The 202,948-nt window shown below is 65.1% G+C and carries 197 protein-coding genes, 1 other RNA gene and 1 riboswitch (1 of these 199 cut by a window edge); of the genes, 115 read left to right on the top strand and 83 right to left on the bottom strand.

Annotated elements, in window-relative coordinates; translation table 11 throughout:
• Positions 1–128: 128 nt before the first annotated feature.
• From JW897_RS10110 to speB, 12 genes are all read left to right on the top strand, one after another.
• On the top strand, positions 129–650 hold the full coding sequence (locus JW897_RS10110) for a GspH/FimT family pseudopilin (protein ID WP_082158841.1): 522 nt from the start codon (positions 129–131) through the stop codon (positions 648–650).
• 2 nt (positions 651–652) lie between these two features.
• Positions 653–1,222 carry a type IV pilus modification protein PilV gene (gene pilV, locus JW897_RS10105; RefSeq protein WP_205465979.1) on the top strand — a complete coding sequence of 190 codons (570 nt, stop codon included), beginning with the start codon at positions 653–655 and terminating at the stop codon, positions 1,220–1,222.
• Entirely contained in the window at positions 1,219–1,980 is a 762-nt protein-coding gene (locus JW897_RS10100; protein ID WP_048413666.1) for a PilW family protein, read from the top strand. The genes pilV and JW897_RS10100 overlap by 4 nt, the downstream gene beginning before the upstream one ends.
• Positions 1,977–2,384, top strand: a complete 408-nt coding sequence (locus JW897_RS10095) for a pilus assembly PilX family protein (RefSeq protein ID WP_053077294.1) — start codon at positions 1,977–1,979, stop codon at positions 2,382–2,384. Before JW897_RS10100 ends, JW897_RS10095 begins: the two co-directional genes overlap by 4 nt.
• A gap of 11 nt (positions 2,385–2,395) precedes the next feature.
• Entirely contained in the window at positions 2,396–6,775 is a 4,380-nt protein-coding gene (locus JW897_RS10090) for a pilus assembly protein (RefSeq protein WP_205465978.1), read from the top strand.
• Between the two features lie 9 nt (positions 6,776–6,784).
• The gene (locus tag JW897_RS24515; protein ID WP_048413664.1) at positions 6,785–7,234 is read left to right on the top strand and encodes a type IV pilin protein; all 450 of its coding nucleotides are present in this window, start codon (positions 6,785–6,787) and stop codon (positions 7,232–7,234) included.
• Between the two features lie 138 nt (positions 7,235–7,372).
• The gene (gene rfaE2, locus JW897_RS10080) at positions 7,373–7,873 is read left to right on the top strand and encodes a D-glycero-beta-D-manno-heptose 1-phosphate adenylyltransferase (protein ID WP_048413663.1); all 501 of its coding nucleotides are present in this window, start codon (positions 7,373–7,375) and stop codon (positions 7,871–7,873) included.
• Entirely contained in the window at positions 7,870–8,835 is a 966-nt protein-coding gene (locus tag JW897_RS10075) for a biotin--[acetyl-CoA-carboxylase] ligase (RefSeq protein WP_205465977.1), read from the top strand. Before rfaE2 ends, JW897_RS10075 begins: the two co-directional genes overlap by 4 nt.
• Positions 8,832–9,548, top strand: coding sequence for a type III pantothenate kinase (locus JW897_RS10070; RefSeq protein WP_048413661.1), 717 nt, complete (start codon positions 8,832–8,834; stop codon positions 9,546–9,548). Before JW897_RS10075 ends, JW897_RS10070 begins: the two co-directional genes overlap by 4 nt.
• Positions 9,545–10,363, top strand: a complete 819-nt coding sequence (locus tag JW897_RS10065) for an SPOR domain-containing protein (RefSeq protein ID WP_205465976.1) — start codon at positions 9,545–9,547, stop codon at positions 10,361–10,363. The genes JW897_RS10070 and JW897_RS10065 overlap by 4 nt, the downstream gene beginning before the upstream one ends.
• 144 nt (positions 10,364–10,507) lie before the next feature.
• Entirely contained in the window at positions 10,508–11,287 is a 780-nt protein-coding gene (locus JW897_RS10060; protein WP_205465975.1) for a YoaK family protein, read from the top strand.
• Between the two features lie 149 nt (positions 11,288–11,436).
• Positions 11,437–12,402 carry an agmatinase gene (gene speB / locus JW897_RS10055; RefSeq protein ID WP_205465974.1) on the top strand — a complete coding sequence of 322 codons (966 nt, stop codon included), beginning with the start codon at positions 11,437–11,439 and terminating at the stop codon, positions 12,400–12,402.
• 40 nt (positions 12,403–12,442) lie between these two features.
• Here speB and JW897_RS10050 read toward each other — a convergent pair whose 3' ends face one another.
• The 4 genes from JW897_RS10050 to cobT all read right to left on the bottom strand — a co-directional run bounded on the left by JW897_RS10050 (position 12,443) and on the right by cobT (position 15,355).
• Complete coding sequence (locus tag JW897_RS10050; RefSeq protein ID WP_205465973.1) at positions 12,443–12,907, bottom strand: GNAT family N-acetyltransferase; 465 nt, start codon at positions 12,905–12,907, stop codon at positions 12,443–12,445.
• Between the two features lie 89 nt (positions 12,908–12,996).
• Positions 12,997–13,725 (bottom strand): adenosylcobinamide-GDP ribazoletransferase, encoded by a 729-nt coding sequence (cobS, locus tag JW897_RS10045; protein ID WP_205465972.1) that lies wholly within the window; start codon positions 13,723–13,725, stop codon positions 12,997–12,999.
• Entirely contained in the window at positions 13,713–14,315 is a 603-nt protein-coding gene (locus JW897_RS10040; RefSeq protein WP_048413655.1) for a histidine phosphatase family protein, read from the bottom strand. Before JW897_RS10040 ends, cobS begins: the two co-directional genes overlap by 13 nt.
• A complete protein-coding gene (gene cobT / locus JW897_RS10035; protein WP_205465971.1) occupies positions 14,312–15,355 on the bottom strand; it encodes a nicotinate-nucleotide--dimethylbenzimidazole phosphoribosyltransferase in 1,044 nt (347 codons plus the stop codon). Before cobT ends, JW897_RS10040 begins: the two co-directional genes overlap by 4 nt.
• 148 nt (positions 15,356–15,503) lie before the next feature.
• Positions 15,504–15,750: riboswitch (cobalamin riboswitch) on the top strand.
• Between the two features lie 184 nt (positions 15,751–15,934).
• Here cobT and JW897_RS10030 point away from each other — a divergent pair.
• The 8 genes from JW897_RS10030 to JW897_RS09995 all read left to right on the top strand — a co-directional run bounded on the left by JW897_RS10030 (position 15,935) and on the right by JW897_RS09995 (position 20,909).
• The gene (locus tag JW897_RS10030; protein WP_205465970.1) at positions 15,935–17,782 is read left to right on the top strand and encodes a TonB-dependent receptor domain-containing protein; all 1,848 of its coding nucleotides are present in this window, start codon (positions 15,935–15,937) and stop codon (positions 17,780–17,782) included.
• 9 nt (positions 17,783–17,791) lie between these two features.
• A complete protein-coding gene (gene cobU, locus JW897_RS10025; protein WP_205465969.1) occupies positions 17,792–18,325 on the top strand; it encodes a bifunctional adenosylcobinamide kinase/adenosylcobinamide-phosphate guanylyltransferase in 534 nt (177 codons plus the stop codon).
• Positions 18,322–19,194, top strand: coding sequence for a cobalamin-binding protein (locus tag JW897_RS10020; protein ID WP_205465968.1), 873 nt, complete (start codon positions 18,322–18,324; stop codon positions 19,192–19,194). Before cobU ends, JW897_RS10020 begins: the two co-directional genes overlap by 4 nt.
• A gap of 21 nt (positions 19,195–19,215) precedes the next feature.
• Positions 19,216–19,425 carry a hypothetical protein gene (locus tag JW897_RS10015; protein ID WP_019101794.1) on the top strand — a complete coding sequence of 70 codons (210 nt, stop codon included), beginning with the start codon at positions 19,216–19,218 and terminating at the stop codon, positions 19,423–19,425.
• Positions 19,422–19,733 (top strand): cell division protein ZapA, encoded by a 312-nt coding sequence (locus JW897_RS10010; RefSeq protein ID WP_019101793.1) that lies wholly within the window; start codon positions 19,422–19,424, stop codon positions 19,731–19,733. Before JW897_RS10015 ends, JW897_RS10010 begins: the two co-directional genes overlap by 4 nt.
• A gap of 32 nt (positions 19,734–19,765) precedes the next feature.
• Positions 19,766–19,949: non-coding RNA, 6S RNA (ssrS, locus tag JW897_RS10005), on the top strand.
• Positions 19,950–20,010: 61 nt separating this feature from the next.
• Positions 20,011–20,586 (top strand): 5-formyltetrahydrofolate cyclo-ligase, encoded by a 576-nt coding sequence (locus tag JW897_RS10000; RefSeq protein WP_240352143.1) that lies wholly within the window; start codon positions 20,011–20,013, stop codon positions 20,584–20,586.
• Positions 20,577–20,909 carry a DUF1294 domain-containing protein gene (locus tag JW897_RS09995; protein ID WP_205465966.1) on the top strand — a complete coding sequence of 111 codons (333 nt, stop codon included), beginning with the start codon at positions 20,577–20,579 and terminating at the stop codon, positions 20,907–20,909. The genes JW897_RS10000 and JW897_RS09995 overlap by 10 nt, the downstream gene beginning before the upstream one ends.
• A gap of 99 nt (positions 20,910–21,008) precedes the next feature.
• Here JW897_RS09995 and JW897_RS09990 read toward each other — a convergent pair whose 3' ends face one another.
• Positions 21,009–21,194, bottom strand: a complete 186-nt coding sequence (locus tag JW897_RS09990) for a hypothetical protein (protein WP_205465965.1) — start codon at positions 21,192–21,194, stop codon at positions 21,009–21,011.
• 126 nt (positions 21,195–21,320) lie between these two features.
• On the opposite strand from JW897_RS09990, the gene JW897_RS09985 reads away from it, so the two are divergent.
• The 8 genes from JW897_RS09985 (at position 21,321) to JW897_RS09950 (ending at position 28,913) form a co-directional block, all read left to right on the top strand.
• Complete coding sequence (locus JW897_RS09985) at positions 21,321–21,785, top strand: EVE domain-containing protein (RefSeq protein ID WP_205465964.1); 465 nt, start codon at positions 21,321–21,323, stop codon at positions 21,783–21,785.
• Positions 21,779–22,588 carry a sulfite exporter TauE/SafE family protein gene (locus tag JW897_RS09980; RefSeq protein WP_205465963.1) on the top strand — a complete coding sequence of 270 codons (810 nt, stop codon included), beginning with the start codon at positions 21,779–21,781 and terminating at the stop codon, positions 22,586–22,588. The genes JW897_RS09985 and JW897_RS09980 overlap by 7 nt, the downstream gene beginning before the upstream one ends.
• Positions 22,589–22,626: 38 nt before the next feature.
• Positions 22,627–23,580, top strand: a complete 954-nt coding sequence (pip, locus tag JW897_RS09975; protein WP_205465962.1) for a prolyl aminopeptidase — start codon at positions 22,627–22,629, stop codon at positions 23,578–23,580.
• 71 nt (positions 23,581–23,651) lie between these two features.
• Entirely contained in the window at positions 23,652–24,041 is a 390-nt protein-coding gene (locus JW897_RS09970) for a hypothetical protein (RefSeq protein ID WP_205465961.1), read from the top strand.
• A 192-nt stretch (positions 24,042–24,233) separates the two neighbouring features.
• Positions 24,234–26,852, top strand: a complete 2,619-nt coding sequence (gene leuS, locus JW897_RS09965; RefSeq protein WP_205465960.1) for a leucine--tRNA ligase — start codon at positions 24,234–24,236, stop codon at positions 26,850–26,852.
• Between the two features lie 69 nt (positions 26,853–26,921).
• On the top strand, positions 26,922–27,482 hold the full coding sequence (locus tag JW897_RS09960) for an LPS-assembly lipoprotein LptE (protein ID WP_205465959.1): 561 nt from the start codon (positions 26,922–26,924) through the stop codon (positions 27,480–27,482).
• The gene (holA, locus tag JW897_RS09955; RefSeq protein ID WP_205465958.1) at positions 27,463–28,467 is read left to right on the top strand and encodes a DNA polymerase III subunit delta; all 1,005 of its coding nucleotides are present in this window, start codon (positions 27,463–27,465) and stop codon (positions 28,465–28,467) included. Before JW897_RS09960 ends, holA begins: the two co-directional genes overlap by 20 nt.
• 56 nt (positions 28,468–28,523) lie before the next feature.
• Entirely contained in the window at positions 28,524–28,913 is a 390-nt protein-coding gene (locus JW897_RS09950) for a YidB family protein (RefSeq protein WP_205465957.1), read from the top strand.
• A gap of 254 nt (positions 28,914–29,167) precedes the next feature.
• Here the strand turns inward: JW897_RS09950 and JW897_RS09945 are convergent, their stop codons facing one another.
• The gene (locus JW897_RS09945) at positions 29,168–29,683 is read right to left on the bottom strand and encodes a YcnI family copper-binding membrane protein (RefSeq protein ID WP_205465956.1); all 516 of its coding nucleotides are present in this window, start codon (positions 29,681–29,683) and stop codon (positions 29,168–29,170) included.
• Positions 29,684–29,920: 237 nt separating this feature from the next.
• On the opposite strand from JW897_RS09945, the gene JW897_RS09940 reads away from it, so the two are divergent.
• From JW897_RS09940 to JW897_RS09930, 3 genes are all read left to right on the top strand, one after another.
• Complete coding sequence (locus JW897_RS09940) at positions 29,921–31,894, top strand: S9 family peptidase (protein ID WP_205465955.1); 1,974 nt, start codon at positions 29,921–29,923, stop codon at positions 31,892–31,894.
• The gene (locus JW897_RS09935; RefSeq protein WP_205465954.1) at positions 31,875–32,336 is read left to right on the top strand and encodes a YiiD C-terminal domain-containing protein; all 462 of its coding nucleotides are present in this window, start codon (positions 31,875–31,877) and stop codon (positions 32,334–32,336) included. The genes JW897_RS09940 and JW897_RS09935 overlap by 20 nt, the downstream gene beginning before the upstream one ends.
• Before the next feature lie 185 nt (positions 32,337–32,521).
• Positions 32,522–33,148, top strand: coding sequence for a hypothetical protein (locus tag JW897_RS09930; RefSeq protein WP_205465953.1), 627 nt, complete (start codon positions 32,522–32,524; stop codon positions 33,146–33,148).
• 328 nt (positions 33,149–33,476) lie between these two features.
• Here JW897_RS09930 and JW897_RS09925 read toward each other — a convergent pair whose 3' ends face one another.
• From JW897_RS09925 to uraH, 4 genes are all read right to left on the bottom strand, one after another.
• Positions 33,477–33,635 carry a hypothetical protein gene (locus JW897_RS09925; protein WP_205465952.1) on the bottom strand — a complete coding sequence of 53 codons (159 nt, stop codon included), beginning with the start codon at positions 33,633–33,635 and terminating at the stop codon, positions 33,477–33,479.
• The gene (locus JW897_RS09920; protein WP_205465951.1) at positions 33,636–33,926 is read right to left on the bottom strand and encodes a hypothetical protein; all 291 of its coding nucleotides are present in this window, start codon (positions 33,924–33,926) and stop codon (positions 33,636–33,638) included.
• Between the two features lie 401 nt (positions 33,927–34,327).
• On the bottom strand, positions 34,328–35,608 hold the full coding sequence (locus tag JW897_RS09915; protein WP_205465950.1) for a urate hydroxylase PuuD: 1,281 nt from the start codon (positions 35,606–35,608) through the stop codon (positions 34,328–34,330).
• Positions 35,609–35,641: 33 nt separating this feature from the next.
• Positions 35,642–35,995 (bottom strand): hydroxyisourate hydrolase, encoded by a 354-nt coding sequence (gene uraH / locus JW897_RS09910; RefSeq protein ID WP_048413636.1) that lies wholly within the window; start codon positions 35,993–35,995, stop codon positions 35,642–35,644.
• A gap of 177 nt (positions 35,996–36,172) precedes the next feature.
• On the opposite strand from uraH, the gene JW897_RS09905 reads away from it, so the two are divergent.
• The 7 genes from JW897_RS09905 (at position 36,173) to JW897_RS09875 (ending at position 42,249) form a co-directional block, all read left to right on the top strand.
• Entirely contained in the window at positions 36,173–36,916 is a 744-nt protein-coding gene (locus JW897_RS09905) for a GntR family transcriptional regulator (protein ID WP_205465949.1), read from the top strand.
• 17 nt (positions 36,917–36,933) lie between these two features.
• Positions 36,934–37,872, top strand: a complete 939-nt coding sequence (gene puuE, locus JW897_RS09900) for an allantoinase PuuE (RefSeq protein ID WP_205465948.1) — start codon at positions 36,934–36,936, stop codon at positions 37,870–37,872.
• Positions 37,863–38,372 carry a 2-oxo-4-hydroxy-4-carboxy-5-ureidoimidazoline decarboxylase gene (uraD, locus tag JW897_RS09895; protein WP_205465947.1) on the top strand — a complete coding sequence of 170 codons (510 nt, stop codon included), beginning with the start codon at positions 37,863–37,865 and terminating at the stop codon, positions 38,370–38,372. The genes puuE and uraD overlap by 10 nt, the downstream gene beginning before the upstream one ends.
• 11 nt (positions 38,373–38,383) lie before the next feature.
• The gene (locus tag JW897_RS09890) at positions 38,384–39,001 is read left to right on the top strand and encodes a LysE family translocator (RefSeq protein ID WP_205465946.1); all 618 of its coding nucleotides are present in this window, start codon (positions 38,384–38,386) and stop codon (positions 38,999–39,001) included.
• Positions 39,002–39,200: 199 nt separating this feature from the next.
• Entirely contained in the window at positions 39,201–40,241 is a 1,041-nt protein-coding gene (alc, locus tag JW897_RS09885; protein WP_205465945.1) for an allantoicase, read from the top strand.
• 37 nt (positions 40,242–40,278) lie between these two features.
• Positions 40,279–40,782, top strand: a complete 504-nt coding sequence (locus tag JW897_RS09880; protein ID WP_205465944.1) for an ureidoglycolate lyase — start codon at positions 40,279–40,281, stop codon at positions 40,780–40,782.
• Between the two features lie 111 nt (positions 40,783–40,893).
• The gene (locus tag JW897_RS09875; RefSeq protein ID WP_205465943.1) at positions 40,894–42,249 is read left to right on the top strand and encodes a nucleobase:cation symporter-2 family protein; all 1,356 of its coding nucleotides are present in this window, start codon (positions 40,894–40,896) and stop codon (positions 42,247–42,249) included.
• A gap of 22 nt (positions 42,250–42,271) precedes the next feature.
• Here JW897_RS09875 and JW897_RS09870 read toward each other — a convergent pair whose 3' ends face one another.
• The 18 genes from JW897_RS09870 to JW897_RS09785 form a co-directional block, all read right to left on the bottom strand.
• Positions 42,272–43,729: a diguanylate cyclase domain-containing protein gene (locus JW897_RS09870; RefSeq protein ID WP_205465942.1), complete on the bottom strand. Its 1,458-nt coding sequence runs from the start codon at positions 43,727–43,729 to the stop codon at positions 42,272–42,274.
• Between the two features lie 348 nt (positions 43,730–44,077).
• Complete coding sequence (locus JW897_RS09865; protein WP_205465941.1) at positions 44,078–45,778, bottom strand: hydrogenase maturation protein; 1,701 nt, start codon at positions 45,776–45,778, stop codon at positions 44,078–44,080.
• A gap of 228 nt (positions 45,779–46,006) precedes the next feature.
• A complete protein-coding gene (locus tag JW897_RS09860) occupies positions 46,007–46,747 on the bottom strand; it encodes a LytR/AlgR family response regulator transcription factor (RefSeq protein ID WP_205465940.1) in 741 nt (246 codons plus the stop codon).
• Positions 46,735–48,450: a tetratricopeptide repeat-containing response regulator gene (locus tag JW897_RS09855; RefSeq protein WP_205465939.1), complete on the bottom strand. Its 1,716-nt coding sequence runs from the start codon at positions 48,448–48,450 to the stop codon at positions 46,735–46,737. The genes JW897_RS09860 and JW897_RS09855 overlap by 13 nt, the downstream gene beginning before the upstream one ends.
• A 96-nt stretch (positions 48,451–48,546) precedes the next feature.
• Positions 48,547–50,703, bottom strand: a complete 2,157-nt coding sequence (locus JW897_RS09850; protein WP_205465938.1) for a UvrD-helicase domain-containing protein — start codon at positions 50,701–50,703, stop codon at positions 48,547–48,549.
• A gap of 120 nt (positions 50,704–50,823) precedes the next feature.
• On the bottom strand, positions 50,824–52,914 hold the full coding sequence (locus tag JW897_RS09845; protein WP_053077290.1) for an acyltransferase family protein: 2,091 nt from the start codon (positions 52,912–52,914) through the stop codon (positions 50,824–50,826).
• A gap of 73 nt (positions 52,915–52,987) precedes the next feature.
• Positions 52,988–53,455, bottom strand: coding sequence for a DUF2269 family protein (locus JW897_RS09840; protein WP_048413624.1), 468 nt, complete (start codon positions 53,453–53,455; stop codon positions 52,988–52,990).
• On the bottom strand, positions 53,452–53,820 hold the full coding sequence (locus tag JW897_RS09835) for a DoxX-like family protein (protein ID WP_048413623.1): 369 nt from the start codon (positions 53,818–53,820) through the stop codon (positions 53,452–53,454). Before JW897_RS09835 ends, JW897_RS09840 begins: the two co-directional genes overlap by 4 nt.
• Entirely contained in the window at positions 53,817–54,656 is an 840-nt protein-coding gene (locus JW897_RS09830) for an NAD-dependent epimerase/dehydratase family protein (RefSeq protein ID WP_205465937.1), read from the bottom strand. Before JW897_RS09830 ends, JW897_RS09835 begins: the two co-directional genes overlap by 4 nt.
• Complete coding sequence (locus JW897_RS09825; protein WP_048413621.1) at positions 54,653–55,015, bottom strand: hypothetical protein; 363 nt, start codon at positions 55,013–55,015, stop codon at positions 54,653–54,655. Before JW897_RS09825 ends, JW897_RS09830 begins: the two co-directional genes overlap by 4 nt.
• Positions 55,016–55,128: 113 nt before the next feature.
• Complete coding sequence (locus JW897_RS09820) at positions 55,129–55,656, bottom strand: GbsR/MarR family transcriptional regulator (protein ID WP_205465936.1); 528 nt, start codon at positions 55,654–55,656, stop codon at positions 55,129–55,131.
• A gap of 116 nt (positions 55,657–55,772) precedes the next feature.
• The gene (locus JW897_RS09815) at positions 55,773–56,003 is read right to left on the bottom strand and encodes a DUF2061 domain-containing protein (RefSeq protein WP_205465935.1); all 231 of its coding nucleotides are present in this window, start codon (positions 56,001–56,003) and stop codon (positions 55,773–55,775) included.
• Positions 56,004–56,163: 160 nt separating this feature from the next.
• Positions 56,164–57,006, bottom strand: a complete 843-nt coding sequence (locus tag JW897_RS09810; protein WP_048413618.1) for an isopenicillin N synthase family dioxygenase — start codon at positions 57,004–57,006, stop codon at positions 56,164–56,166.
• A 434-nt stretch (positions 57,007–57,440) separates the two neighbouring features.
• Complete coding sequence (locus tag JW897_RS09805; RefSeq protein ID WP_205465934.1) at positions 57,441–58,244, bottom strand: DUF3658 domain-containing protein; 804 nt, start codon at positions 58,242–58,244, stop codon at positions 57,441–57,443.
• Positions 58,241–59,020 carry a serine O-acetyltransferase gene (gene cysE / locus JW897_RS09800; protein ID WP_048413616.1) on the bottom strand — a complete coding sequence of 260 codons (780 nt, stop codon included), beginning with the start codon at positions 59,018–59,020 and terminating at the stop codon, positions 58,241–58,243. Before cysE ends, JW897_RS09805 begins: the two co-directional genes overlap by 4 nt.
• Before the next feature lie 35 nt (positions 59,021–59,055).
• Positions 59,056–59,766 (bottom strand): TIGR02117 family protein, encoded by a 711-nt coding sequence (locus JW897_RS09795; protein ID WP_205465933.1) that lies wholly within the window; start codon positions 59,764–59,766, stop codon positions 59,056–59,058.
• A 5-nt stretch (positions 59,767–59,771) separates the two neighbouring features.
• On the bottom strand, positions 59,772–61,268 hold the full coding sequence (gene rng, locus JW897_RS09790; protein WP_205465932.1) for a ribonuclease G: 1,497 nt from the start codon (positions 61,266–61,268) through the stop codon (positions 59,772–59,774).
• A 17-nt stretch (positions 61,269–61,285) separates the two neighbouring features.
• The gene (locus tag JW897_RS09785) at positions 61,286–61,882 is read right to left on the bottom strand and encodes a Maf family protein (protein ID WP_048413614.1); all 597 of its coding nucleotides are present in this window, start codon (positions 61,880–61,882) and stop codon (positions 61,286–61,288) included.
• 248 nt (positions 61,883–62,130) lie between these two features.
• Here JW897_RS09785 and JW897_RS09780 point away from each other — a divergent pair, with 248 nt between their 5' ends.
• The 6 genes from JW897_RS09780 (at position 62,131) to JW897_RS09755 (ending at position 67,630) form a co-directional block, all read left to right on the top strand.
• Positions 62,131–63,312, top strand: a complete 1,182-nt coding sequence (locus JW897_RS09780) for a multidrug effflux MFS transporter (RefSeq protein WP_205465931.1) — start codon at positions 62,131–62,133, stop codon at positions 63,310–63,312.
• Positions 63,313–63,489: 177 nt separating this feature from the next.
• Positions 63,490–64,287 (top strand): 16S rRNA (adenine(1518)-N(6)/adenine(1519)-N(6))-dimethyltransferase RsmA, encoded by a 798-nt coding sequence (gene rsmA, locus JW897_RS09775; RefSeq protein ID WP_205465930.1) that lies wholly within the window; start codon positions 63,490–63,492, stop codon positions 64,285–64,287.
• A gap of 123 nt (positions 64,288–64,410) precedes the next feature.
• A complete protein-coding gene (locus tag JW897_RS09770; RefSeq protein WP_019102383.1) occupies positions 64,411–65,316 on the top strand; it encodes a glutamate/aspartate ABC transporter substrate-binding protein in 906 nt (301 codons plus the stop codon).
• Between the two features lie 162 nt (positions 65,317–65,478).
• Entirely contained in the window at positions 65,479–66,219 is a 741-nt protein-coding gene (locus JW897_RS09765; protein WP_205465929.1) for an amino acid ABC transporter permease, read from the top strand.
• The gene (locus tag JW897_RS09760) at positions 66,219–66,890 is read left to right on the top strand and encodes an amino acid ABC transporter permease (protein WP_205465928.1); all 672 of its coding nucleotides are present in this window, start codon (positions 66,219–66,221) and stop codon (positions 66,888–66,890) included. The genes JW897_RS09765 and JW897_RS09760 overlap by 1 nt, the downstream gene beginning before the upstream one ends.
• A gap of 5 nt (positions 66,891–66,895) precedes the next feature.
• Positions 66,896–67,630 carry an amino acid ABC transporter ATP-binding protein gene (locus JW897_RS09755; RefSeq protein WP_048413610.1) on the top strand — a complete coding sequence of 245 codons (735 nt, stop codon included), beginning with the start codon at positions 66,896–66,898 and terminating at the stop codon, positions 67,628–67,630.
• Between the two features lie 204 nt (positions 67,631–67,834).
• Here JW897_RS09755 and JW897_RS09750 read toward each other — a convergent pair whose 3' ends face one another.
• The 6 genes from JW897_RS09750 to JW897_RS09725 all read right to left on the bottom strand — a co-directional run bounded on the left by JW897_RS09750 (position 67,835) and on the right by JW897_RS09725 (position 74,267).
• A complete protein-coding gene (locus tag JW897_RS09750) occupies positions 67,835–68,176 on the bottom strand; it encodes a hypothetical protein (RefSeq protein ID WP_205465927.1) in 342 nt (113 codons plus the stop codon).
• Positions 68,177–68,251: 75 nt separating this feature from the next.
• Positions 68,252–68,611 carry a GIY-YIG nuclease family protein gene (locus JW897_RS09745; protein ID WP_048413608.1) on the bottom strand — a complete coding sequence of 120 codons (360 nt, stop codon included), beginning with the start codon at positions 68,609–68,611 and terminating at the stop codon, positions 68,252–68,254.
• Positions 68,598–70,178, bottom strand: a complete 1,581-nt coding sequence (locus tag JW897_RS09740; RefSeq protein WP_048413607.1) for a TerC family protein — start codon at positions 70,176–70,178, stop codon at positions 68,598–68,600. The genes JW897_RS09745 and JW897_RS09740 overlap by 14 nt, the downstream gene beginning before the upstream one ends.
• Positions 70,179–70,317: 139 nt before the next feature.
• Positions 70,318–71,463 (bottom strand): c-type cytochrome biogenesis protein CcsB, encoded by a 1,146-nt coding sequence (ccsB, locus tag JW897_RS09735; RefSeq protein WP_048413687.1) that lies wholly within the window; start codon positions 71,461–71,463, stop codon positions 70,318–70,320.
• On the bottom strand, positions 71,463–73,481 hold the full coding sequence (locus JW897_RS09730; RefSeq protein ID WP_048413606.1) for a cytochrome c biogenesis protein ResB: 2,019 nt from the start codon (positions 73,479–73,481) through the stop codon (positions 71,463–71,465). The genes ccsB and JW897_RS09730 overlap by 1 nt, the downstream gene beginning before the upstream one ends.
• Positions 73,482–73,649: 168 nt before the next feature.
• Entirely contained in the window at positions 73,650–74,267 is a 618-nt protein-coding gene (locus JW897_RS09725; protein ID WP_048413605.1) for a c-type cytochrome, read from the bottom strand.
• A 91-nt stretch (positions 74,268–74,358) separates the two neighbouring features.
• On the opposite strand from JW897_RS09725, the gene yihA reads away from it, so the two are divergent.
• On the top strand, positions 74,359–74,991 hold the full coding sequence (gene yihA, locus JW897_RS09720) for a ribosome biogenesis GTP-binding protein YihA/YsxC (RefSeq protein WP_048413604.1): 633 nt from the start codon (positions 74,359–74,361) through the stop codon (positions 74,989–74,991).
• Positions 74,992–75,170: 179 nt separating this feature from the next.
• Here yihA and JW897_RS09715 read toward each other — a convergent pair whose 3' ends face one another.
• From JW897_RS09715 to JW897_RS09705, 3 genes are all read right to left on the bottom strand, one after another.
• Positions 75,171–76,043: a septal ring lytic transglycosylase RlpA family protein gene (locus JW897_RS09715; RefSeq protein ID WP_205465926.1), complete on the bottom strand. Its 873-nt coding sequence runs from the start codon at positions 76,041–76,043 to the stop codon at positions 75,171–75,173.
• Positions 76,044–76,176: 133 nt separating this feature from the next.
• Complete coding sequence (trmL, locus tag JW897_RS09710) at positions 76,177–76,641, bottom strand: tRNA (uridine(34)/cytosine(34)/5-carboxymethylaminomethyluridine(34)-2'-O)-methyltransferase TrmL (RefSeq protein WP_205465991.1); 465 nt, start codon at positions 76,639–76,641, stop codon at positions 76,177–76,179.
• A gap of 40 nt (positions 76,642–76,681) precedes the next feature.
• On the bottom strand, positions 76,682–77,395 hold the full coding sequence (locus JW897_RS09705; RefSeq protein WP_048413601.1) for a ComF family protein: 714 nt from the start codon (positions 77,393–77,395) through the stop codon (positions 76,682–76,684).
• Between the two features lie 144 nt (positions 77,396–77,539).
• On the opposite strand from JW897_RS09705, the gene bioB reads away from it, so the two are divergent.
• From bioB to JW897_RS09655, 10 genes are all read left to right on the top strand, one after another.
• Complete coding sequence (gene bioB, locus JW897_RS09700) at positions 77,540–78,523, top strand: biotin synthase BioB (RefSeq protein ID WP_205465925.1); 984 nt, start codon at positions 77,540–77,542, stop codon at positions 78,521–78,523.
• A 116-nt stretch (positions 78,524–78,639) separates the two neighbouring features.
• The gene (gene bioF, locus JW897_RS09695; protein WP_205465924.1) at positions 78,640–79,794 is read left to right on the top strand and encodes an 8-amino-7-oxononanoate synthase; all 1,155 of its coding nucleotides are present in this window, start codon (positions 78,640–78,642) and stop codon (positions 79,792–79,794) included.
• 72 nt (positions 79,795–79,866) lie between these two features.
• A complete protein-coding gene (locus JW897_RS09690; RefSeq protein WP_205465923.1) occupies positions 79,867–82,716 on the top strand; it encodes a bifunctional diguanylate cyclase/phosphodiesterase in 2,850 nt (949 codons plus the stop codon).
• On the top strand, positions 82,706–83,335 hold the full coding sequence (locus tag JW897_RS09685; RefSeq protein WP_205465922.1) for a class I SAM-dependent methyltransferase: 630 nt from the start codon (positions 82,706–82,708) through the stop codon (positions 83,333–83,335). Before JW897_RS09690 ends, JW897_RS09685 begins: the two co-directional genes overlap by 11 nt.
• A gap of 24 nt (positions 83,336–83,359) precedes the next feature.
• Entirely contained in the window at positions 83,360–84,124 is a 765-nt protein-coding gene (gene bioH, locus JW897_RS09680; RefSeq protein WP_048413596.1) for a pimeloyl-ACP methyl ester esterase BioH, read from the top strand.
• The gene (bioC, locus tag JW897_RS09675) at positions 84,121–85,023 is read left to right on the top strand and encodes a malonyl-ACP O-methyltransferase BioC (RefSeq protein WP_205465921.1); all 903 of its coding nucleotides are present in this window, start codon (positions 84,121–84,123) and stop codon (positions 85,021–85,023) included. The genes bioH and bioC overlap by 4 nt, the downstream gene beginning before the upstream one ends.
• Positions 85,024–85,027: 4 nt before the next feature.
• Positions 85,028–85,573, top strand: a complete 546-nt coding sequence (locus JW897_RS09670; RefSeq protein ID WP_205465920.1) for a GNAT family N-acetyltransferase — start codon at positions 85,028–85,030, stop codon at positions 85,571–85,573.
• A gap of 15 nt (positions 85,574–85,588) precedes the next feature.
• Entirely contained in the window at positions 85,589–86,488 is a 900-nt protein-coding gene (locus tag JW897_RS09665; protein WP_205465919.1) for a patatin-like phospholipase family protein, read from the top strand.
• Positions 86,489–86,658: 170 nt separating this feature from the next.
• Complete coding sequence (locus JW897_RS09660; RefSeq protein ID WP_205465918.1) at positions 86,659–87,312, top strand: glutathione S-transferase family protein; 654 nt, start codon at positions 86,659–86,661, stop codon at positions 87,310–87,312.
• 107 nt (positions 87,313–87,419) lie between these two features.
• The gene (locus JW897_RS09655; protein WP_205465917.1) at positions 87,420–88,277 is read left to right on the top strand and encodes a sterol desaturase family protein; all 858 of its coding nucleotides are present in this window, start codon (positions 87,420–87,422) and stop codon (positions 88,275–88,277) included.
• 122 nt (positions 88,278–88,399) lie between these two features.
• Here JW897_RS09655 and JW897_RS09650 read toward each other — a convergent pair whose 3' ends face one another.
• Positions 88,400–89,128, bottom strand: coding sequence for a glycine zipper 2TM domain-containing protein (locus JW897_RS09650; protein WP_205465916.1), 729 nt, complete (start codon positions 89,126–89,128; stop codon positions 88,400–88,402).
• A gap of 512 nt (positions 89,129–89,640) precedes the next feature.
• Here JW897_RS09650 and JW897_RS09645 point away from each other — a divergent pair.
• The 4 genes from JW897_RS09645 to map all read left to right on the top strand — a co-directional run bounded on the left by JW897_RS09645 (position 89,641) and on the right by map (position 95,101).
• Positions 89,641–91,017 (top strand): amino acid permease, encoded by a 1,377-nt coding sequence (locus JW897_RS09645; RefSeq protein WP_240352142.1) that lies wholly within the window; start codon positions 89,641–89,643, stop codon positions 91,015–91,017.
• 349 nt (positions 91,018–91,366) lie between these two features.
• On the top strand, positions 91,367–92,743 hold the full coding sequence (locus JW897_RS09640) for an amino acid permease (RefSeq protein ID WP_048413589.1): 1,377 nt from the start codon (positions 91,367–91,369) through the stop codon (positions 92,741–92,743).
• A 216-nt stretch (positions 92,744–92,959) separates the two neighbouring features.
• Complete coding sequence (locus JW897_RS09635) at positions 92,960–94,273, top strand: sodium-dependent transporter (protein ID WP_205465914.1); 1,314 nt, start codon at positions 92,960–92,962, stop codon at positions 94,271–94,273.
• 39 nt (positions 94,274–94,312) lie between these two features.
• Positions 94,313–95,101: a type I methionyl aminopeptidase gene (gene map / locus JW897_RS09630; protein ID WP_205465913.1), complete on the top strand. Its 789-nt coding sequence runs from the start codon at positions 94,313–94,315 to the stop codon at positions 95,099–95,101.
• Between the two features lie 532 nt (positions 95,102–95,633).
• On the opposite strand, the gene JW897_RS09625 is transcribed toward map, so the two are convergent.
• From JW897_RS09625 to JW897_RS09610, 4 genes are all read right to left on the bottom strand, one after another.
• On the bottom strand, positions 95,634–95,945 hold the full coding sequence (locus JW897_RS09625; RefSeq protein WP_205465912.1) for an AzlD domain-containing protein: 312 nt from the start codon (positions 95,943–95,945) through the stop codon (positions 95,634–95,636).
• Positions 95,942–96,646 (bottom strand): AzlC family ABC transporter permease, encoded by a 705-nt coding sequence (locus JW897_RS09620; RefSeq protein ID WP_240352141.1) that lies wholly within the window; start codon positions 96,644–96,646, stop codon positions 95,942–95,944. The genes JW897_RS09625 and JW897_RS09620 overlap by 4 nt, the downstream gene beginning before the upstream one ends.
• A gap of 127 nt (positions 96,647–96,773) precedes the next feature.
• Positions 96,774–97,607 carry an AraC family transcriptional regulator gene (locus tag JW897_RS09615; protein ID WP_205465911.1) on the bottom strand — a complete coding sequence of 278 codons (834 nt, stop codon included), beginning with the start codon at positions 97,605–97,607 and terminating at the stop codon, positions 96,774–96,776.
• 21 nt (positions 97,608–97,628) lie between these two features.
• Positions 97,629–98,273 (bottom strand): MarC family NAAT transporter, encoded by a 645-nt coding sequence (locus JW897_RS09610; protein WP_048413584.1) that lies wholly within the window; start codon positions 98,271–98,273, stop codon positions 97,629–97,631.
• 176 nt (positions 98,274–98,449) lie between these two features.
• Here JW897_RS09610 and JW897_RS09605 point away from each other — a divergent pair, with 176 nt between their 5' ends.
• The 3 genes from JW897_RS09605 (at position 98,450) to dinB (ending at position 100,724) form a co-directional block, all read left to right on the top strand.
• On the top strand, positions 98,450–98,929 hold the full coding sequence (locus tag JW897_RS09605) for a copper chaperone PCu(A)C (protein ID WP_205465910.1): 480 nt from the start codon (positions 98,450–98,452) through the stop codon (positions 98,927–98,929).
• A gap of 336 nt (positions 98,930–99,265) precedes the next feature.
• Positions 99,266–99,571, top strand: coding sequence for an Rdx family protein (locus JW897_RS09600; protein ID WP_205465909.1), 306 nt, complete (start codon positions 99,266–99,268; stop codon positions 99,569–99,571).
• A 13-nt stretch (positions 99,572–99,584) separates the two neighbouring features.
• Positions 99,585–100,724 (top strand): DNA polymerase IV, encoded by a 1,140-nt coding sequence (gene dinB, locus JW897_RS09595; RefSeq protein WP_205465908.1) that lies wholly within the window; start codon positions 99,585–99,587, stop codon positions 100,722–100,724.
• 22 nt (positions 100,725–100,746) lie between these two features.
• On the opposite strand, the gene JW897_RS09590 is transcribed toward dinB, so the two are convergent.
• The 6 genes from JW897_RS09590 to JW897_RS09565 all read right to left on the bottom strand — a co-directional run bounded on the left by JW897_RS09590 (position 100,747) and on the right by JW897_RS09565 (position 109,430).
• Positions 100,747–103,482, bottom strand: coding sequence for a M16 family metallopeptidase (locus tag JW897_RS09590; RefSeq protein WP_205465907.1), 2,736 nt, complete (start codon positions 103,480–103,482; stop codon positions 100,747–100,749).
• 317 nt (positions 103,483–103,799) lie between these two features.
• Positions 103,800–104,894 (bottom strand): rod shape-determining protein RodA, encoded by a 1,095-nt coding sequence (gene rodA, locus JW897_RS09585; protein WP_048413685.1) that lies wholly within the window; start codon positions 104,892–104,894, stop codon positions 103,800–103,802.
• On the bottom strand, positions 104,875–106,815 hold the full coding sequence (mrdA, locus tag JW897_RS09580; protein ID WP_048413579.1) for a penicillin-binding protein 2: 1,941 nt from the start codon (positions 106,813–106,815) through the stop codon (positions 104,875–104,877). The genes rodA and mrdA overlap by 20 nt, the downstream gene beginning before the upstream one ends.
• Before the next feature lie 15 nt (positions 106,816–106,830).
• The gene (gene mreD, locus JW897_RS09575) at positions 106,831–107,334 is read right to left on the bottom strand and encodes a rod shape-determining protein MreD (RefSeq protein ID WP_048413578.1); all 504 of its coding nucleotides are present in this window, start codon (positions 107,332–107,334) and stop codon (positions 106,831–106,833) included.
• A gap of 7 nt (positions 107,335–107,341) precedes the next feature.
• Positions 107,342–108,247: a rod shape-determining protein MreC gene (gene mreC / locus JW897_RS09570; protein WP_205465906.1), complete on the bottom strand. Its 906-nt coding sequence runs from the start codon at positions 108,245–108,247 to the stop codon at positions 107,342–107,344.
• A 139-nt stretch (positions 108,248–108,386) separates the two neighbouring features.
• On the bottom strand, positions 108,387–109,430 hold the full coding sequence (locus tag JW897_RS09565) for a rod shape-determining protein (protein ID WP_043592385.1): 1,044 nt from the start codon (positions 109,428–109,430) through the stop codon (positions 108,387–108,389).
• A gap of 365 nt (positions 109,431–109,795) precedes the next feature.
• Between JW897_RS09565 and gatC the strand changes: the two genes are divergently transcribed.
• From gatC to JW897_RS09450, 23 genes are all read left to right on the top strand, one after another.
• The gene (gene gatC / locus JW897_RS09560; RefSeq protein ID WP_048408435.1) at positions 109,796–110,083 is read left to right on the top strand and encodes an Asp-tRNA(Asn)/Glu-tRNA(Gln) amidotransferase subunit GatC; all 288 of its coding nucleotides are present in this window, start codon (positions 109,796–109,798) and stop codon (positions 110,081–110,083) included.
• Between the two features lie 112 nt (positions 110,084–110,195).
• Positions 110,196–111,647, top strand: coding sequence for an Asp-tRNA(Asn)/Glu-tRNA(Gln) amidotransferase subunit GatA (gene gatA, locus JW897_RS09555; protein WP_205465905.1), 1,452 nt, complete (start codon positions 110,196–110,198; stop codon positions 111,645–111,647).
• 153 nt (positions 111,648–111,800) lie between these two features.
• The gene (gene gatB / locus JW897_RS09550) at positions 111,801–113,228 is read left to right on the top strand and encodes an Asp-tRNA(Asn)/Glu-tRNA(Gln) amidotransferase subunit GatB (protein WP_205465904.1); all 1,428 of its coding nucleotides are present in this window, start codon (positions 111,801–111,803) and stop codon (positions 113,226–113,228) included.
• Positions 113,229–113,603: 375 nt separating this feature from the next.
• Complete coding sequence (gene mraZ / locus JW897_RS09545) at positions 113,604–114,050, top strand: division/cell wall cluster transcriptional repressor MraZ (protein WP_048413574.1); 447 nt, start codon at positions 113,604–113,606, stop codon at positions 114,048–114,050.
• Positions 114,047–115,009, top strand: a complete 963-nt coding sequence (gene rsmH / locus JW897_RS09540; RefSeq protein WP_048413573.1) for a 16S rRNA (cytosine(1402)-N(4))-methyltransferase RsmH — start codon at positions 114,047–114,049, stop codon at positions 115,007–115,009. Before mraZ ends, rsmH begins: the two co-directional genes overlap by 4 nt.
• Positions 115,006–115,278 (top strand): cell division protein FtsL, encoded by a 273-nt coding sequence (gene ftsL / locus JW897_RS09535; RefSeq protein WP_019102080.1) that lies wholly within the window; start codon positions 115,006–115,008, stop codon positions 115,276–115,278. Before rsmH ends, ftsL begins: the two co-directional genes overlap by 4 nt.
• Positions 115,278–117,026 carry a peptidoglycan D,D-transpeptidase FtsI family protein gene (locus tag JW897_RS09530; RefSeq protein ID WP_205465903.1) on the top strand — a complete coding sequence of 583 codons (1,749 nt, stop codon included), beginning with the start codon at positions 115,278–115,280 and terminating at the stop codon, positions 117,024–117,026. The genes ftsL and JW897_RS09530 overlap by 1 nt, the downstream gene beginning before the upstream one ends.
• 7 nt (positions 117,027–117,033) lie before the next feature.
• Positions 117,034–118,512 carry a UDP-N-acetylmuramoyl-L-alanyl-D-glutamate--2,6-diaminopimelate ligase gene (locus JW897_RS09525; RefSeq protein WP_205465902.1) on the top strand — a complete coding sequence of 493 codons (1,479 nt, stop codon included), beginning with the start codon at positions 117,034–117,036 and terminating at the stop codon, positions 118,510–118,512.
• Positions 118,509–119,870 carry a UDP-N-acetylmuramoyl-tripeptide--D-alanyl-D-alanine ligase gene (locus JW897_RS09520; RefSeq protein ID WP_205465901.1) on the top strand — a complete coding sequence of 454 codons (1,362 nt, stop codon included), beginning with the start codon at positions 118,509–118,511 and terminating at the stop codon, positions 119,868–119,870. Before JW897_RS09525 ends, JW897_RS09520 begins: the two co-directional genes overlap by 4 nt.
• Position 119,871: 1 nt before the next feature.
• Positions 119,872–120,957 (top strand): phospho-N-acetylmuramoyl-pentapeptide-transferase, encoded by a 1,086-nt coding sequence (mraY, locus tag JW897_RS09515; RefSeq protein WP_048413569.1) that lies wholly within the window; start codon positions 119,872–119,874, stop codon positions 120,955–120,957.
• A gap of 8 nt (positions 120,958–120,965) precedes the next feature.
• Positions 120,966–122,345, top strand: coding sequence for a UDP-N-acetylmuramoyl-L-alanine--D-glutamate ligase (gene murD, locus JW897_RS09510; protein ID WP_205465900.1), 1,380 nt, complete (start codon positions 120,966–120,968; stop codon positions 122,343–122,345).
• The gene (gene ftsW / locus JW897_RS09505) at positions 122,342–123,499 is read left to right on the top strand and encodes a putative lipid II flippase FtsW (RefSeq protein ID WP_048413567.1); all 1,158 of its coding nucleotides are present in this window, start codon (positions 122,342–122,344) and stop codon (positions 123,497–123,499) included. The genes murD and ftsW overlap by 4 nt, the downstream gene beginning before the upstream one ends.
• 129 nt (positions 123,500–123,628) lie before the next feature.
• A complete protein-coding gene (gene murG, locus JW897_RS09500; RefSeq protein ID WP_205465899.1) occupies positions 123,629–124,711 on the top strand; it encodes an undecaprenyldiphospho-muramoylpentapeptide beta-N-acetylglucosaminyltransferase in 1,083 nt (360 codons plus the stop codon).
• Positions 124,712–124,748: 37 nt separating this feature from the next.
• Entirely contained in the window at positions 124,749–126,140 is a 1,392-nt protein-coding gene (gene murC / locus JW897_RS09495) for a UDP-N-acetylmuramate--L-alanine ligase (protein ID WP_048413565.1), read from the top strand.
• A gap of 23 nt (positions 126,141–126,163) precedes the next feature.
• Positions 126,164–127,075 (top strand): D-alanine--D-alanine ligase, encoded by a 912-nt coding sequence (locus tag JW897_RS09490; RefSeq protein ID WP_205465989.1) that lies wholly within the window; start codon positions 126,164–126,166, stop codon positions 127,073–127,075.
• Positions 127,065–127,790 carry a cell division protein FtsQ/DivIB gene (locus tag JW897_RS09485; RefSeq protein WP_019102324.1) on the top strand — a complete coding sequence of 242 codons (726 nt, stop codon included), beginning with the start codon at positions 127,065–127,067 and terminating at the stop codon, positions 127,788–127,790. The genes JW897_RS09490 and JW897_RS09485 overlap by 11 nt, the downstream gene beginning before the upstream one ends.
• A 19-nt stretch (positions 127,791–127,809) precedes the next feature.
• Positions 127,810–129,048: a cell division protein FtsA gene (gene ftsA / locus JW897_RS09480; RefSeq protein ID WP_048408350.1), complete on the top strand. Its 1,239-nt coding sequence runs from the start codon at positions 127,810–127,812 to the stop codon at positions 129,046–129,048.
• Between the two features lie 231 nt (positions 129,049–129,279).
• Positions 129,280–130,470: a cell division protein FtsZ gene (gene ftsZ / locus JW897_RS09475; protein WP_048413563.1), complete on the top strand. Its 1,191-nt coding sequence runs from the start codon at positions 129,280–129,282 to the stop codon at positions 130,468–130,470.
• A 111-nt stretch (positions 130,471–130,581) separates the two neighbouring features.
• Complete coding sequence (lpxC, locus tag JW897_RS09470) at positions 130,582–131,493, top strand: UDP-3-O-acyl-N-acetylglucosamine deacetylase (protein WP_205465988.1); 912 nt, start codon at positions 130,582–130,584, stop codon at positions 131,491–131,493.
• 3 nt (positions 131,494–131,496) lie between these two features.
• Complete coding sequence (locus JW897_RS09465) at positions 131,497–131,679, top strand: hypothetical protein (protein WP_048413562.1); 183 nt, start codon at positions 131,497–131,499, stop codon at positions 131,677–131,679.
• A gap of 170 nt (positions 131,680–131,849) precedes the next feature.
• On the top strand, positions 131,850–132,329 hold the full coding sequence (gene moaC, locus JW897_RS09460; RefSeq protein ID WP_048413561.1) for a cyclic pyranopterin monophosphate synthase MoaC: 480 nt from the start codon (positions 131,850–131,852) through the stop codon (positions 132,327–132,329).
• A 75-nt stretch (positions 132,330–132,404) separates the two neighbouring features.
• Complete coding sequence (relB, locus tag JW897_RS09455; RefSeq protein ID WP_048413560.1) at positions 132,405–132,635, top strand: type II toxin-antitoxin system RelB family antitoxin; 231 nt, start codon at positions 132,405–132,407, stop codon at positions 132,633–132,635.
• The gene (locus tag JW897_RS09450) at positions 132,636–132,920 is read left to right on the top strand and encodes a type II toxin-antitoxin system RelE/ParE family toxin (RefSeq protein ID WP_048413559.1); all 285 of its coding nucleotides are present in this window, start codon (positions 132,636–132,638) and stop codon (positions 132,918–132,920) included.
• A 21-nt stretch (positions 132,921–132,941) separates the two neighbouring features.
• On the opposite strand, the gene panS is transcribed toward JW897_RS09450, so the two are convergent.
• Positions 132,942–133,895: a ketopantoate/pantoate/pantothenate transporter PanS gene (gene panS, locus JW897_RS09445; RefSeq protein WP_205465898.1), complete on the bottom strand. Its 954-nt coding sequence runs from the start codon at positions 133,893–133,895 to the stop codon at positions 132,942–132,944.
• A 170-nt stretch (positions 133,896–134,065) separates the two neighbouring features.
• On the opposite strand from panS, the gene dsdA reads away from it, so the two are divergent.
• The 4 genes from dsdA (at position 134,066) to JW897_RS09425 (ending at position 139,382) form a co-directional block, all read left to right on the top strand.
• Positions 134,066–135,424 carry a D-serine ammonia-lyase gene (dsdA, locus tag JW897_RS09440; RefSeq protein WP_205465897.1) on the top strand — a complete coding sequence of 453 codons (1,359 nt, stop codon included), beginning with the start codon at positions 134,066–134,068 and terminating at the stop codon, positions 135,422–135,424.
• A gap of 14 nt (positions 135,425–135,438) precedes the next feature.
• Positions 135,439–136,365 carry a DNA-binding transcriptional regulator DsdC gene (gene dsdC, locus JW897_RS09435; protein ID WP_205465896.1) on the top strand — a complete coding sequence of 309 codons (927 nt, stop codon included), beginning with the start codon at positions 135,439–135,441 and terminating at the stop codon, positions 136,363–136,365.
• 98 nt (positions 136,366–136,463) lie between these two features.
• Positions 136,464–137,162: a glutathione S-transferase family protein gene (locus tag JW897_RS09430; RefSeq protein WP_205465895.1), complete on the top strand. Its 699-nt coding sequence runs from the start codon at positions 136,464–136,466 to the stop codon at positions 137,160–137,162.
• Between the two features lie 195 nt (positions 137,163–137,357).
• Entirely contained in the window at positions 137,358–139,382 is a 2,025-nt protein-coding gene (locus tag JW897_RS09425; RefSeq protein ID WP_240352139.1) for a M13 family metallopeptidase, read from the top strand.
• Between the two features lie 153 nt (positions 139,383–139,535).
• Here the strand turns inward: JW897_RS09425 and JW897_RS09420 are convergent, their stop codons facing one another.
• Entirely contained in the window at positions 139,536–140,312 is a 777-nt protein-coding gene (locus tag JW897_RS09420; protein WP_048413555.1) for an AraC family transcriptional regulator, read from the bottom strand.
• A 95-nt stretch (positions 140,313–140,407) separates the two neighbouring features.
• Between JW897_RS09420 and JW897_RS09415 the strand changes: the two genes are divergently transcribed.
• Complete coding sequence (locus JW897_RS09415; protein ID WP_205465894.1) at positions 140,408–141,580, top strand: MFS transporter; 1,173 nt, start codon at positions 140,408–140,410, stop codon at positions 141,578–141,580.
• Positions 141,581–141,670: 90 nt separating this feature from the next.
• Here the strand turns inward: JW897_RS09415 and JW897_RS09410 are convergent, their stop codons facing one another.
• Genes JW897_RS09410 through JW897_RS09395 form a run of 4 tightly spaced genes read right to left on the bottom strand, consistent with a single transcriptional unit; the run spans position 141,671 to position 145,944 of the window.
• On the bottom strand, positions 141,671–143,008 hold the full coding sequence (locus tag JW897_RS09410; RefSeq protein ID WP_205465893.1) for a CsgG/HfaB family protein: 1,338 nt from the start codon (positions 143,006–143,008) through the stop codon (positions 141,671–141,673).
• A gap of 27 nt (positions 143,009–143,035) precedes the next feature.
• A complete protein-coding gene (locus JW897_RS09405) occupies positions 143,036–143,677 on the bottom strand; it encodes a hypothetical protein (protein WP_081574403.1) in 642 nt (213 codons plus the stop codon).
• 42 nt (positions 143,678–143,719) lie between these two features.
• The gene (locus JW897_RS09400) at positions 143,720–144,784 is read right to left on the bottom strand and encodes a hypothetical protein (RefSeq protein ID WP_118266376.1); all 1,065 of its coding nucleotides are present in this window, start codon (positions 144,782–144,784) and stop codon (positions 143,720–143,722) included.
• Positions 144,775–145,944: a hypothetical protein gene (locus JW897_RS09395; RefSeq protein WP_205465892.1), complete on the bottom strand. Its 1,170-nt coding sequence runs from the start codon at positions 145,942–145,944 to the stop codon at positions 144,775–144,777. Before JW897_RS09395 ends, JW897_RS09400 begins: the two co-directional genes overlap by 10 nt.
• 339 nt (positions 145,945–146,283) lie before the next feature.
• Between JW897_RS09395 and JW897_RS09390 the strand changes: the two genes are divergently transcribed.
• The gene (locus JW897_RS09390) at positions 146,284–146,658 is read left to right on the top strand and encodes a cupin domain-containing protein (protein WP_048413680.1); all 375 of its coding nucleotides are present in this window, start codon (positions 146,284–146,286) and stop codon (positions 146,656–146,658) included.
• A gap of 68 nt (positions 146,659–146,726) precedes the next feature.
• Here the strand turns inward: JW897_RS09390 and JW897_RS09385 are convergent, their stop codons facing one another.
• Both JW897_RS09385 and JW897_RS09380 read right to left on the bottom strand, forming a co-directional pair.
• Entirely contained in the window at positions 146,727–147,263 is a 537-nt protein-coding gene (locus tag JW897_RS09385; protein ID WP_048413553.1) for a YfaZ family outer membrane protein, read from the bottom strand.
• 92 nt (positions 147,264–147,355) lie between these two features.
• Entirely contained in the window at positions 147,356–147,997 is a 642-nt protein-coding gene (locus tag JW897_RS09380; protein ID WP_048413552.1) for a YceH family protein, read from the bottom strand.
• A gap of 174 nt (positions 147,998–148,171) precedes the next feature.
• Here JW897_RS09380 and JW897_RS09375 point away from each other — a divergent pair, with 174 nt between their 5' ends.
• Positions 148,172–148,918: a TlyA family RNA methyltransferase gene (locus tag JW897_RS09375; protein ID WP_048413551.1), complete on the top strand. Its 747-nt coding sequence runs from the start codon at positions 148,172–148,174 to the stop codon at positions 148,916–148,918.
• A 55-nt stretch (positions 148,919–148,973) separates the two neighbouring features.
• Here the strand turns inward: JW897_RS09375 and JW897_RS09370 are convergent, their stop codons facing one another.
• Positions 148,974–149,450, bottom strand: a complete 477-nt coding sequence (locus JW897_RS09370; protein ID WP_048413550.1) for a universal stress protein — start codon at positions 149,448–149,450, stop codon at positions 148,974–148,976.
• A 171-nt stretch (positions 149,451–149,621) separates the two neighbouring features.
• Between JW897_RS09370 and JW897_RS09365 the strand changes: the two genes are divergently transcribed.
• Positions 149,622–149,942, top strand: coding sequence for a hypothetical protein (locus JW897_RS09365; RefSeq protein WP_048413549.1), 321 nt, complete (start codon positions 149,622–149,624; stop codon positions 149,940–149,942).
• A 68-nt stretch (positions 149,943–150,010) separates the two neighbouring features.
• On the opposite strand, the gene JW897_RS09360 is transcribed toward JW897_RS09365, so the two are convergent.
• From JW897_RS09360 to JW897_RS09325, 8 genes are all read right to left on the bottom strand, one after another.
• Positions 150,011–151,360, bottom strand: coding sequence for a glutamine synthetase family protein (locus tag JW897_RS09360; protein ID WP_205465891.1), 1,350 nt, complete (start codon positions 151,358–151,360; stop codon positions 150,011–150,013).
• Positions 151,361–151,584: 224 nt separating this feature from the next.
• Entirely contained in the window at positions 151,585–153,192 is a 1,608-nt protein-coding gene (locus JW897_RS09355) for a methyl-accepting chemotaxis protein (RefSeq protein ID WP_048413547.1), read from the bottom strand.
• A gap of 188 nt (positions 153,193–153,380) precedes the next feature.
• On the bottom strand, positions 153,381–154,772 hold the full coding sequence (locus JW897_RS09350; protein WP_205465890.1) for a DUF2252 domain-containing protein: 1,392 nt from the start codon (positions 154,770–154,772) through the stop codon (positions 153,381–153,383).
• A 304-nt stretch (positions 154,773–155,076) separates the two neighbouring features.
• A complete protein-coding gene (locus JW897_RS09345) occupies positions 155,077–155,460 on the bottom strand; it encodes a hypothetical protein (RefSeq protein ID WP_205465889.1) in 384 nt (127 codons plus the stop codon).
• A gap of 128 nt (positions 155,461–155,588) precedes the next feature.
• Positions 155,589–156,011: a DUF2214 family protein gene (locus tag JW897_RS09340; protein ID WP_205465888.1), complete on the bottom strand. Its 423-nt coding sequence runs from the start codon at positions 156,009–156,011 to the stop codon at positions 155,589–155,591.
• A 95-nt stretch (positions 156,012–156,106) separates the two neighbouring features.
• Positions 156,107–156,583 (bottom strand): WbuC family cupin fold metalloprotein, encoded by a 477-nt coding sequence (locus JW897_RS09335; RefSeq protein WP_048413545.1) that lies wholly within the window; start codon positions 156,581–156,583, stop codon positions 156,107–156,109.
• Positions 156,584–156,706: 123 nt separating this feature from the next.
• On the bottom strand, positions 156,707–157,966 hold the full coding sequence (locus JW897_RS09330; protein ID WP_048413544.1) for a glutamate-5-semialdehyde dehydrogenase: 1,260 nt from the start codon (positions 157,964–157,966) through the stop codon (positions 156,707–156,709).
• An 84-nt stretch (positions 157,967–158,050) separates the two neighbouring features.
• Positions 158,051–159,652: a mechanosensitive ion channel family protein gene (locus JW897_RS09325; protein WP_205465887.1), complete on the bottom strand. Its 1,602-nt coding sequence runs from the start codon at positions 159,650–159,652 to the stop codon at positions 158,051–158,053.
• Between the two features lie 517 nt (positions 159,653–160,169).
• Between JW897_RS09325 and JW897_RS09320 the strand changes: the two genes are divergently transcribed.
• From JW897_RS09320 to JW897_RS09305, 4 genes are read left to right on the top strand one after another with little or no spacing between them, the layout of a single operon-like run.
• Positions 160,170–161,162 carry a sulfate ABC transporter substrate-binding protein gene (locus tag JW897_RS09320; RefSeq protein WP_205465886.1) on the top strand — a complete coding sequence of 331 codons (993 nt, stop codon included), beginning with the start codon at positions 160,170–160,172 and terminating at the stop codon, positions 161,160–161,162.
• Between the two features lie 4 nt (positions 161,163–161,166).
• A complete protein-coding gene (gene cysT / locus JW897_RS09315; RefSeq protein ID WP_275899860.1) occupies positions 161,167–162,024 on the top strand; it encodes a sulfate ABC transporter permease subunit CysT in 858 nt (285 codons plus the stop codon).
• Position 162,025: 1 nt separating this feature from the next.
• Positions 162,026–162,922 (top strand): sulfate ABC transporter permease subunit CysW, encoded by an 897-nt coding sequence (cysW, locus tag JW897_RS09310; protein WP_048413540.1) that lies wholly within the window; start codon positions 162,026–162,028, stop codon positions 162,920–162,922.
• The gene (locus tag JW897_RS09305) at positions 162,919–163,995 is read left to right on the top strand and encodes a sulfate/molybdate ABC transporter ATP-binding protein (protein ID WP_205465885.1); all 1,077 of its coding nucleotides are present in this window, start codon (positions 162,919–162,921) and stop codon (positions 163,993–163,995) included. Before cysW ends, JW897_RS09305 begins: the two co-directional genes overlap by 4 nt.
• 284 nt (positions 163,996–164,279) lie before the next feature.
• Here the strand turns inward: JW897_RS09305 and JW897_RS09300 are convergent, their stop codons facing one another.
• The 3 genes from JW897_RS09300 to JW897_RS09290 form a co-directional block, all read right to left on the bottom strand.
• Positions 164,280–164,729, bottom strand: coding sequence for a hypothetical protein (locus JW897_RS09300; RefSeq protein ID WP_205465884.1), 450 nt, complete (start codon positions 164,727–164,729; stop codon positions 164,280–164,282).
• A gap of 775 nt (positions 164,730–165,504) precedes the next feature.
• Positions 165,505–167,172, bottom strand: a complete 1,668-nt coding sequence (locus JW897_RS09295) for an acid phosphatase (RefSeq protein WP_205465883.1) — start codon at positions 167,170–167,172, stop codon at positions 165,505–165,507.
• A 260-nt stretch (positions 167,173–167,432) separates the two neighbouring features.
• A complete protein-coding gene (locus tag JW897_RS09290; protein ID WP_205465882.1) occupies positions 167,433–168,320 on the bottom strand; it encodes a phytanoyl-CoA dioxygenase family protein in 888 nt (295 codons plus the stop codon).
• Positions 168,321–168,559: 239 nt separating this feature from the next.
• Here JW897_RS09290 and JW897_RS09285 point away from each other — a divergent pair, with 239 nt between their 5' ends.
• The gene (locus JW897_RS09285) at positions 168,560–170,170 is read left to right on the top strand and encodes an FMN-binding glutamate synthase family protein (protein WP_205465881.1); all 1,611 of its coding nucleotides are present in this window, start codon (positions 168,560–168,562) and stop codon (positions 170,168–170,170) included.
• A 2-nt stretch (positions 170,171–170,172) separates the two neighbouring features.
• Here JW897_RS09285 and JW897_RS09280 read toward each other — a convergent pair whose 3' ends face one another.
• The 5 genes from JW897_RS09280 to JW897_RS09260 all read right to left on the bottom strand — a co-directional run bounded on the left by JW897_RS09280 (position 170,173) and on the right by JW897_RS09260 (position 176,606).
• Positions 170,173–170,577: a hypothetical protein gene (locus tag JW897_RS09280; RefSeq protein WP_205465880.1), complete on the bottom strand. Its 405-nt coding sequence runs from the start codon at positions 170,575–170,577 to the stop codon at positions 170,173–170,175.
• Positions 170,578–170,634: 57 nt separating this feature from the next.
• Positions 170,635–171,060 (bottom strand): DciA family protein, encoded by a 426-nt coding sequence (locus JW897_RS09275; RefSeq protein WP_048413534.1) that lies wholly within the window; start codon positions 171,058–171,060, stop codon positions 170,635–170,637.
• Positions 171,061–171,143: 83 nt separating this feature from the next.
• Positions 171,144–172,457: an ABC transporter ATP-binding protein gene (locus tag JW897_RS09270; RefSeq protein WP_205465879.1), complete on the bottom strand. Its 1,314-nt coding sequence runs from the start codon at positions 172,455–172,457 to the stop codon at positions 171,144–171,146.
• A gap of 10 nt (positions 172,458–172,467) precedes the next feature.
• Entirely contained in the window at positions 172,468–174,207 is a 1,740-nt protein-coding gene (locus JW897_RS09265; protein WP_240352138.1) for an ABC transporter permease, read from the bottom strand.
• A gap of 359 nt (positions 174,208–174,566) precedes the next feature.
• Positions 174,567–176,606 carry an alkaline phosphatase D family protein gene (locus JW897_RS09260; protein ID WP_205465878.1) on the bottom strand — a complete coding sequence of 680 codons (2,040 nt, stop codon included), beginning with the start codon at positions 176,604–176,606 and terminating at the stop codon, positions 174,567–174,569.
• A 414-nt stretch (positions 176,607–177,020) separates the two neighbouring features.
• Here JW897_RS09260 and secA point away from each other — a divergent pair, with 414 nt between their 5' ends.
• Together secA and JW897_RS09250 are read left to right on the top strand one after the other, a co-directional pair.
• Positions 177,021–179,732 (top strand): preprotein translocase subunit SecA, encoded by a 2,712-nt coding sequence (gene secA, locus JW897_RS09255; protein WP_048413530.1) that lies wholly within the window; start codon positions 177,021–177,023, stop codon positions 179,730–179,732.
• A 245-nt stretch (positions 179,733–179,977) separates the two neighbouring features.
• Positions 179,978–180,502 (top strand): DUF2087 domain-containing protein, encoded by a 525-nt coding sequence (locus JW897_RS09250; protein WP_048413529.1) that lies wholly within the window; start codon positions 179,978–179,980, stop codon positions 180,500–180,502.
• A gap of 34 nt (positions 180,503–180,536) precedes the next feature.
• Here the strand turns inward: JW897_RS09250 and JW897_RS09245 are convergent, their stop codons facing one another.
• On the bottom strand, positions 180,537–181,013 hold the full coding sequence (locus tag JW897_RS09245) for a TlpA family protein disulfide reductase (protein ID WP_048413676.1): 477 nt from the start codon (positions 181,011–181,013) through the stop codon (positions 180,537–180,539).
• A 122-nt stretch (positions 181,014–181,135) separates the two neighbouring features.
• On the opposite strand from JW897_RS09245, the gene JW897_RS09240 reads away from it, so the two are divergent.
• The 6 genes from JW897_RS09240 (at position 181,136) to JW897_RS09215 (ending at position 186,006) form a co-directional block, all read left to right on the top strand.
• On the top strand, positions 181,136–182,080 hold the full coding sequence (locus JW897_RS09240) for a carbohydrate kinase family protein (RefSeq protein ID WP_048413528.1): 945 nt from the start codon (positions 181,136–181,138) through the stop codon (positions 182,078–182,080).
• 139 nt (positions 182,081–182,219) lie between these two features.
• Complete coding sequence (gshA, locus tag JW897_RS09235; RefSeq protein WP_205465877.1) at positions 182,220–183,509, top strand: glutamate--cysteine ligase; 1,290 nt, start codon at positions 182,220–182,222, stop codon at positions 183,507–183,509.
• Complete coding sequence (locus JW897_RS09230) at positions 183,506–184,126, top strand: hypothetical protein (protein ID WP_205465876.1); 621 nt, start codon at positions 183,506–183,508, stop codon at positions 184,124–184,126. The genes gshA and JW897_RS09230 overlap by 4 nt, the downstream gene beginning before the upstream one ends.
• Before the next feature lie 2 nt (positions 184,127–184,128).
• Positions 184,129–185,088, top strand: a complete 960-nt coding sequence (gene gshB, locus JW897_RS09225; protein ID WP_205465875.1) for a glutathione synthase — start codon at positions 184,129–184,131, stop codon at positions 185,086–185,088.
• 121 nt (positions 185,089–185,209) lie between these two features.
• A complete protein-coding gene (locus JW897_RS09220) occupies positions 185,210–185,581 on the top strand; it encodes a diacylglycerol kinase (protein WP_048413524.1) in 372 nt (123 codons plus the stop codon).
• 44 nt (positions 185,582–185,625) lie between these two features.
• Positions 185,626–186,006, top strand: a complete 381-nt coding sequence (locus JW897_RS09215; RefSeq protein WP_048413523.1) for a DUF1622 domain-containing protein — start codon at positions 185,626–185,628, stop codon at positions 186,004–186,006.
• Positions 186,007–186,103: 97 nt separating this feature from the next.
• Here JW897_RS09215 and topA read toward each other — a convergent pair whose 3' ends face one another.
• The 4 genes from topA to JW897_RS09195 all read right to left on the bottom strand — a co-directional run bounded on the left by topA (position 186,104) and on the right by JW897_RS09195 (position 191,274).
• On the bottom strand, positions 186,104–188,404 hold the full coding sequence (gene topA, locus JW897_RS09210; protein ID WP_048413522.1) for a type I DNA topoisomerase: 2,301 nt from the start codon (positions 188,402–188,404) through the stop codon (positions 186,104–186,106).
• Between the two features lie 266 nt (positions 188,405–188,670).
• Entirely contained in the window at positions 188,671–189,129 is a 459-nt protein-coding gene (locus tag JW897_RS09205) for a Smg family protein (protein WP_048413521.1), read from the bottom strand.
• Positions 189,130–189,163: 34 nt separating this feature from the next.
• A complete protein-coding gene (gene dprA / locus JW897_RS09200) occupies positions 189,164–190,243 on the bottom strand; it encodes a DNA-processing protein DprA (protein ID WP_205465874.1) in 1,080 nt (359 codons plus the stop codon).
• Positions 190,240–191,274 carry a LysM peptidoglycan-binding domain-containing protein gene (locus JW897_RS09195; protein WP_205465873.1) on the bottom strand — a complete coding sequence of 345 codons (1,035 nt, stop codon included), beginning with the start codon at positions 191,272–191,274 and terminating at the stop codon, positions 190,240–190,242. The genes dprA and JW897_RS09195 overlap by 4 nt, the downstream gene beginning before the upstream one ends.
• Positions 191,275–191,422: 148 nt before the next feature.
• On the opposite strand from JW897_RS09195, the gene def reads away from it, so the two are divergent.
• The 8 genes from def to JW897_RS09155 all read left to right on the top strand — a co-directional run bounded on the left by def (position 191,423) and on the right by JW897_RS09155 (position 199,916).
• Positions 191,423–191,926: a peptide deformylase gene (def, locus tag JW897_RS09190; RefSeq protein ID WP_048413518.1), complete on the top strand. Its 504-nt coding sequence runs from the start codon at positions 191,423–191,425 to the stop codon at positions 191,924–191,926.
• Between the two features lie 37 nt (positions 191,927–191,963).
• The gene (gene fmt / locus JW897_RS09185; protein WP_048413517.1) at positions 191,964–192,884 is read left to right on the top strand and encodes a methionyl-tRNA formyltransferase; all 921 of its coding nucleotides are present in this window, start codon (positions 191,964–191,966) and stop codon (positions 192,882–192,884) included.
• A 37-nt stretch (positions 192,885–192,921) separates the two neighbouring features.
• A complete protein-coding gene (htpX, locus tag JW897_RS09180; protein ID WP_048413516.1) occupies positions 192,922–193,779 on the top strand; it encodes a zinc metalloprotease HtpX in 858 nt (285 codons plus the stop codon).
• Positions 193,780–193,875: 96 nt separating this feature from the next.
• Positions 193,876–195,126: a 16S rRNA (cytosine(967)-C(5))-methyltransferase RsmB gene (gene rsmB, locus JW897_RS09175; RefSeq protein ID WP_205465872.1), complete on the top strand. Its 1,251-nt coding sequence runs from the start codon at positions 193,876–193,878 to the stop codon at positions 195,124–195,126.
• Positions 195,113–195,685: a DUF4390 domain-containing protein gene (locus tag JW897_RS09170; RefSeq protein ID WP_240352137.1), complete on the top strand. Its 573-nt coding sequence runs from the start codon at positions 195,113–195,115 to the stop codon at positions 195,683–195,685. Before rsmB ends, JW897_RS09170 begins: the two co-directional genes overlap by 14 nt.
• The gene (locus tag JW897_RS09165; protein ID WP_205465870.1) at positions 195,685–197,793 is read left to right on the top strand and encodes a sensor histidine kinase; all 2,109 of its coding nucleotides are present in this window, start codon (positions 195,685–195,687) and stop codon (positions 197,791–197,793) included. Before JW897_RS09170 ends, JW897_RS09165 begins: the two co-directional genes overlap by 1 nt.
• A complete protein-coding gene (locus JW897_RS09160) occupies positions 197,793–199,061 on the top strand; it encodes a sigma-54-dependent transcriptional regulator (protein ID WP_019100015.1) in 1,269 nt (422 codons plus the stop codon). The genes JW897_RS09165 and JW897_RS09160 overlap by 1 nt, the downstream gene beginning before the upstream one ends.
• A 99-nt stretch (positions 199,062–199,160) precedes the next feature.
• Entirely contained in the window at positions 199,161–199,916 is a 756-nt protein-coding gene (locus JW897_RS09155; protein ID WP_205465869.1) for a HesA/MoeB/ThiF family protein, read from the top strand.
• A 45-nt stretch (positions 199,917–199,961) separates the two neighbouring features.
• Here JW897_RS09155 and JW897_RS09150 read toward each other — a convergent pair whose 3' ends face one another.
• From JW897_RS09150 to JW897_RS09130, 5 genes are all read right to left on the bottom strand, one after another.
• On the bottom strand, positions 199,962–200,447 hold the full coding sequence (locus JW897_RS09150; RefSeq protein WP_205465868.1) for a TlpA disulfide reductase family protein: 486 nt from the start codon (positions 200,445–200,447) through the stop codon (positions 199,962–199,964).
• Between the two features lie 55 nt (positions 200,448–200,502).
• Positions 200,503–200,916: an acyl-CoA thioesterase gene (locus JW897_RS09145; RefSeq protein WP_043592324.1), complete on the bottom strand. Its 414-nt coding sequence runs from the start codon at positions 200,914–200,916 to the stop codon at positions 200,503–200,505.
• Between the two features lie 68 nt (positions 200,917–200,984).
• On the bottom strand, positions 200,985–201,353 hold the full coding sequence (locus JW897_RS09140) for a hypothetical protein (RefSeq protein ID WP_019100308.1): 369 nt from the start codon (positions 201,351–201,353) through the stop codon (positions 200,985–200,987).
• A 20-nt stretch (positions 201,354–201,373) separates the two neighbouring features.
• Positions 201,374–202,234: an energy transducer TonB gene (locus tag JW897_RS09135; RefSeq protein ID WP_082158827.1), complete on the bottom strand. Its 861-nt coding sequence runs from the start codon at positions 202,232–202,234 to the stop codon at positions 201,374–201,376.
• A gap of 146 nt (positions 202,235–202,380) precedes the next feature.
• On the bottom strand, positions 202,381–202,848 hold the full coding sequence (locus JW897_RS09130; protein ID WP_019100310.1) for a Dps family protein: 468 nt from the start codon (positions 202,846–202,848) through the stop codon (positions 202,381–202,383).
• A gap of 99 nt (positions 202,849–202,947) precedes the next feature.
• Here JW897_RS09130 and JW897_RS09125 point away from each other — a divergent pair, with 99 nt between their 5' ends.
• Position 202,948: a 1-nt sliver of a DUF167 domain-containing protein gene (locus tag JW897_RS09125; RefSeq protein WP_048413509.1), read on the top strand. 296 nt of this gene lie beyond the right edge of the window; a 1-nt sliver of its 297-nt coding sequence is all that appears in the window; its start codon straddles the right edge of the window (only 1 of its three bases is visible, at position 202,948); its stop codon lies beyond the right edge, outside the window.

The raw sequence follows: 202,948 nt of genomic DNA, 5'->3' as shown, positions 1-202,948 counted from the left end.
GGCTCAATCCCGTTTGCCTCTCTGTTTTACCCTTCTGTCTTGCTTTAGTTGCCGCTTGTCCAGCCAGGCTTGCCTGCATCCGCTTCTCTATACAATCCTGAAAAAACAGCTTAAGCAATGGGAATGGAATGGGCCGGCGAGCGAGGTTGGGGGGCTTCACCATGGTTGAGCTATTGGTGGCCATTGCGGTGGTGGGGATAGGCCTGGCATTGGCGGTGCCGGCGTTTAACCAATTCATCGACACGAATCGTTACCAGGCATTGTCGCGCGCCTTGGTGGCGGACATGACCAATGCCCGCGCCGAGGCGATTCGCCGCGGCGTGGCGGTGGGCGTGTGCGCGTCCACCGATGGCAGCAGCTGTTCCAATACGGCCAGCAATTGGTCGGTGGGCTGGTTGGTCTACGCCGATCTCGACGGCAGCGGCGCGCCTTCGAGCAGTGAAATCCTGTCGGTGCATAATCCCGGCGGCGCGGCCATCGCTTCGAGCACGGTGGCCGGTTTTCGTTTTGCGCCCAGCGGCGAGGCGCGAGGGGCGACGGCCAGCGGCACGCGCTTGAGCTCCACGCTGCAGATTCAGTTTCGAAGTCAGACCACTACGGCCAGCAGTACGGTGCAGGTGGCGCCGTACGGCTTGATCAGCGGGAATTGAATATGCGTACGGGGATAAAAGCGGAGGCGGGCTTCTCCTTGCTGGAGGTGCTGATCTCGGTGCTGGTGGTGGCGCTGGGCTTGTTGGCCATGGCCGGCATGCAGCTGAAGTCCATCCGCGATTCGCACGACGCTTATATGCGCAGCCTGGCCTCGGAGTTGGCGGTGGAGGCGGCCGAGCGGGTGCGGGCGGCGACAGGCGACCAAGTCTACGCCTTGAATTCCGCCAGCAATCAGATGGATTTGAATAGCGCGCTGGGATGCTACGCCTCCGGGGTGGCGACGTCGGAGTGCACAGCCAACAGTTCCGGCACTCAGACTATTGCCGCATCCGACACTTCTTATTTCTCAAGCACTGCCAATAGTTTGCTCGGCTCCGGTTCCGTACAGGTGCTGTTGAAAAAAACGGACGGCACGACGGCCAGCACCTTGAGCGCTTGTAGTTACAGCCTGGCCGGCGCTTCCGGCACTGGCACGGCCTGCCAGGTTTCGGTCAGCGTCAGCTGGCAGGAAAAAGCGGCGAGCGGCACCACGCCCATGCAAACCCAGACCTTCGAGTACCGATTCCGATGAAAACCTTGGCGATGCGCAGCCGCCATGAACGCGGCATGACCTTGATCGAGCTGATGGTGGCGTTGACGCTGGGCTTGATGGTGGTGCTGGTGGTCGGCCAGGTGTTCTATTCCAACAAGACCGTGTTCCGTAGTCAGGCGGCGCAGGCCGAGGTGCAGGAGAAGGGGCGTTTCGCCATCCGTTGGGTGTCGGAACAAGTGCGTCAGGCCGGCTACGTGGATACGACCAAGTTGGCAAATGGTCTGGCTGTGAATTTCCCCGCCAGCGGCACCACGTTCACCAGCGCGGGAACGGTGTTGCTGGAGGCGAGCGGCACCTTGAACTACCGTTTTTACGGCAATGGCGACAATCAGATCATCGATTGCCAGGGCAGTCCGGTGGCCAGCGCGTCGACTGCCTATAATTTTTCGATTGCCCGCACCGCCAGCGATGTGATGACCTGCACTTCGGCGGGCAGCACCAGCACGGTGTTGAGCGGAGTGAAGCAATTGGTGCTGTCGTACGGGGTGGATAGCAGCACGACGCCGGATAATATCCCTGAGAGTTATGTCGCCGCGGCCAGCGTCACCGATTGGACCAAAGTGCATGTGGTGCGGGTCTGCATCCTGGTGGAGTCGGACACCCAGTACACCGCGCCCAGCGGCTATTCGGTGACCGATTGCAATGGCAGCGCTTATCCGGCGGCCGGGGTGTCCAATAACGGCAAGCTGGCGCGCACTTTCCGGACGTCCATCTTCTTGCGGAACAATCTGTCATGACGGCCAAGGCGCAACAACAGGGGTTTTCATTATTGGTGGCCCTGATTTTCCTGACCGTGCTGGCGATGCTCGGTTTCGGCGCCGTGCGTTCAGCCCTGATGGAAGAAAAACTGGGCGGCAACAACCGCGAGCGGGCCATAGCCTTCATGGCCGCGGAAGTGGCGATGCGTCAGGCGGAGACCTATATCGCCACGGCGGACAATCTGCCGGCGAGCGGCACCACGGCGAGCGGCACCGTCGCGGTGTCCAATTCTGCCGCATCCGCCACCTATACCATCAGTTATGTCAGCACCAGCGGGGGGCGCGATTACTACCGCCTGCTGGCGACGGGCTATGGCGGCCGCAAGACTCTGTTGAACACAACTCAGACGCAGTTGGAATCCATCGTCTGGGTGGAGCAGTAAGGAGACGGGATATGGCGCGCATCATGATGCGGGGTTGCTTGGGTCTGATCTTGGCCTTGTTCCAGGGAAGCCTGGCCTGGGCGCTGACCATCCCGACTCAACCCCTATTGCAAAACACTTTGCAAGTGAACCCGATCAATCTGCTGGTGATGGGCAAGAGCCATAATCTGTTCGTCGCGGCTTACAACGACTACACCGATCTGGATGGCGTCGGGATGCCGGACATTGGTTACAAGCCCAAGTCCATCGATTATTACGGCTATTTCGATTCCTTCAAGTGTTACACCTACAGCTCGTCCAGCAGCGCCTTCATTCCCTACGCCGCGACCAGCGACAAAACCTGCGACGGCTCGCACTGGAGCGGGGACTTCCTCAACTACGTCACCATGTCGCGCATCGACGTGCTGCGCAAATCCTTGTACGGCGGCAAGCGGGCCAGCGCTTCGCCGGCCACCCTGATCCGCTCCAATATCCCGCTGGACGCCCATGTGTGGGGCAAGTCCTTCGGCAGCGTCATTTCGACCAGCCCCACGGTGTCCTTGGCGTCCTATATCGACACTACGCTGGGTGTGTCCAAGTATGAAAACGGCGCAGGCACCACCACCAGCACCATAGCCAGTATGTTGTCGGCGGGCCGCAACATCGTCATGGTGAACATGGACAGCGGGACTTATCCCGGCACGCCGGTATTGCGGATCGCGGCAATGGATCCCACCAAGAACGTGATGACGGACTGGGTCAGCACCGAGAGCAACGGCAAGCTGTCTCAGAACTTCACCGCCTTGACCATGCAAGTGCGGGTTTGCGTGGCGGGTCTGCTGGAAAGCAATTGCAACCAGTACGGCAGCAATTACCTGCCCACCGGCCTGCTGCACAAATACGGCATCAGCAGCAATATGGAGTTTGGCTTGCTGACCGGCTCTTACGATTCTCCGCAACTGGGCGGGGTGCTGCGCGACGCCATCGGCAAGTTCGGCAATGAGTTGAACAGCGACGGCACTTTCAAGGCCGGCGGGATTGCCGACATCATCGACCGCCTCAGGATCAACAAGCCCAGCTCCAGCTACGACACCTCCACCAGCGGCAGCGGCAACTGGGGCAACCCGGTGGCCACCATGTATTACGAGGGTTTGCGCTATCTGGCGGGCAAGAGCGGGCCCAAATTCATCACCGGCACCACTTCGATCGACACCAGTACTTTGGGCTTGCCCAAGATCACCAGCTGGACCAACCCCTATAACGGCAGGGCCTGGTGCACCAAGCCCTTTGTCACCGTGATCAGCGAGGCCTTGACCTCCTACGACAGCCAGATGCCGGGTTCGCCCTGGGGCTTCTCCTACAGCAATGATTTGAGCGGAATGAACGTTAGCCAGCTGGGCAACACCTTGTGGGGATACCAGTTCGGCAGCGGCAGCCAGAACGTGATGATAGGCGAGGTGTCCGGCGGCACTGCCGACGGTTTGCCGACCAGCAAGGCCGCGTCCAACTTCGATGTTCGCGGCCTGTCGCCGGAGGAACCGACGCGGCAGGGCAGTTTTTACGCGGCGATGGCCGCCTATTACGCGCGCACCAATATCCTGGTGACGCCGACCAGCCCGCCCAGCGGCGCCACCTTGGCGCCGGTGCGCACTTTCGCGGTGGGGCTGTCCTCGCCCCTGCCCAAGATTACCGTGCCCTTGACCGGCGGTTCGGTGACGCTGGTGCCCTTCGGCAAAGTGGTGAACGGCGCAAGCAACACCATGACCATCACCAACTTCTTTTTGACCAGCGCGGCCAGCGACGGCAGTTCTTATTCCTTCCAGGCGAACTTCGACGACAGCGAGTTCGGCAGCGACTACGACCTGGACTCGATCGCCACCTATCAGATCACCAAGGTGGGCAGCAACCAGGTGCAGGTGACGGTCAATTCCACCTATGCCGCCAGCGGCTACTGGAACCATCTCGGCTTCATCATTTCCGGCGTGCAACCGTTGGCGGGGGCCTCCACCGAGAACAAGGCCGGCGCCTACCTGGTGGTGCGTGAGAACGACACCACCCAGAACACCGCCACCCAGTGCATAGGCACCAGCAGCGGCCAGACCGGCTATAACCCGCTCAACTACGGCCTCAGCAGCGGTTCTTGCCGCGTGTTGCCGCTGACCTTCACCGCCACCTTCACGCTGGACCCGACCAAGGGCTCGACCACTTTGTTTGAAAGCCCGCTGTGGTATATGGCCAAGTACGGCGGCTTTACCGACAACAAGACCAATCCCAGCAGTCCCAACTCTTTCGATCCGAGCAATGTCTGGCAGTGGGACGCGGACGGCGACGGCAATCCTGACAACTACTCGCTGGTCAGCAACCCGTCCAAACTGAATGCCCAGCTGGACCAGGCCTTCCAGAACATCAGCAACCAGAACGGTTCGGGCTCGGCCGGCGTGGGCAGCAAGTCCACCATCAGCGGCGACACTTATTACTATGAAGCCTCGGTCAACAGCGCGGACTGGTCCGGGGATTTGAGCGCGCGCAAGATTCTGATCAGCGGCACCAGCCTGTCCCTGAGCAATCCGCTGTGGAACGCCAAGCTGAAGGTGAACAGCGACACCGGCCGCCAGATCATCACGTCCAGCGGCGGCATCGGTGGCGGGCAAGCCTTCCAGTGGTCCAGCTTGAACACCGTGCAGCAGCAGGCCTTGCGGGCCTCGTCGTCCGAGCTCAGCTCGGTGACGCAAAGCCGGCTGACTTATCTGCGCGGCAATCCGGCGAACGAGGGCTACGGCAGCACCCAGTTCCGGCCGCGGCCGGCCACCAAGCTGGGGGACATCGTCAACTCCTCGCCGGCTTACATCCCGGCGCCGGCGAACGGCTCCAGCGATCCGAACTACAGCACCACCAGCTACCAGTCCTTCGTGACGAGCAAGGGCAGCCGTTCCTCCATGGTGTACGTGGGCGCCAACGACGGCATGCTGCATGGCTTTCAGGCCACGACCGGCGCCGAACTGCTGGCCTACATCCCCTCGCCGGTGTTCGGCAACCTGAACCTGCTGGCCAGCAACTCCTATACCCATAACTTCTATGTCGACTCGACCCCGGTCGCCGTCGACGCCCAGATCGGCAGCACCTGGGGCAGTTACCTGGCGGGCGGCCTGGGAGCGGGGGGCAAGGGCCTGTATCTGCTGGACATCACCAATCCGGACGCGTTCAACGAAAGCAGCGCCGCCTCCATCGCCAAATGGGAGTTCAACGCCACTAACGATCTGGACATGGGCTATGTGTTCGGCGCACCGCAAATCATCAAGCTCAATGACGGCAAGTGGTATGTGGTCAGCCACAACGGCTACAACAGCACCAACGGCGACGCCGCCCTGCTGATTCTGTCGTTGGACCCCAGCACCAGCTGGGTCTTGAACAGCAATTACTACAAGCTGTCCACCTTGTCCGGCACCGCGGTGTCGCCCAACGGCCTGTCCACCATCGAGCCGGTGGATCTGGACGGCAACGGCACGATAGACGTGGTCTACGCCGGGGACCTGAAGGGCAATCTGTGGAAGTTCGACCTCAGCTCCAGCACGCCGTCCAACTGGAAGGTGGCGTTGAACCGCGTGCCCTTGTTCAGCGCCAAAGACAGCAGCGGCGTGGCGCAGCCCATCGTGCTGGCGCCGGTGACGGCGGCCATGCCGGTCAGCAACGGCGCCACCTCGGCGAGCAACACCAACCGGATGGTGATGTTCGGCACCGGCAAGTACATCGAAAGCTGCGACAAGACCAGCAGCTGCAGCCCGGAATCCAACAGCCACAGCGTGTACGGCATTTGGGACTGGGGCGCGCCGGTCTGCGATCGCCGCCTGTTGTTGCAACAGACGCTGTCCACCAATGTGATCAGCGGCACCACATACCGGCAGGCCACCAATACTTCGATCAGCTGGAAAGACTACACCCTGGCCAGCGCGACGGCGAACCTGAGCTGCTCGACGCAATACAGCTCGATCGGCACCACCTCTGGCAAGCTGGGCTGGTACGAGGATTTGAACATCAGCGGCGAGCGGGTGGTGGGGATGTTGAATTATTATTCGAAGACGCTGGAATACCAGACCTACATCCCCTCTTCGGATAGCAGCGACATTTGCACGCCCAAGGACGCCGCCTATATTCTGCGGGTGCAGTACGACAACGGCGGCGCCGGGATCAAGCCCAAGCTGGCGGACACCGTGGCGCAGACGACGGACTCCTCCGGCAGCTACAAGCCCATCATCGGCAAGCAGATGGGCGGTTCGCTGGGCACCACCGATTTTGTCCTGAGCGGCAAGGTCTTTTCACTGTCCAGCAGCACCACGGGCAGCACCTCGATCACGGGCTGGAATCTGGGGCGCAGCTGGAAGCGGGTCACCTGGCGCGAACTGACCAATAACTGAGGGCGGGGAATGAAACATCGCAATAAGCGGACACGGCGCGCGCAGCGCGGCTTCACCTTGATAGAGCTGATCATCGTGGTGGCCATCGTCGGGATTTTGGCCAGCATCGCCTTGCCGGCGTACACCAACTATGTGCAGCGCACCTATCGGGCCGAAGCGCAGACCGAGTTGCAAGCCATCGCCCAGGCCCAGGAAAAATACTTCACGCTCAATAATGGCTACGCCTCCTCGCTGACGGCGCTGAGCTACGCCTCCTCCAGCATCAGCAGCCAGGACAGCCGCTACACCATCACCATGGGCGATCTGAGCGCATCCGCCACGCTGGCCAACGGGCAGGGGTATTCCTTGCAGGCGACGCCGGCCGGGGCGCAGGTAGGGGAGAGCTGCGGCACGCTGAGCCTGAACAGCTTGGGCAGCAAGGGGGCCGCCAGCGGCACGGTCAGCAACTGCTGGCGCTGAGGGCGAAACGCGACAGCCTCGCGCCGGCGTCCGCTGCTTGGCTAGCGGCAGCGGCGGGGGGCTGTGGTATCCTTCGCAACTTGATGTCCATGGGCGGCGCGCCCGCTCATGGACGATTGCCGAGTTTGAAGGAAGCCGATGTCCTACCCGACACCTTTGTTCGAAAATAAAGTCTGCACCCAGGCACAGCTGGCGAACAAGCTGGCGGCCTTGCCGCGTCCCATCGTCTTCACCAACGGCTGCTTCGATATCCTGCACCGCGGGCACGTGAGCTATCTGGCGCAGGCCAGGGCGCTGGGCGCCAGCCTGGTGGTCGGCGTGAACACCGACGCCTCGGTGCGTCGCCTGGGCAAGGGCGACGACCGGCCCATCAATCATCAGGACAACCGCGCGGCGGTATTGGCCGCGCTGGAAAGCGTCAGCCTGGTGATCTGTTTCGACGAGGACACCCCGGCGCAGCTGATCGAGCAGGTGCGTCCCGACGTGCTGGTCAAGGGCGGCGACTGGACGCCGGACAAGATCGTAGGCAGCGCCGAGACCCTGGCGCGCGGCGGCCAGGTGCACTCCATCCCCTTCCTGTTCGACACCTCCACCACCTCCACCTTGAATAAGATTCGGGCCAGCGAGGCCGGCCGGTGAGCGAGCACGCCTTCGCGGTGCTGCGCCATCTCGCCGATGGACGTTTTCATTCCGGCGAGGACATCGCCGGCGAACTGGGCTGTTCCCGCACCTTGGTCTGGCAGGCGGTGCACGCCATCCAGCAGGAGCTGGGCGTCAGCGTGTTCAGCGTGCGCGGCCAGGGCTATCGCTTGGCGGCGCCGTTTGAATGGCTGGACGTGGCGGCCATCCGCGATGGCCTGGACGAAGCGGCGGCGGACACGTTCACGCTGGCGGTGGCCGAGCGCACCGACTCCACCAACAGCCAGCTGCTGGCGCGCGCCGCCAGCGGCGGCCTGCACGGCCTGGTGTTGGCGACGGAACTGCAAACCGCCGGCCGCGGCCGGCTGGGGCGGCGCTGGCAGGCGCGCTTGGGCTCGGGCCTGACTTTTTCCCTGCTGTGGCGCTTCGACCGCGGCCTGTCCCAATTGGCCGGGTTGTCCCTGGCGGTGGGAGTGGCCTTGGCGCGGACGCTGCGGCGGCTGGGCGCGCCGGTGGCCTTGAAATGGCCGAACGATGTGCTGTTGAACGAGCGCAAGCTGGCGGGCATTCTGATCGAGCTGTCCGGCGACGCGCTGGGTCCGACCGCGGTGGTGATCGGCGTCGGCATGAATGTGAGCGATCCGGGCGAAGTGGACCAGCCGGTGGCCTGTTTGGCCGAGGCGGGCGTCAAGCTGGCGCGCAGCGCGCTGCTGGCGGAGCTGCTGAACGAACTGCACCGGGTGCTGAGCGATTTCGACCATCACGGCTTCGTGCCCTTGCGTCAGGAATGGATGAACTTGTCCGCTCATCAGGACGCGCCGGTTCGCCTGAGTTTTTCCCATGGCGAGCCGGTGCAGGGCGTGGCGCGCGGCGTGGCGGAGAGCGGCGCCTTGCTGGTGGACACCGCCGACGGGTTGAAGACCTATCACGCCGGCGAGGTCAGTTTGAGGAAGCTGGCATGAAGTTGTTGATCGACGCCGGTAATAGCCGGGTCAAATGGGCGGTGCATGATGGCCGTGCTTGGTTGGTGCAAGGCGCGGTGGAGCACGGCGACATCGCCAGCCTGGCCGAAGTGTGGCGGCAATGGCCGATCACGGCCGCCTGGGGCGCGTCGGTGGCGCGCGAGGAGGTGGCGAAGGCCTTGGCCGCGGCAACGCCCTGTCCCCTGCGATGGGTGCGGGCGGAGGCCGGTTTCGGCGATGTGCGCAACGCTTACCGCAATCCGGCCGAACAGGGCGCCGACCGCTGGTTGGCGGTGCTGGCCGCGCGGCAGTTGCACCAGGGCGACGTGATCGTCGCCTGCGCCGGCACCGCGCTGACCGTGGAGGCCTTGACGGCCGAGGGCGATTATCTGGGCGGCCTGATTGTGCCCGGGCTGAATCTGATGCTGAGCAGCCTGGCGCGCAACACCGCCAATCTGGACCGTTCCGCCGGCGTGGTGACGCCGTTCCCGCAAGGCACCGAAGACGCCTTGGCCAGCGGAGCGGTATACGCGCTGACCGGCGCGGTGGAAGCGCAGCGCCGGCAGTTGCAAGCGCATACCGGGCGCGCCCCGGTACGGGTGCTGCTGACCGGCGGCGACGCCGCGCGCTTGGCGCCTTGGCTCGCCGGGCCGGTCGAGATCGTGGATAATCTGGTGTTATTGGGCTTATTAAGGGTGGCCGACGAAAAATGAAGTGGTTTCTAGCCTTGGTCGTGGTGCTGAATTTGCTGGTGGCGATGTATGGCTCGTTCAAACAGCGTCCGCCGGCGGACGTGCGGGCGCAGGAAGTGAGCCCGGAGCTGGTTAAACTGCTGCCGGCCAACTGGAAGCCTAACGCCGCCTCCGCGCCGGCCGCGTCCGCTCCGGCGGCGGAGCCTTTGCGCGAAACCTCCGCGCCCAAAGCGGAGCCAGCCGTCGCGGCCAAGCCTAAGGCCAAGGAAGCGTCCGCGCCGAAAGCGGCGGCCGCCAAAGCGGAAGCCGCCAAGCCCGAGCCGGGCAAAGCGGACGCCAAGGCCGAAACGGCCAAGCCGGCGGAAGCCGCCGCGGCCTGCCTGCAATGGGGGCCGCTGGACGACAAGCTGTTGGCCAGGGTCAAGGGCGGCGTGCCGCAACTCAAGCTCAAGGCCGGCCAACTGAGCGAGGCCAGCAAGGAAGAAGCCGCCGCCGGCGGCCGATTCTGGGTCTACTACCCGCCGCTGGCCACCCAGGCGGAAACCTCGACGCTGTCGTCGGAGCTGAAGGGCAAGGGCTTCGACAACTACATCGTCAAGAACGACGACTTCAAGGGCCATCTGTCGCTGGGCCTGTTCGGCAAGGAAGACGCGGCCAAGGGCCTGGCCGCGCGGCTGAAGGCGGCGGGCTACGACAAGGCCTTGGTGCAGCAGAAGGGGCAGAAGGCGAGCAAGACCACGCTGAGCTTCAAGACGCTGGACGCGCAGCAGGCCGACAAGCTCAAGGCGCTGCAAAAGCGGCTGACCCCGGGCATAGGCCTGAAATCCTGCGGCTGAGGCGAACAGTCTTGATCTGACCGCTTGCCACCGCCGGCGCGGCGATGCACTATCAGGCATCAGCCCCTCCGGGCGCAGGCGCAGGTCTTCATTTCTCCGATGACGGCGGCCTTTGGCCGCCGTTGTTCATTCTGTCAGCAGGCTATGTCCAGACGAACCAATATCACCCGGCTGTTGGACCGGGGCCGCTTCAATGACCGCACCTTGCGGCATCTGGGGTGGTCCATGGCTTTCATCGCCGGCGCGCTCAACGCCGGCGGCTTTCTCGCCGTGCACCGCTACACCTCGCATATGTCCGGCATCGTGTCCGGCATGGCCGACGAGTTCGCGCTGGGCGAGGTGACCTTGGGCCTGTCCCTGCTGGTGATGTTGTTGTGCTTCATCGCCGGCGCCATGCACAGCTCCTGGCTGATCCTGTGGGCGCGCCGGCAACGGCTGCGCGGCGGCTACGGCGTGTCCATGATGGAGGAGGCCGGCTTGCTGCTGCTGTTCGGACTGCTGGGAGCCGCGCTGTCCTTGCACAAGGGCTTTTTCACCCCGCTGACGGTGATGCTGCTCTGCTTCATCATGGGGATGCACAACACCATCGTCACCAAGCTGTCCGGCGGCTTGTTGCGCAGCACCCACATGACCGGCATCGCCACCGACATCGGCATCGAACTGGCCAAGCTCAGCTACTACGGCCGCGAAAGCATGCCCAAGGTCAAGGACGTGCGCGCCAACCGCGTCAAACTGCGCACCTATCTGCTGATCCTGCTGTCGTTTTTCGGCGGCGGCGTGGTGGGCGCGCTGGGTTTCAAGCATATGGGATACAGCTTCACCCTGCCGCTGGCGCTGCTCTTGTTCTTGCTGGGCCTGCGTCCGGTCTGGTACGACGTGCGGCTGCGTTTTCGCTTGTGGCGCATTCAGCTGGAAAGCCATTGATTTGATTGGACCTTGTGCGTCCGCGCGCATCGCGGCACACTTCGGGCTTGCGCCCCAAGGGGGGCGGCAGCCTTAAGCCGTCGGCTGTGCAAGATGGACGGTAATCGCCGGGATATCCTGGCCCGGCGTACTCTCTCGCGGAGAGTATTATGAGCGAAGCCATTTTCGGCGACGGCGCGATCCGCCGTCAGGGCCTGTACGGCTCTTCCATTGAAAACACCTATGCCGGCGTATTGTCCTTCATGCGCCGCAACTACAGCCGCGACCTGACCGGCGCCGACGTAGTGGTGTCCGGCATTCCGTTGGACCTGTCCACCACCTTCCGTTCCGGCGCGCGCTTGGGTCCGCAGGCGATTCGCGCCGCCAGCGTGCAGCTGGCCGAACTGAGCCCCTTCCCCTGGGGCTTCAACCCCTTCGACGAGTTGGCGGTGGTCGACTACGGCGATTGCTGGTTCGACGCGCACAACCCGTTGACCATCAAGCGGTCCATCATCGAACACGCGCGCACCATCCTGGCCTCCGGCGCCAAGATGCTGACCTTTGGCGGCGACCATTTCATCACCTACCCGCTGTTGATCGCGCACGCAGAGAAATACGGCAAGCCGCTGGCGCTGCTGCACTTCGACGCCCACTGCGACACCTGGCCGGACGAGGAGCCGGACAGCCTGAACCACGGCACCATGTTCTACAAGGCGGTGAAAGAGGGCTTGGTCGATCCGCGGAAATCGGTGCAAGTGGGCATCCGCACCTGGAACGACGACTTCATGGGCATGAACGTGCTGGACGCGCCCTGGGTGCACGACAACGGCGTGGACGTCGCCATCGCGCGCATCAAGGAGGTCATCGGCGACAGCCCGGTCTACCTGACCTTCGACATCGACTGTCTGGACCCGGCCTTCGCGCCGGGCACCGGCACCCCGGTTCCAGGCGGCCTCAGCAGCGCCCAGGCCTTGAAGATCGTCCGCAACCTGGGCGATCTGAACATCGTCGGCATGGACGTGGTGGAAGTCGCGCCCGCTTATGACAACAGCGAATTGACCGCCATCGCCGCCGCGCATCTGGCCTGCGACATGCTGTGCCTGATGCGCAACAAGAAGCTGGACGGCACGCTGTAACAGGTCCAGCTTGTTTGGATTTGCAGGAACGCCGCTTTCATCAAGCGGCGTTTTTATTTGCGCGGAACCAGGACCAGGCGCGAGCCGGCACGGCCGCCGGCTCGCGGCGCAGCTCCATATAGCGTTCGCCGTCGCGCAGCTCGGCGAAACCCAGCCGGCGATAGAAGGGGCGCGCGTCGCGCGACACCAGCAGGAAGCGCCGCAGCTGCTGCAGTTCGGGATGGGCCAGCGCCGCTTCCATCAGCGCTTGGCCGACGCCGAGGCGACGGGCCTCGGCCAGCACGAACACATCGGACAGATAGGCGAAGCTGACGTAGTCGGTGACGATGCGGGCAAAGCCCAGTTGCCGCTGCCCGCGGTAAGCGCCGAAGACCAGCGAGTGCTCGATGGCCTTGTCCAGCTGCGCCGGCGTCAAGCCTTGCGCCCAGTGGGTTTGGGCCAGGAAGCGCTGAATCATGTCGCGGTCCAGCCGGCCGCGTTCGCAGCTGATCTCCAGATGGGCCATGGCGGCTCCAGGCGATGACGACGCCGCCAGTATCCGCGCGCGGCATCTCCGCCGGATGACGAAGACATGGCGGAATCTTTACAGCGTCGCTAGAGCGCGGGCCAGCGGACCGCCAGCAGCAGCAAGAGACCGATTTCGCACAACTCTATGCCCGCGCCCAGGCAATCGCCGGTCATGCCGCCCAGCTTGCGCAGCAGGAAGCGCCGCCAGGCCAGCGCCGCCAGCGGCGCCAGCAACAAGGGCGGGGCTAGCCAGGCGGACAGCGCCGCCAGCAGCGCCGCGTTGACGGCCAGGCTGGGCCAGTGGCGTTTCCAGGCGAAGCGCTCGCCGCTGCCGGGCGCGATCGCCGGAAGGCTGGCCGACCAGTACACCGCGAAACAGCGGCACCAGGCGGGAATCAGCAGCAGGCCCCAAGCCGGCGCCGGCTGCTTGGCCAGCAGCATCAGCAAGACCAGCTTGGCGACGACGGCCAGGATCAGCGCCAGCGCGCCGAAGCTGCCGACATGGGGATCTTTCAGCACCTCGAAGAAACGTTCGCGCGAGCGGTGCGCCGCGCCCAGCGCGTCGGCGAGATCGCCCAGGCCGTCCAGATGCAGGCCGCCGGTGACCCAGGTCCACGTCAATAGCGCCAGCAGCGCCGCCAGCCAGGGATCGCTGAGGCGGCCCAGGGTCAGCGCCGCCAGCAACAGCGCGCCGACGATCAGACCCACCGCGCCGAACCAGCGCGCGCTGTCGGCCAGCCATTCGGGCTTGAATTCGCGCAACTGCGGCGTAGGCAGGCGGGTCAGGAACTGCAGCGCCAGAATCAGTCCGCGCACGGGGCTTCCAGCCGCATCAGATAGGCCGGATGCCCGTCCAGGATGGACAACTGGGCAAAGCCGCCGCGCTGCACCGTCATCAGCTTGGCCACCGAGAAATCCGCGCCCAGCAGCTCCGCCAGCAAAGTGGTGATGACGCCGCCGTGGGTGACCAGCACGCGGTGGCTGCCGTTGGCCGTGGTCATCCATTCGGACAGGCCGGCCAGCACCCGGGTGCGGAACGCCTCGTAGGGCTCGCCGCCGGGCGGCGTCAGTTCGCCGGCGGCCAGCTTGGCGCGCCAGTCCGGATAGCGCTGCGCCAGCACCTGCACGTCCATGCCGTCCCAGTCGCCAAAGTCCATTTCCGCGAAACGCGGGTCCACTTTCAGCGTCAGCGAACCGTGCAAGGCGTGCTGGACCGCGAACTCGCGGCAGCGTTGCAAGGGCGAGCTGGCCATCGCCGTCACCGGCGCCAGCGCGCAAATGCGTTGCCAGCTTTGCGCCATCTGAATGTGTCCCAGAGCGTTCAGCGGCAAATCGCAACTGCCGATCAAACGACCGTCATGGTCGATCTCGCCGTGGCGCAGCAGGGTCAGGGTATAGGGGTTCATTCCGCTTTTCCGGTGATGCCCGCCTCGGCGAAGGTGGCCATCTCGTTGTGCAGGCGGATGGCCATTTGCAGCAAGGGCACGCACAGCGCGGCGCCGGAGCCTTCGCCTAAATGCATGCCCAGGTCCAGCACCGGCTCCAGCTTCAGCGCGTGCAGCGCCAGCAGGTGGCCGGTTTCCTCGGAGCGGTGGCTGGCCAGCAGCCAATCCCCCGCGCGCGGCTCCAGCGCCAGCGCGCATAGCGCGGCGGCGCTGGAAATGAAGCCGTCCACCAGCGCCGGCGCGCCCTGGGCGGCGCTTTCCAGATAGAAGCCGGCCATGGCGGCGATTTCCAGGCCGCCCAGCTCGGCCAGGGTTTCCAGCGCTGACAATTCGCGGCCGGCGACGCGGGCCAGCGCGGCGCGAACCACTTGGCGCTTGATCTCCAGGCCGGCCTCGTCCAGGCCGGTGCCGCGGCCGACGATGCGCTCCGGCGGCAAGCCCGCCAGCCGGCAGATCAGCGCGGCGGACGCGGTGGTGTTGCCTATGCCCATGTCGCCGGCGATCAGCAGGTTGGCGCCGCCGGCCAAGGCTCGGCGCGCGGCCTGGCGGCCCACCTCCAGCGCGGCTTCCGCCTGCGCCGGCGTCATTGCGGCCTCCCTGGCCAGATTGCCGGTGCCGGCCCGCACTTTGGCGTGGACGATGGGCAGCGCGGAAACGTCGCTGAGCACGCCGGCGTCCACCACCTCCAGTCTGGCGTCCAGGCTTTGCGCCAGCACGCAGATGGCCGCGCCGCCATTGGCGAAATTGCGCACCATCTCGCCGGTCACCACCGACGGATAGGCGGACACGCCTTCCGCCGTCACGCCGTGATCGCCGGCGAACACCGTGATGGCCGGCCGCAGCGCGTCCGGGCAGGTCTTGCCCTGCCAGGCGGCGAAGCGGCAGGCCAGCTCTTCCAGCCTGCCCAGGCTGCCCGCCGGCTTGGTCAATGTGGCCTGACGGGCGCGGGCGGCCTGGTAGGCGGCGAAATCGGGTGAGCGAAAGGTGTCGGTGAATGTCATGGGATGGCCAGCTCCAGCCTGGATGAGAGAGTGATTCAGCGGCGACTTTAAGCGATAGCCCGGCGCGGGGGCAACCCACAGCCGATGGACGATTTGATCCTAACTAAACATATTTCTTTTGGCACCATCCCGTCGGGATGCTCTCCGGTATAATCCGGAACCTGCAGGTGTCCGCGGCTTGAGCGCCGCGGATGAAACGGGAAGCCGGTGCAAAACCGGCGCTGCCCCCGCAACGGTAAGGCCTGGCGTGCAGGAAACGGTGCAAGCGAGTCGCGATTGACTGGCGAGCCCTTGAACCTGAACGCCCAGGCGATGCAACGGCCACTGTCCATCGGATGGGAAGGCGCATCGCCGCAAGGCCCAGCCCGGAGACCGGCCTGCTGGCATGCGCGATCATGGAGACAACGCTCGCGCCCGCCGAATGGCCGCCCGGAAGGCGCGCCACGCTGGAGTATCGCGGGGAGGCGATCCGACAGACGGCCCGGCGTCTTGCCGCGGCGTCCCCCTTTTCATGCCTTCTTCGCACTCTTCCTAACAATGCCGCCGCGGCGGCCAGATCATAAAAGTGGAGTGTGTTTCATGTTCAAGCCTCAACAATGCGCGTTGCTGGTCTCGCTGGCCTGCGCCGGCCAGGCCTATGCCGCCAATGTGCCCGAGTTCGCCGGCGATCCGGTGATTGTGACGGCGACGCGCCAGCCGCAGTCTATAGCGAAAACCCTATCTGATGTCAGTGTAATTACACGTCAGGAAATCGAGGAGTCAGGCGTTCGTGATCTGGTGCAGTTGCTTGCGCGACAGCCTGGCATTGAGAGTGCGAGCAATGGCGGAGCGGGTACAAACGCAAGTCTGTTTTTAAGAGGTGCTAACCCGAAGCATACGTTGGTCTTGATTGATGGCATGCGTATTGTTTCCGCTTCTAGTGGCGCATCAGCCCTTGAGCATATTCCATTGGCCCAAATCGATCGCATCGAAATTGTGAGAGGGCCTGCCTCTAGCTTGTATGGGGCCGACGCAATTGGTGGTGTGATACAGATTTTTACTCGGCAGGGCGAGGGGGCTCCGGTATGGAGCCTGAACTTTGGTGGTGGAGATCGGGGGACTTTCCGTTCGGATGCTTCTTTTACGGGTAAGACCGGTGGGACTGCTTATAGCTTTGCAGTGAGCCGTGAGCAGACAAGAGGCTTCTCTGCTACCAATCCTAAGGCTGGTTATTACTCCTATAATCCGGATCGCGATGGGTATGAGAATACTGCTTACAATGCCAGAGTGACGCAAACCTTATCGCCTGGGCATGATCTAAGTTTGCAGTTGTTTCAAACTTTTTCGGAAACAGATTACGACGAAACCAGAGATGCGCGCGACATGTTGCGGGCACGGCAAACCGGAGCCAGTATCGAAACGCGTAATCAGTTGAGCAGCAACTGGAAAAGTTCTTTGCGCTTTACTCGGACAGAAGACAAGCAGGAAAATTTCACTGCAGGAAATATGGATACTCGTTCTAGTCTGTATGCGACAGAGCAGAACGAATGGCAGTGGCAAAATACGATTGACACAGCATTGGGTGGCTTTGTGGCTGGGGTGGTGTACACCGATCAGCATGTCAATGGAAATGCTTACTACTTCCCCCAAGGATATTCTGTGACTTCCCGAGACAATAAGGCGGGATTCTTGAGCTATCAAGGCGAGTTCGGAAAACATCTGTTGCAAGCCAGCGCTCGTAGGGATGTGAACTCTCAGTTTGGTGGAAAAAATACGGGGTCCATCGGTTATGGTTTCCGTTTGAGTGAAGAGTGGCTGGTTCGGGTGGGCTATGCGACGGCTTTCAAAGCTCCGACCTTTGATGATTTGTATGGGTCTTACAAGCCTAATCCGCTATTGAAGCCAGAGGTGTCTCAGAACGTTGAAGCTGCAATCAAGTGGCGTCAAGGTAGTAGCCATGCGGAATTAACTTGGTATCGCAATCAAATAGATAGTTTGATCGTGTATCAAAATAATCTGACTGGGGCTCAGAATAAAGATGCGCGTATTAATGGTGTGACTCTATCTGGTGGTCGTTCTATCAATTCGTGGGATATTTCCGGATCGGCAACGTATCAGGATCCGAAGGACAAGCAGCTTGATACTCAACTGATACGACGCGCGCGCGCGTTTGCTCAATTGAATGCTTCGTATGATTGGGGGCGCGCCTTGACTGGCGTGGAGTGGAAGGTTAGTGGTCGCAGGCCGGATACTGATTTTAATACTGGAAAATCAATCTGGCTATCGGGTTACTCTGTGACCAATCTGTTTGCCGACTACCGGGTCAATAAAAATTGGACGGCTGTTGCGCGACTGGATAACGTTTTTGATAAAGAATATGAAACAGCATTTGGCTATAACACCGGTGGTTTGGGGTGGTATCTTGGCGTGCGTTACGTTTCCAAATAAGAAGGAATCATGCCCCACCTGATCACCGGCGGCGCGCGCAGCGGCAAGAGCCGCTACGCCGAAGCCCTGGCTCTGGCCCATCCGGGCCCGGTCTGCTATCTGGCGACGGCGGAGCTGCGCGGCGACGACGCCGAGTTCGCCGCCCGCGTCGAGCATCATCGCCGGCGGCGTCCGGCGCAGTGGTCGCAGGCGGAAGGCGGCCGCGGGCTGGCCGCCGAACTGCGCCGCCGCGACGCGGCGGGCGGGCTGTTGCTGATCGATTGCCTGGGCATGTGGCTGATGCGCTTTTTCGACGAGGACGGCGGTTTCGACACCGCCGGTTTCGAACAAGAGCGCGCCGAGCTGCTGACGGCGCTGGAACAGGCTCGGGGCGAGGTGCTGCTGGTCAGCAATGAAATCGGCTGGGGCGTGGTGTCGGCCAGCGCCCAGACCCGTTGCTTCGTCGACGAGCTGGGACGCTTGAACCAACAGGTGGCGGCGGTCTGCCGGCGGGTGACGCTGGTGGCCTGCGGCTTGCCGCTGGTTTTGAAAGGCGGGGAATGAAACGCTTGCTGGGTTTGACGCTGCTGCTGAGCGCGCTGCCGGCGCCGGCCGCGGTCAGCGTCCAGGACGGCAGCGGCCGGACCATCACGCTGGCGCAGCCGGCGCAAAGGATTTTGACCCTGGTGCCGCACGCCACGGAAATGCTGTACGCGATAGGCGCCGGCGACAAGCTGGTGGCCACGGTGGAGCATAGCGACCACCCGGACGCGGCCAAGCGCCTGCCGCGAGTGGGCAGCTTCACCGGTTTCAGCCTGGAGGAAGTGATGCGCCAGCGGCCGGACCTGGTGGTGGCCTGGCGCGACGGGGGCGCGCCGCGCGAACTGGAGCGCCTGCGCGGCCTGGGCATCCCCGTCTATCTGAGCCACCCTTTGCAGCCGGACGACGTGGCCAAGGAAATGCTGGCGCTGGGGCGCTTGACCGGCGCGGACGCGGGCGCCGGCAAGGCTGCCGCCAGCTACCGCCAGCGGCTGGCGGATCTGCGCCGGCGCTACGGAGCGCGCGCGCCGGTGCGGGTGTTCTACCAGGTCAGCCAGACGCCCATCTTCACCATCAGCGATCAAAGCTTCATGGGGCCGCTGATTCGCCTGTGCGGCGGCGTCAATGTGTTCGGCGAGCTTAAGCAGCCGGCGGCGCAAGTGTCCGCCGCCACCGTGGTGACCGCGCGTCCGCAGGCGATTCTGGCCGGAGACGAGGCCAGCCTGCGGATGTGGCGTCGCTGGCAAGCGCTGCCGGCGGTGGCCAAAGACGCGCTGTTCGCCTTGCCGGGCGACGCCATGGTGGTGCCCGGCCCGCGGCTGGCGGACGGCGCGGCGGCCCTGTGTCTCGCGCTGGACACAGCGCGGCAGCGGCTGGGTTTGACGGCCAAGTGAGCGCCGGCTATCCTCGCCGCCATGGACAAGGAACTGGAATATCTCGAGTCGCGGGTGACGGCGTTGGTGGCCCGCATTCGCGAGCTTGAAACACAAAACGGCCGTTTTGCCGAAGCGCTGTCCGAGGCGCTGCGCGACAATGCGGAGCTGAACTTCAAAGTCAACGAAACCCGCGCGCGGGTGGCGGCTCTGGTCGAGCGCCTGCCCAAGGCGTCGGAGGATGCGGAATGAGCGACGTGGCTCAGGTTGAAATCGAACTGCTGGGACGTTCCTTCACCATCGGCACCCCGGCGGAAGAGAAGGAAACGCTGCAAGAGGCGGTGCGCCTGCTGGCCGGCAAGATCGAAATGATCCAGCAACACGGCAAGGTGATGGACGCCGACAAGATCGCCATCATGGCGGCCCTGAACATCGCTCACGATTTGTTGAAGACAAAAGTGGGAGAGGGCTTGGAGATGGCGGCGTTTCAGCGTAAAATACGCAGTATGAGCGAAGCCGCCGACCAGGCGCTCCGCGAAAGCCAGCAAGCGCTGTTTTAAATCAGCCGCCTGTTGGCGAACACCAAGGTCAGTACCCCCTGCGGTGTTTGTGAAGGCACACAATTCCTTTGTACCAATGCGTTCGCTTCAGGCTGCCAGCGTGAGTCATGGGCGTGCCGCGTCCTCTTGAGGATGCGCCCGAAATGACTGGCAGGTGGCCCTCCCTGGAAACAGGGTACAAGCGAATTTTGCCCGAACGACACTCGCGGGGGCTCCCCCCTCTGCCATGACCGCACCTTTCCTTGCTTCCGATCCGAATGCCCTCGACAAGCCCGCATTGCGCAGGCGAATTCGCCGCGCGCGCCAGGCGCTGAGCCCTCGTTATCGCTTGCAGGCGATGCAGGCGATCGCCCGTCACGCCTCGCGGCTGCTCAAGCGCGGCAAGCGCGTCGGCGCCTATCTGGCCGCCGGCTCTGAGCTGGATCTGGAAATTCTGATGAGCGCCGCGCTGTGGCGCGGCGCGGAAGTCTATCTGCCGCAGATTCCGCGGCGCGGCCGCCGGCTGTGGTTCAGCCGGCTGGGCGCGGCGGACCGCTGGTATCTGCACCCGCGTTACCGAATCGCCGAATACGACGGCCCGGCGCTGCGCGCCGAACGGCTGGACGTACTGTTCGTGCCGCTGCTGGCCATCGACGCCGACGGCTACCGCATGGGCCAGGGCGGCGGCTTCTACGACACCACGCTGGCTTTCCGCCAGCGCGCGCGCCAGTTCGGCAAGCCCCTGCTGGTGGGCGTGGCCTACGACTGCCAGCGCGTCGAGCGGGTGCCGCGCGAACCGTGGGACGTCCGGCTCGATTACCTGCTGACCGAATCCGGCCTGCGCAGGCTGCCTTTGGGGCCGCAATGCCGATAGCTGTCGTCTTCCTGGCCGTTTTGCCGGTGTTGGCCCTGCTGGGGCGCTTGGAGTGGGCGGCGGTATGGCTGTATGCGGGCCTGAGTCTGCTGTGCTTCGTCCTGTACTGGCGCGACAAGCGGGCGGCGGAGCGCGGCGGGCCGCGCACGCCGGAAGCCAGCCTGTTGTGGCTGGGCGTCTTGTGCGGCTGGCCCGGCGGGCTGATGGCGCGTCGGCTGTTCCGCCACAAGACCGTCAAGCAACCGTTCCGGCTGCTGTTCTGGTGCGGCGCGACCTTGAACCTGGCCTTGCTGGGCGGCTGGCTGTATCTGCGCGCGGCTTAGAACTCGTTTGCGCTCCGCTGCGCGCGGTGAGGCGGGTACGGACCGCCGGCGTTGAAAGCCCCGCCATCTGCCGCCGCGCGGCGGACTTTGAACAGGCGCTCAGCGCCAGGGGCGGCGGCCGTAGTCGCCGTAATAGCCATAGGCCGGCGTCACCACGACGGGCGCCGGGCGCACCACCATCGGCGCGGGCCTGACCACCACCGCGCGGGGCGGGGCCACCACGCAGGCGCTCAAGGCGCCGCTCAGCAACAGGCCCATCATCAGCTGTTTTTCACGCGTTTTCATGATCTTTCCTTTCGATCCTGGTTTTGAACGCCCTTGCGGGTCAGTGAAGACAGCCTAAGCCGCAATCTTTCCAGTAAGATTGAGCAAGCGTTAACCCTTTCCCTGACTGATTAACAGACATTGCCCATGCGATACTGGCTGATGAAGTCCGAACCGGACGATACCTCGATCGACGATCTCGCCGCCGAGCCCGAACGCTTGTTCGAGTGGACCGGCGTGCGCAATTACCAGGCGCGCAACTTCATGCGCGACGGCATGCAAACCGGCGACCGGCTGCTGTTCTGGCACTCGTCCTGCCCGGAGCCCGGGGTGGCCGGCCTGGCGGAAATCGCCGCCGCCGCTCATCCGGATTCCAGTCAGTTCGATCCGGAAAGCCCTTACTACGACCCCAAATCCTCTCCCGACGCGCCGCGCTGGCTGGCGGTGGACGTGCGTTTCCTGCGCAAGACCCGGCTGCTGTCCCCGACCGAGCTGCGCCAGCACCCGCCGCTGGCGGAAATGACGGTGCTCAAGCGCGGCAACCGGCTGTCCATCACGCCCTTGAGCGAGGACGAATGGCGCTACATCACTGAACAACTGCTGGCATGCTGAGCGTTCCGCTGGTTCTGGCGCTGCTGGCCTGCGGCGCGGTGGCCGGCTTCCTGGCCGGCCTGCTCGGCGTCGGCGGCGGCCTGGTCATCGTGCCGGTGGTGTTGGGCGTCTTGTCCGCCGCGCAGCTGGGCGGCGACCACGCCCAGCATCTGGCGGTGGGCACTTCGCTGGCGGTGATGATGTTCACCAGCCTGTCCAGCGTGCGCGCCCACCATAAGAGGGGAGCGGTGGACTGGCGCATCGTGCGGGCGATGGCGCCGGCGATGGTGGTCGGCACCTTGCTGGGCAGCCTGGTGGCCGGCGCGATCTCCGGGCTGGCGCTGAAATGGTTCTTCGTCGGCTACGCCTATCTGGTCGCCGTGCAGATGTTCTTCAACCTCAAGCCGCAGGCCAGCCGAGGCATGCCGGGCCAGGCCGGGCAATGGGGCGCCGGCGGGCTGATCGGCATGGTCTCCAGCTGGGTGGGCATAGGCGGCGGCTCGATGAGCGTGCCCTTCATGAGCTGGTGCAATGTGCCGGTGCACACCGCCATCGCCACCAGCGCGGCGCTGGGCTGGCCCATCGCCGTATCCGGCGCCGTCGGCTACCTCTACAGCGGCTGGGGCGCGGCCGGCTTGCCGGACGGCGCTCTGGGCTTCGTCTATCTGCCGGCGACGCTGGCGCTGATGTTGATGACGGTACTGATGGCCCCGCTGGGCGCGCGCGCCGCGCACAAGCTGCCGGTGGCGCGCTTGAAGCAGGTGTTCGCCGCCTTGATGGCGGTGATGGCCAGCGAAATGCTGTTCAATCTGCTGCGCGGTTGAGCGCGGCGCGTTTTCCCTTGTTCCCCGATGGAGAGGCCATGTTGTATCCGCCGATAGCGCCGTTCGCCAGCAGCATGTTGCAGCTGGACGGCATGCATGCGATGTATTGGGAGCAGTGCGGCTCGCCACAGGGCTATCCGGCGCTCTACCTGCATGGCGGGCCGGGCGACGGCTGCGTGCCGGCCTGCCGCCAGCTGTTCGACCCCGGCTTTTACCGCGCGGTGTTGTTCGATCAGCGCGGCAGCGGCCGCTCGACGCCGCGCGGCGAGCTGCGCGACAACAGCACCGCCCATCTGGTGGCGGACATCGAACGGCTGCGCGAGCACTTGGGCATAGAGCGCTGGCTGGTGTTCGGCGGCTCCTGGGGCAGCACGCTGGCGCTGGCTTACGCTCAGGCGCATCCGGAACGGGTCAGCGGCCTGATTCTGCGCGGCATCTTCCTGGGCGAGCGCCGCGAGATCGACTGGTTTCTGCACGGCATGGGCCAGTTCTTTCCCGAGGAGTGGCAACGTTTCGTCGCGCCGATCCCGGAAGCCGAGCGCGGCGACTTGTTGGCCGCTTACTACCGGCGCCTGACCGATCCCGACCCGGCTGTGCATCTGCCGGCCTGTCGCGCCTGGTGCCGTTACGAGGGCGCTTGCGTCGCGCTGCGGCCCAACGCCGACGCCGCCGAGCGCGCCGGCAGCGAATACGTGGCCTTGTCGCTGGCGCGGCTGGAGGCGCATTACTTCGTCAACCGCGTGTTTCTGCCGGAAGGAGCGCTGCTGGACGGGCTGGCGCGCATCCGCCATATCCCCGCCGCCATCGTGCAAGGCCGTTACGACGTGGTCTGCCCGCCGGCCACCGCGCTACGGCTGGCCCAGGCCTGGCCGCAAGCCCACTACGAACTGGTGGAGGCCGCCGGCCATTCGCTGTGGGAGCCGGACATCCTGGACGCGCTGCTTCGGCAGCTGGAGCGCTTTCGCGACGCCCATCTGGCCGGCCGGGTTTGAATCGGCGCAACTAATTAGCCGCAGCGGGGGTCGAACCCAGCTTTCCACTCCAACCGGATGCAAGGATGGACATGAAAGCGATGATGCTCTGCGCCGCGGCCGCCTTGGCCGCGATTCCCGCCGCCGCCTCCGCCTACAGCGACGAAGCGCGGCTGCCGTTCGCCGGCCAGCCGGGCGAACTGCCGCTTGAGGTCGTGCTGCGTTTCGCCAAGAACCGGCTGGGCGAAGACGGCCAGTTCGAATACCGCAGCCTGAAAGTGATACAGATCAGCTCGCCGGAAGCCTTCGACAAAGCCAGCATCGCCTTGCTGCGCGAAGGCCTGATGGACGACAGCGTCAAGGGCACGCGCCAGCGTTTCCAGCTCAGCCGCGAAGACAATGTATGGACCCTGCGCGCGGTGAAGGAAGACTTCTCCTGCTGGCGCGGCCGCAAAGGCTGGGGCGTCAAGCCCTGCCCGTGACGACGACAGGCTGAGACGCCGGCCAAGCATTTGTTTTTTTGGGGTCTTATCGCGGGAGCGAAGACGCCGTTATAATGGGGGCAACCTTTTTGCGGACGGGCTATCCGGAGCGCTGCTTATCACTGGCGCCTTCGGGCAGCCCGCCTTTTGTATTTCCGCCTTTTGAATTTCAGAGTCCAGACAAAGATCGCCATGCAAGAACAATACAGCCCGCGCGCGGTGGAAGCCGCCGCCCAGCAGAAATGGCAGAAGACTGCCGCCTTCAAAGCCGTGGAAGACGCGTCGCGTCCCAAGTACTACGCGCTGTCGATGTTCCCGTATCCGTCCGGCAAGCTGCACATGGGCCATGTGCGCAACTACACCATCACCGACGTGCTGGCCCGCTTCAAGCGCCTGCAAGGCTTCAACGTGCTGCAGCCGATGGGCTGGGACGCCTTCGGCCTGCCGGCCGAAAACGCCGCGATGAAAAACGGCGGCGCGCCGGCGGCCTGGACCTACGCCAACATCGAGTACATGAAGCAGCAGCTGGACAGCCTGGGCTTTGCCCTGGACTGGGAGCGCGAGCTGGCCACCTGCAAGCCGGACTACTACCGCTGGGAGCAGTGGCTGTTCACCCGCCTGTTTGAAAAAGGCGTGATCTACAAGAAAAACGGCGTGGTCAACTGGGACCCGGTGGATCAGACCGTGCTGGCCAACGAACAAGTGGTGGACGGCCGCGGCTGGCGCTCCGGCGCGCTGGTGGAAAAGCGCGAAATCCCGATGTACTACTTCCGCATCACCGACTACGCTGAGCAGCTGCTGGCGGACCTGGACAAGCTGGACGGCTGGCCGGAGCAGGTCAAGACCATGCAGCGCAACTGGATAGGCAAGAGCTTCGGCTCCGACGTGGCCTTCGCCTACGACGAAGCCAGCATCGGCCACGCCGGCCAGCTCAAGGTCTACACCACCCGTCCGGACACCCTGATGGGCGCCACCTATGTGGCGGTGGCCGCCGAACATCCGCTGGCCACCCAGGCCGCGGCCGGCAAGCCGGAGCTGCAAGCCTTCATCGCCGAATGCAAGGCCGGCTCCGTGGCCGAGGCCGACGTGGCCAAGATGGAAAAGAAGGGCATGGACACCGGCCTGTTCGTCGTTCACCCGCTGACCGGCGCCAAGCTGCCGGTATGGGTGGCCAACTACGTGCTGTGGGGCTACGGCGAAGGCGCGGTGATGGCGGTGCCGGCGCATGACGAGCGCGACTTCGAGTTCGCCAACAAATACAGCCTGCCGATCCAGCAGGTCTACGCGCCGGCCAGCGGCGACGACAACTTCGACGCCGCCGCCTGGCAGGACTGGTACGCCGCCAAGGACGACAGCATCCGCACCGTGGGCAGCGGCAAATACGACGGCCTGAACTTCGCCGCCGCCTTCGACGCCATTGTCGGCGATCTGGAAGCCAAGGCCGCCGGCCAGAAGAAAACCCAGTACCGCCTGCGCGACTGGGGCATCTCCCGCCAGCGTTACTGGGGTTGCCCCATCCCCATCATCCACTGCCAGAGCTGCGGCGATGTGCCGGTACCGGAAAAAGACCTGCCGGTGACGCTGCCGGAAAACGTGATTCCGGACGGCGCCGGTTCCCCGCTGGCCAAGATGCCGGAATTCTACGAAACCAGCTGCCCGAAATGCGGCGGCGCGGCCAAGCGCGAAACCGACACCATGGACACCTTCGTCGAGTCCAGCTGGTACTACGCGCGTTACGCCTCGCCCAAGTGCGACACCGCGATGGTGGACAAGAAGGCGGCCGACTACTGGCTGCAAGTGGACCAGTACGTGGGCGGCATCGAACACGCCATCCTGCACCTGCTGTACGCGCGCTTCTTCCACAAGCTGATGCGCGACGAAGGCCTAGTGTCCAGCGACGAGCCGTTCAAGAGCCTGCTGACCCAGGGCATGGTGGTGTGCGAAACCTTCTACCGCGAACTGCCCAACGGCGCCACCGACTGGATCGCGCCGCAGGACGTGGTGCTGGAGCGCGACGCCAAGGGCAAGATCGTCGCCGCCAAGCACCGCGTCGACGGCCAGCCGGTGGTGGTGGGCGGCATCGAGAAAATGTCCAAGTCCAAGAACAACGGCGTGGACCCGCAGGAATTCATTGAAAACTACGGCGCGGACACCGCCCGTCTGTTCATGATGTTCGCCGCGCCGCCGGAGCAGAGCCTGGAGTGGTCCGACGCCGGCGTGGAAGGCGCGTTCCGCTTCCTCAAGCGCTTGTGGAAAGCGGCGAACGAGCATGTCGCCGCCGGCCTGGCGCCGGCCTACAGCGGCGGCGAACTGTCCGCCGGCCTGAAAGACCTGCGCTTCAAGCTGCACGCCACCATCCAGAAAGTGGCCGACGACTACGGCCGCCGCCAGCAATTCAACACCGCCATCGCCGCGGTGATGGAACTGCTGAATACCTACGATAAAACCGACACCTCCGGCGACGCCGGCCGCGCGGTGGCGCAGGAAACGCTGGAGGCCGTGGCGCTGTTGCTGTCCCCCATCGTGCCGCATATCTGCGACGCGCTGTGGAACGCGCTGCGTCCGGGCAGCGAACTGCTGCAACAAGCCTGGCCGAAAGTGGACGAGAGCGCGCTGATCAAGAGCGAGATCGAACTGATGGTGCAGGTGGGCGGCAAGCTGCGCGGCAGCGTCACCGTGGCCGCGGACGCGGCCAAGGACGCGATCGAAGCCGCGGCGCTGGCGCACGAAAACGTGCAGAAGTTCATGGAAGGCAAGCCGGCCAAGAAAATCATCGTGGTGCCGGGCCGCCTGGTCAACATCGTGGTGTAAACCGGCGTGGCCCGGTCCAGCGCGCTGGACCGGGTCAGGCAAGCATAGTTTCCCGATAAGGAATCGCGAATGAGACTTTCCCTGCAATGGTTGTGGCTGGCGCTGCTGGCCGTCACGCTGAGCGCCTGCGGCTTCCACCTGCGCGGCCTGGGCGGCCCGATGAAGCCGCTGCCGTTCGCCTCGCTGTATTTCGACGGCGGCGGCACCGCCGTGACCGGCGACGTGCGCACCGTGCTGGCGCGCGACCCGCGTCTGCAACTGCTGGACAATCCCAAGCAGGCCGAGGCGGTGGTGACCATCCTCAGCGAAAACCAGGCCAAGGACATCCTGACCCTGAACGTGGGCGGCAAGATCAACGAGTACCAGCTGACCTACACCGCCGTGGTGCGCACCGTGCTGTTCGGCGTGCCGGTGGAGCCGGACATGAATGTGGTGGTGCGCCGCAGCATGAACTACTCGGACAGCGCCATTCTCGGCAAGGAACAGGAAGAGGCGCTGATCTGGGCCGACGCCCGTCGCGACGCGGCAGAGCAGATCGTCCGTCGTCTGGCCTACCTGAAAAAGCCGGCCGCCGCGCCGCTGACCGGCCCGCAAAGCCTGAAGCCCGCCGATGCCCAGCCTAAGCCCTGACGCGCTGATCGCGGCGCTGGGCAAAGGCCTGGCGCCGTTGTACCTGATCCACGGCGAGGAAGCGCTGCTGGCGCTGGAAGCCGCCGACGCGCTGCGCCAGGCGGCGCGCGAGCAAGGCTATCAGGAGCGCGAAGTGCTGACGGTGGAGGCGGGGTTCGACTGGTCGCAGCTGCGCGACGCGATGAGCAGCGTCTCGCTGTTCGCCGAGCGCAAGCTGCTGGAAATCCGCATCCCCAACGGCAAGCCCGGCACCGAAGGCGCCGAGGCGCTGCAACAGCTGGCGGCCCAGCCGCCGCAGGACACGGTGACCCTGATCACCCTGCCCAAGCTGGAGCGCGCGCAGCAGCAGTCCAAGTGGTTCCAGGCGCTGGAAAAGCTGGCGGTGACGGCGGAGGCCCGATTGGTGAGCCGCGCCGAACTGCCCAGCTGGATCACGCGCCGGCTCAAGGCTCAGGGTCAGGTGCTGGGCGGCGAGGCGCTGGCGTTTTTTGTTGATCGCGTCGAAGGCAATCTGCTGGCTGCGCGCCAGGAAGTGGACAAGCTGGCCTTGTTGTACCCGGCCGGCGAACTGACGCTGGAGCAACTGCGCGCCGCGGTAGCCAATGTGGCCCGCTTCGACGTGTTCCACCTGTCCGAATCCTGGCTGGCCGGCGACGTGCCGCGAGTGCTGCGCATGCTGGACGGCCTGATGGCCGAAGGCGAAGCGCCGGTGCTGGTGTTGTGGTCGCTGACCGAAGACGTGCGCATGTTGCTGCGTCTGCGCCAGGGCCTGAAGGATGGGCGCAACGCGCGCGACATGTCGCGCGAACTGCGTTTGTGGGGCGACAAGCAACGTCTGGCCGAGCCGGCCTTGCGTCGCATCGGCCCGCGCAAGCTGATGACCGCGCTGGAGGAATGCGCGCGCATAGACCGTCAGATCAAGGGCGTGGAAACCGGCGACCCCTGGCAGACCATGCGCGGGCTGGCGGGCCTGCTGGCCGCTTGAGCCGGCGGGCAACTTACCGAGATTCGCGCCCCGTGCGCGGCAAACAGGAGAGCACCATGGCTTTATTCGATTCCTTGAGCGGTTTGCTGTCCGGCGGCGCGGAAGGCGGCGCCGGCGGAGCCTTGCAGGCCTTGCTGCAACAGCAGGGCGGCTTGTCCGGCCTGCTGGAGCAATTCCAGCAAGGCGGGCTGGGCGAGCTGGTGTCGTCCTGGGTGGGCCAGGGCGGCAATCTGCTGGTGTCCGCCGAGCAGATCCAGCAAGTGTTGGGCTCGGAGCAGTTGTCCGGCCTGGCCGAGAAGTTCGGGCTGGAACAGGGCCAGCTGTCGCAGCTGGTGGCCGAGCATCTGCCCGGCCTGGTGGACAAGCTGACCCCCAACGGCCAACTGCCGCAAGGTGATGATCTGCTGTTCCAGGGAGCGGATCTACTCAAGGGTTTGTTCCGCTGATCCCACCCATCCATGCAATAACGCCGGCCGCGAGAGACTCGCCGCCGGCGTTTTTCATGCCTTTGGCCGGCCCGCTTGCAAGCGGGATCAGGTCGGCCAAGGAATCCGTTCTGAGAACGTGTTTACGATCTCGCGAGCTAAGGCGAGACAAGGCGAAAACCGCTGAGAAAGCGGAATGTACATAAGGTACATGAGCATTTCGAAGGGGTTTTCAACGCCGTATCGCCGACGCGCAGCAGGTCGTAAACAGGTTCTTAATGATGATGGCCGGCCGCGCCTGCCGCCGTCACCGTCAACTCCGCCGCCGGGCTCTTCAGCTCATGCGCGTCCTGGCCGGCGGCCGGAATCTCCGCCCAGTTGGTCTCGCCCTGCTCGCATTGCTGCTTTACCTTGAAGAACAGCTTGCCCGGCTGGGCGGCGATCTTGGCCTGGAACACGAATTCATCGTAGAAATTGGACGGCAGCTTGCCGCCCTTCCAGGTGATGCCGCTCACATCCTCGCTGACCTTGCGGCCGTAATTGTCGAAAGGCTTGACCGCGCTCTTGACCACTTCCACTTCCCAGCCGGCTTTCGGCATCGGCTGCGCCAGGCGCACGCCTTCCGGCAGCTCTACGCTGACGGCGGTGGTGGGGCTGCCGTTGCAGCCGTGGCCGATTTTCAGCACGCCCTTGTAATAGCTGCCGCTGGCGACGGTGGGCGTTTCCAGGGTGACGTGGGCGAAGGCAGAACCGGAAGCGGCCAGCAAGGCCAGCAGGGCGAGTTTTTTCATGGAAGCTCTTTGCGGATCAAGGTTAGCGCCGTTGCCGGCCAGGGGCGGCAAATGCGAATGAGGATTGACCGCATCAGTTTAGCGCCTGCTCATTCCTTTCGCATGCGACAAAGTGTCGCATAGTTCGTATGAGAATAATGCATTTGTAACGTCATTGTCATGGCCGCTATACTGGTCCGCCCACCCAATGGTTCAGGAGCAGTCATGATGGTTCGTGCTTTATCCGCGGCAACGCTAATGATGCTTTCCACTCATGGCTGGTCCGCAGGCGGCTACAGCGGTCTTGGCGCCGCCAGCGTCAGCGCCGAAGACGTGGCGCGCTACCGCGCCGCGCCGCTGCCGGCGGAACTGAGCCGCAAAGTGCAGAATATGCTGGACCTGCGCGCGCCCGGCGCCGGCGTGCTGGCCCCGGACGGCAAGGCCTTGTACTTCAGCTGGCGCGTCACCGGCGTGCCGCAGGTATGGAAGCTGGACGGCCCGCAGCGCTTCCCGGTGCAGCTGACCGGCGGAGAGGACGCCACCCTGATTCAGGAGGTCAGCCCGGACGGGCGCTGGCTGGTGCTCAGCCGCGACCGCAAGGGGGAGGAAAACCCCGGCCTCTATCTGCAAGCCGCCAACGGCGGCGCGCTGCGCGAAGTGCAGCACAAGGCCGGCGTGCAGACCCAGTTCCAGTTCCTCAGCAAGGACGGCCAATGGCTGTACTACCGCAGCAACGACGAGCGGGCCGACAGCTACACCCTGTACCGCTACCGGCTGGCCGACGGCCGCCGCGAGCGCCTGTTCGGCGAGCGCGGCGCCTGGAGCATCGCCGGCCACCGCGACGATGGCCGCTTGCTGCTGCAAAAGACGCTGAGCAACGCCAGCGCCGAATTCTATCTGTGGACGCCGTACGGCAAGCCCGTGCAGCCGCTGCTGGGTCAGGGCGAAACCACCGACTACCGGATGGATTTTGGCCTGCGCGACGGCGAATACCTGGTGAGCACCAATAAGTTCGGCGAATACCACCGTCTCTATCTATGGCGCGCCGGCGCGTTCCAGCCGCTGACGCCGGAGACGCGCGGCGACGTCCAGAACCTGGACATCGACCGCGAGCAGGGCCGCGTCTACTACACGCTGAGCCAGGGCGGCTACGGCAAGGCGCTGGCGCTGGACGGCCGCCGCGCTTACCGCGCGCTGAAGTTGCCGGCCTTCCCCGGCGCGGCCCAGGTCAATGTGGTTAACCTCAGCCGCGACGGCCGCTACGTCAATTTCAGCGTGGAAACCGACACCGCGCCGGCCAGCAGCCATGTCTGGGACAGCAAGAGCGGCAAGCTCAGCCAATGGCTGCTGCCGTCCGCGCCGGAGCTGGACACCCGCGGCTTCGCCAAGGCCAGCCTGGAAAGTTATCCGGCGCGCGACGGCACGCCGATTCCAATGTTTGTGCGCCGGCCGGCCCGCTGCGCGGCCACGCCCTGCCCGGTGGTGGTCAACTTCCACGGCGGCCCGGAAGGGCAGAGCCGCGCCGGCTTCTCGCCGCAGGCGCAGCTGTTCGTCGACGCCGGCTTCATCTATGTGCAGCCCAATGTGCGCGGCTCCATCGGCTACGGCAAAACCTGGCTGGACAGCGACAACGGCCCGCGCCGGCTGCAAGTGCTGTCCGATATCGAAGACGCCGCGCTTTACATCCGCAGCCAGTGGGGCGCGGCCGGCGCGGCGCCCAAGATCGGCGTGATGGGCGGCAGCTACGGCGGCTACTCCACGCTGGCGGCGATGACCATCTTCGCCGGCGCCTACGACGCCGGCGTGTCCAATGTCGGCATCGCCAACCTGGTCAGCTTCCTGCAAAACACCGCGTCTTACCGCCGCGCGCTGCGCGCCGCCGAATACGGCGACCTGGAACGCGACAGCGCCGCGCTGGAGCAATTGTCCCCCATCAACTATATCGACAAGCTGCGCGACCCGCTGCTGATCATCCAGGGCGTCAGCGACCCGCGGGTGCCGGTGGGCGAGGCGCTGCAAATGTATCGCGCCATGGCCGGCAAGGGCGTGGACGGCGGCCTGATCCTGTTCCCGGACGAAGGCCACGGCGCGGCCAAGCGCGAAAACCAGGTGCTGCAACTGGGCCACAGCCTGTGGTTTTTCCAGCGTCACCTGTTGGGGCAGAATGGAGGCGGCGCCGCCAAAGCCGGCCGCGCCGAACCGGGAGAAAAACATGAGTCCACAGGCGCTTGAAGACTACCTCCACCAACACATCCCGCTGTCCGCCGCGATGGCGGTCGGCGTGGTCGAGGCCAGCGGCGATAGCGTGATCCTGCGCGCGCCGCTGGCGCCCAATATCAACCACCGCGCCACCGTGTTTGGCGGCAGCGCCTCGGCGGTGGCCATCCTCGCCGCCTGGTGTCTGGTGTTCATGCGCTTGCGCGAACGCGGCTTGCCGGGCCGCGTTATCATCCACGGCAACAGCATGCGTTACGACAAACCCATCGCCGCCGGCTTCCTGGCTCGAGCCGCCGCGCCGGAGCCCGCCGCCTGGGACAAGCTGGAGCGCGCCTTGCGGCGCGGCCGCATGGGGCGGCTGCGGCTGGCGGTGGCGCTGGAATGCGACGGCGAAGCGGTGGGCGGCCTGGACGGCGAGTTCGTGGTGCTGCCCGGCGAAGGGGATTCCCAAGACTGAAACGCGCCCCGCGGTGGCGCGGCATCGCTTATCAAACTTTAAATCCAATCTGAATAGCTTATTTTTTGTGCTAAAAAGAAATATCTTGTGCCGGGTTGGGTTGAGCGATAGCCAAAATAACCGCGTCTCGGCGTTCCGGCCGCAACCGCGCCGCAACGCCGGCAGGCGTGCGCTGGGGGAGGCCGATGGCGTTAAAAGCGCAGAAGGAGCTGGAACTGGTGCTGCGTCTATTGCAGCGCAAGGGTTTGCACGCCGTGGACCGACAGTCCTGGCCGCCGCCGCTGCCGGATGTCGGCGCCACCCTCAGCGACGGCCGGCGAATCGCTTTTGAAGTGACGGAAGTGCATGCGGACGAACATCTTTTTGGCGGCGGCAAAGGCTGTCTGCGCGCGCGCGAGGTGCGCCAGGCGCTGCAGGGCGAGGATGTGGACATCAGCGTGCCCAACGCGCCGATCGCCGCGATCAAATACCGGATTCAGGCCAAATGCGTGAAGCGCTACGCGGCCAAGCCCGGTTATGAATTGAGCCTGCTGCTGGCGGCCAATATTCCACAGTTCGGCGGCGTGGCCGCCACCACCCTGTTTCCCGCCTTCATCCAGGAAGCGGCGCTGACCGCCGCCACTCACGATTTGCTGGAATCGTCGGCCTTCGAGCGCGTTTACCTGCATCTGATCCAGCCCGGCGTCTTGTACGAATGGAGCAAGCAGGAGGCCTGGGTGGAAATGGCGAAGACAACAGAGGAGGCGGCTCGCCCGCCTTTCTGGGCGGAGCCGCTGCTCGGCGGCGTCTGTTGGCAGGGTAGCGCGTCCTGAAAGACAGGACGCGCGTTTGCATTCCAGTCCTTTCCGCGCTGCTCCGTTTCACAAAATTTCCCGCCCCGACGCGAATGGAAGCGTATTGGGCGTGATCCTTAGGGTTTTGATGGCGGGGATTGGTGGGTATCGCCTATGGCTCCACCCACCCTACCAATCCGCCTCACGTAGGATGGGGGAGCGCAGCGATACCCACGCGGAAACGCGATGGGACCGATGCTTGGATCTTGGCGGCGGGGTTTGGTGGGTATCGCCTACGGCTCCACCCACCCTACCAATCCGCCTCACGTAGGGTGGGTGGAGCGCAGCGATACCCACCGCAAGACGCTTAGCGGTTTCGCAGGCGGATGCGGCGGAAGCGCGCTTCTAGGTTAAACCGCTGTCCCAGCGCCAGGTAGATCTGGTGTTGGCTATCGACATGGCGATAGACCCGGACCCGGTCGGCACCCAGCAGCATGATGATTTCCAAATAGTTGAAGAAACCCATTCACTGGCCGCGTCCGTCGCGGTCGTCAAAGTCGATGTCGCGCGCTACACGGCTGAGCAGGCCTTTGCCGACGTATTCGCGGTTGTCCTTCAGCCATTGCAGCAGGTGAGCCGCGCATTCGCGGCCATAAGCGGCATCGGCGGGAGCATCCTTGCTGGGCATGGGCATTTGCCAGTAATGCGCATAGGTACGGCCGGGGCAGAAGCGAACAAAGGGAAGCAAGGCTTCCTGCTGCTCCAGCGAGTGCAGTTTGTAGCGGCGGCGACGGGGAAAGTTTTGAGGATGTTGCATGGTGTTTCTCCTGCTGTGACACAAGATAAACCACCTGCCGGGGAAGACTGAGGTGAGGCAGGCGCGTGAGCGGATTGGCGTACCGGGCTAGCATTAAACCGGCGAGTGCATGGCACCCTCCTCCCACACGCCTGCCGAATGGCGCGGCCATGGCAAAGCAGCCCACGCAGCATGCTGCGTAGGCCCAGGGTTAATGCTAGCGACGGGACGCCAATCCCGTGTGCCGCTTGTTTTGGCGGCAACCTGGGGATTGTTGCCGAGGGGGCCGGCGGGGTCAAGGTGAGGTGGCTTCTTCTTGGCTTGTTTGAGATATCCACAAGATGGGGCGGTATGGGGAAGTTATCCCCAGCCGCCCCATGTGACTGAACCATTCTTTATTTTTAAAACCTGCCGGCGTTGCGCTAGCGGCTGGACGTCGGCCCCCATTTCGCCAGAATCTCGCGCTCCTCCTGGGTCATCTGGGTCAAATTGGCCAGCGGCATGTATTTGGACGCCACCGCCTGCTTGATTCTGAGAGCGTTGCTGACGATTTCCTGCGCATCGTCGAACTTCAAGCCGGCCGGCGGCGCCACAAAACCGGCCTGGCTGGGCGTGGCGGAGTGGCAGGACAGACAGCGGTTCTGGATGATGGCGTGAATCTGGCGCAGGCGGGCGTCGGCCGCCGTTTCCGTCGCCGCCGGCAGCGGGGAGCTTGCCGCGGCCTTGGTGGGAGCCGGCGTCGCGGCTTGCGGGGCGGCGGGCGCGCTGCCGGGCAGGGGCGGCGCGGCCAACAATGCCACGCCGACCAGCAACAGGCCGCCCAGCGCCGGCAGCAGCGGCCGCTTGCGGCCGGAGTGGCGCAGCACGAAGTATTGACGGATCAGCGCGCCGGACAGGATGAACAGCACCATGATCAGCCAGGCGTGGGGGTTGCCGTAGGTGAAGGAGTAATGGTTGCTGATCATCAGGAACACCGCCGGCAGCGTGAAATAGGTGTTGTGCACCGAGCGCTGCTTGCCGCGCAGGCCGTCCAGCGGATTGGGTTTTTCGCCGGCCCGGATGGCGCGTACCATGCGGCGCTGGCCGGGGATGATCCAGAACAGGACATTGGCCGACATGCAGGTGGCCATCACCGCGCCGGTGATCAGGAAGGCGGCGCGGCCCTGGAAGATCTGGCTGCTGGCGTAGGCTACCAGCGTCATCAGCAGCGCCACCGCCAGGCTGAGCGGGCCGTCGCGGTTCATGTTCGGGCTGATGCGGCGGCAGAGCTGGTCGTAAGCCAGCCAGCCGCCCAGCAGGAAGCCGGTGGCGATCAGCGCGGCCTGGCCGCCGGACAAGGCCGCCGCCCAGGCCCAGGGGCTGGCCGGGTTGACCAGGTAGAAGGAGGCGTTGAACAGGTAGAGCAGGGAGAACAGGCCGAAGCCGGACAGCCAGGTGGCGTAGGATTTCCAGAACGACCAGTGCAGCTTGTCGTCCAGCGGGAACGGCGGTTGGCCCAGGTATTTCTGGTTGTGGTAGAAGCCGCCGCCGTGTACGGCGAACATCTCGCCGTGCAGGCCGCGCCGGGCATCGGCGGCGGAGGGCGGGGACAGGCTGTTGTCCAGCATGACGAAGTAAATCGATTCGCCTATCCAGGCGATGGCGGCGATCACGTGCAACCAGCGCAGCAGCAGGTTGCCCAGCTCCAGCAGGTAGTTTTCCATGGCGAGGTTTCCGGGTGGGGGACGGGAACAGCGTCAACTGCCGCGATAGGTGGAGTAGGACCACGGCGTCACCACCAGCGGCACATGGTAGTTTTCGTCCGCATTGGCGATGCCGAAACGCAACGCCACCTGGTCCAGGAAGCGCGGCTCCGGCAGCTTCACGCCCTGAGCGGCGAAGTAATCGCCGGCATGGAACAGCAGTTCGTACACGCCGGCGCGCAGTGATTCGCCTTCCAGCAGCGGGCGCTCGCAGCGGCCGTCGCGGTTGGTGGTCGCGTCGGCCAGCAATTGGCGTTGTTCGCCGTCCAGCCGGTACAACTGGCAGCGCACGCCCGCCGCCGGCTTGCCGTGCATGGTGTCCAGCACATGGGTGGATAGTTTGCCCATGGTTGTTTCTCCTTTGTTGTACGGCCCGATCTGGCGGACCTGTTGTCGATCTTGTTGTTCGCGATGGCGATTTAAAATTGTCGACAATTTGTGTTGACGATAGTGTTTGCCCACGACAATAATTGTCAACAAAATTCTGAAGGCATAGAGCAGGATATGGAAATACCGGGAGGAGACATGTTGCATTCCGCTAACGGAACGTCCGCCGCCACCGCGCCCAGGGCGTCCACCCTGGTGGGCGACGGCGCGCCGAGCAATGACGCCGACCGCCTGTACTGGGAAATCTTCGACGCGGTGATAGACCAACGGCTGTTGCCGGGGGTCAAGCTGACCGAGGCGGTGCTATGCGACGCCTTCCAGTGCTCGCGCAGCAGCGCCCGCAGCGCGTTGGCCCAGTTGGCGCACGACAAGATTGTCGATATCCAGCCCAATCGCGGCGCTTTCGTCGCCAAGCCGGACGAGAAGGAAACCCGCGATGTGTTCGAGGCGCGGCGCATGGTGGAGGCGGCGATTCTGGACAAGCTGCTGGCCTTGCCCGATCTGGCCGCGCGCTTGCCGCCGATGCGGCGCATGGTGGCCGACGAGCGCGCCGCTTTCGAACGCGGTGATCGGGTCAGCTGGATTCGCCTGTCCAACGCCTTTCATGTGCAACTGGCGCGGTTGGCCGACAACGAGGTATTGACCGAGCTGATGCACGGCCTGTGTTCGCGCACCTCGCTGATCATCGCTTTGTACGATGTGCCCGGCCGCAGCGCCTGCTCCTTCGACGAGCATGAGGCGATCCTGACGCGGCTGGAGGCCGGCGACCGCGCCGGCGCGGCGGCGGCGATGCACCACCATCTGGAGGATTGCGAGCGGCGGATGAAGGTGGAGGCCCCTGGCCGGCTGGACCCGTGGACGGTGTTCAACCTCAAGCGCTGACAGCGGGAAGGATGGCCATGCAGGCGGATTATCCACGCGATTTGATCGGCTACGGCCGCGAGCTGCCGGAGGCGAACTGGCCGGGCGCGGCGCGCATCGCCGTGCAGTTCGTGCTCAATTACGAGGAGGGCGGCGAGAGCAATGTGCTGCATGGCGACGCCGGCTCCGAGCAGTTCTTGTCGGAAATCATCGGCGCGGAGGCCTACCCGGCGCGGCATCTGTCGATGGAGTCGATTTACGAGTACGGCTCGCGCGCCGGGGTCTGGCGCGTGTTGCGCGAGTTTGAGCTGCGCGGCCTGCCGTTGACGGTGTTTGGCGTGGGCATGGCGTTGGAGCGGCACCCGGAGCTGGCCAGCGCGCTGGCGGAGCTGGGCCACGAGGTGGCCGGCCACGGCTATCGCTGGATTCATTACCAAGCGGTGGACGAGGCGGTGGAGCGCGAGCATATGCGGCGCTGCGTGGAGGCGATCCGCCGCCTGACCGGCCAGCGCCCATCCGGCTGGTACACCGGCCGCGACAGCCCCAACACGCGGCGGCTGGTGGCGGACGACGGTGGTTTTCTGTACGACTCGGATTACTACGGCGACGATCTGCCGTTCTGGACCCGGGTGCGGCGCAGCGACGGCGGCGAGCAGCCGCATCTGATCGTGCCTTACGCGCTGGACACCAACGACATGCGCTTCGCCACCGCTCAGGGCTTTAATACCGGCGAGCATTTCTTCAGTTATTTGAAAGACGCTTTCGACGTGCTCTACGCCGAGGGCGCCGACAAGCCGCGCATGTTGTCGGTGGGGCTGCATTGCCGGCTGATCGGCCGCCCCGGCCGCTTCGCCGGCCTGCGCCGCTTTCTCGATTATTTGGAAACGCATCCGCGGGTGTGGGTGTGCCGGCGGGTGGATATCGCCCGGCATTGGCGGGAAGCGCATCCTTTCACCGGAGACGGATCATGTCCTTGACGCTGGCGCAGTTGAACACGCTGCCGACGGAGCGGTTCGTCGCCGCGCTGGGCGGCATTTTCGAGCATTCGCCCTGGGTGGCGGCGCAGGCGGCCGATCAGCGGCCGTTCGCCAGCGTGGCCGATTTGCACGGCTGCATGCGGCGACAGGTGGAGGAGGCGGACGAGGAGGCGCAATTGCGCCTGATCCGCGCCCACCCTGAGCTGGCCGGCAAGGCGGCGCTGCGCGGGGAGGTGACCGCCGAATCCGCCGCCGAGCAAGGCGGCGCCGGGCTGGACCAGTGTTCGCCGCAGGAGCTGGAGCTGTTGCGGCGGCTGAACGCCGACTACCGGGCGCGCTTTGGTTTCCCCTTCATTTTGGCGGTGCGCGGCTATCAGCGCGCCGACATCATCGCCGAGTTTCAGCGGCGGCTGGCCGCCGAGCCGGAAGCGGAGCGGCAGGCCTGTTTGCAGCAGATCTACCGGATTGCCGGCCTGCGTCTGGCCGAGCTGATCGCCTAGCCGGAGCCGCTATGTCCAGCCAGATTCTCGTCATCTACTTGTTGTCCATCCTGGTGGTGATCGCCGTGCCCGGCCCGCTGTCGCTGTTCATGGTGGCCACCAGCGCCGAGCATGGCTTGCTGCGCGCCTGGCCGGCGTTTGTCGGCGGGGTGCTGGCCTCTTTGTCGCTGCTGCTCTTGTCCGCGCTGGGCGTGGGCGCGCTGATCCTGGCTTCGCCCGGCCTGTTCGCCGGTTTGCAGCTGCTGGGCGCCGGCTATTTGCTGTGGCTGGGGCTCAAGGCCTGGCGCGGCGCCGGCCAGGCCGCGGCCGCGCAGGACGGCCGCAGCGGCGCGCCGGCGCAGTGGTTTTCCCATGCCTTTCTGTTGGGCATCAGCAACCCCAAGGACATCGCTTTTTTCGTGGCGCTGCTGCCGCAGTTCATCGACGCCCAAGCGCCGCTGGCGCCGCAACTGGGCTGGATGGCGGCGGGCTGGGCGGCGATCGATTTAATGTGCAAGACCGCGTACGGCTTGCTGGCGCAGTTGTTCTTCCAGCGGCTGGCGGTGCTGCGCATGGTGTTTCTCAAGGCTTCGGCCTTGTTTTTCCTCGCACTGGGGCTGGCGCTGATCTGGAGCCGGCTGACGGCATGAACGGCGGACGGCGCGGCCTGCTTGCGCGCCGATGCACTTAAGAACGTGTTTACGATCTCGCGAGCAAGAGCGAGACAAGGCGAAAACGGCCGAAAAAGCGGAATGTACGGTTGGTACATGAGCATTTTGAGGGTGTTTTCAACGCTGTATCGCCGAAGCGCAGCAGATCGTAAACAGGTTCTAAAAAGGAGAGAGTCTGATGGCGCTTGTCAATCACCCGGCGGGAACGGTGCTGCACGCTCCGGCGGCCGATGTGCCGGAATTCGCCCGGCGTTACGCCAACCTGGCCGCCGCCGATTTCGGCGCCAGGGTTTTGGCCTGTTCCGATCAGTGGTTCGCCGCGGCGGAGCGGATGCTGCAAGCGTCCGAGCCGGTGTTCATCGTCGGCGAGTTCGACGATCACGGCAAATGGATGGACGGCTGGGAAACCCGCCGCCGCCGCAACGGCGGCTATGACCACGCGGTGATCCAGCTGGGCTTGCCCGGGGTGATCAAGGGCCTGGACATCGATACCAGCCACTTCAGCGGCAATTATCCGCCGGCGGCCTCGGTGGAGGCTTGCCGCTCGGCCGGCGATCCGGACGAGCGGACCGAGTGGGTGGAGATCCTGCCGGCCGCGTCTTTGGGCCCCTGCGCCCATCACTTCATCGCCATCGACGATGCGCGCTGCTGGACTCATCTGCGCCTGAATATCTATCCGGACGGCGGCGTGGCGCGCTTTCGGGTCTACGGCCAGCCGGTCTGCGACTGGGCGCGGCAGGACCCGGCTGTGCCGCACGAGGTGTCGGCGCTGGAAAAGGGCGGCCGCATCGTCGCCTATAACGACGCCCATTTCGGCGTGCCGTTCCGGCTGCTGATGCCGGGGCGCGGCGTGAATATGGGCGACGGCTGGGAAACCCGCCGCCGCCGCGAGCCGGGCAACGACTGGTGCATCGTCGAGCTGGGACACGCGGCGCTGGTGGAGCGCATCGAAGTGGACACCGCCCACTTCAAGGGCAATTACCCGGACCGGATTTCGGTGCAGGCCGCCTATGTCCGCCATGGCACCGATCAGTCCATCGTGACCCAGGCGATGTTTTGGGAGCCCTTGCTGCCGGAGCAGAAAACCGAGATGGACCAGCAGCACTTTTACGGCAAGGACTTGCTGCGCGATTTGGGCGCGGTCACCCATGTGCGCCTGAACATTTTCCCGGACGGCGGGGTCAGCCGCTTGCGGATCTGGGGCCGGCTGGCGGATTGAACCGGTCTGGCGGCATTGCTTCACTGAGGAGCGCGGCATGATGATTCTGTGCTTGGAGCCTTTGAGCAAACAGGCTTTTGCGCCGTTTGGCGATGTGATTGAAGCCGACGGCAGCGATTGGTTTCCCATCAACCAGGGCAGCACCCGCCGCTATCACCGGTTGGGCCTGGTCGATGTCGCCGGCGGTCTGCCCGGCATCAGCATGGCGCGCGGCGACGCGCACCGCCTGCCGCTGGAGATCCGCATGCTGGAGCGGCATCCGCTGGGCAGCCAGGCCTTCATTCCCTGCAACGGCGTCGCCTGCGTGGTGGTGGTGGCGCCGGCCTGCGCCGGCGACCGGCCGGACGAAAGCCGGATCCGCGCCTTTCTGGCGCGCGGGGATCAGGGCGTCAACTACCACCGCGGCACTTGGCATCACCCGCTGACCAGCCTGGAGCGGGCCGGCGATTTCCTCCTGCTGGACCGCATCGGCGCCGGCGACAATTGCGACGAGGTTATGTTGTCGCGGTCCTATCTCATCAATCCGGTCGGCGCGGGCTGAGTCCGCGCCGCCGTCCCTTTTTGTTGTCAAGGAGTCGGTTGTGTAATACCAGCAAGTCGCCAGGGCGGCGGCGCATGAATAAGCGGCCCGGCATCTATCAAGGAGACGAGCATGGATTCCAAGCAGTCGGTGCACCCGGTGGATCAGCGCCTGCCCATGGGCAGGCTGTTCACTCTGGGCCTGCAACATGTGTTGGTGATGTACGCCGGTGCGGTGGCGGTGCCGCTGATCATCGGCGCTTCCGTGGGTTTGCCCAAGGAGCAGATCGCGTTCCTGATCAGCGCCGACCTGTTTTGTTGCGGGGTGGTGACCTTATTGCAGTGCGTGGGCGTTCGCGGCCTGGGCATTCGGCTGCCGGTGATCATGGCGGTGACTTTCGCCGCGGTGGGGCCGATGGTGGCGATAGGCGGCAATCCGGCGCTGGGCCTGCCCGGCATCTTCGGCGCCACCATCGGCGCCGGGGTGCTCAGCCTGTTGCTGGTGCCGCTGATGGGGCGGCTGATCGGTCTGTTTCCGCCGCTGGTCACCGGGGTGGTGATCACCTCCATCGGTCTGTCCATCATCCGCGTCGGCATTGATTGGGCGGCCGGCGGCAAGGGCAATCCGGACTACGGCCATCCGCTTTACCTGAGCGTGTCGGTGGCGGTGCTGCTGTTCATTCTGCTGGTCACCCGCTATCTGAAGGGTTTTCTCTGCAATATCGCGGTGCTGCTGGGCTTGCTGTTCGGCTTTGTCCTGGCCTTGCTGCTGGGCAAGGTCAATTTGGGCGGCCTGGGCGAGGCGGCCTGGTTCGCGCCCATCGTGCCCTTCCGTTTCGGCCTGCCGCGCTTTGAGCTGTGGTCCATTCTGACGCTGACCGTGGTGATGCTGATCATCTTCGTCGAGTCCATGGGCATGTTCCTGGCGCTGGGGGAGATTGTGGAGCGTCCGGTGGACCGGGCGGCCTTGGTGCGCGGTCTGCGAGTGGACGCGCTGGGCACGGTGATAGGCGGCCTGTTCAACTCTTTTCCGCATACCTCCTTCTCGCAGAACGTCGGCCTGGTGGGCGTCACCGGCGTCAGCAGCCGCTGGGTGTGCGTGATGGCCGGCGGCATCCTGGTGGTCTTTGGCCTGGTGCCCAAGATGTCGCTGATCGTGGCGTCGATTCCGCCCTTTGTGCTGGGCGGGGCCGGCCTGGTGATGTTCGGCATGGTGCTGGCCACCGGGATCAAGATTCTGGGCAAGGTGGACTATCAGACGCAGAGGCATAATCTGCTGGTGGTGGCCATCAGCCTGGGTCTGGGCATGATTCCGACGGTGTCGCCCGGTTTCTTCCGGCAATTGCCGGAGGTGCTGGCGCCCTTGCTGCATAGCGGCATCCTGCTGGCCACGGTCAGCGCGGTGGCGTTGAACCTCTGGTTCAACGGCCTGGCGCGGCCGCGGGAAACGGCGGCGTCCGGCGTTGCGCTTGGGGAGGCCGCGCACTAGGGGCGTGTCGCGGCGGCCGGGATCAGGCGGTTTCTGCGCCCGCCGCCGCGATCTCGCGCTTGTTGCCGTACATCTTGCGGTCCGCCACCGTCAGCAGCTCGTCGATCAACAAGCCGTCCTCCGGGTAATAGGCGATGCCGATGCTGACGCCGACCGAGATCAAATGATCGTTGACCTCATAGGGCTGGTGAATCACCTGCTTCAGCCGGTTGACGATCTTGTCCGCCTCGCGGTTGGATTCGATGTCTTCCATCAGCACCACGAACTCGTCGCCGCCCAGCCGCGCCACCGTGTCCTCGCCGCGCAGTTCTTCCTTGATGCGGGCGGCGATCAGTTGCAGGATGCGGTCGCCGGTGATGTGGCCGTAAGTGTCGTTGACCGGTTTGAAGCGGTCCAGGTCCAGAAACAGCAGGGCCAGCCGCTTGCCGCTGCGGTCCACTCGCGAGATGGCGTGCTGCAGCCGGTCGTAGAACAGGTTGCGGTTGGCCAGGCCGGTCAGGCGGTCGTGGTTGGCCAGGTAGAACAGCTGGTTTTCGCGCTGGCGGCGGCCGTGCGCCAATTGCAGGTAGTGATGGGAGACCAGCAGCAGGCCGGCCAGCAAGGCCAGCGACAGGAATAGCAACATCCCCCATTCAAACGCGCCGATCTGCCGCCAGCCCAGTTGCTGGCTGATGGTCAGCAATAAGGGCTGGCTGGCGCCGCCCAGCGGGTGGCGGGCTTCCAGCCGCGGGAACAGCAGGGTTTCCAAGGCGCTGGCGTGTTCGGCGCCGCGCAGCAGGGTGGGCGGGCCGGGCGGCGGCTCGTTGCGGTGGAACAAACGCACTTCCACGCCTTCCCGCAGCGACAGCGGGCTGGGCAGCAGGCTGTCGGCGCGTATCGCCATGGCGGCGAAGTGGGCCGGCGCCAGCGAGGCGGCCAGCGGCTTGCTCAGCATGTCGTCCATCGCGCGGATCAGCAGGTAGCCGGCCGGGAGGCCGGGCAGCTTGATCTGGCTGGAGATTTCCATGCGGCCGCTTTCCAGCGCGTTTTGCAGGGCCTGGCGCGCGGCTTGCAGCCGGCCCAGGTCCGCGGCCAGCAGGCCGGGCTGGGGCATGGGTTCGATGAAGGCGAGCGAGAACAGGCCGAAGCGGCCTTCCCAGCCGTCGCCGCTGGCGGCGGGCACCGGCAGCGCCTGGCCGTACAGCTGCTTCAGGCGTTGGCCGAACATCGGCAGCTGGTCGGGGGTGATGCGTTCGATATGGCCCAGCCACAGGATTTGCGGATAGCGGCGCAGCAGTTGCCGGGCCAGTCTTTTTTCGGACGGCAGGTCCCGGCGGCGATCCAGCGCGCTGAAGGTGGCGTAGCTGTCCAGCACGGTTTCATGGCTTTGCAGCTTTTGATTGAGTTGTTCGGACAGCAGCAGGGCGTCGCGGTTGAATTGCTGCTCCGCGCCCAGCAGCGCGTGGCTGGCGATCGACAGGGCCACGAGCGCGCTCAGCACCAGCCATATCGCGATGCATCCTGCATAAACCAGCCGTGTCCGCATGTAGCAACCGTAGGAAGGGGGAAAGAGGGGATGACAGATTTTATAAGAAGGCGCGGCTATTTTTTAGCTTTGACTGATGAAAAAGCGGGTTTTAAGTAGTTGTACGTAAAACAATACTGTTGTTTTTCGTCATGAAATTGAAACCAAACGGCCCGCGCGGGCGGGCCGTTTTGGCGATGAGAACCGGGTGGGCGTCGCTTAGAGCCGCTAACAAAGCCTCGCAGAGAACCTAAACCAAGGCGCGCCGACGCAGGAAGTACAAGTCGTACGACCAGGAGGCGCAACGCGGGATCAGGGGTTTTGTTAGCGCGTCTGCGCCCAATCGGCGACCAGGCGTTGCGGCGTGCCGCAGGCCTTGCGCTTGAGCACGAAATTGCGGCATTTCTCCAGGAACTGGCCGCGGTTTTCCACCATGTCCTGGCGCATCTCCAGCAGCTCGGTCTGGCGGCAGCGCTCCATCCGCTCCAGATCCGGCTCGGCCTTGCGCGCGCGTTGCAGACGGAAGCGGTCGTCGTTCAGCGCCAGCCCGGCGGCCTGGCGCAGCCAGACGCCGAAGTCGTGCGGATCGTGCGGGCCGATGTCGTGGACCATGCCCAGACGCCAGGCTTCGCGCGCGCTTAGAGGCAGGCAGGCTTCGGTCAGTTGCCGGGCCTGTTCTTCGCCCACCGCGCGCGGCAGGCTGTAGGTCCAGTATTCCGAGCCGTACAGGCCCATGGTCTTGTAGTGCGGATTGAGCACCACGCCGCCGCGGGCGAACACCAGGTCGGCGGCCAGGGCCAGCATCACGCCGCCGGCGCCGGCGTTGCCGGTCAGGCCGGAGACCACCAGCTGGCGCGCGGTCAGCATTTCCTGGCAGACGTCGTCTATGGCCTGGATATTGGCCCAGGCCTCCAGGCCCGGTTCGGGCGCGGCCTGGATCACGTTGAGGTGGACGCCGTTGCTGAAGCTGCCGCGGCCGCCGCGCACCAGCAGCACGCGGGTGTCCTGGGCCTTGGCCCAGCGCAGCGCTTCGCTCAGCCGCCGGCATTGTTCGGTGCTCATCGCGCCGTTGTAGAACTCGAAGGTCAGCTCGCCGACGCGGCCGTATTCGCGGTAGCGGATGGGCTGGTAGCTTTCCTCGCAGTGCGGATGGGTGGCGATGGACCAGTCCAGCCGCGGCACGTCGTCCAGCAGCCCGGCCAGCACATGACGCGCCGGCTGCTTGAAGGTTTCCTCGCCGGCCTCGGGCTTGCGGCGCAGCGCGCCCAGCCACAGGCTGTGCTCGCCGGCGCCCACCAGCACGGCGTCGTCGTGCACCGCCAGCAGTTGGCCGGGCTGGCCGGCGCGGTAGTCCAGGTGGGCGTCGTAGACGTAGTAGTCGCCGCCGGCCAGCTGCGTCAGCACGCCGGGCTGGCCGTCGGCGGCGTCGATGCGGCGCTTGATTTCGGCCGCCGGTTGCTGCCACAGGAAGGCGCGGTCGCTCTGCCGCATATTGGGCTGCAGCCGGCCGCGCACATGCGTCTGGCCGTAGTCCAGCGGCGCGGGTTCGAAGCCGGCGCCGAACTTTTCCACCACGTCGCGGATGCAATACATGGCGGCGTCGCTGACCGGGCCGTTGTAGAGCTCGGATTTGCGCGTTTCCGGCGGCATGTCGAATTCGCAGCTGGACCAGATCGGGCCGGCGTCCATTTCCTCCACCGCTTGCAGCGCGGTGACGCCCCAGCGCTTCTCCCGCAGGGTGATGGCCCAGTCCAGCGCCGAGGCGCCGCGGTCGCCGACGATGCCGGGGTGGATGATGACCACCGGCCGGCTGGCGTCGCGCCACAGGGTTTCCGGCACCCGGTCCTTGAGGAAGGGGCAGATGACGAGATCGGCGCCGGATTGCTGGATGCTGGCGCTGACTTCCTGCTCGTTGGTGAACAGCTGCACGCTGACTTGGTGGCCGGACTGGCGCAATTCCAGCCAGGCGCGCTGGGTGAGTCCGTTGAACGCCGACGACAACAAGATGATTTTCAATGACCGCATGACCGCTCCTTGCCCAAAAATGAATGCATGGCCGGCGGCGGTTGCTTGCCGCGCGAGCCGTGCGCATGGGCAAGGATGATAGTTTTAGTTCTGATAATGACAAATGACTAAAGTCAAGCCTGATGCGATTGAAAATCAGAACGCAGCTTTCTGCCATCAATGATTACAGATGCTTTGGTTTTGTGATCTGTATATATGGCGACGGCGCGCGGGGAGGGGAGGGCGTGCCTAGTCCTGCTGGTTCAGGCACTGCTTGATGCCGGCCAGCTGACGCCGGCTGACCGGCAGAGGCTGGCCGATGTCGGCCAGGCGCACCTGCCATTGTTCCTCGCCGTCGGCGCTGGCGCGGAACAGTTCGCGCAGCGCGTGACGCATCACCAGGCAGTTGCGGTGAATGCGCACGGCGGCGTCGCCCAGCCGCTGTTCCAGCGCGATCAGGGTTTCGTCCAGCAGGTATTCCGCGTCCGGGGTCACCAGGGTGACGTATTTGAGTTCGGCCTTCAGATAGCGGGCCTGGGAGAAGGGGATGGGCAGCAGGCGATCGCGTTGGCGCACGGTGAAGCTGGCTTCCGGCTGCGGCGCCTCGCCGCGCTGGCGGCCGGCGCGTTCCAGCGCTTGGCGCAGCCGTTCGCGCCGCACCGGCTTGAGCAGGTAGTCGATGGCCTCCAGCTCGAAGGCGTTGACCGCGTACTGTTCATGGGCGGTGGTGAAGATCAGCTGCGGCGCCAGCGGCTGGCGTCGCAGCTGCTGGGCCAGTTCCAGGCCGGAAACGCCGGGCATGGAGATGTCGGCCAGCACGATGTCAGCCGGGTTCTGCGCCAGCCAGACCATGGCCTGGCGGCTGTCGGTCAGACAGTAAACGTGTTGCAGCCCTTGTTCGCGCAATAGTTGGCGCAGGCGTTCGCAGGCCAGCGGCTCGTCGTCCACCACCAGCGCGCGCCAGTCTTGCCAGGGGCTTACAGCACCCATTGAGGTTTGCCCAGCTTTTCCACCAGCATGCGCCAGGCTTGCAGGATTTTCTGGAACTTGTTGTTGGTGGGGGCGAGGTCGCGCACCTTGCTCAGCATATCGTGGGCGCGGCGCATATGGCTTTCGTGCCAGCCCTGGCGGTGGACGTAGGCCATGGTGGCGTTGATCAGGTTGAGCATCACCTGGATGTTCTGCGGCATTTCCTCGTGGGCTTTGACGAAGCGTTCGATGGCGGAGTCGAACTGTCCGGCCTGGGCTTCGCGCACCGCCTGGTTGTTCAGCTCCAGCACCGATTGCACGTTGTCTGCGATCAGCTGGCGGCCGTCTTCGCCCAGGCCCACTTCTTCGAACATGTCGCCGAAGCGCGCCAGCAGTTCCTCGTCGTCGTGATGGTTGCGCACCAGATCGCGCATCACGCTGTTGCCGGCGTCCTTGTGTCCCTGGGCGTAGCAGGCGCGGGCGAACTCCATCTGCGCGTCGCTGCTGAGCTTGGGCGCCAGCTGGCGGAATTTGGTTTCTGCGTCGCTGAACAACTGCCGGGCCTTGTCGCGGTTGCCTTTTTTGCTTTGCAGCTGGCTGTCCACCACGGAGGCCATCCATTCGCCTTCTTCGTTGTAGCGGTAGTCGCGGCGCAGATTGGACAGGGTGCGGCCGACGTTGGCGGTGTCGCCGCGCGCCAGTTGCACCCGCGCCAGCGCGGCGTAGTGGGTGGGGCTGCGGTGCCAGGTGTATTTGGCGATGTCCAGCGTGGTCTGGCAGGCGTCTTCCGCCACTTCCAGCTGATTGTTGAGCAGGGCCACTTCCGCCAGCTGTTGCTGGCGGCGGAACACCACCGGCGAGATGTCGGTGGCCTGCTTCAAGGTGGCCTGGGCTTCGTCCAGATTGTGGTTGCTGCGGTAGAGCTTGGCCAGCCAGTCGTAGGCTTCCATCACCCGGTCGTTGTCGGTGAGCACTTCTTCGAACAGCAGCCGCGCCTCGTCGTAGGCCTTCAGCCCGGTCAGCGATTTGGCCAAGCCCATTTTAGCCCAGGGCACCGGCTTGATGCGCAGCACGTCCATGTACAGCGAGCGCGCGCTGTCGAAGTCGCCTATCTTCAGCGCCAGCGAGCCTTTGAGCTTCATGAAGTCCAGCGTGAATTCGCCGCGCTCGCCGATCAGGCGCGAGCAGACTTCGATGGCGCTCAGGTATTCGTGGCGCATGATGGCTTCGTCCACCAGGCGGAAGGCTTCGCGGCGGCGCATCGCCTTCTCCAGCCGCTCGCGCAGCACTTCGCCGGTGAAGGGTTTGAGCAGGTAGTCGTCCGGCCCCAGCTCCGCGGCGGAGATCACGCGTTGGGAGCGGCGTTCGCCGGTGACGATCATGAACACGCAGGACTGTTTGATCAGATTGCGTTCCTTGACCTCTTCGAACAGGTAGAGGCCGTCGTAGCCGTTGCCCAGGTCGTAGTCGCACAGCACCACGTCGAACTCGTATTTGCCCATCTTGGCCAGCGCGTCGCCGGCCTTGCTGGCGTATTCCACCTTGTCGGCCCCGAAGGAGGACAAGGTCATCGCCAGCGCGCGTTGCATTTCCGGCAGGCTGTCGATGATCAGGAACAGGCGCTTGCTGTACGGATCGTCGTAGCTTTTCCGCGGCGCGGCGCCGGTCTTGCTCGCGGCGGCGACGCTTTGGAAGGTTGTGGAGTTGGTGTTGGCTGTGCTCATCTCGCTATCTTTGACGATTCTCCGCAAACTGTCATCAGTGCGACTTACAAAAATCGCTCAAGCGGCCGCCGCGGCGGCGAGCGGCTCAGCCCGAACTCAGCCGGCGCTCAGCTTGGCGTAGCGCAGGTCCAGCCACTTCACGCCGTGCTCGGCGAAATTGATTTGCAGGCGCACATCCTCGCCGCCGCCTTCGGCGTTGATCACCACGCCGCTGCCGAACTTGGCGTGTTCGACGGATTGGCCGATGCGGAAGCCCTGGCTGTTGTCGGCGGCGACGCGGCCCACTTTCGGGACCGTGCGCCAGGATGCGTTGGTCGATGCATTTGTCTTGGCCTGCGTTTTCACTTTAGCAGATAGGTCGTGGGTGAGCTCCGCCGGGATTTCGTCGACGAAGCGCGAGCGGATCGGGTAGCGGCTCTGGCCGTGCAGCATGCGGCTTTGCGCGTTGGACAGGTAGAGCCGCTGGCGGGCGCGGGTGATGGCCACGTACATCAGCCGGCGTTCCTCTTGCAGGCCCTTGCCGTCGTTCATGCTGTTTTCGTGCGGGAACAGGCCTTCTTCCAGGCCGGAGACGAAGACGGCGTCGAACTCCAGGCCCTTGGCGGCGTGCACCGTCATCAGCTGCAGCGCGTCGCTGCCGGCTTCGGCCTGGTGTTCGCCGGCCTCCAGGCTGGCGGCGCTGAGGAATTCGGTCAGCGCCTGCGCCGGCTCGTCCGGCATGAAGCCGGCGGCGGCGTTGATCAGTTCGTCCAGGTTGGCCAGCCGTTCTTCGCCTTCCTTCTTGTCCTGCTCGTACATCGCGCGCAGGCCGGAGTCGTCTATGGCCAGGCTGACGGCCTCGGCCAGCTTCAGTTCGCGGCTGCGCTCGCGCATGCGCTCCACCAGCAGCACGAATTCGCCCAGCTTGGCGGCGGTGCGGCCGCCGCCGGAGGCGCAGGCGGCCTGCCACAGCGTGACGCCCTGTTCGCGGCTGGCCGCCTGCAGGCCTTCCACCGTGCGCGCGCCTATGCCGCGCGCCGGCACGTTGATCACGCGCAGCAGCGCGTTGTCGTCTTCCGGATTGGCGATCAGGCGCAGATAGGCCAGCGCGTGCTTGACTTCCTGGCGCTCGAAGAAGCGCAGGCCGCCGTAGATGCGGTAGGGAATCTGGGCGTTGACCAGCACGTGCTCCAGCAGCCGCGACTGGGCGTTGGAGCGGTAGAGAATGGCCATGTCGGACAGGTTGAAGCCGTCGCGCTTGAGGCTGCGCACTTCGTCGGTGATGAACTCGGCTTCCTCGCCGTCGGAGTAGGCTTCGAACAGGCGGATCTTTTCGCCCTCGCCGGCGTCGGTCCACAGATTCTTGCCCAGCCGGCCGTCGTTCTGCTCGATCAGCGCGTTGGCGGCGTTGAGGATATTGCCCATCGAGCGGTAGTTCTGCTCCAGGCGCACCGGTTCGCTGACCGAGAAATCGTTGAGCAGGGAGCGCATATTGCCCACTTCCGCGCCGCGGAAGGCGTAGATGCTCTGGTCGTCGTCGCCGACGGCGAACAAGGAGCCGCCGTCGCCGGCCAGGAGCTTGAGCCAGGCGTATTGCAGGCGGTTGGTGTCCTGGAACTCGTCCACCAGGATGTGGCGGAAGCGGCTGCAGTAGTGTTGGCGCAGCGCCTGGTTGGCGCTCAGCAGTTCGTAGCTGCGCAACAGCAGTTCGGCGAAGTCCACCACGCCTTCGCGGCGGCACTGGGCGTCGTAGGCGGCGTAGAGCTCCACCAGCTTGGCTTCGTAGGGGTTGAGCGCCGGCGGCAGCTTGTCGGCGCGCAGGCCGGCTTCCTTGCTGCCGTTGATGAAGCTTTGCACCGCGCGCGGCGGGAATTTCTCGTCGGACAGCTCCAGGCTTTTCAGCAGGCGCTTGATCGCCGCCTGCTGGTCGGCGGAGTCCAGAATCTGGAAGGTCTGCGGCAGGCCGGCGTCGCGGTAGTGGGAGCGCAGGAAGCGGTTGCACAGGCCGTGGAAGGTGCCTATCCACATGGTGCGCACGTTTACCGGCACCATGGTCGCCAGCCGGGTCTGCATCTCGCGCGCGGCCTTGTTGGTGAAGGTCACCGCCAGAACGCCGCTGGGGCTGGTCTGTCCGGTGGACAGCAGCCAGGCGATGCGGGTGGTCAGCACCCGGGTCTTGCCGCTGCCCGCGCCGGCCAGCACCAGCGCGCTCTTGTCGGGCCAGGTGACGGCGCGCAGTTGTTCTGGGTTGAGGCCGGCGAGGAGATCTGTCATGGCGAGGTGTCTATCTGGTTCAGGCAAAACGCCATTTTACACCAGGCGCCGGCATCGTCGGCATTGCGTGGGGAAAAGCGAAAATGGCAGCCCGGAGGCTGCCATTCGCGGAAGGCGGGATTAGCGCCCGGCGCTTTGCGCCCAGTCGAAGCTGGGGCGGAAGCTGTCCGTCAAGGTCAGCGCCATGCTGGCGGTGATGTGGTCCTTGTCCTGATAGCGCACTTTGCCGTCGCGGCTGGCGAAGCAGGTCTTGGCGTCGCAGAACTGGTCCAAGGGGTCCCACAGGCGAATATTGGCGTGACGAGCGGCGACGCGTTGCAACAACTGGACAATTTGCAGGCGACGGCTCTCGACTTCCGCGCGCGGAGCGTCGCAGGCCGCCGCGCCCAAACGGGCCACGCATTCCGGCGGCGACTTGCTCATTTCCGCCTCCGGCAGCACCAGGACGACTTTCAAGCCCAGGCCGGCCATGTCTTGCGCGCTGCGGTCCAACGATTGTTCCAGGACTTGCAGCGAGGAGGCGCGGTCCAGCGGAGCGACGCCGGCCTTCATGCCGCCGGATACGCCGGGGATGCCTTCGAGGCCGGCCGCCACCAGACCGGTCATGGCCGGCCTGCCCGGCAGGTCTTGGGCGGTATAGCTGTTCCAGCGCGCATTGAGCAGCACGCCGGTGACGCCTTGAGCCGCCAGCTGCGGCAGCTCCGCGCGCACGGCCCGCGCGAAGCTGGGGCACCAACTGCGTTTTTTGCCTTCGCCCACCGGCATGGCGTCGGCCAGCGGCGGACAGCCATGGTAGACCCGGCGCAGGATGGCGACGCCGCGTTCTTTGGCCAGCGCGTCGTACAGCGGCATCAGATGGTCGGTATGGGAGTCGCCCCAGGCCAGCAGTTTAAGCGGCGCGCCCGGCGCGCCGATCAGGCATTGCGCGCGCGGCGGCAAGGGCGTGCCGTCGGCCGGCATGCCGCAATCGCCCACAAAATGAAAAGCGTCGCTCTTGGCTTGCAGAATGCTTTGTTGTCCCGGCCAAGGGAAGTGCTTGGGCAGATACATGGCGACCGTGCCCAGCAGCCACAGGCCCAGGGTGATGCTCAGGCCGGTCCGCAGCGTGGGTTTGACGTCGCGCAGCTTTCGCCATTGTCCCCGACGCAGCGGCTGCTCCACATAGCGGTAGCTCAGCCAGGCCAGCGCCAGCGCCAGGACGCCGCCCAAGAGCAGGTCGCGCGTCAGGTCGCGCTCGCCCAGGCCCCAGTAACGGCCCAGCGCCAGCAGCGGCCAGTGCCACAGATAAAAGCCGTAGGACAGGAGGCCAATGCTGGTCCACGGACGGGAGCCGATGCAGCGGCTGATCGGGTTGGACGGGTCCAGCATGCCGGCCAGAATGAACAGCACGCTGCCGGCGACCGGCAACAACACGATGACGCCGGGAAAGACCATGCGCTCATTCAGCAGCGCGATGGACCCCAGCAACAGCGCCAGGCCGAGCGCGGCGATGGGCAATGCCCAGCGTCTTCCCTTGCGCGGAGGCGGCAGCACCGCCAGCAAGGCGCCGGCGGCGAATTCCCAGGCGCGGGCGGGCATCAGGTAAAAGGCCTGCGGCGTATCGCGATAGGACAGCCATAGGCTCAGGGCCAGCGATCCTAGCAAGACCGCGCCAAGGGTCAAGCGCATGCGCGCGTCGGTGACATGGCGATCCGCCTTGCTTAAGCGGAAGACGCCCCAGAGCAGCAAGGGCCAGACCAGATAGTACTGTTCCTCCACCGCCAGCGACCAAGTGTGCAGCAAGACTTTGAGATCGGCGTCGGAGTCGAAATAATCGAAGGCGTGCTTGAGGAAGTGATGGTTGGCGGACAGGGTGGCGACCGCGCGGACTTCCCGCCCCAGCTTGATCTGGTCGTCCGGCAGCATCACGAAGTAGGCCAGGATCAGGCTGGAGATCAAGACCAGAGCCAGGGCCGGCGCCAGCCTGCGGATGCGGCGCGCGTAGAAAGCCTTGAAGTCGATGCGGCCTTGCGCCAGCAGCTCTTGACGCAGCAGGCCGCTGATCAGAAAACCGGAAATGACAAAAAAGATATCGACGCCGACGAAGCCGCCGCCGAATCCGGGCAGGCCGATGTGAAAGGCGACCACGCTGAGCACGGCCAGCGCGCGAAGGCCGTCGATGTCTGGTCGGTAAGCTTTGGCGTCGATACAGGAGTTAAGGGTGAGCGACATATTGCGGAGGGGTCAGGCCATGATTATGGCTTGAATAATGAAAAACTAAACATTTTATCGGTATTTCGGCTTGCTATCCTGGTTTTATCACCATAAGAAAGTATGTTGTTAGCATTGAAAGGAAGGCCGGATAGCCTAGGAACTCCCAATAGCGGGCGTAGCGCCAGTAGCGCGCCGGCAGCGGCTGGCCGGCGGCCACGGCCGTGCGCGCCATCTCCGCCATCCGGGTTTGCAGCCGCAGCACCGGCAGCCAGCACAGGCCGGCGAACAGGAACAAGCCGATGGAGGCGAGCAGCCAGCCGCTGGCGAGCGGCCAGCCGGCCTGCCGCGCCAGCCACAGGCCGGACAGCGGCTGAAAGATCACCGCCGGCGTGGTGAACCACCAGTCGGCGCGCACCACCAGCCGCGCCACCTCGGCCTGGGCCGCGCTCTGGCGGCCGCGGTTGGCGAAGAACAGGTAGAAGGCGGAGCCGAAGCCGGTGCCCACCATCAGGGTGGCGGACAGGATGTGCAGGGTTTTGACCACGAGATAGGCGTTCATGCGGCAGTCTCCCGGCGGGCGCCCAGCCACAGCAGCATGGCCAGGATGGGCAGGTTTTTCACAAGGGGCGCGAACGGGTGCAGCCAGTTTTCCGGCAGCCAGAACGCCAGCGTCAGGCTGTAGCCGGCGACGGCGGCGGCTTGAGCCCACCACAAGGCGCGGCAAGGGCGCCACAGGGTCAACAGGCCGAAGGCGAGGTCCAGGCCGCAGGCGGCGAGAAACAGCGGGGCGGCCCAGTCGGCGGGCAGCGGCAAGCGCTGCAGCAAGGAGACGGACGCGTCCCAGGCGCTGAGCGGCGGTTGCAGGCCGCTCCACAGCCACAGCGCCGCTAGCGCGTATTCGATGCCGCGGGTGGACGGATTCATGGCGCGTCCCGGAATTGGCTGCTGGCCAGCGGCGCGCGCTGCAGCAGCGCGCCGAGCGCGGCCGGGTCGCCGCAGCTGCCGCGGTTCAGCATGGCCAGGGCGTCGCGGCTGATCAGGCTGGACGGCCAGCGTTCGGTCAAGGCCGCCAGCGCTCGGCTGGCTTGCGGTGGCAGGTTGAGGATGCAGGCCGGAGACGAGAGGCCTTGCAGTTGGCGCAATTGGCGCAGGTAGTCGGCCAGGGTCAGCGCCTCGGCGCCGACGAAATCGACGACGCCTTCCGGCGCGTCGTCGGCCAGAGCCAGCCGCGCCAGCCCCTCCACCGCGTCGCCGAGCGCCACCGGCTGGATGCGTTGATCGCCGCCGTCCGGCAGCAGCCACAAGGGCAGCCGCGCCAGCAGCAGCAGCAGGCGGCTGCTGGCGCCTTGCGGGCCGTAGATCAGCGAGGGGCGGGCGATGCGCGCTTCCAGTCCGCTGGCGAGCAGGGCGGCGTCGCCGCGGCCCTTGCCGGCCAGGAACAGGGTGTCCGCTTGCGGGTCCGCGCCGAGGGCGGACAGCTGCACCCAGCGCCGCACGTCAGCCTGATAGGCCATGCTGGCCAGTTGCAGCGGTCCCAGGTGGTGAATGGCTTCCAGCGCGCCGGCCGGCCGGTCCAGCAACTGGCCGGCGGCGTTGACCACCACGTCGACGTCTTCCAGCCAGTGGCGCCAATCGGCGCGGGGGCGGCACAAGTCCAGCTGGCGGCGGCTGGGCGCGCTGACGCGGTGGCCGTCTTGTTCCAGCCGCTGGCGCAGCGGCCGGCCGACGAAGCCGCCGCCGCCCAAGAGCAGTATTTTCATTGCGCGGCCTCCTGAGGCGCGGCCTGAGTCTGTCGCGCGATGGGGCGCGGTGCGACTTGCCGCCAGACCAGGCGCAGCAGCACCAGCAACTGCGCGACCACGCCCAGCAAGGCCCACATCAGGATGCCGCGGATGTCCAGCCACAGGGAGGCGGAGGGGGCGTCCGGCGCGAACAGCAGCACGGCCAGCAAGGGGCCGGCCAGAATCAGGATCAGGAAGGCGCGCTGCCAGAACGGGCCGCCGGCGCCGTGCTCGCACAGCGCCTGGGTCACTTGTTGCAGCGGGCCGGCCAACAGCCACCAGCACAACAGGCTGCACAGCAGGGGCACGACGATCATGCTGGTAATGAATCCGCTCATGGTGGTTCTCCTTTGTTTCTGAAATTTCTGTCAAAACAGAAATGTGGTGGCGAAAAAATTCGCGGGAATTCCGGCGGCTCCAAGCCGCCCGACGCCGCCCGCGCGCGGCGAGTTTATTTATCCCGTCCCAGCAGCTTCTGAATGCTGGCGCCCATTTTCAATACCCGGCTCAGGGTGGCGGTGGACAGGCGCAGCATTTCCCGGGTCCAGGAGGTCAGCGTTTCCATGAAGTGCCAGGTGTTGCGGATGCGTTCCTGCGCCAGCGGGCTTTCCTGCTGGAAGTCCGGGCTGTCCATGCATTCCTTCAGCACCAGCAGCGTGGGTTCGATTTCGCGGCGCTGCCGCTCGGCCACGATGATGCGGAACAGTTCCCAGACGTCGCCGGAGGTTTCGAAGTGGTCGCGACGGTCGCCCAGCACGTGCACGGTGCGGATCAGCTGCCAGTTCTGCAGCTCTTTCAGGCTGTTGCTGACGTTGGAGCGGGCCACGGTGAGGGTGTCGGCCAGTTCTTCGGCGTTCAGCGGGCGGCCGGTGATGAACAGCAGCGCGTGTATTTGAGCGACGGTGCGGTTCACGCCCCAGCGGGTGCCCATTTCGCCCCAGTGCAGCACGAAGCGTTGGGATACGGGTGTCAGTTCCATGGCGTTAACAATATTTGTTTCCGAAATTTCTGTCAACACAGAAATTCATTGGCATGGCGATAAGCCTGCAGGCGGAGCAAAGGCCGAGCCCGGCTGCGGGCGCGGCGTCGACGGCGTCAGTGTTGGTGGAACAGGGCGTTGTGTCCGGCGGCGCCGGTTTCGGCGGTCTGGGCCTTGCGGCCGCGGATGCGGTCCCACACTTTTTCGTGGAAGTAATAGGCCACGGTGTTGACCAGCGGCTCCACCAGGGCCAGCAGGCTGGAGACGCCGATGTTGCCGGTCAGCAGATAAGCCACGCTGAAGGCGACGGTGAAATGGCAGATGGAGAAGGTGATGGTCTTGAGCATGGTTGGGCTCCACGGTGAGAATTTATTGAATGATAGTCATTCTCATTTGTGTGCGCCAGTTGATTCTTGCGTTCAGGTCGATAGCGTGAAGCTAATGGGGGGTTGGTGTTGATTAAGGACTGGCCGGCGGCGGCGCGTAGGCCGCCGCCGGCGGGGAGGCTTACTGTTTGACGCCCAATTCGCGCAGGCGCTCGTTCAAATAGCCGTCCGCGGTGTAGCGCTCGGACAGCACCACCTCCGGGCGCGGATGCAGGAACAGCGGCAGCGAGATGCGGCTCTTGGTCGCGCCTTCGCCGCTGGGGTTGACCACGCGGTGCTGGGTGGACGGGTAGTAACCGCCGGAGGCCTCTTGCAGCATGTCGCCGATATTGACCACCAGGGTGCCGAAATCACAGGGCACGTCCAGCCACTCGCCCTGCTTGTCCTGCACTTGCAGGCCGGGTTCGTTGGCGGCGGGCAGGATGGTCAGCAGATTGATGTCGCCGTGGGCGGCGGCGCGCAGCGAGCCGGCCGGTTCCCGGCCGGTCAGCGGCGGGTAGCGCAGCACGCGCAGCAGGGTTTTCTGGCTGTCGGCGATCATGTGGGACAGCGGTTCGGTATAGCTGGCGGCGATATGGGCGGGGGTGTATTGCTGCACCCAGGACAGCAGTTCCTGCGCCAGCTGGTTGGCGACGGCGTAGTAGCGGTCGGCGTCTGCCTTGAGTTCCGGCGGCACGCGGCCCCACGGGTAGATGTGGAAGTATTCCTTGATGTCTTTCAGGCTTGCGCCCTTGGCGGTTTCCGATACCTCCGGGGAGAACCAGCCGTCCTGGCGTTCCATCGAGAAAGCGTAGTCGTATTTGGCCTGGCTGTTGAAGAAGGCCAGCCAGTCGGCGTAGATCTTTTCCACCAGGCTTTGCGGGATCGGATGGTTGACCAGCACGCCGAAGCCGGTTTCGTGCAGCGAGCGGGTGAATTGTTCCGCCGCGTCCGGCGCGTGGTAGTCGACAACTCTGACATTCATGGGGTGGGGTTCCTGAGGATTGCAGGACGCTGCCATTCAATGGCGGGGCAGGCGCCGAGGGCTGGGATTCTACCCGCGCCTCCCGGCATCACCAAGCATGGGTCGCCGTCTCGAGGGATGGGTGTAGCGTCGCGGCAACGCCGCCTTGGAAGCTGTTTACGAGCCGCTGCGCGTCGTGAGACGCGGCACGGTGGGGGCCGCGCCGAAATGCTCATGCTCCACTTGTACTTTCCGCTTTCTCAGAACGTGTTTACGATCTCGCGAGCTAAGGCGAGACAAGGCGAAAACGAGCGAAAAAGCGGAATGTACTCGTGGTACATGAGCATTTTGAGCTCGGTTTCAACGCCGTATCGCCGACGCGCAGCAGATCGTAAACAGGTTCTCAGCGGTTTCCGCCTGGTCTCGCCCAAGCGCGCGAGGCTTTGCCCAGGCGTTTAGCCGACGGCGCGGACGAGCGGGGGCGCGCCGTCGCCTGCCGGGGCCTCGGCGCGGAGCCGGCCCGCGCGCAGCAACTGCTGGACGCGCCAGAACAGGATGTCGGAGGACAGCAGCGCTTCCCGGATGTGGACGAGGGCGTCGCCGACCAGGCGGGACACCGCGCGCGGCTGCTCGCCGCTCAGTTCCAGCAGCAGCGCGTCGTAGCGGTCCAGCGGCGCTTCGACGACGTCATCGTCTTGCAGGCGGCGCAGGCCCTGGCCGTGCTCGCGCCAATGGCGCCATTGCGCGGCCAGCGCTTCGCGTTCTCCGGCCGTCAGCGGACGAGCCCGTTCGCCGGCGGCGGGCAAACGTTCCAGCGGCAGCATGGCCACGCTCCATTCCGCCAGGCTCTCTTCCCGCGGCCAAAGGGGCTCGGGGACCGAGACCACGGCCAAGGGGCAGTCCGCCGGCAGTTGCTCGGCCAGCAGCGCCAGCGCCAGTTGCTCGCCGGCGCTGCGGCCTTGCCAGACGGTGAGCGGCCGCGGCCGCTCCAGCAGCCGCAGCAAAGCCTTGCGGCCGGCCTGATGCCGGCGCAGCCAGTCGTCCTCGCATTCCGGCAGCCAGGGCTGGGCCTGCAGCAGCTGCTGGTGCCAGGCCAGGCGCAGGCCCTGATCGATGGCGTCGGCGTCCAGCAGCGGGCCGGCGCTCAGGTCTTCGATGAAGGGCAGCACCTCGCCGTCGAGCAGGCCGTCGCGCCGCAGCGCGCTCAGCATGCCGGCGGCGGAGTCGCCGACGGCGAGGTGGACCCGCTCAGCGCTCATACGCGCTGGTCCATATCCAGAGCCGGGGTGCCTTCGGCGCGGGCCACCACGCGGGCGGGCACGCCGACCACGGTGGTGTGGGCCGGCACGTCCTCCAGCACCACGCTGCCGGCGCCTATCTTGGCGCAGGCGCCCACCTGGATATTGCCGAGAATGGAGGTGTTGGCGCCGATCAGCACGCCGTCGGCGATCTTGGGGTGGCGGTCGCCGTGTTCCTTGCCGGTGCCGCCCAGGGTGACGCCCTGCAGCATCGAGACGTTGTCGCCGATGACGGCGGTTTCGCCCACCACCACGCCGGTGCCGTGGTCCAGCATCACGCCCTGGCCGATGCGCGCGGCCGGGTGGATGTCGGCGCCGGTGACTTCCGAGATGCGGTTCTGCAGGAACAGCGCCAGGGTTTTGCGTTCCTCACGCCACAGCCAGTGGGTGATGCGTTGGCACTGGATGGCGTGGAAGCCTTTGAAGTAGAGCAGCGGGGTGGAGTAGTTGTCGCAGGCCGGGTCGCGGTCGAAGCAGGCGCTGATGTCGGCGCGCGCGGCGGCGCTGATGGCCGGATCCGCGTCCAGCGCCTCGCGGAACAATTCCATCAGCGCGCGGGCGTCCATCACCGGGCTGGCGAGCTTGCTGGACAGGTGGAAGGCCAGCACGTCTTCCAGGGTGTTGTGGCGCAGTACGGTCATGTGCAGGAAACTGGCCAGCATCGGCTCGTCTTGCGCGGCGTGTTCGGCTTCCTGCCGGATGGCGAACCAGAGCGGATCGCCGTTTGCTTCGTTCATTGTGCGAAACTCCCATCCGCTGGGGCGGCGCGGCCTCAGCGGTCTTTCAATTGCCAGAATAGTGCGCGGTCGAACGGGGACCACCAGGCGGTGCGCACGCCGCTGGCGGCCAGCGCGTCGCGCACCCACTGGTTGCAGGTGGTCAACGGGCTGTAGCGGCCTTGGGCCAGGTAAAACGCGTCCTGATCATGATAATGATAGCCCCGCATCCACAGGGCCTGTCCGGCCGCGTCGCGGGCGACGGCGGCCTGGATGAAGCCGGTCAGCCGACGGTATTGTTCCGGCGCGAGCAGCAGGCGCCGGGTGGCGGCGCCTTCGCGCGGCATCGGCAGGTATTCCACGTGCAACACGGCGCCGTCCAGTCCGGACAAGGCGTAAAGCGCTTTGCCGGGGGTGAGGTCGGACCAGTCCCGCGTTTCTAGGAAAAAGCTGCGGCTGCCCCAGCCTATGCCCACATAGGGCAGTTTGTCCAGATTGGGCCCGGCCCGCGGATGCCGCGGGGAGAAGGTCCCGTCCCAGTCCATGCCCGGGGCGCGGCGGGGCAGCAGCAGGCCGGCGTGCACGCCGTTGCTGTCCAGATAGACCGGAACGCCGGCGTCGTCCTGCCGCCAGTCCAGGTTGACCGGCAGCAGCCCAAACGCCAGCGCGGCGAGCAGGTAGAGCGGAATCGGCGCCAGCAGGCCCAGCGCCGCGCGCGCCAACAGGCGCGGCAGCCGGGCCGCCGGACGCGGCGGGCGGGATGGCATCGCGGCTACAACAGGACGACGTCGAATTGCTCCTGGGTGTAGGTGGTCTCCACCGACAGCGAGATCGGCTTGCCGATGAAGTCGATCAGCATCGCCAGGCTTTGCGATTCCTCGTCTATGAACATGTCGATCACCGATTGCGCGGCCAGGATGCGGTAGCCCTTGGCGTCGAACTGGCGCGCCTCGCGCACGATTTCGCGCTGGATCTCGTAGCACACGGTCTGCGCGGTTTTGATCTCGCCGCGGCCCTGGCAGGTGGGGCAGGGCTCGCACAGCACGTGGGCCAGGCTTTCGCGGGTGCGCTTGCGGGTGATTTCCACCAGGCCCAGGCTGGTGAAGCCGTTGAGGGTGACGCGGGTGCGGTCGCGCGCCATCGCCTTGGCCAGCTCCGCCAGCACCGCGGACTGGTGCTCGTCGTTGTCCATGTCGATGAAGTCGACGATGATGATGCCGCCCAGATTGCGCAGCCGCAGTTGCCGGGCGATGGTCTGGGTGGCTTCCAGATTGGTCTTGAAGATGGTTTCGTCGAAGTTGCGGTTGCCGACGAAGCCGCCGGTGTTGACGTCTATGGTGGTCATCGCCTCGGTCTGGTCGATGATCAGGTAGCCGCCGAACTTGAGGTTGACGCGGCGCGCCAGCGCCTTGTCGATCTCGGCCTCGATGCCGTGCAGCTCGAACAGCGGCCGTTCGCCGCTGTAGCGTTCGATCTTGTCGACGGCGATCTGCACGTATTGCTCGGCGAACTCCACCATGCGGCTGTAGTTCTCGGTGGAGTCCACCACCACCTTGTCGGTGAAGTCGCTGACCATGTCGCGCAGCACGCGCACCGCCAGCGGCAGGTCTTCGTAAAGCAGGCTTTGCGCCGGCAGGTGCTGGGACTTGTGGCGGATGTCGGACCACAGCTTGGACAGGTAGTCGATGTCGGCGGCCAGTTCGTCGTCGCGCGCGGTTTCGGCGCTGGTGCGGATGATGTAGCCGCGCGGGCTGTTGGCCGGCAACAGCTTTTCCAGCCTGGACTTCAGATTGTGGCGCTCGCTTTCGCTGTCTATCTTCTGCGATACGCCGATATGCTCTTCCTGAGGCAGGTGCACCAGGAAGCGGCCGGCCAGCGAGATCTGAGTGGACAGCCGCGCGCCCTTGGTGCCTATCGGGTCCTTGATCACCTGAACCAGCACGGTCTGGCCTTCGAACAGCATTTTCTCGATGCGCTGAGGCTCGGTCGGGTGCTGACGTTGCTCCAGCACGTCGGCGATGTGCAGGAAGGCCGCGCGCTCCAGGCCGATTTCAATGAAGGCGCTCTGCATGCCGGGCAGCACGCGCTTGACCTGGCCCAGGTAGATGTTGCCGACGATGCCGCGGCTGGCGGCGCGCTCCACGTGCAGTTCCTGGACCACGGCGTCTTCCAGCACCGCCACCCGGGTTTCCTGCGGGGTGATGTTGACCAGGATTTGTTCCTTGGGGCGCGGCAGATCGCGCGGCAGGGGTATCGATTGATGCAGCATGGTGGTCCCCCGCGCGCTCATGGAAACTGGAAGCCGAATTCGCTCAGCAGCGCCGCGGTCTCGAAGATAGGCAGGCCCATCACGCCGCTGTGGCTGCCGTGGATGCGTTCGACGAAGACGCCGGCCTTGCCCTGGATGCCGTAGGCGCCGGCCTTGTCGAAAGGCTCGCCGCTGTCCAGGTAGCGTTCGATGTCCTGCTCGCTGAGCGGGCGGAAGAACACCTCGGTCACCGAGGTCTTGAGGCTGACCTGTTCGCCTTCGCGCACCGCCACGCTGGTGATGGCCTGATGGCTGCGGCCGGAGAAGGCGCGCAGCATGCGGCGGGCGTCGTCGGCGTTTTCCGGCTTGCCGAAGATTTCGCCGTCCATCGCCACCGTGGTGTCGGCGGCCAGCAAGGGCCGCGACGGCAGTCCGCAAGACATCACCACCCGCCAGCCGGCCTCGGCCTTGGACAGCGCCAGCCGCTCGGTGTAGGCGACGGCGGATTCGCCGGGCCGCACCGATTCGTCGATGTCGGCGTGGATGCGTTCCAGGTGCATGCCCAACTGTTCCAGAATTTCGCGGCGGCGCGGGCTGCCGGAAGACAGGTAAATCCGGGTGTCATTTGCGGTCATGATAGTCTGCTCATTTGTTCTTTCGGTCGCCGTCTAGGTTACCAGACGCGTGATGCCGCAACCAACGAATCCATCAGGCTCCGGGCGTTTTCTGGCCGGAGCGTTCCGGCTTACATGGCGTCAATTTGCTGTTTTTAAAGGCGCGGAGGCGGTGCGCGGCCGAGTTTTTTTCCGGCGTCCTGCTGCGGCGACGCGCGCTCCCCGGTATCATGGCGGCTTGCTTCTCCATCCCCTGCCGTCATACCCCGATGCCGAATTCCAGCGTTTCCCCGTTTGCCCGCGCCGCCACCATGGCGGCCATCCTGTTGATCCTGTTCAATCCTCTGGGCATCGATCTTTACCTGTCGGCGATGCCGGCGATGCAGCGGCACTTCCAGGCCGATGTCGCGATCAGCCTCAGCGTGTTCATCTTCAGCCTGGGGCTGGGGCAGTTGCTGTTCGGCCCGCTGGCGGACCGCTTCGGTCGCAAGCCGGTGGCCTTGGGAGGCCTGCTGCTGTACGCGGCGGCGGCCTTCCTGGCCAGCCGCAGCGACAGCCTGGGCGGATTCCTGGGGCTGCGCGCGCTGCAGGGCCTGGGCGCCAGCGCCAGCTCGGTGTGCGCGTTCACCCTGGTGCGCGATTGCTTTTCCGGCAATGCCGCCGCCCAGCGCTACAGCCTGCTCAACGCCGCCCTGAACGTGGTGCCGGCGATGGCGCCCTTGCTGGGCGGCTGGCTGACCGCGCGCTGGGGCTGGCAGTCCTGCTTCCTGGCGCTGGCGGGCAGCGCGGTGCTGGCGACGGCGTGGCTGGCGTGGAAGATGCCGGAAACCCGCCCCGACATGTCGCATGCCGACGGCGGCCCGGCGATAGGCATGCGCCAGGTGCTGGCGACGCCGGCGCTGCGCCGCTACGGCGCTTGCTGCTGCGCGGCGCTGGCCTTGATCGTCAGCTATGTGACGCTGGCGCCGGCGGTGCTGATCGAGCGCGGCGGAGTGGACGCCACCACCTTCGGCCTGCTGTTCGGCGGCAACGCGCTGCTGGTGATGGCGGCCAGCTTCCTGGGCCTGAAGCTGATCGGCCGCTTCGGCCAGAAGGCGATGTTGCGTTACGGCCTCAACATCATGTTGCTGGCCGGCGTCTTGCTGCTGGCGCTGTCGGGGCAGCCGGGCGCTTGGCACTATATGTTGCCGATAGGCGTGCTGAGCGTCGGTTTCGCCTGGACGCTGGGGCCGGCCAGCGGCATGGCGATGGCGCCGTTTTCCCAGGCGGCCGGCCGCGCCGCCGCCTTGCTGGGCTGCGGCCAGATGCTGTTCGCCGCCGGCGTGTCGGCGGGCCTGGCCGCCTTGCCGCTGCCGGGCGAATGGGCGCTGGGCGCGACGGTGCTGCTGCTGGCCGGCCTGTGCCGCTGGCTGACCCGTCCCGCCGCGGCGATTCGGGAAAATCCTCACTGATTTTCAAGTGTTTGGCATGTATTGTGAGATTTGTGGCGCCGGCCCGGCTTTAGCTCTTGTCGGGCAGCCTACAATCGGCAGACAATTGGCCCAAATTTTGAGAGTTGATTTCGACAATGAGGCGCGACGGCAAGCTGTCCGGCGCTTCTCCGTTCTTTGCACTGATTAGCAGATTTCATGAACAAACATATTCCGCGCAAGCGCTTCGGCCAGAATTTCCTGCAGGACGCCAGCGTCATCGCCAACATCGTGCACGCGGTGAATCCGCAGCCGGACGACGTCGTCATCGAGATCGGCCCCGGCCTGGGCGCGATCACCAAGCCGCTGCTGGCCGCGCTCAAGCATCTGCACGTGGTGGAGATAGACCGCGACATCATCAGCCGCCTGCAGAAGGAGTTTCCGGCCGAGCGCCTGAGCATCCACGCCGGCGACGCGCTGGCTTTCGACTTCGCCTCGGTGGCGGAGGGCAAGCTGAAGATCGTCGGCAATCTGCCGTACAATATTTCCACGCCCTTGCTGTTCCATCTGGCCGCTTACGGCCAGAAAGTCACCGACATGCACTTCATGTTGCAAAAAGAAGTGATCGAACGCATGGTGGCGGAGCCGTCCACCACCGACTACGGCCGGCTGACGGTGATGTTGCAGTACCGTTTTGAAATGGAGAACATCCTGCATGTGCCGCCGGAAGCGTTCTGGCCGCCTCCGAAGGTGGATTCCGCGGTAGTGCGGATGATTCCGGCGCCGGGCCGTTGCGGCGTGGCCGTCGACGAGGCGCTGCTGGAGCAGGTGGTGACCACGGCGTTCTCGCAGCGGCGCAAGACGCTGAAGAACAACCTGAAGGGCCTGCTGGACGCGGACGGCTTCGCCGCGCTGGAGCTGGACCCCGGGCTGCGGCCTGAAAACCTGCCGGTGGAGGATTACGTCCGTCTGGCCAATTATCTGAGCGGGAAAGGCCATAAGGTCAAACGCCCGTAACGGGGCGTTGTAAAGCAAAAATACGAGCGGGCGTTCAGCGCCCGCCGCACTACAAAGAGTCGTCCGTCCCCGTCCTTGTCGGCGGGGGCTGTCTATCACAGGAAGTGAAAAAGGAGAAACTTCATGCGTATTCGCTCCACCCTGATCTGTGCCGCCACTCTGGGCGCCTTCTGCGCCGCGCCGGCCATGGCCGCCGAACTGACCGGCACCCTGAAGAAGATCAAGGATTCCGGCGTGATCGTCCTGGGCAACCGCGACGCGTCCATTCCGTTTTCCTACTACGACAACAACCAGAAGCCGGTGGGCTACTCGGTTGACCTGGCCAATAAAGTGGTCGAGCAGGTGAAAAAAGAGCTGAAAATGCCCAACCTGCAGGTCAAGTACAATCTGGTGACCTCGCAGACCCGCATCCCGCTGGTGCAGAACGGCACCGTGGATCTGGAGTGCGGCTCCACCACCAATAACGTGGAACGTCAGAAGCAAGTGGCGTTCTCGGTGGGCATCTTCGAGATCGGCACCCGTCTGCTGACCGCCAAGACCTCGGGCATCAAGGACTTCCCGGACCTGAAGGGCAAGAACGTGGTCACCACCGCCGGCACCACCTCCGAGCGCCTGATAAAGGCGATGAACGCCGACAAGAAGCTGGGCATGAACATCATCTCGGCCAAGGATCACGGCGAATCCTTCCTGATGCTGGAGTCCGGCCGCGCCGCGGCCTTCATGATGGACGACGCGCTGCTGTACGGCGAGATGGCCAAGGCCAAGAGCCCGGCCAACTGGGTGGTGACCGGCAAGGCCCAATCCTACGAGATCTACGGCTGCATGATGCGCAAGGAAGACCCCGCCTTCAAGAAGGTGGTGGACGCCGCGCTGAGCAACACCTTCAAGTCCGGCGAGGTCAACAAGATCTACGCCAAGTGGTTCACCAGCCCGGTGCCGCCCAAGGGGCTGAACCTGAACTTCCCGATGTCCGATGAATTCAAGGAGCTGATCGCCAAGCCGACCGACAAGTCTGCCGAGCAGATGTAAGTCGCGGTTGGCGCGCCGCCGCCCTGTCCTCCTCGCCGTTGCGCGCGGAGCCGGGGCGCACGGCCGTACCCGCTTTCTTTGTGTGTGGCCGGGCGCTTGCGCCGGGCCGCGGCCCGTCGGCGCATGAGCGCGCCCGGCGGGCTGGCGTTGTGGGAGTGAAGCATGAATTACCACTGGGACTGGATGGTGTTTTTCAAGTCCACCGGGGTGGGTAGCGAGATCTATCTGAACTGGTTCGTCTCCGGCCTGGGCTGGACCATCGCCGTGGCGCTGGCCGGCTGGGCGATCGCCCTGGCCTTGGGCTCGGTGCTGGGCGTGATGCGCACGGTGCCGAGTCGCTGGCTGGCCGGCATCGCCGCCGCCTATGTCGAGTTGTTCCGCAATGTGCCCTTGCTGGTGCAATTGTTCGTCTGGTACTTCCTGATCCCGGACCTGCTGCCCGAGGGCGCGCAGACCTGGTTCAAGCAAGACCTGACGCCGGCCACTTCCGCCTTTCTGTCGGTGGTGGTGTGCCTGGGCCTGTTCACCGCGGCGCGGGTGTGCGAGCAGGTGCGCACCGGCATCGAGGCCTTGCCGCGCGGTCAGCGCAACGCCTCGCTGGCCATGGGTTTCACCTTGCCGCAAACCTATCGCCACGTGTTGTTGCCGCAGGCCTTCCGCATCATCATTCCGCCGCTGACCAGCGAGTTTCTGAATATTTTCAAGAACTCCTCGGTGGCTTCGCTGATCGGCCTGATGGAGTTGCTGGCGCAGACCAAGCAGACCGCGGAGTTCTCCGCCAACATCTTCGAGGCCTTTACCTTGGCTACCATCATCTATTTCGTGCTCAATATGAGCTTGATGACGCTGATGGCCTGGATTGAACAGCGGGTGCGCATTCCCGGCATGATGGGGGGCAAGTGATGGATTTCGATTTCAGCCAGATCGGCCCGGCCTTGCCGGGACTGTGGCAGGGCATGCAGCTGACCCTGAAGCTGCTGGTGATGGCGGTGGTGGGCGGCGTGGTGCTGGGCACCTTGCTGGCGCTGGCCCGGCTCTCCGACAACCGGGTGTTGTCGCCCCTGGCCAAGTTCTACGTCAATTATTTCCGCTCCATTCCGCTGCTGCTGGTGATCTCCTGGTTCTACCTGGTGGTGCCGCTGCTGCTGAACTGGATCACCGGCAATTTCGAGCCGGTGGGCGCGTTCACCTCCTGCCTGGTGGCCTTCGTGATGTTCGAGGCGGCGTATTTCTCCGAGATCGTCCGCGCCGGCATCCAGGCGATTCCCAAGGGCCAGGCCGGCGCGGCCTACGCGCTGGGCATGAGCTACGGCCAGGTGATGCGGCTGGTGATCCTGCCGCAGGCTTTCCGCAAGATGACGCCGCTGTTGCTGCAACAGTCCATCATCCTGTTCCAGGACACTTCGCTGGTGTACGCTGTCGGCTTGATGGATTTCCTCAACACGGCCCGCTCCAAGGGCGATGTCGTCGGCCTGCCGCATGAGTTCCTGCTGTTTGCCGGCGCAGTCTATTTCGTGATCAGTTTCGGCGCTTCGCGGCTGGTGAAGCGCATGCAAAAAAGGTTGGCTGTATGAGCGCAATGATTTCCCTGAAGCAAGTCAGCAAGTGGTACGGACAGTTCCAGGTTCTGACAGATTGCACCACCCAGGTCGCCAAGGGCGAGGTGGTGGTGGTGTGCGGGCCGTCCGGTTCCGGCAAATCCACCTTGATCAAGTGCGTGAACGCGCTGGAGCCGTTCCAGAAGGGCGAGATCATCGTCGACGGCATCTCGGTGGGCGATCCCAAGACCGATCTGCCCAAGCTGCGCAGCCGCGTGGGCATGGTGTTCCAGCACTTCGAGCTGTTCCCGCACCTGTCCATCACCGAGAACCTGGCCATCGCCCAGGTCAAGGTGCTGGGCCGCGGCCAGGACGAGGCGCGCGACAAGGGCCTGAAGCTGCTGGACCGCGTCGGCCTGAAAGCGCACGCCGACAAGTTTCCCAGCCAGCTGTCCGGCGGCCAGCAGCAGCGGGTGGCGATTGCGCGCGCGCTGGCGATGGACCCGATCGCGATGCTGTTCGACGAGCCGACCAGCGCGCTGGACCCGGAGATGATCAACGAGGTGCTGGACGTGATGACCGAGCTGGCGCACGAGGGCATGACCATGATGTGCGTGACTCACGAGATGGGCTTCGCCCGCCGCGTGGCCAATCGCGTGATCTTCATGGATCAGGGGCATATCGTCGAGGATTGCGCCAAGGACGAGTTCTTCGGCAACCTGGACGGCCGCTCCGAGCGCGCCCGTCACTTCCTGTCCAAGATCCTGCAGCACTAAGCAGCTATTTACGATCCCGCGAGCTAAGGCGAAACAAGACGAAAACGAGAGAAAAGGCGGAATGTACACGTAGTGCATGAGCATTTTGAGCCCGGTTTCAACGCCGTATCGCCGGCGCGCAGCAGATGGTAAACAGGTTCTAAGCCAGGCTCTGGTCAAAGACAAAGCCCGCCGTTTGGCGGGCTTTTTGTTTGGGCGGCGCGCTCAGTTGCCGTTCTTGATCTGCTGGCTGACCTGGTTTTCCTCCTGGTTCAGCGTCTTTTGTTCCTGCCGGGTGATGTGGCCGTGGTCCAGCTTGGCCATGCCCTGTTCCTGCTGGCGGATGTCGCGGTCTTCGCCGCGCAGCTTGCGCGCTTCGTCGCGGCTGATCTTGCCTTCCTTCAGTTCGCGGTGGATGCGGCGGTCCTGGTGGTGCAGCCGCTGATTGACTTCCTCCCGGCGCGGGTGTTCTTTCTGCCATTCGGATTCGGCCCGAGCCTGGGCGGCGAACAATAGGCTGGCGGCGAAGAGGCCGGTCAGCATGAGGGGGCGAGCGTTCGTTTTCATCTTGATCTCCTTGGGTGGCAATGATTGCCAGATGTCAGCCTAGGAGAGCGCGCGGCGAGTGTTTGTTAAGGCTGGTTAATCTGTGTTGCCGGCGGCGGGGGACGACATGAAAACTGAGAAATCCCCGTCCGCGGGCGCGTGGCGGTTCAGAAAGTCCAGCTTGGCGGCGCGGTCCAGCCGCTTGAACGCGTATTCGGCCTTCAGCGCCTCGGAACGGCCGGCGCAGACCAGCACCAGGGCCAGCGCCTGCGGCGGGTTGAGCCGGGTGTAGCGCGCGCCCTTGCCGGCGGCGTGCTGGGCGTAGCGGCGCGCCACGTCGGTGGTGACGCCGGTGTAGAGCGCGCCGTCGCGGCAGCGCAGCACGTACAAAAACCAGGGCCGGGGGGAAGCCCGGCCCTGTGGATCCCGCGCGGCGGCGGATTTAGATGCTGGCATCCAGGTTGGCCAGCGGGCTGATCAGCACCCGCTCGGTGCGGTTGCCCTTTTGCACGGTGACGCGCAGCCTCCATTCGCCGACGGTGATCTCATCGCCTTCGCGCGGGATGCGCTCCAGGCAGTCCATTAGCAGGCCGGCCACGGTGTGGAAGTCTTCGTCCTCGAAGTCGCCCAGCGCGATGTGCTGTTCCAGCGTCACCAGCTCCAGGCTGCCTTCCACGTCGAAGCTGCCGTCGGCCTGCTGCACGATGGCCGGCAGCTCATGGCGCTCGTGCTCTTCCGGGAATTCGCCGGCGATCGCTTCCATCAGGTCTTTCTGGGTGACGATGCCTTCCAGGCTGCCGAACTCGTTGACCACGAAGGCCATGTCCGCCGAGTGCTGACGGAAGCTCTCCAGCGCCTTGAGCACGGTGACGGTTTCCGGCAGCACCAGCGGCTGGCGCAGCGCGGCGTCGATGTTCATTTCGCCGCCGTCCAGCAACTGGGTCAGCAGGTCCTTGCGCGCGACGATGCCCAGCGGCTCGTCGATGCTGCCGTCCTTGATCACCACCAGCCGCGAGTAGGGGCTGTCGCGCAGCACTTTGCGCTGCGCGTCCTGGCTCTGGCTCAGGTCCAGGCGATGCACGTCGGCGCGCGGCGTGGCGATCACGCGGATCGGCCGCTCGGCCAGGGTCAGCACGCTGTGTATCATCGCGCGCTCGTTCTGGGCGAAAGCCTCTTGCGGCTCGGCGTCCTTGCTGTCCTCCACCTTGCCTTCGTCGGCGCTGGGGCTGGTCAGCTTGCTGCCCATCAGGCTCAGCACCGCGTTGGCGGTGCGTTCGCGCAAGGACTGGTTGCGGTTCAGGTAGCGGATGCGGTTGGCTTGCGATACCTGGTTGAAGGCTTCGATCAATACCGAGAAGCCGATCGCCGCGTACAGATAGCCCTTGGGAATGTGGAAGCCGAAGCCTTCCGCCACCAGGCTGAAGCCGATCATCAGCAGGAAGCCCAGACACAGCATCACCACGGTGGGGTGGGCGTTGACGAAGGCGGTCAGCGGTTTGCTGGCGGCGATCATCATCAGCATGGCGACGATGACGGCCAGCATCATCACCGGCAGGTGTTCGGCCATGCCGATGGCGGTGACCACCGAGTCGATGGAGAATACCGCGTCCAGCACCAGGATCTGGGCGACGACGGTGCCGAAGGCGGCGTAAGCCTTCTGGCCGTTGCTCTTCACTTCATCCACGCCTTCCAGGCGTTCGTGCAGTTCCGTGGTGGCTTTGAACAACAGGAACACGCCGCCGCCCAGCATGATGAGATCGCGTCCGGAGAACGGTTGGCTGAGCACGTGGAACAGCGGCGAAGTCAGCGTCACCAGCCAGGAGATGCTGGCCAGCAGCAGCAGGCGCATGATCAGGGCGAGGGACAGGCCGGTGATGCGGGCGCGGTCGCGTTGGTGCGGGGGGAGCTTTTCCGCCAGGATGGCGACGAAGATCAGGTTGTCAACGCCCAGCACCACCTCCAGGATGATCAGCGTGAGGAGGCCAAGCCAGGCGGAAGGGTCAGACAGCCACGAAACGTCCATGATGAAAACGAAGATTCCTTATAAATAAAAACGGGGTAAAAATAGCACAGTCGGGGCGCGATTAACAAAAATCCGTCGCGCCCGGCCGCGCCGGCAAGAAAAAACCCCGCCGCGGCGGGGTGGGATCGTCAGCCGCTTGTTACAGGCCGCCGTAGGAGTGCAGGCCGGCCAGGAACATATTGACGCCGAGGAAGGCGAAGCTGGTGACGAACAGGCCCACCACCGCCCACCAGGCCAGCGCCGCGCCGCGCCAGCCCTTGACCAGGCGGATGTGCAGCCAGGCGGCGTAGTTCAGCCACACGATCAGGGCCCAGGTCTCCTTCGGGTCCCAGCTCCAGTAGCCGCCCCAGGCGTCGGCGGCCCACATCGCGCCCAGAATGGTGGCGATGGTGAAGAACAGGAAGCCGACGGCGATGGCCTTGTACATCACCTCGTCCAGCACCTCGGCCGGCGGCAGCTTGTCCTTGAGCCAGCCCTTCAGCGCCAGCAGTTCGGCGATGCCGAGCATGGCGGCGATGGCGAAGGCGCCGTAACCGACGAAGTTGGCCGGCACGTGTATCTTCATCCACCAGGATTGCAGCGCCGGGATCAGCGGCTGGATCTCGTGGGCCTGGCGATCGAAGGTGTACCACAGGATGAAGCCGACCGAGGCGCAGATCACCAGCAGCACGAAGGCGCCCATCTGCCGCGCCGCGTACTTGGCTTCGTAGTACAGATACATCAGCGCGGTGATCAGCGTGAACAGCACGAAGACTTCGTACAGATTGGACACCGGGATGTGGCCGATGTCCGGGCTGATCAGATAGCTTTCGTACCAGCGGGTGAACAGGCCCGCCAGGCCCATCACCGACGCGGCCCAGGTCAGGCCGCTGCCCATGCGGTTCAGGGTGTCGGAGCGGGTCAGCAAGCCGACCCAGTACGAAAAGGCCGCCAGGAAGAACAGCGTGCACATCCACATGATGGAGGACTGGCTGGACAGCATGTATTTGAGCAGGAAGGCGGTCTGGCCGCGCGCCAGCTCATGCTGGTAGACCTGGATCGCCAGCAGCGAGATACAGCCGGCCAGCGGGAAGAACCAGCGCCAGGATTTCCAGAACCAGCCCAGGCCGATCAGGCCCAGCGCCGAGCCGGCCAGGATGGCCTGCTCGTAGCCGTCCATGTAATGGTTGTACAGCGCGTAGCTGTAGCCGGCGGCGCCCAGCACCAGCAGCGCGTAGAGCCAGTCGGCCAGGTTCAGCCGTTTCAGTAGCGGCTGCCGCGAGAAAGAAGCGTGGGCCAGTTCCATCATGCACCTCGTACCAGCTGTTTGATAAGTTGAGTATGGCGCGCAAAGTCGCCGTCCAGATCGCGATTATGCCGGTTTGACGTCATCGCGACCCGTACTTTGGAACCGTTGACGCGCACCCACAGGCGCAGCTCGCGCACGTAGAACATCAGGATGATGCCGAAGACCAGCAGCACCGAGCCCAGATAGACCAAGGTCTTGCCGGGCGAGCGGGTCAGTTGCAGGCCGGAAGCCTGCACCTGCTCGAAGCCCTCCAACTGCAGGAACACCGGCGCGCCGTAGTCGTGCAGCGAGCTGACCGCCACCAGGCTGTCCAGCAGGAAGCGGTAATGCTCGCTGTCCAGCTTCATCGGCGGCAGGCCGGCTTTTTCGTCGGCCACCGACATCACGTCCACCACCGCGCCTTGCAGGATCTTGATATAGGTTTGCGCCACCGCCTGGCGCTTGTCCTGCGGCACGCGGTCGTCCAGGAACTTCTCCAGGCCGACGAAGCCGCTGTCGCCGAAGCGCGCCAGCACCCATTTGACGCTGTCGGTGAACTGCTGCTGCATCGCCGGGCTGATGGCGTCGCCTTTCAGCGCCTTGTGCGCGGCGCGGCGGGCGATCTCGTCGTAGCGCGCCGGGTCTTGCAGCGCGGCGCGCAGGCGCATGAAGCGCTCCACGCTCATCTCCTCGTCCAGCGGGATGCGCACGTACTGGAACGGCTCGGCCACGGTCTTGCGCACGCCGGCCATCAGATAGCTGGCGCCGTCCTGCTGAATCGGCGCCATGTAATGCATGAACTCCACCGCCTGGCCCTGGGCGTCGCGCAGCTTGAAGCTGATCGACGGCCCCTGGTTTTTCAGCTGCTTGTCCTGCTTGACCTCGCGCGCGTCGTGCATGCGTTGCGACAGGGTGCGCTGTCCTTCCTGGGGTTTGCCGATGTTCTCGATGTTGAAGACGCGCAGCTCGCCCACTTCCAGCGTGTAATCCTTGCCGTTGGCCTTCAGCGGCTGGCTGGACATCGACACCGCCGGAACCTCGGTAGGGCGCGCCTGCGGCGCGGCCAGGTTCCAGGCCTTGAACTTGAGCGGGGACGCGCCGTCGCCGAAGCTGGACTGGTAGATGGCGATGCCGTCCACGATCAGCGGGTGGTTGACCTTGACCGTGGCTTCGGTGGTCTTGCCGCTGGCCTTGTCGGTGACCACGATGTCGCTGGCGAACAGCTTGGGCATGCCGTTGCTGTAGTAGTCGACGTGGAATTTCTTCAAGGTGATGATGAAGGGCAGTTCCTGCACCAGATAGCCGTTGCCGGCGTTGAGGAAGGTGACGTCGGCGCTTTTGTTCTCCGCGATGGTCACGTTGCCGCGGAAGGACAGATTGTTCGAGCTCAAGCGGCTGGCCGCCGGAATCTGGTTCTGCGGCACATCGCGGGTCTCCGGCACCACCTGGCCGGTCAGCTCGCCGATTTTCAAGGGCAGGTTGCCGTCCAGCAGGCCGCCGATGCAGATCACCACCAGCGCGATGTGGGCGAAGAAATAACCCAGCTTGCCGGCCGCGCCTTTCTTGGCCGCCAGCACCAGGCCGCCGTCAGCGCGCGGCTGCTCCTTGAGGCGGAAGCCCTGGGCCTGCAGATAGGCGCGCGCCGCGTCGGCGTCGAAGCCTTCGGCCTCGAAGCTGGCGCTGTGCTTCATCGCCGCCAGCGAGTTGTCGGAGGCCTTTTCGCGGTAGGCGCGCATTTCCTTGATGAAGCCGGGGCCGTTGCGCAGAATGCACAAGCTGGTGGACAGCACCAGGAAGGCGAGAATGGTCAGGAACCACGCCGAATGGTAGACGTCGTACAAGCCTAGCCATTCAAACGCTTGAAACCAGAATTGCCCGAATTCGAAGGCGTAATTGGGATAGGGTTCGTTCTGTTTCAGAACCGTCCCGATGACCGAGGCGATGGCCAGTATCGTCAACAGACCGATGGCGAAGCGCATCGAGCTTAGCAACTCATACCAGGCGTGAGCCAGGCTGTTGCGGCTAGTTTTTTTCATAGTGGCGTAAAGTGCAAAAAGGAAAGCTCGTTGACGAGTCTTCCCTTTTGAGCCGGCGTGCCGGCCAAAGTTGCCGGCGCGCCCCGGAGCGCGGGCGGCGGAGCCCCCGCAGGGGCGGCCCCTGAGGGGCCGTCAGGCTCGGCCGGTGGCGGCCGGGCTGCTCAACGCTTAGCGCAAGCCGGAAATGTACTCGGCCACCGCCTTCATTTCGGCGTCGCTCATGCGATTGGCGATGTCCTGCATCGGGCCGTTCTTGCGGTTGGCGCCGCCCTTGAATTCGTTCAGCTGCTTGACGATGTAGCCGGCGTGCTGGCTGCCCAGGCGCGGGTACTGGTCGGGCAGGCCCTTGCCGGCGGGGCCGTGGCAGGACATACAGGCGGGCACTTGGGTGCCGGCGTTGCCGACGCGGTAGATCTTGGCGCCCAGCGGCATTTGCGTCTTGTCGGAGGCTTCGCGGTCCTTGGGCTTCTGCTCGCTGTAGTAGGCGGCGACGTTGCGCATATCGTCTTCGGACAGCATGGAGGCCATACCCAGCATGGTCGGGTCCTTGCGCACGCCGGCCTTGAACGCTTTCAACTGGGTGTACAGATAGTGCGCGTTCTGACCCGCCAGCGTGGGATTGGCCGCGGCTACGCTGTTGCCGTCAGTGCCGTGGCAAGCCGCGCAAACCGTTTCTACGATCTGTTTGGCCTTCACCGGGTCCGCCTTGACGGCTACCGGCGTAGCCGCCAACGCGTTTCCGGCCAGGGTTGCAGCCGCCATCGCCAACAGCATCATACGTTTCATGGTCGCTCCTTTAGGGGCTATCCCTAAATATCTGTAAAAGTGGCAATTTCAAACCTGCTATTCTATACCAACTGATTTCACCCTTACTACTATGTCGACTTTTCAAAACGCCCGATTTTATACCACCGTCAACCACATGAAGGACTTGCCGCCCACCCGCGCGGAGGTCGCCTTCGTGGGCCGCTCCAACGCCGGCAAGTCCAGCGCCATCAACACACTGGCCAATCACGCCCGTCTGGCGCGGGTGTCCAAGACGCCGGGCCGCACCCAGCACATCAATTTTTTTGAGCTGGGCAACGAATGTTTTCTAGTCGATTTACCCGGTTATGGCTATGCCGAGGTGCCGGAAGCGGTGCGCGCGCACTGGGTGGAGCTGCTGGGACGCTATCTGCAATCGCGCCAGAGCCTGATCGGCCTGCTGTTGATCATGGACGCGCGCCATCCCTTGAAAGAGCTGGACCGCAAGATGCTGGAGTTCTTCCGCGTGACCCGGCGGCCGGTGCACATCCTGTTGTCCAAAGCCGACAAGCTGTCGCGCCAGGAGCAATCCAAGGTGCTGGCCCTGGTCAAGCGCGAGCTGAATGACTATCCGGACGTTAGCGTGCAGATGTTCTCCAGCCTGAAGAAAAGCGGGGTGGAGGACGTGGAGCGGGTGGTGAACGGCTGGTTCGACCAGCACATGGGACAGCCGGCCGAGGACGAGGCCGCGCCGCCGGAACTTTAGGAACAGGCCTCCACCTAAACAAGCAGGTGGCCAACACCTCCCGCTTGCCTCCCTGAGCGGGGCCTGGATGGATCAGGCTTACCCCGGCAGCAGCTTGCCGGGGTTTTTTATCGGCGGCGGAAACAAGAAAGGCGAAGGAGATGACTCCTTCGCCTTTGTCATGGACGCCGTCTTGCGGTTTACAGGCTGGTGACCACGGTTTCCACGTGCAGGTTCTCGGCGGCGTTGCGCACCGCGTCGCTGGAGCGGAACGGCCCCAGGCGCACTTTGTAGACGCCTTCCTGGTTCACGATGCCGAGCTTGGATTCGTACTTGTCGTCCATCTCGCCCAGCATTTTCTGGACCATCGCCTCGGCGTTGGCCAGTTTGGAGAAGCTGCCCAGTTGCAGGTACTTGGGCGTGTCCTCGGCTCGGCGCGCGGTGCTGACGGGACGGGTGCTGGCGACGTTCTCGCCGCCGGCGTCCGGCCACACGCGTTCGATGGCGATCTTGGCGCTGCCTTGCTTGATGAAGCCCAGGCGATAGGCCGCCGCGTAGGACAGGTCCATCAGGCGGCTCTTGTGGAAGGGGCCGCGGTCATTGACCCGCACCACCACGGATTTGCCGTTGTTCAGATTGGTGACCCGGGCGTAGCTCGGGATCGGCAGCGTCGGATGGGCGGCGGTCATGGCGAACATATCGTATTTCTCGCCGGAAGACGTTTTGCGGCCGTGGAACTGCTTGCCGTACCAGGAAGCGCGGCCCGTGGCTTGATAGGGCTTTTCGCGCGTGTCGGGGCGGAAGCTCATCCCCAGCGCCGTGTAGGGCAGATTGGCCGACTTGATCAGCGGCTCTTCCTGCGGCACGGCGTCCGGCACCAGGTTCAGGTTGACCGGAATATGGTCGGCGGGACCATCGTTCTGGAAATAAGCTCCATTCTTGGCAACGGTTTTCTTGTTGCCGGTCGACGAGGAGGCCGACTGGTTGGTGGCGCTGGCCGTCTTCACGGTGGAACAGGCCACGAGTACGAGACTGACGAACACAAGCCACAGCCATCGGAGTACTGATTGCATAGATCTCCCTTATGCTGTCGGAACCACTGCGAAAACTCGGCGCGCCGTTTGATCGTCGGCGCTTCGCGCTTGCATGCAAGCGCTCGGTCCGGGCTTTACCAGAGTCCCTTGTTGGGCCGATCTGCGAACCGCTTCAGCTTCCCCCTGCGAAATCGAGCTGTCGCCAAGCCTCGAACACCGTCACCGCGACCGCGTTCGAAAGATTGAGACTTCTTGATTCTGGACGCATCGGCAAACGAATCCTCTGCTGGGCAGGCAAAGACTCCAGCACTTCAGGCGGCAGACCGCGGGATTCGGGACCGAACAAAAAAACGTCCCCAGGTTGATAGGATATCTGGTCATGGCGCTCGGAGCCCTTGGTGGTGGCGGCGAAAATACGCCGTCCGCGCAAAGTCTCTTGACAAGCCGCCCAATCCTCATGAACCACTACGCGAGCGTACTCGTGGTAATCGAGTCCCGCGCGGCGCAGCTTGGCGTCCTCCAAAGGGAAGCCCATGGGTTTGACCAGATGCAGTTCACAGCCGGTGTTGGCACATAAACGAATCACATTGCCCGTGTTGGGCGGTATTTCCGGCTGAAAAAGAATTACAGTGAACATCGTTGGCAGGCTGGATTGTTCCAAAGAATCAAAATCTTGGTCAAGTTTTAGGAGAAAAGGCCCTGGCGAGCACCCAGCCATCGACCCGTTTTGCCCCCTGTTTTTTCAAAATTTCGGCCAGCGCCGACAGGGTGGCGCCGCTGGTGGCGACGTCATCGACAATGGCGATGGAAAGCCCGTCACAGCGGCAATTTACGCCGAAAGCATGGCGAAGGTTTTTCCTGCGTTCGGCGCGCCCGAGCGAGGCTTGGGGCGGAGTGTTGTATTTTCGCCAACACAACTCGGCGCTCAAACGGCTCGCCATTGTAGCAGCGATCGCTTTCGCCAGCTCATGACTTTGATTGAAACCGCGCTCGGCAAGTCGTTCTTTTGCCAATGGAACGGGAATGACGAGGTGATATTTTGGGCTGCGCGGCCGGGCGAAATCGGCGAGCAGGCCGCCCAGCGCCGCGCCCATTTGCAGCTGTTTTCCGTATTTGAAGGCGTGGATCAGCGCGGCGAGCGGGTAGTCGAAGCGGTAGGGCGCGTACAAGGCGTCGAAGGCGGGCGGACGGCGCTGGCATTGGCCGCAGCAGCCGCCGGAGACGGGTAGCGGTTCCGCGCAGCGCGCGCATTGCGTGGACGGCAGCGCCGGCAGTTGCCGGCGGCAGTCGCCGCAAAAGCCCCGGTCTGCCCGCCAGTCTCCGCAGAGCCAGCATGGCTGATTAAATATTGTGCAACTGTCAATTATGAGTCTCTTCAGGTTTGACAGCATAAGGTCCTCCCCAGCAAGATGCGCTGATTCGCCCCACGCCCGGCCGGGCGTGGCACTCTGACGGTCCTGACGGCGCGAGCTGGAATTATCCTTGCCTGATCAAGGTGTTCCAGCGCCGGGCAGCGGCCACAGCCAGGATAGACCATGCATTCTTCCGCTATCGAATTCAAGCCTTCCGCCACCCCGCACCCGGAGTCCCCCAGCTGGACTGCGGCGGAAATCGAAACCTTGTTGGCGCTGCCCTTCATGGAGCTGGTGTTTCGCGCCGCCGAGATCCATCGCCAGTTCTTCGACCCCACCAAGGTGCAGCTGTCCACGCTGATTTCCATCAAGACCGGCGGCTGTCCGGAGGACTGCGGCTACTGTCCGCAATCGACGCATCACGACACGCCGGTGCCCAATCAGCCGATGCTGACGGTGGACGAGGTCTTGAGCGCCGCGCGCGCGGCCAAGGCCAACGGCGCCAGCCGCTTTTGCATGGGCGCGGCCTGGCGCGGCCCCAAGGACGCGGACCTGGAGAAAACCCTGGAAATGGTCAAGGAAGTCAAAGCCTTGGGCCTGGAAACCTGCGCCACTTTCGGCTTGCTGAAAGGAGGCCAGGCGGAAAAACTGAAGGCGGCGGGCCTGGATTATTACAATCACAATCTGGATACCTCGCCGGACAAATATTCCGATATCATTGCCACCCGCGACTACGAAGATCGTCTCGACACTTTGGGAAAAGTACGCAGCGCCGGTCTGTCGGTGTGCTGCGGTGGTATTGTTGGCATGAATGAAACCCGCAACGATCGCGCAGGTCTGATTGCACAGCTAGCGAATCTTGAGCCGCAACCGGAATCGGTGCCGATCAACAAGCTGGTCAAGGTAGAGGGCACGCCGCTGGAAGGCGCCGCGTCGCTGGACTGGACCGAGTTTGTGCGCACCATCGCGGTGGCCCGCATCGTGATGCCCAAAACCTATGTGCGATTGTCCGCCGGACGCCGTGAAATGGATGAGTCCACGCAGGCTTTGTGCTTCCTTGCCGGGGCCAATTCCATCTTCTACGGCGACAAGTTGCTGACCACCGGCAACCCCGAGGTGGACGCCGACCGGCAGCTGCTGGAAAAGCTTGATTTGACGCCGCTTTGAGCGGTTTGGGCGGCGGATTCGCGGGCGATGTAAAAAATGTATATATAAGGAATAGCTTGGGCGGTCGGCGGAGCCGGTTCCGGCCAAGCCCTTTTCACGGGATATTTCGAGCCGATATGCGCCTTCAAGACCTGCCTGCCGCCCTGCTGGATCTTTCCGCCACCCATCGCCGTCGCCAACGCGCGGTCGTCGACAGCCCGCAGGGCGTCGAAGTGGTGGTGGACGGACGTTCCTACGTCTCTTTCGCCAGCAACGATTACCTTGGATTAGCCGATCATCCGGCTCTGGTGCGCGCCGCGCAGCAGGGCCTCGAACGCTGGGGCGTGGGCGGCGGTTCGTCGCATCTGCTGGCCGGCCACTTCAGCGTGCAGCAAGAAGCCGAGGAGGCGCTGGCGGAGTTCGTCGGTCAGCCGGCGGCATTATTGTTCGGTTCCGGCTACGCGGCCAATCTGGCGATTGTCAGCAGCTTGCTGGACCGCGGCGACGCGGTGTTCGCCGACCGGCTGAACCACGCCTCGCTGAACGACGCCTGTAGACTGAGCCGCGCCGAGTTCAAGCGCTTCCATCACAACGACCTGGCGCAGCTGGAACGCCTGCTGGCCGAGTCCGACGCCAAGACCAAGCTGATCGCGGTGGAAGCGGTGTACAGCATGGACGGGGACGAAGCTCCGCTGCCGGCGCTGCTGGCCTTGGCCGAGCGCCACGACGCCTGGCTGTACGTGGACGACGCCCACGGCTTCGGCGTGCTGGGCGACGGCCGCGGAGCGCTGGCCGAGCACGGCCTGTCCAGCCCGCGTTTGATTTACATGGCGACCTTGGGCAAGGCCGCCGGCGTGGCCGGCGCCTTCATCGCCGGCGGCGCCGATCTGGTGGAATGGCTGATCAATTCCGCGCGCAGCTATATCTACACCACCTCCCAGCCGCCGGCGCTGGCCTGTGCGATCCTGGCCAGCCTGCGTCTGATCGCCGAGGCCGGCGAGCGGCGCGCGCGGCTGCGCGAATCGATAGAAATCATCAAATCCGGACTATCTGAATTCAAATACTCTGCAGGGGCTTCCCGAACGCCGATTCAGCCACTTATCATAGGCGGCGATGAACAGGCGTTGGCCTTGGCCGCCCGTCTGCGCGACCAGGGCTTGTGGGTGCCGGCGATCCGCCCGCCCACGGTGGCGGCCGGGACCGCGCGCTTGCGCCTGTCCTTGTCGGCCATGCACCAGCCGGAACACTTGCAGCGCCTGCTGTCCTGTATTCAGCGCGCCGCGGCGTCCTGAGCCGACGCACCCATGGGGAGGGGCGCATCGGCATGGCCGGATTTTCCAGCTAACTCATACTACGATAATCACATGAAGAGCATGGCTGAATATCTGGCGACGCCAGAGCAGGCCGCCGCGATGGCGCTGTCTCTGCTGCAAGAGCAGGGAGGGGTGCGCGTTGCCGCGGTCTGGCGGCAGCTGGGGGCGGCCTGGCAGCTCTTGGCGGCCTTGGGCGCCGCCGACGCCTTGCCCGGCGCGGAGACGCTGGCGGACGGAGACAGATTGGACGCCGGCTGCGAGGCGATGCCCTTGCGCGCCGGCGAACAGGTGCTGGGCTGGCTGGTGTGGCGCGGCGACGCCGGTCCGGCGCTGAACCCGGCCGCCGCGCTGCTGTGCGCCCATCTGCTGTGCGCGCGGCTGGGCGCGGAGCAGGTGGCCTCGCGCGAAGCCAATGAAGCCCTGTTCGACATTTCCCAACTGGCCGAAGAATGCGGCACCATCGACCAGGTGCTGCCCGGCCTGCACCGCCAGATGATGCGGCTGATGGACGCCAGCAATTTCTACATCGCCCTGTACGACGACGAAGCCCAGGTCATCCACTTTCCCTTCTACATCGACCAGCGCGACCCCGCGCCGCCCGCCAGCGACGCCATCTTCCCGCTGGCCGGCCACGCCCAGTCGCTGACCGCCTGGCTGATCCGCGGCGGCAAGCCGGTGGTGCTGAGCCGCGAGCGCCTGCTGGAAGTGTGCCAGCAGGAAGGCCTGAGCCGGCAGGGCCTGTTGCCGGCCAGCTGGATGGGCGCGCCGCTGGCCAATGCCGGCGGCCATGTGATCGGCGCGGTGGTGCTGCAGCTGTACGAGGATCAAACGCCGCTGACCTCGGCCGAGCAGCAGTTGTTCCTGTTCGCCGCCCGCCACGTCGGCTTCGTGCTGGAGCGGGTGCTGCACCGCAGCCAGCTGGAGCGCCAGGTGTGGCTGCGCACCAGCGAGCTGGAAGGCGCCAACGCGCGGCTGCGCGCGGAAGTGGCCGAGCGCAAGCGCGCCGAGCGCTTTCAGGGCGCGCTGTTCCGGATCGCGGAGCTGTCCAATACCAGCCTGTCGCTGGAGGCCTTCCTCGGCGGCCTGCACCGGCTGCTGGCCGAGATGGTGCCGGCGCGCAACTGCCTGGTGGCCTTGTACGACCAGTCCGAGGACTGCATCACTTTCCCCTATTGCGCCGACGAATACGCGCCGCCGCTCAAGCCGCACCGGCCGGGCAAGGGTTTCGTCGAACAGGTGCTGCACAGCGGCCGGCCTTTGCTGATCGATCCCTACTCGCAGCAGAACCGCCAGCCCGAGGCCGACGAGGAGCTGCCCCGGCCCAAGAGCTGGCTGGGCGTGCCCCTGTATTGCGGCACCGATCTGTTGGGCGTGCTGGCGGTGCAAAGCTATGAAGAGGACGTGGTCTACAACTTCCGCGATCAAGAAGTGCTGGAGTTCGTCGCCAACCACATCGGCGCGGCGCTGACCCGGGTCAAGGCGCTGGAGAGCCTGCAAACCTCTTACGTGGAGCTGGAGCAGCGGGTGCGCGAGCGCACCAGCGAACTGGACGCGGTCAACGCCCAGCTGGAGTTCGACAGCCTGCACGATCCGCTGACCAAGCTGCCCAACCGCAGTTATTTTTCCAAGGCGCTGCGCCGGGCCTGGGAGACGTATTCGCATGGCGGCGGCGAACGCTTCGCGGTGCTGTTCATCGACCTGGACCGCTTCAAGCTGGTCAACGACACCCTGGGCCACCTGGCCGGCGACCACCTGCTGTTCGAGGCCGGCGCGCGCATCCGCTCCTGCCTGCGGCATTACGATTTTCTGGCGCGGCTGGGCGGCGACGAGTTCGCGGTGCTGATGTTCGGCATGGACGGCGGCGGCGACTGCGAACGCATCGCGCAGCGCATCGTCAGCGAGTTCGAGCGGCCGGTGATCCTGGCCGGGCGCGAGGTGTTCTCCACCGCCAGCGTCGGCGTGGTGCTGGCGGACCACGAGCATTACCACAAGGCCGACGATCTGCTGCGCGACGCCGACCACGCGATGTATTGCACCAAGCAGCAGGGCCGGCAGGGCTACACCCTGTTCAACCACGAACTGCGCATCAACCAGGCGGACCAGCTGGCGCTGGAGAGCGAGCTGCGGCGCGCGCTGGAAGAGGAAGGGCAGTTGCAGCCGTATTTCCAGCCCTTCATCGACGGCGACAGCGGCGAACTGGTCGGCTTCGAGGCCCTGGCCCGCTGGCAGCATCCGCAGCGCGGCCTGATCTCGCCCGGCCTGTTCCTGCCCATCGCCGAGGAGAGCGGGCTGATCACCCGGCTGGACCGCTACATGCTGAACGCCGCCTGCGCCCAATTGAGCGCCTGGCGGGTCCAGGACAGGGTGGGGCCGGAAGTGGCCTTGCACATCAACCTGTCGTCGGCGCATTTCCACGATCCGGAGCTGGCGGCCTGGATAGGCGAGCGCATCCGGCATTACCGGCTGCCGCCGGCGACGCTGCACCTGGAAATCACCGAAAGCGCGCTGATCGATCAGCCGGAAATCGCCGCCACCGTGATGCACGCGCTGCATGAGTTGGGGGTGAGGCTGGCGCTGGACGATTTCGGCACCGGCTATTCGGCCTTGTCCTATCTGCACCGCTATCGCTTCGACGTGCTGAAGATAGACCAGTCCTTCGTCTTCGACCTGGACCGCACCCAGGAATCGGCGGCCATCGTGCGCGCCATCCTGGCGCTGGCCAAGGCGCTGGACCTGGACGTGGTGGCCGAGGGCGTGGAAACCGCCGCCCAGCTGGCCATGCTCAAAAAGATGGGCTGCGGCAAGCTGCAGGGCTTTTACTTCGCCGCCCCGGCGCCGGCCCAGGGCGTGGACTGGGAGCGGCTGGCGCGCTTCCGCCAGGAGTTCCAGGATGAGCGCTAGCGGATGGCGGCGCTGGCCGCAGGCCTTCAACCGCTGGCGCTACAATCTGTACGCGCCGGTCTACGACCGGCTGGCGCAAGCTTTCGCCGCGCGCCGGCGCCGTTCCATCGCCCTGCTCAATCCGCAGCCGGAAGAGCGCGTCTTGCTGGTGGCCGCCGGCACCGGCCTGGATCTGGACTTCATGGTGCGCTGTCGCCACGTGGCCGCCATCGACATCTCGGACGGCATGCTGGCGCGGCTGAGCGCCCACGCCGCGGCGCTGGGCATGGCGGTGGACGCCAGGGTGATGGACGCGCAGGCGCTGGATTTCCCGGACGCCAGCTTCGACGCGGTGGTGCTGCACCTGGCGCTGGCGGTGGTGCCGGACCCGCAAGCCTGCATCCGCGAAGTGGAGCGCGTGCTCAAGCCCGGCGGCCGGGCGGCGGTGTTCGACAAATTCCTGCCCGACGGCCGGCGGCCGTCCCTGTTGCGCAGCGCCGGCAACCTGCTGTCGCGCGTGATCGCCACCGACATCAACCGCCGGCTGGAAGATATCCTGGCGGCCTGCCGTTTGCGCAAGGTTCATGACGAAGACGCCGGCCTGGGTGGTTTCTTTCGCATCGCGATCTTGCGAAAATGAAGGTTTCACCCCATCTGGTCGTCCATGAGTCTGTTTGTTGAAACGCTGGGCCAAGGCCCGGACGTGGTCCTGTTGCACGGCTGGGGCCTGCATGGCGGCGTGTTCAGCCGCGTGGCGGCGCAATTGGCCGCCGGCCATTGCGTGCATCTGGTTGATCTGCCCGGTCACGGCGCCTCCGCGCCGCTGGCCTCCTTCGACGCCGACGCGGTGGCCGATCTGCTGGATCAGGCCTTTCCGCTGCCGCTGCAATTGGTGGGCTGGTCGCTGGGCGGCCTGATCGCCCAGCATTGGGCGGCCCGTCATCCCGACAAGATCAAGAGCCTGGCCTTGGTGGCCACCAGCCCGCGCTTCGTGCGCGACGACAGCTGGCCGCACGCGCAGGAGCGCAAGTCCATCGAAGCGGTGGCCGCCAGCCTGGACGGCGCCTTCGAACAGACGCTGGAGCGTTTCCTGGCCTTGCAGATGATGGGCGCGCCGTCGGCGCGCGACACGCTGAAGGCCTTGCGCGCGGAGCTGTTCGCCCATGGCCGGCCGCAAGGCCTGCTGCCGGCGCTGGAATTGTTGCTGACGGCCGACGCGCGCGCGCTGGCCGGCCGCATCCAGTGCCCGACGGGCCTGTTCTACGGCGCCCGCGACGCCATCACCCCGATAGGCGCCGGCCGTTGGCTGGCCGACGCGCTGGGCGACGCCCGGCTTTATGAATTTCCGCAAGCGTCGCACGCGCCGTTTCTGTCGCACGAAGCCGAATTCGTCGCCGCGCTTGCCCAGCACTTGGAAACCCATGCATGACTGAAGCGTTTTACACCGACAAGGCGCGGGTGCGCGCCTCGTTCGAGAAGGCCGCCGCCAGCTACGACTCCGCCGCGGTCCTGCAGCGCGAAGTCTCCGACCGGATGTCCGAGCGGCTGGACTACATCAAGTTTCAGCCGCAAGTGGTGCTGGACGCCGGCGCCGGCACCGGCTACGGCTCGGCCCAGCTGCGCGCCCGCTATCCGGACGCGCGCGTGGTGGAGCTGGACCTGGCGCAGGCGATGCTGCAAGCCTCGCGCGCCAAGCAGCAAAGCGGTGACGGCCTGCTGAAAAAACTGTTCCGTCCCAGCCAGCCGTGGCAGGTGGTGGCCGATGTCGAGCGCCTGCCGCTGGCCGACGCCAGCGTGAACATGATCTGGTCCAGCCTCACCATCCAGTGGGTCAACGTGCCGGACAGCGTGTTCGCAGAATTCCGCCGCGTGCTGAAGCCCGAAGGCATGCTGATGTTCTCCACGCTGGGGCCGGACACCTTGCACGAGTTGCGCGGCGCCTTCGCCGGCGTGGACCGCGCCACCCACGTCAACCAGTTCATCGACATGCACGACCTGGGCGACGCGCTGATGCGCGCCGGCTTCGCCGAGCCGGTGATGGACATGGAAAAAATCGTGCTGACCTACGGTCGCGCCCGCGAAGTGATGGCGGACCTGAAAGCCATAGGCGCGCACAACGCCACCAGCGGCCGCGGCCGCGGCCTGATGGGCAAGCACGCCTGGCAGCGGGTGGAGGCGGCGTATGAGGCGCTGCGCCGCGACGGTAAACTGCCGGCCACCTACGAGGTGGTGTACGGCCACGCCTGGAAGGGCGGCGACAAGAAGCTGGCCAAATTCAGCGAGGACGGCCGCCAGGTGATCGAGTTCGTCAAGAAGCGGCCGGAATAAGGCGATGCCGACCATCCGCCCGGCCACGGCCAAGGATGCCGGCTGCCTGGCCGCCCTGTCGATTCAGGTATGGCTGAGCACCTACGTCACCGACGGCGTCCGCCGGGACATGGCCGACTATGTGCTGAGCGAATTCACGCCGGCCAACTTCGAGGCGCTGATCGCCAGCCCCTCGCATCAGCTGCTGGCGATGGAGCAAGACGGCTTTCTGCTCGGCTACGCGCTGATGAAGCTGGACAGCCGATGCCAGGGCTGCGATTTCCCCTGCGTGGAAGTCGAGCGGCTCTATCTGGTGGAGAGCCGCACCGGGGCGGGCCTGGGCCGGCGCTTGCTGCAGGCGGCGCGTCAATGGGCGTCCGGCCTGCCCGGTCAGCCGCGTTTGTGGTTGACGGTATGGCACCGCAACGAACGCGCGATCGCCTTCTACCGCCGGCTGGGCATGAGCGTCCACGGCGAATGCCATTTCGAATTGGAGGGCGCGCGGCATCTGAATTACGTGATGCTGGACTCCGCGTCCGTTGGGGCGGCCCAGGCGGCCGCCGATCTCTGAAAGCCCGATGGAATCATGATTAGCAAACACACACTCCGCCCCTGGCTGTTGGCGGGCATGGCCGCGCTGCTGTCGGCTTGTTCCACCTTGTCCACCCCTCCCGCGGCGGTGCCGCCCAAGCCGGCGCTCAAGCCCAAGATCGGCCTGGCGCTGGGCGGCGGCGCGGCCAAGGGCTTCGCCCACGTCGGCGTGATCAAGGTGCTGGAAGCCGCCGGCCTCACCCCGGACCTGGTGACCGGCACCAGCGCCGGCAGCGTGGTCGGCAGCCTGTACGCGTCCGGCCTCAGCGGCATGCAGCTGCAGAGCCGCGCCATTCAGCTGGACGAATCCAATCTCACCGACTGGACGCTGTCGAGCAAGGGCGTGATCAAGGGCGAGAAGCTGCAGAGCTGGATCAACGCCCAGGTGGCCAACAAGACCATGGAACAACTGCCGCGGCCGTTCGGCGCGGTGGCCACCGAACTGGACAGCGGCCGCAAGGTGGTGTTCCGGCTGGGCAACACCGGCCAGGCGGTGCGCGCCTCGGCCAGCATTCCCAACGTCTTCCTGCCGGTGAAGATCGGCAATAAGAGCTATGTCGACGGCGGCCTGGTCAGCCCGGTGCCGGTCAGCGCCGCGCGCGAGATGGGCGCCGACTTCGTCATCGCCGTCGACATCTCGGCGCGGCCGCGCAAGGGCGCAGCCACCGGCTTCCTGTCCATGCTGGACCAGAGCCTGAACATCATGAACGGGCCGGCGCTGGCGCAGGAACTGAAGCAGGCCGACGTGGTGATCCGCCCGCAAGTGCAGAATATCGGCTCCGCCCAATTCGACGCGCGCCATCAGGCTATTCTGGAGGGGGAGCGCGCCGCGCAGGCGGCGCTGCCGCAGATCCGGCAATTGCTGCAGCAAAAAGCCGCGGCCATGAACAAGTGAGCCGGCTTCTTCGGACGCGGGGCCGGCAAGGCCCCGCGCGAGGCCGACAAGCGGTCGGTTTTAAATGTAAATTGGATTAATGGCATAATGCTGCCGGGCCGGCCTTGCATCGCAACATGGCCGGCCGCCCACCATCAGCAACCGCGGGCCCCGCCTGCCTGGAGACCTGGATGATCAAGCTTTACGGCGCTGCGCTGTCCCCTTATTACAACAAGGTCAAAATCGCCTTGCTGGAAAAGGGCGTCAACTTCCAAGAAATCCTCACCGGCCCTTCGCAGCAGGAAGAAATGCTGGCGAAGAGCCCGATGGGCAAGATTCCTTTCGTCGAAGTGGGCGGCCACGCGATGGCGGAGTCGGCGGTGATCCTGGAATGGCTGGAAGACGCTTACCCCACCGCCTCCCTGCTGCCGCCGACGCCCAACGGCCGCGCCCACGCGCGCCAACTGAGCGCGATGCTGGATTTGTACGTGCTGATGCCGGCGTTGCCGCTATACCGGCATTGGCTGTTCGGCAGCCCGCTGGAAGCGGGCGCCATCGAGGCGGCGCGCCAGCAGATCGCGCGCGGCGTGGCCGCCTGCGCCCAACTGCTGGATTACGGCCCCTGGGCCTGTGGCGAGGACTTCAGCAGCGCCGACATCGGCGCCGCCTGCATCCTGCCGGCGCTGTCGCAGATGAGCAAGGCCTTGCTGGGCGAAGACGTGACCGCCGCCTTCCCCGAGCGCGACGCCTATTTGCAGCGCCTGGCCGCGCGCAAGAGCGTGAGCCGCACCTGGAGCGAGCGCGAGGCGGCGCTGACCGCCTTCCGCGCGCGCCAACAGCAGTAACACCGCTGTCCCGCTTGCCGGAATTCGGCGTTTGAGCAATTATAGAGTTCAAACTCCAATCAAGTGTTTGCGTTGGCGCGGACACGGTTCCCAAGCGGGAGGCGGTGATGAAGTTCGACATACAGCTGCTGCTGCTGGCGATGGCGCCGGTGTTTCTGGCCTTTGTCGCCGGCGAGTTGTGGCATCTGCGCCGGCAGCGCCGGCTCAGCCTTTACGATTGGCGCGATTCGGTGTGCAGCGCCTGCCTGGGCTTGCTGCACCAGGGCGCGGACAAGCTGGCCTGGGTGCTGGTGTTGCCCTTGTACGCGTGGATTTACCAGCAACACCGCTTGTTTCAGTTTTCCGATTCCTGGCTCAGCTTCCTGCTGCTGTTCATCGGCCAGGACTTTCTCTACTACTGGTTCCACCGCGTCAGCCACCGCGTGCGCTGGTTGTGGGCGGCGCACAGCGTGCATCACAGCTCCACCCGCATGAACTTCACCACCGCCTTCCGCCAGAGCCTGATGTATCCGCTGGCCGGCATGTGGGCGTTCTGGCTGCCGCTGGCCTGGCTGGGCTTCCCGCCCGAACAGGTGGTGGGCGTGGTGCTGCTGAACCTGGCCTTCCAGTTCTTCGTGCACACCCAGGCCTGTCCCAAGCTGGGCTGGCTGGAGTACGTGCTCAACACCCCGTCCATCCATCGCGGCCACCACGCCAAGAATCCGCGCTACATCGACCACAACTACGCCGGCGTGCTGGTGGTCTGGGACCGCCTGTTCGGCACCTATGTCGAAGAGAGCGCCGACGATCCTTGCGACTACGGCACCGTCAAGCCGGTGAACAGCTTCAATCCGCTGTGGGTCAGCGTGGTGGAATGGCGGGACATGCTGCGCGAAGCCTGGCGTGCGCCCAACTGGAAAGACCGCTGGACGGTGCTGTTCGGCCCGCCGGAGGCCGCCGAGGCGGTGGCGGCGCGCTGGCGCTGAGGGCATGAAAAAAGCGGACCGGGAGGTCCGCTTTTGCGTAGCATGGTCTTGAGCCAGCCTAGCGCGGCTAGCAAGCATCAGCGTCAGCGCTGAGCCAGTCGGCGCAACTCTACACCAGGATGCTAAACCAGCACCTTGCCGTTCTTGGCCGGCAGGGTCTTGCCCTTGGGCTTGCGGTCCATGCGCACGGTGCCGGTCTTGCCGTCCAGCGAGTACTTGACGTCGTAGCCGACGACTTTTTCGCTGCTCTCGTTCACCTCGTTGCAGATGGTCTGGGTGCTGTTGACCTGGTCGCGCTGCTGCATGCCTTCCTGCACCTTGTTGCCGGCCAGGCCGCCGGCCAGCGCGCCGATCACGGTGGCGGCCTTCTTGCCGTTGCCGCCGCCCACCTGATTGCCCAGCACGCCGCCGATCACGCCGCCTATCACCGAGCCGGCGATGCGGTTTTCATCCTGCACCGGCGCCTGGTGAGTCACTTGCTGCTGATGGCAGACCTGCTTGGGCGCGTTGACGGTTTCCTTGATCGGCGTCACCGCCAGGATGCGGGCGTGGGTGGCGTGGACCGGCGCCGCCGGCTTGGCCGGCGCGCTGGGTTCGGCGGGCTTGCTCGCCGCTTGCGCCGTTTGCACCGCGGCGGCGGGCGCCGCCGCCGCAAGAACGGCCGGAGCGGAGGCCACGGCGGGAGGCAGCACCGCCGCGGCGGCGGAAGCGGCCGCCGGCGCGCTGGTGGTTTGCTGCGGCGCGGCCGCGGTTTGCGGATTGGACTTCACCGCCTGATAGCCGGCCACGCCCAGGCCGCCGAGAGCGATGCCGCCGCCCAGCACGCTGGCGATCAACAAGGATTGTTTCATGGTTCGTCTCCAAAACGAGGCCGTCTATGCGGCCGTAATCATGATGAGTGAGATGAAATTCAGACACTTCATGGTGGCAGACAGTTGCAAATCAAATGTTTTCCATTTGTTACTAAAAGTGGCGAATCGTTAGCGTTTGCGGCGGCGGTAGCCGTGCTCCGGGGGCGCTAGCGGTTTGATTTAAATCAAGATATCAGCGAGCGAACGCTTGCTTATATGCGAGTCGGCTGATAAGCGCGCAAGACGGGCGCTGTGGCAGAAATTTGCAGTAGTCTGCAGGTAATTGAGCAATTAGAGCAAAGTATTTGTTTAAATAATCGAATTTAATTTCATTGTATTCAATATATGACGCGTTCAAGGCATAAAAAGCCAATGTCGTCGTTTGACGCGGGGCTTGCTTGGGTGCTTAATGTCCAGCTTGTCGATGTTTGCAACAGAAACGACGCGGCTTGCCTGAATTGTCATGCTGTTGGTATTAATGTTGCTGGAAAATGATGATTGAGGGGGCAGCCTTGACTGATATTTCAAACGAAGCCGGTTTGAAGCGCGGTTTGAAAAACCGCCACATCCAATTGATCGCGCTGGGCGGCGCGGTGGGCACCGGCCTGTTCCTCGGTTCGGCCAGCGTGCTGAAAGCCGCCGGCCCGGCTATGATTCTGGGCTACGCCATCGCCGGCCTGATCGCCTTCATGATCATGCGCCAGCTGGGCGAGATGGTGGCGCAGGAGCCGGTGGCCGGCTCCTTCAGCCACTTCGCCTACCGTTATTGGGGCGATTTCGCCGGCTTCCTGTCCGGCTGGAACTACTGGGTGCTGTACATCCTGGTCAGCATGGCCGAACTCACCGCCGTCGGCGCCTATGTCCAGTACTGGTGGCCGCACGTGCCCACCTGGGTGTCCGCGCTGGTGTTCTTCGTCTGTATCAACGGCATCAATCTGGCCAACGTCAAGGTTTACGGCGAGGCGGAGTTCTGGTTCGCCTTGATCAAGGTGGTGGCGGTGATCGCGATGATTCTGTTCGGCGGCTACCTGCTGCTGACCGGCACCGGCGGCCCGCAGGCTTCGTTCAGCAATCTGTGGAACGACGGCGGCTTCTTCCCGCACGGCTTCAGCGGCCTGTTCATGATGATGGCGGTGATCATGTTTTCCTTCGGCGGCCTGGAACTGATCGGCCTGACCGCGGCCGAGGCGGACAATCCGCGCACCACCATCCCCAAGGCGGTGAATCAGGTGATCTACCGCATCCTGATTTTCTACATCGGCTCGCTGGTGGTGCTGTTGTCGCTGTACCCATGGAGCAAGGTGGCGTCCGGCGGCAGCCCCTTCGTGATGATCTTCCAGCAGATCGGCTCCGGCCTCACCGCCAATCTGCTCAACTTCGTGGTGCTGACCGCGGCGCTGTCGGTGTACAACAGCAGCGTCTACGCCAATAGCCGCATGCTGTACGGCCTGGCCAAGCAGGGCAACGCGCCCAAGACGCTGATGCAGGTGGACAAGCGCGGCGTGCCGGTGACGGCGATCCTGGTTTCGGCGCTGGCGACCTTCGCCTGCGTGATCCTGAACTATGTGTTGCCGGGCGAGGCGCTGGGCATTCTGATGTCGCTGGTGGTGGCCGCGCTGGTGACCAACTGGGCGATGATCAGCCTGACCCATTTGAAGTTCCGTCGCGCCAAGAACGAAGTCGGCGAGCAGCTGGTGTTCAAATCGTTCTGGTTCCCGCTGACCAACTGGATCTGTCTGGCCTTCATGGCGATGATTCTGTTGATCCTGCTGCTGACCCCGGGCGCCGCGGTATCGGTCTATGTGCTGCCGATATGGCTGGGCCTGTTGTGGGTGGGTTATCGCGCCAAGGGCGCCCCGGCAGAAGAACCCGCGCGCCAGACGCCTTGAGGATGTTTGCGCTCGCCAGGCGAGCGTAATCGGCAGGGCCGCCTCCCCGGGCGGCCCTGCTTTTTTTGCGCCGGCCATGCGCAACCGGCGCGCCTGTTTTTGGACAAAATGTCTAAATTCAAGGCGATATGGCAATGGTCTGCTGTTGTTGGCCCATTGTATTGAAATGTTTTTTGACCTTATGTCTTGTTTTGTTTAATCTGGTCATGGTTTGTTTGAAGTTGATGTATGTAATAGGGATGTCTTGCTGATTTTTATTAGACTTATTGTCTAATTTGCGAGTGGTGAGGGCCTTGCTGCATTGATGAAGCAATACCGTTCCATTCACTAATCAGCAGGAGGCGCCAAGGTGAGCGTTACCCCCACTTCCACCGGTTTGAAGCGCGAGCTGAAAAACCGCCATATCCAGTTGATCGCGCTGGGCGGCGCGATCGGCACCGGTCTGTTCCTGGGTTCGGCCAGCGTGTTGAAAGCGGCCGGCCCGGCGATGATTCTCGGCTACGCCGTCGCCGGCTTCATCATCTTTCTGATCATGCGCCAATTGGGCGAGATGCTGGCCGAGGAGCCGGTGGCCGGCTCGCTCAGCCATTTCGCCGGCCGTTACTGGGGCAAGTTCCCCGCCTTCCTGTCCGGCTGGAACTACTGGGCGCTGTACGTGCTGGCCGGCATGGCCGAACTGACCGCCGCCGGCGAGTACGTGCGTTATTGGTGGCCGGAAATTCCCACCTGGGTCACCGCGCTGGTCTTCTTCGTGGCGATTACCGGCGTCAATCTGAGCAGCGTCAAATACTACGGCGAGACCGAGTTCTGGTTCGCGCTGATCAAGGTAAGCGCGGTAATCGCGATGATCGTATTCGGCGGCTATCTGCTCTTGTCCGGCAACGGCGGTCCGCAGGCCTCGGTGAGCAATCTTTGGCGCGACGGCGGCTTCTTCCCGCACGGCGTCGGCGGCCTGTTCATGACCATGGCGGTGATCATGTTCTCCTTCGGCGGGCTGGAGCTGATCGGCATGGCGGCGGCGGAGACTCAGGATCCGCAGAAAACCATTCCCAAGGCGGTGAACCAGGTGATCTACCGCGTGCTGATCTTCTACATCGGCTCGCTGCTGGTGCTGCTGTCCTTGTATCCGTGGAGCAAAGTGGCCGCCGGCGGCAGCCCCTTCGTGATGATCTTCGAGCAGATCGGCGCTGGCTTCGCCGCGCACGGTTTGAATTTCGTGGTGCTGACCGCGGCCTTGTCGGTGTACAACGGCGGCGTCTACGCCACCAGCCGCATGCTGTTCAGCCTGGCCCAGCAGGGCAACGCGCCCAAGAGCATGGCCAAGCTGGACAAGCGCGGGGTGCCGGTCAACGCCACCTTGCTCTCGGCGCTGGCGACCTTCGCCGGCGTGGTGCTCAACTATCTGCTGCCCAGCGGCGCGCTGGCGCTGTTGATGTCGCTGGTGGTCACCGCCTTGGTGATCAACTGGGCGCTGATCAGCCTGACGCATCTGAAGTTCCGCCGCGCTCAGGGCGGCCGCAAGCTGGTGTTCGCTTCCCTGTGGCATCCGTTCGCCAACTGGCTGTGCCTGGCCTTCATGCTGATGATTCTGGGCGTGATGTTGTTCACCCCGGGCGTCGCGGTGTCGGTGTACGTGTTGCCGGTGTGGCTGCTGGCGCTGTGGCTGGGTTTCCGTCTGAAAAGGACGGGGCCGAATGAGGCCGGCTTGGCCGTCGACCAGGCGTGAGCGCGCATGCCGGGCTTGACGCGCAGGGGCGGAAACCGGCATGCTTCCACGCTTATGAAGCAGATCATCCCTTTCCAGACCAAAACGTGGTGGTGGCGCAGCTAATCGGCGCGCCAGGGATTTTCGCATCTGTTTTCCGGGCCGCCGTCATGGGCGGCCTTGTTGTATCCAGCCTTACCCCGTGCGGCGGCAAATTGTTCTGACTCAGGAGTTGTCATGTCTCGCACGCAATGGGGTTCCCGCCTCGGTTTCATTCTGGCTTCGGCCGGCGCCACGGTGGGTCTGGGCTCCATCTGGAAGTTTCCCTACGTCACCGCGATGAACGGCGGCGGCGCCTTTCTGCTGATCTATCTATTGCTGACCTTCACCCTGGGCATCGCCTTGCTGCTGGCCGAGATCGCCATCGGCCGCGCGGCGGCCTGCGGCGCGGTGAGCGCGTTCGCGCGGCTGGGCTCGCGTCGCTGGAAGCTGGTGGGCTACGCCGGCGTGCTGTGCGGCTTTCTGGTGTTTTCCTTCTACAGCGTGGTGGGCGGCTGGACCCTGGGCTATCTGCTGCGCGCGCTCGACGGCCGGGTGATGAGCAACGACCCGGCGGCGCTGGCGCGCCTGTTCGGCGATTACGTGTCCGACCCCTTTGAATCCCTGCTGACTCACGCCCTGTTCACCGGGCTGACCCTGTTGGTGGTGATGTGCGGGGTGCAGAAGGGGATTGAGCGCGCCGGCAAGGTGCTGATGCCGCTGCTGTTCCTGTTGATGCTGGGCCTGATCGCCCGCTCGCTGACCTTGCCCGGCGCAGAAGCCGGCGTGGCGGCGCTGCTGACGCCGGACTTTTCCAAGGTGACGCCGGGGATGCTGGTGGAGGCCTTGGGCCTGGCTTTCTTTTCCTTGTCGGTGGGCGCCGGCTGCATGATCGCCTACGGCTCCTACCTGGGCCGGGACGCGAAACTGGCGGGCGCCGCGCTGTGGGTGACCGGCCTGACCACGCTGACTTCGGTGCTGGCCGGCCTGATGATCTTCCCGGCGATCTACGCCTTCGGCCTGGACCCGCAGGCCGGCCCGGGCCTGACCTATATGACCATGCCGGTGGTGTTCAACCACCTGCCCTTCGGCCAAGGCCTGGCCGCGGCTTTCTTTCTGTTGCTGCTGATGGCGGCGCTGACTTCGTCGGTGTCCTTGCTGGAGCTGGTGGCGGTGTTTCCCATCGACGAGTGGGGCGTTGGCCGCCGCAAGGCGACGCTGTTGATCTGCCTGCTGGTGTTTTGCGCCGGGGTGCCGGCGGCGCTGTCCTTCGGCCCGCTGGCGGACTGGAAGCTGTTCGGCCGCAATGTGTTCGAGTTGATGGACTACACCGCGTCCAACATCCTGCTGCCGCTGGGCGGCATCGGCACCGCCTGCTTCGCCGGCTGGGTGATCTGGCCGACGATGCGCGCCGAGCTGCAATTGCCGGCGGCCTTGAGCGCCGGCGTGCGCTTCATCTATTGCTGGGCGGCGCCGGTCTTGATCGGCCTGGTGTTGATATACAATGTCTGATTTGATTTGCTTACGGCATAAATGAGGAAAGGAGGGGCCATGATTAAAACCGAGTCCGCGATCAAGGGCATGGAGTTGGCCGGCTCCCTGACCGCGCAAGTGCTGCAGGCGGTGGAAGAGATGATTCGGCCCGGGGTCAGCACGCTGGAAATTGACGCTTTCTGCGAGCGCTACATCGTCGAGCAGCTGGGCGCGCTGCCGGGCAGCAAGGGGCAGTACGGTTTCCCGTTCAGCGTCAACACCTCGACCAATCAGGTGGTATGCCACGGCTGGCCGTCCGAATCGCGCTTGAAGCGCGGCGACATCGTCAATGTCGATGTGACAGTGTTGAAAGATGGTTATTACGGCGACAGCAGCAAGACCTTCGCGGTTGGCGAGATCAGCCCGTACGCGCGGCGCTTGATGGACGTGACTCAGCGCTGCCTGTACCTGGCCATCGCCAAGGTGCGTCCGGGCGCGACCCTGGGCGACATCGGCTATGCGATCCAGCAGCACGCGGAGGCGCAGGGTTATAGCGTGGTGCGCGAATATTGCGGCCACGGCATCGGCGCCGCGATGCACGAGGAGCCGCAAGTGTTGCACTACGGCCGGCCCGGCCAGGGGCTCAAGCTGGAGGCGGGTATGACTTTCACCATCGAGCCGATGATCAACCAGGGCGGCAAGGAGGTGAAGGTGCTGCGGGACGGCTGGACGGTGGTGACGCGCGACCGCAGCCTGTCGGCCCAGTTCGAGCATACCCTCCTGGTCACCGCCGATGGTTGCCGCATCCTGACCTTGCGTGAAGAAGAGAAGGCGGGCTTGGCGGCGCTGGGACTGCTGGCGGCTTAGAACCTGTTTACGATCTTTCCGAGTGATGGCTCCAAGACATGGAATCCGCTGCGCGGATGATGATTTTCATTGCCGGGGCTGCCCGGCGAGCAGGGAGGAGATATTTGCTTGGCCAAATATCCTCTCCACTCCTAAAGGCCACCCTGCAAGCCTGGCCTGCGGCTTTCCGCCGGGTCCCGTCAGGCCCGAGGCGCGGCTGAACTCTCTACGTGCGAATCTTTGATTCGCTCAGTGATGGCGCGCTACCGTCGCGCTGCTCGAACAAGCAGCCGCTTAAGACCTCGGACCGGCAGGCTTGAAGGGACCCAGGGCGCGTCGAATACGCGACTTCCTGTGTACCAAACCGTGTTTCAAAGTACAGACAAAAGATCGTAAACAGGCTCTTAGACCCGTTAAGCAAATCCCTGATCCTGCGTTGCGCCTCCTTGTCGTACTACTAGTACTGCCTGCGTCGGCGCGCCTTGGCTCAGCTTCTCCGTGAGGTGTTGTTAGCGGTTCTTAGAAGGGGTTTACGTTCTCGCGAGCGAAAGACTTAGAGCCAGCGCAGCAAGCCGTAGACGACGAAACTGACCACAATGGCGAGCAGGGTCTTGCCGTTCTTCCACGCCACCGCGACGGCGACCAGGGTGCCGATCAGGTAGGCGTTGCCCAGCGACAGATCAATATGTCCGGCCGGGGCCAGCGCCATCGGCACCACCAGCGCCGACAGCACCGCGGCCGGCACATAGTGCAGCGCGCGGTTCAGCCAGTCCGGGAAGGCCAGGCGCTGGCCGAACACCAGGAAGCTGGCGCGGATCAGCAGGGTGGCCGCCAGCATGCCGAGTATCATCCACCAATGGTTCATGCCGCCTCCTTGCGCTTGCCTTCCAGCAAGAGTCCGGCGCCGACGCCGAGCAGCGCCGCCAGCATCAGGTCCAGTTTGTAGGGCAGGCCGCGCGTGAACAGCGCGGTCAGGCCGGCCACCGCCGCCGCCGCCAGCGTGGGCCGTTTTTTCAATTGCGGCGCGACGATGGCGGCGAAGGTCGCCACCATGGCGAAGTCCAGCCCCAGTTGCGCCAGCCCCGGCACCGAACGCCCCAGCAGCACGCCGGCCAGCGTCCACGCCTGCCAGTTGCCGTACATCGCCAGCGAGGAACCCAGCCAATACCACTGGCCGCCGGCCGCGCCCTGGGTGCGGAAGCGGTGTTCGACCACGGCGAAGGTTTCGTCGGTGAGCCAGAAGGCCAGCGGCCAGCGCCAGGCCAGCGGCCATTGCCGCGCGTAAGGCAGCAGGGTGGCGCTGTACAGCGCGTGGCGCAGATTGACCACGAAGGTGGTCAGCCACAGCACCGGCAGCGCGGCGCCGGCCGCCACCAGGCTGACGGCGATGAATTGGGAAGAACCGGCGAACACCAGCAAGGACATGGCCTGGGTCGTCAAGGGGCTGAGCCCGGCGGCGATGGCCAGGGTGCCGAAGATCAGGCCGAAGGGCGCGGCGCCTATCAGCATCGGCAGGCTGTCGCGCGCGCCTTGCAGCGCCCAGGCGGCGGGGGTGGAGCGAGTCATCGGAACGGGGCCTTGCGAGGATGAGGTGCATTCATCATGCAGGCGAAAGCGTCCGGCGTCTTGAACGATTTTGCAGGGGGGCTTGCCGTGCGGCAGGGCGCTTGCGCGAGCCAGCGGGAACAGGCGCTCAGCGGCGCAGGCCCAGCGCGCGCTGATAGGCCGCCGGCGCCAGGCCCACGGTGTGGCGGAAGGCGCGGGTCAGGTGGGCCTGGTCGGCGAAGCCCAGGCTGAGCGCCACCGCGCCCGGCGTCTGGCCCTGGGCCAGCAACTGGCGCGCGCGGTTGACGCGCAGCTGATTGCGCCAGGCCACCGGCGGCAGGCCGAAGTGCTGGCGAAACTGGCGGCACAGCTGCCAGGGGGAGAGCTGGGCCGCCGCCGCCAGCGCCTGCAGCGACAGATTGTCGCTGATGGCGTCGGCCAGCATCTGCCGCGCCAGCTCCACCGCGCGCGGCGCGGCGGCCTGGGTCTGGTCGCGCACCTGCATATGGCGTTGCAGCACCGCGCCGAACATCCGTTGCAGCGCCGATTCGCGCAGCAGCCGGTCCTGGCTGTCGCGCAGCAGGCGATGCAACTGGTCCATGCCGGCGGCCAGCGGCGCGTCCAGCGCCACGGTGTCGCGAAAATAAGGCCGGGCGTGGGCGTCGCCGCTGATGTCGGCGGCCAGCCGCTGCAGGAAATCGGCGGACGGGTAGAAGCCGCGGTAGGCCCAGCCGCGCGCGTCGGCGGTCTCGCCGGTGTGCACTTCGCCGGGGTTGATCAGCACCAGCGCGCCGACGCCGGCGCGGTGGGTGCCGCCGCGGTGATGGTAGGATTGCGCGCCCAGAGTCAGCGCGTTGACCACGTACTCTTCATGAAAATGCGGCGGAAACACCCGTTGGGCGTAGCTGGCGTCCAGGCATTCCAGAGCGCCGATGTCGTCGGCGCGGAAAAAGTCGGAACGGTCGGACGCCTGGGGGGACATGGCGGGGCGTCGCGGCCGGCCTCAGGAACCGGCCATGAAGGTGCGGATGCCGGAACCGACGAACTGCACGCCGATGCAGATCAGCAAAAAGCCCATCAGCCGCGTCATCACCTCGCGGCCGCCGCGGCCCAGGCGCTGGGCGATCAGCTGCGAGGATTTCAGCGTCAGCCACATGCCGAAGCAGGTGCCGCCGATGGCGGCGAAGGTCATCGCGAAGGCCAGCGCCTTGGCCGGCAGCGTGGTCAGTTCGGCGATCTCGGTGGAAATGCCGATGACCACGGCGATGGTGCCGGGCCCGCTGATGCCGGGCATGGCCAGCGGGAAGAAGGCGTAGTCCTCGCGCTCCCCGGTCTTGGGCGCGTTGCCCGGGTCTTGCGACAGGAACAGCATGCGGTAGCCGAGCACGGCGACGACGAAGCCGCCGGAAATGCGCAGCGCGCCGTAGGAGATGCCGAAGGCCGACATGATCAGGTTGCCGGCCAGCAGGCTGACCACCATGATGGCGGCGGCGAACACGCAGGCGCGCCGCGCCTGGTTGTCGCGCGCGGAGTCGCTCATTTCGCGGGTCAGGGTGATGAACAGCGGAATTTTGGACAGCGGGTTGGTGATGGTGAGCAGGCTGAGCAACCCGCCGAACAGGAATTGGAGCGACAACGTCTTGAGCATGGCACTACGCTGATGAAGCGAACATTACAAGGAATGGACGCAGTCTGCCTGAGGCCGCGGGCCGGTGACAAGGGAAATTCCACGGCGCGCGCGCGGCATGACATTGGCTGTGGCATTATGCCGCACGGCGGTCCATAAGGGCTGTGCTAGAGTGCCCCAAACCCAAGGAGTCCATTATGCGAAAGACATTGAGCGCGTTGCTGTGCCTGTGCCTGCTGAGCGCCGGCGCGATGGCGCACGAATTCAAGCTGGGCGATCTGAAGATCGGCCATCCGTGGAGCCGGGCGATGCCGGAAAGCAGCCCGACCGGCGGCGTCTACCTGTCGCTGAGCAATCGCGGCAAGACCGCCGACAAGCTGTTGTCGGCCAGCACGCCGCGCGCGGCCAAGGCCGAGCTGCACACCCACATCAACGACAACGGCGTGATGCGCATGCGCGAAGTGGCCGGCGGCGTGGCCGTGGCCGCGGGCCAGGAAGTCAAGTTCGCTCCGGGCAGCTATCACGTGATGCTGATGGGCCTGAAGCAACCCTTGCGCGTCGGCGACCGTTTTCCGCTGACCCTGCGCTTCGAGAAGGCCGGCAGCGTGACCGTGGACGTGGTGGTGGAAGACGGCGTCGCCGCCGCCGCCGCCGCGCCGGCCGAACACGCGCATTGAGCCGCGTGGCCGCGGCCGTTTGCTACCGGTAACGTTGCGCCGAAGTTACATCGTGCAGCGCAGCAATCGGCGCGGCCTGGAGTAAATGCTTTACCAGGGGCCGGCGACTGGGCAGACTTGGCGTCGGGAATGTGTTGCGAACAAGACGTCATTGCCACTGCCGGCGCCCTGACAAGGTCAAACGCCAAGTCTGCACAAAGAGAGAAACGATGGAGGAGCGGCCGCTTGCGGCCGCGCACAACAAAATCCAGGGACGCCGGCAGTTCCTTTCCCCTCCATGCCCCCTTCTATACTGTTATGCTGTCAGCCATCCCGTAGCCGACCGCGTTTTCCCGCATGACATCTTCTATCCCCCCCGCCAAATCTCCGCGCCTGAGCATTGAATACTGCACCGGCTGCCGCTGGCTGCTGCGCGCCGCCTGGATGGCGCAGGAGCTGTTGACCACCTTCGAGAAGGAGTTGGCGGAGGTGGCCTTGCAGCCCGGCAGCGGCGGCGTGTTCCGCGTCGAGCTGGACGGCGAGCTGCTGTGGGACCGCAAGGCCGACGGCGGTTTCCCCGACATCAAGCTGCTGAAGCAGCGGGTGCGCGACCGGGTGGCGCCGCAGCGTTCGCTGGGCCATAGCGACGGCGCCGTCTCCTGATTCAAGCATCGCCATGAGCGAGCCGCAGCGCAAAATCATCCACGTCGATTGCGATTGTTTCTACGCCGCCATCGAGATGCGCGACGACCCCGCCTTGCGGCCCTTGCCGTTGGCGGTGGGCGGCCGGCCGGAGAGTCGCGGCGTGATCGCCACCTGCAATTACATCGCGCGCCGCTACGGCGTGCGCTCGGCGATGTCGTCGGCGCGCGCGCTGCGCCTGTGCCCCGATCTGCTGATCCTGCCGCCGGACATGGCGCGCTACCGCGAGGCCAGCCAGCAGATCATGCGCATCTACGAGCGCTACACGCCCTTGATCGAGCCCTTGTCGCTGGACGAGGCCTATCTGGATGTGAGCGGCCAGCCGCACGAGCAGGGCAGCGCCACGCGGATGGCGGAGGCGATTCGCCGCCAGATTCGCGAGGAGGTGGGCATCACCGCCTCGGCCGGCATCGCGCCGAATAAATTCCTGGCCAAGGTGGCCAGCGACTGGAACAAGCCGGACGGGCAGTTCCTGATCCGGCCGCAGGATGTGGCCGGCTTCGTCGCCGCGCTGCCGGTGGAGAAGATACACGGCGTGGGCCGGGTCACCGCGCAGCGGCTGAACGAGCTGGGCATCCGGCGCTGCGGCGACATGCTGGCCTGGGAGCTGGCCGATCTGCTGCGTCACTTCGGCCGGTTCGGCGAGCGTCTTTACGAACTGGCGCGCGGCGTCGACCCGCGGCCGGTGTCCACCGACCGCAGCCGCAAATCGATCAGCGTCGAGGAGACTTACGCCGTCGATCTGCCCGACGCCGGCGCCTGCCTGTCCAAGCTGCCGGAACTGATAGACCGGCTGAGCGCGCGCATCGCGCGCAGCGGCAATCCCGCGTTCAAGGGCTTGTCGGTCAAGCTCAAGTTCGACGATTTCAGCCAGACCACGGTGGAGCACGCCGGCGGACAGTTGTCGCCGGCGCGTTTCGGGGAGTTGCTGCGGGTGGGCTTCGAGCGCGGCCGACGGCCGGTGCGCCTGGTCGGTGTCGGCGTCAAGCTGGCGGACGAGCACGACCTGCCGCGTCAGCTGCGCCTGTTCGGCCGCGACGGCCGCCCGCTGCCGGACCTGCCGGCGGCGGACGCCGCAGCGGGCGAGGCGGAGCCGCCCCCGCGGGAGGGCTGAGGCCCGTCGGCGCCGGGCCGGTTCAGGGGCGCTTGAAGTCGCCGGCGTAGACCTGGAGCAACTGGGCCGGGTCCATATGCTTGCGCAGCGCGGCGTTGACCTGCTCCACCGTCAGCGCGGCGATGGCGGCGTCCACCTTGGCGTTGAAGTCCATGCCGCGGCCGATCTGCAATTGGCCGTCCAGCGCCGCGCTCAGCGCGCCGTCCTGGGCGCGGGCGATTTCCCTTTCCTGCTGCAGCGCTTTCTTGGCGTCGGCCAGTTCGGTGGCGTTGACGCCGTCGCGGATGAAGCGCGTCAGCTCCTCGGCCACTCCCTGTTTCAGCTTGTCCAGGTTCTGCGGCGCGTAGATGGCCACCAGGCTCAGGCTGGCCACCGGCTCGAAGCTGCCGGCCTTGAACTGGCTGCCGGCGTAGTAGCTGATGCCGTCCTTCTGGCGCAGGCGGTCCAGCAGCCGCGATTTGACGCCGCCGCCCAGGATCTTGTTGGCGACCAGCATCGCCGGGTAGTCGGCGTCGCTGTCCCGCATCGCCAGCGGCGCGGTGGCCAGGTAGAAGGCGTTGGCCTTGTCCTTGGCCAGCAGCTGTTGCCGGCCAGGCTTGGCCGGCGGCAGCTGGCTGGGCGCGCGGCGGTACGCCACGGGGCTGTTCCAGCCGCCGAACAATTTTTGCAGCTGGCTTTGCGCGGCCTTGGCGTCGAAGTCGCCGACCAGGGCGAAGCGGGCGTGGTTGGCGCCGTAGAACTGGCGGTGGAAGCGCTTGAGCTCGTCCAGCTTGGCGGCTTTCAGCTCGGCGGCGGCCTCGTCCAGCGTCGGGCGGTAGCGCAGATCGCCCTTGCGATAGATATTGAGCGCCTGGCCCACGGCCTGAGTGGCCATGGCCTGCGGCTCGTTGCGCTGGGCGTCGATGGCGGTCAGCTCTTCCTTGCGCAGCAGCTCGAACTCCTGTTCCGGGAAGCTGGGCTGCTTGAGCAGGCCGGCGATCAGGTCCAGCAGCGCCGGCAGATGGGCGCGGGTGGTTTCAAAATCCACGCTGACTTCCTGACCGGAGCCGGAAACGCTGAGCTTGGCTTTCAGCTGATCCAGACGATTGCTGATTTCGGCGCGGCTGAGCTTGCCGCTGCCGCGCTCCAGCATGTCGGCGGCGAGGCTGGGCACGGCGCCGCGGCCGAACAGGCTTTTCTCGTCGCCGAAGGCGAAGCTGAAACTGCCGTTGACGGTTTCGCCGCGGGTCTTCTTGGACAGCAGCGCCAGCTTGGCGCCGTTGGCGAGCGTGGTTTTCTCGGTGCGGGCGTCGATATTGGCCGGGCTGGGATCGAAGGCCTCGCCCTGGCTGATCGCGGCGCGGCCCTTGTAGCCGTCCACCAGCTTGGCCACGTCCGGCGTGGCCGGGATCACGCTGCGGTCCGGCTTGGCGGTGGGCACGAACTGGCCGTAGGTGCGGTTGGACGGCTTGAAGTAGTTTTCGGCCGCCCGCTCCACGTCCTTGACGCTCAGCGCCTCGATGCGGTCGCGGGTCAGGAAGAACAGGCGCCAGTCGCCCTTGGCGATGGCCTCGGACATCTCCACCGCCAGCTGCTGCGGATCGTTCAGGGTCTTGTCGATGTCGTTGAGCAGGCTGGTCTTGGCGCGCTTGAGTTCGGCCTCGGTCACCGGCTTGCTCTTGAAGCCTTCGATGGCGGCGAGCAGCGCCTGGCGCGCGTCGGCCAGTTTCTGGCCCTTGTTCAGCTCCGCCCAGAAGATGATGTAGCCGGGTTCGGCCAGCGCGAACGGCCAGGCCTCGACGCCGACGGCTTTCTTGCCGCCCACCAGCGCCTGGTACAGCCGGCCGTTGGGCGTGCTGGCCAGGATGTCGGCCAGCACGAGGATGGCCGCCGCGTCCGGGTGGCTGCCGGCGGAGATCGGATACAGCACCGCGGCCAGCTGGGTGTCGCCGACGCGCTCCACGGTCAGTTCGCGCGCGCCGTCGCGCTGCGGCTCCTCGGTCCAGGTGGGTGTCAGCTGACGCTGCGGCTTGGCGATCTTGCCGAAGGCCTGCCGGACGACGGCCAGCGTCGCCGCCGGGTCGAACTTGCCGCTGATCATCAGCACCGCGTTGTCCGGCTGGTAGTACTTGCGGTAGAAGGCCTGCAGATTGTCGATGCGGACCTTTTCCACGTCCGAGCGCGCGCCTATGGTGTTGTGGCCGTAGTTGTGCCAGTCGTAGCTGACCGCGGTCATCTGCTTCCACAGCACGCGGTGGGGATTGTTCTCCCCCATTTCCATTTCATTGCGCACCACCGAGAACTCGGTGTCCAGATCGCTCTTGGCGATCTTGCTGTTGACCATGCGGTCGGCTTCCATTTCCAGCGCCCAGCGCAGATTGTCGTCGTTGGCGGGGAAGGTTTCGTAGTAGTTGGTGCGGTCCAGGAAGGTGGTGCCGTTGAACTGCATGCCGCGCTTGCCCAGCTCCTGCATCAGATTGCCGCTGCTGGGCGTGCCCTTGAACAGCATGTGCTCCAGCAAGTGGGCCATGCCGGTCTCGCCGTAGCTTTCGTGACGGCTGCCCACCAGATAGGTGACGTTGACGGTGGTGGTGGGCTTGGAGGCGTCCGGCGCCAGCAGGACGCGCAGGCCGTTGGGCAGCCGGTATTCGGTGACGCCTTCCACGCTGGTGTAGGCTTGCAGCTGGCTTTGGCTGGCGGCGGCGGGTTCGGCGGCGATGGCCGGCAGGGCGTGGCCCAGGGACAGGGCGAGCAGCAGGCTCAGGGTCTTGATGCGCATGCGGTGGCGTTTCCTCTGCGTGAATGAGGGGCGGCGGCGCGCGGCGGCGCCGGAATGCTATAGGCTTGCGATTTTGCTTGCCTTCGTCAAGTCGGAAACATTCCGGGCATGACGTAAGTCTGGGGCAAACAGGGGTAGGCCGGCGCGGCGGGGCATTGGTTCCCGCCATGGAACTTAGAGCCTGTTTACGATCTCGCGAGCAAGAGCGAGACAAGGCGGAAATGACCGAAGAAGCGGAATGTACATACGGTACATGAGCATTCTGAGGTCATTTCCAACGCCGTATCGCCAAAGCGCAGCAGATCGTAAACAGGCTCTCAGCGTTTTAGATTGCTGATGCTCATCAGCATGCCCATGCCGACGAACAGGGTGACGGTGGCGGTGCCGCCATAGGACATGAAGGGCAGCGGCACGCCCACCACCGGCAGGATGCCGGACACCATGCCCATATTGACGAAGGCGTAGACGAAGAAGGACAGGGTGATGGAGCCGGCCATCAGCCGGCCGTACAGCGTCTGGGCGCTGGCGGTGATCATCATCGCGCGGCTGAGCACCAGCAGATAGAGCACCAACAGCAGCACATTGCCGGCCAGGCCGAATTCCTCGGAATACACGGCGAAGATGAAGTCGGTGGTCCGTTCCGGGATGTAGTCGAGGTGGGTCTGGGTGCCGTTGAGCCAGCCCTTGCCCCAGGGGCCGCCGGAGCCGATGGCGATCATGGACTGGATGATGTGGTAGCCGTCGCCCAGCGGGTCGGTGGTGGGGTCTATCATGGTCAGCACCCGGCGGCGCTGGTAGTCGTGCAGCAGGTTCCAGACGATGGGCAGGCTGGCGGCGCCCAGGCCGATGCCGGCGAAGATCACCTTCCACGGCAGGCCGGCGAAGAACAGCACGAACAGGCCGGCGGCGGCGATCAGCAGCGTGGTGCCCAAGTCCGGCTGCTTCAGCACCAGCGCGCTGGGCACCGCCATCAGCAAGGCGGCCACCAGGTAGTGCCACCAGCGCATCGACAGCTCGTATTTCTGGAAGAACCAGGCCAGCATCATCGGCAGCGCGATCTTCATGATCTCGGACGGCTGGATGCGGGTGATGCCCAGTTCCAGCCAGCGGGTGGAGCCGTTGACGGTGACGCCCTTGAAGTGGACGGCCAGCAGCAGCAGCACGCCCAGGCCGTAGATGGGCGGCGCGAAGTTCATGATGCTTTGCGGCCGCATCCGGGCGATGATCCACATGATGATCAGCGACAGGCTGGTGTAGATCAGCTTGTTGTCTATCTTGTCGAAGGACTGGTTGTTGGCCGAGTACAGCAGCACCATGCTGAGCACGAAGATCAGGCCGAGGAACAGCATCAGCCAGCCGTCCAGCGGTTCTTTGATCTGCTGCCAGACGCGTTTAATTAGGGAGGTCTGCATTGTCGTTGGCGGTGTCGGTGGGCATGGTTTTCAGCGTGCCTTCGATGTCTTTCGGCACCTTGCCCAGCAAATAGTAGTCGAACAGCGCGCGCACGATGGGGGCGGCGGCGGCGGCGCCGAAGCCGGCGTTCTCCACGATCACCGCCACCGCGATGCGCGGCTTGTCCACCGGGGCGAAGGCGATGAACCAGCTGTGGTCGCGGTATTGCTCGGCCAGCGCGGCGGCGTTGTACTTGGCGCCCTGCTTGATCTGCACCACCTGGGCGGTGCCGGTCTTGCCGGCCATCGGGTATTGCAGGCCCACGCCCAGCCGCGCGCCGGTGCCGCGCGTCATCACGCCTTCCATGCCGCGCTTCACGTATTCGAAGTTTTCCTGCTTGAACGGAATCTGGCGGATGGGCATCGGTTCGATGATGCGCGCCTTGCCGCTGCGGGTGTCCACCACCTGCTGCACCAGGTGCGGCTTGAACACCTGGCCGTCGTTGGCGAGGATGGCGGTGGCGTTGGCCATTTGCAGCGGGGTGTAGGCGTTGAAGCCCTGGCCGATGCCGATGCTGACCACATCGGCCGGATACCAGCGGCGGAATTCCTCTTTGTAGCGGGAGAAGCGGCGCGCCTTCCATTCCTTGGACGGCAGCACGCCTATGGACTCGCCGTCCAGATCGATGCCGCTCTTGCTGCCCAGGCCGAACTGCGCCAGCGCCGGGTGGATCTTGTCTATGCCCATGTCCCAGGCCAGCTTGTAGAAGAAGGTGTCGCTGGAGACTTCGATCGCGCGCTGCAGATTGATCATGCCGTTGCCGGCCTTCTTGCTGTCGCGGAACTGGTGGCTGGAGCCGGGCAGGGTGAAGTAGCCGGGCGCCGGGCGGATGTCGCGCATGCCGATGGCGTGGTTCTCCAGCGCCGCCATCGCCATGAAGGGCTTGAAGGTGGAGCCGGGCGGGTAGGTGCCGCGCAGCGCGCGGTTGATCATCGGCTTCTGCCAGTCGTTGTTCAGATTGGTCCAGGTCTGGGTGTCGATGCCGTCGATGAACAGATTGGGGTCGAAGCCCGGTTTGGACAGGAAGGCGAGCACGCCGCCGGTGGACGGCTCTATCGCCACCAGCGCGCCGCGGCGGTTGCCGAACAATTTGTCCGCCATTTCCTGCAGGCGGATGTCCAGCGCCAGCTTCAGGGTGTTGCCGTTGACCGGCGGCGTGCGGCGCAGCGAACGCACCGCGCGGCCGCCGGAGTCGGTTTCCACCTCCTCGAAGCCGACCTTGCCGTGCAGGTCGTCCTCGTACACCGCTTCCAGACCGGTCTTGCCTATGTAGTTGGAGCCCTTGTAATTGGCGGTTTTTTCTTCCTCTTCCAGCCGCTCCTTGTCGCGCTGGTTGATGCGGCCGATGTAGCCGAGCACATGGCTGGTCATTTCCTTGAACGGATAGTCGCGGAACAGCCGCGCCTTGACCTCCACGCCGGGGAAGCGCCAGGACTGGGCGGCGACGCGCGCGGCCTCTTCCTCGCTGAGCTTGGTTTTCAGCGGGATGGATTCGAAGTTCTTGCTCTCGATCAGCAGGCGCTTGAACTGGCGCTCGTCGCGCGGGGTGATGTCCACCAGCTTGCGCAGTTCGGCCTCGGTGGCGGCCAGGTCGGCGATCTTGCTGGGCGTCAGCTCCAGCGTGTAGGCCGAGTAGTTCTGCGCCAGCACCACGCCGTTGCGGTCCAGGATCAGGCCGCGGTTGGGCAGGATGGGCACCAGCGAGATGCGGTTGTTCTGCGCCAGCGTGGAAAAGTGTTCGTGCTGCAGCACTTGCAGCCAGATGAAGCGGGTGAGCAGCACCAGGAACATCAGCACGATCAGCGCGTAAGCGACGATCAGGCGCAGCTGGAACTGGCTGTCTTCGGCCTGCGGGTTCTTGAAGCGGGTCGGTTGAGGCATGGATGGTCCGCGGCGCTACACCGCGTTGTGGCGGTAGGGCATCAGCATCAGCTTGGTCAGCAGCGGCCACAGCAGCGCGCCGATCAAGGGCGGCAGGAAATAGCCCCAGCCGACGAAGGCGGAGCCGGTCAGCATGCGCACCACCACCATGATCAGCTGGTTGGTCAGCAGCAGGCCCAGCACCACCAGCGTCTGCTGGCCCAGGTTGAACATCACCACCTGGCGCTGGCGCGCCAGCGCCAGGTAAGCGGTGATCGAATAGGCCAGCGCGTGCTGGCCGAACAGTCCCGCGGTGGAGATGTCGGCCACCAGGCCCAGCAGGAAGGCGGTGCCGATATTGACCCGGCGCGGCTGGTTGATCACCCAGTACAGGATCAGCATGCCGATGAAGTCCGGCAGCCAGCGCGTGCTGCCGTGCGGCAGCGGGATCAGTTCGATCAGAACGGCGAAGACGAAGGTGAACAGGATGAAGCGGCGCTTCACCGGTTTGAGCAGTTCCTTGGGGCGCTCGAACGTCATCGGGGGCTTACTCCTCGGCGGCGGCTTTCTTGCCGCCCTTGCTCTTTTTGACGATGGGGGCCGGTTCCGGCGGACGCGGCGGCGCCTGCTTGTCGCCCAGCACCAGCATGTAGCGGGTTTGCTGCACGCCGGCCAGCGGCGCGGTGGCGATGCGGGCGAAGGTGGCGCCCTGATTGCGCTCCACCCGGGTCACGCGAGCCACCGGGATGCCGGCCGGATAAACGCCGTCCACGCCGGAGGTGACGATGTGGTCGCCGTCCTTGATGTCGGCGCTTTGTGGCAGATAGCGGATTTCCACGCCGCCGCCGTAGCCGTACAGAATGGCGCGCTGGCCGGTGCGGGCCACCATCACCGGCACCATCTGGTTCTTGTCTATGACCAGGGTCACTTCCGCGGTCAGCGGCTGCACCCGGGTGACCTGGCCCAAGAGGCCGCTGGCGTCCACCACCGGCTGTCCGGCTTTCAGGTTGGCGTCGCTGCCCTTGTCGATGATGATCTTGTAGGAAAACGGATCGCGGCCGGTGTACAGGGTTTCGGCCATCTGCGCCTGCTGGTGGTAGCTGGACTTGATGCCGTTGAGCTTGCGCACTTCGTCCAGCTCGCGCTGCAGGGTTTGCAGCCGCGACAACTGCGCCGACATTTCCAGCTGGCGCGTGCGCAAGGCGGTGTTTTCCTGCTTCAGTTCGGTTTGGGAGCTGAGAAAGTCGCTGACGTGGCGCATCGCCTGCGCCGGCATGTTGACCGCGCGCTGCACCGGGTACAGCGCCAGCGAGGTGGCTTCGCGCGCCTGTTCCATCAGGCCGAAATAGCTGTCGCCGACCAGGAGCGCCACCGAGGCGGCCACGGCCATGGCCAAGCGCGCGCCGGGCGGCGGCCCGGAGCGGAAAAAGCTGGGGGTGTTGGCAAAGTCCATCGGCTCAGACCTCGCCCCTTGACGCGGGGCGCTGTGCTTCAAAAACGGGCGCGCTTGCCGCGCGCCCGCCATCATCGCTTGCTTTACGAGCGGCCGCCGCCGCCGGAGCCGGGCTCAGGCGGACGGCGGCCGTTCCGGTTTAAGGGACGTTGGTGAAAATGGTGCCAATCTTGTCCATTTTCTCCAGCGCCTTGCCGGAGCCGCGCACCACGCAGGTCAGCGGTTCCTCGGCCACGAACACCGGCAGGCCGGTTTCTTCGGCCAGCAGGCGGTCGATGTCTTTCAGCAGCGCGCCGCCGCCGGTCAGCACCATGCCCTTGTCGGCGATGTCGGCGCCCAGTTCCGGCGGAGTCTGTTCCAGCGCGATCTTCACCGCGGATACGATCTGGTTCAAGGGTTCGGTCAGCGCTTCCAGGATTTCGTTGGACGACACGGTGAAGGCGCGCGGAATGCCTTCGGCCAGGTTGCGGCCCTTGACTTCCATTTCGCGCACCTCGGCGCCCGGGAAGGCGGAGCCGATGGTCTTCTTGATTTCCTCGGCGGTGGTTTCGCCGATCAGCATGCCGTAGTTGCGGCGGATGTAGTTGATGATGGCTTCGTCGAACTTGTCGCCGCCGACGCGGACGGAGTTGGAATACACCACGCCGCCCAGCGAAATCACGCCGACTTCGGTGGTGCCGCCGCCGATGTCCACCACCATGGAGCCGGTGGGCTCCTCAACCGGCAGGCCGGCGCCGATGGCGGCCGCCATCGGCTCTTCGATCAGTTCCACGCGGCGCGCGCCGGCGGCCAGCGCCGAGTCGCGGATCGCCTTGCGCTCCACCTGGGTGGAGCCGCAGGGCACGCAGATCACGATGCGCGGGCTGGCGGCGAAGAAGCGGTTGGGGTTCACCTTCTTGATGAACTGCTTGAGCATCTGTTCGGTGACGGTGAAGTCGGCGATCACGCCGTCCTTCATCGGGCGGATCGCCTGGATGCTGCCCGGGGTGCGGCCCAGCATGCGCTTGGCTTCCAGACCCACGGCCAGAATGGATTTCTTGTTGGTGGGCGCGTCGCTGTGAATGGCGACTACCGAGGGCTCGTCCAGCACGATGCCTTTGGCGCGCATGTAGATGAGGGTGTTGGCTGTGCCAAGGTCAATGGCGAGGTCGTTGGAGAAGTATCCGGTCAGCGAACGAAACATTGGGCGATCCTGGTCAGTTTTCGTCATGTGGCGGACGCGCCGTCGCGTCCGCTTGTAATCTGTTGTTTGTTGTCTACTCGTACGACCCGAGTCTAGCCGCCGCGTGGCAAACGACGCTTGGCGCCCACTGGGCGACGCCGGCTAAGCGGCTTCGCCCGGCTGGCCTTACGCATCGTTTTCCGACGCCGTGTCGGTTCGACGAGGCCTGCACGATCCGGCCCCGGCGCGGCGGCTTGCCGCCTGTCGGCCGCGCGGTGAAAGCGCTGCCGAAATTACGCCGTGGCGCGATGTCGATCTTGGGAGAATCAAGCGGGCTATGATACCCTATAACGCTTGAAATATTAAAGGTTTTGAACGAGGACACCATGTCGCTGACGCATCAGGATGTCGCACGAATTGCCAAGCTTGCCCGCATCAATGTCAATGAAGCGGAAATTGCCGCGACAAGCAAGCAACTCAATAATATTTTCGGCCTGATCGAACAGATGCAGGCGGTGAACACCGACGGCATCGAGCCGATGGCCCATCCGCAGGATGTCTCTTTGCGTTTGCGCGAAGATGTCGTTACCGAAACCAATCAGCGCGAAGCTTTCCAGGCCGTGGCCCCGCAAGTGGAAAAGGGCTTGTTCCTGGTCCCCAAGGTCATCGAGTGATGCTCTGATTGCCTGCGCCGGTTTAGGTTCCCGCCCGCGCGGGAGGCCGGCGCCGGCCGCTGTCTGAAAGGACGGCGGCGCCCTTCCCGGATAGCTAAAGATTCCATTTGAAATGACACAGTCTACTTTAAAGCAACTGTCGCGGCAGCTGGCGGCCAAGGAAGTCTCCAGCCTTGAGTTGGCCACCCAATACCTGGACCGCATCGAAGCGCTGAACCCGGCGCTCAACGCGCTGGTCACCGTCGACCGCGCCAAGACCCTGGCCGAAGCCGCAGCCGCCGACGCGCGCATCGCCGCCGGCAACGCGCACGCGCTGACCGGCGTGCCCATCATCCACAAGGATCTGTTCTGCCAGCAGGGCTGGAAAACCAGCTGCGGCTCCAAGATGCTGGACAATTTCGTGTCGCCGTACAGCGCCCACGTGGTCGAACAATGCCAGGCCGCCGGCCTGGTGACGCTGGGCCGTGCCAATATGGACGAGTTCGCGATGGGCTCGTCCAACGAGAACTCCTTCTACGGCGCGGTGAAAAACCCCTGGGACCAGAAGGCGGTGCCGGGCGGCAGCTCCGGCGGTTCCGCCGCCGCCGTGGCCGCGCGGCTGACGCCGGTGGCCACCGCCACCGACACCGGCGGCTCCATCCGCCAGCCGGCCTCCCATTGCGGCGTCACCGGCATCAAGCCGACTTACGGCGTGGTGTCGCGCTACGGCATGGTGGCCTTCGCCTCCTCGCTGGATCAGGGCGGCCCGATCGCGCAGACCGCCGAGGACTGCGCGCTGATGCTGAACGTGATGGCCGGTTTCGACCCGCGCGACTCCACCAGCCTGGAGCGCGCCGGCGAAGACTACGCCCGTGATCTGAACCAGCCGCTGGCCGGCCTGAAAGTGGGCCTGCCGCGCGAATACTTCGCCGCCGGCCTGAGCGCCGACGTGGCGCGCGCGGTGGACGAGGCGGTGGCGGTGCTGAAGAAGCAGGGCGCGCAGGTGGTGGAAGTCAGTCTGCCCAACACCGAGCTGTCCATCCCGGCCTACTATGTGATCGCGCCGGCCGAGGCCTCGACCAATCTGTCGCGCTACGACGGCGTGCGTTACGGTCACCGCGCCGCCGAGTACAAAGACCTGGTGGACATGTACGAGAAGACCCGCGCCGAAGGCTTCGGCAGCGAGGTCAAGCGCCGCATCCTGGTGGGCAGCTATGTGCTGTCGCACGGCTATTACGACGCTTACTATCTGAAGGCTCAGAAAGTCCGTCGCCTGATCGCCAACGATTTCAAGGCCGCCTTCGAACGGTGCGACGTGATCCTGGGGCCGGTGGCGCCGACCGCCGCTTTCGACATCGGCTCGATGAACGACGACCCGGTGCAGATGTATCTGTCCGACATCTACACGCTGTCGGTGAACCTGGCCGGCTTGCCGGGCATGAGCGTGCCGGCCGGCTTCAGCGCCAATGGCCGCCCGATCGGCTTGCAGATCATCGGCAACTACTTCGGCGAAGCCAAGATGTTGAACGTCGCGCATCAGTTCCAGTTGGCTACCGATTGGCACAGCCGCGCGCCGGTTTTGTAATTGAATGAATTAGCCACGGAAGCACACGGAAGGACACAGGCAAGCCCTGGCTTCCAAGGGGCGGATTAGCTGATGGAGGGTAGTGTCAGCCGTTTTTCCTTCCGTGTTTTCCGTGTGCTTCCGTGGCAAAAATAATAGAAGGATTTTCCAACCATGAAATGGGAAGTCGTCATCGGCATCGAGGTGCATGTGCAGCTCAATACCGTCTCCAAGATTTTCTCCGGCTCCAGCACCGCCTTTGGCGCGGAGCCGAACACCCAGGCCTCCGCGGTGGAGCTGGCCTTTCCCGGCGTGCTGCCGGTATTGAACAAGGCGGTGGTGGACAAGGCCATCCGTCTGGGCCTGGCGCTGGACGCCAAGATCAATCAGAAGAACGTGTTCGCGCGCAAGAACTACTTCTATCCGGATCTCCCCAAGGGCTACCAGATCAGCCAGATGGACCTGCCCATCGTCGAGCACGGCCAGCTGAAGATCCTGGTGGGCGAGCAGGAGAAGGTGATAGGCGTGACTCGCGCCCATATGGAAGAGGACGCCGGCAAGAGCCTGCATGAAGACTTCCACGGCCTGTCCGGCATCGACCTCAACCGCGCCGGCACGCCCTTGCTGGAAGTGGTGTCCGAACCGGACATGCGCTCGGTGGACGAGGCGCTGGCCTATGTCAAGGCGCTGTACGCGCTGGTGACCTGGCTGGGCATCTGCGACGGCAATATGCAGGAAGGCAGCTTCCGCATGGACGTCAACGTGTCGGTGCGCCCGGAGGGCCAGCAGGCCTTCGGCACCCGCCGCGAGATCAAGAACCTCAACTCCTTCCGCTTCCTGGAGCAGGCCGCCAAGTACGAAATCCAGTGGCAGATCGACACCCTGGAAGACGGCGGCAAGGTGCAGCAGGCCACCGTGCTGTTCGACCCGGACACCGGCGAGACCCGGATGATGCGCAGCAAGGAAGACGCGCACGACTACCGCTACTTCCCGGATCCGGACCTGCTGCCGGTGCGCATTTCCGACGAGCAGATCGCCCGCATTCGCGGCGAGATGCCGGAACTGCCGGCGGCGATGCAAGTCCGTCTGGCGGAGGCCTATGGCGTGTCCGCCTACGACGCGGCGCTGCTGACCTCCAGCCTGGCGCAGGCGCAGTACTTCGAGGCTGCGGCCAAGGCCTCCGGCCAGGGCAAGCTGGCCGCCAACTGGATCAACGGCGAGATCGCCGCGCGGCTGAATCGCGACGGCAAGGAGATCGCGGACTGCCCGATCTCGGCGGAGCGTCTGTCCGGCCTGATCGCGCGCATCGCCGACAACACCCTGTCCAGCAAGCTGGCCAAGCAGGTGTTCGATGCCTTGTGGGACAGCGAGCTGTCCGCCGACGCCATCATCGAGCGCGACGGTCTGAAGCAGGTGTCCGACGTCGGCGCCATCGAGAAGATGGTGGAAGAGGCGATCGCCGCCAATCCCAAGGCGGTGGAGGAATACCGCGCCGGCAAGGAGAAGGCGCTCAACGCCTTGGCCGGCCAGGTGATGAAGGCTTCCAAGGGCAAGGCGAATCCGGCCCAGGTGCAGGACATCCTGCGTCAAAAACTGGCCTGATCCTGTGGGACTCCGGGACGGCGGCGCCGAATGCGGCGCCGCCGTCCTGTTTTTGTGCTGCGGCGCGGCAAGTGGTCTTGCATTGGACTGTCCTTGGAAATATTCCCAGGCCCGGGGTGTGGTGTTTCGGGAATAGTTCGAGTGTTAACAGCTCACTTTGACTGATGTTTTTAAGCCTCTGATTTGACAAGGAATCCGCTTTTTGCGCTGTCCGCTAAGTCATTGTCTCAAAAGGTGAATTAGAACTTCTCGATGTTGACCGTGGAGAAGTTCTTTCTTATAGTGGCGGAAAGTGGGGCGAAGTGGGTGAAAGTGGGGCATTTGCCCCAGGGGGCGACGGCCCCTTAGGTTTATTCGGTCAGCGGGCTCGAAATCATGATTGGTGGTGTCAGCATCTTGTCTCTCGATAGCAAGGGGCGTTTGGCTATTCCGGCCAAACACCGCGAGACACTGCTGTCCGCTTTCGGGCACAAACTGGTCGTCACCCTCGAGTCCCAAGACCACTTGCTGATCTACCCCGAACCCAACTGGCGTCCGGTCGAAGCCCGTCTGTTAGCCCTTCCCACCGGCAATCCCACTCTGAAACGTTACCAGCGCCTCGTGCTCGGCCACGCGGAAACGCTGGAAATGGACAGTGCCGGACGCATTCTGCTGCCCGCGCGCCTGCGCGATCTCACCGGACTCGACAAGGACGTCGCGCTGGTGGGCATGGGCAACCGCTTCGAGCTGTGGAATGCCGAGGAATGGGACAGCCAGACCGCTGACGCCCTGGCCATCGATCAAGCCGATCTGGCCCAACACCTTGGAGACTTTACGCTGTGAGCACCACCCCTTTCGTGCACCTGACGGTGCTCTTGACCGAAGCGGTCGACGCGCTCGCCATCCGGCCGGATGGCGTCTATGTCGATTGCACGTTCGGTCGAGGTGGCCACAGCCGCTTGATCCTGTCGCGACTGGGGCCGCAAGGCCGCCTGATCGCCTTCGACAAGGATCCCGAAGCCATCGCCGTGGCCACGCGGCTGGCGGAGGAAGACCCGCGTTTTCAGATCGTGCACAACGGTTTTGAAACGCTGGGGCAGGAACTGGACCGCCTGGGCGTGCCCCGGGTGGACGGCGTGTTGATGGATCTGGGCGTGTCCTCGCCGCAGATCGACGACGGACGGCGCGGTTTCAGCTTCCGTTTCGACGCGCCCTTGGACATGCGTATGGATACCACCCGCGGCATCACCGCGGCCGAATGGTTGGCGACGGCAGACGAGGCCGATATCAGAGAGGTCATCAAGACTTATGGTGAAGAGCGGTTTGCTCGCAAGATCGCAGCAGCCATTGTTGCGCAAAGGGCTGACGCCCCCCTCCAGACCACGCGTGAGCTCGCCTTGCTCGTTGGGCAAAACGTCCGTACTCGGGAACCGGGTCAGGACCCCGCAACGCGTACCTTCCAAGCGATCCGGATCTTTGTGAACCGCGAGCTGGACGAGCTCAAGGCGGTGCTGCCGCAGGCGGCGCGCCGCCTGGCGGAAAACGGCCGCCTGGCGGTGATCAGCTTCCATTCGCTGGAAGACCGCATCGTCAAGCAATACCTGCGCGACGCCAGCAGCGAGGAAAAGCTGCCGGCCTGGGCGATGGTGCGCGCCTCCGACATGGCGCAGCCGCCGATGTCCACCGTGGGCAAGCCGGTGCGCGCGGGCGATGAGGAGGTGCGCGCCAACGCGCGCTCCCGCAGCGCCATCATGCGCGTGGCCGAGCGCACCGCCGCGCCGTGGCGGGAGATCGACGCATGAACAAGCTCAACGCGATACTGCTGGTCATCGTGGTGCTGTCCGCCTGGTCGGTGGTCACCTCGACCCACGTGTCGCGCAAGCTCTACAGCGATTTGCAGAAAGAGCGCAAATCCGCCCAGCAGCTGGAGATCGAGTTCGGCCAGCTGCAGTTGGAGCAGAGCACCTGGGGCGCGCACGCGGTGATTGAGAAAGCCGCGTCCAGCCGCCTCGACATGCATACCCCGGATCCGCGCCAGATCCAGGTGGTCTCGCCTGGAAAGGGGATGTGATGCGCACTTACTCCCCGCGTCACCAGCAACGCATCCCGGACGCCAGCCCCGCGCTGCGCATGAAGCCGGGCCGCGTGCGTTTCGTGCTGTTGATGCTGGCGCTGCTGTTCCTGGCGCTGATCGGCCGCGCGGTCTATCTGCAAGTGGTGCAGCAGGACTTCCTGCAGAACCAGGGCGAGGCCCGTTTCCGCCGCGCGCTGACGCTGGAAGCCAACCGTGGCGTGATCACCGACCGCAACGGCGAGCCGCTGGCGATCAGCTCGCCGGTGCAGACCATCTGGGCCAGCCCGGCGGACATGGAGCCGGTGCCGCCGGCCAAGCTGCGCGAACTGGCGGCGATGCTGGACCTGTCGCCGGAAGAGCTGTCGGCCAAGCTGTCCGACCGCAAAAAAGAATTCGTCTACGTCAAACGTCAGATCAGCCCGGAGCTGGCCGACAAGGTGATGGCGCTGGGCGTGCCCGGCATCGCCAAGCAGCAGGAGTTCCGCCGCTTCTACCCGGCCGGGGAAATCGTGTCCCACATCATCGGTTTCACCGGCGTGGACGGCAAGGGCCAGGAAGGCGTGGAACTGGCGCGCGAGAAGATGCTGGCCGGCAAGGACGGCCGCCGCGTGGTGCTGAAGGACCGCCGCGGCCACATCATCGAAGACATCGCCGCCATCGAGCCGCCGCGCGACGGCCAGAAGCTGGCGCTGGCGGTGGATCACCGCATCCAGTACCTGGCTTACCGCGAGTTGAAGGCGGCGGTGGAGTTGAACAAGGCCAAGGCCGGCAGCGTGGTGGTGGTGGACGCGCACACCGGCGAACTGCTGGCGCTGGCCAACTATCCGTCGTTCAACCCCAACAACCGCAGCGGCGTGACGCCGGAAATGATGCGCAACCGCGGCGTGATCGACCTGTTCGAGCCGGGTTCGACGATGAAGCCGCTGTCCATCGCGCTGGCGCTGGAAAACGGCAAGGCCGGCCTCAACACCGTGCTGGACACCCACACTTACATGATAGGCCCGGCCACCATCCGCGACGTGGCGCCGCGCCCCAGCCTGGACATCCTCGGCATCATCCAGAAATCGTCCAACGTCGGCACCAGCAAGCTGGCGTTGATGAGCTCGCCGGAACAAACCTGGAAGCATTACGACGCGCTGGGTTTCGGCCGCGCGCCGGAAACCGGCTTCCCCGGCGAGGCCGGCGGCCGGCTGCGCGACTGGCACAACTGGCGGCCGATCGAGCAGGCGACGATGTCCTTCGGCTACGGCATCTCGGTCAGCCTGATCCAGATGGCGCGCGCCTACACCGTGTTCGCCAACGACGGCGTGATGCTGCCCATCTCGCTGTACAAGACCAATACGCCGATGCCGGGCAAGCGCGTGCTGGCGGAAAAGACCGCGCACGAGATGCGCGATCTGCTGATCGCCAACAGCCAGCCGGGCGGCGGCGCCGTCGGCGGCCGCATCATCGGCTACAGCATAGGCGGCAAGAGCGGCACCGCGCGCAAGCTGGAAGGCCGCGCCTATGTGGCCAACAAGCACCGCGCGCTGTTCATGGGCTTCGCGCCGGGCAAATCGCCGCGCGTGATCGTGTCGGTGATGATAGACGAGCCCTCAGCGGGCAAATATTACGGCGGCGCGGTGGCTGCGCCGGTGTTCTCGCAGATCGCCGGCGGCGCGTTGCGAGTGCTGAACGTGCAGCCGGACGAGCCCTCCAACAACACTTTATTGCCGGAATCCACCCCGGTGCCGGTGGATTTTTGATCAGATCATGAAAAGCCGTTTGACCCCCATGCCGGACTGGAATCCGGCCGACATCAAACAATTGGGACTGCCCGTCAAGCGGGTGGAGACCGACAGCCGCCGCGTGCTGCCCGGCGACGTGTTCCTGGCGTGCCCCGGCCTGCATTCCGATGGCCGCGACTACATCCACGCCGCGCTGGCGAAAGGCGCGGCCGCGGTGTTGTGGGACGACGCAGGCGGCTTCGCCTGGAATCCGCTGTGGCAGGCGCCCAATCTGCCAGTGCCGCATCTGCGCGACCGCATCGGCATGCTGGCGGCCGAGGTTTACGGCTATCCCAGCCGCGCGCTGCGCGTGATCGGCATCACCGGCACCAACGGCAAGACCTCGATTTCCCACTGGCTGGCGCAGGCCTTCTCGCTGCTGGGCCAGAAGGCGGCGCTGATCGGCACCGTAGGCAACGGCTTTTACGGCGAACTGACCGAAACCACCCACACCACGCCGGACCCGGTGACCATTCAGCAAAAGCTGGCCGAATACCGTCGCCAGGGCGCGCACGTGGTGACCATGGAAGTATCCAGCCACAGCCTGGATCAAAGCCGCGTCAACGGCGTGGACTTCGCCACCGCGGTGCTGACCAACCTGACCCGGGACCACCTGGATTATCACGGTTCGATGGAAGCCTACGGCGAATCCAAGAAGAAGCTGTTCTTCTGGGAGGGCCTGAAACACGCGGTGATCAACGCCGACGACGCTTTCGGCCGCCAACTGGCCGCCGAGATCGACCCGGCGCAGACCCAGGTGGTGACTTACGGCCTGGAACAGGGCGACGTGCGTCCGCTGGCGCTGGCCGCCACGCTGGACGGCCTGCAGCTGACGGTGACCACGCCCTGGGGCGTCGCCGACGTGCGCACCGGCCTGGTGGGCCGTTTCAACGCCGCCAACCTGCTGGCCTGTCTGGCCACGCTGTGCGTCAACGGCGTCAGCCTGCGCGACGCCGCCTCGGTGATGGCGCGCATCCAGCCGGCGCGCGGCCGCATGCAGAGCGTCGGCGGCGCGCATGAGCCGCTGGTGGTGATCGACTACGCCCACACCCCGGACGCGCTGGAAAAAGCCTTGTCCACGCTGGCCGAGATCCGCCCGGAAGGCGGCCGCCTGTTTTGCGTGTTCGGCTGCGGCGGCGACCGCGATCCGGGCAAGCGCCCGATGATGGGCGCCATCGCCGAGAAAATCGCCGACGTGGCGGTGCTGACCAGCGACAACCCGCGCACCGAAGACCCGCAAGCCATTCTGCGCGACGTGCTCGCCGGCATGCAGCGGCCCGGCCATGTCGAAGTCGACCGCGAAGCCGCCATCCATTGGGCGGTGAGCCAGGCGCGCGCCGGCGACGTGGTGCTGGTGGCCGGCAAGGGGCATGAGGAATACCAGGACATCGCCGGCGTCAAGCGGCCGTTCTCCGACTTCCGCGTGGCGGAAGAGGCGCTGACCGCCTGGGGAGAGCGCGCATGATGACGCTGCTGCAGGCCGCCGAACTGGCCCGGGGCGCATTGAGCGGCCCGGACGGCGACATCCTGCGCGTGGTGACCGACAGCCGCGAGGCCGGTCCCGGCGATCTGTTCGTCGCGCTGAAGGGCGAGCGTTTCGACGCCCACGACTTCGTCGCCGAGGTGGCGGCCAAGGGCGCTGCCGCGCTGGTGCGCGCGGATTACGCCTTGCCCGGCGCCAGCCTGATCCGCGTCGACGACACCCGGCTGGCCCTGGGCCGGCTGGCTTCCGGCTGGGCGCTGCGCCAAGCGGCGCTGCGCATCGGCGTCACCGGCTCCAACGGCAAGACCACGGTCAAGGAAATGCTGGCGGCGATCTTGCGCCAGCATGCGGGCGCGGACGCGGTGCTGGCCACCGCCGGCAACTTCAACAACGACATCGGTCTGCCGCTGACCCTGCTGCGGCTGACGCCGGCGCATCGCTACGCGGTGCTGGAGATGGGCATGAACCATCACGGTGAGCTTAGCTATCTGACCGGCCTGGCCCGGCCGCGCGTCGCCCTGGTCAACAACGCGATGCGCGCCCATGTCGGCTATTTCGGCTCCACCGAGGAGGTGGCGCGCGCCAAGGCGGAAATCTTCGAAGGCCTGGACGAGGGCGGTGTGGCGGTGTTGAACGCCGACGACGCCAATCTGGCGCTGTTCCGCCGCGCGGCGGACGGCCATCGCCAGATCGCCTTCGGTCTGAACCCCGAAGCCGATGTTCACGCCGCCGACATCGAACTGGGCGCCTTGAACAGCCGCTTCACGCTGCGCTGCGCCGACGGCGAGCGGCGGATAGAACTGCCGGCGCCGGGCGAACACAATGTGCGCAACGCGCTGGCCGCCGCCAGCCTGGCGCTGGCCGCCGGCGTGCCGCTGGACGACATCGCCGCCGGCCTGGCGGCCTTCGGCGGCGCCAAGGGCCGTTTGCAACTGAAGCAAAGCCCGCGCGGCCTGAGCGTGATCGACGACAGCTACAACGCCAACCCGGATTCGATGAAGGCCGGGATCGACGTGCTGATCCGCCTGCCGGCGCCGCGCTGCTTCGTGATGGGCGACATCGGCGAGCTGGGCGAGGCCGCCGACGCGCTGCACGCGGAAGTGGGCGAGTACGCGCGGGCGCGCGGCGTCGACCTGCTGCTGACGCTGGGCGAGGCTTCGCGCCACGCCGCCGTCGCCTGCGGCGCGAGCGGCAAACATTTTGATTCGATTGACGAGTTGTACGAGTTTCTCGACCGGCAGTTGCCGTCGGGTGCCTCCGTTCTGGTCAAGGGGTCGCGCTTCATGCGCATGGAACGGGTGGTGGAACACCTGATGCAACAATTTAGAGAGGAACAATAACGTGCTGCTCTGGCTGGCTGAAATGCTGGGCTCCCACATCCGGGCCTTCAACGTCTTCAACTACATCACGCTGCGCGCGGTGATGGCGGCGCTGACCGCGCTGGCGATCTCGCTGCTGCTGGGGCCGTGGGTGATCCGCAAACTGACCGAACTCAAAGTGGGCCAGGCGGTGCGCAACGACGGCCCGCAAACCCATCTGGTCAAGGCCGGCACCCCGACCATGGGCGGCTCGCTGATCCTGCTGGCCATCGGCCTGACCACGCTGCTGTGGGCGGACCTGTCCAACAAATACGTGTGGCTGCTGCTGGCGGTGATGTTCGGCACCGGAGCGCTGGGCTTTTACGACGACTGGCGCAAGGTGGTGTACAAGGACCCGAAAGGGGTGTCCGCCAAGTTCAAGATGGCCTGGCAGTCCGCCATCGCCATCGGCGCCGGCGTGTTCCTGATCGCCACCGCCAAGCTGCCGGCGTCCACCGAGCTGATCGTGCCCTTCGTCAAGACCATCTCCTATCCGCTGGGCGCGATCGGTTTTTGCATCCTCACCTATTTCGTCATCGTAGGCACCTCCAACGCGGTGAACCTGACCGACGGCCTGGACGGCCTGGCGGCCCTGCCCACCGTGATGGTGGCGGCCGGCCTGTCCATCTTCGCCTACGTCGCCGGCCACGCGGTGTTTTCCAAATACCTGGGCCTGCCCTTCATTCCCGGCGCGCACGAGGTGGTGGTGTTCTGCGCGGCGATGTGCGGCGCTTGCTTGGGATTTTTATGGTTCAACGCCTATCCGGCCCAGGTCTTCATGGGCGACGTCGGCGCGCTGGCGCTGGGCGCGGCGCTGGGCACCGTGGCGGTGATCGTGCGTCAGGAAATCGTGCTCTTGATCATGGGCGGCCTGTTCGTGGTGGAAGCGCTGTCGGTGATGATCCAGGTGGCTTCGTTCAAGCTCACCGGCAAGCGGGTGTTCCGCATGGCGCCGCTGCATCACCACTATGAGTTGAAGGGCTGGAAGGAAACGCAAGTGGTGGTGCGTTTCTGGATCATCACCATGATGCTGGTGTTGGCCGGTCTGTCCACCATCAAGCTGCGTTGAGGAAGACTATGGACTACGCGAATCGTCACGTCGTGGTGGTGGGCTTGGGAGGCTCGGGCCTGGCGGCCGCGCGCTACCTGGCCGCGCACGGCGCGCGCGTGAGCGTGGCCGACGCCAAGCCGTCGGCCGAGCGCGTGGCCGAGCTGCGCGCCTTCCTGCCGCAGGCGGAAGTGCGCGCCGGCGACTTCAGCGCCCAGACCTTCGCCGACGCCGACTTGCTGGTGTTGAGCCCGGGCGTGCCGCTGAAGCACCCGGCTGTCGCCGCCTTCCGTCAAGCCGGCGGCGAGGTGATAGGCGATATCGAAGTGCTGGCGCGCGCGATCCGCGGCGACGGCAGCAAGGTGATCGCCATCACCGGCTCCAACGGCAAGAGCACCGTCACCAGCCTGGCCGGCCATCTGTGCGCCGCCGCCGGCCTGGACGCGGTGGTGGCCGGCAATATCGGCCTGGCGGTGCTGGAAGCGCAGCTGGAGCGCGAGCGAAGCGACAAGCGCCCGGACGTGTGGGTGCTGGAGCTGTCCAGCTTTCAGCTGGAATCCACTTACAGCCTGGAGGCCGACGCGGCCACGGTGCTGAACATTTCCGAGGACCACCTCGATCGCTACGACGATCTGCTGGACTACGCCCACACCAAGACCCGGGTGTTCCACGGCGCCGGCGTCCAGGTGCTGAACCGCGACGACGCGCTGGTGCGCGCGATGGTGCGGCCCGGCCGCGCGGTCAAATGGTTCTCGCTGACAGAGAATGCCGGATACGCGTTGCGGCAGGATGACGGCCGTTACTGGCTGAGCCTGGACGGCGAGCCGGCCTTCGATTGCGCCGAGATGAGCTTGCAGGGCCTGCACAACGCCGCCAACGCGCTGGCCGCGCTGGCCTTGTGCGAAGCGGTGGGCGCGCCGCGCGCCGCCTTGCTGCAAGGGCTGAAAACCTTCCAGGGCCTGGAGCATCGCGTCGAGCTGGTAGACGAAATCGGCTCGGTGGCGTTTATCGATGATTCCAAGGGCACCAATGTCGGCGCCACCGAGGCGGCGCTGAACGGCATGACCCGTCCGGTGGTGTTGATCGCCGGCGGCGACGGCAAGGGCCAGGACTTCGCGCCGCTGGCGCCGGCCTGCCGCCGCATCGCCCGCGCGGTGCTGCTGATCGGCCGCGACGCCGGCAAGATCCGCGCCGCGCTGGCCGCCACCGGCCTGCCGCTGCACGACTGCGCGACGCTGGAAGAAGCCACCCGCCGCGCGGCGGAACTGGCGCAGCCGGGCGACGTGGTGCTGCTGTCGCCGGCCTGCGCCAGCCTGGACATGTTCCGCAACTACGCGCATCGCGCCCAGGTGTTCATCGACGCCGTGCGCGAGCTGAAGGCGCGGCAAGCGGAGGCGACGCGGCCATGATCGTGCACGGAGCCCGGCGCTACGCCGCCATCAAGCCGTTCGACGAAGCGCTGTCCTGGGCGCTGGCCCTGCTGTTGTCGATCAGCCTGGTGATGGTGTACTCGGCGTCCATCGCCTACGCCGAGGCCGACGCGGCCACGCACAACCGCTACTTCTACCTGATCCGTCACATGATCTTCATGACGATAGGGCTGAGCGCGGCCTATATCGCCTTCCAAATCCCGACGGCGTTCTGGCAGAAGTACTCCGGCAAGATTTTCCTGATCGGACTGGTGTTGCTGGTGCTGGTGCTGATTCCCGGCATCGGCAAGATGGTCAACGGCTCGCGGCGCTGGATCAATCTGATCGTGCTGAACCTGCAGCCGTCGGAGGTGATGAAGTTCGCCACCGTGCTGTACGCGGCGGATTACACCGTGCGCAAGAGCCATCTGCTGCACAGCCTGAAAGAAGGCTTCGCGCCGATGTTCGCCGCCATGGTGGTGGTGGCCTTCCTGCTGCTGCGCGAGCCGGACTTCGGCGCGCTGATGGTGGTGATGAGCATCGCGATGGGCGTGCTCTTCCTCGGCGGCATCAATATGCGCATCTTCAGCGGGCTGGCGGTGATGGCGGTGGGCGCCATCGTGGTGCTGATCATCTCCTCGCCGTATCGCTTGAAGCGGGTGCTGGGCTTCATGGACCCGTGGGACGACCCCTACGGCAAGGGTTACCAGCTGTCGCATTCATTGATCGCCATCGGTCGCGGCGAGTGGTTCGGCGTCGGCCTGGGCGGCAGCATAGAGAAACTGTTTTACCTGCCGGAAGCGCATACCGACTTCATCATGGCGGTGATTTCGGAAGAGTTCGGTTTCGCCGGCATCTGCGTGGTGATCGGCCTGTACGCCTGGATCGTGCGCCGCGCCTTCCACATCGGCGTGGAGTCGAAAAAGCTGGAACGTTACTACCAGTCGCTGGTGGCGCAGGGCCTGGGCATCTGGCTCGGCATCCAGGTGTTTTTCAACATCGGGGTGAATATGGGCCTGCTGCCGACCAAGGGTTTGACCTTGCCGCTGATGTCTTTCGGCGGCTCGGCGATGTTGATGAATTTGATCGCGGTGGCGGTGCTGCTGCGGGTTGATTATGAAAACCGCCGCATCATGCGCGGCTACAAAGTGTAGCCGCGCATGAGCAGCGCTGTCAGGCGCGTTAGGGCGTAAGCCCGTAGGCGGCGGTTTCTGCGAGCCCGAAGGGCGAAGCAAAAACCGGCGCATGATGCGCGGCAACGAGATTTAACGGAACGGATAGAGATGGCGAATCGCACGGTCATGGTGATGGCGGCTGGCACGGGTGGACACATCGTCCCCGGCCTTGCCGTGGCCAAAGAGTTGCAAAGCCGGGGCTGGAACGTGGTGTGGCTGGGCACCCGCCGCGGCATGGAGAACAAATTGGTGCCGCCGACCGGCATTCCGCTGGAGCGGCTGAACTTTCACGGCGTGCGCGGCAAGGGCCTGCTGGGCTCGGCCAAGGGTGCGTTGCAGCTGATCGGTGCCTTCTTCAGCAGCGCGGCGCAGATTTTCCGTCACCGCCCGGACGTGGTGCTGGGCATGGGCGGTTACGTCTGCCTGCCCGGCGGCGTGATGGCGGGCCTGCTGTGGAAGCCGCTGGTGTTGGTCAACGCCGACGCCGGCCTGTTGTTGAGCAATAAGGCTTTGCTGCCCTTCGCCAAGAAACTGGTCTGCGGTTTCGACGGCGACGCGGCGCGCAACGCCAAGGCGCTGGTCACCGGCAATCCGGTGCGCGGCGAGATCGAAAGCATCGCCGCACCGGCGGAGCGCTTCGCCGGCCGCGGCGGACCGCTGAAGGTGCTGGTGGTGGGCGGCAGCCTGGGCGCCAAGGTTTTGAACGAAACCTTGCCGCAGGCGATGGCCAAATTGCCGGCCGAGCAGCGGCCGCGGCTGACGCACCAGACCGGCGAGGCGAATTTCGCCGCGGTCGAGGCCGCTTATCAGGCGGCGGGCCTGCGCGAGCAAGTGGAGTTGCTGCCTTTCGTCGACGACATGCCGAAGCGCCTGGCCGAATGCGACCTGGTGATCTGCCGCGCCGGCGCGATCACGGTCAGCGAATTGTGCGCGGCCGGCGCGCCCAGCGTGCTGGTGCCGCTGGTGGTGTCCACCACCGGTCATCAGCGCGACAACGCCGAGTGGATGGCGCAGGCCGGCGCGGCCTGGCATCTGCCGCAGAAGGAATTGAACGCCGACGGGCTTGCGGGCCTGTTGGCGGGTTTGGACAGAGAACAGTTGCTGGACAAGGCCGAGCGCGCGCGCGCGCTGGCCCGTTCCGGCGCGGCCGGCCGGGTGGCCGACCTGTGCCAGCAGCTGGCCAAGGAATGACAGGGCGTCAAACGAGCGCTCAAGCAGAGACACAGACATGAAACACAGGGTCAAACACATACATTTCGTAGGCATAGGCGGCGTCGGCATGTGCGGCATCGCCGAGGTGCTGCACGGCCTGGGCTTTACCGTGTCCGGTTCCGACATGGCGGAGAGCGCCACCAGCAAGCGGCTGATCGATCAGGGCATTCGCGTGTTCTACGGCCACGACGCCACCTATATGCACGGCGCCGACGTGGTGGTGACCTCCACCGCGGTCAAGGCCGACAACCCGGAAGTGCAGGAAGCGCGCGCCAGCAAGATCCCGGTGATCCCGCGCGCGCTGATGCTGGCCGAACTGATGCGCTTCAAGCAGGGCATCGCCATCGCCGGCACCCACGGCAAGACCACCACCACCAGCCTGACCGCTTCGGTGCTGGGCGCGGCCGGCTTGGACCCCACCTTCGTCATCGGCGGCAAGCTGACCGCGGCCGGCACCAATGCGCGGCTGGGCTCCGGCGAGTTCCTGGTGGCCGAGGCCGACGAATCGGACGCTTCCTTCCTGCACCTGACTCCGGTGATGGCGGTGGTGACCAATATCGACGCCGACCACATGGACACCTACGACCACAGCTTCGACAAGCTCAAGCAGGCTTTCGTCGATTTCCTGCAGCGGCTGCCGTTCTACGGCCGCGCGGTGCTGTGCGTGGACGATCCCAATGTGCGCGAGATCCGCGGCCGCATCACCAAGCCGGTGACCACCTACGGCCTGGACGATTCCGCCGACATCTACGCCGAGAACGTGCGCGCCGCCGCCGGCCAGATGCATTTCGACGTGGTGGTGAAGAACGGCAAGGAAGTGCGCTTCCCGGTGGTGCTGAACATGCCGGGCCGCCACAACGTGCTCAACGCGCTGTCCGCCATCGCCATCGGCCTGGAGTGCGGCGCCAGCGTTGAGGCGATCCAGCAAGGCCTGGCCGAGTTCGCCGGCGTAGGCCGCCGCTTCCAGCGTTACGGCGAAGTGCCGGCCAAGGACGGCGGCAGTTTCACCCTGGTGGACGACTATGGCCACCATCCGGTGGAAATGGCCGCCACGCTGGCCGCGGTGCGCGGCGCCTTCCCGGACAAGCGTCTGGTGCTGGCCTTCCAGCCGCACCGCTACACCCGCACCCGGGACCTGTTCGAAGACTTCGTCAAAGTGCTGTCCGGCGTGGACGCGCTGCTGTTGTCCGAAGTCTACGCCGCCGGCGAAGCGCCCATCGTCGCCGCCGACGGCCGCGCGCTGGCGCGCGCGGTGCGGGTGCTGGGCAAGGTGGAGCCGGTGTTCGTCGAGGACATCGCCGAGATGCAGCAGACCATTTTCGATCAAGCTCGCGACGGCGACGTGGTGGTGACCATGGGCGCGGGCTCCATCGGCGCGGTGCCGGCCAAAGTGGCGGCGGGCGCGTGATGATGAATGACAAGGACAAGGCAATGAAGCAGTACGGCAAGGTGGCGGTGATGATGGGCGGCAGTTCCTCCGAGCGCGAAGTGTCGCTGATGAGCGGCGCCGGCGTGCTCAAGGCCCTGCTGTCCCGCGGCGTGGACGCGCACAAATTCGACCCGTCGGAACAGCCGCTGACGGCGCTGAAGGAAGAAGGCTTCGACCGCGTGTTCAACATCCTGCACGGCCCCTTCGGCGAAGACGGCACCTTGCAGGGCGTGCTGGAAAGCATGGGCCTGCCCTATACCGGCTGCGGCGTGATGGCGTCGGCGATCTGCATGGACAAATGGCGCACCAAGCTGCTGTGGCAGGGCGCCGGCCTGCCTATCCCGGAATTCGAGCTGCTGGACGAGAACAGCGACTTCGCCGCGGTGGAAGCCAAGCTGGGCCTGCCCATCTTCGTCAAGCCGGCCACCGAGGGCTCCAGCATAGGCGTGACCAAGGTCAAGCAGCCGGGCGAATTGAAGGCGGCGTTCGAAGAGGCGCGCAAGTACGACAGCATCGTGATCGCCGAGCGTTTCATCGGCGGCGGCGAATACACCTGCGCGGTGATAGGCGACACCGCCTATCCGACCATCAAGATCGAGCCGGCGACCGAGTTCTACGACTACGACGCCAAGTATTTCCGCGACGACACCGTCTACCGCTGCCCGTCCGGCCTGAGCGAAGAGCTGGAGCGGCGCGCGCGCGAACTGTCGCTGGCGGCCTTCCGCGTGCTGGGCGGCCGCGGCTGGGGCCGGGTGGATTTCCTGATGGACGAGGCCGGCGGCATTTACCTGCTGGAAGCCAACACCAATCCGGGCATGACCAGCCACAGCCTGGTGCCGATGGCGGCGCGGGCGATGGGCATCAGTTACGAGGATTTGTGCCTCAAGGTGCTGGATATGGTGCATGTGGGATAACCATCGGCTGCTAAGAGGCCTGGCCAATCTGATGCTGGCCGCCGCAGCGCTGATGTTGCTGTATGCAGGAGGGTTCTGGTTGACGCACGCGCCGGTGTTTCCGGTGAAGAAGATCCAGATTCGCGGCGACATGAAACGCGTGACGCCGGAACAGCTGAAGTTCATTGCCGAGCACGAGCTGTCCGGCACCTTCTTCACGCTGGACATCGACAAGACGCGGGCGGCCTTCGGCAAATTGCCGTGGGTGCGGGATGCCCAGGTGCGGCGGCGCTGGCCGGACGCGCTGGATATTTCGGTGGAAGAGCATGTGGCGCTTGCGCGCTGGGGAGAGAACGGCCTGGTCAATACCCGAGGAGAGCGGTTCGACGCCGCCAGCGACCAGGACCTGCCGGTGTTTTACGGGCCGGCGGGGGCAGAGAAGGACATGAGCGAAATGCTGGGCGGGCTGCGCCAGGATCTGGCTCCGGCGGGCGTCAAGCCCGCGGCGCTGTGGCTGTCCAGCCGCCGCGCCTGGAAAGTGGGGCTGGACAACCAGGTGCAGCTGGAGCTGGGACGCAACGACGTGAGTCCGCGCGCCCGCCGCTTCGCCCAGTACTGGAAGAGCAAGTTGGCGGCGTTGCCGTACCACGTGGAATACGTGGATATGCGCTACCCGAATGGATTCGCCGTGCGGATGCCCGATTACAAGGCGCCGCCGGCCAAGGGAAACAAGTAATTAGCAGTTGGAGCGACAGGTGAGCAAACCAAAGGAAAGCAAGAACATGCTGGTTGGCCTCGACATCGGCACATCCAAGATCGTGGCGATCGTCGCAGAAGTCCTGGAGGACGGCCAACTCAATATCGTCGGCATGGGCCACACCCCGTCGCGCGGTTTGAAGCGCGGCATGGTGGTGAACATCGAATCCACGGTGCAGGCGATCCAGCGCGCGCTGGAAGAGGCCGAGCTGATGGCCGACTGCAAGATTCACGAAGTGTTCGCCGGCATCGCCGGCAGCCACATCAAGAGCGTGAACTCGCACGGCATGGTGGCGATCAAGGATCGCGAAGTCACCAAGATGGACATCGACCGCGTGATTGAAACCGCGCGCGCGGTGACCATCCCGCCCGACCATCAGGTGCTGCACATCCTGACCCAGGAATACAGCATCGACGGCCAGGAAGGCGTGCGCGAACCGCTGGGCATGAGCGGCGTGCGGCTGGAGGCCAAGGTGCACATCGTCACCGGCGCGGTGTCCGCCGCCCAGAACGTGACCAAGTGCGTGCGCCGCTGCGGTCTGGAAGTGTCCGACCTGGTGCTGCAGCCGATGGCCTCCGCCATCGCGGTGCTGTCGGAAGACGAAAAAGACCTGGGCGTGTGCCTGATCGACATCGGCGGCGGCACCACCGACATCGCGGTGTACGCCAACGGCGCGATTCGTCACACCGCGGTGATTCCGATCGCCGGCGACCAGATCACCAACGACATCGCCATGGCCTTGCGCACCCCGACCAAGGAGGCCGAGGACATCAAGATCCAGCACGCGGTGGCGCTTGTGGCGATGGCCGACCCCAGCCAGATGATAGAAGTGCCGGGCGTGGGCGAGCGCGGGCCGCGGCAGATGTCGCGCGCCACGCTGGCCGAAGTGGTGGAGCCGCGGGTGGAAGAGCTGTTCCAGCTGGTGCAGCAGGAACTGCGCCGCAGCGGCTTCGAGGACCTGCTGTCCTCCGGCATCGTGCTGACCGGCGGCGCCAGCCTGATGCCGGGCATGGTGGAGCTGGCGGAAGAAGTGTTCCACATGCCGGTGCGCGTCGGCGTGCCCAAGTATGTGGGCGGCCTGGCGGAAGTGGTGAAGACCCCGCGCTTCTCCACCGGCGTCGGCCTGCTGTTGTACGGCAAGGATCAGATTCAAACGCATGCCGGCCCCAAGGTGGAGACGGCGGGTGTAGGCCAGATGTTCACGCGCATGAAGGCGTGGTTCGCTGGCAATTTCTAGGAGTTTGTTTACGATCCGCTGCGCGTCGGCGATACGGCGTTGAAAACGCTTCAGAATGCTCATGTACCGTATGTACATTCCGCTTCTTCAGCTGTTTTCGCCTGGTCTCGCTTTAGCTCGCAGGATCGTGAACATTTTACTAAGCGCTACGCGGCCGGCGCACTCGCTGGCCACGATAGCGATCGGGCAGATGTAACGGGTAGTTAGCTCATCTTTATTGAGGAGAGGAAAATGAGCGGAATGGTCTTTGAAGTTATGCAAGAAACCGCCAATGTGGCGATCATCAAAGTCATCGGCGTAGGCGGCGGCGGTTGCAACGCCATCGACAATATGATCGACGGCAATGTCCACGGCGTGGAATTCATCTGCGCCAACACTGACGCTCAGTCGCTGCTGCGCAACAAGTCGCCGCAGAAGCTGCAGTTGGGCAACAACCTGACTCGCGGCCTGGGCGCGGGCGCCAATCCGGAAGTGGGCCGCAGCGCGGCGCTGGAAGACCGCGAGCGCATCGCCGAGATGCTGCGCGGCTCCAATATGGTGTTCGTCACCGCCGGCATGGGCGGCGGCACCGGCACCGGCGCGGCGCCGGTGGTGGCCGAAGTGGCCAAGGAAATGGGCATCCTGACCGTGGGCGTGGTCACCCGTCCGTTCGAGCACGAAGGCAAGCGCATGAAAGTGGCGCAGAACGGCATCGAGGATCTGAAAAAGCACGTCGATTCGCTGATCGTGATCCCCAATGAAAAACTGATGGAAGTGCTGGGCGACGACGTGACCATGCGCGAAGCCTTCCGCGCCGCCGACGACGTGCTCAAGGGCGCGGTGGCCGGCATCGCCGAAGTGATCACTTGCCCGGGCCTGATCAACGTCGACTTCGCCGACGTGCGCACCGTGATGTGCGAAATGGGCCTGGCGATGATGGGTTCCGCCTATGCCTCTGGCATCGACCGCGCCCGCGTGGCCGCCGAACAGGCCGTGGCCAGCCCGCTGCTGGACAACATCACCCTGGAAGGCGCGCGCGGCGTGCTGGTCAACATCTCCACCGCGCCGGGTTGCCTGAAGATGAGCGAATACCGCGAAATCATGGGCATCGTGCGCCAGTACGCGGACGAAGACGCGCAGATCAAGTTCGGCACCGCCGAAGTGGAAGACATGCCGGAAGACACCATCCGCGTGACCTTGATCGCCACCGGCCTGGGCCAGAAGAAAACCGCGCGCAACACCGAGGAGCGTCCGGAATACATCAAGATCGTCAAGACCGGCACCGACGACCGCGCGGTGGAAGTGGTCAGCTACGACGACTTCGACACCCCGGCCATCATGCGCCAGGGCCGTCGTCGCGCGGCGCCGTCCATGGACTTCTCCAACCCGGAAGTGAGCGAAAGCTACGACATCCCGGCCTTCCTGCGCAAGCAGGCGGACTGAGGCGGAGCCGCTATAGAAGAAAGCTATTTAATACTGCAAATCAATCAATAAAGTGCGGTTTTTGACTGTGCTAGAATCGGGCATTCCCATCCGTTTGAGAAGCCCGACATGATATTGCAGCGCACGCTGAAACAAGCGATAAGCGCCACGGGTGTGGGTTTGCACTCCGGCGAGCGGGTGAAGCTCACCCTGCTGCCGGCTGCGCCCGACACCGGGATCGTCTTTCGCCGCACCGACTTGCCCGAGCCGGTGGAGGTGAAAGTGGATCCATCGCTCGTCAACGACACGCGACTCTCCTCCACGCTGGTGACTGACGCCGGCGTGCGTGTCGGCACGATCGAGCATTTGATGTCGGCCCTGGCGGGCTTTGGCATCGACAACCTCGTGATTGAGGTCACGGCGGCGGAAATCCCCATCATGGACGGATCCGCCGCCCCTTTCATTTACCTGCTGCAGACCGCGGGCGTGGCCGAGCAGCACGCCAGGAAGCGCTTCATCCGCGTCACCAAAACGGTGGAAGTGGAAGAGCGCGGCGTGTGGGTGAAGTTGGAGCCGCACGATGGTTTCAAGGTCACCCTGTCCATCGACTTCAACCATCCCGCCTTCAATCTGGCGCCGCAAACCGTGGCGGTGGACTTCGCGCGGCATTCCTATACCGACGAAATCAGCCGCGCGCGCACCTTCGGCTTCATGCACGAGGTGGAATACATGCGCAACCACGGCCTGGGCCGCGGCGGCAGCCTGGACAACGCCATCGTCATCGACGACGAATACGTGCTGAATCCGGAAGGCCTGCGCTTCCCGGACGAGTTCGTCCGTCACAAGATCCTGGACGCCATCGGCGACCTCTACATCATCGGTCATCCGCTGATCGCCGCCTTCTCCGGCCACAAGTCCGGCCACGCGATGAACAACAAGCTGCTGCGCAAGCTGCTGGAGACGCCGGACGCCTGGGAATACGTCAGCTACGACGACCCGCTGGACGCGCCGTCCAGCTTCCACCGGCTGCCGGAGGTGGCCTAAGCGGTGTTCGGCTTCTGGCGCCTGTGGCTGCTCGTCACCATCCTGCTGCTGGGCTGGGCAGGCGTCTGTTATCTGTTGACCCGCAATCCGCTCTACCTGCGCTACCTCGGCCGCATCGTCCGCTGGAGCGGCGGCCTGGTGGTGCTGGTCAGCGTCTTCTGGCTGATTTACCGGCTGCTGTCCTAAGAGCCTGTTCAAGGTCTTGCGAGCAAGGGCGAGACAAGGCGAAAACTAGCGAAAAAGCGGAATGTACGAGGGGTACATGAGCATTTTGAGCTGGTACTCACCGTGCAACGTTTCACGAAGCGCAGCAGACTTCGAACAGGTTCCAAGCGGGCCGGAGGAGTAATGAACCCATGTCCAAATTGACTCATTTCGACGCCGGCGGCCAGGCCCATATGGTCGACGTCGGCGCCAAGGCCCACACCCGCCGCCGCGCGGTGGCGGAAGGCCGCATCCGCATGCTGCCCGCCACCTTCGCGCTGGTGAAGGGCGGCGGCCATAAAAAAGGCGACGTGCTGGGCATCGCCCGCATCGCCGCCATCATGGCGTCCAAGAAGGCCGCGGACCTGATCCCGCTCTGCCACCCGATCGCGCTGACCCGTGTGGCGGTGGAGTTCGAGCTGCTGGAGGCCGACAGCGCGGTGCGCATCGAAGTCACCGCCGAATGCAGCGGCCAGACCGGGGTGGAAATGGAGGCGTTGACCGCCGCCAACGTCGGCCTGCTGACCATTTACGATATGTGCAAGGCGGTGGACCGCGGCATGGTCATCGACGGCGTGCGGCTGCTGGAGAAAGAGGGCGGCAAGAGCGGGCATTGGCGGCTTGACGTCTGATTTTCCACGCAGTGCGGCAAGCCGGGGTCTTACCCTGTATGCTGTGTATACATCGTGGTTTCTGGAGGAACAGCCATGAGCGTCATGTCCGTGCGGGTGGCCGATGAGCTTGCCCAGCAACTCGAAGCCTTGGCGCACGCTACCGGGCGCAGCAAATCCTTCCTGGTGGCGGAAGCCATAGGCGATTATCTGGAGCGTGAGGCTTGGCAAGTACAGGCCATAGAGGAGGGACTGAAGGAGGCGGATGCCGGAGATTTCGCCTCTTCCGACGAAGTGGGGGCATTCTTCGCCAAGCACGGAGCATAAGTGCGGCTCGTCTGGTTGCGGAGCGCGCTGCAAAACCTTCAGCAAGAGACTGAGTATCTCGCCGAGGAAAACCCCGCAGCGGCCGTCGCTTTGGTGAAAGCGGTCAGGGTCGCAACCAACCATCTGATGGATTTCCCCTCAACTGGCCGGCCTGGACGAGTGCCCGGCACGCGTGAGCTGGTGTTGGAGGGCTTCCCCTACCTGATCCCGTATCGCGTCAAGGACGACCAGGTGCAAATTCTCCGTATTTTTCATACTCGCCGTCGGCCGCCCAAACGTTGGTAAGCATTGACGCTGGCCTGAAATTTACGACGTTTGTTTTGCGCCGGCACGCGCCTCCTGATGCCGGCGCTCGACCGGCTTGTCCCGCCAATAGCCGGCCAAGAGCGAGCCGGAAATATTGTGCCAGACCGAGAACAGCGCGCCCGGCAGCGCCGCCAGCGGGCTGAAATAGGCCTTGCCCAGCTGGGCGGCCAGGCCGGAGTTCTGCATGCCCACCTCGATCGCCAGCGTGCGGCACACCGATTCGTCGAAGCCCAGCAAGCGTCCCCCCCAATACCCGCCCAACAGGCCGATAGCGTTGTGCAACATCACCGCCAGAATGGTCAGCGCGCCCACGGTGGCGATGTGGTTCTTGCTGCCGGCGACGATGGCGGCGATCAGCGCGACGATGGCCAGCATCGACAACAGCGGCAGCAGCGGCTCCAGCCGACGGACCTGCGCCGCGAAGCAACGGTGGGCCAGCAGGCCCAGCCCTATCGGCAGGATCACGATCTGCAGGATGCTCAGCAGCATCGCCGCCACCTCCACCTTGATTGCCGCGTCCACGTACAAGCGGGTCAGCAAGGGCGTGGCCACCACCCCGACCAGCGTGGACAGCGAGGAGATGGTGACCGACAGCGCCACGTCGCCGCGCGACAGATAGATGATTACATTGGACGCGGTGCCGCTGGCGACGCTGCCCACCAGAATCATGCCTATCGCCAGCTGCGGCGGCATCTGGAACAGCCGCGCCAGCGCCCAGGCCGCCAGCGGCATCACCAGATAGTGCAGGCCCAGGCCGGCCAGCACCGGCGCAGGCCGGCTCAGCACCCGTTTGAAATCGTCCAGCGTCAGCGTCAGCCCCATCGCGAACATGATCGCCGCCAGCAGCAGCCCGGTATGCGGCAGCAAGGGGGTGAAGGCGGCGGGCCGCTGGTAGGCGACGGCGGACAGCAAAACGGCCCATAGCGGGAACAGGCGGGTGATCTTGGCGAGCACGGCGACTCCTGGCGCGGATAATCCGCCCATCATAGGCGATGCGCCCCGGGGCGTGGCAAGTCCGCGCGCCCGCATGGCTGATCCAGCGTCAGCCGTCGGCTGCGCAATCGTCTTTTGCCAGCGGCGGCGCGGCGCGGTTTAATCGGGGCTTCGATACCGTGGAGCGCGCGATGCAAGCGACGATTGCCGGCAAGACCGTGGCCGACTGGCAGGCCAGCCACCCCTTATTGACGCCTTTGATGGCCTTGCAGCCCTTGGCGTGGTTCAACCCGGCGCTGGCGCCGGCGGCGGAAGCGCTGGCCGACGTCGGTTTGAGCCGGGCCGAGGTCGCGGACGCCGACGCGCGGCTGCGCCGCTTCGCGCCCTATCTGGCGCGGGTGTTCCCGGACGCGGCGGCCAGCGGCGGCATCATCGAATCGCCGCTGCTGCCGCTGCCGGCGATGCGCGCGGCCTTATGGGCCGAGGCCGGCTTGGAGAGTGGCGGCAGCCTGTGGCTGAAGGCGGACAATCTGCTGCCGATTTCCGGCTCCATCAAGGCGCGCGGCGGCATCTACGAGGTGCTGAAGCATGGGGAAGACTTGGCGCTGAGCCACGGCCTGCTGCGGGCGGGCGACGATTACGCCAGGCTGGACAGCGCCGAGGCGCGCGCCTTCTTCGGCGGCTACCGGGTGGCGGTGGGCTCCACCGGCAATCTGGGCCTGTCCATCGGCATCATCAGCGCCAAGCTGGGCTTCCAGGTCAGCGTGCACATGTCGGCGGACGCGCGGCAGTGGAAGAAGGATTTGTTGCGCAGCCACGGCGTCGAGGTGGTCGAGTATCCGTCCGACTACAGCGTGGCGGTGGCCGAGGGCCGCAAGCAGGCGGCGTCCGACCCGCGCTGTCACTTCGTCGACGACGAGAACTCGAAGAACCTGTTCCTGGGCTACGCGGTGGCGGCGGAGCGCCTGCGCGGCCAGCTGGCGGAGCAGGGCGTCCGGGTGGACGCCGAGCATCCACTGCTGGTGTATCTGCCTTGCGGCGTCGGCGGCGGGCCGGGCGGGGTGGCTTTCGGCCTCAAGCTGGCGTTCGGCGACGCGGTGCACTGCCTGTTCGCCGAACCCACCCACGCGCCCTGCATGCTGCTGGGCGTCTACACCGGGCTGCATGACGCGGTGGCGGTGCAGGACTTCGGCATCGACAATCTGACCGCCGCCGACGGCCTGGCGGTGGGCCGTCCGTCCGGCTTCGTCGGCCGCGCGATGCAGCGGCTGATCGACGGCTATTACACGGTGGACGACGGCGAGCTGTACCGCTTGCTGGCCTTGCTGGAGCGCGAGCAGGGATTGCGGCTGGAGCCGTCGGCGCTGGCCGGCATGCCGGGTCCGCTGCGGGTGCTGAGCGAATCCCAGGGTTATCGCCAGCGCATGGGCTTGAGCCCGGAGCGGCTGGCGCGCGCCGCGCATCTGGTATGGGGCACCGGCGGCGGCATGGTGCCGCCGGCGGAAATGGACGCCTATCTGGCGGAAGGCCGGCGGCGGCTGTCGACGTGAACGATAATGGCGGCATGCTGAATCTTCCACCGCGCGCCGGCGTCCGGCTGGACGGCGCACAATGGTCCAATCTGCACACCTTCGCGGCGGCGGCGCGGCATCTGAGCTTCGCCCGCGCCGCCGAGGAACTGTGCCTGAGCGCCAGCGCGGTCAGTCATCGCATCGCCCGGCTGGAACGGGCGCTGGGCACCCGCTTGTTTCTGCGGCTGACCCGCAGCCTGCGGCTGAGCGAGGACGGCGAGCGCATCTACCAGGCCTGGCTGGCCGGCCAGACGCAATTGGAGGCGGCCCTGAATCCACGGGACGACGCCGAGCCGGCCGGCGCGGTGGCGCTGTACGCGCGGCCGTCGCTGGCGCAATGCTGGCTGGCGCCGCGGCTGGCGGATTTCGCCGAGCGCCACCCGCGCATCGCGCTGGACGTTCGCAGCGGCAACGAGATGGTGGATTTCCGCGCCTGGAACATAGACCTGGCGCTGTACTACACGGCCGGCGATTTTCCCGGACTGGACGCGCAATGCCTGATGGACGAGCAAGTGGCGCCGGTGTGCAGCCCGGAGTACGCGGACCGGCATAAGCTGCGCGGCAATCCGGCGGCCCTGGCCGCATGCCTGCTGCTGCACGACGCCCAGGCCTGGGAGCGGGCGGCGCACGACGCCGAATGGCGCGAGTGGGCGCGGCGGCGGGGCGCGGCCTTGTCGTCGCGCGGCATGAGTTTCGACCGCTCCGATTTGTGCGCGCAGGCGGCCGCGCATCACGCCGGCGTGGCGCTGGGCCGGCGGCGACTGGTGCAAAGGCAGTTGGAGCGCGGCGAACTGATTCTGCCGCTGGGGCCGTTCGAGCCGCTGGGGCCGCAGGCGTATTACCTGGTGCGCGCGCCGCAAGCGCCTTCGCCGCGGGTGCGGGCGGTGATGGACTGGCTGCGGGTTTGCGCGGCGGATTAGGCGTCCTTCCCCTTTTCGCGCCCGCCCCCTCGCGCGCCTTCCCGGCGGCGTGCTAGTCTGCTCAAGTTCAATGTCATGTCGACCGCGGGAGGCGCTTGATGATCACCCTGTATCAGTTCGGCCCGGCCATGGGCTTGGTGGACCCCAGCCCCTTCGTGATGAAGGCGGACCTGTTGCTGAAGTTGTCCGGCCTGTCCTACCGCCGCGTGCGCGGCGACATGCGCAAGGCGCCCAAGGGCAAGCTGCCTTATATCGACGACGACGGCCAGATCGTGCCGGACTCCACGCTGATCCGCCTGCACCTGGCGGACAAGCACGGCCTCACGCTGGAAGCCGGTCTCAGCGAGGAGCAGAAGGCGCTGGCCTGGAGCGTGGACTGCATGTTGGGCGATCACTTCTACTGGGGCATCGTGCATGAACGCTGGATGGTTGACGAGAACTTCGCGCGCGGTCCCAGCGTGTTCTTCAAGACGGTGCCGGCCTTGTTGCGCGGCCTGGTGACGACGCTGGTGCGGCGCAAGGTGCGCGCCAATCTGCAAGGACAGGGCATGGGCCGCTTCAGCGCGGCCGAGCGGCTGCGGCTGCTGGAGACGGACGTGGCGGCGCTGTCCGCCCTGCTGGGCGACAAGCCCTATTTCATGGGCGAGGCCGCCACCTGGATAGACGCCAGCGTCTACGCCTTCGTCAGCAGCGCCTTGACCGACGCGATGGGGGAGACCGCGTCGCGGACGCTGGTGGCGGCGCGGCCCAATCTGGTGGCGTATGCGGAGAGGCTGCGGGCCGAGTTTTACGGCTGATGGGCCGGGTGGATTCGCCGCGCCGCAGTAAGAACCTGTTTACGATCTGCTGCGCGTCGGCGATACGGCGTTGAAAACATCTTCGAAATGCTCATGTACCACGTGTACATTCCGCTTTTTCGCTCGTTTCCGTCTTGTCTCGCCTTAGCTCGCGAGAGCGTAAACACGTTCTAAGACAAAAACAAAGGGGAAAACATGAAGTTGGGGAAACTGTTGCCATGGGCGGCCTGCTTGTGCGCGGCCGGCGCCTGGGCGGACGCCGCGCTGGACTACGGACGCTACGGCATTGATCTGAACGGCATCGATCCGACGGTGCGGGCGCAGGACAATCTGTCGCTGCACGCCAACGGAGGCTGGCTCAAGCGCGCGACGATTCCGGCCGAGCGCTCCTCCACCGGGGTGGCGGAAGTGCTGGCGGAGCGCAATCTGGAACGGCTGCGCCAGCTGATAGAGCAGGCCGGGCAGGGCGAGGCGACCGGCGCCGAGGCGCGGCAGATCGCCGCCTTGTACCGCAGCTTCATGGACGAGGACGCCGTCGCCCGACGCGGGCTGGAGCCGCTGCGCGAATCGCTGCGGGCCGTGGCCGGTCTGGGCACGGCGGCGGAGGCGGTCCGTTATATGGGCCGCCTGCAGGATCAGCCGGTGGATACGCCGTTCCGCTTCTATGTCGGCCAGGACCCCAAGGATTCCGCCGCCTACCTGGCCGGCGTCGGCCAGTCCGGCCTGGCGATGGACCAGGACTACTATCTGGGCAAATCCGCCGACTTCGCCGCCGCGCGCCAGGCTTATCTGGCTTATCTGGAGCGCTTGTTCGCGCTGGCGCAGATCGACCAGCCGCAAAGCCGCGCCCGCGACGTGCTGGCCTTCGAGACGCGGCTGGCGAAAATCCAGTGGACCAATGTCGAAAACCGCGACATCCAGAAAACCTACAACAAGTTGAGCCTGGCCGAGCTGGGGCGCCGGCAGCCCGGCTACGACTGGACGGCGCTGCTGGCCGACGCCGGCCTGGGCGAAGCCAAACAGCTGAACCTGGACCAGCCCGGCTATCTGAGCAAGCTGGCGCCGCTGCTGCGGGCCGCGCCGGCGACCACGCTGCGCAACTACCTGTTGGCGCGCACGCTGGACGCCTACGCGCCCAGCCTGACGCCGGCCTTCGTCGACGCCCACTTCGACTTCTACGGCAAGACGCTGGAAGGCCGCAAACAGAACCGGCCGCGCTGGAAACGCGGCGTGGGCATGGTGGAAAACGGCCTGGGCGAGGCGCTGGGCAAGCTCTACGTGGCGCGCTACTTCACGCCGGAAGCCAAGCGCCAGGCCGACGAGCTGGTGCGCAATCTGCTGAAGGCCTACGACCAGTCCATCGACACCCTGGACTGGATGAGCGCCGCCACCAAGCGCCAGGCTCACGTCAAGCTGTCCAAGTACACGCTGAAGATAGGCTATCCAGACAAGTGGCGCGATTACGGCGGCCTGCAGCTGGCGCCGGACGATCTGGCCGGCAATGTGCGGCGCATCGCAAGCTTCAACTACCGGTATATGACCGACAAGCTGGGGCAGCCGGTGGACCGCAAGGAATGGAGCATGACGCCGCAGACGGTGAACGCCTATTACAACCCGGCCAATAATGAAATCGTGTTTCCGGCCGCCATCCTGCAGGCGCCGTATTTCGATCCCGGCTTCGATCCTGCGGTCAACTACGGCAGCATAGGCGCTACCATAGGTCACGAAATCAGTCACGGTTTCGACGACCAGGGCAGCCAGTTCGACGGCGACGGCAATATGCGCAACTGGTGGACCGCCAGCGACAAGGCGCGCTTCAAGGCGGCCACGCGCAAGCTGGTCAAGCAATACGGTCGCTACCAGCCGGTGCCCGGCCACTACGTCAACGGCGAATTGACGCTGGGCGAGAACATCGCCGACAACGCCGGCCTGGAAGTGGCGTACAAGGCCTACCGTCTGGCGCTGGGCGGCAAGACCGCGCCGCTGCTGGACGGCATGAGCGGCGACCAGCGCTTCTTCATCGCCTTCGCCCAATCCTGGCGCAGCAAAACCCGGGACGAGGCCACCCTCAAGCAGCTGGTGTCGGACCCGCACACGCCGGACTTGTGGCGGCCTATCGGCACCGCCAGCAATATGGAACCGTTCTACCAGGCTTTCGGCGTCAAGCCGGGCGACAAGATGTATCTGCCGCCCAAGCAGCGTTTCCATTTGTGGTGGTAAGAGCCGGCTCATAATCTGCTGCGCTGCGTGAGACGCCGCACGGTGAGTACCGCTTCGAAATGCTCATGTACCACTTGACCATTCCGCTTTCTCAGCCGTTTTCGCCTTGTCTCGCTCTTGCTCGCAAGATTTTGAGCAGGCTAAAGGACATTCTCAGAGTAAACGTTTGAGTTGGCCGGGCGTGAGCCCGGCATGGCGGCGGAACATGGCGATGAAGGCGCTGTCCTGCGCATAGCCCAGTTCCGCCGCCACCCGGCTTACGCTTTCCCCCTCGGCCAGCAGCCGGCTGGCCTCCATCATTTTCAATTGCCGCCGCCAGGCGCTGAAGCCGAGGCCGGTCTGTTGCTGGAACAGCCGGTTGACGGTGCGGGCGCTGGCGCCGGCCTGCGCGGCCAGTTGCTCCAGCGTGGCCTCGTCGCCGGGCTGCTGCAACAGCTGCTCGGCGATGCGCAGCAGCCGCCGGTCCTGCGGCAGCGGCAGACTCAGCGCCTGCTCCGGCGCGCGGCCGGCCTCGTCCAGCAACACCTCCACCAGCCTTTGCTGCGCCGGTTCCAGCGGCGACAGCGGCCATTCCGCCACCCGCACGATCAACTCCCGCAGCAACGGGCTGACGGCGATGACCTGCGGCCGCCGCGGTAGCGCGGGATAGGCCGCCGGGTCGAAGTACAGGCTGCGGTAGGCGAAGGGCTTGCCGGTTTCGGCCTGGTGCCATAGCCCCGAAGGAATCCAGGCCGCCATCGTGGGCGGCAGCACGCAGCGGGTATGGCCGATGCGGATTTGCAGCACGCCGCTGACCGCGTACATCAGTTGCGCGCGGCGGTGGCGGTGCAGGCCGGAATCATGCGGCGCCGGCGCGTCTATCGCCATGCCCACGATGGGGTCGGCGAGTTGATCCGGATCCGGGGCCGTGGCGGGCTGGTAGCGCGGCATTATGTCCGATTCTCAATGTTTCATGGCTATCCATCGATAATAGGCGGGACTTCGTTCTCCTACAATCCGTGCTCGATGTTTGAAGGAGAACAAAAATGAAATCCGCGATCCGTGCGGCGCCGCTGGCGCTGCTGATTCTATTGCTGGGTTTTCCGCAATTGAGCGAAACCATTTACGCGCCGGCCTTGACCGAGATCGCGCTGGCTTACCATGTCAGCGCCGGCCAGGCGCAATTGACGATGAGCGTCTACTTCCTGGCTTTCGCCTTCGGCGTGGTGTGCTGGGGACGTTGCGCCGACGTGTACGGACGACGGCCGGCTCTGCTGGCCGCTTTGGCCTGCTACGGCGCGGGCGCGCTCCTGGCCGTGCTGAGCCGCGATTTCGCCGTGCTGTTGCTGGCCCGCCTATTGCTGGCCTTCGGCGCCAGCGCTGGTTCGGTGGTGGTGCAGACCATGCTGCGCGACCGTTATCAGGGCCCGGCCTTGCTGGCGGTGTTCGCCACCGTCAGCGCCGCCTTGTCGTTGTCGCCGGCGCTCGGCCCGCCGCTGGGCGCGTTGCTGGTGGCCGGTTTCGGCCACCAGGGCGTGTTCGCCGCCTTGTGCGGCTTGGCGGCGCTGTTGCTGCTGCTGTCCTGCAAGCTGGCCGGTGAGACCCGGCCGGCGGACTTGCCGCCGCCGGCGGCGTTGGGCGCGGTGGCGGCCAGGATGGCGCGCGATCCGCGGGTGCTGGCCACGGTATGGCTGGTGGCCGGCTTCAATCTGTTGCTGTTCGGCTTTTACACGCTGGCGCCGTTCACGCTGCAATTGCTGGGCATGCCGCCCTGGCTGTTCGGCCTCAGCGGCTTGCTGGTGGCCGCCGGCGGTTTGTTCGGCGCCTTCGTCAACCGCCGCTTGGCGGTGCGCGGCGGCGGCGAACGCTTGCCGCGTCTGGCGCTGACGGCCGCCACGGTGGCGGCGCTGATTCAGTTGTTCAGCGCCTGGCCGGGCCTTTGGCCGATCGCGGCCGTCGGCGTGTTGCTGGTTTGCCAGCTGGCGATCGCGGCGGCCTTCGGCTGCGCGATTCCGCCCTTGCTGGCGGAAGCGTTGAGGGATTATCGCCAAGTGCAAGGCACGGCCGGCGCGCTGCTGGGCCTGATGTACTACCTGTTGATCGCCGGCGGGCTGGGCCTGATCAGCGCGGCCTATCAGCCCCATGTCTGCTACCAGCCGCTGGTCATGGCCTTGCTGTGCGCGGCGATGTGGCCGGCGGCGCGGTGCTTGAGCCGGTGAATCCGCCTTCCCAAAAAAACAGCCCGCGGCGATACGCCGACGGGCTGTTTGTTTGGTTGGCGCGCGGTGGAGCCTATGGCGACGAAGGGCTTACCACTTGTCCTTGTCGCCGGCGAACAGGTTTTCCTCCACCTTGCGCTTTTTGCCCGCGGCCGCTTTCTTGCCGGCGGCTCCGGCGGACGCCGTAGCCTTGTCCGCGGCGGGCGCGGGGGCGAGTTCGCGCAGCTGCAAGCCGCCGGGCGGCACCTGTTCCAGCGGGATGCGCACGTTTTCCAGATGGCCTTGCGACATGGTGGGCGTGACTTTGTCCACGATCACTTCGCAGCAGTCATACTCGGTGCGCCCCAAGGATTGTCCGGTCTGCGGATCCTTGATTTCCTCGCCCAGCGAGACCAGCTTGTAGCGCGCGCCTTCGCGCACCGACTGCCCGCCTTGGCTCAGCACCACATTGTTGCCGGTGCGGGACGCGACGGTGATCGGGAAGGTCCGCACCAGGATGGCGTTGACGACGCGATCGACGATCTGGCCTTCCATGCCCTGGCGTACCTGCTCCGGGCTGCCGTTGCCCAGCTTGCCCACATTGCCCTTGAGCATGCTGGAGAGCTGAACCTGGCGGTTGGCGACGTTGATCACCCGCTGCGACAGCATCCAGTTGCCGGCGGACTTGTCGTAATTGAACGCGCTGATGTGGCCGGTCCAGATCAGGTCGGCGCTGACGGCCTGGCTCATCTTGGAACGTTCCGCAGACGGCGCCTGTCCCGAGCCTATCAGGTCCAGTTCCTGGCGTACGTCGTCGCCCAGTTCGCGGTCCAGCACGGTGAAGCGGCCGGTGTTGGTCAAGGCGTCCAGGGTTTGCTGATGGATTTCGCGGGCGACTTGTTCCGACGGCACGGCAACGCCGGCCACCTTGAACGAGTCCCGATCAATCATGATCGGTCCCACGACGATCCGCAGCTTGCCGCTGCCGGCCGGCTGGCTGAACTTGGCGATCTTGGCTTCGATCGTGGCCTTGTAGGTCTTGCTCAGCAGGCCGGGCTCTTCCAGCTTGACCAGTTTGAAGCCGGTGACCACGCCGCCGGACTCCTGCTGGACATACTCGGTGAAGGCGTTGGCGCTCAGTTGCGCGGCATCCTTGCCGGCCGCGGCGCTGAGCGTGGCCTTGAGCTGTTCCGAAGCCATGTCGAAGGAAACGCCGTTGACTTGCTTGATCGCCAGTTTCAACGCTTCTTCCACCGCCTCCGCCGCGCTGGCGCCGGTTCCGGTGGCGCTGGCCGCCACCGATTCCACCTTGCCCACGTCCGGCATGGCTTGCGCCAGGCTCTTGTTGGCGGCTTTGGCTGGCTGGGGCTGAGCGGCTTCTTCCTTTTGGGAACAAGCCGCCAACGCCAGCGCCAGCCCTGCCGCGCCAATAGCGAGAGTTAACTTCATGCGCCCTCCAGAGCGGAATCCGCTGGCTTACAGCGCTTGGGTCGCGTCTTTGGGCACGGGGATGTCGTTGCTCTTGGCGAAGCTGACGGCCTGTTTCAGCGTTTCATACAGATTCTTGCTGTTGCTGGGCAGGCTGGTCAGGATGTAGGAGCCGGTGGACAGTTTGGGCAGGTCCATCGGGGACGCGCTGCTCAAGGCCGATTTGAAGCCGTCGAACTGCTTGGTCATACCGGCGTATTTCAGCAGGCCTTTGCCCAGGGAAGCCAGGCCTTCGGTGTAGGTTTTCTTGGCTTCGGCGTCCATGGCGCTGCCGGAGGCTTTCTGACGCTCGCTGATGATTTTGGAGACGTTGCTCTGCACCGAGTCGGCTTTGCTCAGATTGTCCTTGGTGGCGCCGGAGGCCAGGGCGTCGGCTTCCGCCTTGGCCAGTGCGGCGGCGTCTTTGGCGCCCAGCGCGTTGGCCATCTTGTACTGGGACAGCAGGATTTCCTTGTTGGCGGCCACGTAGGAGTTCACCAATTGCTCCTGCTGGGACACCAGGTCGGCGCCGGCGGCGCTGTTGTTGTTGCCGCCGGCCAGGCTGGTGACGGCGTCGAACATGCCGGCGTGGGCGGGAACGGCTGCCAGGGAAGCGGCGGCCACGGCCAGGGCGATCAGGGTTTTGCGCATTATCATCTCCGGTTGATTTCAGGTGTTGTTGTGGTTGGGGGGTTATTTGAGGCCGACGTTGGTCATCTGGCTCAGCAGTTCGCGGGCGACGTCCTGCGCGGCTTTTTTCAGCGCGTTGACTTGGGCTTCTTCTTCGGTCGGGCCCAGGCCGGCGGCCTGGATCGGGCCGACTTCCGCCTTGGTCTCGGGGATGGATTCGCTGGCGTCCAGCAGCTTGCCGGTGGCGGCCACGGAGACGCGGTACATGCCGGTGGCAGGGTCGGTGTCGGCCAGGCGCACGTCCAGGGTGCCGTAAGCGATGTAAGGCACTTTGGCGTTCTGCAAGCCGTTGGCCACGTCGCGCTCGGTTTGCGGCTGCAAGTCGTTGCCGGACTTGAAGTCGGCTTCGACGCTCTTGATTTTCAGCAGGCCTTTGCTGTACGGCTCAAGGTAGGCGGCGTCGACCACCTTGAAGCCGGCGGAGGCGAACACGCCGTTGAACACGCTTTTCAGGTAGTTGCTGGGGAAGATGGTGTAAGTCTTCTTGGTGGCCTTGCGAGTGGTGCTGCCGCCGGTCTCCGCCGACGCGCGATAGCGGGCGGCGTTCTTGCTGGCCTTGCCTTGCTCCTTGACTTCGACGCTCTGGTACTCGCGATCATCGAAGCGCTGCGAGGTGTCGGTCTGACGAGAAACGAAGATGAAGGTCAGCTTGGACTTCTGGCCGTTGCCGGCCTGGGCCACCGCGGAAGTGGACTTGACCGCGTTGTTGAGTTGAGACACGTTCAGCGTGGCGCGGACAGTGACGGTGTACTGACCCATGTCCGGGCGGTCCTCTTCGCTGAGGATGGCGGTTTCCAGAATGTAGCGCTCGGGGTCGGCTTTGACCTTGTCGCGTATCGCGTCCAGGTTCTGAGTCTGGGCGTCGCCGGCTTCGGCATAGTGTTTTTCCACCGCGCGCAACTGGGCCTGCAGCAGCGCCTGGGCCCGCACTTCCGGCGTCACTTTCTTGCCGAACAGCGAGGTTTCGTATTTGACGGTGGCTTGGCCCTTGGCGGTGGCCGTGGCGGCGCTGGCCTGGTGGCCCACCACCAGCAGCAGCGATAGCAATAGTGCGCGGATCATTTGCATGACTTGAGTAGCTCTTGTGTGGACGAAATTTGTTTGTCGATATCCGAGGCCGAAGTGGCTGATTTCAGCCAGGCGCTGCGGTTGCCCGCCAGGTTGTCGGACAGCTTGTTGTACAAGCCTTTGAGGGCGTCGTAGTAGGCGGGGAAGTCGTCTATCGTGTCTTGGGACGCCGGAACGAGCTTGACCTCGCCGTTCTTGAAGTCAGCGTCCAGATAGCGCTTGCCGGAAACCGGCTCCTGGATTTCGATATGGGAGTAGGCGCCGTAAATGTAGCTGGCGCCGGCGGCGGCTTCGCCGCTCTTGATGCGTTTGAAGCGCGGCAGATCCAGGGTGATGGCGTAGTCCGCCTCCGGCAGCTTCAGCATGAAGACTTCGCCGTCGGAGATGCGCATGGACATCACATTGCCGATGGCGTAGCCCTTGGAGTAAGGCAGCAGCGGCACGTCGGTTTTACTGGACAGGCTCTCGGCGAATAGGTCGGCCACCCAGGTTTCGGCGGTGCCGGGAGTTTGGGTCAGTTTGGCGGGCAGCGCCTGAAGGGCCTCAGGCCCCAGCTTGACCTTGGCGACTTGCAGGTAGCGCGGCACCTGATTGGGCAGCGCAGCCTTGTTCACGATGTCGGCGAAGCGGGCGATGATGCCCGGCTTGTCCTGATCGCCGAAGTACACTGCCTGGAAGCGCCGCTGCATTTCCTTGGGGCTGGGTTCCCGGTCGATCAGATCCAGGTGCGCGAAGCTGAACGGATAGGAGCGCAGCACCGTCATGGTCTTGAAATCGAAGAACATGGCCTGGGCGTTGACCTGGGTCATCAGTTTGGCCACGCCGCCGAATTGTTCCGCCGATACGGTTTCGCCGGTGATGACCAGGGCCAGCACAATCGCCTGATCCTGGCCTTTCAATGAGGAGAGGCCGGCTTGATTCAACTCGAAGTGGCGCGGCTGCTTTTGGCTCAGCGCGGCGTTGAGTTGCTTGTTGAGCGGAGCACCGGACGCTTGCAGCGTTTTTTCCAGACGCAGGCTGTAGGGAAAGCGGGCGGCGACGGACTTGCTGTCTCCGGAGTAGGCCAGTCCGGCGAAAGTAACGCTGGCGGCGTGCACGGCATTGACGGCGAGCAAGGCGAGCAAGCCGGTCAGGCAAGATAATAGAAATTTGTTAGGCATTGCCGAATCCATCCTCATTCTTTTTTTTGGGTGAATCTGGGTGCTGTTATGCACGACTCTAATAGTTCACCTGTGAATAGTCCACAAAACAAAGTCCAGGATGATACACCCATGACATTCGGTATTCCATATGTTTAAAAACTTACCTTATTAATAATTGCTAGGCTTATGAACACAATGGAATGGCTGGAGAAGCTGGTGAGCTTGGGCAATGAAGCTGGTGGTTTGCAGCCCGGCGAAGGGGAGGGAGCGGCGGTGGAAGTGGGCTGATTGCTTGAATATTTTTACTGATTTGTGGCATCGTGTTGAAAATTTCAAACAGCAATGGAGAGCAGCGCGATGAAGCAGGCCAGCGATATCATTGTGTTCCAGCGCCACGACGTGGCGGTGGAGTCTTTTGTGGCGGCGGAGGATCGCCGCGTCGCCGGCGAATGCAGGCAAAGCGTGGCCAACCATTATTCCGACCCCAGCGGCCAGTTCCACGCCGGCATCTGGAGCGGCGGCCTAGGGCGCTGGAAAGTGCGCTACAGCGAGCACGAGTTCTGCACCTTGCTGCAAGGTCGGGTGCGGGTCAGCGACGAGGCCGGGCACAGCGTGGAGTTGACGCAGGGCGACCATTTCGTGATCCCCGCCGGCTTCGTCGGCGTCTGGCAGGTGCTGGAGCCGGCTTGCAAGACTTACGCGGTGTTCGAGCCGCGGCAGCCGCAGGAATAGGGCGGCTGCGCTGAAATGCGAAACAGCCCCGCACTGCGGGGCTGTTTTTCGTGGCGGAGGCGCTGAGCTTAAAAAGTGAAGCCGGCGCCGATGTACATGCCGTCGGCCAAGCGGCGGTTGCGGTTGCCGTCCTTGCGTTCGATATCGAAGTAGCGGTAGCCGGCCTCCACGGTGAACGGGCCGATCGGGTTCCAGCGCACGCCGGCGGCGAGGTCGCTGACGTTCTTGACGCTGCCGCTGGCCATGCTGTCGCCGGCGTAATAGGCCTGGCCGTAGAGGCTGACCTTGGGCGCCAGCTGGATGTTGGCGCGGCCGCCGAGCAGGGCGGCGGTGCCGGAGCCGCTGTCCGGGTTCAGGCCCATCAGTTTGCCGCCGCCGGCCAGGGTGACCGGGCCCAGCGGAATCGCGAACTCCAGGCCGGCGCCGCCGGCGTTGCCCTTGTGGTCGCTGTTCAGGTAGTCGATGGAAAGACCCAGGCCCAGGCCTTGCGGGGTGCGGCTGAATTGCTGGAAATCCTTGCCGGCGATGAAGCTGTAATCGGCGGCGTGGGCGGCGGCGGCCAGGGAGAGCAGCGCGGCGGCGGCGCCCAGTTGCAGAGTTTTCATGGGGTCACTTCTCTTGGGTGAGTTAGACAACAAGGGAAGTGACCGCTTTTTAAATGACAAGTTCGCATTCCGCCCAATATTTCTTGTGCGGATCATTCGCTGGCGAGCAGGTTTTCCAGTTCCAGCAGCCGGGTCTTGAGGGCGGCCACTTCCGCTTCCAGTGCGGCGACGCGGCCGGCGATGCCCACCTCGATCACGCCGCAGCCGTTGTCGCCGGAGACCGGCAGCGCTTGCGGCTCGCCGCTGAGCAGATGGGCCCAGCGCGCCTCGCGCTCGCCGGGCTGACGTTCCAGCTTCAGCACCAGCGGCGGGTATTTGTCGGCCAGCGCGTTGAGGGCGGTTTCCACTTCCTCCACGCCGCTGAAGCCGTAGATGCGGCCGGAGCGGGTGCGGATCTCCGCCGCGGTCTGCGGCCCGCGCAGCATCAGCAGCGCCAGCGCCGCCAGTCGCGCGCCTTCGATATTCCATTCGTAATTGAGCCTGTGCTCGTACTTGGCCACCCGGCTGCCGGCCGGCAGCCGCTCGCTCGCCAGCTTCTTGGCGATCAGGCTGTCCAGCGCCGCGCTAATGTCGGCTTCGGACAGCTGCATCACCGGTTCGCGGCTGGTCAGCTGATTGCAGGCCGAGGCCAGGCCGTTCAAGGTCATCGGGTAGGCGTCCGGGGTCAGCGCCTGTTTTTCCACCAGGGCGCCCAGCACGCGCACTTCATGCGCTTCCAGTTGATGTGTGTCCATCCATGTCTCCGCTTGAGGCTGCCGACGCCGGGGGCGGCGGCGGGCCGGATTGGCATGTAGCGATTCTAGCGCGGTTGGCAGGCCCTCCGCACGGTGAGATCATGGTCTTGGCTTGACAGCGGCCGGCGCGCTTGCCACGCTGTGCGGTTTTTGTCGATGCTTGGGGAGTGCGCGATGACGCGAGTGGACGTGTTGCTGGTGGAACTGGGCCTGGCGGCTTCGCGCACGGCGGCGCAGAACCTGATCGCCGCCGGGCGGGTCAGTTGCGACGGCGCGCCGGTGAGCAAACCCAGCCAGAAGTGCGCGCCGGGCTGCCGTTTCGATATCGCCGCGGATCCCTCCGATCGTTTCGTGTCGCGCGGAGGGCTGAAGATGCTGGGCGCGCTGGAGTCGTCCGGCCTGGACCCGCGCGACGCGCTGGCGCTGGACGTGGGCCAGTCCACCGGCGGTTTCAGCGATTGCCTGCTGCAACAAGGCGCGCGGCGGGTGGTGGGCGTGGACGTGGGCCACGATCAATTGCATTCGCGGCTGCGGACGGATCCGCGCGTCCGTTATTTCGAAGGGGTGAACGCCAGGGCCTTGGACCACGCGGCGCTGTTGGCGGCCAACGACGGCCTGCCCTTCGACCTGATGGTGTGCGACGTGTCCTTCATCTCGCTGACCCTGGTGCTGCCGTCGGCGTTGCCCTTGATCCGCCCCGGCGGTCATCTGCTCAGCCTGGTGAAGCCGCAGTTCGAGGTGGGACGCGAGGGTTTGGCCAGGGGCGGCATCGTCCGCGACGAGAGCCTGTATCCGCGGGTGCGCGACAAGATCAGCGAAGCGGTGCGGGAGCAGGGCTTCGAGCTGCTGAAATGGTTCGACAGCCCGATCACCGGCGGCGACGGCAACCGCGAATTCTTCATCTACGCGCGCAAGCGCTGAGCGAGGCGAAGCCCTGTTATGATGAGGGCATCGCCAGGCCCGCGCGCGGCGGGTATTATTCCGCTTGGCCGAACTCGCTTTGTTCGCTGCGCAGCACCATGACCGGGCAGTTGGCGCGGCGCAGCAGGTTTTGGGCGAAGCTGCCCAACAGCAGATGGGCGATGCCGCTGCGGCCATGGGTGCCGAGCACGACCAGATCGGCGTTGTGGCTGTCCGCGTAGCGCACCAGCAGTTCCGCCATGTCGGCGCCGCCGTCCCAGCTTTCCGCCATGTGAATCTGCACCTGCTCCACGCCGGCTTCCACCGCCTGTTTGCGCGCCTGTTCCAGCACGCGGTTGCCGTCGCGGAACGCTTGATCGTGCAGTTCGTGAGTGCCGAGCAGGCCGACGCCTTCCACCGCCAGATCGCGCAGGCTGGCGATGTGGAACAGGGTCAGGCTGGCCTTGCTGAACTTGGCGATCCGGATGGCTTCACGCAGCGCTTTGTCCGAATTGCTGCTGCCGTCCAGCGCGGCGATGATGAGTTGGTACATGTCCTTATGTCCTTTATGGCTGGTGAGACAGTGGGATTATCGTGACAGCATAACGCGGCGGGAGACTCAGGCCAAGCCGGCGTGGACCGGGCTTGACCTGGCGCAAGGCGTTGACGTCGGGCCGGGGCGGTGTTTTACAATTCGATCATCTGTTTAAGGGTTTGATTTGAAATGCTTGTTTTTCTATTGATCGTGGGCGCGTGCTTGTTGGCTTTGCTGGGATGGGTGCTGTACTCGCGCCGCGCGCCGCTCCAGGTCAAGCGGACGCGCGCGGAGGACAAGGTGTACGCCTTGAACACCCAGATCCGCGCGGTGGAGCCGCCGGAGCATTCCACCGGCGCGGCCTTCGGCGTGCTGCTCAAGGCCGCGCGCGGCGACCGCGCCGCGGTGGAGAAGTGGATCGTGGCCGAGCAGTACCGCGGCAGCGTGCCGGTCAGCCGCGAGGAGGCGATCGAACTGCTGGCGCGGCGCTTGCTGTTGAGCCGCAACTGAGGCGCTTGGCGCGAGTGAACGAAAACAGGCCCGCATGAGCGGGCCTGTTTGCATTGGTCAACGGGTTCTCAGGCCAGCAGACCCAGGTATTGACGCTCCCACGGCGTGATCTGGCTGTGGTAGTGAGTCAGTTCCACCTCCTTCACCGCCAGATAGGCGGCGCTGAACTCCGCGCCGAACAGCCGCTCGGCGGCGTCGCCCGCGGCCATCGCCTCGCAGGCGGCGTCCAGGGTATTGGGCAGGCTGGCGCGTTCGCTCTTGAACACATTGCCGGTGGCGGGCTCGCTGGGCTGCAAGCGGCCTTCTATGCCCAGCAGGCCGGCGCCCAGGCTGGCCGCCAGCGACAGATAGGGGTTGGCGTCGCAGCCCGGCAGCCGGTTTTCCACGCGGCGGCCTTCCGGGCCGGACACCGGCACCCGCAGACCCACCGAGCGGTTGTCCAGGCCCCAGCTCAGGTTGACCGGCGCGGCCATGCCCTTGACGAAGCGGCGATAGGAGTTGGGGCTGGGGCAAAACAGCGGCATCAGTTCCGGCAGATAGCGCTGCAGCCCGGCGATGAAGCCGTGGAAGGTGTCGGAGGCTTCGCCGTCGGCGCGGCTGAACACATTGTCGCCGCGCTGGTCCACCACGCTTTGGTGCAAGTGCATCGAACTGCCCGGCTGGCCCGGCAGCGGCTTGGCCATGCACACCACGCTGAGGCCGTGGCGGTTGCCTATCTCCTTCAGCGCGGTCTTGAACAAAAAGGTCTGGTCGGCCAGCGCCAGCGCGTCGCCGTGCTTGAGATTGATTTCGAACTGGCTGGGGCCCATCTCGTGGACGAAGGTGTCGGTGGCGATGCCCAGCATTTCGCAGGCGCGGTAGAGATCGTCGAAATAGGCTTCCAGATCGTTGAGCGAGGAGAAGCTGAAGGAGTCGAAGCCGGCTTCGCGGCGGCCGCTGCGCAGCGTGGGCGGCTGAAACGGCTGCTGCGGGTCGCCGTGGGCGGCGAAGATGTAGAACTCCAGCTCCGGCGCCACCACCGGCGTCCAGCCGAGCGCCGCGTAGCGCGCCAGCACTGCTTTCAGCGCCGAGCGCGGCGCCAGGGGCGCCAGGCTGCCGTCGTGATCGACGCAATCGCAGATCACGCTGGCGCGCGGGGTCTTGGCCCACGGCACCTGGCGCAGGGTGGCGAAGTCCGGGACCAGGGTCACGTCCGGATCGTGCTCGCCGTAGAAGCGGTAGTCCGGGAATTCGCCTATGCAGCTTTGAATGGGCACCGCGCGCGCGATGCGCAGCGGCTGCCCCTTGATGAAGGCCTTGGCCGGCAGGGTTTTGCCGCGGGCAAAACCGTGCACGTCGGCGAAAGCCAGTTCTACGTCACGAACATTCTGTTGAATCAGCCATTCGGCCAAGTCCGCCGGGATGGTGGCCTGGGACATGAGTCTCTCCCGATGCGCTTGCGCGTTATTGTTTGCATGTTTGGGTCTGTCTGTCCGTGGCGTTGTTTTATTTTTGGAGCGTTTGCTCTGCGGCCATTATGCCATCAGGCAGGGGCGGGAGGGCAAGCCCCGCATTGAGGCGGCAAAAAGCCCCGGCGAGACGGGGCTTGGGGAAATGCGGGGAGGGGAAGGCTTGGCCGCGGTTCGCGGCCTGAACGGAACCCTTACAAGCGGAAGCGGCCCACGGTCTGCTGCAGGGTGTCCGCCTGCTGATCGATGGCGCGCACCGCGTGCACGGCGTTGCTGACCGAGTTCTGGGTTTCCTCCACCACGCCGGCCACCTGTTCCACATTGCCGGCGATATTGGTGCCGGCCTGGCTTTGCTCGCCCATCGCCACCACCACGTTGTGCACGTGCTCCAGCGCCTGGCTGGCCTGCTTGCTGATGGCGTCCAGGGTCTGGGCCGCCTGCTGCACCTGCTCGACGCCGCCTTCCACCGCCGGACGGATTTCGTCCATATGCTTGGACACGCTGCCGGTTTCGCTGACCACCGCCTGCACGATGGTGGAGATTTCGTCGGTGGCGGCGGCGGTGCGTTCCGCCAGCTTGCGCACCTCGTCGGCCACCACCGCGAAGCCGCGGCCCATTTCGCCGGCGCGCGCGGCTTCGATCGCCGCGTTCAGCGCCAGCAGATTGGTCTGGTTGGCGATGTCGCGAATGGTTTCGGCGATGCCGCTGATGTTGCGGGTGCGTTCCGCCAGCTTGCCCACCATATCGCTGGCGTCATGCACCTGGCCGGCGATGTTGCGGATGCCGTCGGCGGCCTGGGCGGCCAGCGATTCGCCCTGGCGCGCCAGCTCCACGGTGTCGCGCGAGCCGGATTCGGTGTCGCGGGCGCTGGCGGTGACGTGATCTATGCTCACCGACAGCTGTTCGATGGCGGCGGCGGCGGAGCTGGTGGAGGAACTGGCCACGCCGGAGACGTCGTGCACCTTGTCCATGTCGCTGGAAAGCTGGCGGCTGGCCTGGTTGATATTGGTGGCGGCCAGGCGGATCTCCTCAATCATCTGGCGCAGCTTCAGCTGCATTTCGCGCATCGCCGCCAGCAGGCTGTGCGGCGGGCCCTGCACCGCGATGTCGGTGCCCAGGTCGCCGTCGGCGATGGCCTTGACCACCTGCGCCGCGTAATTGGGATCGCCGCCCAGCGATTGCATGATGCTGCGCGATACCAGCAGGATCAGCGCGGCCAGCGTGATCATGCCGATGCCGGCGATGATCAGCAGCGTGCGCGCCTGGCTCCAGAACAGCTGGTCGATGTCGTCGATGAAGATGCCGGTGCCCACCATCCAGCCCCAGGGGTCGAAGCGCACCACGCCGTTGAGCTTGGGAACCTCTTCCTTGCTGCCCTTGCGCGTGGTCTGGATGGTCACCAGGCCGTAATGGTCTTTCTGCAGCGCTTCCTCGTACACCGCCACCGTGGTGCGGCCGTCCGGCAGCGTGCTGCCCATGTCCACCTTGCCCACCCGGTCCTTGTTGGGGTGGAACATCACCACGTTTTGCGGGTTGCGGCCGAAGAAGTAGATGTCGTCCACCTTGAGCGCGTTGAGCGCGGCGATGGCTTGTTTCTGGGCGTCGGCGCGCGGCAGGCCTTTTTCTTCCAGTTTCTGGAAGTGGCTCATGGTGCCTTCCGCCATGCGCAGCAGGTGGGTGATTTGCTCGCGCTTTTCCTGGCCCAGCGTGGCGCGGGTGGAAAGCAGCGCCACGGCCGCGATGCTGAGCAGAGCCAGCAGGCTGGCCGCCATGATGATGAACAGTCTGGTATTGACCCGCATGATGTTCGCTTTTCGAAGGTGGATGTCTGATTGTGGGCTGTCGGCCCTGTCTTTGCCGGCGGCAAGGACAGGGCCGGGATTATCGCCTGTTCTAGTATGGTTTTATGACATTACAAGCAACAAGATCAAGGGTTTGGTATTAATACGGAAGGATGAACGCCGCTGGCGGCGGCGTTGCGACGGGGTTTTCAGTCGTGGACTTGCAGTCGGCCGCTGGCGATGGCGGCCTTGAACACCTGGTAATCGGCTTCCACCTGGTCGGCATAGGCCAGCGCGTAGCCAGCGATGGCCTGGTCCAGCTTGTCGCTGTCGCCCACATAGCCGGCCAGTTGGGCGGCCTGGCCGCCGGATTTGGAGTGGGCGCGCGCCAGCGCCCAGGCGCAGGCCTGGCCGTAGGCGGTCAGCGCTTCCGACGTGGCGAAGGCCTCCAGCGACGGCGCCGCCTTCATGTCGCGCAGCTGGCGCACGTAGAAATGGCGGCCGGCCGGGCCGGTGGTCCAGCCCAGGAACAGGTCGCTGGCCGCCTGCATCAGGCGCTGGCCGAACACCACGCGCTTGCCCTGGTGGCCATGCACGCAGGCCTGGGTGTAGGGCTCCAGCACCGAGGGACGCGCCTCCTTCAATTGCAGGAACAGCGGCTGGTCGAAGTTGTCTTGCAACAGCATCACCAGACAGCGGGTGCCCACGCTGCCCACCCCCACCACCTTGAACGCGCAGTCCACCAGCCGGAAACGCTCCAGCAACTGGCGGCGGTCTTCCTTCAGCGTGTCGATGTAGTTGTCCAGCATCGGCTTGACCAGCGCCTCGGCGTCGTCGGTGGACAGCCAGCTGTCGTCGTTGTCCAGCAGGGTGTTCTTGTCGTGCAGATGGAAGATCACCGGCGGGTTGTCGCGCAGGCGCAGCGTGCCGTCCTCCAGCTCCGTCATCTTGGGCAGCAGCTTTTCCTGGGTCTGGTGCCTGGCCTTGTCGGACAGCTTGAGCATTTGCTGGCGGATGGCGTCGGTGGGCGCGCGCTCCAGCAATTGCTCGAAGCCCACCTTGGTGTACCACAGCTCCAGCTGCCCCATGCGCGCGTACTCGTTGACGCGGCGGCGGTAGACCTCGCTGGCGCGGCACACCATGTCCCGCGCCTGGCTTTCGCTAAAGCCCTGGCCGCGCGCGGCCAGCACCAGGCTGACCGCCAGCCGTTTCAAATCCCACTCCCACGGGCCGTGGTGGGTTTCGTCGAAATCGTTGATGTCGAAGATCAGCTGCCGCTCGGGAGAGGCGAAGAAGCCGTAGTTCATCAGGTGGGCGTCGCCGCAGATCTGCAGCTTCAGGCCGCTGGACGGATTGGCGGCCAGGTCGGCGGCCTGGATCATGGCGAAGCCGCGGAAGAAGGTGAACGGCGAGACCTGCATCCGGCTGTAGCGCAGCGGAATCAGTCCCTGCACCCGGCCTTGGGAGGTGTGCTCCACCATGGCCACGACGTCGCGCGGCGCGCTGAGCCGGTTTTCCGCTTGCAGGGTGCGGGAGCAGGATTGGCGCAGCGCCTTGCCGGCGGCGTAGTGCAGTTCGTACTTTGCGTGGTAATTGGACATGCGGGCTCCTGGGCGAAGATCTCCTGTCCAGTGTAACCGCTGGAGGATTTTTGTCAGCGGGGAAGCGGCGCCGGACGACGGCCGCGCTTATCCACAGACTTGTCCCCGTTTCATCCACATTGCGCACAGCGCGGCGGGCGTTTTAAAAGTTGTACACAAGAGAGAAAGGCAAGCGGATGCAATCAAACCGGGCGTTTGGCGGAGCCACTTTGTAGTTATCCACAGTGTTGTGCACAGTTTGCGCACATTTTCCACAGCGGAGGGGCCGCGGCCGGCGCTGTCCACAGCCCGGCCGGGGGACGGATCAGCCGCGTTGCGCGCAGTCGTTGACCAGCTTGCGCCAAGCCTTGCTGTAACTGAGGCCGTGGGTGTTCACCGTCAGCCTGCTGGCGTCGCCGTCCGGGCGAATGAGGATTTCCAGCCCGTCCTTATTGGTGGCGGGGTTGGTCAGGCGCACGGCTTCGCCGCGCTCTCCGCCGCGCTCGCGTTCGATGTATTCGCTGGGGATGCGCAGCTTGCGCATGCGCTCGTCCAGGCAGTTGGCCACGACGGACGGCGGGGCCTTGGCTTTCAGCGTGGCGACCGGGTCGTTCAGATTGGCGAGAGCAGGCACCACCGCGCAGCTCAGGGCAACGCCGAGCGCGGTTTGCAGCAATAGGGATTTGCAGTGTTCGATCAGATTGGGCATGGCTTTAACTTGCAGAAGGACGACGTACCAGGGTTGGAAACGCCGCGTCGCGCGCAAGTTCGAGTTAGGCCGCTTGCAGGTGTTAAGGAGTTTGGGAACGGGGAGGGAAGGGCGCCTTGGACCGGCCTTCAGCTATGCAGCGCGGCGGATTCGCCGACGATGGCGAGCAGCAGCCAGATTTGCCAATGGCTGCTGCGCGCCAGCGAATCGGCGCCGCGCAGCTCCAGGCTGCGCTGGATGCGCAGCTGGCTTTGCCAGCGCATCAGGCCGCGCGAAGCGCGGACTTCCAGCAGCAGCAGCGGGGCCAGGGTCAGCAGTTTGACGATGAAGAGCGGCTGTTGCAGGCGGGCGGGGTCCAGCGACAGCAGGGCCAGGCCGCTGATGGTCCACAGCGCCAGCGCCAGCAGCCACCAGCGGTGGCAGCGGAACAACTGCGGGGTCTGGCTGGGGAATTGCTGTTGGCGCAGCAGGCCGGCGCGGCTCCAGAGCGCGGCCAGGCCAATGCCCAGCGCCAGTAGATGCAAGCTTGCCAGCAGCCAATGCCACAACATGGTTTGCCTCCCGCGCCCAAGAGATGCCCTACACGGTAAACAGGGGCGCGGCGGCTGGCAAGCTTATTTGGTTCGCCGCTTGACCGGCTGCGGCTTTAGCCGCCGAAGCGCTGCCCAGGCTGGGCGCGGCGCAGGAAATCCAGCATGGCGGGCACGCGCTCGGAACCCTCGGCTGGGGACCAGGCGGCCAGGTTCTGCTCCTGCAGCGGCAGATAAGGGCCGTGCTTGACTTCGAACACCACGCTGCCCGGCAGCAGCGACACCACCGAGTGCCAGGTATTCGCCGGCATTTCGAACACGCGCGCGCCGTCTTCGCCCAGGCGGTGGCGGCCTTGCACCACGCCGGCATCGTCGAACACGATCACCTCGAAGGCGCCGCTGAGCGCGATCAGCATTTCCCAGCTGTGGTCGTGGCGGTGCGGGCGGACATAGGTGTCCGGCTCCATGGCGATGGCCAGGCGCTGGATCGGGTCTTCCAGCTGGGCGTGGAAATTCTGGTTGGCGCGCAGGCGCGGCGCACAGGCGGCTTTGGCCGACAGCGCGGCCAGGTCTTGTTGGTTCAGGGTCAGCATGGAATCGCCCGGTAGGGAAGCAAAGCAGCGATTATCAATGAAAACGCCGCCGGCAGCGAGGCCGGCGGCGTTGTTCGCGCCTGGGCGGAAACCGGCCAGAGGCCGGCTCCCCGGGCGGCGGAATCAGGAGCGGATCTGGCCGTCGCCCAGCACGATCCACTTCTGGCTGGTCAGGCCGGTGAGTCCCACCGGGCCGCGGGCGTGGATCTTGTCGGTGGAAATGCCGATTTCCGCGCCCAGCCCGTACTCGAAGCCGTCGGCGAAGCGGGTGGAGGCGTTGACCATCACGCTGGCGGAATCCACCTCGCGCAGGAAGCGGCGCGCGCGGCCGTAGTCCTCGGACACGATGGCGTCGGTGTGGTGGCTGCCCCAGTGGTTGATGTGCTCGATGGCGTCGTCCAGGTCCTTGACCACCTTGACCGCCAGGATGGGCGCCAGGTATTCGCTGGCCCAGTCCTCATCGCCGGCCGGCCGCACCTTGTCGCCCAGAATCGCGCGGGTGCGCTCGCAGCCGCGCAGCTCCACGCCTTTTTCCCAATAGGCCTCGGCCAGGCGCGGCAGGATGAATTCCGCGAAGGCGGTATGCACCAGCAGGGTTTCCATGGTGTTGCAGGTGCCGTAGCGGTGGGTTTTGGCGTTCAGCGCGATGTCGAAGGCCTTGTCCGGGCTGGCGGTGTCGTCGATGTAGACATGGCAATTGCCGTCCAGATGCTTGATCACCGGCACCCGCGCCTCGGCGCTGATGCGGGCGATCAGGCCCTTGCCGCCGCGCGGCACGATCACGTCCACGTATTCCGGCATGGTGATCAGCTCGCCCACCGCGGCGCGGTCGGTGGTGGCCAGCACTTGCACCGCCTCGGCCGGCAGCCCGGCTTCGCGCAGGCCCTCGTGCACGCAGGCGGCGATGGCCTGATTGCTGTGGAAGGCTTCGGAACCGCCGCGCAGCAGCGCGGCGTTGCCGGATTTCAGGCACAGGCCGGCGGCGTCGGCGGTGACGTTGGGGCGCGCCTCGTAAATGATCCCCACCACGCCCAGCGGCACCCGCATCTTGCCCAGCTGAATGCCGGACGGCCGGTAGGCCATGTCGCTGACCTCGCCCACCGGGTCCGGCAGCGCGGCGATCTGGCGCAGGCCTTCGGCGATGCCGGCGACGGTTTTCTCGTTCAAGGCCAGGCGGTCCAGCAGCGCCGGCTCCAGGCCGGCCTTGCGCGCCGCGTCCATGTCCTGGGCGTTGGCGGCCAACAGCTTGGCCTGGTCGCGCAGGATGGCGTCCGCCATCGCCAGCAGCGCGCGGTTCTTCTGCGCGGTGTCGGCGCGGGCCAGTTCGCGGCTGGCCTTGCGGGCGGCCTTGCCCGCCTGTTGCATATAGTCTTTGACGTTCATGTCTTTGAGTCCGGGATTGCAAAAACGTGTGGAATGGACCGAGAGTAAACCAAAGCGCGGAGAGCGGCCAGTCTGTAGCCCCGCTCAGGGGGCGGTATCGGGCGGCGCGGCCGGCGGGGCGTACCACGCGGCGGCCGGCACCACCACCGGCTGCTCCGGCTGGGCCACGAAGTTGGGCGACATGATTTGCACGCCGAACTCATTGAAGACGTCCTGAATCTGAGCGTGCAGCGCGTGGCGTCCCTCGGCCGGCAGCACGCCGGGGCGCAATTGCGCCTGGAGCTCGTATTCAACGTAGTAATCCTGCAAGCTCAGTTGCCGCACTTGCGGCGCGACGGCGGGGTCTACCGATTCCGCGCGCCGCGCCGCCAGTTCCAGCAGCGCCTGAACCTGCCGCCACGGCGTGTCGTAGCCTATGGTCACTTTGGTGCAGACCGCCAGGCCTTTGCGCCGCGAGTGGCGGCTGAGATTGACCACCTTGCCGCTGACCACCACCGCGTTGGGCAGGGTGATTTCATATTCGGCGCGCGTCTGGATTTTGGTGGACAGCGCCGAGAGCTCGGTGATCTTGCCTTCAACGTCGCCGATCTGAACATAGTCGCCAGGACGGAAGGCCCGCGAGTAAATCAGCACCAGCCCGCTCATCGCATGCGTCATGATGCCGGCCGATCCCAGGGTCACCATCAGGCCGAAGAAGACGCTGACGCCCTTGAAAGCATCGGAATTGGCGCCGGGAAGATAAGGGTAGGCCACCGTCAGCGCGAATAGCCACAAGACCCCGGAGGCGAGCCGCCGCGTAGCCCCCACGGTTTCCGAGTGCAGGCCGGGCAGTTCCAGCTGGCCGCGCTCCACCAGGGCGAACAAGGCGGCCAGGCCTTTGTTCAGCAAGCGGGTCAGCAGGAAGATGACGACTACCGTCACGAGGCCGGGCACCGCCGCCAACGTGCTGCTGGCGATGTCGGCCAGCAGCCGCATCAGCGAGCGTCCCAGTTGCTGGCCCCAGCTGCGGGTATAGGGGAATTGCTTCAGCACAAAGGACAAGTAGACATAGCAGGCCATCAGGGCGCTGAGCACGGCGGTCAAATCCACCAGTCGCTGTTCCGCTCGGCGCAAGAGCAGCAGCAGATTGTAGCGAGAACCGCCGCCGCTTGAGGCGGCCAGCTTGCGCAAGGAGGCGCGTCTCAGCCGACTGATCAGCCAGAGCAGGCCGCCCAGCGCCAGCGTGGCCAACAGCGCCAGTGCGGCGGCGCGCAGCATATGGCCGGGCGAGCGTAGTTCCAGCGCTTGCAGCCGCACCTGATCCAGCCTTTGCCGCACTCGCTGGCCCGCTTGTTCCAGGCTGAGGAAATCGCCGGGGTCCAGGTCTTGCTCATAAAGCGCGAACAGAGGCTTTCCGTTCAGGCTGAATTGCAGCGCCTTGACGCCATTCGCCTGAAGCGGCGCGGCCTGCACCGCTTGTTGCAGGTCCTCGCCGCTCAAGTTCTTGCCGCGTTCCAGCGCGCGGGCCACGCGCGCTTCCGGCGTTAGCGCGCCTTGTTTGGACAGCAGCAGCACGATGTCCTGATTGCCCACCGTCAGCGTGCGCGCGCTGTCTTCCGGGCTTGGGTTTTGTCTGGGTTCGGCGGCGGGCGCGACTGGGCTGTACAGGCAGAGCAACAGCAGGCAATAGCGGGCAAGGGTTGGCATCCGCATCCTCTTTGTCGAAATATTTTAATGTCATTACCTGGTTTCAGGGTAGCGGAAGCCGCCGCCGTTTTCATAGGAAGGCGATGAAGCGGTTTGCGTTCTGCCGCCGGTTGCCAGCGGCGACGCGATGAGCGCGCCTTCGAAAGGCTGTCCATAAGGTCTGTGACTTCCACCCCCTTGGCTATTTGCGCCAAGCTCGCTCTGCTTCGCGAGACGTGGCGCAGGCGCTAAGAACCTGTTTACGATCTGCTGCGCTGCGGCGATACGGCGTTGAAACCCGTTTCGAAATGCTCATGTACCACTCGTACATTCCGCTTTCTCAGCGGTTTTCGCCTTGTCTCGCTCTTGCTCGCGAGATCGTAAACACGTTCTAAAGCGTGATGGGAGGTCAGGGAAATGGGAGGGTCTTGTTAGATGATTGAGGGATAAAGGTATTTCACAATATTATTTATGGATATAACAGTCCTTGGGTATAGTCGGGAACATCGCCGATTACTCCTTAAGAAAAGGTCTGTCCATGAAGCTCCGCCTTGCTCTGGCCGCCCTGTTGCTGGCCGCGTCCGGCTCCGCGCTGGCCGACGCCACCCTGCTCAACGTGTCCTACGACGTGATGCGCGACTTCTACAAGGACTACAACCCGGCCTTCCAGAAAGCCTATAAGGCCAAGACCGGCGAAACCGTCACCCTGCAACAGTCGCACGGCGGCTCCAGCAAGCAGGCGCTGGCGGTGGCCAACGGTCTGGCCGCCGACGTGATCACCATGAACCAGGCCACCGACATCGATTTGTTGGCCGGCAAGGGTCTGCTGCCGGCCAACTGGGCCAGTCGTCTGCCCAACCACGCGGTGCCGTTCACCTCCACCATCGTGTTCCTGGTGCGCAAGGGAAATCCGCAGCAAGTGCGCGACTGGAGCGACCTGGCCAAGCCCGGCCTCAAGGTGGTGATTCCCAATCCCAAAACCTCCGGCAACGGCCGCTACAGCTATCTGGCGGCCTGGGGCTATGCCTTGAAGCAGCAGGGCGGCAACGAGGCCAAGGCTCAGGATCTGGTGGGGAAAATCTTCAAGAATGTACCAGTGTTGGACGGCGGCGGCCGCGCCGCCACCACCACCTTCATGCAGCGCCAGATTGGCGACGTGTTGGTGACCTTCGAGAACGAGGCGGAAATGATCGCCCGCGAATTCGGCCGCGGCGGTTTCGAGCTGGTCTACCCCAGCCTGTCGGTGCTGGCGGAGAACCCGGTGTCGGTGGTGGACAAGGTGGTGGACCGCAAGGGCAGCCGCAAGCAGGCGGAAGCCTATCTGCAATATCTGTGGAGCCCGGAAGGCCAGAAGCTGGCCGCCGACAACTACCTGCGCCCGCAGGACCCGGCGGTGGCCAAGCAGTTCGCTGCCCGCTTCCCGGCGGTGAAGACCTTTACCGTGGCCAGCGTGTTCGGCTCCTGGGCCGCGGTCAATCAGAAGCACTTCGCCGACGGCGGCAGCTTCGACCAGATCTTCAGCAAGAAATGAGCGCATGATGGCGGCCAGTGGCTTCAATCTGATCAACAAGCGCCATTCGGTGCTGCCCGGCTTCGGCCTGTCATTCGGCATCACCCTGTTCTGGCTGGGCCTGATCGTGCTGCTGCCCTTCGCCGCGCTGCTGTGGTCCGCGCACGGCATGGGCTGGGCGGCCTTCGTCGACGCGGTGGCCCATGAACGCGTGATGGCCGCCATCCGCCTGTCCTTCGTCTCCGCCGGCATCGCCGCGCTGATCAATCTGCTGTTCGGCTTCCTGGTGGCCTGGGTGCTGGTGCGCTACCGCTTTCCCGGCAAGCGCTTGATCGACGCGCTGGTGGACCTGCCGTTCGCGCTGCCCACCGCGGTGGCCGGCATCGCGCTGACCACGCTGTACGCGCCCAACGGCTGGATAGGCCAATACCTGGAACCGCTGGGCCTGAAAGTGTCGTTCACCCCGCTGGGCATCATCGTCGCGCTGACCTTCATCGGCCTGCCCTTCGTGGTACGCACGGTGCAGCCGGTGCTGGAAGACCTGGAGCGCGAGCTGGAAGAAGCCGCCACCTGTCTGGGCGCCGGGCGCTGGGACATCTTCCGGCGCGTGATCTTCCCGGCGGCGCTGCCGGCCTTGATCACCGGCGGCGCGATGGCCTTCGCCCGCGCCACCGGCGAGTACGGCTCGGTGATCTTCATCGCCGGCAATATCCCCATGGTGTCGGAAATTGCCCCGTTAATCATCGCCGCCAAGCTGGACCAGTTCGATCAGCACGGCGCGGTGGCGGTGGCGCTGGTGATGCTGGCCATCTCCTTCCTGTTCCTGTTCGCCATCAACCTCATTCAATGGTGGGCCGCGCGCCGCCACGGCGCGGGTAAATGACATGCAAAGCCTGACCACTGAATCGCGCCTGGTGCGCTATCTGCTGACCGGCCTGGCCCTGGCCTTCCTGTTCCTGTTCCTGCTAGTGCCGCTGCTGGCGGTGTTCTGGGAAGCCTTCCGCAAGGGCTGGGACTTGTACCTGGCCGCGCTGACCGAACCGGACGCGCTGGCGGCGATCAAGCTGACGCTGACCGCGGCCGTCATCGCCGTGCCGTTGAACCTGGTGTTCGGCGTGGCGGCCGCCTGGGCCATCGCCCGCTTCGAATTCCGCGGCAAGAGCTTCCTGACCACGCTGATCGACCTGCCGTTCGCGGTGTCGCCGGTGGTGGCCGGCCTGATGTACGTGCTCTTGTTCGGCGTCAACACCGCGCTGGGCGGCTGGCTGCAACAGCACGGCCTGCAAGTGATCTTCGCCGTGCCCGGCATCGTGCTGGCCACCGTCTTCGTCACCTTCCCCTTCGTGGCCCGCGAGTTGATCCCGCTGATGCAGGCCCAGGGCGCGGACGAGGAGCAGGCGGCGCTGGTGTTGGGCGCTTCCGGCTGGCAGACCTTCTGGCGCGTGACCCTGCCCAACGTCAAATGGGGCCTGCTCTACGGCGTGATCCTGACCAATGCCCGCGCGATGGGGGAATTCGGCGCGGTGAGCGTGGTTTCCGGCCATATTCGCGGCCAGACCAACACCATTCCGCTGCACGTGGAAATCCTGTACAACGAGTACAACTTCGTCGGCGCCTTCGCCTGCGCTTCGCTATTGGCCTTCCTCGCCCTGGTGACCCTGGGCGTCAAGAGCCTGGTGGAGTGGCGGATGGCGCGACAGAGCGACGCCGCCGCGGAACGCAGCGCGGCCGCTCGCCTGGCCGCCGCCGGCCGCGCCATAGCCAAGGACCAGCCCGCATGAGCATAGAAATCCGCAATATCCGCAAGCAGTTCGGCGACTTCGTCGCGCTGGACAATGTCAGCCTCAACGTGGAGGCCGGCGAACTGCTGGCGCTGCTGGGGCCGTCCGGCTGCGGCAAGACCACCTTGCTGCGCATCATCGCCGGCCTGGAACAGCCGGACGCCGGACAGGTGCTGTTTGCCGGCGCCGACGCCACCCACACCCACGTGGCCGAGCGCGAAGTGGGCTTCGTGTTCCAGCATTACGCGCTGTTCCGCCACATGACGGTGTTCGACAACGTGGCCTTCGGCCTCAGCGTCAAACCGCGCAAGAGCCGGCCCGGCAAGGACGAGATCCGCGACAAAGTGATGCAGCTGCTGAAAATGGTGCAGCTGGACTGGTTGGCGGACGCCTATCCCGGCCAGCTGTCCGGCGGCCAGCGTCAGCGCATCGCGCTGGCGCGTTCGCTGGCGGTGGAGCCCAAGGTGCTGCTGCTGGACGAACCCTTCGGCGCGCTGGACGCCAAGGTGCGCAAGGACTTGCGCCGCTGGCTGCGCGATCTGCACAACGATATGCACATCACCAGCGTGTTCGTCACCCACGATCAGGAAGAAGCGCTGGAAGTGTCGGACCGGGTAGTGGTGATGGACCACGGCCACATCGAGCAAGTGGGCCGTCCGGACGACATCTACGAAAACCCGGCCACCCCCTTCGTCACCCAGTTCCTGGGCGATGTGAACCTGTTCCACGGCCGCATCGAGCGCGGCCAGTTGCAGATCGGCGGCTACGCTCATGCGCTGGAAGGGCTGAGCCTGGCCAGCGGCGACGAGGCGGTGGCCTATGTGCGCCCGCATGATCTGGACCTGTCGCGCCACGCCGACGGCGCGCTGGCGCAGGGCACGGTGGAGCATATCCACGCGGTGGGGCCCATTGTGCGGGTGGAGCTGGTGCAGGCCGACGGCCAGAGCATCGAGGCGGCGGTGAGCAAGGAGCGCTACCGCGAGCTGGGGGTATTGCCCGGCGACAGCCTGTACGTGACGCCGAAGAAGCTGTCGGTGTTCGCCAAACCGGAAGGTCAGGATTACGTGATCTGAGCGCTTGTCGTCTTCATTCAAAACGCCCCGGTTTCCGGGGCGTTTTTTGTTGGAACGATGGTTGGTCTAGCTTGTTGGTGGGTATCGCCTACGGCTCCACCCACCCTACAAATCCTCCTGCTGTAGGGTGGGTGGAGCGCAGCGATACCCACGCAGATATGCGGCGGAATCCATCCTTGGGTTTCGATGGCGGGGTTTTTGGTGGGTATCGCCTGCGGCTCCACCCACCCTACAAATCCCCCGCCGTAGGGTGGGTGGAGCACAGTGATACCCACCAGCTAGGGTCAGCGATTGCGCAGGCGGATGCGGCGGAAACGCGCTTCCAGCTTGAGCCGTTGTCCCAGCGCCAGGTAGAGCTGGTGTTGGCTATCCACATGGCGATAGACCCGGACCCGGTCCGCGCCCAGCAGCATGATGATTTCCAGATAGTTGAAGAACCCCATCCACTGACCGCGTCCATCGCGGTGGTCAAAATCGATGTCGCGGGCGACACGGCTGAGCAGGCCCTTGCCGACGTATTCCCGATTGTCCTTCAGCCATTGCAGCAGGTGAGCCGCGCATTCGCGGCCATAGATGACATTGGCGGGGTAGTCCTTACTGGGCGCGGGCATTTGCCAATAATGCGCATAGGTGCGGCCGGGGCAGAAGCGAACAAAGGGAAGCAAAGCTTCCTGTTGCTCCAGCGAGTGCAGTTTGTAACGGCGGCGACGGGGAAAGTTTTGAGGATGTTGCATGGTGTTTCTCCTGTAATGACACAAGATGAAGCACCTGATCCCAAGTCGGAGGGAGCAGGATTGGCGTCTAAACAAATCAAATCGTTGAAAGTGCAGGCTTATAGCCCACCATGCGCCTGCCAAAATGGCTTTGCCATGGATAAAGCAGCCAACGCAGCATGCTGCGTTGGCTTGTCGACTTCGGAAACGAGACGCCAATCCCGTGTGCCGCATGTGGGCGGCAACGTGGGGATTGTTCCTGAGGGAGTGCTTGGGGTCAAGGCGGTGTGGCTGGTTCAGCAAGGTGTGCGGGTGAGGATTAGGCAAGCGCGTAGCGGGATTGGCGTACCGAGTGAACCCCAAACCGGTGAGTGCATTACACTCTCCCTCCATGCGCCTGCCAAATGACGTAGCAAGGCTGGGATTGTTGCCGAGGAAAAGGGGTGGATCAAGGCGACGTGGTGAGTTTGGTTAGGTGAGAGGGTTTTGAATCCGCTGCGCGGATGATGATTTTCATTGCCGGGGCTGCCCGGCGGGCAGGAAGGGGAATTTGCGCGGCCAAATTCCCCTTCACCCCAAAGGCCGCCCTGCAAGCCTGGCCTACGGCTTCCCGCCGGGGCCCGTCAGGCCCGAGGCGCGGCTGAACTCGCAGCGCGCTACCGTCGCGCTGCTCGAACAGGCAGCCGCTTAAGACCTCGGGCCTGCCACCCGTCGGCAGGCTTGAAGGGACTAGGGGCGCGTCGGCTACGTGGTTTCTTCTTGAAACATCATCCGCAAAGCGGATGCAACAACCGCCTCACGCAAATACCAAAGCCCCGGTCAAATCCCCCGGCGGCTGCGCGCCGCGCGCGCGGAACGCCGCATTGCGCGCGCTGACCCCTTCTAGTTCCGGCAAATCATGCAGCCGGCTGATGAAACGGATGATGGACGTCGTATCGTAAAAGGTGTGATCCACATGCCCGCGCTTGGCGAACGGCGACACGATGATCGCCGGAATCCGTGAACCCGGCCCCCAGCGGTCCCCCTGCGGCGGCGCCACATGGTCCCACCAGCCACCGTTCTCGTCATGGGTGATCACCACCAGCATGTGCTTCCATTGCGGCCCGCTCATCAAATGCTGCAACACATTGGCCACGTGACGGTCGCCGGACTCCACATCGGAATAACCGGCGTGCATGTTCAGATTCCCCTGCGGTTTGTAGAAGGCCACCGCGGGCAGTTTGCCGGCCACGGCGTCGGCGATGAAGCGGTTGGAAATCGGGCTATCGCCCAGGCCGCCGTCCAGCAGATGGCGCTCGCGGGCGGCGCTGCCGGGCGCGAACTGGTGGAAGTAGTTGAAGGGCTGGTGATGATATTGGAAGTTGGGCGCGTCGCCGCCGCCCTTGCCGTCCAGCGCCGCCTGCCAGCTGCCGCCGTACCAGGCCCAGCCGATGTGCTTCTCGGACAGCAAGTCGCCGATGGTGCGGTAGCTTTGCGGCGGCAGGGTGCTGGGGTCTTGCGGGTCGGCGTAGCGTTTGTCGCCGCCTTCCGCCGGCCGCACGAAGCTGGGTTGGTAGGGCGGGGCCATGGTGTTAACCGCGTAGCCGTCCGGGGTGATGGCGCCGTTATTGACGAATTTGGGCGGGCCGTCCAGCGCCGAGGCCGGGGACTTGGGGTCCAGCGCCAGTTGGCGGCCGGTGGGGCCGTCGGCCAGCACGGCGATTTTTTTCTTGGCGGGGGTGTTGGCGGCGTTGAAGTATTCCGGGGTGCGCGCGGCGATCAGGAACTGGTGGTTGAGGTAGGAGCCGCCGAAGGCCGCCATGAAGAAGTTGTCGCACAGGGTGAAGCGGCGGGCGATCTGCCATTGATTGAGGGTGCGCGCGGTGTCCGGGTAGTGGCCCATCACCAGCGCGCCGGAATCGGCCCAAGCGACGAACTGGTCGTTGCGGCCGTCGTTGATCTGCATCTGGTTGTGATAGAACAAATGGCAGAGGTCGCGGGTGATCACCGCCTCCGGCAAGGGCTGGCCTTCGGCATCCTTCAGCGGGAACGGCGCATTGGGCAGACCCTGGATGTCTTTTTCCTCGATGAAGTAGCGCTTGCCGGCCACGGTCTGGCCGGTGGGCACCAGGCCGCCCCAGATCTTGGGCAGGCCGGACAGCGGGCGGCCGTCGCGGTCGCGTTGCTGCGCCTGTTCCGGCCTGACCGCGCTCAGCGGTTTGGCCACGCCGGGGAAGTTGCCGTAGAGGTTGTTGAAGCTGCGGTTTTCCAGGTAGATCACCACCACGTTCTTGATATTGGCCTTGAGCAGGGCGTCCAATTGGCCACGGCGTGGATGGCCGGATGGCGTCGCCGCAGCTGCCGCGGGCAGCGCACAGCTGGCGCCGATGGCGGCCAGGCCTTCGAACAGACGGCGGCGGGAAGGGTCTTGCGGGGCGTCCGCTTCGGTCTGCGGCGGGCGGTCCTGCTCATCGGCGGTGGTCATGATGCGTCCTTGTCTGGGGTCCAGCATGTACGAACCTGTTTACGCTCTGCTGCGTGTCGGCGATACGGCGTTGAAACCGAGCTCAAAATGCTCATGTACCACGAGTACATTCCGCTTTTTCGCTCGTTTTCGCCTTGTCTCGCCTTAGCTCGCGAGATCGTAAACACGTTCTAAGGGCGCGTCAGCCGGGTGGCCGGCGCGCGACATCGTCCATCATCCCGCCGCGGTGTTGCGGCGGGATGTCGGTGGTGAAGGAGGTCTCAGTCGGCGCGCAGTGCGGCGGCGCGCGCTTCCGCCAGCGGCTGGATAATTTCCTCCGGCAGGAATTCGCGGAATAGGGTGTCCGCCGGCGGCTGCCCGCGCAGCAGTTCGATTGGGTCGCGGCCGTCTATGCTGCCGAGGTTGGGCACGTGGACGAAGTAGCCCAGCAGCCGTTGCAGCCGCGGCGGCAGCGTGCGGGCCAGCTCCCGGGAAACAGCGAGGTATTGGTTTTCCGCCTGGCGCAGCCAGCCCAGGTTGTAGCTGATGACGACGCCGGTGCGCGGCTGCTTTGTCTGGTTGGCGCCGCCGCCGTGGATCAGCGAGCCCAGGTAGATCAGCACCGAGCCGGCGGGCATGGCGGCGCTGATGACTTCTTCCGGCCTGGGGTCGCGCGGCTCCGGCCAGCGGTGGCTGCCGGGCACGACGCAGGTGGCGCCGTTGTGCTCGGTGAAGTCGTCCAGCGCGTACATGCAGTTGATCATTTTTTCCGATCCGGGCGCGATGCCGGGGAACATCAGGTCGTCGCTGTGCAGGAATTGGCGCGGTTCGCCGGGGCCTATGCTGATGGCCTGGGTGAGGTTGAGCTGGTATTCGCGGCAGCCGCGCAGCAGGAAGGCGTCCATCACTTGCAGGATCAAGGGGTGGATGGCGAGCTCGCGGGTGGCTGGCACGCGTTCGATCAGGCCGCTGATCCGACGAGTGGCGTAGCCGTAGAAATCGCCCTGACAGGGGGCGGAGCGGTCCAGCAGCGGTTGCAGCTGGGCGCGGAACTGCGCCAGGCCTTCCGGGGTCAACAGATGTTCTATCACGATGCCGCCGTCTTGTTCGAGCGCGGCGATCAGGGTTTCCGGCGCGGTGTCCGGGCGGAAGCGTTGCAGGCTGGGCATGTCTTGGGTTCCATCGTTTTATCTAATGAACCGGCGGCCGGGCCGCGGCGGTGTGGATGTCGAGCGATGTTATCTTCCGGATAGTCGTCGTGTTTGTGGAGCCGGCCTTTAGGTCAGGTGATGGATTATCCATATAGTGAATGTATTTATTAATGTAAATCGGCGCTTGTCGCGCCTTGCGCCCGGCGGGTTGTCGACCTTACCCTGAGCCTTCCTCGCCACCCCAGTCTGGAGTCCCCATGAGTGTGTCCCTGTTGAGCCGTTACGCTTTCTTCTCCTGTTGCCTGTTGTTCACCTTGTTCAGCCTGCCTTTCGTCCATTACGAGTGGTTGTGGCCGTTCACGCTGGCGGCGGCCGCGCTGACGCTGCTGGGGGTGTTCGATCTGCTGCAAACCCGTCACGCGGTGCGGCGCAATTACCCGATCCTGGGCAATATCCGCTACTTGGTGGAAAGCATCCGTCCGGAAATCCGCCAGTATTTGCTGGAGTCCGACCGCGAGCAGCTGCCGTTTTCGCGCGCGCAGCGTTCGCTGGTGTACGCGCGGGCCAAGAACGAGGGCGCGGACAAGCCGTTCGGCACCTTGATCGACGTCTATCAGCCGGGCTTCGAGTTCATCAGCCATTCGATGCGGCCGGCGCCGCTGAGCGATCCGGCCGGTTTCCGCGTGGAGATCGGCGGCCCGCAGTGCGCGCAGCCGTATTCGGCGTCCCTGTTCAATGTGTCGGCAATGAGTTTCGGCGCGCTCAGCGCCAACGCCATCCGCGCCTTGAACCAGGGCGCGCAATGCGGCGACTTCTATCACGACACCGGCGAGGGCAGCATCAGCCCTTACCACTTGGAACATGGCGGCGCGCTGGTGTGGGAGCTGGGCAGCGGCTATTTCGGCTGCCGCGACGCGGCCGGCGGTTTCGACGCGGAGCGCTTCGCCGAGCAGGCGCGCAATCCGCAGGTGAAAATGATTGAGATCAAGCTGAGCCAGGGCGCCAAGCCCGGCCACGGCGGCATTCTGCCCAAGCACAAGGTGACGCCGGAAATCGCCGCCACCCGCGGCGTGCCGCTGGGACAGGATTGCGTATCGCCATCGCGCCACAGCGCGTTTTCCACGCCGTTGGAGATGATGGCCTTCATCGCGCGGCTGCGCGAGCTGTCCGGCGGCAAGCCGGTGGGCTTCAAGTTCTGCCTGGGGCATCCGTGGGAGTTCATGGGCATCGCCAAGGCGATGCTGGAAACGGGGATTCTGCCGGACTTCATCGTGGTGGACGGCAAGGAGGGCGGCACCGGCGCGGCGCCGCTGGAGTTCACCGACCATATCGGCGTGCCGCTGCGCGAGGGCCTGCTGTTTGTCCACAATGTGCTGGTGGGCTTGAATCTGCGCGACAAGATCAAGATAGGCGCCAGCGGCAAGCTGGTCAGCGCCTTCGACATCGCCAGCGTGCTGGCGATAGGCGCGGACTGGGCCAACTCCGCGCGCGGCTTCATGTTCGCCATCGGCTGCATCCAGAGCCAGAGCTGTCACACCAACCGCTGCCCCACCGGGGTGGCGACGCAGGACGCGCTGCGCCAGCGCGCGCTGGTGGTGCCGGACAAGGCGGACCGGGTGTTCCATTTCCACCGCAACACCATGAAGGCGCTGGCGGAGATGCTGGCCTCGGCCGGGCTGGAACATCCGTCGCAATTGCGGCCGCACCACTTGGTGCGCCGCGTCAGCGATACCGAGATCCGGCTGTTCTCGCAGCTGCACGTTTTTTTGCAGCCGGGAGAGCTGCTGCAGCCGGAGATCAAGGCGGCCTTTTACGGCCGCATGTGGCAGATGGCGCGGGCGGACAGCTTCGAGGCCCAGCCGGCCTGAGCCTATTGCGGGGCGGAGGCGGCGCCGCTTTCTTCGTCGTCCGCGTCCTTGGGCGGCGGTACGATGCGCCATTGGCCGTCCTGGCGGCTGAAGCGCATCCGTTGTTCGCGCTCCACCGGCTTGCCGGTGAGCTTGCGGGCCTGATAGCTGACTTCGCAGTCCAGCGTGGCGTTTTCCTCGTCGTTCTGGCAGTCGTTCACCGCGGTGACGCGCAGGTCTTTGAGTGTGGACTCTACCATGGAGCGCATCAGCAGGGTGTGGGTGGATTCCGGCTTGGAATCGAATGAGGCGAGCGCCTGGGCCTTGAAAGCGGCTTCCGCCTCGGCCGGGGTCGGCTGTTCCGTCGGCGCGGCCTGGGCGAAGCCGGCGGCGAGACCGGTGATCAATATGATGATGTGTTGTTTCATGCCGCGACTTTAAGCCGGTTTGGCCGGCGGCGGCAAGCTGGGCGGCGGTCCCGGTCTTTACTTGCGGTGGTGGGCGATCAGCTTGGCCAGCGCGGCGCTGACCAGCGGATTGCTGACGCTGGCGGCGGCTTCTTCCATGCCGTCCAGCGCGTTCTGGCTGATTTTCAGCTTTTTTTCACGCGGCTTGCGCGCCAGGCGGACGTCCACCTTGACCCGGGTCTTGCCGGCGATGAAACCTTGCTTGGCCAATTGCGGCAACAGGCCGGGGGCCAGCATGCGCAGGCGGGCGGCGATGATGCCGGTGTCGGTGTAAATCACCAGCTCGTCGTCGCGGATGCGCACGGCGCGGCAGCTGCCGACCAAGAGCGGCGGCAGCAGTTTCTGGAAGGCGCGGTCCAGCTTCATCAGCTCTTTGGCTTCGGCGGTGAGCCGGGTCAGGGTGCTGTCTTTGCTGGCGATGTCGTTGAATTGGCGTCCGAACATGGCGGGCAGTCTAGTGAAAACAGTCCATTGTAGCCGCTGAGGGGGGCGCTTGGGGAGCCTTGGGCCGGCGGCGCCCCCAAGTCTTACTGTCCGCCTTCCACGTCTTCCAGGCTGAAGGTCTCGGTATGGTCGTTGTAGGAGAAGATCTCCGCGTAGCGTCCCCAGCTGATCACGGTGTCCAGCGTTTCCTCGGCGGTCTCGTCGGACAGCGAGTCTTCCAGCTCCTGGGCGAAGCGCAGCCGGGGGGCGCGCTGGCCGGGGCGCTCCTGCAACACTTTGCGGATATGGGCGGCCATCGGCACATGGCGCAGCAGATGTTCGGCGAACTGAACCTTGCGCTCCTGAGTGCCGTAGTCGGCGAACAGCTTGCCGGCGGCGGTGAGCAGGATGTCGCCGTCCTTCAGCTCGGCGAAGCCCAGGTGCTCCAGGATTTCCGCCACCGGGAACAACTCGTCCACTTCCAGCCGCAGTTTTTCGGCGATTTCCGGCATGTCGGCCTTGCCGTGATAGGGCGCTTGCGCCACTTCCTCGATCAGGCCGGCCATCAGGTTGGTGGACACCTCGCTCAGCTGGCTGCCGATTTCCAGCGGCAGCTTGTGCAGAGTGTGGGCGCTGCGGCGCGCGGTCATCAGCGCGTAGATGTCGTCCACCATCTTGCGGAAGGCCGGGTCCAGCCGGTTGCGGCGGTGCGGGAACGGCACCTTGATTTCCGCCACCACCCGGCCGGGGTTGGACGACAGCACCAGGATGCGGTCGCACATGAACACGGCTTCTTCGATGTTGTGGGTGACGATGAGCACGGACTGGATCGGCAGCTGGCCTTCGCTCCACAGGTCCAGCATGTCGGTGCGCAGCGTTTCGGCGGTGAGCACGTCCAGCGCGGAGAAGGGTTCGTCCATCAACAGCAGGGTGGGGTTGACCACCAGGCCGCGGGCGAAGCCGACGCGCTGGCGCATGCCGCCGGACAGTTCGCGCGGGTAGGCGTTCTCGAAGCCGTCCAGGCCGATCAGGTCGATGGCGGCCAGCGCGCGGCGGCGGCGCTCCTTGGCTTCCACCCCCAGCGCCTCCAGCCCGGCCTCCACATTTTGCAGCACGGTCAGCCACGGGAACAGCGCGAAGGTCTGGAACACCATGGCCACGCCCTCGGCCGGGCCGCTCAGCGGCCGGCCCTGGTAGGCGACTTTGCCGCTGCTGGGCTTGATCAGGCCGGCGATGATGCGCAGCAAGGTGGATTTGCCGGAGCCGGAGCGGCCCAGCAGGCCGACGATCTCGCCTTCGCGCAGCGTCAGGTTGACGTCGTCCAGCACCTGGATTTCGTCGTTGCCCTTGTTGAAGCCGCGGCAGACGTTTTCCAGCTGGAAGATTTCCCGTCCCAAGGTGGTGGTGTCTGGTGTCATGGTTGCCCCCTTAGCTGAGACGGAGTTTGTTTTCGGCGATGGCGTACAGCGGACGCCACAGCAGGCGGTTGAACAGAACGACGAAGATGGACATCACGGCGATGCCCAGCAGGATCTTGGGGTAGTCGCCGGCGGCGGTGGTCTGGGCGATGTAGGCGCCCAGGCCGTGGGCGGCCAGCTTGTCGTCGCCCCAGGACACGTATTCGGACACGATGCTGGCGTTCCAGGCGCCGCCCGACGCCGTTATCGCGCCGGTGACGTAGTAGGGGAAGATGCCGGGCAGCATCACTTGCCGCCACCACTGCCAGCCGCGGATGCGGAAATTGGCCGCGGCTTCGCGAAAATCGTTGGGAAAGGCGCTGGCGCCGGCCACCACGTTGAACAGGATGTACCACTGGGTGCCCAGCACGATCAGCGGCGACAGCCAGATGTCCGGGTTGAGCTTGAAGTGGACGATGAAGACCATGAACACCGGGAACAGCAGATTGGCCGGGAAGGCGGCCAGGAACTGCGCCAGCGGCTGGATTTTTTCCGCCAGCGCCGGGCGCAGGCCGATGTGCACGCCCAGCGGCACCCAGATCAGCGAGGCCAGCAGGATCAGCAAGGTGACCCGCAGCAGGGTGATCAGGCCCAGGCCCAGCACGCGCAGCACTTCGGCCGGGCCCACTTCGGTGTGGATGAAGCTCACCAGTTTCCAGGTGGCCAGCAGACCCAGCGCCGCCACCAGCAGCCACCAGGCCACGTCGATGCCGCGCGACACCGGGGTTTGCGCCTCCGAGTGCAGGCCTTGCGGCAGGCTGTAGTTGAGGCGCAGCCGGGCAGTTTTGCGCAGCAGTTTGCCGAAGGGCTTGAGCAGCAGCTGGATGGCGCGGGTGCGCTGGATCAGCTTCAGCACCCAGGACTCCGGCGCCGATTGGCTGGAGGTGTCCTCCAGGCGGAATTTGTCGGCCCAGGCCACCATCGGGCGGAACAGGAACTGGTCGTAGACGACGATGACCACGGTCATGGTCAGGATCACCCAGCCCACCGCGGCCAGGTCCTTGTGCTGGATGGCCATGGCCAGGTAGGAGCCGACGCCGGGCAGGGTGACGGTCTTGTCGCCGACGGTGATGGCTTCCGACGCCACCACGAAGAACCAGCCGCCGGACATGCTCATCATCATGTTCCAGATCATGCCGGGCATGGAGAACGGCACTTCCAGCTTCCAGAATTTCTGCCACGGCGTCAGCCGCAGATTGAGCGAGACTTCCTCCAGATCGCGCGGCACGGTGCGCAGCGATTGGTAGAAGCTGAAGGTCATGTTCCAGGCCTGGCTGGTGAAGATGGCGAAGATGGCGGCGAACTCCGCGCCCAGCACCCGGCCGGGGAACAGCGCCAGGAAGAAGGTGACGGTGAAGGAGATGTAGCCCAGCACCGGCACCGATTGCAGGATGTCCAGCATGGGCACCAGCAGCAGGCCGGCGCGGCGGCTCTTGGCCGCCAGCGTGCCGTAGATCAGGGTGAAGACCAGCGCGGCGGCCATCGCGGCCAGCATGCGCAGCGTGGTGCGCAGCGCGTATTCCGGCAGATTGGCCGGGTCCAGCGTGATGGGAACGGTTTGCAGCGCGGTCAGCGGCGCCCAGGTTTCGCGGATGCCGGTGGTGGCCATCAGCAGGAAGCCGAGCAGAAGCGGAAACGCGATCAGATCCCAGCGGTTGGGGATCAGCCGCTTGGCCGTGGCGGGCATGAAATGGCGGACAAGGGCTGTCATCGGGCCTCTCCGGTTTATCGCCGCCGGCGCCGGCGGTTCGTTGTCTGTTTTGTCCGGGCGGAGTTGCGGCGGAAAGCTGGCCCGACTGTCTGGCATTGCGGCGCGACGCGCGGCCGGGATCGGCTCGCCTGCCTTCACAGCATAGGTCAGCATCGCGGCTGGCGAGGCTGTCGCGGGGGCGGGTTGGCGGCGGGAGAAATGCGCGTGGCGTAGGCGCTGGATACTAGCAGAGTTGCGTGGACGGGAATGTTACCGACGCCGCAGATTTGTTGGGCTTTTGTGACGGATTGTACTGTTTGAAACTGAGTGGCGTTTCGCCACCCGCGGCGGGGGGTCCGAGCGGGTGGCCGCGCCGATGCTTACAACACGTTGACGGCGGCGCTGCCGGCCGCCACCTCCACGGTCTTGACGCTGGCGGTGGCCGGGCTGGGCGCCGCGCCGGCGTTCAGCGCGCCCACTTTGTGGAAGGCGCAGCTGAGCTTGGCCGGCGTCAGCGTCACCAGCGCGTAACCCTGGGCGTCGCTGTCCACGTATTTGAGCCAGCTGTTGAAGCTTTGCAGGGTGTTGGTGAAGGTGTTGACCACCTGGCCGCTGACGGTGGTGTAGATCAGCGGCTTGGCCTTGGAGAAGGCCGGCACGGTGTCCACCACGTTCTTGAAATAGCTGAACAGCGAGTTGCTGGACACGCCGGCGGTGACCAGGTCCACCATCACTGGACTGGGGCTGGCGGCGTCGTAGTCGTCCATCACCGGGCCGGCGAAGAAGGCGTGGATGTCGCCGGTAAGCGCCACCACATTGCCGATGGCCTGGGTTTTCAGATAGGCCATCAGCGCTTTGCGCTCGGCGTTGTAGCCGTCCCACTGGTCGGCGTTGAGGATGAATTTGTCGAAGAACATCGACGGCGGCAGGCCGGCGTCCAGGCCGGGCTTGATGGCGGCGTTGAAGGTGCCGGCGGAAATCGCGCCGCCGCTGAGGGTGCTCAGCAGCGGCTGGGTATTGGCATAGCTGACCACCGGGGTGGAGCCGCTGGTGTTGGCGGCGGCCAGGTCCAGATAGAGCGCGCCTTGCAACTGGGCGATTTGCGGCTGGGTCAGCGTCAGGCCCAGGCCGGCCAGCTGCGGCGCCAGGCCCTGGGTCAGCAGCGAGGCCACCGCGACGGTGCCGTCGAAGCCCATGCGCAGCAAGGAGACTTCATTGCCCCATAGCTTCCAGGTGGTGGCGGCGGACTTCATCTGGCTCTGCCACCAGGCGCGCTGGGTTTCGCCCAGAATGGAGACATTGAGCAGATTGCCGCCGGTGGAGGCCATCTTGCTGGCTTCCACCTGGGCCAGGGTGTTTTTCTGCACGAAGTAGCGGCTGCCGATTTCGCCGCCGGCCTGGGTTTCCGGGATGATGTGGTCGCTGCGGTACAGGCGCTCGTCGGTCATCACCAGAGTGGCCAGATCGCCGAAGGCGAAGCTACGGTAGATCTGGATGTTCTGGAAGGAGGGGTTGTTCAAGTCCAGCTGCACGTCGGCCGGCATATTCTCGAACCAGGCCTGGCTGGCGCTGCGGCGGCGCGCGGTTTGCGGCGAGCTGTCGTCGGTGGCGGAGTATTCCTGGCGGTCCTGCCAGCAGTCGTCGGAAAACTCGTGGTCGTCCCAGATCGCTATCATCGGGAAGCTGGCGTGCAGCTTTTGCAGCCGGGCGTCGTTGCGGTAGGACTTGTACAGCGTGCGGTAGTCCGCCAGCGTGGTGGCGTAGCGGGCGCCGTCGGCGCGCAGGGTGCCGTTGGGCAGGCTCAGCGCCGGATGGCGGCTTTCATTGCCGCCGCTCTGGAAGCCGGCGCCGACGGTTTCATAGATGTAGTCGCCCAGGTGGACGATGAAGTCCAGGTCCTGATTGGCCAACTCGTCGAAAGCGCCCCAGTGGTTGACGCTCCAGTCCTGACAGGAAATGAAGGCGAACTTGAGCTGGGACAGCGGCGCGCCGGCGGCCGGCGCGGTCTTGGTGCGGCCGGTCATGCTGACCGCCTGGCCGGTGAGGAAGCGGTAGTAGTAGGTGGCGGCGTTGCCGAGGCCGGTGACCTTGTGGCGGATGGTGTAGTCCCAGTCCGGCTGGGCGCTGAGCGCCACGTTCACCAGCAGGGTGGAGAAGTCGGCGCGGTCGGACAATTGCAGCGTGACCTTGACGTTCTGGCGGCCGTCGCCGCCGTCGACCCGGGTCCACAACACGATGCTGTCCGGCTTGGGGTCGCCGGAGGCCACCCCCTGGCCGAAGCCGCTGCCGTTGATGCCTAAGGTCGAGCCGGCGCCCCCGGGCAGGCTGCCCGCGCCGCCGCCGCCGCATGCGGTCAAGCCGCCGGCGGCGACGGAAGCGGTCAAGAAGCCGCTCCACTTCAGAAACTGTCTGCGGTCCATCGATGTCTCCCCTCTATTGTCTATGCGTGCTTGTGCTGAAATCGGGCCGTGGGCGGCCCTTGTCGGAAGGCGCTATTGTTTGAGGGGATTATTAAAGTGGCATGACAACAGGTGTCAATTTAATTGAGTGTTTGCTCCAATTCGCGCGGAAAACGTGGATTAAAACCAACACTTGTTTGAGTTTGGTCGGGTTTCGCGCGCCGACGGACACGGCCGCGCCGCGGCGGGCGCTTGGCGCGCGCGCATCTGGCGGCGGCCGGGCGCAAACGAAAATAAAGACCGCGCGCAAGCGCCGGCCCCCTTGATACAGCGCAAGCGCGCCCCCATAAAATAAGGCGGCTAATGTGCTACACTTTCAAGCATTTTTGCGGACACCTTACCTAAACAGCCCGCTGGTCTCTGGAATTCGATTACATGATTTCTTCTTTGCTTAAAAAAGTATTCGGCAGCCGCAATGACCGGCTTCTGAAGCAATTCCACCAGACGGTGGTGCGCATCAACGCTCTGGAAGAGGGCTTGAAAGCGTTGTCCGACGAGGCTTTGGCGGCCAAAACCGATGAGTTCAAGCAACGCCTGGCCCAGGGCGAGACGGTGGACGGCCTGTTGCCGGAAGCCTTCGCGGTGTGCCGCGAGGCCTCGCGCCGCGTGCTGGGCATGCGCCACTTCGACGTGCAGCTGATCGGCGGCATGGTGCTGCACTACGGCAAGATCGCCGAGATGCGCACCGGCGAGGGCAAGACCCTGGTGGCCACGCTGCCGTCCTACCTGAACGCGCTGACCGGCGACGGCGTGCATGTCGTCACCGTCAACGACTACCTGGCCAGCCGCGACGCCGGCATCATGGCCAAGCTGTACAACTTCCTCGGCCTCTCCGTCGGCGTCAACCTGTCCCAGATGCCGCACGACGAGAAGCAGCAAGCCTACGCCTGCGACATCACCTACGGCACCAACAACGAATTCGGCTTCGACTATCTGCGCGACAATATGGTGTTCAGCGTGGAAGAGAAGGTGCAGCGCAAGCTGGCCTACGCGGTGATCGACGAGGTGGACTCCATCCTGATCGACGAAGCGCGCACCCCGCTGATCATCTCCGGCCCGGCCGACGACAATATCGACATGTACCAGCGCATGAACGCGGTGCCGCCGATGCTGAAGCGTCAGGAGACCGAAGAGGGCGAGGGCGATTACTGGGTGGACGAAAAGGCCAACTCGGTGATGATGTCCGAAGCCGGCCACGAGCACAGCGAAGAAATTCTGACCCGCCTGGGCCTGCTGAAGGAAGGCGACAGCCTGTATTCCGCCACCAACATTACCCTGATGCACCATCTGATGGCCGCCCTGCGCGCCCATTCGCTGTTCCACAAGGACCAGCACTACGTGGTGCAGGACGGCGAAGTGGTGATCGTGGACGAATTCACCGGCCGTCTGATGTCCGGCCGCCGCTGGTCCGAAGGCCTGCACCAGGCGGTGGAAGCCAAGGAAGGCGTGGAGATCAACCGCGAGAACCAGACCCTGGCCTCGATCACCTTCCAGAACTACTTCCGCCTGTACGGCAAGCTGGCCGGCATGACCGGCACCGCCGACACCGAAGCTTACGAATTCCAGAGCATTTACGGCCTGGAAACCGTGGTGATCCCGACCAACCGGCCGATGATACGCAAGGACGCGCAGGACAAGGTCTACCGCTCCGCCAAGGAGAAGTACGACGCCATCCTGGCCGACATCAAGGATTGCCACGAGCGCGGCCAGCCAGTGCTGGTGGGCACCACCAGCATTGAAAACTCCGAGCTGATCGCCAATCTGCTGCAAAAGGCCAAGCTGCCGCACAATGTGCTGAACGCCAAGGAACACGCGCGCGAAGCCGACATCGTGGTGCAGGCCGGCAGCCCCGGCGTGATCACTGTGGCCACCAATATGGCCGGCCGCGGCACCGACATCGTGCTGGGCGGCAATCCGGAGCCGGAGATCAAGGGCGTCGAATCCGACGACAGCCTGTCCGCCGAAGAGAAGCGCGCGCGCATCGCCAAGATCCGCGCCGACTGGCAAGTGGTGCACGACAAGGTGCTGGCCGCCGGCGGCCTGCACATCGTCGGCACCGAGCGCCATGAATCGCGCCGCATCGACAACCAGCTGCGCGGCCGTTCCGGCCGTCAGGGCGACCCGGGCTCCTCCCGCTTCTACCTGTGCCTGGAAGACCCGCTGCTGCGCATCTTCGCTTCCGACCGCGTCGCCGCGATCATGGACCGGCTGAAGATGCCGGAAGGCGAGGCGATCGAACACCCGTGGGTGTCCCGTTCCATCGAGAACGCCCAGCGCAAGGTGGAAGGCCGCAACTTCGACATCCGCAAGCAATTGCTGGAATACGACGACGTCGCCAACGACCAGCGCAAGGTGATCTACCAGCAGCGCAATGAAATTCTGGTGGAAACCGATGTGTCCGACGTGGTGGTCAATATGCGCGAAGGCGTGTTGTCCGACCTGGTGGACCAGCATCTGCCGCCGGAATCCATGGAAGAGCAGTGGGATCTGCCGGGCCTGGAGAAAACGCTGGAAGCCGAGTTCCTGCTGCCGATCAAGGTCAGCGAATGGCTGAAGGCCGAACCGGCGCTGGATATCGAGTCCATCCGCGAACGCATCATCGAACAGGCCGCCGAGACCTATCAGGCCAAGGTGGAACTGGCCGGCGACGGCGTGATGCGCCAGTTCGAACGCAGCCTGGTGCTGCAGATGCTGGACAACCACTGGCGCGAACACCTGGCGGCGATGGATCACCTGCGCCAGGGCATCCATCTGCGCGGTTACGCGCAGAAGAACCCGAAGCAGGAATACAAGCGCGAAGCCTTCGAGCTGTTCGCCGACATGCTGGAGCGCATCAAGCGCAGCGTGGTCAATGTGCTGATGACGGTGCAGATCCGCAGCCAGGAAGACGTGGACGCGGTGGAGCCGCATCAGGTGGGCGAGTACGAAATGCAGCACGCCGCGCCGGGTTCGGCGCTGGGCGAGGACGAGGACAATCCGCTGTCCCCGGACGCGCTGGCGGCGCAAGGCCTGCGCATCGGCCGCAACGACGCCTGCCCTTGCGGCAGCGGCAAGAAGTACAAGCAGTGCCACGGCCGTCTGGATTGATTCCACCGCCGCGGAAGAAAAAGCCGACGCTTGCGTCGGCTTTTTTCATGCCGGCGCGCTTTGCAAGCGGGCGGCGCGGTGTTAGCATCGTCGCGGGTCAACAGTTCACCCAGGCGTCGCCGGTGCCCTCACCACGCTAAACCTGTCTTGGCTAGATTCATCCCGCTTGGCTCGAACCCGTGCCAGGCCGTAACGGCGACCGCGGCAGTCCATCCCGACCTTGGCACGACGACAGGATTCGAACCATGTCTCGTACGCTTTATCCCTTTTACTGCAGCGACATCTCCGCGCTGGCGCGCTCGCTCAAACAGCAATGGGCGCAGGAAAGCGCTCCGCCCAGCCATCTGCATATCCTCAATATGCTGGCGCGCTCCGCCGGCTTCCACAATTTCCAGCACTGGCGCGCGGAGTGCGATCGCCCGGCGCCGCCGGCCGAGCTGTCCGCGGCGACGACGCGGCTGTTGCGCCATTACGACGCCGACGGGCGCTTGACGCGCTGGCCGAAGAAATTCAGCGAGCAGCGCGTCTGCCTGTGGGTCTTGTGGGCCGGCCTGCCGCGCGGGGAGAGGTGGTCGGAGCCGGAGGTCAACGCCTTGATCCGCGCCGGCGAAGCCTTTGGCGATCATGTGCTGCTGCGGCGCGAACTGGTGGAGCAGGGCTTGCTGGGGCGGACGCCGGATTGCCGGCAGTATTGGCATGTGGAGCAGGCGCTGCCGGCGGAGGCCGAGGCCCTGGCGGCGGAAGTGGGCCGGCGCAGAGCCGGCCGTTGAAGCGGCTTGGGCGTCGACTGCCGCCGCCGTCGCCTTACAACTGGGCTTTGATCGCCGCTTCCAGCTTTTTCTCGTCCAGGAGGCCGGTGAGCTTGGCGGCGATCTTGCCCTTGCGGTCCAGGATCAGGGTGTAGGGCAGGCCGCCGGTGGCGTTGCCCAGGCTGCGCATCAGGTTCAGGGTGTCGCTGTCGCCCAGCAGGATGGGATAGCCTATCTTCAGTTGGCCGACGAAGGCGCTGACTTCCTCCTTGTTGTCCAGCGCCACGCCCACCACTTCCACGCCCTTGGGCGCCAGCTTGGCGCGCAGGCGGTTCAGCATAGGCATTTCTTCGCGGCAGGGGCCGCACCAGGTGGCCCAGAAGTTCAGCACGGTGACCTTGCCCTTGTAGGCGGCGATGGTGGCGTTGCCGCCTTGCAGCTTGGTGAAATTGGTTTGCTCCAGCGTGGGCGCGGCCATGGCGGAGAGCGGCAGCAGCGCGATCAGCGCGGGGGCTAGCAGTCGTTTCAGCATCTTGTTGAGCTTCCGGTAGGTGTTTGAAGTGTATTGGATATCCGACAAGGTCAAAGTTCTCGACGTGAACCAAACAAATGTTTCATGTTAAAATGGTCGATTGACCTTTTTGCGGAGTGGGCATGTCTATCCTCGTCTGCGGGGCCCTCGCATACGATACCCTGTTCTCGTTTCATGGCCGTTTTGACAGCCAGATCCTGCCGGATCAGCTGCACAAAATTTCCACGACCTTCCTGGCCCCGACCATGCGCCGCGAATTCGGCGGCATGGCCGGCAATATCGCCTACAGCCTGTGTCTGTTGGGCGAAACCCCCATCGTCATGGGCGTGGTGGGTGAGGATTTCGAGCCGTATCGCCAACATCTGAAACGCGCCGGCGTGGACGACCGCTTCATTCGCTTGATCCGCAAGCAGTATACCTCGCAGTGCTTCGGCATCGCCGACAAGGATGGCAATCAGTTGATGGCCTTCCATCCCGGCGCCATGGATTTTGCCACTGAAAACCACATATCGGATATTCCGGATCCGATCGAGCTGGCGATTCTGTCGCCCGGCGGCTACAGCGCCTTCCTGCAACACTCCAAGGAGTTGGCCGCGGCCGGCATTCCCTTCATCTTCGACCCGGGCCAGGAGCTGCCGCTGCTGTCGCGCGACGAGATCCACGAGATCGTCGAGCTGGCCAGCTATGTGGCCATCAACGACTACGAGAGCGAGCTGATGCGCGAACGCGCCGGCTTGTCGGTGGAGGATTTGCGCAAGAAGGTGGAGGCGCTGATCGTCACCCGCGGCTCCAAGGGAGCGGAAATCTACGTCGGCGACACCGTGCACCTGATCCCGCGCGTGCAAATGCCGATCAAGCCGGTGGACCCGATGGGTTGCGGCGACGCCTTCCGCGCCGGCCTGCTCTACGGCATCAGCCGCGGCCTGGACTGGAAGATCACCGGCCGCCTGGCCAATGTGATCGGCGCGATCAAGGTCACCACGCCGGGCTGTCAGAATCACTTCTTCGACTGGGAGTCGCTGAAGGATCTGTATCAGCAGGCTTACGGCGAACCCTGGCCGTTGTGACGATGCGGCCCGCGGGCCAAACCGACGAGGACGCGCAAGCGTCCTTTGCTTTTTGACGGTCCCAACGCAACAAGTCTTGAATTCATCCCGCGCCACCCCCACCATTAGCGAATTCAATTCGAAAACCCAAGGGGATTCCATGCCGCCCGTTCCGCATCTGGCAACCGCACTGACCGGCCCGCTTTACGAACTGGAAAGCCGCATCCTGACCGCCCAGCCTCAGATCGAACACTGGTTCCGCAGTCAGTGGCATAACCACGCGGCGCCGTTCTACGGCTCGGTGGACCTGCGCAACAGCGGTTTCAAGCTGGCGCCGGTGGACATGAACCTGTTTCCCGGCGGCCACAACAACCTGAACCGCGACTTTCTGCCGCTGGCGGTGCACGCCGCGCAAAGCGCGGTGGAAAAAGTGTGTCCGGAAGCGCGCAGCGTGCTGCTGATACCGGAAAACCACACCCGCAACACTTTCTACCTGCAAAACATCGCCGCTCTGGTGCATATTTTCGAACAGGCCGGCCTCAAGGTGCGCCTGGGTTCGCTGAACCCGGAAATCACCGAGCCGACCGAACTGCAATCGGCCAACGGCGACACCGTGCGGCTGGAGCCGATCGAGCGCCGCGGCAATCGCCTGGTGCTGGCGGACGGCTTCAACCCCTGCGTGATCCTGCTCAACAACGACTTGTCCGGCGGCATCCCCGACCTGCTCAAGGGCCTGGAGCAGAACCTGCTGCCGCCGCTGCACGCCGGCTGGGCGGTGCGCCGCAAGAGCAATCACTTCGCCGCCTACGACAAGGTGTGCGAGGACTTCGCCCGCTTGATCTCCATCGACCCCTGGACCATCAACCCGTATTTCGCCAGCTGTAGCGGCCTGGACTTCCACGCCCGCACCGGCGAAGAGCAATTGGCGGACGAGGTGTCGAGGATGCTGGACAAGATCCGCGTCAAATACCGCGAATACGGCATAGACAACGATCCCTTCGTCATCGTCAAGGCCGACGCCGGCACCTACGGCATGGGCGTGATGAGCGTGAAGAGCCCGGACGAAGTGCTGGGCCTGAACCGCAAGGCGCGCAACAAGATGTCGGTGGTCAAGGAGGGCCTGGAGGTGTCCGAGGTCATCGTCCAGGAGGGCGTGTACACCTTCGAGACGGTGGAGGACGCGGTGGCCGAGCCGGTGGTCTACATGATGGACCGCTATGTGACCGGCGGCTTCTACCGCGTGCACACCGGCCGCGGCATCGACGAAAACCTGAACGCGCCCGGCATGCATTTCGTGCCGCTGTCGTTCGAAACCGCCTGCCTGCCGGACAAGCAGGGCACGCCGGACTGCGCGCCCAACCGTTTCTACTCCTACGGCGTGATTTCGCGGCTGGCGCTGCTGGCCGCCTCGCTGGAGCTGGAAGCCACCGATCCGGACGCCGACGAATGAAAGCCTGGCTGAGCCTGGCGCTGCTGGCGGCCACGGCCCCCGCGCTCGCCGACGAGGCCTTGACGCCGCAGGCGCTGGAGGAACTGGTGCAGTGCGCGTCCTTCGAGCGCTACCGGGCGCTGCAACCGGCCTTGCTGGACGTGGTGTTCGACAAGGGCCCGGACTGGATACGCAAGAACGAGCAGGCCAGCACCCTGGGCGTTTACGCCTACGATCTGAAGCGGCCGATCCGGGTGTTCGGCGCGGAGACGACGCGGCTGGCGCTGCACAAGGAGTTCGTGTCGGTGCCGCTACCGTCCGGCTGGACGATGGCCGAGGCCGCGTCGCGGTTGCGGCTCAAGCGGGCGCCGATCAAGGCGGCGGAGCAGCATTACCGCTTCGTCGGTAATGACGGCCCGATGTTGTCCGCCTACGAGATGCCGGCCAATCCTCTGGCGGCTTTGTTGGGCGCGCCGCAGCAGGACGCGCCGCTGCGTTACCTCGGCTGCTCCTATAATGGGGCCGACGAGCAAACTTTCCTTTCCGTCGCCGCCCAGGCCGACGAGATGATGCAAACGGCGCGCAGCGGCATGGAGCGCATGCTGCGCGACGCCGCCAAGCCAAGCGAGGACCGATAAACATGCGCATCCTGTTCATTGCCGATCCCCTGGATCACTTCAAGCTTTACAAGGACACCACCTTCGCGATGATGCAGGAGGCCGCCGCGCGCGGCCACGCCCTCAGCTTCGCCCAGGCCCATCAATTGTCGGTGGAGGGCGGGCGCGTGCTGGTGGACGCGCGCGATCTGAGCCTGACCGGCCAGTACGAAGGCGAGCATCCGGCCTGGTTCAAGCTGGGCGAGGTGCATCGCCAGCCTCTGCAGTCCTTCAGCGCGACCGTGATGCGCAAGGATCCGCCCTTCGACATGGAATACCTGTACGCCTCGCAGCTGTTCACGCTGGCGGAGGCGCAGGGCGCCAAGGTGTTCACCAGCGGCCAGGCGCTGCGCGATTTCAACGAGAAGCTGGCCATTCTGCAATTCCCGGAACTGACCGCGCCCACCCTGATCACCGGCGAGTCGCACCGGCTGCGCGCCTTCATCAACCAGCATCAGGACGTGATCCTGAAGCCGCTGGACAGCATGGGCGGCGACAGCATCTTCCGGCTGCGCCCGGACGACGCCAATCTGTCGGTGATCATTGAAACCATCACGCTGCGCGGCAAGCGCACGGTGATGGCGCAGCGCTATATCCCGGAGATCCGCGACGGCGACAAGCGCATCCTGGTGATAGACGGCGAGCCGGTGGACTGGTGCCTGGCGCGCATTCCGGCCGCGGGCGAGACCCGCGGCAATCTGGCCGCCGGCGGTCGCGGCGAGGCGCGGCCGCTGACCGAGCGCGATCGCGAAATCGCCAGGACGGTGGGGCCGGAGCTGAAGAAGCGCGGCATCCTGCTGGCGGGCCTGGACGTGATCGGCAACTATCTGACCGAGGTCAACGTCACCAGCCCCACCTGCTTCCGCGAAATCATGGACCAGACCGAGATCAAGGTCGCCGGTCTGTACATCGACGCGCTGGAGCGGCGCTGCCAGCCGCACTGAGGCCGCTGTTTCTTCCTTTCGCCACGGTCGGCCGCAAGCCGGCCGTTTTGTTTTTTATTGGCGTCATCTTGGGCTGGCATGCTGAGGCGCCGGCCGCCGCGCCAATTTTACGGACTCCCCCATGAAAGAAAGCCCGTTCAAAGGCAAAACCGGGATCACCCGCCTGATCAACGCCTTCGGCTATTCGCTGGACGGCCTCAAGGCGGCGTTCCGGCACGAGGACGCCTTCCGCCAGCTGGTGCTGCTGGCGGCGCTGCTGATCCCGCTGGCCTTCGTCATCCACGCCCAGCCGCTGGAGCGCGCCTTGCTGGTGGCCAGCTCGCTGGCGACGCTGATCATCGAATTGCTGAACTCCGCGATCGAGGCGGCGGTGGACCACACCTCGCTGGAGCGGCATCCGCTGGCCAAGCGCGCCAAGGACATGGGCAGCGCCGCCCAGTTGCTGGGCCTGATCAATCTGGCCGCGGTGTGGTGTCTGGTGTTGTTCGCCTGAAGCGGGTATGGTGACGGCTGCCTGAACCAAGAGGGAGCCGTCCGATGATGTCGCCAGTGGAATCCGGAGTCGAGGAGTGGGTGTTGAACATCGTGCTCTGGCTCAAGCTGGGCGTGGAGGCGCTGGGCGCGCTGGTGATAGGCGTAGGCATTCTGGCCCTGGGCGTCCGCTATGTTCGCCGCTGCCTCAGCGCCAACCATGACGATTACAACCAGGTGCGGCTCAGCTTCGCCCGCTTCCTGGCGCTGGCGCTGGAGTTGCAACTGGCGGCGGATATTCTGTCCACAGCGGTGGCGCCCAGTTGGGACCAGATCGGCAAGCTGGGTGCCATCGCGGTGCTGCGCACCGCGCTCAATTACTTTCTGGGCAGGGAAATTCGCGAAGCCGAGGCGGCGCGCCGGCTCAAGGAGCCGCCGACCGGCTGATCCGGTGTTTGGGGCAAGTCCCGTCCATCTTCCCCTTCAATGAAAACAGCCCTGCGCGGTCTTGCCGTGCAGGGCTGTCGTCGCAAGCGCGGCCGGCTTAAGCCGGTTCGGCTTCCTTGCCTTCCGGCGGCGCGATCACCTCGCTATAGCCGCATTCCTTCTGCGGGCAGACTTTCTCGGTGCCGCGGCGCTTGGTGGTCTTGATGGTCAGGATCGGCCAGTTGCACTTGGGGCAGGGCTCGGCCACCGGCGGATTCCAGGTGGCGTATTTGCACTTGGGGTAGGTGTTGCAGCTGTAGAACAGCTTGCCGTAGCGGCTCTTGCGTTCGATCAGCTGGCCGGCCTTGCACTCCGGGCATTCCACGCCGGTTTCGCGCGGCTTCTCCAGAGGCTCGATGTGCTTGCACTTAGGATAGTTGGCGCAGCCGATGAACTTGCCGTAGCGGCCCTTCTTGATGTGCAGTTCGCCGCCGCATTCCGGGCAGCTGCGGCCCTCGATCACCGTCGGGGCTTCCGCCTCTTCCGCCGCCTGTTCGGCGGTTTCGCCGATATTGCGGGTGTAATCGCAGTCCGGATAGCCGGTGCAGGCGATGAAGCGACCGCGCTTGCCGAACTTGATGGACAGCGGCTTGCTGCATTTTGGACAGGCTTCGTCCAGGCTCTCGGTGGTGACCTCGGCGCGGGAGATGCTTTCCTTCTCCGCGATCTGCTTGGAGAAGTTCTTCCAGAAGCTGTCCATCACCGGCACCCACTCGCGCTGGCCGTTGGCCACTTCATCCAGCTGATTTTCCAGCTTGGCGGTGAAGTTGTAGTCCACGTACTGCGCGAAGTGTTCGGTCAGGAATTTGTTGACGATGTCGCCGGTGTCGGTGGGCTGGAAGCGCTTCTTGTCCAGTACCACGTATTCGCGGTCCTTCAGCGTCGAGATGATGCTGGCGTAGGTGGACGGCCGGCCGATGCCGAACTCTTCCAAAGCCTTCACCAGCGAGGCTTCCGAGTAACGCGGCGGCGGCTGGGTGAAGTGCTGGGTGCCGTAGAGCTTGTCCACCGGCAGGGTCTCGCCCTCTTCCAGCAGCGGCAGCTTGGCGTTGTCCTCGTCCTCGGCGTCGTCGACGTCTTCCTCGTACACGGCGAGGAAGCCGGCGAAGGTCTGCACCTGGCCGGTGGCGCGGAACACGCCTTCGCCGACGGCGATGTCTATGCTGGTGGTGTCGAACTTGGCCGGCGCCATCTGGCAGGCCAGGGTCCGCTTCCAGACCATGTCGTAGAGCTTGAACTGGTCCGAGGTCAGGAAGGGCTTGACCATGTCCGGGGTGCGCAGGATGGACGTGGGGCGGATCGCCTCGTGCGCTTCCTGGGCGTTCTTGGACTTGTTCTTGTAGGCCACCGGGTTCTTGGGCAGGTAGTCGCCGTCGAATTTAAGGCCGATGTAGCCGCGGATTTCCTCCACCGCCTCGCCCGCCAGCGCCACCGAGTCGGTACGCATATAGGTGATCAGGCCGACGGTGCCCTGGCCGATGTCTATGCCCTCGTACAGCTGCTGCGCGGTGCGCATGGTGCGGTCGGTGGTCATGCCCAGCTTGCGCACGGCTTCCTGCTGCAGCGTGGAGGTGGTGAACGGCGCGGCCGGGCTGCGCGATTTCTTTTTCTTCTCGATGCTGCTGACCACCGCCGGGTGGCCTTCCAGCCGCGCCAGCACGCTGGCCTGCTCGGCCTCGTTGGGGATGTCGAACTGTTCCAGCTTCTTGCCGGCCATCGAGGTCAGCTTGGCGCCGAACTTGGTGCGGCCCTTGTGGCTGTCCAGATGCACCGACCAGTATTCCTGCTCGACGAAGGCGCGGATTTCGTTCTCGCGCTCGCAGATCAGCCGAAGCGCGGGGCTCTGCACTCGGCCGGCGGACAGGCCGCGGCGGATCTTCTTCCACAGCAGCGGCGACAGATTGAAGCCCACCAGGTAGTCCAGCGCGCGGCGGGTCTGCTGCGCGTCCACCAGGTTCTGCGCGATTTCGCGCGGGTTCTGGATCGCTTCCAGCACCGCGTTCTTGGTGATCTCGTGGAAGACCACGCGCTGGGCGGTCTTGTTTTTCAGCAGCTTCTTGCCGTTGAGGATCTGCACCAGATGCCAGGAAATGGCCTCGCCTTCGCGGTCCGGGTCAGTCGCCAGATAGATGTGTTCGGCGTCGCCCACCGCTTTGACGATGGCGTCGACGTGTTTGCTGTTGCGCGCGATCAGCTGGTATTTCATCGCGAACCCTTTTTCAGGGTCCACTGCGCCGTTCTTGGGCACCAGATCGCGCACATGGCCGTAGGAGGCCAGGACTTCAAAGTCAGGGCCTAGGTATTTCTTCAGCGTTTTCGCCTTGGAAGGCGATTCGACGATCAAGAGACTGGTGGGCATATTATCTTTTCTATGTGCAATCGCCGGCATGCCGGCCGATCCGTCCGGTCCGGGCGTTTCTGCCGCGCGGCAGAAGGTCGCCAGGCCCGTGCGTGGGCTGCTGCGTTCCCGTCGACAAGGAGGATGAAGGCTTCACCCTGAAAAATTTCGCGTCGACAGAAAATATATTCGTCAAATAAAACAAGAGCGCAAGAGCGCTCTTGGATCGGCCGCCGGCACCGGCGGCCAAGGGCGGCATGTTAAGCCCGCTCCATGAGGCTGACAAGTCATTGCATGGTGGGTTCGCCATGCACGGCATCCAACAGCGCCTCGCCCAGCAGAATGGGCAGTTCCGCCTGTTGCGCCCACAACACCATTAAGGCCACCAGCTTGGCGCTGCCGACGTTGATGTCGTCGCCGTGCAGCTCCATCAGGCGGTCGATGACCATTTCGCGCTGAGCGGGCGTCAAGGCGCCGTGGTCCTCCAGGAACTGCAGCAGGCCGCGCACGTCGGCGGGCAGGTGCTCCAGTTCGTCTTCGGCGTAAACGCGCATGCCGCTGGCTTCGTTGGCGCCGACGTAGCCGCTGTCGTCCAGACCGCTGATGCCGTCCAGCCAATCCAGCGCGTCGTTGATCTCCTCGTCCTCGAAACCGGCGGCCTCCAATTGGCGCATCAGCGCGCCGCGGTCGCCGAAAGCGTCCGGATCGCGGAATTGTTCAAACAGGAAGGCGAGTACGTCAAACATCAATCTATCTTCTTAAAGTGCGGGTTAACGCGGTTCAGCCCGGTTTCAGGCGCTGGAAAAGCCCGCCGGGATGGCTGGCCACCAGGCCGGCCAGCTCAAGTTCGAGCAGCATCGCGTAAAGCTCCCCCACAGTCAACCCGAGCGTGGTCGAAAGCGCATCCATACTGATGGGGTCGAATCCCATGGCTTCAAGCAGCGGCGATTCCGCAGCGGGGGCCGCCGGCTTGGCGAGGGGGCGCTTGCGCTGCAGCCTGCCCACTTCGTCCAGCACGTCGTCCACGGTTTCCACCAGTTTGGCGCCGTCCTTGATCAGCCGGTGACAGCCGCGGGACTGCGGATTGTGGATGGAGCCGGGGATGGCCATCACTTCGCGATTGTTCTCCATCGCCAGCCGCGCGGTGATCAGCGAGCCGGAGCCGGTGTTGGCCTCCGCCACCAGACAGCCGCGGCTGAGGCCGGCGATGATGCGGTTGCGGCGCGGAAAATGGCCGGCCAGCGGCCCCATGCCCAGCGCGAACTCGGACAGGATCAGGCCTTCCTCGGCGATGCGGTGCGCCAGCTGGCGGTTGCCGGCCGGGTAGACGCGGTCGATGCCGGTGCCGACCACGGCGATGGTGGAGGCGGTCTGGGGCAAGGCGCCGTGATGGGCGGCGGCGTCGATGCCGCTGGCCATGCCGCTGACGATGCAATAGCCGTGCTCGGCCAGTTCGCCGGCAAAGCTCTCGGCGTTCTGCCTGCCCTGCGGCGTGGCGGCGCGGCTGCCCACGATGGCGAGCATGGGTTCGGCCAGCAGTTCGCGCCGGCCGCGGGCGAACAGCAGTGGCGGCGGCGAGTTGGATTCGGCCAGTTGCGGCGGATAATCGTCGTCCAGCAAGGACAGCAGCTGGCAGCCCGGCGCCTGCGCCCATTCCAGCGCCGCCTCGGCGGAGGCGGCGGCCTCGCGCCGTCGCAGGGCTTCGGCCGCTTCTTTGCCGATCAAGGGCTCGGTCTGGCGGCTGTTGGCGTTCAAGGCGGCGTCGGCGCCGCCGAAGGCGTCGATCAGCCGCAAAAAGCCGGCCGGGCCGATGCCGGGGGTCAGAGCCAGCAACAGCCAGTCGTGCGGCGGAGCCTTCATTCCTGTTCGGGGCTGGCCACGCCGTCGCCCACGTAGATCGGCCCGCGGCTGTCCAGCACCAGCGCGTAGGAGACTTTGTCGAACACGCGGTAGACGAAGGCGTTGCCGGCGCGTTCCGCCGGCAGCGTCACCGTGCGCTTGCCCTGTTCGTCCTTGATTTCCAGCGGGCGTCCTTTTTTGAACAGGCCGAACACATGGCCGTTTTCGACGCCCTGCGACTGGCCCAGATTGAGTACAATAGTAGAGTATTGGGCCGCGCCGTCCACGCCGTTGTAGACCGAGACCACCTTGCCGCTCAGATGGGCGTCGGCCGGGTGCGGCGCGTAGTTGTTGAAGTTTTGCAGCGGCGCGCGCATCAGGTGGTCGCCCACCAGGATTTCCTCGCTGACGCTCCGGACTTTCAGAGTCTGGACTTCGCCCTGAGGCTTGTCCGCGGTCAGATCGCCGCTGTAAGTCGCCTCCACGCCCAGCACCTTCTTGGTGTCCGGGTCTAGCAGCGGCTTGCCCAGCCGGTAAGCCTGCCAGGTGCCGGCCTCGTTGACGCCGGTGGCGTAGACGCGGTCTCCGGTGGCGACGGTTAGATGCTCCTCCGGCCCGGCGATCAGCTTGGGCGACTGCAGGAACTGCGCCATGTCCACCACCAGCGGCCGTTTGAGGAAGGGCTCGATCGCCGAGGCGGGGATGCTGGCCACCGCCTGGTCCAGCGTCTCGGCGCGGGCCTGCGGCGACAGTTTGACTTCGCGCTGCGCGCCGCGCGCCAGCGACAGCCGCGGTTGGCCGTCCACGTAGTCCAGCGCCAGCACGTCGCCCGGATAGATCCAGTGCGGGTTCCTGATTTCGCCCTGGTTCATCCGCCACAGCCGCGGCCACTTCCAGGGGCTGTTCAGATAGCGTCCGGAGATGCTCCACAGCGTGTCGCCGCGCTTCACGGTGTAGCGGCTGGGCGCGTCAGCCTTCAACTGGAGGTCGGCGGCGAAGGCGGGCGCGGCGAGCCCGAGGGCCAAGGCGAAGGATATAATGCTTTTACGCATGGGAAATGCCCCAATATGAAGGTGGACGGACACCTGCGGGGTGGCCCGCATACAAGGAATCGCGTTTCGAACATGTCTATTATCGGCGTGCCGATCGCGATACGACAACTTGATGAGTGAATGAAACGATGGGGAGTCATTAAATCCGATGGCATTGTTGAATATTTTGCATTACCCGGATGAACGGCTGCACACCGTGGCCAAACCGGTGGAGGTCTTCGACGAGGCCTTGCAGACTCAGATCGACAATATGTTCGAGACCATGTACGAAGCCAAAGGCATCGGCCTGGCCGCGACCCAGGTCGATTTCCACCACCGCCTGGTGGTGATGGACATTTCCGAAGAGCGGAACGAGCGCCGCGTGTTCATCAACCCGGAAATTCTGAGCAAGGACGGCGAGACGGTGTACGAAGAGGGCTGTCTGTCCGTGCCCGGCATCTACGACAAGGTGACCCGCGCCGAACGCGTTAAGGTGCGCGCGCTGGACCGCAACGGCAAGCCGTTCGAGCTGGAGGCCGACGGCCTGCTGGCGATCTGCATCCAGCACGAGATCGACCATCTGGACGGCAAGGTGTTTGTCGAATACCTGTCGCAGATGAAGCAGACCCGCATCAAGACCAAGCTGAAAAAGCGTGAAAAACAGAATATGTGACGACGGCGCCGTGGGCGCCCCGTCCGGAATGGTTTGAATGAAATTGATCTTTGCCGGTACGCCGGAGTTTGCCGCCGCCGCGCTGCGCGAGTTGATCGCCGCCGGCCATGAAATCGCCCTGGTGCTGACCCAGCCGGACCGTCCGGCCGGCCGCGGCATGAAATTGAAGCCCAGTCCGGTCAAGGAAGTGGCGCTGGAGCACGGCTTGCGCGTGGAGCAGCCGGCGTCCTTGCGCAACGAGGAAGCTCAGCAAATGCTGCGCGACATCGGCGCCGAGCTGATGGTGGTGGCCGCTTACGGGCTGATCCTGCCGCAGGCGGTGCTGGACATTCCCGCGCGCGGCTGTCTGAACATCCACGCCTCGCTGCTGCCGCGCTGGCGCGGCGCGGCGCCGATACAGCGCGCCATCCTGGCCGGAGACGCCGAAACCGGCATCACCATCATGCAGATGGACGTGGGCCTGGACACCGGCGACATGCTGTCTATCCATCCGGTGGCCATCGCCGCCGACGAGACCGGCGCCACGCTGCACGACAAGCTGGCAGTGGAGGGCGCGCGCGCCATCGTCGCCACGCTGGCCGGACTGGAGACGATTCAGCCGGTCAAGCAGCCGGAGGCGGGCGTCACTTACGCGCAGAAGCTGAGCAAGGCCGAGGCGCTGGTGGACTGGAGCCTGCCGGCGGAAGAGGTGGCGCGGGCCATCCGCGCCTACAACCCGGCGCCCGGCGCGCATACGCTGCTGGCCGGCGAAGCGCTGAAACTGTGGATGGCCGGCGCGGAAGCCGGGCAGGCCGAGCCGGGGCTGGTCGTCGCCGCGGACGCGGACGGCGTGCTGGTGGGCTGCGGCGCCGGCCTGGTGCGGCTGACGGTGTTGCAGGCGGCCGGCGGCAAGCGGCTGGCCGCGCGCGACTTCGTCGCCGGCAGAGGCCAACTGGTTGGCGCGCGGCTGGGCGAGTGATCGGATTGACTGAGGCGAGAGGGAAGGGTAGCGGGCAATGACGGACAACTGGTTCAAGACCACCTTGCTGATGGCGGCGATTCTGGCGCTGTTCGCCGTGATCGGCGGCATGATAGGCGGCAAGAGCGGCATGATTCTGGCCCTGTTGTTCGGCGGGGCGATGAATGTTTACGCTTGGTGGAATTCCGACCAGATGGTGCTGCGCATGTACAACGCGCAGGAAGTGGACGCCCAGAGCGCGCCGGAGTTCTACGGCATGGTGGCGGAACTGGCGCAGCGCGCCGGCCTGCCTATGCCGCGCGTTTACGTGATCCACGAGGAGCAGCCCAACGCCTTCGCCACCGGCCGCAGTCCCGAACACGCGGCGGTGGCCGCCACCAGCGGCATCATGCGCCTGCTGGACTACCGCGAGCTGCGCGGGGTGATGGCGCATGAACTGGCCCATGTCCAGCATCGCGACACCTTGATCTCCACCCTTTCCGCCACCATGGCCGGCGCGATTTCCGCGCTGGCCAACTTCGCCATGTTCTTTGGCGGCCGGGACGAGAACGGCCAGCCGGTGGGCTTGCTGCCGCGCCTGGCCATCGCCCTGTTGGCGCCGCTGGCGGCCAGCCTGATACAGATGGCGATTTCGCGCGCGCGCGAATTCGAGGCCGACCGCGGCGGCGCCGAGATTTCCGGCGATCCGCTGGCCTTGGCTTCCGCGCTGCAGAAGATCGAGTACTATGCGCAGGGCATCGTGATGCCCACCGCCGAGGCGCATCCGGAAACCGCGCAGATGATGATCATCAACCCGCTGTCCGGCGGCGGCGGGATGGGGGATCTGTTCCGCACTCACCCGCAGACCGCGGACCGCATCGAACGGCTGCAGGCGATGGCGCGCGGCGTATATTAATTGAAGGGCGTCGGGCGGCCGCCGCGCCGCCTGGATCGCGCAAGGCCAATGCCGGACGGCATTGGCCTGTTTGTTATGGTTTGATAGAAAGCACCCATGCATCATATTCAGCAATTGGCCGCCAACATTCTGTTGCGCGTCGAATCCGGAACCAATCTGACCGAGGCGCTGGCCGAGGCTCAACGCAAGGCGCCGGAGTTGACGCCGTCCGAGCGCGGCGCTTTGCAGGATCTGGCCTACGGCAGCCTGCGCCATCTGGCGCGGCTGCGTTTTTACTTGCGCCAATTGGTGGCCAAGCCCTTGCCCGAGCCGGTGCTGGAGCGGGTGCTGATCGTGGCTTTCTATCAATTGCAGCACACCCGCGCCGCCGAGTACGCGGTGGTGAACGAGGCGGTGACCCTGGCCAGCCGGCTGGCCAAGGGCAATTTCAAGGGCCTGGTCAACGGAGTGCTGCGCAACTTCCTGCGTCAGCGCGCGGCGCTGGAACGGGCGGCGGAAAAGGACATTGAGGCCAGCTTCAACCACCCGCTGTGGTGGATCAAGGGCTTGCAGCGCGCTTACCCCGACGCCTGGCAAGCCGTGCTGGACGCCGACAACGGCCATCCGCCGATGACTTTGCGCGTCAACCGCCGCCATGGCGACGCCGCGGCCTATCTGGAGCGGCTGCGCGCCGCCGGCCTGGACGGCGAGGTGCTGGACGGCGGTTCCATCCGACTGGCGCGGCCGGTCAATGTGCGAGACTTGCCGGGCTTCGCCGACGGCGAAGTCTCGGTGCAGGACTGGGGCGCGCAGCAGGCCGCGCATTGGCTGGACCTGCGCGCCGGCCAGCGGGTGCTGGACGCCTGCGCCGCGCCCGGCGGCAAGACCGGCCATATCCTGGAGAGCGCCGACGTGGAGGTGACCGCGCTGGACATCGACGAGCAGCGGCTGCAGCGCGTGGCCGACAATCTGGAGCGCATCGGCGCGACCGCGCGGCTGCATGCGGCCGACGCCGGCCAGCCGGACGGCTGGTGGGACGGCCGGCCCTTCGACCGCATCCTCGCCGACGTGCCCTGTTCCGCCAGCGGCGTGGTGCGCCGCCACCCGGACATCAAGTGGCTGCGCCGCCCCGGCGATTTCGCTGCGCTGGGCGTGCAGCAGGCCGCAATGGCCGACGCGCTGTGGCCTTTGCTCGCCTCCGGCGGCAAAATGCTTTACGCTACGTGCTCCATTTTCCCCGAAGAGAATCAGCAACAGCTCGACTCCTTTCTGAAACGCCATGCGGATGCCGCGTGCCTGAGACAGGAGCAGTTGCTTCCTTGTGAGCGTCATGACGGCTTTTATTACGCGTTGCTTGAAAAACGTTAGCCTGCTGCTGTGTTTGCTGGCCGGCCTCGCCATGGCGGCGCAGGCCGAAACCATCAGCTCGCGTCGGGCTGAGGCCGAGGTGACGGCCGACGGCCAGCTGTCCGTCAGCACCCGGTTTCAGACGCGCTTGACGCCCAGTCTCAGCGACGCGCTGGAACAGGGCGTGGTGCTGCCGTTCCGGCTGGAGTTCCAGCTGACCAAGCCGCGTTTGACCGCTTACTATCTGAATTTCAGCGAGTGGTTCGATCCGCACGCCCAGCTAGGCTTCAAGCTGTCCTACCAGTCGCTGACCAACCGTTACCGCGTCACCATCGGCGGTCTTTCCAATTACTATCCCACCCTGCGCGAAGCGCTGGGCGCGGTGGGCGCCATCCAGGGCTGGCGCGTGCTCAATGCCGGAACCCTGGATCCGCGCGCCTCGGGGCGCGTGGCCGGCCAGGTGCGGCTGTTGCTGGACATCGGCGAACTGCCCAAACCCTTCCAGCTGAACGCGCTGGGCTCGGCGGACTGGTCGCTGTCGTCCGACTGGGTCAAGCTGGACGTAAAGGACGGCGGCTGATGCGCTACGCGGTGATTGCGCTGGCGACGCTGGGCGCCATCCTGCTTTATCTGCTGGCCCTGGCCACCGGCAACGCGTCCAAACTTAACGAATATTACTGGTGGGTGTTCGGCCTGAACGGCCTCTTGCTCGCCACGCTGCTGGGCGTGGTGGCGCGCCAGCTGCTGCGCTTGCGGCAGCGGGTGCGGCAACGGGTGTTCGGCGCCAAGCTGACCCAGAAGCTGGTGATGATGTTCGCGGTGGTGGCCCTGGTGCCCGGCATCCTGGTGTTCACCGTGTCCGCCCAGTTCCTGACCCGCAGCATTGAAAGCTGGTTCGACGTCCGCGTCGAGTCCGCGCTGGACCGCAGCCTGGGCCTGGCGCGCAACTCGCTGCAGTACGTGCAGGAGGACCTGGGCCGTCGCGCGCGTTCGGTGCAGGACGATATCGAATCCTTGCCGGAAGGCTTGCTGCCGGCGCGGCTGGAGCGTCTGCGCGAACAATTGGGATTGCGCGAGCTTGCTGTCTATAGTCGCAGCGGCCAGCTGCTGGCCTTCGCCGGCGGGCTCAGCGAGCGAGTGCCTCCTCCGCTGTCGCGCGAGAGCATAGGCAAGCTCAAGCCGCGTCAGACGCTGGACAGTTTCGAGAACGACGGCGGCAGCGGCCTGGTGCTGAAGTCGCTGTTGATTTACCGCAATCTGGACAGCCAGCAGCGCGTGCTGCAGGCCCTGCAGTCCGCGCCCGGGCGCATCGCCCAGGACGCGGAGCAGATCGAGACCGCGCGCGCCGAATACCGCCAGCTGCTGCTAGGCCGCGAGGGCCTGACCACCTTCTACATGCTGACGCTGGCGCTGTCCGCGTTGTTGGCGCTGACCGCGGCGCTGGCCTTCGCCTTGTTCCTGTCCGAGCGGCTGTCGGCGCCCTTGTCGGAACTGGCCGCCGGCACCCGGGCGGTGGCGCAGGGCGACTTCTCCAAGCGCCATCCGGTGTACCGTCGCGACGAACTGGGCATGCTGACCACCTTGTTCAACCGGATGACGCAGCAGCTGGAGGACGCGCGCCACGCCGCGGACCTCAGCCGCAGCGAGCTGGAAAGCAGCAAGCTCTACCTGGAAAGCATCCTGGCCAACCTGAGCGCCGGGGTGATCGCCTTCGGCGCCGACTGGCAGCTGCGTGCCGCCAATACCAGCGCCTCGCGCATTCTGGGCGTGGATTTTGCCGAGGTGTCGGATCAGGATTTCCCGCACTGGGCCACGTCGATTCCGGCGGTGGCGCCGCTGGTGGAATGCGTGCTGGAGTACGCGTCCAAGAACAGCGACAGCGACTGGAAAACCCAGCTTAACTATTTGACGGTGCAGGGCGAGCGCACCTTGCTGGTGCGCGGCGCCCATCTGCCGGAAGCGTCGGCGGTAGGCTATGTGGTGGTGTTCGACGACATCACCGAACTGGCGCGCGCCCAGCGCGACGCGGCCTGGGGCGAGGTGGCCAAACGGCTGGCGCACGAGATCCGCAATCCGCTGACGCCGATACAGCTGTCGGCCGAGCGCCTGGCGATGAAGCTGCAGGACAAGCTGGCCGGCGCTGACGCCGACATGCTGCGCCGCTCCACCGACACCATCATCAAGCAGGTGGGCGCGCTCAAGGCCATGGTGGACGCGTTCCGCGATTATGCGCGCGCGCCGCGCACCAAGTTGACCGAATTGGACCTGAATCAAGTGGTGCGGGAGGTGATGGCTCTTTACGAATCCAACTCTGCTGTTAAGATGGCGCTTGATGAAAGGCCGTTGATGATCATGGCGGATGCGGCATTGTTGCGGCAGGTTTTACATAACCTGATTCAGAACGCGCAAGATGCGGTCCTTGACGTTGACATCCCGATGATTCAAATTAGCAGCCGAAAAGAAGAAGGCTATGCGCTCGTTTGCGTGGAGGATAATGGTCCGGGCTTCGCTCCGGAGATCCTGCAACGCGTGTTCGAACCCTATGTGACCAGCAAGACCAAAGGCACCGGTCTTGGCCTGGCGGTGGTCAAGAAGATTCTTGAAGACCACCACGGGCAGATCAAAGTGGGCAATCTCGAACCCAACGGCGCGCGCATCCTTCTCTCCCTGCCATTGCTGGAGGCCTAATGCGTAGCAGCGATATTTTGATTGTTGACGACGAAATCGGTATTCGTGAATTGCTCTCCGAGATACTGCAGGACGAGGGGTATACCGTTGCGTTAGCGGAAAACGCCGAGGTGGCCAGGCAACTGCGCAACCAGACACGTCCGGCACTGGTGTTGCTGGACATCTGGATGCCGGATTGCGACGGCGTGACGCTGCTCAAGGAGTGGGCCAAGTCCGGCCAGCTGAACATGCCGGTGGTGATGATGTCCGGTCACGCCAGCATAGACACCGCGGTGGAGGCGACTCGCATCGGCGCTTTCGACTTCCTCGAGAAGCCGATCGCGCTGCAAAAGCTGCTGACCACGGTGCAGCGGGCGCTGAAATACGGCGACATGCAGGCCAACACCTCGCTGAACCTGGACAAGCTGGGCCGCAGCGAGCCTATCCAGGAGCTGAAGCGGCAGCTGGAGCGCGTGGCCAAGGTCAAGTCGCCGGTGTTGCTGACCGGCGAACCCGGTTCCGGTTTCGAACTGGTGGCGCGCTTCTTCCACCAGGGCAATACCCCATGGGTGACCCCGGCCAAACAGGAGCAACTGGCGGACGCGCCGCTGGAGCTGCTGCAGAAGGCCAACAACGGCGTCTTGTTCCTGCCGGAGATCGGCCAGTACGGCCGTCGCGTGCAACAAGGGCTGCTGTTCCTGCTGTCCAAGCTGGACCGTTTCAATGTGCGGCTGCTGTGTTCCTGCAGCCGCCCGCTGCAGGAATTGCTGGTGGATCCCGAATGCGACAATCGCCTGCTGACGGCCTTGTCCAGCGTGATCGTGCCGATTCCGCCGCTGCGCGAGCATTCCGAGGACATCATCTTCATCGCCGAGCAGATCCTGACCGAGCTGGTGGAGTCCAAGCAGGTGCCGGCGCGCAAGCTGACCACCGCGGCGCTCAACGCGCTGCGTCAGTACGACTGGCCGGGCAATCTGGAGCAGTTGCGCAGCATCATCAAGAGCCTGGCCCTGACGTCGGAGTCGGACGAAGTGGACGCAGGCGAAGTCAACAAGGTGCTGGCGCAGTTCCGCCACGAGAAGCCGGTGGAGGAGTCGGGTTTCGACTTCAACATGCCGCTGCGCGAGTTGCGCGAGCAGCTGGAGCGCCGCTACTTCGAGTACCATATCTCGCTGGAGAACGGCAATATGAGCCGGGTGGCGCAGAAAGTGGGCCTGGAGCGCACCCATCTGTACCGCAAGCTCAAGCAGTTGGGCATCAAGTTCGCCCGCAAGACGGTGGAAGAATAAGTTCGCTTCGCCGTTCGACGCATAAGGCCAGCCGGATACCGGCTGGCCTTATGCTTTTGGATGATGGCGCGGCGGCGGCGTTCGGATTAGGCTGGAAACATGACGGAACTTAACGACCAGGCGCTCTTGCGCTACAGCCGGCACATTCTGCTGCCGGAAATCGATATCGCCGGCCAACAGCGGCTGAGCCGGGCGCGGGCGCTGATCGTCGGCGCCGGCGGGCTGGGCTCGCCGGTGGCGCTCTACCTGGCCAGCGCCGGAGTAGGGCGGATCAGCATCGCCGACGACGACGTGGTGGAGCTGTCCAATCTGCAGCGCCAGATCGTGCACGACAGCGGCAGCCTGGGGCGCTTGAAGGCCGAGTCCGCCGCCGACAGGATGCGCGGCATCAATCCCGAGGTGGCGGTGACCGCGCTGACGCGGCGGCTGGGCCTGGCGGAACTGGAGCAATTGGCGGCCAGCCACGATCTGGTGCTGGACTGCAGCGACAATTTCGCCACCCGCCACGCGGTGAATCGCGCTTGCGTCGCCGCCGGCACGCCGCTGGTGTCCGGCGCCGCGGTGCGCTTCTCCGGACAACTGGCGGTGTTCGATCCACGCGACGCGGCGTCGCCTTGCTACCATTGCCTGTTCCCCGACGAGGGCGAGGCCGGCGACGGGCCCTGCGCGACTTTCGGCGTGCTGTCGCCGCTGGTGGGGGTGATCGGCAGCCTGCAGGCGGTGGAGGCGGTCAAGCTGTTGGCCGGCATCGCGCCGCGCGTAGGTTGGCTGACCCTGTACGACGGTCTGGCCGGCGAGTTTCGCCAGATCAAGGTGCCGCGTGACCCTGGCTGCGGGGTGTGCGCCGCGCGATGAAAAACGCCCCGGCGAACCGGGGCGTTTGTTTTGAGAGCGGCGGGCTCACAAGTGCTGTTGCACCAGCTTGCGCACTTCCTTGAAGTCCATCACGCCGACGTAGCGCTTGATGATCTTGCCCTGCTTGTCGATCAGGAAAGTGGTCGGCGCCAGCTGGATGTCGCCGAAGGCTTTGGCGATCTCGCCGTTGCTGTCCAGCGCCACGAAAAAGGGCAGCTGGTATTTGTCCACGAAGCTCTTCACGTAATTGGGCGGGTCGTAGCTGAGCGCCACCGCGATGGTTTCATAGCCCTTGCCGGCGAACTCCTGATGCATCTTCTTGATTTCCGGCATCTCCTCGACGCAGCCCGGACAGCTGGTGGCCCAGAAGTTGACCAGCACCACCTTGCCTTTCAGCGATTCGGTGCTGGCGGTTTGGCCGTTGAGCGAGGTGTAGCTGATCTGGGGGGCCGGCGAGCCGGCGAACAGCGCCATATAGGCGACGGCGGCGACCAGCGCGACGCCCAGCAGCGCGAGCAGACCTTTCTTCATTTCCTTGTCCTGCGGTAAGGTCCGGGCGCGGCCCGGACTGTTTATGCCATGACGATCAAGCCTGTTCGGCCAGCATTTGTTCCAGTAGTTCCTTCAGCTTGCCGTCCAGCGCCACCGCCTTGCCTTGTTTGGCGTCAAACACCGCGAAGGTGACGTCGGCCTCGGCCACCAGCTTGCCGCCGCCGGCCAGGCTCACGCGCTGATGCATCACCGCGCTGCGGGTGCCTATGCTCTTGACCCCGGTCTCGATCACGAGCTCGTCGCCCATGGTGGCCGGGTAGCGGTAGTCGATATTGATGTTGACGACCACCAGCGCCAGGCCGGATTGCAGGAACCAGGGCAGGTCGCCGCGGCTTTCGAAGTAGTTCCAGCGCGCCTCTTCCAGAAATTCCAGGTAGCGGGCGTTGTTGACGTGTCCGTACAGGTCCAGATGGTAGCCGCGCACTTTGATCTTGGTATCGTGCTGCATGATGGTGTTTTCCCCTTTGCTCGTGATGGCGCCCGGCGCCGTCGTCGGCGACGCCGCGACGCGCAGGTTTATTCGCCCAGTTCCAGCGGCACGAAAGCTTCGCGTTCCAGCGCCTCGTCGACCAGGTCGGTGACGATGGAGTGGATTTCCACGGCGAACCATTGCTGGAACAGCTCCAGCGACAATTCTTCCGGCCACAGGCTGTCGTCGTCGCACCAGTCGGCCAGTTCGGCCTGGAACAGTTGCTGGTAGCGCTCGTGAACGAAGGCCTGGGCGTCGGCGTAATCCTCCGCCGCCGGGATCAGCAGCGCGTTGCAGTCCTGTCCCAGGTGCGCCAGCGAGATCTCTTCGTCCAGGCCGCCGGGCAAGGCTTGCAGCCAGGCGTGAAAGGGGGCGAGAGGGCGGATCAGGGCGATGCTGCGATTGACTTCGTACATGGGGATTCCTCGATGATGTGTCAGCGACTGGATAATTGGTTGTCGCGAGTGAAAACGAATTTTTGGCGGATGCGCTGCGAGCTGTATTGCTCGGCGAGCGAGGCCGGGAACGGCGCGTAGGGCGCGGCCAGTTCCACGATGCGGCGCGCGGCCTCGTCCAGCACGCCGAAGCCGGAGCTGCGCAGCACGCGCACCTCGCGCAGACCGCCGTCGGCGGAAATCAGCACCTCCAGCGTCACCGCGCCGTGGATGTTCTGGCGGCGGGCGGCTTCCGGATAGTTGAGGTTGCCGATGCGCTCCACTTTCAGCCGCCAGTCTTCCTGATAGCGGGCCCAGGGGTAGCCGCGTGCGCTTTCGGCCAGCTTGCCCTGTTTGCCGCCGCTTTCCTGTTCATTGTCGGCCAGGCCGCTGTCGCCCAACTGCCGGCTCAAGTCGCCGACCTGGGCCAGCAGGCTGCCGGCGCTGACGTGCCCGACCGCGCCGGACTGCGCCGGCGGCAGCGCCGGCTTCTTGCCGGCGTCCGGCGGCCGGGCGATGGTTTGCTGCCGCGGCGAGGCGTCGGCGGGTTCCGGGGTGCCGGGCTCCTGAGGGACGGCAACCGGCTTGGCGCGGTGGCTGGCCAGCTTGTCCGCCTGCGCGCTGTTGCCGGCCCCTTGATTGTTGTGTTCCGCCAGCCGGCGGGTCTTGGGCGTCTGGCGGCTGGGCGTCTGGTTCAACTGCACATTGATGATCTGGGCGGAGGCGGGCGCGGGCGGGCTGGAGCGCGGGCGAATCTCCAGGCTGAACAGCAGCAGATGAACCAGCAGCGAGGCGAGCAGCGTCAAGCCCAGCGGCAGCATGGTGGCGCTGGGGGATGAGGGCGAGGGCGGGCTAGTGGACATGGGTGGCTGTTGGCTTTCACCGGGTAAGCGGAGTTCGCCGCGGATGCCGCCGCAGGCGGAACCGAGTGCAGCTGAAAGTGTAGCACGGCGGCCAGCAAAAACGCCGCGCTGAGCGCGGCGTGACGGTGCGTCGAAACCGACGGCTATTATTTTTCCAGCAGGCTGCGCAGCATCCAGGCGGTTTTCTCGTGAACCTGCAGGCGCTGGGTCAACAGGTCGGCGCTGGGCTCGTCGGAGGCGCGTTCAACCACGGCGAAAATGCTGCGCGCGGTGCGGCACACGGTTTCATGGCCGTCCACCAGTTGGCGGATCATCTCCTCCGCCTTGGGCGGAGCGCCGGCGGCTTCCTGGATCGCGGTCAGCTTGGCGTAGTCGGCGTAGCTGCCCGGCGCGTGGTGGCCCAGCGCGCGGATGCGTTCGGCCACGGCGTCCACCGCCAGCGCCAGTTCGTTGTACTGGGTTTCGAACATCAGGTGCAGGGTGTTGAACATCGGCCCGGTCACGTTCCAGTGGAAGTTGTGGGTTTTCAGGTACAGGGTGTAAGTGTCGGCCAGCAGGCGGGACAAGCCATGAGCGATTTCCTGGCGGTCTTGTTCGTTGATTCCAATATCCATCGCGATATCCTCATAAGTGAAGGGAGAGCGGACGCCTGGCCGGCTGACGCCAGCGCGGCGGCTTTTGGACTACACTCTCCCGTTTTGCGGGAAAAAATCA

Source organism: Chromobacterium alkanivorans (assembly GCF_016937655.1).
Taxonomy (GTDB): Bacteria; Pseudomonadota; Gammaproteobacteria; order Burkholderiales; family Chromobacteriaceae; genus Chromobacterium; species Chromobacterium alkanivorans.
The sequence above is the reverse complement of the archived record's forward strand: the minus strand, read 5'-3'. Positions and strand labels throughout refer to the sequence as shown.

Excerpts from the sequence above, each read along its gene's own strand:
- JW897_RS09485 (WP_019102324.1), top strand. The coding sequence starts at position 127,065 with ATGTGGGATAACCATCGGCTGCTAAGAGGCCTGGCCAATCTGATGCTG.
- JW897_RS09340 (WP_205465888.1), bottom strand. The coding sequence starts at position 156,011 with ATGTTGTGGCATTGGCTGCTGGCAAGCTTGCATCTACTGGCGCTGGGC.
- JW897_RS09625 (WP_205465912.1), bottom strand. The coding sequence starts at position 95,945 with ATGAACCATTGGTGGATGATACTCGGCATGCTGGCGGCCACCCTGCTG.
- JW897_RS09285 (WP_205465881.1), top strand. The coding sequence starts at position 168,560 with ATGAGTGTGTCCCTGTTGAGCCGTTACGCTTTCTTCTCCTGTTGCCTG.
- JW897_RS09935 (WP_205465954.1), top strand. The coding sequence starts at position 31,875 with ATGAGTCCACAGGCGCTTGAAGACTACCTCCACCAACACATCCCGCTG.
- JW897_RS10100 (WP_048413666.1), top strand. The coding sequence starts at position 1,219 with ATGAAAACCTTGGCGATGCGCAGCCGCCATGAACGCGGCATGACCTTG.
- yihA (WP_048413604.1), top strand. The coding sequence starts at position 74,359 with ATGTCGACTTTTCAAAACGCCCGATTTTATACCACCGTCAACCACATG.
- JW897_RS09215 (WP_048413523.1), top strand. The coding sequence starts at position 185,626 with ATGATGTCGCCAGTGGAATCCGGAGTCGAGGAGTGGGTGTTGAACATC.
- JW897_RS09325 (WP_205465887.1), bottom strand. The coding sequence starts at position 159,652 with ATGCCAACCCTTGCCCGCTATTGCCTGCTGTTGCTCTGCCTGTACAGC.
- JW897_RS09980 (WP_205465963.1), top strand. The coding sequence starts at position 21,779 with ATGCTGAGCGTTCCGCTGGTTCTGGCGCTGCTGGCCTGCGGCGCGGTG.
- JW897_RS09250 (WP_048413529.1), top strand. The coding sequence starts at position 179,978 with ATGTCTCGTACGCTTTATCCCTTTTACTGCAGCGACATCTCCGCGCTG.
- rodA (WP_048413685.1), bottom strand. The coding sequence starts at position 104,894 with ATGCAGACCTCCCTAATTAAACGCGTCTGGCAGCAGATCAAAGAACCG.
- JW897_RS09295 (WP_205465883.1), bottom strand. The coding sequence starts at position 167,172 with ATGACCACCGCCGATGAGCAGGACCGCCCGCCGCAGACCGAAGCGGAC.
- JW897_RS10020 (WP_205465968.1), top strand. The coding sequence starts at position 18,322 with ATGAAACGCTTGCTGGGTTTGACGCTGCTGCTGAGCGCGCTGCCGGCG.
- JW897_RS09715 (WP_205465926.1), bottom strand. The coding sequence starts at position 76,043 with ATGCAATCAGTACTCCGATGGCTGTGGCTTGTGTTCGTCAGTCTCGTA.
- gatA (WP_205465905.1), top strand. The coding sequence starts at position 110,196 with ATGACACAGTCTACTTTAAAGCAACTGTCGCGGCAGCTGGCGGCCAAG.
- JW897_RS10030 (WP_205465970.1), top strand. The coding sequence starts at position 15,935 with ATGTTCAAGCCTCAACAATGCGCGTTGCTGGTCTCGCTGGCCTGCGCC.
- uraD (WP_205465947.1), top strand. The coding sequence starts at position 37,863 with ATGTCCTTGACGCTGGCGCAGTTGAACACGCTGCCGACGGAGCGGTTC.
- JW897_RS09395 (WP_205465892.1), bottom strand. The coding sequence starts at position 145,944 with ATGCCTAACAAATTTCTATTATCTTGCCTGACCGGCTTGCTCGCCTTG.
- JW897_RS09260 (WP_205465878.1), bottom strand. The coding sequence starts at position 176,606 with ATGGACCGCAGACAGTTTCTGAAGTGGAGCGGCTTCTTGACCGCTTCC.
- JW897_RS09765 (WP_205465929.1), top strand. The coding sequence starts at position 65,479 with ATGAATTACCACTGGGACTGGATGGTGTTTTTCAAGTCCACCGGGGTG.
- JW897_RS09330 (WP_048413544.1), bottom strand. The coding sequence starts at position 157,966 with ATGAACGTCAAAGACTATATGCAACAGGCGGGCAAGGCCGCCCGCAAG.
- bioC (WP_205465921.1), top strand. The coding sequence starts at position 84,121 with ATGACTGAAGCGTTTTACACCGACAAGGCGCGGGTGCGCGCCTCGTTC.
- bioF (WP_205465924.1), top strand. The coding sequence starts at position 78,640 with ATGCGCCTTCAAGACCTGCCTGCCGCCCTGCTGGATCTTTCCGCCACC.
- JW897_RS09220 (WP_048413524.1), top strand. The coding sequence starts at position 185,210 with ATGAAAGAAAGCCCGTTCAAAGGCAAAACCGGGATCACCCGCCTGATC.
- JW897_RS09230 (WP_205465876.1), top strand. The coding sequence starts at position 183,506 with ATGAAAGCCTGGCTGAGCCTGGCGCTGCTGGCGGCCACGGCCCCCGCG.
- JW897_RS09740 (WP_048413607.1), bottom strand. The coding sequence starts at position 70,178 with ATGGACGTTTCGTGGCTGTCTGACCCTTCCGCCTGGCTTGGCCTCCTC.
- cysE (WP_048413616.1), bottom strand. The coding sequence starts at position 59,020 with ATGAACGAAGCAAACGGCGATCCGCTCTGGTTCGCCATCCGGCAGGAA.
- murD (WP_205465900.1), top strand. The coding sequence starts at position 120,966 with ATGGACTACGCGAATCGTCACGTCGTGGTGGTGGGCTTGGGAGGCTCG.
- rsmB (WP_205465872.1), top strand. The coding sequence starts at position 193,876 with ATGCATCATATTCAGCAATTGGCCGCCAACATTCTGTTGCGCGTCGAA.
- JW897_RS09275 (WP_048413534.1), bottom strand. The coding sequence starts at position 171,060 with ATGTTCGGACGCCAATTCAACGACATCGCCAGCAAAGACAGCACCCTG.
- JW897_RS09655 (WP_205465917.1), top strand. The coding sequence starts at position 87,420 with ATGAAGTTCGACATACAGCTGCTGCTGCTGGCGATGGCGCCGGTGTTT.
- gatB (WP_205465904.1), top strand. The coding sequence starts at position 111,801 with ATGAAATGGGAAGTCGTCATCGGCATCGAGGTGCATGTGCAGCTCAAT.
- JW897_RS09760 (WP_205465928.1), top strand. The coding sequence starts at position 66,219 with ATGGATTTCGATTTCAGCCAGATCGGCCCGGCCTTGCCGGGACTGTGG.
- JW897_RS09855 (WP_205465939.1), bottom strand. The coding sequence starts at position 48,450 with ATGAGCACAGCCAACACCAACTCCACAACCTTCCAAAGCGTCGCCGCC.
- JW897_RS09820 (WP_205465936.1), bottom strand. The coding sequence starts at position 55,656 with ATGGAACTGACACCCGTATCCCAACGCTTCGTGCTGCACTGGGGCGAA.
- JW897_RS09520 (WP_205465901.1), top strand. The coding sequence starts at position 118,509 with ATGATGACGCTGCTGCAGGCCGCCGAACTGGCCCGGGGCGCATTGAGC.
- JW897_RS09750 (WP_205465927.1), bottom strand. The coding sequence starts at position 68,176 with ATGAAAACGAACGCTCGCCCCCTCATGCTGACCGGCCTCTTCGCCGCC.
- JW897_RS09960 (WP_205465959.1), top strand. The coding sequence starts at position 26,922 with ATGAGACTTTCCCTGCAATGGTTGTGGCTGGCGCTGCTGGCCGTCACG.
- JW897_RS09865 (WP_205465941.1), bottom strand. The coding sequence starts at position 45,778 with ATGCGGTCATTGAAAATCATCTTGTTGTCGTCGGCGTTCAACGGACTC.
- JW897_RS09785 (WP_048413614.1), bottom strand. The coding sequence starts at position 61,882 with ATGACCGCAAATGACACCCGGATTTACCTGTCTTCCGGCAGCCCGCGC.
- JW897_RS09140 (WP_019100308.1), bottom strand. The coding sequence starts at position 201,353 with ATGTACGAAGTCAATCGCAGCATCGCCCTGATCCGCCCTCTCGCCCCC.
- JW897_RS09950 (WP_205465957.1), top strand. The coding sequence starts at position 28,524 with ATGGCTTTATTCGATTCCTTGAGCGGTTTGCTGTCCGGCGGCGCGGAA.
- dsdA (WP_205465897.1), top strand. The coding sequence starts at position 134,066 with ATGCAAGCGACGATTGCCGGCAAGACCGTGGCCGACTGGCAGGCCAGC.
- JW897_RS09165 (WP_205465870.1), top strand. The coding sequence starts at position 195,685 with ATGCGCTACGCGGTGATTGCGCTGGCGACGCTGGGCGCCATCCTGCTT.
- gshB (WP_205465875.1), top strand. The coding sequence starts at position 184,129 with ATGCGCATCCTGTTCATTGCCGATCCCCTGGATCACTTCAAGCTTTAC.
- JW897_RS09280 (WP_205465880.1), bottom strand. The coding sequence starts at position 170,577 with ATGAAACAACACATCATCATATTGATCACCGGTCTCGCCGCCGGCTTC.
- JW897_RS09270 (WP_205465879.1), bottom strand. The coding sequence starts at position 172,457 with ATGACACCAGACACCACCACCTTGGGACGGGAAATCTTCCAGCTGGAA.
- mrdA (WP_048413579.1), bottom strand. The coding sequence starts at position 106,815 with ATGCCTCAACCGACCCGCTTCAAGAACCCGCAGGCCGAAGACAGCCAG.
- JW897_RS10040 (WP_048413655.1), bottom strand. The coding sequence starts at position 14,315 with ATGAACCCCTATACCCTGACCCTGCTGCGCCACGGCGAGATCGACCAT.
- JW897_RS09400 (WP_118266376.1), bottom strand. The coding sequence starts at position 144,784 with ATGCAAATGATCCGCGCACTATTGCTATCGCTGCTGCTGGTGGTGGGC.
- JW897_RS09145 (WP_043592324.1), bottom strand. The coding sequence starts at position 200,916 with ATGCAGCACGATACCAAGATCAAAGTGCGCGGCTACCATCTGGACCTG.
- bioH (WP_048413596.1), top strand. The coding sequence starts at position 83,360 with ATGAGTCTGTTTGTTGAAACGCTGGGCCAAGGCCCGGACGTGGTCCTG.
- JW897_RS09265 (WP_240352138.1), bottom strand. The coding sequence starts at position 174,207 with ATGACAGCCCTTGTCCGCCATTTCATGCCCGCCACGGCCAAGCGGCTG.
- cobT (WP_205465971.1), bottom strand. The coding sequence starts at position 15,355 with ATGACATTCACCGACACCTTTCGCTCACCCGATTTCGCCGCCTACCAG.
- JW897_RS09780 (WP_205465931.1), top strand. The coding sequence starts at position 62,131 with ATGCCGAATTCCAGCGTTTCCCCGTTTGCCCGCGCCGCCACCATGGCG.
- ftsL (WP_019102080.1), top strand. The coding sequence starts at position 115,006 with ATGAACAAGCTCAACGCGATACTGCTGGTCATCGTGGTGCTGTCCGCC.
- JW897_RS09890 (WP_205465946.1), top strand. The coding sequence starts at position 38,384 with ATGTCCAGCCAGATTCTCGTCATCTACTTGTTGTCCATCCTGGTGGTG.
- leuS (WP_205465960.1), top strand. The coding sequence starts at position 24,234 with ATGCAAGAACAATACAGCCCGCGCGCGGTGGAAGCCGCCGCCCAGCAG.
- ftsZ (WP_048413563.1), top strand. The coding sequence starts at position 129,280 with ATGAGCGGAATGGTCTTTGAAGTTATGCAAGAAACCGCCAATGTGGCG.
- JW897_RS09725 (WP_048413605.1), bottom strand. The coding sequence starts at position 74,267 with ATGAAACGTATGATGCTGTTGGCGATGGCGGCTGCAACCCTGGCCGGA.
- murG (WP_205465899.1), top strand. The coding sequence starts at position 123,629 with ATGGCGAATCGCACGGTCATGGTGATGGCGGCTGGCACGGGTGGACAC.
- JW897_RS09590 (WP_205465907.1), bottom strand. The coding sequence starts at position 103,482 with ATGCGCATCAAGACCCTGAGCCTGCTGCTCGCCCTGTCCCTGGGCCAC.
- def (WP_048413518.1), top strand. The coding sequence starts at position 191,423 with ATGGCATTGTTGAATATTTTGCATTACCCGGATGAACGGCTGCACACC.
- JW897_RS09355 (WP_048413547.1), bottom strand. The coding sequence starts at position 153,192 with ATGCGGGTCAATACCAGACTGTTCATCATCATGGCGGCCAGCCTGCTG.
- gatC (WP_048408435.1), top strand. The coding sequence starts at position 109,796 with ATGTCGCTGACGCATCAGGATGTCGCACGAATTGCCAAGCTTGCCCGC.
- JW897_RS10050 (WP_205465973.1), bottom strand. The coding sequence starts at position 12,907 with ATGGCCCATCTGGAGATCAGCTGCGAACGCGGCCGGCTGGACCGCGAC.
- topA (WP_048413522.1), bottom strand. The coding sequence starts at position 188,404 with ATGCCCACCAGTCTCTTGATCGTCGAATCGCCTTCCAAGGCGAAAACG.
- JW897_RS10065 (WP_205465976.1), top strand. The coding sequence starts at position 9,545 with ATGAAGTGGTTTCTAGCCTTGGTCGTGGTGCTGAATTTGCTGGTGGCG.
- dinB (WP_205465908.1), top strand. The coding sequence starts at position 99,585 with ATGAGCGAGCCGCAGCGCAAAATCATCCACGTCGATTGCGATTGTTTC.
- JW897_RS09915 (WP_205465950.1), bottom strand. The coding sequence starts at position 35,608 with ATGGAAAACTACCTGCTGGAGCTGGGCAACCTGCTGCTGCGCTGGTTG.
- JW897_RS09665 (WP_205465919.1), top strand. The coding sequence starts at position 85,589 with ATGATTAGCAAACACACACTCCGCCCCTGGCTGTTGGCGGGCATGGCC.
- pip (WP_205465962.1), top strand. The coding sequence starts at position 22,627 with ATGTTGTATCCGCCGATAGCGCCGTTCGCCAGCAGCATGTTGCAGCTG.
- JW897_RS09375 (WP_048413551.1), top strand. The coding sequence starts at position 148,172 with ATGACGCGAGTGGACGTGTTGCTGGTGGAACTGGGCCTGGCGGCTTCG.
- JW897_RS09840 (WP_048413624.1), bottom strand. The coding sequence starts at position 53,455 with ATGAACGCCTATCTCGTGGTCAAAACCCTGCACATCCTGTCCGCCACC.
- alc (WP_205465945.1), top strand. The coding sequence starts at position 39,201 with ATGGCGCTTGTCAATCACCCGGCGGGAACGGTGCTGCACGCTCCGGCG.
- JW897_RS09425 (WP_240352139.1), top strand. The coding sequence starts at position 137,358 with ATGAAGTTGGGGAAACTGTTGCCATGGGCGGCCTGCTTGTGCGCGGCC.
- JW897_RS09835 (WP_048413623.1), bottom strand. The coding sequence starts at position 53,820 with ATGAATCCGTCCACCCGCGGCATCGAATACGCGCTAGCGGCGCTGTGG.
- JW897_RS09305 (WP_205465885.1), top strand. The coding sequence starts at position 162,919 with ATGAGCATAGAAATCCGCAATATCCGCAAGCAGTTCGGCGACTTCGTC.
- JW897_RS09195 (WP_205465873.1), bottom strand. The coding sequence starts at position 191,274 with ATGCGTAAAAGCATTATATCCTTCGCCTTGGCCCTCGGGCTCGCCGCG.
- JW897_RS09380 (WP_048413552.1), bottom strand. The coding sequence starts at position 147,997 with ATGGACACACATCAACTGGAAGCGCATGAAGTGCGCGTGCTGGGCGCC.
- JW897_RS09905 (WP_205465949.1), top strand. The coding sequence starts at position 36,173 with ATGTTGCATTCCGCTAACGGAACGTCCGCCGCCACCGCGCCCAGGGCG.
- JW897_RS10070 (WP_048413661.1), top strand. The coding sequence starts at position 8,832 with ATGAAGTTGTTGATCGACGCCGGTAATAGCCGGGTCAAATGGGCGGTG.
- cysT (WP_275899860.1), top strand. The coding sequence starts at position 161,167 with ATGATGGCGGCCAGTGGCTTCAATCTGATCAACAAGCGCCATTCGGTG.
- JW897_RS09795 (WP_205465933.1), bottom strand. The coding sequence starts at position 59,766 with ATGCCATCCCGCCCGCCGCGTCCGGCGGCCCGGCTGCCGCGCCTGTTG.
- JW897_RS09290 (WP_205465882.1), bottom strand. The coding sequence starts at position 168,320 with ATGCCCAGCCTGCAACGCTTCCGCCCGGACACCGCGCCGGAAACCCTG.
- ccsB (WP_048413687.1), bottom strand. The coding sequence starts at position 71,463 with ATGGAACTGGCCCACGCTTCTTTCTCGCGGCAGCCGCTACTGAAACGG.
- JW897_RS09690 (WP_205465923.1), top strand. The coding sequence starts at position 79,867 with ATGAAGAGCATGGCTGAATATCTGGCGACGCCAGAGCAGGCCGCCGCG.
- ftsW (WP_048413567.1), top strand. The coding sequence starts at position 122,342 with ATGATCGTGCACGGAGCCCGGCGCTACGCCGCCATCAAGCCGTTCGAC.
- JW897_RS09620 (WP_240352141.1), bottom strand. The coding sequence starts at position 96,646 with ATGACTCGCTCCACCCCCGCCGCCTGGGCGCTGCAAGGCGCGCGCGAC.
- JW897_RS09130 (WP_019100310.1), bottom strand. The coding sequence starts at position 202,848 with ATGGATATTGGAATCAACGAACAAGACCGCCAGGAAATCGCTCATGGC.
- JW897_RS09875 (WP_205465943.1), top strand. The coding sequence starts at position 40,894 with ATGGATTCCAAGCAGTCGGTGCACCCGGTGGATCAGCGCCTGCCCATG.
- JW897_RS09925 (WP_205465952.1), bottom strand. The coding sequence starts at position 33,635 with ATGGGTTTCTTCAACTATTTGGAAATCATCATGCTGCTGGGTGCCGAC.
- JW897_RS09755 (WP_048413610.1), top strand. The coding sequence starts at position 66,896 with ATGATTTCCCTGAAGCAAGTCAGCAAGTGGTACGGACAGTTCCAGGTT.
- murC (WP_048413565.1), top strand. The coding sequence starts at position 124,749 with ATGAAACACAGGGTCAAACACATACATTTCGTAGGCATAGGCGGCGTC.
- trmL (WP_205465991.1), bottom strand. The coding sequence starts at position 76,641 with ATGTTCACTGTAATTCTTTTTCAGCCGGAAATACCGCCCAACACGGGC.
- JW897_RS09525 (WP_205465902.1), top strand. The coding sequence starts at position 117,034 with ATGAAAAGCCGTTTGACCCCCATGCCGGACTGGAATCCGGCCGACATC.
- JW897_RS09160 (WP_019100015.1), top strand. The coding sequence starts at position 197,793 with ATGCGTAGCAGCGATATTTTGATTGTTGACGACGAAATCGGTATTCGT.
- JW897_RS09815 (WP_205465935.1), bottom strand. The coding sequence starts at position 56,003 with ATGCTCAAGACCATCACCTTCTCCATCTGCCATTTCACCGTCGCCTTC.
- JW897_RS09670 (WP_205465920.1), top strand. The coding sequence starts at position 85,028 with ATGCCGACCATCCGCCCGGCCACGGCCAAGGATGCCGGCTGCCTGGCC.
- JW897_RS09830 (WP_205465937.1), bottom strand. The coding sequence starts at position 54,656 with ATGAAAATACTGCTCTTGGGCGGCGGCGGCTTCGTCGGCCGGCCGCTG.
- cobU (WP_205465969.1), top strand. The coding sequence starts at position 17,792 with ATGCCCCACCTGATCACCGGCGGCGCGCGCAGCGGCAAGAGCCGCTAC.
- JW897_RS09990 (WP_205465965.1), bottom strand. The coding sequence starts at position 21,194 with ATGAAAACGCGTGAAAAACAGCTGATGATGGGCCTGTTGCTGAGCGGC.
- rng (WP_205465932.1), bottom strand. The coding sequence starts at position 61,268 with ATGCTGCATCAATCGATACCCCTGCCGCGCGATCTGCCGCGCCCCAAG.
- JW897_RS09155 (WP_205465869.1), top strand. The coding sequence starts at position 199,161 with ATGACGGAACTTAACGACCAGGCGCTCTTGCGCTACAGCCGGCACATT.
- JW897_RS09245 (WP_048413676.1), bottom strand. The coding sequence starts at position 181,013 with ATGCTGAAACGACTGCTAGCCCCCGCGCTGATCGCGCTGCTGCCGCTC.
- gshA (WP_205465877.1), top strand. The coding sequence starts at position 182,220 with ATGCCGCCCGTTCCGCATCTGGCAACCGCACTGACCGGCCCGCTTTAC.
- uraH (WP_048413636.1), bottom strand. The coding sequence starts at position 35,995 with ATGGGCAAACTATCCACCCATGTGCTGGACACCATGCACGGCAAGCCG.
- JW897_RS09745 (WP_048413608.1), bottom strand. The coding sequence starts at position 68,611 with ATGCCAGCATCTAAATCCGCCGCCGCGCGGGATCCACAGGGCCGGGCT.
- rsmA (WP_205465930.1), top strand. The coding sequence starts at position 63,490 with ATGAACAAACATATTCCGCGCAAGCGCTTCGGCCAGAATTTCCTGCAG.
- puuE (WP_205465948.1), top strand. The coding sequence starts at position 36,934 with ATGCAGGCGGATTATCCACGCGATTTGATCGGCTACGGCCGCGAGCTG.
- map (WP_205465913.1), top strand. The coding sequence starts at position 94,313 with ATGATTAAAACCGAGTCCGCGATCAAGGGCATGGAGTTGGCCGGCTCC.
- JW897_RS09365 (WP_048413549.1), top strand. The coding sequence starts at position 149,622 with ATGCTTGTTTTTCTATTGATCGTGGGCGCGTGCTTGTTGGCTTTGCTG.
- htpX (WP_048413516.1), top strand. The coding sequence starts at position 192,922 with ATGACGGACAACTGGTTCAAGACCACCTTGCTGATGGCGGCGATTCTG.
- JW897_RS09565 (WP_043592385.1), bottom strand. The coding sequence starts at position 109,430 with ATGTTTCGTTCGCTGACCGGATACTTCTCCAACGACCTCGCCATTGAC.
- mreD (WP_048413578.1), bottom strand. The coding sequence starts at position 107,334 with ATGACGTTCGAGCGCCCCAAGGAACTGCTCAAACCGGTGAAGCGCCGC.
- JW897_RS09360 (WP_205465891.1), bottom strand. The coding sequence starts at position 151,360 with ATGTCCCAGGCCACCATCCCGGCGGACTTGGCCGAATGGCTGATTCAA.
- JW897_RS09845 (WP_053077290.1), bottom strand. The coding sequence starts at position 52,914 with ATGTCGCTCACCCTTAACTCCTGTATCGACGCCAAAGCTTACCGACCA.
- mreC (WP_205465906.1), bottom strand. The coding sequence starts at position 108,247 with ATGGACTTTGCCAACACCCCCAGCTTTTTCCGCTCCGGGCCGCCGCCC.
- JW897_RS09930 (WP_205465953.1), top strand. The coding sequence starts at position 32,522 with ATGGCGTTAAAAGCGCAGAAGGAGCTGGAACTGGTGCTGCGTCTATTG.
- JW897_RS09685 (WP_205465922.1), top strand. The coding sequence starts at position 82,706 with ATGAGCGCTAGCGGATGGCGGCGCTGGCCGCAGGCCTTCAACCGCTGG.
- JW897_RS09405 (WP_081574403.1), bottom strand. The coding sequence starts at position 143,677 with ATGCGCAAAACCCTGATCGCCCTGGCCGTGGCCGCCGCTTCCCTGGCA.
- JW897_RS09605 (WP_205465910.1), top strand. The coding sequence starts at position 98,450 with ATGCGAAAGACATTGAGCGCGTTGCTGTGCCTGTGCCTGCTGAGCGCC.
- holA (WP_205465958.1), top strand. The coding sequence starts at position 27,463 with ATGCCCAGCCTAAGCCCTGACGCGCTGATCGCGGCGCTGGGCAAAGGC.
- relB (WP_048413560.1), top strand. The coding sequence starts at position 132,405 with ATGAGCGTCATGTCCGTGCGGGTGGCCGATGAGCTTGCCCAGCAACTC.
- secA (WP_048413530.1), top strand. The coding sequence starts at position 177,021 with ATGATTTCTTCTTTGCTTAAAAAAGTATTCGGCAGCCGCAATGACCGG.
- fmt (WP_048413517.1), top strand. The coding sequence starts at position 191,964 with ATGAAATTGATCTTTGCCGGTACGCCGGAGTTTGCCGCCGCCGCGCTG.
- JW897_RS09860 (WP_205465940.1), bottom strand. The coding sequence starts at position 46,747 with ATGGGTGCTGTAAGCCCCTGGCAAGACTGGCGCGCGCTGGTGGTGGAC.
- JW897_RS10110 (WP_082158841.1), top strand. The coding sequence starts at position 129 with ATGGGCCGGCGAGCGAGGTTGGGGGGCTTCACCATGGTTGAGCTATTG.
- JW897_RS09415 (WP_205465894.1), top strand. The coding sequence starts at position 140,408 with ATGAAATCCGCGATCCGTGCGGCGCCGCTGGCGCTGCTGATTCTATTG.
- JW897_RS10015 (WP_019101794.1), top strand. The coding sequence starts at position 19,216 with ATGGACAAGGAACTGGAATATCTCGAGTCGCGGGTGACGGCGTTGGTG.
- JW897_RS24515 (WP_048413664.1), top strand. The coding sequence starts at position 6,785 with ATGAAACATCGCAATAAGCGGACACGGCGCGCGCAGCGCGGCTTCACC.
- JW897_RS09825 (WP_048413621.1), bottom strand. The coding sequence starts at position 55,015 with ATGAGCGGATTCATTACCAGCATGATCGTCGTGCCCCTGCTGTGCAGC.
- JW897_RS10060 (WP_205465975.1), top strand. The coding sequence starts at position 10,508 with ATGTCCAGACGAACCAATATCACCCGGCTGTTGGACCGGGGCCGCTTC.
- JW897_RS09920 (WP_205465951.1), bottom strand. The coding sequence starts at position 33,926 with ATGCAACATCCTCAAAACTTTCCCCGTCGCCGCCGCTACAAACTGCAC.
- JW897_RS09985 (WP_205465964.1), top strand. The coding sequence starts at position 21,321 with ATGCGATACTGGCTGATGAAGTCCGAACCGGACGATACCTCGATCGAC.
- JW897_RS09385 (WP_048413553.1), bottom strand. The coding sequence starts at position 147,263 with ATGAAAACTCTGCAACTGGGCGCCGCCGCCGCGCTGCTCTCCCTGGCC.
- JW897_RS09770 (WP_019102383.1), top strand. The coding sequence starts at position 64,411 with ATGCGTATTCGCTCCACCCTGATCTGTGCCGCCACTCTGGGCGCCTTC.
- dprA (WP_205465874.1), bottom strand. The coding sequence starts at position 190,243 with ATGAAGGCTCCGCCGCACGACTGGCTGTTGCTGGCTCTGACCCCCGGC.
- JW897_RS10095 (WP_053077294.1), top strand. The coding sequence starts at position 1,977 with ATGACGGCCAAGGCGCAACAACAGGGGTTTTCATTATTGGTGGCCCTG.
- JW897_RS09805 (WP_205465934.1), bottom strand. The coding sequence starts at position 58,244 with ATGAGCGCTGAGCGGGTCCACCTCGCCGTCGGCGACTCCGCCGCCGGC.
- JW897_RS09635 (WP_205465914.1), top strand. The coding sequence starts at position 92,960 with ATGTCTCGCACGCAATGGGGTTCCCGCCTCGGTTTCATTCTGGCTTCG.
- JW897_RS09660 (WP_205465918.1), top strand. The coding sequence starts at position 86,659 with ATGATCAAGCTTTACGGCGCTGCGCTGTCCCCTTATTACAACAAGGTC.
- rfaE2 (WP_048413663.1), top strand. The coding sequence starts at position 7,373 with ATGTCCTACCCGACACCTTTGTTCGAAAATAAAGTCTGCACCCAGGCA.
- JW897_RS09240 (WP_048413528.1), top strand. The coding sequence starts at position 181,136 with ATGTCTATCCTCGTCTGCGGGGCCCTCGCATACGATACCCTGTTCTCG.
- JW897_RS09410 (WP_205465893.1), bottom strand. The coding sequence starts at position 143,008 with ATGAAGTTAACTCTCGCTATTGGCGCGGCAGGGCTGGCGCTGGCGTTG.
- JW897_RS09880 (WP_205465944.1), top strand. The coding sequence starts at position 40,279 with ATGATGATTCTGTGCTTGGAGCCTTTGAGCAAACAGGCTTTTGCGCCG.
- JW897_RS09600 (WP_205465909.1), top strand. The coding sequence starts at position 99,266 with ATGACATCTTCTATCCCCCCCGCCAAATCTCCGCGCCTGAGCATTGAA.
- JW897_RS09150 (WP_205465868.1), bottom strand. The coding sequence starts at position 200,447 with ATGAAGAAAGGTCTGCTCGCGCTGCTGGGCGTCGCGCTGGTCGCCGCC.
- JW897_RS09995 (WP_205465966.1), top strand. The coding sequence starts at position 20,577 with ATGCCGATAGCTGTCGTCTTCCTGGCCGTTTTGCCGGTGTTGGCCCTG.
- JW897_RS09610 (WP_048413584.1), bottom strand. The coding sequence starts at position 98,273 with ATGCTCAAGACGTTGTCGCTCCAATTCCTGTTCGGCGGGTTGCTCAGC.
- JW897_RS09345 (WP_205465889.1), bottom strand. The coding sequence starts at position 155,460 with ATGCCCAATCTGATCGAACACTGCAAATCCCTATTGCTGCAAACCGCG.
- pilV (WP_205465979.1), top strand. The coding sequence starts at position 653 with ATGCGTACGGGGATAAAAGCGGAGGCGGGCTTCTCCTTGCTGGAGGTG.
- JW897_RS09730 (WP_048413606.1), bottom strand. The coding sequence starts at position 73,481 with ATGAAAAAAACTAGCCGCAACAGCCTGGCTCACGCCTGGTATGAGTTG.
- moaC (WP_048413561.1), top strand. The coding sequence starts at position 131,850 with ATGTCCAAATTGACTCATTTCGACGCCGGCGGCCAGGCCCATATGGTC.
- JW897_RS09810 (WP_048413618.1), bottom strand. The coding sequence starts at position 57,006 with ATGAATGTCAGAGTTGTCGACTACCACGCGCCGGACGCGGCGGAACAA.
- JW897_RS09205 (WP_048413521.1), bottom strand. The coding sequence starts at position 189,129 with ATGTTTGACGTACTCGCCTTCCTGTTTGAACAATTCCGCGATCCGGAC.
- JW897_RS09705 (WP_048413601.1), bottom strand. The coding sequence starts at position 77,395 with ATGCTGTCAAACCTGAAGAGACTCATAATTGACAGTTGCACAATATTT.
- JW897_RS09320 (WP_205465886.1), top strand. The coding sequence starts at position 160,170 with ATGAAGCTCCGCCTTGCTCTGGCCGCCCTGTTGCTGGCCGCGTCCGGC.
- JW897_RS09430 (WP_205465895.1), top strand. The coding sequence starts at position 136,464 with ATGATCACCCTGTATCAGTTCGGCCCGGCCATGGGCTTGGTGGACCCC.
- JW897_RS09300 (WP_205465884.1), bottom strand. The coding sequence starts at position 164,729 with ATGCAACATCCTCAAAACTTTCCCCGTCGCCGCCGTTACAAACTGCAC.
- JW897_RS09490 (WP_205465989.1), top strand. The coding sequence starts at position 126,164 with ATGAAGCAGTACGGCAAGGTGGCGGTGATGATGGGCGGCAGTTCCTCC.
- bioB (WP_205465925.1), top strand. The coding sequence starts at position 77,540 with ATGCATTCTTCCGCTATCGAATTCAAGCCTTCCGCCACCCCGCACCCG.
- JW897_RS09370 (WP_048413550.1), bottom strand. The coding sequence starts at position 149,450 with ATGTACCAACTCATCATCGCCGCGCTGGACGGCAGCAGCAATTCGGAC.
- cysW (WP_048413540.1), top strand. The coding sequence starts at position 162,026 with ATGCAAAGCCTGACCACTGAATCGCGCCTGGTGCGCTATCTGCTGACC.
- JW897_RS09650 (WP_205465916.1), bottom strand. The coding sequence starts at position 89,128 with ATGAAACAATCCTTGTTGATCGCCAGCGTGCTGGGCGGCGGCATCGCT.
- JW897_RS09945 (WP_205465956.1), bottom strand. The coding sequence starts at position 29,683 with ATGAAAAAACTCGCCCTGCTGGCCTTGCTGGCCGCTTCCGGTTCTGCC.
- JW897_RS09390 (WP_048413680.1), top strand. The coding sequence starts at position 146,284 with ATGAAGCAGGCCAGCGATATCATTGTGTTCCAGCGCCACGACGTGGCG.
- JW897_RS09350 (WP_205465890.1), bottom strand. The coding sequence starts at position 154,772 with ATGTCCAATTACCACGCAAAGTACGAACTGCACTACGCCGCCGGCAAG.
- JW897_RS09970 (WP_205465961.1), top strand. The coding sequence starts at position 23,652 with ATGAAAGCGATGATGCTCTGCGCCGCGGCCGCCTTGGCCGCGATTCCC.
- mraZ (WP_048413574.1), top strand. The coding sequence starts at position 113,604 with ATGATTGGTGGTGTCAGCATCTTGTCTCTCGATAGCAAGGGGCGTTTG.
- JW897_RS09940 (WP_205465955.1), top strand. The coding sequence starts at position 29,921 with ATGATGCTTTCCACTCATGGCTGGTCCGCAGGCGGCTACAGCGGTCTT.
- dsdC (WP_205465896.1), top strand. The coding sequence starts at position 135,439 with ATGCTGAATCTTCCACCGCGCGCCGGCGTCCGGCTGGACGGCGCACAA.
- JW897_RS10010 (WP_019101793.1), top strand. The coding sequence starts at position 19,422 with ATGAGCGACGTGGCTCAGGTTGAAATCGAACTGCTGGGACGTTCCTTC.
- speB (WP_205465974.1), top strand. The coding sequence starts at position 11,437 with ATGAGCGAAGCCATTTTCGGCGACGGCGCGATCCGCCGTCAGGGCCTG.
- JW897_RS09530 (WP_205465903.1), top strand. The coding sequence starts at position 115,278 with ATGCGCACTTACTCCCCGCGTCACCAGCAACGCATCCCGGACGCCAGC.
- JW897_RS09335 (WP_048413545.1), bottom strand. The coding sequence starts at position 156,583 with ATGCTGACCCTGAACCAACAAGACCTGGCCGCGCTGTCGGCCAAAGCC.
- JW897_RS09420 (WP_048413555.1), bottom strand. The coding sequence starts at position 140,312 with ATGCCGCGCTACCAGCCCGCCACGGCCCCGGATCCGGATCAACTCGCC.
- JW897_RS10090 (WP_205465978.1), top strand. The coding sequence starts at position 2,396 with ATGGCGCGCATCATGATGCGGGGTTGCTTGGGTCTGATCTTGGCCTTG.
- JW897_RS09135 (WP_082158827.1), bottom strand. The coding sequence starts at position 202,234 with ATGTCCACTAGCCCGCCCTCGCCCTCATCCCCCAGCGCCACCATGCTG.
- JW897_RS09615 (WP_205465911.1), bottom strand. The coding sequence starts at position 97,607 with ATGTCCCCCCAGGCGTCCGACCGTTCCGACTTTTTCCGCGCCGACGAC.
- JW897_RS09850 (WP_205465938.1), bottom strand. The coding sequence starts at position 50,703 with ATGACAGATCTCCTCGCCGGCCTCAACCCAGAACAACTGCGCGCCGTC.